General features: G+C 30.9%; 197 protein-coding genes, 4 pseudogenes, 1 CRISPR repeat array, 2 riboswitches and 2 other annotated features. Of the genes and pseudogenes, 38 read left to right on the top strand and 163 right to left on the bottom strand.

Translation table 11 applies throughout. The annotated features are described in order from the left end of the window. Positions 1–367: 367 nt before the first annotated feature. The 24 genes and pseudogenes from KQI88_RS11680 to KQI88_RS11795 form a co-directional block, all read right to left on the bottom strand. Complete coding sequence (locus KQI88_RS11680; RefSeq protein ID WP_216417505.1) at positions 368–775, bottom strand: fosfomycin resistance glutathione transferase; 408 nt, start codon at positions 773–775, stop codon at positions 368–370. 128 nt (positions 776–903) lie between these two features. Then, positions 904–1,428: a 2'-5' RNA ligase family protein gene (locus KQI88_RS11685; protein WP_216417507.1), complete on the bottom strand. Its 525-nt coding sequence runs from the start codon at positions 1,426–1,428 to the stop codon at positions 904–906. A 119-nt stretch (positions 1,429–1,547) separates the two neighbouring features. Next, on the bottom strand, positions 1,548–2,459 hold the full coding sequence (locus tag KQI88_RS11690; protein WP_246579269.1) for an aminoglycoside phosphotransferase family protein: 912 nt from the start codon (positions 2,457–2,459) through the stop codon (positions 1,548–1,550). 249 nt (positions 2,460–2,708) lie between these two features. Beyond that, positions 2,709–3,242, bottom strand: a complete 534-nt coding sequence (locus KQI88_RS11695; protein ID WP_216417511.1) for a GNAT family N-acetyltransferase — start codon at positions 3,240–3,242, stop codon at positions 2,709–2,711. Between the two features lie 118 nt (positions 3,243–3,360). Continuing rightward, positions 3,361–3,933, bottom strand: a complete 573-nt coding sequence (locus KQI88_RS11700; protein WP_216417513.1) for a class I SAM-dependent methyltransferase — start codon at positions 3,931–3,933, stop codon at positions 3,361–3,363. A gap of 525 nt (positions 3,934–4,458) precedes the next feature. Continuing rightward, positions 4,459–4,929, bottom strand: a complete 471-nt coding sequence (locus tag KQI88_RS11705) for a GNAT family N-acetyltransferase (RefSeq protein ID WP_216417515.1) — start codon at positions 4,927–4,929, stop codon at positions 4,459–4,461. 231 nt (positions 4,930–5,160) lie between these two features. After that, the gene (locus KQI88_RS11710) at positions 5,161–5,700 is read right to left on the bottom strand and encodes a flavin reductase family protein (RefSeq protein WP_216417517.1); all 540 of its coding nucleotides are present in this window, start codon (positions 5,698–5,700) and stop codon (positions 5,161–5,163) included. 94 nt (positions 5,701–5,794) lie between these two features. Then, on the bottom strand, positions 5,795–6,025 hold the full coding sequence (locus tag KQI88_RS11715; RefSeq protein ID WP_216417519.1) for a hypothetical protein: 231 nt from the start codon (positions 6,023–6,025) through the stop codon (positions 5,795–5,797). A 35-nt stretch (positions 6,026–6,060) separates the two neighbouring features. Continuing rightward, positions 6,061–6,417 (bottom strand): hypothetical protein, encoded by a 357-nt coding sequence (locus KQI88_RS11720; protein WP_216417521.1) that lies wholly within the window; start codon positions 6,415–6,417, stop codon positions 6,061–6,063. Between the two features lie 321 nt (positions 6,418–6,738). Then, positions 6,739–7,116: a Type 1 glutamine amidotransferase-like domain-containing protein gene (locus tag KQI88_RS11725; RefSeq protein WP_216417901.1), complete on the bottom strand. Its 378-nt coding sequence runs from the start codon at positions 7,114–7,116 to the stop codon at positions 6,739–6,741. A gap of 23 nt (positions 7,117–7,139) precedes the next feature. Beyond that, the gene (locus KQI88_RS11730; RefSeq protein ID WP_216417523.1) at positions 7,140–7,532 is read right to left on the bottom strand and encodes a GNAT family N-acetyltransferase; all 393 of its coding nucleotides are present in this window, start codon (positions 7,530–7,532) and stop codon (positions 7,140–7,142) included. A gap of 20 nt (positions 7,533–7,552) precedes the next feature. Beyond that, entirely contained in the window at positions 7,553–7,768 is a 216-nt protein-coding gene (locus KQI88_RS11735; protein ID WP_216417525.1) for a hypothetical protein, read from the bottom strand. Positions 7,769–8,339: 571 nt separating this feature from the next. Beyond that, on the bottom strand, positions 8,340–8,459 hold the full coding sequence (locus KQI88_RS11740; RefSeq protein WP_216417527.1) for a DUF4177 domain-containing protein: 120 nt from the start codon (positions 8,457–8,459) through the stop codon (positions 8,340–8,342). A gap of 387 nt (positions 8,460–8,846) precedes the next feature. Further along, entirely contained in the window at positions 8,847–10,100 is a 1,254-nt protein-coding gene (locus tag KQI88_RS11745; RefSeq protein ID WP_216417529.1) for a S8 family serine peptidase, read from the bottom strand. Between the two features lie 43 nt (positions 10,101–10,143). Next, positions 10,144–10,480: pseudogene (locus KQI88_RS11750) on the bottom strand (tyrosine-type recombinase/integrase). Between the two features lie 322 nt (positions 10,481–10,802). Beyond that, positions 10,803–11,216, bottom strand: a pseudogene (msrB, locus tag KQI88_RS11755) (peptide-methionine (R)-S-oxide reductase MsrB); the annotation flags it as partial. Positions 11,217–11,350: 134 nt separating this feature from the next. Beyond that, positions 11,351–11,815, bottom strand: coding sequence for a pyridoxamine 5'-phosphate oxidase family protein (locus KQI88_RS11760; protein WP_216417535.1), 465 nt, complete (start codon positions 11,813–11,815; stop codon positions 11,351–11,353). Between the two features lie 66 nt (positions 11,816–11,881). After that, positions 11,882–12,499, bottom strand: coding sequence for a P-loop NTPase fold protein (locus KQI88_RS11765; protein ID WP_216417537.1), 618 nt, complete (start codon positions 12,497–12,499; stop codon positions 11,882–11,884). Positions 12,500–12,563: 64 nt separating this feature from the next. Next, a complete protein-coding gene (locus KQI88_RS11770) occupies positions 12,564–13,382 on the bottom strand; it encodes an aminoglycoside N(3)-acetyltransferase (RefSeq protein ID WP_281417563.1) in 819 nt (272 codons plus the stop codon). A 75-nt stretch (positions 13,383–13,457) separates the two neighbouring features. Then, entirely contained in the window at positions 13,458–14,321 is an 864-nt protein-coding gene (locus tag KQI88_RS11775; protein ID WP_216417541.1) for a nitroreductase family protein, read from the bottom strand. Between the two features lie 331 nt (positions 14,322–14,652). Further along, on the bottom strand, positions 14,653–15,336 hold the full coding sequence (locus KQI88_RS11780) for an anaerobic ribonucleoside-triphosphate reductase activating protein (RefSeq protein WP_216417543.1): 684 nt from the start codon (positions 15,334–15,336) through the stop codon (positions 14,653–14,655). A gap of 7 nt (positions 15,337–15,343) precedes the next feature. Then, positions 15,344–17,476, bottom strand: coding sequence for a ribonucleoside triphosphate reductase (locus KQI88_RS11785; RefSeq protein WP_216417545.1), 2,133 nt, complete (start codon positions 17,474–17,476; stop codon positions 15,344–15,346). A 253-nt stretch (positions 17,477–17,729) separates the two neighbouring features. Next, positions 17,730–19,277: a putative polysaccharide biosynthesis protein gene (locus KQI88_RS11790; RefSeq protein ID WP_216417547.1), complete on the bottom strand. Its 1,548-nt coding sequence runs from the start codon at positions 19,275–19,277 to the stop codon at positions 17,730–17,732. 392 nt (positions 19,278–19,669) lie between these two features. Then, complete coding sequence (locus KQI88_RS11795; protein ID WP_216417549.1) at positions 19,670–21,589, bottom strand: ABC-F family ATP-binding cassette domain-containing protein; 1,920 nt, start codon at positions 21,587–21,589, stop codon at positions 19,670–19,672. Between the two features lie 197 nt (positions 21,590–21,786). On the opposite strand from KQI88_RS11795, the gene KQI88_RS11800 reads away from it, so the two are divergent. Beyond that, positions 21,787–23,124 (top strand): M20 family metallopeptidase, encoded by a 1,338-nt coding sequence (locus tag KQI88_RS11800; RefSeq protein ID WP_216417551.1) that lies wholly within the window; start codon positions 21,787–21,789, stop codon positions 23,122–23,124. 73 nt (positions 23,125–23,197) lie between these two features. Here KQI88_RS11800 and KQI88_RS11805 read toward each other — a convergent pair whose 3' ends face one another. From KQI88_RS11805 to KQI88_RS11860, 12 genes are all read right to left on the bottom strand, one after another. Beyond that, positions 23,198–23,593: a DUF6762 family protein gene (locus KQI88_RS11805; RefSeq protein WP_216417553.1), complete on the bottom strand. Its 396-nt coding sequence runs from the start codon at positions 23,591–23,593 to the stop codon at positions 23,198–23,200. Between the two features lie 14 nt (positions 23,594–23,607). Beyond that, positions 23,608–24,438 carry a glutamate racemase gene (murI, locus tag KQI88_RS11810; RefSeq protein ID WP_216417555.1) on the bottom strand — a complete coding sequence of 277 codons (831 nt, stop codon included), beginning with the start codon at positions 24,436–24,438 and terminating at the stop codon, positions 23,608–23,610. 285 nt (positions 24,439–24,723) lie between these two features. Further along, complete coding sequence (locus KQI88_RS11815; protein ID WP_216417557.1) at positions 24,724–25,473, bottom strand: ATP-binding protein; 750 nt, start codon at positions 25,471–25,473, stop codon at positions 24,724–24,726. Between the two features lie 85 nt (positions 25,474–25,558). Further along, complete coding sequence (locus KQI88_RS11820) at positions 25,559–25,921, bottom strand: zinc ribbon domain-containing protein (protein WP_216417559.1); 363 nt, start codon at positions 25,919–25,921, stop codon at positions 25,559–25,561. A 128-nt stretch (positions 25,922–26,049) separates the two neighbouring features. Beyond that, positions 26,050–27,399: a germination protein YpeB gene (gene ypeB / locus KQI88_RS11825; protein ID WP_216417561.1), complete on the bottom strand. Its 1,350-nt coding sequence runs from the start codon at positions 27,397–27,399 to the stop codon at positions 26,050–26,052. 64 nt (positions 27,400–27,463) lie between these two features. Next, positions 27,464–28,150 (bottom strand): spore cortex-lytic enzyme, encoded by a 687-nt coding sequence (sleB, locus tag KQI88_RS11830; RefSeq protein WP_216417562.1) that lies wholly within the window; start codon positions 28,148–28,150, stop codon positions 27,464–27,466. Between the two features lie 114 nt (positions 28,151–28,264). Continuing rightward, complete coding sequence (mgtE, locus tag KQI88_RS11835) at positions 28,265–29,599, bottom strand: magnesium transporter (protein ID WP_216417564.1); 1,335 nt, start codon at positions 29,597–29,599, stop codon at positions 28,265–28,267. Positions 29,600–29,783: 184 nt separating this feature from the next. Next, positions 29,784–30,890 carry a rod shape-determining protein RodA gene (gene rodA / locus KQI88_RS11840; protein ID WP_216417567.1) on the bottom strand — a complete coding sequence of 369 codons (1,107 nt, stop codon included), beginning with the start codon at positions 30,888–30,890 and terminating at the stop codon, positions 29,784–29,786. A 330-nt stretch (positions 30,891–31,220) separates the two neighbouring features. Further along, positions 31,221–31,436, bottom strand: coding sequence for an alpha/beta-type small acid-soluble spore protein (locus KQI88_RS11845; protein WP_216417569.1), 216 nt, complete (start codon positions 31,434–31,436; stop codon positions 31,221–31,223). 171 nt (positions 31,437–31,607) lie between these two features. Next, a complete protein-coding gene (locus KQI88_RS11850; RefSeq protein ID WP_216417571.1) occupies positions 31,608–32,327 on the bottom strand; it encodes a Crp/Fnr family transcriptional regulator in 720 nt (239 codons plus the stop codon). Positions 32,328–32,377: 50 nt separating this feature from the next. Continuing rightward, entirely contained in the window at positions 32,378–33,541 is a 1,164-nt protein-coding gene (locus KQI88_RS11855; RefSeq protein WP_216417573.1) for an MFS transporter, read from the bottom strand. A gap of 114 nt (positions 33,542–33,655) precedes the next feature. Beyond that, positions 33,656–33,874, bottom strand: a complete 219-nt coding sequence (locus KQI88_RS11860; protein WP_216417575.1) for a hypothetical protein — start codon at positions 33,872–33,874, stop codon at positions 33,656–33,658. Between the two features lie 170 nt (positions 33,875–34,044). On the opposite strand from KQI88_RS11860, the gene KQI88_RS11865 reads away from it, so the two are divergent. After that, positions 34,045–34,695 (top strand): hypothetical protein, encoded by a 651-nt coding sequence (locus KQI88_RS11865; protein WP_216417578.1) that lies wholly within the window; start codon positions 34,045–34,047, stop codon positions 34,693–34,695. Between the two features lie 189 nt (positions 34,696–34,884). Then, on the top strand, positions 34,885–35,169 hold the full coding sequence (locus KQI88_RS11870; protein WP_216417580.1) for a DUF1657 domain-containing protein: 285 nt from the start codon (positions 34,885–34,887) through the stop codon (positions 35,167–35,169). Positions 35,170–35,301: 132 nt separating this feature from the next. Here the strand turns inward: KQI88_RS11870 and KQI88_RS11875 are convergent, their stop codons facing one another. After that, on the bottom strand, positions 35,302–36,066 hold the full coding sequence (locus tag KQI88_RS11875; protein WP_216417582.1) for a DUF1385 domain-containing protein: 765 nt from the start codon (positions 36,064–36,066) through the stop codon (positions 35,302–35,304). 168 nt (positions 36,067–36,234) lie between these two features. Between KQI88_RS11875 and KQI88_RS11880 the strand changes: the two genes are divergently transcribed. Then, positions 36,235–36,795, top strand: coding sequence for a hemerythrin domain-containing protein (locus KQI88_RS11880; protein ID WP_216417584.1), 561 nt, complete (start codon positions 36,235–36,237; stop codon positions 36,793–36,795). Positions 36,796–36,951: 156 nt separating this feature from the next. On the opposite strand, the gene KQI88_RS11885 is transcribed toward KQI88_RS11880, so the two are convergent. The 4 genes from KQI88_RS11885 to KQI88_RS11900 form a co-directional block, all read right to left on the bottom strand. Continuing rightward, entirely contained in the window at positions 36,952–38,304 is a 1,353-nt protein-coding gene (locus KQI88_RS11885; protein ID WP_216417585.1) for a TldD/PmbA family protein, read from the bottom strand. Position 38,305: 1 nt separating this feature from the next. Further along, complete coding sequence (locus KQI88_RS11890) at positions 38,306–39,697, bottom strand: TldD/PmbA family protein (protein ID WP_216417587.1); 1,392 nt, start codon at positions 39,695–39,697, stop codon at positions 38,306–38,308. 66 nt (positions 39,698–39,763) lie between these two features. After that, on the bottom strand, positions 39,764–40,678 hold the full coding sequence (locus KQI88_RS11895) for a hypothetical protein (RefSeq protein WP_216417589.1): 915 nt from the start codon (positions 40,676–40,678) through the stop codon (positions 39,764–39,766). Positions 40,679–40,741: 63 nt separating this feature from the next. Then, complete coding sequence (locus KQI88_RS11900; protein WP_216417591.1) at positions 40,742–41,623, bottom strand: Cof-type HAD-IIB family hydrolase; 882 nt, start codon at positions 41,621–41,623, stop codon at positions 40,742–40,744. A 307-nt stretch (positions 41,624–41,930) separates the two neighbouring features. Here KQI88_RS11900 and KQI88_RS11905 point away from each other — a divergent pair, with 307 nt between their 5' ends. From KQI88_RS11905 to KQI88_RS11920, 4 genes are all read left to right on the top strand, one after another. After that, complete coding sequence (locus KQI88_RS11905; protein ID WP_216417593.1) at positions 41,931–42,437, top strand: ferritin; 507 nt, start codon at positions 41,931–41,933, stop codon at positions 42,435–42,437. A 461-nt stretch (positions 42,438–42,898) separates the two neighbouring features. After that, positions 42,899–44,119 (top strand): cation:proton antiporter, encoded by a 1,221-nt coding sequence (locus KQI88_RS11910; RefSeq protein ID WP_216417595.1) that lies wholly within the window; start codon positions 42,899–42,901, stop codon positions 44,117–44,119. Between the two features lie 183 nt (positions 44,120–44,302). Then, positions 44,303–44,656 (top strand): P-II family nitrogen regulator, encoded by a 354-nt coding sequence (locus tag KQI88_RS11915; RefSeq protein WP_216417597.1) that lies wholly within the window; start codon positions 44,303–44,305, stop codon positions 44,654–44,656. Positions 44,657–44,688: 32 nt separating this feature from the next. After that, positions 44,689–45,870 (top strand): cation:proton antiporter, encoded by a 1,182-nt coding sequence (locus KQI88_RS11920; RefSeq protein ID WP_216417599.1) that lies wholly within the window; start codon positions 44,689–44,691, stop codon positions 45,868–45,870. 18 nt (positions 45,871–45,888) lie between these two features. Here KQI88_RS11920 and KQI88_RS11925 read toward each other — a convergent pair whose 3' ends face one another. Further along, entirely contained in the window at positions 45,889–46,077 is a 189-nt protein-coding gene (locus KQI88_RS11925) for a Spo0E family sporulation regulatory protein-aspartic acid phosphatase (RefSeq protein WP_216417601.1), read from the bottom strand. Positions 46,078–46,381: 304 nt separating this feature from the next. Continuing rightward, positions 46,382–48,079, bottom strand: coding sequence for a PAS domain-containing sensor histidine kinase (locus tag KQI88_RS11930; protein WP_216417603.1), 1,698 nt, complete (start codon positions 48,077–48,079; stop codon positions 46,382–46,384). A 360-nt stretch (positions 48,080–48,439) separates the two neighbouring features. On the opposite strand from KQI88_RS11930, the gene KQI88_RS11935 reads away from it, so the two are divergent. The 3 genes from KQI88_RS11935 to KQI88_RS11945 all read left to right on the top strand — a co-directional run bounded on the left by KQI88_RS11935 (position 48,440) and on the right by KQI88_RS11945 (position 50,628). Then, positions 48,440–48,949, top strand: a complete 510-nt coding sequence (locus KQI88_RS11935) for a dUTP diphosphatase (protein ID WP_216417605.1) — start codon at positions 48,440–48,442, stop codon at positions 48,947–48,949. A gap of 85 nt (positions 48,950–49,034) precedes the next feature. After that, the gene (locus tag KQI88_RS11940; protein ID WP_216417607.1) at positions 49,035–49,814 is read left to right on the top strand and encodes an ABC transporter ATP-binding protein; all 780 of its coding nucleotides are present in this window, start codon (positions 49,035–49,037) and stop codon (positions 49,812–49,814) included. After that, a complete protein-coding gene (locus KQI88_RS11945; RefSeq protein ID WP_216417609.1) occupies positions 49,804–50,628 on the top strand; it encodes an ABC transporter permease in 825 nt (274 codons plus the stop codon). The genes KQI88_RS11940 and KQI88_RS11945 overlap by 11 nt, the downstream gene beginning before the upstream one ends. 81 nt (positions 50,629–50,709) lie before the next feature. Here KQI88_RS11945 and KQI88_RS11950 read toward each other — a convergent pair whose 3' ends face one another. The 17 genes from KQI88_RS11950 to KQI88_RS12030 form a co-directional block, all read right to left on the bottom strand. Beyond that, positions 50,710–52,254 carry an HD domain-containing phosphohydrolase gene (locus KQI88_RS11950; protein WP_216417611.1) on the bottom strand — a complete coding sequence of 515 codons (1,545 nt, stop codon included), beginning with the start codon at positions 52,252–52,254 and terminating at the stop codon, positions 50,710–50,712. Positions 52,255–52,272: 18 nt separating this feature from the next. Then, the gene (locus KQI88_RS11955) at positions 52,273–52,674 is read right to left on the bottom strand and encodes a hypothetical protein (RefSeq protein ID WP_216417613.1); all 402 of its coding nucleotides are present in this window, start codon (positions 52,672–52,674) and stop codon (positions 52,273–52,275) included. Between the two features lie 34 nt (positions 52,675–52,708). Further along, positions 52,709–53,116: a YtxH domain-containing protein gene (locus tag KQI88_RS11960; RefSeq protein WP_216417615.1), complete on the bottom strand. Its 408-nt coding sequence runs from the start codon at positions 53,114–53,116 to the stop codon at positions 52,709–52,711. A gap of 255 nt (positions 53,117–53,371) precedes the next feature. Next, positions 53,372–55,333 (bottom strand): type I glutamate--ammonia ligase, encoded by a 1,962-nt coding sequence (locus tag KQI88_RS11965; RefSeq protein WP_246579271.1) that lies wholly within the window; start codon positions 55,331–55,333, stop codon positions 53,372–53,374. Between the two features lie 168 nt (positions 55,334–55,501). Continuing rightward, the gene (gene ptsP / locus KQI88_RS11970; RefSeq protein WP_216417618.1) at positions 55,502–57,208 is read right to left on the bottom strand and encodes a phosphoenolpyruvate--protein phosphotransferase; all 1,707 of its coding nucleotides are present in this window, start codon (positions 57,206–57,208) and stop codon (positions 55,502–55,504) included. 17 nt (positions 57,209–57,225) lie between these two features. Next, positions 57,226–57,489, bottom strand: a complete 264-nt coding sequence (locus tag KQI88_RS11975; RefSeq protein WP_216417619.1) for an HPr family phosphocarrier protein — start codon at positions 57,487–57,489, stop codon at positions 57,226–57,228. A 12-nt stretch (positions 57,490–57,501) separates the two neighbouring features. Beyond that, a complete protein-coding gene (locus KQI88_RS11980) occupies positions 57,502–57,987 on the bottom strand; it encodes a PTS sugar transporter subunit IIA (protein ID WP_216417620.1) in 486 nt (161 codons plus the stop codon). Between the two features lie 381 nt (positions 57,988–58,368). Beyond that, positions 58,369–58,860: a PRD domain-containing protein gene (locus KQI88_RS11985; protein WP_216417621.1), complete on the bottom strand. Its 492-nt coding sequence runs from the start codon at positions 58,858–58,860 to the stop codon at positions 58,369–58,371. A 76-nt stretch (positions 58,861–58,936) separates the two neighbouring features. Continuing rightward, the gene (locus KQI88_RS11990; protein ID WP_216417622.1) at positions 58,937–60,592 is read right to left on the bottom strand and encodes an HD domain-containing phosphohydrolase; all 1,656 of its coding nucleotides are present in this window, start codon (positions 60,590–60,592) and stop codon (positions 58,937–58,939) included. 61 nt (positions 60,593–60,653) lie between these two features. Beyond that, complete coding sequence (locus KQI88_RS11995; protein ID WP_216417623.1) at positions 60,654–61,868, bottom strand: response regulator; 1,215 nt, start codon at positions 61,866–61,868, stop codon at positions 60,654–60,656. 318 nt (positions 61,869–62,186) lie between these two features. After that, positions 62,187–63,578 (bottom strand): dihydrolipoyl dehydrogenase, encoded by a 1,392-nt coding sequence (gene lpdA, locus KQI88_RS12000; RefSeq protein WP_216417625.1) that lies wholly within the window; start codon positions 63,576–63,578, stop codon positions 62,187–62,189. 192 nt (positions 63,579–63,770) lie between these two features. Further along, entirely contained in the window at positions 63,771–65,087 is a 1,317-nt protein-coding gene (locus tag KQI88_RS12005; protein WP_216417627.1) for a dihydrolipoamide acetyltransferase family protein, read from the bottom strand. A 14-nt stretch (positions 65,088–65,101) separates the two neighbouring features. Further along, positions 65,102–66,085: an alpha-ketoacid dehydrogenase subunit beta gene (locus tag KQI88_RS12010; RefSeq protein WP_216417629.1), complete on the bottom strand. Its 984-nt coding sequence runs from the start codon at positions 66,083–66,085 to the stop codon at positions 65,102–65,104. After that, positions 66,085–67,173: a pyruvate dehydrogenase (acetyl-transferring) E1 component subunit alpha gene (gene pdhA / locus KQI88_RS12015; protein ID WP_216417631.1), complete on the bottom strand. Its 1,089-nt coding sequence runs from the start codon at positions 67,171–67,173 to the stop codon at positions 66,085–66,087. The genes KQI88_RS12010 and pdhA overlap by 1 nt, the downstream gene beginning before the upstream one ends. Positions 67,174–67,355: 182 nt before the next feature. After that, entirely contained in the window at positions 67,356–67,718 is a 363-nt protein-coding gene (locus KQI88_RS12020) for an FMN-binding protein (RefSeq protein ID WP_216417633.1), read from the bottom strand. A gap of 209 nt (positions 67,719–67,927) precedes the next feature. After that, positions 67,928–69,013, bottom strand: a complete 1,086-nt coding sequence (locus tag KQI88_RS12025) for an FMN-binding protein (RefSeq protein ID WP_216417635.1) — start codon at positions 69,011–69,013, stop codon at positions 67,928–67,930. A gap of 134 nt (positions 69,014–69,147) precedes the next feature. Next, entirely contained in the window at positions 69,148–70,680 is a 1,533-nt protein-coding gene (locus KQI88_RS12030; protein ID WP_216417638.1) for a stalk domain-containing protein, read from the bottom strand. 517 nt (positions 70,681–71,197) lie between these two features. Here KQI88_RS12030 and KQI88_RS12035 point away from each other — a divergent pair. After that, complete coding sequence (locus KQI88_RS12035; RefSeq protein WP_216417640.1) at positions 71,198–72,253, top strand: FAD:protein FMN transferase; 1,056 nt, start codon at positions 71,198–71,200, stop codon at positions 72,251–72,253. 32 nt (positions 72,254–72,285) lie between these two features. Here KQI88_RS12035 and KQI88_RS12040 read toward each other — a convergent pair whose 3' ends face one another. The 7 genes from KQI88_RS12040 to KQI88_RS12070 form a co-directional block, all read right to left on the bottom strand. Next, complete coding sequence (locus KQI88_RS12040) at positions 72,286–73,512, bottom strand: FprA family A-type flavoprotein (RefSeq protein WP_216417642.1); 1,227 nt, start codon at positions 73,510–73,512, stop codon at positions 72,286–72,288. 194 nt (positions 73,513–73,706) lie between these two features. Next, complete coding sequence (locus tag KQI88_RS12045) at positions 73,707–74,432, bottom strand: HAD family hydrolase (protein WP_212376253.1); 726 nt, start codon at positions 74,430–74,432, stop codon at positions 73,707–73,709. Between the two features lie 194 nt (positions 74,433–74,626). After that, a complete protein-coding gene (cphA, locus tag KQI88_RS12050) occupies positions 74,627–77,275 on the bottom strand; it encodes a cyanophycin synthetase (protein WP_216417644.1) in 2,649 nt (882 codons plus the stop codon). Positions 77,276–77,450: 175 nt separating this feature from the next. Then, positions 77,451–78,275, bottom strand: a complete 825-nt coding sequence (locus KQI88_RS12055) for a cyanophycinase (protein ID WP_216417645.1) — start codon at positions 78,273–78,275, stop codon at positions 77,451–77,453. A gap of 342 nt (positions 78,276–78,617) precedes the next feature. Next, positions 78,618–79,541, bottom strand: a complete 924-nt coding sequence (locus tag KQI88_RS12060; RefSeq protein ID WP_216417648.1) for a polysaccharide deacetylase family protein — start codon at positions 79,539–79,541, stop codon at positions 78,618–78,620. Between the two features lie 344 nt (positions 79,542–79,885). After that, entirely contained in the window at positions 79,886–81,511 is a 1,626-nt protein-coding gene (locus tag KQI88_RS12065) for a Na/Pi cotransporter family protein (protein WP_216417650.1), read from the bottom strand. A 143-nt stretch (positions 81,512–81,654) separates the two neighbouring features. Further along, positions 81,655–82,581, bottom strand: coding sequence for a cation diffusion facilitator family transporter (locus tag KQI88_RS12070; RefSeq protein ID WP_246579272.1), 927 nt, complete (start codon positions 82,579–82,581; stop codon positions 81,655–81,657). A 243-nt stretch (positions 82,582–82,824) separates the two neighbouring features. Here KQI88_RS12070 and acpP point away from each other — a divergent pair, with 243 nt between their 5' ends. Then, on the top strand, positions 82,825–83,055 hold the full coding sequence (acpP, locus tag KQI88_RS12075) for an acyl carrier protein (RefSeq protein WP_216417652.1): 231 nt from the start codon (positions 82,825–82,827) through the stop codon (positions 83,053–83,055). Between the two features lie 125 nt (positions 83,056–83,180). Beyond that, positions 83,181–83,633 carry a hypothetical protein gene (locus tag KQI88_RS12080; protein WP_216417654.1) on the top strand — a complete coding sequence of 151 codons (453 nt, stop codon included), beginning with the start codon at positions 83,181–83,183 and terminating at the stop codon, positions 83,631–83,633. 65 nt (positions 83,634–83,698) lie between these two features. On the opposite strand, the gene KQI88_RS12085 is transcribed toward KQI88_RS12080, so the two are convergent. Then, positions 83,699–84,043: an Asp23/Gls24 family envelope stress response protein gene (locus KQI88_RS12085; protein WP_216417656.1), complete on the bottom strand. Its 345-nt coding sequence runs from the start codon at positions 84,041–84,043 to the stop codon at positions 83,699–83,701. A 57-nt stretch (positions 84,044–84,100) separates the two neighbouring features. After that, positions 84,101–84,703, bottom strand: coding sequence for a molybdenum cofactor guanylyltransferase (gene mobA, locus KQI88_RS12090; protein WP_216417659.1), 603 nt, complete (start codon positions 84,701–84,703; stop codon positions 84,101–84,103). 339 nt (positions 84,704–85,042) lie between these two features. On the opposite strand from mobA, the gene KQI88_RS12095 reads away from it, so the two are divergent. After that, on the top strand, positions 85,043–86,413 hold the full coding sequence (locus KQI88_RS12095) for an alanine/glycine:cation symporter family protein (protein ID WP_216417661.1): 1,371 nt from the start codon (positions 85,043–85,045) through the stop codon (positions 86,411–86,413). A gap of 26 nt (positions 86,414–86,439) precedes the next feature. Here KQI88_RS12095 and KQI88_RS12100 read toward each other — a convergent pair whose 3' ends face one another. From KQI88_RS12100 to KQI88_RS12120, 5 genes are all read right to left on the bottom strand, one after another. Beyond that, entirely contained in the window at positions 86,440–87,309 is an 870-nt protein-coding gene (locus KQI88_RS12100) for a CvfB family protein (RefSeq protein WP_216417662.1), read from the bottom strand. Between the two features lie 62 nt (positions 87,310–87,371). Beyond that, positions 87,372–87,689 (bottom strand): hypothetical protein, encoded by a 318-nt coding sequence (locus tag KQI88_RS12105; protein WP_216417664.1) that lies wholly within the window; start codon positions 87,687–87,689, stop codon positions 87,372–87,374. A 97-nt stretch (positions 87,690–87,786) separates the two neighbouring features. Beyond that, complete coding sequence (locus KQI88_RS12110; RefSeq protein WP_216417666.1) at positions 87,787–88,203, bottom strand: DUF1893 domain-containing protein; 417 nt, start codon at positions 88,201–88,203, stop codon at positions 87,787–87,789. Further along, positions 88,175–88,723, bottom strand: a complete 549-nt coding sequence (locus KQI88_RS12115) for an ECF transporter S component (protein ID WP_216417668.1) — start codon at positions 88,721–88,723, stop codon at positions 88,175–88,177. Before KQI88_RS12115 ends, KQI88_RS12110 begins: the two co-directional genes overlap by 29 nt. Before the next feature lie 107 nt (positions 88,724–88,830). Then, positions 88,831–89,583 (bottom strand): metal-dependent hydrolase, encoded by a 753-nt coding sequence (locus tag KQI88_RS12120; protein ID WP_216417670.1) that lies wholly within the window; start codon positions 89,581–89,583, stop codon positions 88,831–88,833. A gap of 146 nt (positions 89,584–89,729) precedes the next feature. On the opposite strand from KQI88_RS12120, the gene KQI88_RS12125 reads away from it, so the two are divergent. Both KQI88_RS12125 and KQI88_RS12130 read left to right on the top strand, forming a co-directional pair. Beyond that, positions 89,730–90,557, top strand: a complete 828-nt coding sequence (locus KQI88_RS12125) for a DegV family protein (RefSeq protein ID WP_216417673.1) — start codon at positions 89,730–89,732, stop codon at positions 90,555–90,557. 193 nt (positions 90,558–90,750) lie between these two features. Further along, positions 90,751–91,107 carry a hypothetical protein gene (locus KQI88_RS12130; RefSeq protein WP_216417675.1) on the top strand — a complete coding sequence of 119 codons (357 nt, stop codon included), beginning with the start codon at positions 90,751–90,753 and terminating at the stop codon, positions 91,105–91,107. Here KQI88_RS12130 and KQI88_RS12135 read toward each other — a convergent pair. Together KQI88_RS12135 and trmB are read right to left on the bottom strand one after the other, a co-directional pair. Further along, positions 91,100–91,633: a hypothetical protein gene (locus KQI88_RS12135; RefSeq protein WP_216417677.1), complete on the bottom strand. Its 534-nt coding sequence runs from the start codon at positions 91,631–91,633 to the stop codon at positions 91,100–91,102. The two genes, KQI88_RS12130 and KQI88_RS12135, sit on opposite strands and share 8 nt — an antisense overlap. Positions 91,634–91,800: 167 nt before the next feature. After that, entirely contained in the window at positions 91,801–92,442 is a 642-nt protein-coding gene (trmB, locus tag KQI88_RS12140) for a tRNA (guanosine(46)-N7)-methyltransferase TrmB (RefSeq protein WP_216417679.1), read from the bottom strand. Between the two features lie 211 nt (positions 92,443–92,653). Between trmB and KQI88_RS12145 the strand changes: the two genes are divergently transcribed. Beyond that, on the top strand, positions 92,654–92,812 hold the full coding sequence (locus KQI88_RS12145; RefSeq protein WP_216417681.1) for a hypothetical protein: 159 nt from the start codon (positions 92,654–92,656) through the stop codon (positions 92,810–92,812). A 166-nt stretch (positions 92,813–92,978) separates the two neighbouring features. Here KQI88_RS12145 and KQI88_RS12150 read toward each other — a convergent pair whose 3' ends face one another. Together KQI88_RS12150 and KQI88_RS12155 are read right to left on the bottom strand one after the other, a co-directional pair. Next, on the bottom strand, positions 92,979–93,674 hold the full coding sequence (locus tag KQI88_RS12150; protein ID WP_216417682.1) for a DUF881 domain-containing protein: 696 nt from the start codon (positions 93,672–93,674) through the stop codon (positions 92,979–92,981). Positions 93,675–93,805: 131 nt separating this feature from the next. Beyond that, positions 93,806–93,988, bottom strand: a complete 183-nt coding sequence (locus tag KQI88_RS12155; RefSeq protein ID WP_216417684.1) for an alpha/beta-type small acid-soluble spore protein — start codon at positions 93,986–93,988, stop codon at positions 93,806–93,808. A gap of 191 nt (positions 93,989–94,179) precedes the next feature. On the opposite strand from KQI88_RS12155, the gene KQI88_RS12160 reads away from it, so the two are divergent. Further along, the gene (locus KQI88_RS12160) at positions 94,180–94,785 is read left to right on the top strand and encodes a CBS domain-containing protein (RefSeq protein WP_216417685.1); all 606 of its coding nucleotides are present in this window, start codon (positions 94,180–94,182) and stop codon (positions 94,783–94,785) included. Between the two features lie 59 nt (positions 94,786–94,844). Here the strand turns inward: KQI88_RS12160 and trpS are convergent, their stop codons facing one another. Continuing rightward, positions 94,845–95,846 carry a tryptophan--tRNA ligase gene (gene trpS / locus KQI88_RS12165; protein WP_216417686.1) on the bottom strand — a complete coding sequence of 334 codons (1,002 nt, stop codon included), beginning with the start codon at positions 95,844–95,846 and terminating at the stop codon, positions 94,845–94,847. Between the two features lie 197 nt (positions 95,847–96,043). After that, positions 96,044–96,272 (bottom strand) — a binding site (T-box leader). A 222-nt stretch (positions 96,273–96,494) separates the two neighbouring features. On the opposite strand from trpS, the gene KQI88_RS12170 reads away from it, so the two are divergent. Together KQI88_RS12170 and KQI88_RS12175 are read left to right on the top strand one after the other, a co-directional pair. Beyond that, the gene (locus KQI88_RS12170) at positions 96,495–98,219 is read left to right on the top strand and encodes a 2-oxoacid:acceptor oxidoreductase subunit alpha (RefSeq protein ID WP_216417687.1); all 1,725 of its coding nucleotides are present in this window, start codon (positions 96,495–96,497) and stop codon (positions 98,217–98,219) included. Continuing rightward, positions 98,219–99,082, top strand: a complete 864-nt coding sequence (locus KQI88_RS12175) for a 2-oxoacid:ferredoxin oxidoreductase subunit beta (protein ID WP_216417688.1) — start codon at positions 98,219–98,221, stop codon at positions 99,080–99,082. The genes KQI88_RS12170 and KQI88_RS12175 overlap by 1 nt, the downstream gene beginning before the upstream one ends. Positions 99,083–99,093: 11 nt before the next feature. Here the strand turns inward: KQI88_RS12175 and KQI88_RS12180 are convergent, their stop codons facing one another. Next, the gene (locus tag KQI88_RS12180; protein WP_216417689.1) at positions 99,094–99,279 is read right to left on the bottom strand and encodes a hypothetical protein; all 186 of its coding nucleotides are present in this window, start codon (positions 99,277–99,279) and stop codon (positions 99,094–99,096) included. Positions 99,280–99,387: 108 nt separating this feature from the next. Beyond that, a complete protein-coding gene (locus tag KQI88_RS12185; protein ID WP_216417690.1) occupies positions 99,388–101,058 on the bottom strand; it encodes a formate--tetrahydrofolate ligase in 1,671 nt (556 codons plus the stop codon). 346 nt (positions 101,059–101,404) lie between these two features. On the opposite strand from KQI88_RS12185, the gene KQI88_RS12190 reads away from it, so the two are divergent. Continuing rightward, positions 101,405–103,219, top strand: coding sequence for a heme NO-binding domain-containing protein (locus KQI88_RS12190; RefSeq protein ID WP_216417691.1), 1,815 nt, complete (start codon positions 101,405–101,407; stop codon positions 103,217–103,219). Between the two features lie 87 nt (positions 103,220–103,306). Here KQI88_RS12190 and KQI88_RS12195 read toward each other — a convergent pair whose 3' ends face one another. The 3 genes from KQI88_RS12195 to cooS all read right to left on the bottom strand — a co-directional run bounded on the left by KQI88_RS12195 (position 103,307) and on the right by cooS (position 105,980). After that, positions 103,307–103,540, bottom strand: a complete 234-nt coding sequence (locus tag KQI88_RS12195) for a glutaredoxin family protein (protein WP_216417693.1) — start codon at positions 103,538–103,540, stop codon at positions 103,307–103,309. A 76-nt stretch (positions 103,541–103,616) separates the two neighbouring features. Further along, the gene (locus tag KQI88_RS12200) at positions 103,617–103,817 is read right to left on the bottom strand and encodes a hypothetical protein (RefSeq protein ID WP_216417695.1); all 201 of its coding nucleotides are present in this window, start codon (positions 103,815–103,817) and stop codon (positions 103,617–103,619) included. 30 nt (positions 103,818–103,847) lie between these two features. After that, the gene (gene cooS, locus KQI88_RS12205) at positions 103,848–105,980 is read right to left on the bottom strand and encodes an anaerobic carbon-monoxide dehydrogenase catalytic subunit (RefSeq protein WP_216417696.1); all 2,133 of its coding nucleotides are present in this window, start codon (positions 105,978–105,980) and stop codon (positions 103,848–103,850) included. 399 nt (positions 105,981–106,379) lie between these two features. Between cooS and KQI88_RS12210 the strand changes: the two genes are divergently transcribed. Beyond that, the gene (locus KQI88_RS12210; RefSeq protein ID WP_216417698.1) at positions 106,380–106,565 is read left to right on the top strand and encodes a DUF1858 domain-containing protein; all 186 of its coding nucleotides are present in this window, start codon (positions 106,380–106,382) and stop codon (positions 106,563–106,565) included. A gap of 78 nt (positions 106,566–106,643) precedes the next feature. Here KQI88_RS12210 and KQI88_RS12215 read toward each other — a convergent pair whose 3' ends face one another. After that, positions 106,644–107,330 (bottom strand): Crp/Fnr family transcriptional regulator, encoded by a 687-nt coding sequence (locus tag KQI88_RS12215; RefSeq protein WP_216417700.1) that lies wholly within the window; start codon positions 107,328–107,330, stop codon positions 106,644–106,646. Between the two features lie 268 nt (positions 107,331–107,598). Between KQI88_RS12215 and KQI88_RS12220 the strand changes: the two genes are divergently transcribed. Continuing rightward, entirely contained in the window at positions 107,599–108,000 is a 402-nt protein-coding gene (locus tag KQI88_RS12220) for a DUF1622 domain-containing protein (RefSeq protein ID WP_216417702.1), read from the top strand. A gap of 65 nt (positions 108,001–108,065) precedes the next feature. On the opposite strand, the gene KQI88_RS12225 is transcribed toward KQI88_RS12220, so the two are convergent. From KQI88_RS12225 to KQI88_RS12315, 19 genes are all read right to left on the bottom strand, one after another. Beyond that, positions 108,066–108,878 carry a metal ABC transporter permease gene (locus KQI88_RS12225; protein WP_216417704.1) on the bottom strand — a complete coding sequence of 271 codons (813 nt, stop codon included), beginning with the start codon at positions 108,876–108,878 and terminating at the stop codon, positions 108,066–108,068. A 15-nt stretch (positions 108,879–108,893) separates the two neighbouring features. After that, positions 108,894–109,640, bottom strand: coding sequence for a metal ABC transporter ATP-binding protein (locus KQI88_RS12230; protein WP_216417706.1), 747 nt, complete (start codon positions 109,638–109,640; stop codon positions 108,894–108,896). Then, positions 109,641–110,627: a metal ABC transporter solute-binding protein, Zn/Mn family gene (locus KQI88_RS12235; protein ID WP_216417708.1), complete on the bottom strand. Its 987-nt coding sequence runs from the start codon at positions 110,625–110,627 to the stop codon at positions 109,641–109,643. Between the two features lie 174 nt (positions 110,628–110,801). Beyond that, positions 110,802–111,545 carry a twin-arginine translocase subunit TatC gene (tatC, locus tag KQI88_RS12240; RefSeq protein WP_216417710.1) on the bottom strand — a complete coding sequence of 248 codons (744 nt, stop codon included), beginning with the start codon at positions 111,543–111,545 and terminating at the stop codon, positions 110,802–110,804. 25 nt (positions 111,546–111,570) lie between these two features. Further along, positions 111,571–111,750 (bottom strand): twin-arginine translocase TatA/TatE family subunit, encoded by a 180-nt coding sequence (locus KQI88_RS12245; protein WP_212376144.1) that lies wholly within the window; start codon positions 111,748–111,750, stop codon positions 111,571–111,573. A 12-nt stretch (positions 111,751–111,762) separates the two neighbouring features. After that, a complete protein-coding gene (locus KQI88_RS12250; protein ID WP_216417712.1) occupies positions 111,763–112,785 on the bottom strand; it encodes a molybdopterin-binding protein in 1,023 nt (340 codons plus the stop codon). 81 nt (positions 112,786–112,866) lie between these two features. Then, on the bottom strand, positions 112,867–113,046 hold the full coding sequence (locus KQI88_RS12255) for a twin-arginine translocase TatA/TatE family subunit (RefSeq protein WP_216417714.1): 180 nt from the start codon (positions 113,044–113,046) through the stop codon (positions 112,867–112,869). A 174-nt stretch (positions 113,047–113,220) separates the two neighbouring features. Beyond that, positions 113,221–114,309 (bottom strand): NADH-quinone oxidoreductase subunit I, encoded by a 1,089-nt coding sequence (locus KQI88_RS12260; RefSeq protein ID WP_216417715.1) that lies wholly within the window; start codon positions 114,307–114,309, stop codon positions 113,221–113,223. Positions 114,310–114,519: 210 nt separating this feature from the next. Beyond that, positions 114,520–114,658: riboswitch (molybdenum cofactor riboswitch) on the bottom strand. 95 nt (positions 114,659–114,753) lie between these two features. Next, positions 114,754–115,758, bottom strand: coding sequence for an ABC transporter ATP-binding protein (locus KQI88_RS12265; RefSeq protein ID WP_281417565.1), 1,005 nt, complete (start codon positions 115,756–115,758; stop codon positions 114,754–114,756). Between the two features lie 46 nt (positions 115,759–115,804). Then, on the bottom strand, positions 115,805–116,782 hold the full coding sequence (locus KQI88_RS12270) for an ABC transporter ATP-binding protein (protein ID WP_216417717.1): 978 nt from the start codon (positions 116,780–116,782) through the stop codon (positions 115,805–115,807). Between the two features lie 17 nt (positions 116,783–116,799). Further along, entirely contained in the window at positions 116,800–117,645 is an 846-nt protein-coding gene (locus KQI88_RS12275; protein ID WP_216417719.1) for an ABC transporter permease, read from the bottom strand. A 4-nt stretch (positions 117,646–117,649) separates the two neighbouring features. Beyond that, complete coding sequence (locus tag KQI88_RS12280) at positions 117,650–118,600, bottom strand: ABC transporter permease (protein WP_330656220.1); 951 nt, start codon at positions 118,598–118,600, stop codon at positions 117,650–117,652. Positions 118,601–118,668: 68 nt separating this feature from the next. Beyond that, positions 118,669–120,258 (bottom strand): ABC transporter substrate-binding protein, encoded by a 1,590-nt coding sequence (locus KQI88_RS12285; protein ID WP_216417721.1) that lies wholly within the window; start codon positions 120,256–120,258, stop codon positions 118,669–118,671. Positions 120,259–120,482: 224 nt separating this feature from the next. Beyond that, positions 120,483–121,244, bottom strand: a complete 762-nt coding sequence (locus tag KQI88_RS12290; RefSeq protein WP_216417723.1) for an acyl-CoA dehydratase activase — start codon at positions 121,242–121,244, stop codon at positions 120,483–120,485. Between the two features lie 33 nt (positions 121,245–121,277). Next, positions 121,278–122,438 (bottom strand): double-cubane-cluster-containing anaerobic reductase, encoded by a 1,161-nt coding sequence (locus tag KQI88_RS12295; RefSeq protein ID WP_216417725.1) that lies wholly within the window; start codon positions 122,436–122,438, stop codon positions 121,278–121,280. 216 nt (positions 122,439–122,654) lie between these two features. Next, positions 122,655–124,769, bottom strand: a complete 2,115-nt coding sequence (locus tag KQI88_RS12300; protein ID WP_216417727.1) for an aldehyde ferredoxin oxidoreductase — start codon at positions 124,767–124,769, stop codon at positions 122,655–122,657. A gap of 95 nt (positions 124,770–124,864) precedes the next feature. Beyond that, positions 124,865–125,527 (bottom strand): ferredoxin-like protein, encoded by a 663-nt coding sequence (locus tag KQI88_RS12305; protein WP_216417729.1) that lies wholly within the window; start codon positions 125,525–125,527, stop codon positions 124,865–124,867. 213 nt (positions 125,528–125,740) lie between these two features. Beyond that, a riboswitch (molybdenum cofactor riboswitch) is annotated at positions 125,741–125,859 on the bottom strand. A gap of 172 nt (positions 125,860–126,031) precedes the next feature. Next, on the bottom strand, positions 126,032–126,238 hold the full coding sequence (tatA, locus tag KQI88_RS12310) for a twin-arginine translocase TatA/TatE family subunit (protein WP_216417730.1): 207 nt from the start codon (positions 126,236–126,238) through the stop codon (positions 126,032–126,034). Between the two features lie 72 nt (positions 126,239–126,310). After that, complete coding sequence (locus tag KQI88_RS12315; protein WP_216417732.1) at positions 126,311–126,961, bottom strand: YdhW family putative oxidoreductase system protein; 651 nt, start codon at positions 126,959–126,961, stop codon at positions 126,311–126,313. Positions 126,962–127,340: 379 nt separating this feature from the next. On the opposite strand from KQI88_RS12315, the gene KQI88_RS12320 reads away from it, so the two are divergent. Beyond that, a complete protein-coding gene (locus KQI88_RS12320; RefSeq protein WP_216417733.1) occupies positions 127,341–128,411 on the top strand; it encodes an XdhC family protein in 1,071 nt (356 codons plus the stop codon). Positions 128,412–128,486: 75 nt separating this feature from the next. Here KQI88_RS12320 and KQI88_RS12325 read toward each other — a convergent pair whose 3' ends face one another. The 7 genes from KQI88_RS12325 to KQI88_RS12355 form a co-directional block, all read right to left on the bottom strand. Next, positions 128,487–129,470 (bottom strand): acyl-CoA dehydratase activase, encoded by a 984-nt coding sequence (locus tag KQI88_RS12325; RefSeq protein ID WP_212376103.1) that lies wholly within the window; start codon positions 129,468–129,470, stop codon positions 128,487–128,489. Continuing rightward, the gene (locus tag KQI88_RS12330; protein WP_216417735.1) at positions 129,445–130,554 is read right to left on the bottom strand and encodes a 2-hydroxyacyl-CoA dehydratase; all 1,110 of its coding nucleotides are present in this window, start codon (positions 130,552–130,554) and stop codon (positions 129,445–129,447) included. The genes KQI88_RS12325 and KQI88_RS12330 overlap by 26 nt, the downstream gene beginning before the upstream one ends. Beyond that, positions 130,526–131,521, bottom strand: coding sequence for an acyl-CoA dehydratase activase-related protein (locus KQI88_RS12335; RefSeq protein WP_216417737.1), 996 nt, complete (start codon positions 131,519–131,521; stop codon positions 130,526–130,528). The genes KQI88_RS12330 and KQI88_RS12335 overlap by 29 nt, the downstream gene beginning before the upstream one ends. Positions 131,522–131,582: 61 nt before the next feature. After that, positions 131,583–133,088, bottom strand: a complete 1,506-nt coding sequence (gene cls, locus KQI88_RS12340) for a cardiolipin synthase (RefSeq protein ID WP_216417738.1) — start codon at positions 133,086–133,088, stop codon at positions 131,583–131,585. A gap of 171 nt (positions 133,089–133,259) precedes the next feature. Then, positions 133,260–134,810 carry a sensor domain-containing diguanylate cyclase gene (locus KQI88_RS18510; RefSeq protein ID WP_216417740.1) on the bottom strand — a complete coding sequence of 517 codons (1,551 nt, stop codon included), beginning with the start codon at positions 134,808–134,810 and terminating at the stop codon, positions 133,260–133,262. 106 nt (positions 134,811–134,916) lie between these two features. Beyond that, positions 134,917–137,058: a DNA topoisomerase III gene (locus tag KQI88_RS12350; RefSeq protein WP_216417742.1), complete on the bottom strand. Its 2,142-nt coding sequence runs from the start codon at positions 137,056–137,058 to the stop codon at positions 134,917–134,919. A 202-nt stretch (positions 137,059–137,260) separates the two neighbouring features. Further along, positions 137,261–138,781 carry an ADP-ribosylglycohydrolase family protein gene (locus tag KQI88_RS12355; protein ID WP_216417744.1) on the bottom strand — a complete coding sequence of 507 codons (1,521 nt, stop codon included), beginning with the start codon at positions 138,779–138,781 and terminating at the stop codon, positions 137,261–137,263. A 353-nt stretch (positions 138,782–139,134) separates the two neighbouring features. On the opposite strand from KQI88_RS12355, the gene pyrB reads away from it, so the two are divergent. The 3 genes from pyrB to arcC are packed head-to-tail and all read left to right on the top strand — an operon-like array spanning position 139,135 to position 141,448. Then, positions 139,135–140,070 (top strand): aspartate carbamoyltransferase, encoded by a 936-nt coding sequence (pyrB, locus tag KQI88_RS12360; protein ID WP_216417746.1) that lies wholly within the window; start codon positions 139,135–139,137, stop codon positions 140,068–140,070. Continuing rightward, entirely contained in the window at positions 140,063–140,491 is a 429-nt protein-coding gene (locus KQI88_RS12365) for an aspartate carbamoyltransferase regulatory subunit (RefSeq protein ID WP_216417749.1), read from the top strand. Before pyrB ends, KQI88_RS12365 begins: the two co-directional genes overlap by 8 nt. A gap of 24 nt (positions 140,492–140,515) precedes the next feature. Next, on the top strand, positions 140,516–141,448 hold the full coding sequence (gene arcC, locus KQI88_RS12370) for a carbamate kinase (RefSeq protein ID WP_216417751.1): 933 nt from the start codon (positions 140,516–140,518) through the stop codon (positions 141,446–141,448). A gap of 143 nt (positions 141,449–141,591) precedes the next feature. Here arcC and KQI88_RS12375 read toward each other — a convergent pair whose 3' ends face one another. From KQI88_RS12375 to KQI88_RS12395, 5 genes are all read right to left on the bottom strand, one after another. Then, positions 141,592–143,787: a heavy metal translocating P-type ATPase gene (locus KQI88_RS12375; protein ID WP_216417753.1), complete on the bottom strand. Its 2,196-nt coding sequence runs from the start codon at positions 143,785–143,787 to the stop codon at positions 141,592–141,594. Between the two features lie 14 nt (positions 143,788–143,801). After that, a complete protein-coding gene (locus KQI88_RS12380) occupies positions 143,802–144,170 on the bottom strand; it encodes an ArsR/SmtB family transcription factor (RefSeq protein WP_216417755.1) in 369 nt (122 codons plus the stop codon). Positions 144,171–144,371: 201 nt separating this feature from the next. After that, the gene (locus tag KQI88_RS12385) at positions 144,372–146,219 is read right to left on the bottom strand and encodes a heavy metal translocating P-type ATPase (RefSeq protein ID WP_216417757.1); all 1,848 of its coding nucleotides are present in this window, start codon (positions 146,217–146,219) and stop codon (positions 144,372–144,374) included. A gap of 86 nt (positions 146,220–146,305) precedes the next feature. Next, complete coding sequence (locus KQI88_RS12390) at positions 146,306–146,521, bottom strand: heavy-metal-associated domain-containing protein (RefSeq protein ID WP_216417759.1); 216 nt, start codon at positions 146,519–146,521, stop codon at positions 146,306–146,308. A gap of 169 nt (positions 146,522–146,690) precedes the next feature. Then, on the bottom strand, positions 146,691–147,296 hold the full coding sequence (locus KQI88_RS12395) for a DUF3298 and DUF4163 domain-containing protein (RefSeq protein WP_216417761.1): 606 nt from the start codon (positions 147,294–147,296) through the stop codon (positions 146,691–146,693). A gap of 202 nt (positions 147,297–147,498) precedes the next feature. Between KQI88_RS12395 and rd the strand changes: the two genes are divergently transcribed. Next, entirely contained in the window at positions 147,499–147,660 is a 162-nt protein-coding gene (gene rd / locus KQI88_RS12400) for a rubredoxin (RefSeq protein WP_256442592.1), read from the top strand. Between the two features lie 354 nt (positions 147,661–148,014). Further along, positions 148,015–148,911 carry a DMT family transporter gene (locus KQI88_RS12405; protein ID WP_216417763.1) on the top strand — a complete coding sequence of 299 codons (897 nt, stop codon included), beginning with the start codon at positions 148,015–148,017 and terminating at the stop codon, positions 148,909–148,911. On the opposite strand, the gene yihA is transcribed toward KQI88_RS12405, so the two are convergent. Together yihA and lon are read right to left on the bottom strand one after the other, a co-directional pair. Next, complete coding sequence (gene yihA, locus KQI88_RS12410; RefSeq protein WP_216417765.1) at positions 148,912–149,535, bottom strand: ribosome biogenesis GTP-binding protein YihA/YsxC; 624 nt, start codon at positions 149,533–149,535, stop codon at positions 148,912–148,914. Continuing rightward, a complete protein-coding gene (gene lon, locus KQI88_RS12415) occupies positions 149,522–151,876 on the bottom strand; it encodes an endopeptidase La (protein ID WP_216417766.1) in 2,355 nt (784 codons plus the stop codon). Before lon ends, yihA begins: the two co-directional genes overlap by 14 nt. 296 nt (positions 151,877–152,172) lie before the next feature. Here lon and KQI88_RS12420 point away from each other — a divergent pair, with 296 nt between their 5' ends. Next, on the top strand, positions 152,173–152,400 hold the full coding sequence (locus KQI88_RS12420) for a glutaredoxin family protein (RefSeq protein WP_216417768.1): 228 nt from the start codon (positions 152,173–152,175) through the stop codon (positions 152,398–152,400). A gap of 78 nt (positions 152,401–152,478) precedes the next feature. Here the strand turns inward: KQI88_RS12420 and lonB are convergent, their stop codons facing one another. The 7 genes and pseudogenes from lonB to KQI88_RS12455 all read right to left on the bottom strand — a co-directional run bounded on the left by lonB (position 152,479) and on the right by KQI88_RS12455 (position 159,498). After that, positions 152,479–154,224 (bottom strand): ATP-dependent protease LonB, encoded by a 1,746-nt coding sequence (lonB, locus tag KQI88_RS12425; RefSeq protein WP_330656223.1) that lies wholly within the window; start codon positions 154,222–154,224, stop codon positions 152,479–152,481. 57 nt (positions 154,225–154,281) lie between these two features. Beyond that, positions 154,282–155,562, bottom strand: a complete 1,281-nt coding sequence (gene clpX, locus KQI88_RS12430; protein WP_216417772.1) for an ATP-dependent Clp protease ATP-binding subunit ClpX — start codon at positions 155,560–155,562, stop codon at positions 154,282–154,284. 24 nt (positions 155,563–155,586) lie between these two features. Next, positions 155,587–156,177, bottom strand: a pseudogene (gene clpP, locus KQI88_RS12435) (ATP-dependent Clp endopeptidase proteolytic subunit ClpP); the annotation flags it as partial. Between the two features lie 34 nt (positions 156,178–156,211). Then, positions 156,212–157,498, bottom strand: coding sequence for a trigger factor (tig, locus tag KQI88_RS12440; protein WP_216417777.1), 1,287 nt, complete (start codon positions 157,496–157,498; stop codon positions 156,212–156,214). A gap of 352 nt (positions 157,499–157,850) precedes the next feature. Beyond that, a complete protein-coding gene (locus tag KQI88_RS12445) occupies positions 157,851–158,051 on the bottom strand; it encodes a cold-shock protein (RefSeq protein ID WP_216417779.1) in 201 nt (66 codons plus the stop codon). 420 nt (positions 158,052–158,471) lie between these two features. Further along, positions 158,472–158,633 (bottom strand): DUF1540 domain-containing protein, encoded by a 162-nt coding sequence (locus KQI88_RS12450; RefSeq protein WP_216417780.1) that lies wholly within the window; start codon positions 158,631–158,633, stop codon positions 158,472–158,474. Between the two features lie 136 nt (positions 158,634–158,769). After that, positions 158,770–159,498 (bottom strand): HD domain-containing protein, encoded by a 729-nt coding sequence (locus KQI88_RS12455; RefSeq protein ID WP_216417782.1) that lies wholly within the window; start codon positions 159,496–159,498, stop codon positions 158,770–158,772. A 300-nt stretch (positions 159,499–159,798) separates the two neighbouring features. On the opposite strand from KQI88_RS12455, the gene KQI88_RS12460 reads away from it, so the two are divergent. Continuing rightward, entirely contained in the window at positions 159,799–160,350 is a 552-nt protein-coding gene (locus tag KQI88_RS12460; RefSeq protein WP_216417907.1) for a DsbA family oxidoreductase, read from the top strand. A gap of 246 nt (positions 160,351–160,596) precedes the next feature. Here KQI88_RS12460 and KQI88_RS12465 read toward each other — a convergent pair whose 3' ends face one another. Further along, positions 160,597–160,812 (bottom strand): aspartyl-phosphate phosphatase Spo0E family protein, encoded by a 216-nt coding sequence (locus tag KQI88_RS12465; protein WP_216417784.1) that lies wholly within the window; start codon positions 160,810–160,812, stop codon positions 160,597–160,599. Positions 160,813–160,947: 135 nt separating this feature from the next. Between KQI88_RS12465 and KQI88_RS12470 the strand changes: the two genes are divergently transcribed. Next, the gene (locus KQI88_RS12470) at positions 160,948–161,283 is read left to right on the top strand and encodes a helix-turn-helix domain-containing protein (protein ID WP_330656229.1); all 336 of its coding nucleotides are present in this window, start codon (positions 160,948–160,950) and stop codon (positions 161,281–161,283) included. 430 nt (positions 161,284–161,713) lie between these two features. Then, positions 161,714–164,163: direct repeats of the CRISPR family, unit length 30 nt; unit sequence ATTTAAATACAACTCTTGTTATAGTTCAAT. Between the two features lie 196 nt (positions 164,164–164,359). Here the strand turns inward: KQI88_RS12470 and cas2 are convergent. The 14 genes from cas2 to KQI88_RS12540 all read right to left on the bottom strand — a co-directional run bounded on the left by cas2 (position 164,360) and on the right by KQI88_RS12540 (position 177,296). Next, on the bottom strand, positions 164,360–164,656 hold the full coding sequence (cas2, locus tag KQI88_RS12475) for a CRISPR-associated endonuclease Cas2 (RefSeq protein ID WP_216417786.1): 297 nt from the start codon (positions 164,654–164,656) through the stop codon (positions 164,360–164,362). Continuing rightward, a complete protein-coding gene (gene cas1b, locus KQI88_RS12480) occupies positions 164,657–165,655 on the bottom strand; it encodes a type I-B CRISPR-associated endonuclease Cas1b (protein WP_216417788.1) in 999 nt (332 codons plus the stop codon). A gap of 9 nt (positions 165,656–165,664) precedes the next feature. Continuing rightward, positions 165,665–166,156, bottom strand: a complete 492-nt coding sequence (gene cas4 / locus KQI88_RS12485) for a CRISPR-associated protein Cas4 (RefSeq protein ID WP_216417790.1) — start codon at positions 166,154–166,156, stop codon at positions 165,665–165,667. Positions 166,157–166,165: 9 nt separating this feature from the next. Next, the gene (gene cas3 / locus KQI88_RS12490) at positions 166,166–168,766 is read right to left on the bottom strand and encodes a CRISPR-associated helicase Cas3' (RefSeq protein WP_216417792.1); all 2,601 of its coding nucleotides are present in this window, start codon (positions 168,764–168,766) and stop codon (positions 166,166–166,168) included. A gap of 123 nt (positions 168,767–168,889) precedes the next feature. Continuing rightward, complete coding sequence (gene cas5b, locus KQI88_RS12495) at positions 168,890–169,642, bottom strand: type I-B CRISPR-associated protein Cas5b (RefSeq protein ID WP_216417794.1); 753 nt, start codon at positions 169,640–169,642, stop codon at positions 168,890–168,892. Then, positions 169,642–170,610 carry a type I CRISPR-associated protein Cas7 gene (locus KQI88_RS12500; RefSeq protein WP_216417796.1) on the bottom strand — a complete coding sequence of 323 codons (969 nt, stop codon included), beginning with the start codon at positions 170,608–170,610 and terminating at the stop codon, positions 169,642–169,644. Before KQI88_RS12500 ends, cas5b begins: the two co-directional genes overlap by 1 nt. Further along, positions 170,603–172,429 carry a type I-B CRISPR-associated protein Cas8b/Csh1 gene (cas8b, locus tag KQI88_RS12505; RefSeq protein ID WP_216417798.1) on the bottom strand — a complete coding sequence of 609 codons (1,827 nt, stop codon included), beginning with the start codon at positions 172,427–172,429 and terminating at the stop codon, positions 170,603–170,605. The genes KQI88_RS12500 and cas8b overlap by 8 nt, the downstream gene beginning before the upstream one ends. A 15-nt stretch (positions 172,430–172,444) precedes the next feature. After that, complete coding sequence (gene cas6 / locus KQI88_RS12510; RefSeq protein ID WP_216417800.1) at positions 172,445–173,137, bottom strand: CRISPR-associated endoribonuclease Cas6; 693 nt, start codon at positions 173,135–173,137, stop codon at positions 172,445–172,447. Between the two features lie 226 nt (positions 173,138–173,363). After that, complete coding sequence (locus tag KQI88_RS12515; RefSeq protein WP_216417802.1) at positions 173,364–173,678, bottom strand: nucleoside triphosphate pyrophosphohydrolase; 315 nt, start codon at positions 173,676–173,678, stop codon at positions 173,364–173,366. Positions 173,679–173,745: 67 nt separating this feature from the next. Then, positions 173,746–174,207: a YbaK/EbsC family protein gene (locus tag KQI88_RS12520; protein ID WP_216417804.1), complete on the bottom strand. Its 462-nt coding sequence runs from the start codon at positions 174,205–174,207 to the stop codon at positions 173,746–173,748. A gap of 133 nt (positions 174,208–174,340) precedes the next feature. Then, positions 174,341–174,784 carry a staygreen family protein gene (locus KQI88_RS12525; protein ID WP_216417806.1) on the bottom strand — a complete coding sequence of 148 codons (444 nt, stop codon included), beginning with the start codon at positions 174,782–174,784 and terminating at the stop codon, positions 174,341–174,343. Beyond that, positions 174,756–175,319 (bottom strand): MptD family putative ECF transporter S component, encoded by a 564-nt coding sequence (locus tag KQI88_RS12530; protein ID WP_216417808.1) that lies wholly within the window; start codon positions 175,317–175,319, stop codon positions 174,756–174,758. The genes KQI88_RS12525 and KQI88_RS12530 overlap by 29 nt, the downstream gene beginning before the upstream one ends. Beyond that, entirely contained in the window at positions 175,316–176,320 is a 1,005-nt protein-coding gene (locus KQI88_RS12535; protein ID WP_216417810.1) for a radical SAM/SPASM domain-containing protein, read from the bottom strand. The genes KQI88_RS12530 and KQI88_RS12535 overlap by 4 nt, the downstream gene beginning before the upstream one ends. A gap of 586 nt (positions 176,321–176,906) precedes the next feature. Next, positions 176,907–177,296, bottom strand: a complete 390-nt coding sequence (locus tag KQI88_RS12540; protein ID WP_216417812.1) for a hypothetical protein — start codon at positions 177,294–177,296, stop codon at positions 176,907–176,909. Between the two features lie 295 nt (positions 177,297–177,591). On the opposite strand from KQI88_RS12540, the gene KQI88_RS18355 reads away from it, so the two are divergent. Continuing rightward, entirely contained in the window at positions 177,592–177,723 is a 132-nt protein-coding gene (locus KQI88_RS18355; RefSeq protein ID WP_281417566.1) for a hypothetical protein, read from the top strand. Further along, positions 177,719–178,009, top strand: coding sequence for a type II toxin-antitoxin system PemK/MazF family toxin (locus tag KQI88_RS12545; protein ID WP_330656230.1), 291 nt, complete (start codon positions 177,719–177,721; stop codon positions 178,007–178,009). The genes KQI88_RS18355 and KQI88_RS12545 overlap by 5 nt, the downstream gene beginning before the upstream one ends. A gap of 193 nt (positions 178,010–178,202) precedes the next feature. On the opposite strand, the gene KQI88_RS12550 is transcribed toward KQI88_RS12545, so the two are convergent. From KQI88_RS12550 to KQI88_RS12570, 6 genes are all read right to left on the bottom strand, one after another. Further along, positions 178,203–178,619: a hypothetical protein gene (locus KQI88_RS12550; protein WP_216417814.1), complete on the bottom strand. Its 417-nt coding sequence runs from the start codon at positions 178,617–178,619 to the stop codon at positions 178,203–178,205. Between the two features lie 431 nt (positions 178,620–179,050). Further along, entirely contained in the window at positions 179,051–179,746 is a 696-nt protein-coding gene (locus KQI88_RS12555; RefSeq protein WP_216417815.1) for a hypothetical protein, read from the bottom strand. Positions 179,747–179,958: 212 nt separating this feature from the next. Further along, entirely contained in the window at positions 179,959–181,002 is a 1,044-nt protein-coding gene (locus KQI88_RS12560) for a reverse transcriptase domain-containing protein (protein WP_246579277.1), read from the bottom strand. A gap of 27 nt (positions 181,003–181,029) precedes the next feature. Further along, positions 181,030–181,389: a reverse transcriptase family protein gene (locus KQI88_RS18155; protein ID WP_246579278.1), complete on the bottom strand. Its 360-nt coding sequence runs from the start codon at positions 181,387–181,389 to the stop codon at positions 181,030–181,032. A gap of 1,027 nt (positions 181,390–182,416) precedes the next feature. Continuing rightward, positions 182,417–182,785: a hypothetical protein gene (locus KQI88_RS12565; protein ID WP_216417818.1), complete on the bottom strand. Its 369-nt coding sequence runs from the start codon at positions 182,783–182,785 to the stop codon at positions 182,417–182,419. 95 nt (positions 182,786–182,880) lie between these two features. Further along, complete coding sequence (locus KQI88_RS12570; protein WP_216417812.1) at positions 182,881–183,270, bottom strand: hypothetical protein; 390 nt, start codon at positions 183,268–183,270, stop codon at positions 182,881–182,883. 296 nt (positions 183,271–183,566) lie between these two features. On the opposite strand from KQI88_RS12570, the gene KQI88_RS12575 reads away from it, so the two are divergent. After that, positions 183,567–184,085, top strand: coding sequence for a DUF6147 family protein (locus tag KQI88_RS12575; RefSeq protein WP_216417820.1), 519 nt, complete (start codon positions 183,567–183,569; stop codon positions 184,083–184,085). A 30-nt stretch (positions 184,086–184,115) separates the two neighbouring features. Here the strand turns inward: KQI88_RS12575 and KQI88_RS12580 are convergent, their stop codons facing one another. The 4 genes from KQI88_RS12580 to KQI88_RS12595 all read right to left on the bottom strand — a co-directional run bounded on the left by KQI88_RS12580 (position 184,116) and on the right by KQI88_RS12595 (position 187,024). Further along, positions 184,116–184,868: a DUF4367 domain-containing protein gene (locus KQI88_RS12580; RefSeq protein WP_216417822.1), complete on the bottom strand. Its 753-nt coding sequence runs from the start codon at positions 184,866–184,868 to the stop codon at positions 184,116–184,118. 1 nt (position 184,869) lies between these two features. Next, positions 184,870–185,451 (bottom strand): RNA polymerase sigma factor, encoded by a 582-nt coding sequence (locus KQI88_RS12585; RefSeq protein ID WP_216417824.1) that lies wholly within the window; start codon positions 185,449–185,451, stop codon positions 184,870–184,872. A 162-nt stretch (positions 185,452–185,613) separates the two neighbouring features. Beyond that, positions 185,614–185,985 (bottom strand): hypothetical protein, encoded by a 372-nt coding sequence (locus KQI88_RS12590; RefSeq protein ID WP_216417826.1) that lies wholly within the window; start codon positions 185,983–185,985, stop codon positions 185,614–185,616. A gap of 592 nt (positions 185,986–186,577) precedes the next feature. Next, a complete protein-coding gene (locus KQI88_RS12595; protein ID WP_216417828.1) occupies positions 186,578–187,024 on the bottom strand; it encodes an NlpC/P60 family protein in 447 nt (148 codons plus the stop codon). A gap of 559 nt (positions 187,025–187,583) precedes the next feature. Between KQI88_RS12595 and KQI88_RS12600 the strand changes: the two genes are divergently transcribed. Further along, a complete protein-coding gene (locus KQI88_RS12600) occupies positions 187,584–188,159 on the top strand; it encodes a YdcF family protein (RefSeq protein WP_216417830.1) in 576 nt (191 codons plus the stop codon). 128 nt (positions 188,160–188,287) lie between these two features. On the opposite strand, the gene KQI88_RS12605 is transcribed toward KQI88_RS12600, so the two are convergent. The 8 genes from KQI88_RS12605 to KQI88_RS12640 all read right to left on the bottom strand — a co-directional run bounded on the left by KQI88_RS12605 (position 188,288) and on the right by KQI88_RS12640 (position 201,625). Continuing rightward, on the bottom strand, positions 188,288–188,425 hold the full coding sequence (locus KQI88_RS12605; protein WP_216417832.1) for a hypothetical protein: 138 nt from the start codon (positions 188,423–188,425) through the stop codon (positions 188,288–188,290). A gap of 2 nt (positions 188,426–188,427) precedes the next feature. Next, positions 188,428–189,516 carry a GerAB/ArcD/ProY family transporter gene (locus KQI88_RS12610; RefSeq protein ID WP_216417834.1) on the bottom strand — a complete coding sequence of 363 codons (1,089 nt, stop codon included), beginning with the start codon at positions 189,514–189,516 and terminating at the stop codon, positions 188,428–188,430. 4 nt (positions 189,517–189,520) lie between these two features. Continuing rightward, entirely contained in the window at positions 189,521–189,742 is a 222-nt protein-coding gene (locus KQI88_RS12615; protein WP_216417836.1) for a hypothetical protein, read from the bottom strand. Positions 189,743–189,759: 17 nt separating this feature from the next. Beyond that, positions 189,760–190,938 carry a Ger(x)C family spore germination protein gene (locus KQI88_RS12620; RefSeq protein ID WP_216417838.1) on the bottom strand — a complete coding sequence of 393 codons (1,179 nt, stop codon included), beginning with the start codon at positions 190,936–190,938 and terminating at the stop codon, positions 189,760–189,762. Continuing rightward, positions 190,939–192,531 (bottom strand): spore germination protein, encoded by a 1,593-nt coding sequence (locus tag KQI88_RS12625; RefSeq protein WP_216417840.1) that lies wholly within the window; start codon positions 192,529–192,531, stop codon positions 190,939–190,941. Positions 192,532–192,563: 32 nt separating this feature from the next. Continuing rightward, positions 192,564–193,262: a DUF421 domain-containing protein gene (locus tag KQI88_RS12630; protein WP_216417843.1), complete on the bottom strand. Its 699-nt coding sequence runs from the start codon at positions 193,260–193,262 to the stop codon at positions 192,564–192,566. A 311-nt stretch (positions 193,263–193,573) separates the two neighbouring features. Continuing rightward, entirely contained in the window at positions 193,574–196,672 is a 3,099-nt protein-coding gene (ileS, locus tag KQI88_RS12635; RefSeq protein WP_216417845.1) for an isoleucine--tRNA ligase, read from the bottom strand. A 339-nt stretch (positions 196,673–197,011) separates the two neighbouring features. After that, positions 197,012–197,262 (bottom strand) — a binding site (T-box leader). Between the two features lie 73 nt (positions 197,263–197,335). Then, the gene (locus KQI88_RS12640) at positions 197,336–201,625 is read right to left on the bottom strand and encodes a 2-hydroxyacyl-CoA dehydratase (RefSeq protein ID WP_216417847.1); all 4,290 of its coding nucleotides are present in this window, start codon (positions 201,623–201,625) and stop codon (positions 197,336–197,338) included. A gap of 555 nt (positions 201,626–202,180) precedes the next feature. Here KQI88_RS12640 and KQI88_RS12645 point away from each other — a divergent pair. Then, entirely contained in the window at positions 202,181–203,485 is a 1,305-nt protein-coding gene (locus KQI88_RS12645) for an APC family permease (RefSeq protein ID WP_216417849.1), read from the top strand. A gap of 38 nt (positions 203,486–203,523) precedes the next feature. Here the strand turns inward: KQI88_RS12645 and KQI88_RS12650 are convergent, their stop codons facing one another. The 5 genes and pseudogenes from KQI88_RS12650 to KQI88_RS12670 form a co-directional block, all read right to left on the bottom strand. Next, on the bottom strand, positions 203,524–204,762 hold the full coding sequence (locus tag KQI88_RS12650; RefSeq protein ID WP_216417851.1) for a DUF438 domain-containing protein: 1,239 nt from the start codon (positions 204,760–204,762) through the stop codon (positions 203,524–203,526). 15 nt (positions 204,763–204,777) lie between these two features. After that, complete coding sequence (locus KQI88_RS12655) at positions 204,778–204,999, bottom strand: DUF1858 domain-containing protein (RefSeq protein ID WP_216417853.1); 222 nt, start codon at positions 204,997–204,999, stop codon at positions 204,778–204,780. 166 nt (positions 205,000–205,165) lie between these two features. Next, positions 205,166–205,696 carry a spore maturation protein gene (locus KQI88_RS12660; RefSeq protein WP_212375950.1) on the bottom strand — a complete coding sequence of 177 codons (531 nt, stop codon included), beginning with the start codon at positions 205,694–205,696 and terminating at the stop codon, positions 205,166–205,168. A 13-nt stretch (positions 205,697–205,709) separates the two neighbouring features. Then, complete coding sequence (locus tag KQI88_RS12665) at positions 205,710–206,324, bottom strand: nucleoside recognition domain-containing protein (protein ID WP_216417854.1); 615 nt, start codon at positions 206,322–206,324, stop codon at positions 205,710–205,712. 413 nt (positions 206,325–206,737) lie between these two features. Further along, positions 206,738–207,160, bottom strand: a pseudogene (locus KQI88_RS12670) (hypothetical protein); the annotation flags it as partial.

Here is a 207,160-nt window from a genome sequence, read left to right on the forward strand (position 1 = left end):
TGATATATGTACCCAGTTTTGTCGCCAAAATAATTTGTCAAGATGAATAACAGATAAATTTAATTTTTTTTGCAAGTTGTTTAGCAAGTGTTGATTTTCCACTGCCACTACAACCAATAATCATTATTCTGTTGAAACTCATTTTTATCATCACCATGCTTAAAGCATATACTTTTTGCTCGGTCTGTCATGTAACGCCCTCCCCATTCCCGACACTTACTGACACCAAAATCTTGCCAAATAGGGTGAGTGTAGTCCGACATGATACCTAATAGTTCTCTCAAAGCCTAATCCCATTACGGTTCCCTAACTGACCTATAAGAGTGAATGGACGTATTAAGCAAAAGACTCTACTTCCCTGCTTTCCTTACACGTGTTTAAATGTCGACCAATTATTTTCTCTCGCCCATTTCAGTCGATCTTCCAAAGTATTGTAATGCAGTTCTAATTTGTGACCATCTGGATCAAGAAAATAAAATGATTCTCCCTCTGATGTATTTTCTTTGAATGATTTTACTCCTGCTTTTTCAAGTTTTTCTTTTAGACTCTTAAAATCTGAAGATAGGACATTAAATGCAATATGTGTATAATCCCCCGTAGGTTCTATAATTCTCTCTTCATCAACATTTAAAGCAATCCACTGATTCCCAGCTAATAAATACGCTCCTTTTTCCCATTTTCCAACTAATCTAAGTCCTAACAAATTAACATAAAAATTCAAAGATCGTTCTAAATTTATTATTGCAAATGTTATATGATTAATTCCGTTTATCACTTATTGTTCCTCCTTCAACTAATCTCAGATAATAACATGGAGCTACTACCTATTATGATGGTAGCTTACCTATAGAGCAACTATGTATTTTAATGTGTATGAGAAAGAAAGCTAGGCCTATTAAAAAGTTACTCTAATTCTATCTCCATTTCTATTATTGAATCTTCATTTTCATCAATAATCTCTACACTTATCTTACTCACAATAGTTTCAAAAACATCAATTACTTCCTTTGATTCTTCAATTGCTGATTTATACTTCTCTTCACTTTCTATCTTTCCAACAGTCATATGAGGATTATAGCTACCCATCTTTAGCCATTGAGGAAAATATTGCTCTAATATTCCAGTATAAAGCTTTCTATGGATTTCAACGATTTCATTTTTACCATTCTCGATATTTAAGAAAAGATAATTTCCAAAGGATTTTACTGGTGTTATACCCTTAAGTGTAAGGTGGAATGGGTTTATTGAAGATAAAACTTCTTCTAAGTGCTTCTTGAGTTGACTATATTCTATGTTGCTTTTAAATGGAAATACAAGTGTTATATGTGGTCTAACATGACTTGCCAGTGGATCATACTTTGCTCTTATTTCATCAATAACATCCATATTACTAAACTTTGGAAAAATCATAATACATCTTTGTAACATTCTACATCCTCCCACCTTTTATCCTATTAATATGCTCATCATAGAATCCTTCTCTTTATCTTATATACTTTAATAAAATACATATAATGCTACATAAAAATAATAAAGATCGTGCTTCATTAGTCATGATTTGTGACATACCAGTTTGGAATATATGTTTTAAAATCGTCATACCATTTCAAAACACTTTGCGACTGTTTAAGCATTATATTCACTTCTTCCTCTCCAAAAGGGATAGCCCAAGGTATAGATGAAAGCTGATTAATTCCAATATACAACGCCATTAATCTAAAAAACAAATCAGGTACTTTATTATCAAAATATCCGTTAATATATCCCGATGCAAATGCAGGACTCGTACTCACACAAAATGTAATTCGGTTAAATTCTTCCCATGGATCCCCATAATCCATTCTATTAAAATCAACTATACCTAATTCCCCTTCTGGTGTAATAATCATATTCCCAACATGATAATCTCCATGTTGAAAAGACTGTGGTCGATTTAACAGAAGAGAACGATTGTGTTCAATATATTCAATTATTCTATCAGCACCATGAAAATGAATACTACAAGCTTTATAATTAGCTATTTTTTTATTAATTTTACCATTAAATCTTTCTGCCCAACTGGGTTGGTTTTGAGGGGCAGGAGTTCTATGTATCTGCTTAAGAAACACGCCAGCCTTAGTGCCTAGATTGTATTGTTCTTTATTATCAAGTTTGGGGAGTATAACTTCAGCATCTTCACCATTAATCCAAGTAAGCAAAGAATAAACGAATTGACCGTTATTGCAAATTCCAAAATCAATGGGACGAGACATTAATATATCCATGTTAATAAGTAATTTTAAGCTTTCAAATTCTTTTTTCTTATTTTCATATTGTGTTATGTCTGATACTCTAAGTAATAACTCCTTTCCATCTACGGTTTTTATATAATACTTTTTATCATCTGACCACCCTTTATTAATCGGTTTTGCTATACTCCAGTTATTAGAACCAGGAATATCATTAAAAGATGCTATCAAAATTTCATCCCCCTTCATAAATAAAGTATCACGTTTTTATTTACTATTTAATTGCAAGATTATACTTAAAGACATATAAATAGTCTTATTTCATATAATTCTACTATGTATAACATCTCTCTTTTTATCAACCAAAGCTCCAAAGAACAGCTCTAAGACCATCATTTATTTTAGGATCCATATTTACATCACCTTCAAACTAGACTCCAAATAAATACCTCTTTTGCAGTACTTACACCCATTATATACTTATAATTCAAGCTCTAGATGAATATCCTCAGGTTCCAGCTCAAATAGTTCTTTATCAATTTCAGTTGCAAACTTACAACCTAGACTCAGATAAAAATCTACAGTATTTTGAGAAGGTGTAGCAGAAATATATAATTTAGATGCGCCTTTTTCTCTAGCTTTTTCTATTGCAAGGTTCATAAGATTTTTACCTATCCCTGTTTTTCTATATTTTTTACTGACAAAAAGAATATCCAGTTTAAGTTGGTCTTTATACTTGCCGATAAATTCGCTTTCTAATGCCACCATACCGCTGATCACTGTACCTTCAAAAGCTCCGATTATTGTTCCTCCTCTATCAAATAAATCGTATAGACGTGGTAATAGTATTTTTTCAACTTCTACATTAATCCACCATTCATTTTTAACATCATAAAATTCATTTTTTAATTCTAGCCTACCATTATTTTCTAAATATAATTTCTCAATAATTTCACTTCGATCTATCTCTCTTAATCTTTCTATTTCTTCTCTTCTTAAAAGTCTATATTCCATAAGTAAATTCTCCTTTTTTAAAAAGTCAGCAACGATATTCACACTTGTACAAATACTGTGTTATAACAAGTAATTACGTCTTTCATCCCTATAAACTTTCACACATAAAAATTCAGTTTTAGCTTTTCTTCTTACGAAAAATATAAGTGACAAAATACCCTCTATCGTCTTCATTTTCAATATACTTAATTAGATCAAATGACTTGTCCATGTCATCAAGGTCAGTTGGTTGAATTAAATCCTCTTTTCTAATTTTAGAGTCAACTTTATGCTTATATCCAAAGCCACAGATAAATAAAATACCATCATCAGTTATATGATTTTTCATATCTGCAAGTTGCTCCTTGTTTAATCTATAATGATTAATTACAATATTATCAAATATACCAATATCCTTTAATGAATTTGATGTACTTAAATCAATTTGTTTTGTATTGACTAAATAATTATTTCTTCTAGCAAACATCTCCAAACGTTCAAGTGCTTTACTACTAAAATCAATTCCTGTTACTCTAAAGCCTTTTTCAAGAAAAAATAAGGTATTTCTACCATCTCCACAGGCTATATCAAGAACAGAACCTTCTTTGAAATATTTTATATTTTCAATTATTGATTTTTCAGGACTTAATAGTTTATCACTTCTATTTAAGAACTTTTCATTCCAATATTCTTTACTTCCCATGTATTCCATTTTAGACCCTCCCACTGATGGATTCAAAACACTCTACTTTACGAATTACCTCGTCTTTTATAAAATAAATCCCTGAGAGTATATCCGTAATATAACTATTTCCTATAATAGCGCGTGTTTCAGACGCTTCTTAATATTATAGTACTTTTCATATATTCGATAATTATAATAATAATTTTCCATAACTTGATATTCAACAGTATTTTCCAAATTCCTTCCAACTGACTATATTTTAATTTATCGTATAAAAAAGTCTCTGAGCGATGTAATTCTATCAACTCAAAGACTGTACTGGTTCAGATAGATTTCATTGGAGCTCTTTTCCAAGCTCTATACTGGAACTGGCTTACATTTTCATTTTTAAATTTTTTTACATTCGAGTTTTTAAGAAAATCACTTTGCATACTTTTTAGTGATATCATATTTAGATTAATATATAATAATTATTTTTCTCATTTACTGCTTTATGTAGCCTTATGGGGACATATTGTTGTTCGATGCCATTAATCTATTTGATTTAACGCCCTATAAGTCTTTAGTCATATATACCATACCTGGGGTATATCCAAGTTTTTGATTCAATGCCATCATATTATGATTGCTGTAATGAATTGTTGTGTGTATGGTTTTAATACCTTCAAGGCGACACCATTGTTCTAATAATACTTTTAGATTTGTTGCTATACCACGCCCTCTGTAGCCTTCTGTAATATACAAGGATAGAATCATGACACTGTATTGAGGTTTTTCTTGTTTATATGCCCATATAAATCCCTGTGCTTGGCCTTCATCATCTTCTGCAACGACAAGAAATAAATCTTCATTTTTCGTATTTCGAATTCTTTGCACTGTTTTCTCTATATCTACAGTTGATGCTCTATAATCTGGCATCCATAATTTGGGTGTAATATTATGCCATTTTGCAATTTGGGTTAAAAGTAACTCTAATTCCTTGTCGTTACTGCTATCATTAAGTTCGATTTTTCTGTAGTTCATAGTCAAGCCTCCTATGAGTATTATTCAATATATGTCTTTAACGATTTTACCTACGCGTATCTTATACTTTTTAAGTTTTTATTAAATAAATATCATGACTACACAAACGATCACTTAAGGGTGTCATATAGTATCTTTTGTAGAGACCATATCTTTTACATATTCTTGTATTATTTGGGGAAATGTATTATTTTTCATCCTATTCTCCCTCAACCATTATAATAACCTTTACTACATGTTTTTCAACAATTCTTGATTACTTATACCTTCAATAATTTCTCCAACTGTTCTAAATTGTCCAAGCCAAAACATTAATGCATCATCACGGATATACTTCTCTTCTATATGAACTTCCTTTATCTCTCCAATAAACCATTTATGACTACTCTCATACCCAACTTGATGAACAACCTGACATTCAAGATTAACTGGACATTCCTCGATTATATAGCTATCAACTTTATTCCCTTTTTGAGGTGTAAAGCATGCCTTATTATACTTGTCTTCATCCCTTCCTGAAACTGTACCACAAATATGTACCTTGTCTAATTGTTCTTTGGTTGGAATGTTTATACAAAATTCCTTCTTCGAGGTTATCAATTCATAAGTATACTTTTCAGGTTTAATTCCTACCATTACAGATGGAGGCTTAAACGAGTAAAAGTGAAATGCTCCAGCTACCATGATATTCCTATCTACAGTTACAAAAACAACTGGAAAAGATGGTAGTGCAATTATACCATCGTATAAATTATTATGAATAATCTTCATAAATAACCTCCCCTTCGACTTACCAAAGTTTCAACAATATTGACGAAACTATAAACAAAAATGCTACTGTAGCTTAGTCCTCATAGTTGTATATTTATGTTCTTAATAAAGTCGGTGGTTCTTCTTTTATAATCCGACTTTCTAATTTATATTTAGTTATAAAATCCTCTAATACTAGCTCTTGACGAAGTGCTTCTTCAATCGTTTCAGCAGATTTTTCTATTTCTAATAATAATGGATATTTTAAAATAGAACATTTCATAAGTTTAAAATCTATTTGAAGTTTTTCGTGATGTCCTGTTATATTAGTACCTGAAAGTGACATAAATTGTTCATGCCCCAATGATTCAAGTAATCCATTTATATTTCTCTTGCATTTACCTCTTTTTTTATTCCTTTAATTAAGTTTAAAATGAAACTCTCGTTGATTCCATAGGTTATTTCTTCATCAATTTCATTCCTTATATTAAAAATATTAAAAATGTTACCTATATCTGACTCCTTATATCCTAAATATGATCTTATTGTATTATTATCTTTTACATTTGAAACTCTAAGAATTTTACCTGAATTAAATAACTCAAGATCATACATCTTTGTTTCAAACTCTGTTTTCTTTTTTAAGCATTTATGCAAGAAAGGTAATGTATTAAATACTTCATCCTCACTATTAAAATAAACCCTTGTTTCTATTTCATAGAGCATTCTCTTTTCCATAATCAATAATTCTCCCTAAACTTTATTTCAATTATTCTTGTTATTTAACATTTAGTATATAACTATGATATTTCCGATACTTATGTTAAGAAAGTTAACTTTAATAGCATTTTCAACTTCATTCAAGTCTGCTCTACCTTTTGATTGGGAATTAAACTCTCTTAAACATTTTCTTTTAGATAACGTCTCCTGTTTGCAGTGTCTCTAGACCTCACCCCAAAGGAATATCCCCTGATGTAGCTTTGCTCCCGGTGAAGGGATGTGATACACTGACTTTTCCCTCAAAATGTACTGTCAGCACCCTTGTACAAACACATTATTCTACGATTTATGTCCAAGACCATCCACTTGTTTATAGTCCCACCATCCATCTTTGTTTCTAAATGAATCGCTATCACTATGTCCATACTTGAACCAACATATAGAACCTGTACTAAGGCCTGAAAGTACAATTCCTGCTTCATAAGCTTCTTTCAGACATTCATCAACTTTGTAGCTACGCCATATTTCCATCATTTTTACAGTATCTCCACCACCCACGTAGATAAGATCAGCTGATAGAATTTTACTTCTTATTTCTGCATATAATGGATTTTGTTTAATCAAGTATAGTGTTTTAGTCTTACATCCTAGTTTCTTCCCATATACATCATTAAACAAATCGATGTACCCTTGTGGTTCATTACTCGCAGTAGGTATATATTATCTTAACTTTTTTCATCTTATTCTTTGCGTTTATAAACTAAAGATATTGGACCATCTTCAAAACCTAAACCTCTATAAAATTCCTCATTTCCGATACTTCCCCTTAAGATGTATGTAACTTGTCTGCTACTATCTAATATCTTATTTATTAAAACTTTGCCAATACCTTTTCTTCTGTATTTCGAATCAACCACTACATTATTTATTTGTCCATTAAATACATAATCAGTTGTACACCTGGCGAACCCAACCATTATTTCTTCATCCCATGCAGTAACCACTATTTGAGAATTTTCTACCATGGCTTTTAATCTATTAATATCATCAGTTTTATCATTCCATCCTACTTCATTAAATAAAGTTTTTAACTTATCATAATCAACTTTTTTATCTGTATGATACATAATCATAGTAAATTTACCTCACCCACTTAATTTTTTAAAACATGATGTAGTAAATAACAAAGATTCATCAGCCTTTTCCATAATATTTCCAGACCTTTCCCTAAACACTTACCTACCAGCACACTTTTGCCGAACATATTGTTAATAGATGATTTTTCTTCTAGATATTTAGGAACTATATGTTCATATCCATCATTTATTAAATTCTTCACTACTTCAGCTTCTCTTATTAGTTCTGTCATCCTATATAATCCCGTAGAAATTTTTACAACTCTCTTAGCACCATCATAATTAATTTTATAAACACTATTTACCTACCTCCAATTAATTCTCTAGCATTATCTAATATATTAAATTCTTGTTTTAATAAACAATCTGGTTGCTCTAATAACTCTTCAGTTTTGAGACCTTTGATAATTTCAGGTATCATTTCCTGATATCTAGATTTAATAATAGACACCCCTCTTTCGATAAAAATAACAGCCATAATGTGTTAGAGAATGGATAGTGCCTCGCAGAGCTAAATATCTAAAAAGATATAATCTCACTAAATCACTATTTTACAACATAGTAATTATCTGACATAGCTTTATAATTAATTTGTCAGGGATAATGTTTAATAGCTGTACCAATGATTAAGCTTTGAAATAATTCTTTTGATCTCTCCTTCGTCGAATATAAAGGATGTATATTAATTAAAATTTTATATTGATATAGAGTATACTATTAAGATTTTTTTCGTTTAAAAATTAAAACATAGTTATCAGGTAATAAATTACTTTCTACCAATGGTGAAAATACTTGAATAAACTTCTATCCTTCAGCAGCATATTCATTTATTAGCTGTTCTATTTCATCAACTTCTTGCTCTTTTTGTTTCTTATTGGTAAACGTCTTTTGAATCTTCTTTTTAACAAATTTATATTCATACATTATTTTATCCCCCAAAAAATTTATCAGGTGATTTAGCTAGATCTTACCTGACAGGGACTTTCACCTTGTAAGAGATGCCAAGTTTTGCTTGGGCACTAACGTAATGTGTTGCCGACATTTCAAAATCTTAGATAACTCTTATCTTAGGTCTCAAAATGTGCCTTGGCAGTAATTATAGAATTACTTATGATTGTAAGAATGAACCTTAAATATAATACTTATTCCAATCATTAATCCTCTTCTGCCAAGGCGGATGACAGCATTTTGTTCTCTGATGATGTATGGACACACTCCCCCGAGACACATGACTAGAGAGCAAGACTAGGATTAAACATTATAACTATGTATTTAGAACTTGGCTCAACCCCTTTGAAAGAAAAAAGAATACTACTTTATTTTCTCGATTTTTTCAATCAATCTTACTGGATTAATAATTTTCCCAAATGTCTCTTTGGTACTGCTATCAACAGATATTGTATCGCTTGTATTAAATGCTTCTTCCCAAAAAACATCAGGTGTAATATCAGGGTTAACTTGGCATGTCAATGCATATAATCCTGCAACATAAGGTACTGCCCAGCTTATACCACCGTTCCTATAAAATACATAATCATTAACACCCGTAGGACTGGCAGTACATCTAGAATCCATAGGAATCAGAAGCTGGTAATTATTATATTCTTGATTCTTCCAGAGCTCACCTTTTGTAAATGAGGTAATATCATCTGCATTTTTTAAAGGATTACGACCAAGTCCCATATATGGATTACTTCCTACATCTACAGTATAGATTCCTTCCTGTTCTGCCTTTTTAATAGACTCTAGTGCTTTCTCATATCCATTTGTATTTCTTACTATTCCTAAAGAAATTGATATGACTCTAATTTTTTTATCTTCAGGCAATGTCTTATTAACTTCAACAATGCGGTCTATAGATTTTGCAAGCCAGGAAAGATCCCAATCAAATTGCCCTTTTTCATTGAAAACTCCATGCGTTTCAGCAATATAATAAAGATCTGCTTCAGGTGCTACTCCAACTGTCTTCCCTACAGCAATAGATGCAACTGCAGGTCCATGCATTGATGCATTTTCATCAGAACAATGAATTTCTTCATACATTTTTAACTGTTCTTTATACTCCACGTGATCAACTAACAACCCCTGGTCGATTATTGCTAGACCAATTCCTTTTCCCGTAATTCCTTTTTTATGAAGTCCTCTTAATCCCAAGCCAGGATTTTTTCCTAACTCCATTATCATCTGCGGCTCAAAACCATAAGGTAATTTATTAGGCCATTTGGTCTTGCTATCAAAATCAGCATAAAGCAGGTCATCAAGCTTTTCCGATAAGTCAAGATTCGTTAGGTCACTACTTCTTAAATCCACCTGCCACATTTGACCTGAATTCGGATTATAGCTTGGCAATTCAGTCATTTTTCCTGGATGAATGAAAGAATAATCGACTTCATTAGGTTTTCTGACAATACTCAATTTATTGTCTGGTGAAAGCATAGTCTTATACAGAACTGATGACTCTGATGGTTCTGACGATTCCGATGATTTTGTTTGTATTGTCTTAGATGGAGTACATCCAACCAACAAAATCACCATTACTATAAATAAACACAAAAATCTTTTCATTTTAACTCTCCTCCTATATTATTAATTTGCATTGTCATTATTTTTACTCACCTAGCAATCTATCTAAAGGACTTTGCATTTTACTAAGACTTTTATTGCTTATGTGAGTATATATTTCAGTTGTTTTTGAACTTTTATGTCCAAGTAACTCTTGTATATATCTTAAATCTGTCCACCCTTCCAATAAATGTGTAGCAAAGGAATGTCGGAAAAAGCCAATCACTTTGTTTCTCAATAGCTGCATATTTTCTAAGAGCCTTTAATGCTACTTCCGAAAGTATTGTATATCTATCATTTCTGCCTTTCCCTTGTCTTATATGTATCATCATCCTTTCTGTATCTATATCCTCTACCTTAAGTCTTACTACTTCTCTAACCATAATACAGAAGAGTAAACTAAGTATAGAATAGCCTTATATTTAGTTTTTTCTACAGAAAATTCTGCATCTAAATTGATTTTAATTTCTTAATATTGATAAAATATACACAATTATATCATTCTTCTTTTTACCAGTAATTCCTTCTATTGTTATATGATTTATGGAATAAAATAGATAAAATAATAAGTGATAATATTAGTTCTATTTATGAATTACACATCCAATTATATTAAACTAAAATAAAAAAACAGGATGATTTTTAATATATCATTCCTGTTTTTTATATAATGTATTGTCTACTCATTATCTTAAATCTACTGTATTATTCAAATATTTTCAGATACTCTCCGTAGCCTTCTTTTTCTAAATCTTCTTTTTTAATAAACCTAAGTGAAGCACCGTTTATGCAATACCTAAGTCCACCCATTGCCTTTGGACCATCATCAAATAAATGACCTAAATGGGAATTTCCATGTTTACTTCTAACTTCAGTCCTTATCATACCATGGCTAGTATCTCTCTTTTCAATAATATTGTCATCTTCTATAGTTTTTGAAAAACTAGGCCATCCACAACCTGCATCAAATTTATGTTTTGAGCTAAACAAAGGTTCTCCTGAAACTATATCGACATATATACCTTCCTCATTGTTATTATTATATTCGCTAGTAAATGGTCTTTCTGTAGCATTATTTTGTGTAACCTCGTATTGAATAGGAGTTAATTTCTCTTTTAATGTCTTTTCATCTAGTTTAGAGTATTTTTTATCCATTTCCACCCTCCTATCTAGTTTATTTATCTTTTAAGAGTATTTTTATAGATTACGTACCTTAATATATTGTTCTTAGTTTCGATTAATACTATTCTTTATTATTTTCCAGCTTTTCCTGTTATATGGTTTATATCTATTTTTATTACTTTTGTTTTATCTTTAGCACTTTGGATATATTTTTTTCCTTCTACTAAAAACTGTGGAGAATACTTATTTGCAAGCTCAAATAAAATACCTTCTTTTAAATCATCGTCTGTCTCACTTGCTACACCAAAAACCACCACACTTTTATATTTTGTGGTAAACTTTTTAGCCAATACTTCTGTGTCTGTAACTACACAAAAAGATACTTTATCATTTTGCCTAATATTATCAAGTTTTTGCCCTTCAATAGCACAATGAAAATATATACTATTATTATAATAAACAAAACTTAAAGGAACAGTATATGGGTATCCATTATCATTAATCGTTGAAAGAATTCCATATTCTCCTTTGGTCAAAATTTCTTCTATTTCATCTTTTGTTATTTCCTTATCTTTTCTTCTCATTTCTTTAAACATATTAGTTCCCCCTCATTTAATAATGTGCTTTTATGTTATACTTATCTGTTTTTAAATTATATCATTTTAAATGTAGTTAATAACTAAATCTGCATTATCTTTCGGACAGCATGTAGATATATATTTTTCTTCAGCTGGGAAATACCTTCTTTTATATTTATCTACTATTTGCTGATCGTTTCCTATATATTTATCTCTTTTAATCACTCTTCCTAACCTTATATCTTTTTGTATATCAAGATATATTATATAATTAAAAAAATTCTTTAGTTCTGGTCTTTGAAGAAAAACACCTTCGATAAGCAACAGCGATTTATTCGAATCATATTTAAAATTTTTTACTTCATATTCATCCGTGTCTTTATGGTACAATTCTATTTTTCTATCTATCACTTTTTCTCCCTCATGAATTGGGCATAATATATTATCTATTAAATACTTATACCTCCACTGTAAATAGTAGTAGCAAAACCATTCTTCATATTTTTTATTGTATCTAACTGATTTGGGCTGAATAAAATCATCAATATGTATAATAACTGGATTGTAACCTTTAGTTTTTAAATTTTCTGCTATACTCTTTGTTATTGTTGTTTTGCCCGATCCACCTAGACCATCAATAGCTACTATAGTATTGCTTTGTTTATTTTTAAGATTAACTATTGTTTTAACAATTTCTGCCATGGCATTATCTCCAGTATTAAATTATGTTTATATACTTTATTTATTAAATGTAGTTTCTTTACTATTAAGCCTGATTAAATCTATTCTTTGCCAGCCAATTTTGTGCAAAATCAACACCTGTTCTCATATCAAACATTCTACATTCGCCATTACCTATCTTTCCAACTATAACATTGCCGGTATCTTCAAACGTCTTCCCAATTTGCTCAAAGTCCTCATTGGAATCATAAGCAAAATCTTCAAACCACTTCCAAGTCCTCTTGTTGTCCTCTACTATTGCAGCTCCCATTCTTTTTTTAGGCATATTATCATTTAATGCCTCGGCAAGATGAAAGCTTGTACAAGAATCATATCCGACTCCTAATAAAAGCACCTTAGCATTTAACTCATACATTTTACCTAATGGACTGTTCATCCCAAATTGTGGTGTTAGTTGGTGGTCATTTGTAATCTCTTTTGCATATTTACCACTAGCACAAAATGATACCTGAGGGTGATTAGACCTTATTGATTCTGGTAAAGTTCTAAATACCTCTACAATTTTACCCATTCCTCTAGTCGGTGTAAGATGCACATCAAAGGCTGGAATACTTTCATATATCTGCTCTATCCATTCCTTAGGCACTGGAGGGTTTCCCCATTCAGCTGGATCAGAATTGTCTCCACTATGAGCAGGCATTACTAAAGTTCCATCTTCACCTATCGCTTGTAAAAGTGCCATTACTACAGACTGAGCACCTCCACAAACCCATCCAATATTTGATAAGGAAGAATGTACTAATAAAACATCTCCTTTTCTAACACCAAGCTTTAATAAATCTTTATATATAGAATCTATCGTATTCATAGTTTTCGTTAATTCAATTACTTTTTGTTCATCCAATAGCTTCATCTCCTTTAGTATATTTTGTGAATTGTAGAAAAAGGCCTGTTAATTATGGTTTTAATAATATTTATTTCAATCTATTCCAACCCAAGTAATCACATAATCTGTATTTTGGGGCAGTTCAATGCTTAATTCACTATCCATAATCCAACTTCCCTTTACACCTAGTTCATTCATTGTCATTTCAAAATGACACATGGCTATTCCAATATCTATTCTTTGAATATTATATCCTAGAGCTGAACTATATCCTGGAGATGTCCTTAGAAAAAAATGATATTTATTACTATCTTTTACTATTCTCCATGGCTGCTTATTAGATGCTGAAGGGGCAAGTCTTAGCATTTCCAATGCAGTTGACCAATCTTCTGACTCATGCTTTTCTAATAAATTATCAAAACTTTTATAAAAAAATAGTTCGCTCCACTCTTTTCTATTGTTAGATCCTGCTCCTAATCTCATTACCGAGTCTAAAAGTCTTTTCTTTTTTTCTATATATCCTATTGGGGTAACGGCAGGTAATATTTCATCATCTTTAATATCTATAATACTTTCAAAACTGCTTCTTTTGAATGTACCACCTAGCCAGCATGTTCCTAAGTTTAAAGATGTAGCATAGAGAATTATTTTTTCAAGCGTATATCCAAATTGCTCTAAATCCATTTTCCCCTTCTTTACCTTACCTACAATGTAGTATGATGCCCCTTTTATTACACCATAGGTACCTATTTTCTCTCCTGCTACGTCACTAGTATTAGATTTACCTATCATTTTATAGTATACCTTTTCACCAAATGGTCCTTGTACATTTAAAATATAGTTAACTAATTTATCTTTTAACTCTTTTGAAATCTCCTCAGCTTTATAATTTCTAACAGAAGTGCGATTAGTTATAATTTCAGTTATTGGTTTATTAAACAATTGCTCACTTGCCATAATTTCTCCTCATTTCTTTATATTTTACTTAATATTAAAACCGGTAATCTAATATCTCCTATATTTTTAAAAAATAATATTTCACATAATGAAAATCATTATGTTTATTTTTTAGATCTAGTTTCGATTAATAATAACTTCTTATCAAAACTACCCCTTTCTTCCCTCTTTGCAATCATTATATTTTCTATATAATACTATTCTTCTTTTTCCTATTAATCCCTTGTAATTTGTTTAAATATTTGTATATTTAATATAACTTCTCAAAATAAAAAACATCTGAATAGTTAAAAGTGTATAAATTCACTTTCTAACCATACAGATGTTTATATTATCGAATAATTACCCTATTTAATAAAGTTGATATAGCTTCTTCTATCTCTTTTAGCTCCTCAGCTTTATATGATGTAAATTTATTCTCTCCTGCTAAAACTGTTTCTCCATCCCTAAAGTTTTGAAGCACATATGTTTTACAGCCTTTAAGTTCTTTAGCTATTGTTTTAATATCTTCTATACTAAGTAGTTCTTTGCATATTGTAGTTCTAAACTCATACTCAACTTTATTTTTCAATAAAATATTTATGCTTTCTTGTATGTCCTTTAAATCTACAACAGATTCAACGATAGATGGATATTTAGCTAGGGGTGCCTTTATATCCATGGCAACATAATCTATTAGTTTTTTATCTATTAAATTTCTTAATAGGGTAGGATTTGTGCCATTGGTATCTAATTTTATAATAAAATCTTCTTCTTTAACTCTACAAATAAAATCATATAAGTCTTTTTGAAGTGTTGGCTCTCCTCCAGAAATACATAGGGAATCTATAAACTTCTTTCTCTTTTTTAAAAAAACAATTATTTTGTCTTCGTCTATCCTATCCCCTGTATTATTTACAATAGAACTATTATGACAATAAGGGCACCTAAAGTTACATCCCCCTGTAAATAGTACAGTACAAATATTATTTGGATAGTCTATAAAGGAAGACTTTTCTATTCCTATAATATTCATTTTATATCTATCCTACATTTATATTCTCTTCTACCATAACTTCTAAGGTTTCTAGACTGCTAGCTGCCTCAAACTCAGTACGATCTTTGTATTCCTCCTGCTTACCCTTGTTCCACGCCTGCACAGGTCTATGGAAACCAACTACCCTAGTCCAAACTTCTGCATCTCTTCCACACTCTGGACACTCAAAATGCTCTCCAGATAAATATCCATGGTCAGAACATATTGAAAATGTAGGACTAACAGTAAAGTATGGAATACTGCTTCTTTCCATTACCTTTTTGATTAGCATTTTACAAGTTTCCACATCTTTAATTTCTTCGCCTATAAATCCGTGAAATACTGTTCCGCCGGTATATAGAGATTGTAACTTTTCTTGCAATTCTACAGCTTCAAAAACATCTTTTGTATAATTAACAGGAAGCTGTGTGGAGTTTGTATAATAAGGCTCATTTTCACCTTGAGTATATATCTTCGGATACATTTTTTTATCTATTCTAGCAAATCTATATGCTGCACCTTCAGCTGGAGATGCTTCAAGGTTCCATAGGCTTCCAGTTTCCTCTTGAAATATTTGTATAACACGATTCATAAATTCCATTATCTCTACTGCAAACTCATTACCTTCTTCTGTGGTAATATCAACGCCTAATAAATTTATGCAAGCCTCGTTCATTCCATTTAAACCAATTGTAGAGAAGTGATTTTTAAAATATCCACCTGTTGCATTTTTTACTCCTTCTAAGTAATATCTTGAATAAGGGTATAGTCCTGCATCCATATATTTTTCTAATACATCTCTTTTAGTTTCACAAATTTCTTTAGATATTTCCATTAATTCTCTAACTCTTTTCTTAAATTCTTCCATAGAGTTAGACAGATAGCCTATTCTACCCATATTTAATGTTACAACATTTATTGAGCCTGTAAGTGGATTTGCTCCAAATAATCCTCCGCCTCTTTTTCTAAGCTCACGATTATCCAGTCTTAGTCTACAACACATAGATCTAATATCCTCAGGTGACAAATCAGAATTTAAAAAGTTAGCAAAGTATGGAGTACCAAACTTTCTTGTCATATCCATAATTGAATTAACTACTTCTGAATTCCATGGAAAATCCTTTGTAATATTAACAGTTGGAATAGGGAAGCTAAAGGCTCTGCCCGCTCCATCTCCTTCCATCATTACCTCGCAGAAGGCAAGATTAAACATATCCATTTCTTTTTGAAATTCTCCATATGTTTTATCCATTAACTTTCCACAAATCATTACTGGTTGTTTCCTTAACAACTCATGGGGTGTTATGTCTAATGTAATATTAGTAAAGGGTGTTTGAAAACCAACTCTTGTTGGTACATTTAAATTAAATATAAATCTTTGCATAGATTTTTTTACCTGTTCATAACCTAAGTTGTCGTAATAAATAAATGGTGCTAAATATGTATCAATACTTGAAACCGCCTGAGCCCCTGCTGCTTCCCCTTGTAATGTATATAATAGATTAACTAACTGACCTAGTGCCGATTCAAAGTGCTTTGGAGGTCTTGATTCTACCTTTCCCTTTGCACCTTTAAAACCTCTCTTTAAGAAATCTTCTAAATCCCATCCACAGCAATATGGCGCTAATAATCCAAGATCGTGTATATGTAAATCTCCTTTAATATGGGCATCTCTTAATTCTTTACGATATATTTTATTTAACCAATACTTTTTACTAATGCTTTCAACAATATGATTATTTAAACCTTGTAGAGAAAAACCCATATTGGCATTTTCATTTACTCTCCAGTCTTCTAAGTTTACATACTCTTCTATCATTCTTTCTGCATCCATAAATAGGTTTTTAACTTCCCTTATCTCTTCTTGTTTTTTACGATATAGTATATAAGCCTTTGCTGTTTTAGCATGGCCTTCCTCAATTAATACCTTTTCTACGATATCTTGTATATCCTCTACCGAAGGAACACCTGCACCATAGGTTTCATTAATTATTTCAATTGACATTTTTGATAATTTAGTTGCTTTAACTTCATTAGTTCCCCCTACAGATTTTGCTGCAGCAAATATAGCATCCTTAATTTTGCTACCGTCAAAGTCTACAATCTCTCCATTCCTCTTCTGAACCTTAGAAACAGCCATTGTACCCCTCCTATTGCGTGTTTATTTCCTCTTATACTACATATTGTACATCATATAATATTATGACTGTTTTTTGCAATATTCCATTAGTCTCGTATTAGACCTATTTCGAAAAATTTCTACTTCATTCTGCATCAACCTTCCTAGATTTCAATTATCAAATTTTCTTTTTATAATAAAAAATTAGCATACAACATTTTATAATGGTACGCTAATTTTATATAAATATTTGACACAAAAGTTTTATTAGTATCTATTTTTTTATAACCATATTTTCGCTTAAATCTATAGCCCTAGAAAAATAAATAATTAAAAAATAAACTAACATTGCCATCATAATAGAGATTAAAGTAGCTATATTCTCACTTAAAAACTTTAAATATATATATGGATATATAAAGTAAATAGTAATAACCATAAAAACAGATGCAACTACAGGCTTTAAAATACTATTTTTTATTCCAATTTTAAATTTAATAGATCTTTTTACTTCAATGTAGTTAAGTACCATAACTACTAAATATCCAATAATAGATCCCACAACGGCACCCAGTATATTAATCTCGCTAACTAGTAAATAATAACTAACAATAATTTTAATTATAACTCCTATTAGAAGATTTATTAAAGGTGTGTACACTCTGTTAGTACCTTGCAGGATACTACCTAATATTTGTGCTAATGAAATAAAAATAACATTTAAAGATAAAACCCTTAAAATTTCTCCTCCCGCTTCTCCTTTACCCCATAAAAGATGAATAATTTGTGGAGCTAATATGGAAAGACCAATAGCAGCAGGTAAAGCTATAATTATAGTAATTCTAAGAGCTGATCTTGTCTTCTCCCTAAGCTCATCTAGATTTTTTCTACTATAAGACTCTGCTATTGCAGGAATAATGCTAGCAGCCATAGCTACGCTAAAAGTAAGTGGAACATTCATTAATGTAACAGCCTTCCCTGTTAACTGTCCATAAAGAACAGTAATTCCCTCTACAGTATAACCCCCTCGTAAAAGCCTAGAAGGTACCATAATAGCGTCTATTAATGTCATTATCGAGCTTAATATACCTCCTATAGAAATAGGTATAGCAAACCATGTAATTTGCTTTACAATGCTCCATGCAGAAACCCTAGTATAGTTTTTTTCTTTCTTATCCATTCTATAGCTTTTTTTAAATATAAAGTAGCATATAACAAGCACGATAACTCCTAATATTGATCCCGCTGAAGCGCCAAATGATGCTGCACCTGCTGCATATCCTACTCCCATTGAAATTGTATAATAGGATAATCCAACTCCGATTAAAACTCTTCCTATTTGCTCTACAATTTGCGAAATAGCTGTAGGAATCATTAACTGCATACCTTGGAAATATCCTCTAAAAGCAGACATAATAGAAACAAATAATGGAGCTATAGATAATCCTACAATTGAGTAGTAAGCATCTCTAGGCCAATCTAATAAGTCTATAATATAATGTGCTCCGAAATATAAAAAAGCTGAAGAAAATAACCCGATTGAAATAAGCATAATAAGAGATACTGTAAATATTTTGTTTGCTCCATATACATCTTCACTAGCCAGCTTTTCCGATATTAGCTTAGATACAGCAGCTGGAAACCCAGTAATAGATATAGAAAGCATTACGGTGTAAAGTGGATAAGGCAAACCAAATAGCCCCATTCCTTCATCACCAATTAATTTCTGTAGTGGAATTTTAAAAAAAATCCCTAGAAACTTTGCCGCAAGTCCTGCAAAAGCAAGAATAAATGCACCTTTAAGCAACTTCTTATTTGACATAAGTTTTCTCCTTCATAACCAAATATTCTACTTAAATATATTTGCAAGGTAGAAACAATATGAATTAATTAAAACTAACATTTTAAATTAAGTTACTGTATGCATTTTATATTTTTTATAACTACAACCAAATGTTATTTAAATGAAACAAATTTTTGGATGTAAAAGTAAAAAAGCGTAGGCTAGCCTACCCTTTTTATTATATATAGTATCATGCAATAAACCCAAGTCTGTTTATGCTCCTTAATAAATTGAAGATAAATCTAACAACTCAGATATAATTACAAATCTATAACCTTTAAATCTTTTATATCCTGCCTTGATTAATACTTATATTAAAACCATAGTGATGGATATGCATGTAGTAAAATTGTGGTTCTAGTCATTGTAATCTATTTTTCTTCTTTGTTTTTTTCAATTTGTTCTACTAGTTCTAGTAATTCCATCCATCTCTCCATCTTTAATTCTAACTGCTGTTCTAATGTCTTCTGCTCCTCTAAATATTCCTGAAGCAATACAAAATCATTAGAAGCTTCATCAATTCTGCTAGCAACATTCTCCAGCCTATTCTCAAGATTTGCTATAATTCCTTCTATTTCATCGTATTCTCTCTGATCTTTATAGGACAATTTTACAGGCTTTGTATTTATATTCTTAATTTCTATCTGTTCCCTTTTTTCATGACTTAATTTTTCTTTATTTTCTAATTCTATGCTTAGTTTCCTATTTTTCATATAATCAGAATAGTTACCTGTATACTCTCTTATTTGACCATTTCCTTCAAATACAAATAATTGCTCCACAGTTCTATCTAAAAAGTATCTATCATGAGAAACTATTATTACGGTTCCTGGAAAATGATCTAAATAGTCTTCTAGTATTGTTAATGTTTGTATATCTAAATCATTGGTCGGCTCATCTAGTAATAAGACATTAGGCTCTCCTACTAATTTTCTTAATAAATAAAGACGCCTTCTCTCTCCACCAGATAACTTTCCAATAGGTGCCCACTGGGCATTTGGTGAAAATAAAAATCTCTCTAGCATCTGAGAAGCACTAATTTTACTTCCATCTTCAGTTCGTATAAATTCTCCAACCTCTTTTATATAGTCTATTACCCTCATGCCAGTGTCCATCTCTTCACTTTCCTGATCGTAATAAGCCATTTTTACAGTTTGTCCTACATCTATTTCTCCACTATCTGGCAATATTTTACCCGCTATAATATTTAATAGAGTAGATTTTCCAAATCCATTTTTACCTATTATACCAATTCGATCTCCTGGCTTAAAAACATAGTTAAAATCTTTAACAATACTTGTCCTATCATAGCTCTTGTTTATATGTTTTAGTTCTAAAACCTTCTTGCCTAATCTACTCGCTCCAAGTGTAATATCAACTTTATCTTCAGAGGTCTTAAAACTCTGGTTTTGTAATTCTTCAAATCTATCTATTCTCGCTTTTTGCTTAGTTGTTCTTGCTTTAGCTCCACGCTTTATCCAGGCTAATTCCTTCCTAAATAAAGAAGTATGTTTTCTTTGAAGAGCTAAGTAGTTCTCTTCTCTCTCTGCCTTTTTTTCTAAAAATTGCTCGTAGTTACCTTCATAGCTATAAAGTTTTCCTTCGTCCAGCTCTAAAATATTGTTAACAACACGATTTAAAAAATAACGATCATGAGTTATTAAAAGCAGAGCACCTTTCCACTTAGATAAATATTCCTCTAGCCATTCCACGGTATCGTTATCAATATGGTTTGTTGGCTCATCTAGTATTAGAAGATCTGATGGTTGAATTAACGCTCTAGCTAGTGCTACTCTTTTTCTTTGTCCACCGGATAGATTTTCTACGGCCATAGTAAAGTTATTAATGCCTAGCTTTATTAATATTCCCTTAGCATTTGATTCTAGATCCCATGCTCCTTTACTATCCATCTGTTGACTTAGTCCTGCAAGTTTTTGTTGTAAATTTTTATCTTCTGGATTATCGTTTAATTCCTTTAAAGTTTTTTCATATTGGTATACTAGCTGAAGCAATGGATTTGTACTATTAAAAACCTGCTCTAGCACTGTAGATCCTATTTCAAAATCTGGGTTTTGTGGTAAATATTCAATAGCTGTCTGTCCAGCCACCATTCTTTTACCACTATCTGGCTCTATTATTCCAGCTATTACTTTTAGGAGTGTAGATTTACCTGTTCCATTTACTCCTATAAGGCCTATTCTTTGCCCTTCATGTATTCCAAATGTAATACTTTCAAAAAGTTTTTTATCAACATAGCTTTTACTAATGTTCTCCACGGTTATTAAGTTCATATAGGTCTCCTTACTATATTTATATATTCTATATCTATATTGTATTATTTGTTTGTTTTAACTGCAACTATTGTGTACAATGTTTATAATAACTATGGCAGAAAACCTCTAGGCTTTATACAATAGGTATAAAGATAGCAGATATCTTTATAATATATAGTATAAAAATATATAACACTTTATAAAAGGAGAAATACATGAAAAAATTTGAAAATATTATTTATAGTTTAAAGGATGATTTAATTAAATCTATACAAGCACTCGTAAGTATCAATAGTGTAGAAGATACACCTAAGGATGGAATGCCTTTTGGAAAAGGAGTAGATGATGCACTTAAATTTACATTGTCCTTAGCCAAAGACTTAGGATTTAAAACTTTTTATGGGGACGGGTATTATGGATACATAGAAATGGGAGATGGTAAAGATTTAATAGGTATTTTAGCACATCTTGATATTGTTCCTGTTGGAAATCCTGATAGTTGGACTTATCCACCCTTTCGTGGAGAAATACATAATAACAGGCTCTATGGAAGAGGTGCAGTAGATGATAAGGGGCCTTTATTAGCCGCACTTTACGCTATGAAAGCAGTTATGCAAAGTGGTGTTAAACTAAATAAAAGAATTCGTTTAATCCTTGGAACTAATGAAGAAACTCGTTGGGAGGGAATTAAAAAATATCTAACATTGGAGGAAGTACCTTCCTGCGGTTTTACTCCAGATTCCGATTATCCTTTAATAAATGCAGAAAAAGGGCTTCTGCAGGTTAAACTATCCTCTATGGAGAAAAGTACATTTACACTAAAAGGTGGTGGAACTTTCAATAGTGTGCCAGCTAATTGTACATATGAAGGTCCTGATATTCAACAATTAACAGATAGAGCTAATTTATTAGATTTTAAGTTCGAATCTTCTAATAGCTTTTTTAAAACTATAGGGAAATCTACACATTCAGCTAAGGCTTTCCAAGGTATTAATGCAATAGGAAGAATGGCTATTTTATTACACCAAGAAAATATTACATCTTCTCTAGTAAGTTTTATGGCTAAGGAAATTGGTGAAGATTGTCATGGAGAAAGAATTTTTGGCATTTTTGAAGATGATGTATCTGGTAAAATAACAATTAATATGGGAAATGTTTCTATAGATCATAAAAAACAAGAGCTTTTTATAGACATTCGTTACCCTGTAACTAAAGATGAAAAAGAAGTAATTACTCTGCTTAAAAATAAAGCATCTAATTATGGACTCGATCTTGAAATTATAGATAGTTTGCCATCTATACATGTTCCTATAGATCATCCTTTAGTTAAAACATTAAGTGAAATTTTTAAAGAGGTTACAGGTTTAGATAGTACACCTATATCAACTGGTGGAGCAACATATGCAAGAAGTTTAAATAATTGTGTTGCATTTGGGCCTCTTTTTCCTGGAAAACGTAAGGTTGCCCATGAAGTCAATGAGTATGTAGATTTAGATGATTTAATGAAAAGCGTACTTATGTATGCTATGGCTATTGAAAGATTAGGTAATTAGACTACAAGTTAAATAACAAATAAAAGTATGCACTGCTCTTAAATTATAGGCAGTGCACATTTTTATATTAATCTTACTCTATAGTTCGAATTTTTTCAAATATCTTTATTAATTCACTATTATGTATAGATAAAATTTCTGTAATTTTATTCTCCATTTCACCAGGAGAGTTAATAAAATCAAAAATGAATAACCAAGTTGGATTATAGCTATCTTCTAATTCCTCTATTGATACTTCTATATCATTAAATGCATCGCCATCGTAATTATCATATATAGCCTCATATTCTGAGTCCTCTATATCCCCATCTACAGTTAAATATAGATGTACTTTTAATGTTTCATCTTTAACTGCATAGGCTTTGTCTAGAAGCTCCATATGTTCTTCTATTAAGTAACTCCCCAATAAATTTTCTAATATTCCTGTTTCTTTGTTTTTTTCGTAAAGCGATAATTTTACAGATTCCATCGCCTGATTCCTCCTTAAATGTATTTAATAGTTCCACACCATTCTAGATCTTTTAATCTTTCCTCTATTAGTTTTTTACTAAGAGAAACCATTTTAATATCATTACTTGAATTTATTACTTTAATCTTAGTTTCTTTACAATTTTCTTCACTAATTGGCATTAGAGTCCCATTGTTCTCTAATAAATGCTTAACATGCCTAGCCGTACCAAGATTACCGTCTACTATAGATATATTTTCACCAACTATATCCGCAATTATATCTTTAATAAATACATAGTGGGTACAGCCTAAAACTATTGTCCCTATTTCATCTAAGTTGTAGGGTAGAAAAACTTTTTTAATATACTCCTCTATTTCACTAGCATACTTACCTTTTTTTTCAATTATTTCTACTAAACCTGGACAAGGCATTTTAACAACATTCGTAGTATGTTTAAACTTTTCTATTAAATCATTAAACTTTTTTTCTCTAAGTGTTACGGGAGTCGCCATTACTACTATTTTACCATACCTATTTAATTCAATAGCAGGTTTTAAAGCAGGTTCCATCCCAATAACAGGAATATCTAAATTACTTCTTAATTCTTCGATTGCTACACTAGTAGCTGTGTTGCACGCAACTACTAAAGCTTTTATTTTAAGGTTTAACAAGTAGTCTACCACATTAAAGGATAATTCTTTTATCTCATCTTTACTTCTAACACCATAGGGAGCATTACCAGAATCTCCAAAATAAATGTATTCTTCATCTGGCAGTTGATGTACCAAATCTGCTAAAACACTAATACCACCTACTCCAGAATCGAAAACCCCTATAGGTAGATTCGCTAACCCTTCTTTCATTATACAACCACCAACCTTTTATCATATACTATAATAATATTGTATCATCATTATATTATAGCAAAAAAGATGGCTAACACCATAATTTTTAACCATCTTTTTATTAAAATATTATATACATTAGCTTGATTTTTTAATCTCTGCTAATAATATTTTTCTTTACCTTCAATATATAACTAATCTGTATGTATTTTAAACCACTCTCTGACTTTCTTAGAAACTCTTAATAATAAATAAAACGGATGATAGGTTTAATAAACTTACCATCCATTTTTACACTTTTTTCTATAATATCTTACCTTGCATACCAATTTTCACTTTATTCACCGGAATATTCTTATTAGCATTACTTAATGCAATATCTATAGCTTTTACTATACCTTGACAACAAGGAACTTCCATAAATGCAACTGTAACTGATTTTATTGAATTGCTAGCAATAATCTCTGTTAGTTTCTCAGTATAGTATTGAATATCGTCTAGTTTAGGACAGCCAACAACAACAGCCTTTCCCTTTAATAAATCTAAATGATAGTTTGGGTAAGCAAATGGAACACAGTCTGCGGTAACAAGTAAATCCGCATCTTCAAAATATGGTGCATTAGGAGAAACTAATTTTAATTGAACTGGCCATTGTCTTAGCTGTGGCTTTATACTTATCTCAATATCTCCACTATCAATCTTTCCTCTATTTTTCTCTAATACTGGCTCATCAAATTTCAGCATTCTACTACCAGGGCACCCTCCCCCCATTGAACCTTGGCTTGGCAAACTAATATTTTGTTTATTATGTTCGTCTTGGCTCTGAGATTCAATCTTGTCATGTGCAAATGCCTTTGCTTCTCTTTCTACTAATTTTAAAGCATCCATTGGACAATGTGGTAAACATTTACCTAGTCCATCACAATAGCTATCACTAATTAGCTTCGCTTTACCATCAATTACTTTTATTGCCCCTTCGGCACAATTAGATGTGCATAGGCCACATCCAACACATTTTTCCTCATTAATTTCAATAATCATACGTGATGCCATATTGTTCACTCCTTCTATTTAATCATAAGTTAATTATAATAATAACAATAATAAATGTATGTGATAATTAGCACAAAATACATTACTAATTAAGGTATTTACCACATAAAGGGCAGTAATTTGCATCATCATCAAGTTCTATATTGCAATAGGTACAGTGTTTTATATTTCTAATATTTAGAGCCATCTTCTCTAGTCTGTCTATATCTCCTTCTAATGCATTAATTTCATTAATCCAAGGTTCCAGCTCTTCCCTTGTAATATAACTAACTCTTTTTAATTTACTATATACATATTTACCTATTTGTTCATATTTATCTTGTATTTTATCCTGTTTTTTTTGTGCATTTAGACTTAACTTACTAATTTCAACAAACTCTGAGGATTTTTTGCCTAATGACTTTGCTGTTTCAGATAATGTATTTGAAAGCTTTTCTAAAAGGCTCATAGTTTTTCCTCCCCTATTTATACTATATATTACATTTTTATTCAATACTTTAAAAACTGTACCAATAATAAAACAGAAGGTACCTAATAAGTTTTTAGCGTACCTTCTGTTTTATTATCATATAATTATTAAATTACAAGGGTTCCATCCTTTTGATTTACCATAAGTAGCATTTTCCTTTGATCTCCTGTATTAGCATCAATATAGACTAAGTAATAATCTTCACCAAACTTTACTTTAAACTCATAGGTTAATACTTCTTTTCCTCCAGCTATAGGAATTATCGCTAGTCTTACGCTTTCCTCTGTAACAGCACTAGATAATCTTTCTCTAGCTGTATCTTCCGATAGTTCTGGCTTTTCAATATCTCTTTCATGGTGATTTGTTAAATATCCTTGAGCCTCAAGTCCAATAATATCTCCATTATCTAGGGAAACTTTAACTTTAACTAAATCACTATATACTAATACTCTATCTTGTTCGTAAGCAAAATTAATAATTATTTGACCTTCATATGCCATTGAATATGTTGCTTTCATATTATCATATCCAATTTTATTTAAAAACTGCTCTGCTTTTTGTATAGCTTCCTCACGACCAATATTGCTTTGGCCCTTTAATACTGGATCCATATACCATATTATTTTACCACCAATTTTACTAACGGCTGCAGTAGCCTCATACCCATTAGGTGTATTTTTATTGGCTATACTTACATAATAACCGTCTATTGGCTGATTTTGCACCTTGCCTGTTACTCTAATGTTATCCTGTCTATGTTTTTCAAAAGCATTTGATATTATATTAACGGCTTCTTCTTCGCTTATTTCATTACCTGTTAACCTTGGTTTTACATCCTTCAGGTGCTCAGAAAAAGGACCATCATATATAAGCTCAGGATATTCCTGCATCCGTTCCTCAAAATTAATTAAGTTAAAGTCCTTCATTTGATCTTCAACACGATTTAAATCTCTATTGCCTTCCCTTCTTAAATCTCCAAAGTTTACTCCACCTGCTACAACTTTTTGTTGGAGTTCTACTAGTTGCTGCGATAAATAATTAGCATAATCATGAAGCTGTACCATTGTATTTAATTCTTCATCATTTAGAGTAATACCATCTAGATTTTTATTCGCCATAGCAGTAGCGTAGTCTCCTAATTGACTTAAAAACTTCTCAGTATCACGAATAGCTCCATGGTGAAAAGGTAGCTGTGTTAATTTTTCTTGAGCCATATATGACTGCTGTACAGTATCATTTAAAAACTTTGCTATATCTTTGTGTGATGCTGATACTAATGCTTTAGATAAATTTACTTGAGCATTTTCTACATGACCTATTAACTCATAAAATTGTCTTTGAAAATGTATATCTAAATATGTATGATAATCATTTTTTTCATTATACTGATATACTCCCCAACCTAACACAGCCACTAAAGCTATTACTAACACAATAGGAAGTGCATATCTTCTCATTCTATCCCTCCTAATAATTTAATCAGAACTTTTTATTTTAATAAATAATAACCCGTGAATCTTCTTAATCATGGGCATATACATGTCTACCTATTGTTAGTGTAATCTTTCGGCTCCAAATCCATTTGCTTGTGGCTGTTCCTGGATTCCAGAAATATATAGCTCCTCCTGTAGGATCCCATCCATTTAGTGCATCTCTCGCCGCATTGTATGCTGAATCACTTGGTGTTTCATTTATAGTACCATTTTTTACTGGCTCAAATGCACAGGGCTGATAAATCACCCCTGCCATTGTATTTGGAAAGGATGGATGCCTTACTCGATTTAATATTACAGCACCAACAGCTACTTGGCCCAAATATGGTTCTCCCTTTGACTCTGCATGAATAGCCCTTGCTAACAAATGTATATCGTCACTTCTTGACACACCGCGACTAGTAGGGGTTGTGGTCTTAGTGGTTTTTGAAGACATACCTAATGCATTTCTAGTTTGAGGACCTATAACACCATCAGCAGTTAGTCCATTTGCTTTTTGAAACTTTATAACGGCATTATAAGTAGATTGTCCATAAACACCATCTATACTACCTTTTAAATATCCCCATTGTTTTAGTTTTGACTGTGCTAGTCTAACATCTTCTCCACTCGACCCCCAAGCAAGGGTTTGAGCATTACTTATATCTAAGTATAAAATACTAATAAACGATATACTTAATATAACCATTAAAAATATGGCAATGGATTTTTTCATAAGCTTTCCTCCTATTTCATTAATAGTATTATTATTTTTAACTGAAGCATATAAAATTATCCAAAAAATTGTCTTATGTTAGAGCATAAAAAAAAGCGATCCAAAGATCGCTTTTTAAAGTCCCAACAATAAATGTGCAATATTAAAATATACAATTAATGCTAATGCATCTACAATAGTGGTAATAAGTGGTCCAGCCATAATTGCTGGATCTAACTTAAGTTTTTTAGCTGCAATTGGTAATATTCCACCAATAACCTTTGCCATTACTATAGTAATTAATAAAGTAATTGAAACTGTTAGGGCAATATTTATTTGCACTTTTTCTATAGCTATAACTCTGACAAAATTTACAATTGATAAGGAAGCCCCAACAATTAAACTTACTCGCAGTTCTTTCCAAAATACTTTTAGGTAATCTTCTAGCTTTATTTCGCCTAGCGCTAATCCTCTAATAATTAATGTTGAAGATTGAGACCCTGCATTTCCTGCAGAATCCATTAACATAGGTACATAAACCATTAATAATACCGCAGTTTCAAGTATAGATTCAAACCTTTTAATAACTCCACCAGTTAATGTTGCTGAAAGCATCAATACCAATAGCCAAACAATCCTTTGTCTTGCTAATGTGAATACTCCTGCATGTAGATATTCCTCATCCGTTGGCTCCATAGCGGCCATTCTTTGAAAGTCTTCCGTAGCTTCTTGGTCAATTACATCCATAATATCATCTATTGTAATTATACCAACCAATCTATCTTCTTTATCTACTACTGGTAAGGTAATTAAATCGTATTTTTTAAATAAATTTGCAACTTCTTCTTGATCATCCATAGTATGAGTTACAATGAAATCTTCATTCATAATTTCTTCAATAAGTAGATTTTCATCCAATAGTACTAATTTTCTTAGAGAAACAATACCCTCAAGTTTCCTTTTTTTGTTTAATACATAACAGGTGTATATTGTTTCTTTATCTACACCAGTCTTTTTTATGTCTGCAAGTGCTTCTTTTACAGTCATCTCTTTTTTTAGATCAACATATTCAATAGTCATAATACTTCCTGCAGAATTATCCGGGTAGTTTAAAAATTGATTAATTAACTTTCTTTCTTCTTCTGTAGAAGATGCTAGAATTTTTTTAACTGCATTAGCCGGCATTTCTTCAAGGAAGTCTATTTTATCATCAAAATATAATTCCTCTAATATTTCATTTAACTGTGTTTCATGTATTGCCGATACAATATCTCTTCTTTGTTGAGAAGTTAAATAGGAAAATACATCTGCTGCTTTGTCCTTTTGTAATAGTCTAAAAAGTATAATAGTATTTTTCTTATCTAACTCGTCGAATATTTCTGCTATATCCACAGGCATAATTTCTGTTAATGCCTCTTTTAATAACCCAAATTTCTTCTCGTGAATAAGTTCTAATATTTTTTCATTCATCCTTACACCTCTCTCTAGAAAGATGGGGCTTTATCCTTTATGATAGAAACTTCATCTTTCTTATTCAATTTTAAATATCCTAATAGATTGTACCGACAACCCTCGGGACTAGAATCCATTTCTACCACCACCTTTCTAAGAGTATAACCTATAAAATATTTTCTAATATATAGCTTTATATACATTAGAAGTTTATTTTATCTCTTCTCATATTAACATTTAACACAATACCAAGTGCTATCATATTAGTTAACATAAATGTTCCACCATAGCTAACAAATGGTAATGGTTTTCCAGTAACTGGAGCAAGTCCTATAGTCATAGCAATATTTAGAAAAATATGAAACGCTATCATAAAGGTAACACCCGTAACTAGATAGGATCCAAAATCATCTTTTGCCTCTCGTGCAATCTTTACAAACTTGTATAGCATAATTGCATAAAGAACAATCAGAACAGTCACTCCTAAAAAGCCTAATTCTTCAGCTATAACTGAAAATATAAAGTCTGTATGCTTTTCTGGCAAAAATCCAAATTGATTAGATGTACCATTAAATAATCCCTTACCCCAAAACATCCCTGCACCTACAGCAACCCTTGATTGTAACGTGTGGTATCCTTCACCCATTGGGTCCTGCTCCGGATTTAGAAATATTAAAATACGACTTCGTTGATATGGATGTAACACACCAAACCAAGCTAAAGGAGCTGTCACAATACCAGCTACCATGGCAATAACAATATACTTATATTTTAAACCAGCAATAAAAAGCATTCCAAATACAAAGGCAGCAAAAATTAAAGTTGTGCCTAAATCTGGCTGTGCAAGAATTAATACCATTGGGAACCCAGCAAACAATAGTACCTTTAGAAGAACCATAGGTTTATGAAGCATATCCTTTTTATCATCTAAAACCTTTGCTAAGCATATTATAATTCCCAATTTTGCAAAGTCTGCAGGTTGGAAACCAAAGCTACCAATTCTAATCCAACGATCAGCCCCCCAAGACTCACTTCCTTCTCCAAATATAAATACAGCTAAAAGCATAGCATTACATATAATATATATTGGTATATACATTCGCCCAAATGTATTATAATCTATAAACATAATAGCAACAATGGCTCCTATGCCAAGCAATATTGAAATAATTTGAGTTCTTATATAACGCTCACTTCCTAAGCTATAGGTAGCACTACCAACTGCAATAACTCCTATAATACATATTAATAGTACAACTACTATTAATCCAAAATCTATTTTCTTAAATAATCTAGTATCAATTTTCAAGTAATTCCCTCCTTTTTACAGAGAATATGTAACATAATTCATTTCATCCACCACAAAAAACTCTCTAGTAATTAGAGAGTTTTTTTACTTCTTCTTACATAAATAGTTTACTTGAAATATCATTATCTTTCAACCCTAAAATTACACTGTTGCTCTGCAACGCTTCATATTACAGTTAAAATTTATGATAAATTTTTAAGTACTCCACATATTATCAATTTCTTGTTACATTACAAACCCTCTCTGTTAGAAGAATTATACTTTCTTAAACCATAAAAAAACAAAGCGAAGCATGTTTAGCTTCGCTTTGTTTTTTGTTATTAATAGATATTATTTTCCGCTTAATTGTCTTTGAGCAGTCTCAACTAATCTTTTAGTCATGTAACCGCCAACATATCCGTTTTGTCTAGATGTTAGGTTACCTTTATCAGTATTCTCATAGTTGCTTAATCCTAGTTCGCTAGCAATTTCTGTTTTCATTGAGTTTAAAGCTTGTCTAGCTTCAGGAACTACTATTTTGTTAGAACTTCTGTTGTTAGTTGTCATAATGTTATGTCTCCTCTCTAATTTACCTTTGAAATATTAGTAGCTAAGTGCTACAATCATATTATCTGTAGTCTTTCTACTTTTACACATTGTAAATTTTGCTAACAAAAGTAAAATTTAGGTTATATTTTAACAACAGATCTAATATTATTCAATTTGCCAAATTTGTAATTATATAAATTCTTTTAAGTCTTCTATATTAAAAATAATAATTTTTCTGTTACCTATTAAATCAATTATTCCCTCATTCTGTAGTAAGCTCAGTTTTCGGCTAATAGTTTCTCTAGTTACGCCTATAAAGTTTGCCATATCTTCTCTAGTTAGTGGAATTTCCATTTCAATAGAATTTTTTTTCTGCACTCCAAACTCTTCAGCTAAATCTAATAACATTTGTGCGATTCTAGCTTCAACATCCTTTGTACCTAAGCTCTGAACTAAAGTTTCTAGCTTGGAAAGTCTACCACCAATTACGTTTAATATCTTAACCGAAATTTCAGGATTTAATGCTAAAATTTTATCAAAGTCTTTTTTCTGTATCATACAAATATTAACATCCTCAATTGCCTCCGCATTAAAGCTCACTTCCTCAGCCTTTAATAAACTTAGTTCACCAAAAAAATCACCATCAGAAAGAATGTACAGTATCTGTTCCTTACCTTCTTTAGTATATTTAAAAATTTTTATTTTACCATTATTAATAATATATAGCCCATCTAAAAGACTACCTTGTAAAAAAATAACTTCTCCCTTTCTATACTTTTTTCTAATGATAACACCTGTAATCATTTCTAATTGTTTACTTTCTAAATTAGAAAAAATCGGAACTTTTTTGGCACACATTTTATGCTGACAATTCATACAGTGTACACTACATGATTTAACCTTGTCCATAATATTATCACCCAATCTATTTAAAATATCTATTTTATAATACAACACCTTTAAATTTGATTTTCAAAAGTAGTATCTTTTTTTAATATCAAAATCAATGCAACAGTTATAAGTAAAAATAAGGCAACTAGTCTAAATCCTGCGTTTACTCCAAACATATCATTAATCTGGCCAATTACTGCATTCCCTATCATATTTGTTGCAGAACTAATAGTTATAACTACTCCAATAACTGTACTTGTTCCCTTATCAAACTCCTTTAATAATAAAGCAAATGTAGTAGGATAAATGATTGAGAAAAAAAATCCAGATAATGAAATAAGGATAACTAATTGTTTTGAGGCTGTAGTACCTATAATAAATAGTAGTAAAGCTATTATTAAAAATCCAATTATACTTCTAAAATACCCTAATTTTTCTACTATAAAACCACCTATAAGCCTTCCAAAAGTAAAAACTCCAAAAAACAAAGAAAGATAGGTTGCACTTTTCAATGAACCAATATTTTTGCTACTCTGAAGATAGGTTGTTAGCCAGTTTGCAACACCCAACTCGGCAGCTACGTAAAACCCAAGTACAAATGAAAATAATAAAACTTTTTTATTACGTAATACTTCCATTAAAGGAACCCTTGCTTCAGAACGTACTCCTTCTATCCTTGGAAAAGTACTAGTTAATACAAATATTGTATAGATTACTATTATTATTAAAGTTGCACTGTAAATTTCTTGCCAAGACCATTTATAGTCTAAAGCTACACCTGCATAACGTGGTCCAATTGTAGCCCCTAATCCATAAAAGAAATGTAATAAATTCATCATCATACCCTGATTGTTTTTAAATACAACAGGTGTAAGTGTATTTGCACCTATACTTATACTTCCAAAACCATAATTTAGTATAGCTACAGAAACTATAAAAAAAATATAACTTCTTGAAACAACCATTCCCAATGTCCCCAATGTTATAAGCAAAACTCCTAGCAATAATAGCCTCTTTTGTCCTAATGAATCTGCAGTATTCCCACCAAAAAAATTCGCTATAACATATCCTAAACTAGCTACAAATAAAAAAATACCTATCTCTTTATAATCTATATGGTAAAAGTTTTGTATAGACGGTATTAATACACCTCTAATACTTTCTAAAATTCCTAACAAAATCATAGAAAAAAATGTAATCCCAATTAATATATTAGTTTGGTATTTTTTCATCTTTTATCCCCCTGTAATTTATGTGATCTATACTATATTGTATTTGATTTTTGGTAAAATAAAAAGATATTTAAATAAAAAATGCCAGACATTGTCTGACATCTTTCAACTGGATTAAAATTTAAAAAAGTTTCCTCCGCCAAAGATTAGTATTATTACTAAGAAAATAAGTAGTAGACTATTATCAAATCCGCCAAAGATTCCACCTATACCGCAACTTCCTCCACTAAATAAAATGAAAATTACAATAAGTATTAGAAATATATTATTATTTTTTCCACCAAATCCCCCGAATAATGAACTTAAAAAGTCATTTTTATTAGCTTCAGCCATATTTACATCCCTCCGTCTATTTATATTTATATTTTCATACCTATTTCATACTATGTAGAATTTAATAAAATGTGATAACATTATTTATTTAATTTTGTGATTTCTGTCATATAAAGTTTATAATAAGTAAATTATTATAGTTATAGAGTAAATTTTAAGGAGGATTATACATGAGTGCTTTTTTAGGACCTATACATCATTGGCTATTTAATAAAATTATACTATTTGAAAATCTTGAGGAAAATATTAATAAAGATATTGTTGCTCAATATGCAGATAAAGCATTAGGAATAACAGAAGAAATGAAGATAAAATATGGTGAATTTATTCCAAAGCTGCCTTTAGAAAATTTAATTGATACAGATAATATCCATGGATGGCTTCAGCATAGAATTTCTATAGCTGAAACAAGACATGCAGCAACTCTAAAAGCTTTTATAGATATTTTTGGAGAAGAAGTAATTACGACTTTAGAAAATAATTATGCAGATCAAGGAAGCGAAGTTGGTGCTATAGCTTCTCAAGAAACTGATGTATCAAATGCTCCATCATTATATAAAGCATTAAATAACTATTTACTTGAAGGAATGCCCTGTGATAATGTAAATAGTGTTATGACTTCAGAACCAGAGCTATTAGAATGGAATTCTTTCCGTTGTCTTCATAAACCTTATTGGGACACAGCAGGAGCAGATTCAGATATAATGTATAAGCTACGTTTTTCTTGGATTAAAGGTTTTATTGAAAAAGCTAATAGTGAATTTACTTATAAAAACGAACTAACATCCGAAGGATTTGTTAATAAAATTTTCAAAAAATAGTATTAACCTATTGAATTTTTTATAAAAACCATAAAAACAGACTGTCTAAATCTCAGTCTGTTTTTATGGTTTTTTTTACAATGTAATAAATTTTAAATATATTCCCATACTAATAAAGGATGAAAATCCGCAAATATTTTAATTTTAATTTAAATATTTGATAATATAATATTAGGAGGCGGTTTAGTAATGTCTACAATGAATAAATTAGAACAAGCTTTAGCTTCTGCTAAGAGTCTTCAATCAGATCTTAAAACATTTTCATTAGATACAGAAGATCAACAAGCTCAACAAATGTTTAATCAATTATCAACAAGCTTAGAAAATACAGTTCAATTGTTACAGTCTCGTGTGGATTTTGTAACAAGCGAAGAACCTCAATATTTACAACAATCTATGGGAATGCAAAAGCAACCTCAAAATAATCAAAACAATTCTAGTTTAACTAATAATGATAACAACAGTATGGAATAAAACAATAAAAATCAAAGATAAAAAAATGAAATAAAATAGCCGTCTGATGCTACTGCATCGACTTCTGTCACACTAAATTTTAAGTGCTCAAAGTACAACTATGATTCAGGTGAAGTTTTTACTCCACCTGAATCATACTTTTTTTATATCTTTCCTTGCTTCAGACTGATATATATAGTATCCTCTGTGTAATTGATTAAAAGTACCTATAGCAACCTCAATTTCCTCTTCTTTAGGTTCCAGTACAGTAATCCACTGAAGAATTTGAATATATTTATCCCACCAAAAATTTTTAAGTGCTAAAATTTTTGTTATTTGAAGAGCAATTAAAAAAATAATAACTATGGCTGTTAATGAATCTACATTTAAAACCCATATGGGTATATATAATAATAGAAATATACTAGCTATATTAGAACCACACCTTTTGTTAAATCTAGAAGCTTTCTTTATTAAGTATAGATCTACATAACCATGTTCTACAAAACAATTAATTGCCTTATGCTCTGCACCGTGATATCTAAATATCATCAATATTCTTTTATAATTTAATGCTACTATAATTAAAGCAGTTATAATAAAATAAATACTAAATTTACTACCATAGTAGTCTAAATACTTATCTATAAAAGTTAAATCCATGATTTCGTCCATTAGATAAAATCCTATTAAAAACAAAAATAAGCTTTTTATTTTTTTATCTAATACCTTCCATTGATAATACGCTACTAGAATCCCTCCCAGAATAAATTTATTTTCTAATTTTCTTAACCACTTTGGAGGCACTATCCACTCTATATCATAAATAATATCATTATTCTTCCTACTTCCCTTAATTTTAAATACATCACAAAAAAAAGTGATTCCATTAAAGTGAGAATATCCACCTATTTTCATATTTACACATCCTACTTTTCTAATATTTAAATATATACTCTATAGTATAGCCTAATTTATCATTTTAAAAAAGAGAACATATTATGTATATCTTTGATTAATATCACATCTTTACATGTTGATAGTGGGTATACTATATATAATTAAACTATATAAGGGAGGATTCATATGAAAGCAGTACAAACCTTAAGAGATGAACATCAAAATATTTTAAGAATGTTAAAGGTTGTGAAGGGTCTATGTATACATACTTTTAATACAAAAGAAGTATATTACAAAGGCTACTATGATGCTATCGATTTTATTAGAAACTATGCAGATAAATTCCATCATGGAAAAGAAGAGGAAATTTTATTTGAAAAAATGTCTTCTGAACTTGGACCAGCCATCAAGCAAGGCCCTATCTTTGGTATGCTTGCAGAACATGATTTAGGGAGGTTGTTTGTAAAAAATCTAGAAAATGCTTTAATTGAATCTGAAAAAGGAAATGATAATGCAAAGGTTGATATTATTGCAAATGCTACAGCCTACACAGATTTACTATACCGTCATATAGACAAAGAAGATAATGCAATATTTAACTTTGCCGAAAGTCAATTAAAGGCAGAGATCCACGAACAATTAAATGTGGAGTTTGAGAAAGCTAAAGAACGTTTAAATAGCGACGATACTGAAAGGAAGTATGTAGCTTTACTAGAAGAACTAGAAGCTTATGTAGACTCATTATAAAAAATTTGTCCGATAATATCCTATCGACTCATATTACACTTAGATTTTAAAATCTTCTTAAAAACTTTAAGTGTTCTAAATATCACTAACCTCCACTTTCTTAATTGGTTAATAACAAAAAAGCTAATGTATGTCTCAACATTAGCTTTTGTTTTTTTACTCTCCTGCTACAGATATATTTTTTATTTTTAATGTAGGTGAGCCTATGTAGCCAGCACCTGGCAATGTAAATGCAAGGTCATCACCAACAGCTTCAATATTTTGCAATACTTCATAAAAATTACTAGCAATTGTAATTTGATTAACTGGTCTTTCTATCTTTCCACTTTTAATGTAATATCCTTTAGCTGCTAATGAGAAATCTCCTGAAACAGGATTTGCACCAGAGTGTAGTCCCTCTAATTCTGTAATAATTAAGCCTTCATCAATTGAATTCATTAAATCTTCGTATGTATTGAGTCCTGGTTGTATATAAAAATTCGAAGGTGCTATTGTAATTGTGCCTTTATATGAGGCTTTATAGCCATGTCCAGTAGATTGAACTCCTTCTTTTTCAGCAGTCTTCAAATTGTGAAGTAGACTATGTAATATTCCCTCTTCAATTACTGACACCTTCTCACTTGCAACACCTTCACTATCAAAAGAGCGATTTGCTGCTCCATCAATCATAAATGGATCATCTATAATGGTGAGTGGCAAACTTCCGATTGCTTCCCCAAGCTTATTTTTCAATAAAGAACGGCCCTTTTGAACGTTTTCTGCTGAAAAAATGCCTACGAAAGTTTCTAATAAATCTGCAGCTGCAATATTTTCTAATAATATAGTATAGCTTTTACTCTCAACAGGCTTTGCTCCTAAGTAAGAAATAGCCCTATCTACTGCTTTTTTTGCTAGAGACTCGGCATCAAAATCTCTAAAATTTTGGCCTACCTTAAATGCCAAAGCACTTTGAATTTCTTCTTTTTCCTGAACAACAGCCGAAAAGTATGCAACAGCAATATTTGATTTTTCCTTTTTATTTAGTTTATTAGTATTATACAGCATCTTCTCATCTTCATAATCTTTATATGTACAATAGTTTACATTTACAACTCTTTTATCTAATGCATAGGCTTTCTTTTCTACTTCCTTTATAAAATCAAGCTTACGTTCTGTAGGTATCTTTGCTAGCTCTTCTGAATACAAATCAATTTTATTGTAAAGTTTTGATCCTTTAAATATGACCTCATTATCATCACTTTCAATAATTTCAGCATTTTCCTTAGCTATTTCTATTAAAATTTCCGTAGCACTCTCATCAATTTTTTCCGTGTAGGCATATCCCATATGTCCATTATAAAGTCCTCTAAAGGATATACCTCCTTCTTGTGATGTTGAATAATCATCTACTTCTCCTTTGAAAACTGTACAACTAAATTCACTGTTACTTTGATAATATACTTCCATATCAGTAAAGCCTTCATTTTTTCCATGTTCAAAGATTAGTTCCTTTAGTCTATCTATATCCATACTATTTCTCCCCCTTTCTGCCGCCGACAGTAATCTCACTTACTCTAATTGTAGGTTGCCCAACATCTGTAGGTATTGATCCACTAACAGATCCACACATACCTTGACCATAATCCAGATTGTTACCCACCATATCAATTTTATGAAGTATATTAGGACCATTTCCTATTAAAGTAGCTCCTCTTAATGGTTTGTCTATTTTACCATTTCTAACTAAATACCCCTCCATAACAGCAAAGTTAAAATCTCCAGTAGTAGGATTAACTGATCCTCCACCCATATATTTTGCATAGATACCAAACTCTGTATTGGCAATAATCTCTTCTGGAGTGGATTTACCAGCTGCTATATATGTATTTGTCATTCTAGATGTAGGAGCAAATTTATAGGATTGTCTACGTCCTGATCCCGTTACATCCATTTCCATTCTTCTGGCATTTAATTTATCTATCATATACCCTTTTAAAATACCATTCTCTATTAGCACATTCTTTTTAGTCGGTTCTCCTTCATCATCAATATTAGAAGATCCCCAAGCATTTGGAATTGTTCCGTCATCTATAGCAGTAACAATGCTAGATGCCACCTTTTCTCCAATTTTATCTGCGAATACAGAATTCTTTTTGGCCACAGAAGTTGCTTCTAACCCATGACCACAAGCTTCATGGAAAATAACTCCACCAAATTCATTATCTATTATTACTGGAAATTTACCACTTGGGCAAGGCTCTGCATCTAACATAGTAATTGCAATTCTAGATGCTTCTCTTGCATACTCTTTAACATCTATTTTATCATAGAATTCAAATCCCATGTGTGCACCTGGACCATATGAACCTGTTTGCATCTCATTATTTTTAGAAGCTATAGATTGAATTACAATTCTTGTTCTTACTCTTTGATCTTCTGCAAATTTCCCTTCAGAGTTAGCAACTAATATTCTTTGGTCCTCATCGATGGATCTTATAGTAACCTGAGAAATACGATCACTATAACTATTGGCAGCTTCATTGGCTTCCCTCATTACATTAACCTTTTTACTTTTACTAATTGTATTTGGTAAGTATTTTATTGGGTTAATGTTTTCATAATTATATTTTGTAAAATCTAACACAATATCTTGTTTAAAGCCTTGGATTGCTCCACTAGCTTTAATGGCTGTATCTATTAAAGCTTCTCTAGTATGCTGATTTGTATAAGCATATACACTATTTAATCCTTTAAAAATTCTGATTCCAATACCAAAATCCCTACCAGAAATACTACTATCCACCTTACCACCTATCATAGTGATACCTGTATTGTATTTGTCTTCTATAAATACCTCCGCAAAATCTCCCCCTGTTGATAATGCAGCCATAATTATGTCTTCGATAAGCTTTTTATCTAACATATACTCCCTCCTTTTCAGTACTTATTAAACATTATTTCTAAAAATCCTCTTAAATAGTTTAAAAATTTAAATAATTACAGCCTCCGTATTTTCTAAAGTGGCTACAGTTCTTTTCAAAATATTTATTATTTTTAATGTATCCTCCGCATACTGTCCAGTTTTGTCTTTAGTCTCAATCATACGGTATGTAAAATACTTAATATCCTTGTATAAACTATCCTTTGTTGCCTCGTGTAAAGCTTCCATGTTTTTCTTCATCAAGTGGACTAGCTTAGTTTTTTCATCTTTTCTAACATTTAATATATATTCTAAGGTTTTATATGTTATAACTCCTAATGCAATAGATGTACCTATCCCTATTATTAATGAATATTTACCCGTTCTCCTTTTCATACCTAAATCCCTTAGCCCTGAAATTGTCCCCAAAAGTCCTAGTCCCTTAAATGTCCCGCTATAGTATATAACGGTTAGTGGAATACCTAATGCGGTAGCAGTCGATATGGTCTTTTTAGTTATTTCTTTAAATTTATTATCACTTATAGTATCATCAAAAAAACAACGGTCTAGTTCATATTCTTCTTCAAAGAAAGAAAGTTGTTCCTTAGAAATATCAAAATAATCTTGAATATCTTTTAAAAGTCTTTTTTCCTCCTCTGTTTCAATATAGTTAGCCTTCATAATAATAATTAGATCCTTCATTAAAGAAAAACGGAAAATATTTTTTTCTTGATCATTTAAATGCGTATCTAAATATATTTCTTTGGATATTTCAATAAAATTTATTTCTTTTTCCATGATAAATTTCATTAACTGTATCCGCTCCATGGACGGTAATTGAATTTTATTTATGATTGTATAAAGCTTGGATATTTTTAATTGATCATAATTATCATCCGTCAAAGTCATAAGGCTTAATATTTTGCTATATATTAATTTAATATTTAGTGGCATATTCTCTAAATCTCTTATCTTTTCATTCATTGTTTTTTATCCCCTCTCTAATTACTAAGTAAACTTGTTTCAAATTTTGAAACAAATATACATTTATTCCATAGCAACTTCTTTGAGTTTAATCACCTTTTCATATATTAAATGAGCCACTCCATCTTCTTCATTAGTTTTTGTAACCCAATCTGCATGTTCTTTTATTTCTGCTTCACTATTTCCCATGGCTACACCCAAACCTGCATATTTTATCATAGTAAGATCATTAAAGTTATCTCCAACCGTCACTATTTCATCTGAAGAAATATTTAACTTTGATAATAATTTTGCAAGACCATGGGCCTTTGTAGCTCCTTTATCTAAGATTTCTATGTTGTCTTTACCAGAACTAGACACATCAATACCTTCTATATTAGCTAGTTTTGCCTTTATACTATTAATTTTTTCACTGTTTCTACTTACTACAAATATACTCGTTATTTTTCCACCATTATGAATAAAAGAGTTAAAGTTAACTTTTTTATGTGTATTAGAAAATAAAACTTCATAAATAGGACGCCAAAACGCCTTAATTTTAGATTTTTCTACCCTCGATACATAGTTACGGACCATTTTTATTCGCTCATATATACTTTTAATGTAATAATATTCCTCATCACTGGCATGGAAATATACATCTTCTTTTTCCAATATTCTAATCACCTTTTGTAAAACCGTTTGTTTCATATAAGTAGTTGAAACTATTTCTCTACTTTTATTTCTAATAACGGATCCATTATTACTAATAAGCCAACATGGAAAATCTAGTTGTTCTAAGTACTGCTTAACTGTAGCAAAGGATCTTCCAGTGCATACAACAACTTCAATGCCTTCCTTATGCAAGTCTCTCATAGCCTTTAAATTTACTTCCGATATTTCCTTCCTATAATTTAGCAATGTTCCATCCATATCGGTTGCAAAAATCCTGTATGGTTTATACATTTTCATATCCTCCTGTAATCTTCTATATATACATTATAGCTTTTTTGTGTTAAAATACCAAATAATATCATATTTTAAATAACTACCATATTAATTAAATAGTCCTTTAAGTAATAATACTATGCTTGATTTGAATAAACATAAATTTAGTAAAAATATCTGATTTGTGTTTATTTTTAGTTTTTTTGTGTAAATATTATATAGAAATCATTAAAATACAGGTATATTCATAGGATATTTTGATAACCTATGATATAATAATAACAAAATACATAATAAAATAAACTTATATGGGGAGGATTATATTATGATTTCAGAAAAATTATTAGATACTTTTAATCAACAACTAAAGTATGAATTTGAAGCTGCTAATATTTATTTAGCTATGGCAGCATATTGCAAGGCTGAGGATTTAGAAGGTTTTGCTAACTTCTTCATAGTTCAAGCTGAAGAAGAAAGATTCCATGCTATGAAATTTTTTAACTTCATCGATGAAATAGGAGAAAGAATAGTTATGTCTGGTTACGACAATCCAAACAATTCCTATGATTCATTAGAAGATGTTTTTACTGCAGCATTAAAGCATGAACAAAAAGTTACAGCACAAATCAACAATCTTATGAGTTTAGCATTAGAAGAAAAACACTATGCATCAGTTAACTTCCTAAATTGGTTTATTGATGAGCAAGTAGAAGAAGAGGCTATGTTCTCTGCACTTATTGCTAAGATAAAAAGAGTAACAAATAGTCCCGAAGGAATTTATATGCTAGATAACGAACTAGCTCAAAGAACTTTCGTTCCTCCAGCAGAATAAAAAATTTGTCTGATGCTATTATGTAGACTTTTGAAAAACATCCCTAGGGATGTTTTTTATTGCTTAGGAAAGTATAATTTTTTAGTTATTGAGAGGTTTTTAAACAAGTATAAGGTTAATAATATTTTAAGCACTTGAAATTTTAAAGCTTAAGCTTTAAAATTGAGTGCGCCATGAGTCGATGCGACAGCATCAGACGAATTTTTTTATTTAGAAAGTATTTGTTTGTTTTTGGAATTTTTAACAACCATATACTTTATTATAACTTAGGTAGTTGAAAAAGATTGATATATTGTATACAATGTTAATTAGGATGCTAAATTTAGAAAGCTGGTGGTTAAAATGCATGTGTTACCTTCTAACTTAAGTAAAACTAGAGATTTATTCTTTTTATTTTTAGCTTTATAACTGTATTATACATAATTATACATATTAATTTACTACATAGGGGGAAATATAAATTGGATGTACTCTTTAAAATCAGCATCGTATTATTGGTAGGTATTCTTGGTGGAAGATTAGCTAAACGCTTTAGTCTTCCTAATGTAACTGGATATTTAGTAGCTGGCTTATTTATTGGTCCATCTTTTTTTAAGTTAATTACAGACCAAGATGTTCAGGCTTTTTCAATTATCAATCAAATTGCATTAGCTGCTATTGCTTTTAGTATAGGTAGTGAGTTTGAATTAAAGGATATGCTAAAAGTAGGCAAAAGTATTGTTATTATTACATTAGCTGAAGCTATTGGAGCAATACTTTTAGTATTTATAGTAACATATTATATATTTGATCAATCCTTTGTATTCAGTATTGTAATAGCATCAATGTCAGCTGCTACAGCTCCTGCTGCAACAATTATGGTAATTAGGCAGTATAAAGCTGATGGCCCTTTGACTAGAACTATATTACCAGTGGTCGCAATAGATGATGCTGTTGGTATTATGGCCTTCGGTATTGCAATGTCTATGGCTAAATTATCACTTGGATCAGCAGATAGCTCATTTTTACAGATGATTGGCAATCCACTTATTGAAATTTTTGGTTCTCTTATATTAGGCTTTGTATTAGGAATCTTATTAACATATGTAGCAAACAGAGCAAATAGTCAAGAAGAGTTGTTAGCAATGATGCTAGCATCAATTTTTGCTGGAACAGGCATAGCTAATGCATTAGCTCTATCACCTCTTTTAACTTGTATGATGCTTGGAGCAACACTTGTGAATCTAATGCACAATTCAAACCGTGTATTTACAATTGCAAATGATTTCACTCCTCCAATTTACTTATTATTCTTTACATTGGCAGGAGCAAGCTTACATTTAAGTGTTCTCGCTAAGGTTGGAGCATTAGGTATAGGATACATTATAGCAAGAGCTGCTGGTAAAATGTTAGGGGCTGCCTTAGGCTCAAAGGCAGTAAAGGCAGATGATGTAATTGTTAAATATTTAGGACTTGCCCTATTGCCACAGGGTGGTGTTTCGATAGGTTTGTCTATGATTGTTAGACAGCAACTACCTCAATTTAGTGAAGCCATAACTACTGTTATTCTTTTTAGTGTATTTGTATATGAAGTTTCTGGCCCTATTCTATCGAAGATTGCAATTCAGAAAGCTGGAGAAATTAACGGAGCAGAAAGAGCCACAGATAATATATTAGAAAAAACTATAGAACAAGCCTGTTAGTATAGAAATTTTTTCTTATTATATTACTTAAAAGCACTTATTATATTAGGTGCTTTTTACATTTTTCTGATTTAAAGATATATATTAGATTATGTAGTATTGCATCTAAAGAAGAAGTTGAAAAAAATTAATATTTTGTATACAATAAAAATAGTGATTATGATACTGAAAGAAGGTGAAGAAATGCATATATTATTTTTAGTTCTTAATGAAACAGAATACCTAGATGATATTTTAGCTGCATTTGTAGAAGTTGGAGTAAAAGGCGCGACTATTTTAGATAGTCAAGGAATGGCAAGTGCTATTGCTAGCAATGTAAACAGACAAATTCCTCTGTTTGGATCATTAAAAAGTTTTTTAGATAGCTCACGACCATACAATAAAACGGTTTTTACAGTGGTCGAGAGCCAAGAACTTCTAGACAAAGCTATTAATGCTATTAACAGTGTTATTGGTGATATCTGTAAGCCAGGTATAGGCCTTATGTTTACAGTTCCTGTCGGAAACGTTTATGGCTTACCAAAGAATACTAAGTAGCATTAATCTTAAAATATGGAGGCGCATTAAAATTGAATCTGTTGTTAAAAATTGGTATCATCCTGTTAATTGGAGTATTAGGAGGTAGATTAGCTAAATACCTCCATCTCCCTTATGTTACTGGTTATTTAGTGGGCGGGTTGTTGATAGGTCCATCAATTCTTGGAATAGTTTCTGATCTAGATGTAGAAAGTTTTGGAATTGTTAACGAAGTCGCTTTAGCATCAATTGCATTTAGTATAGGTAGTGAATTTAATCTTAAAGACCTAGCAAAGGTAGGAAAAAGAATCGTTATTATTACATTAGCCGAGGCTCTCACCGCAGTTATATTGGTGTTTTTAACAAGTCATTATATATTAGGAGAGTCTTTTGCATTTAGTATTGTATTAGGAAGTATTGCAGCAGCTACAGCTCCTGCAGCAACAATAATGATAATCAGGCAATATAAGGCTGAAGGTCCTTTAACTAGAACCCTCTTACCTGTTGTAGCCATCGATGACGCTGTATGCGTTATAGCATTTGGTATTGCAATGGCCATTGCTAAATTATCCTTTGGTACAAGTGACTCTTCATTTATTCAAATGATGTTTCAACCAATTATAGAAATCATAGGATCGCTTGGTATAGGCTTTATTCTAGGAATACTGCTTACTTTCTTAGCTAACAAAGCCCAAAATCAAGAAGAACTATTAGCCTTAATTTTAGCTTCTATTGTAGCAGGTAGTGGATTAGCTTCAGTTTTTCATCTCTCTGCTTTACTTACATGTATGATGATGGGAGCAACGCTTGTTAACTTAATGCATAATTCCAAACGCGTATTTTCCCTTATTAACGACTTTACTCCTCCAATATATTTATTTTTCTTCACATTAGCAGGATCTAGCTTACATTTAAATGTTCTTACAAAAGTTGGTGCCTTAGGAATAGGTTATATTGTAGCTAGATCTCTTGGTAAAATTATTGGTGCCGGCTTATCTGCTAAAGCTACAGGATGCGATGATAATGTTGTAAAATATTTAGGTCTTGGACTTTTACCACAGGCTGGTGTAGCTATTGGTTTATCTATGATTGTACGCCAGGAATTACCTCAGATAGGCGTTGCATTAACAACAGTGGTCCTCGGTGGTGTACTATTTTATGAAGTGTTCGGACCAGTATTAGCTAAATATGCTATCCAAAAATCTGGTGAAATTAATGGTGGAAAAACTAATTAAATTTAAACCCAATACCTCTCATTCATGAGTGGTATTATTTTTTTTAGCATAATTATGTCTTTCTGTTTCTTGAATAATTATCTCATCTAAAGCTTGACTAATTTTAACTATCTCATCTGTAATTATTCCATTACTGTCATCCAACATTCTATGTAATTTATCTTTTAATATATCTAACTGGATTTTACTTTTTTCTTTAGTTTTCATTGTGTCCAAACTCCTTTAGTCTTTTATTTTTACCAATTTATCACATATTCTATAACCAAAGACCAGTTCAAATATAAGCCTATAAATGTTAACTCTAAAATGAGATTTAATAAATTTAGGTTAAAAGAGTCTGCAAATTCCTATTAATTCTATATTACCATTTATTACTCAGTTTTTTAAACATATGTTCTTTTTTGCTATTTATATGATTATAGTGTATAATTATAAGTTTTTTACCCCCTAGACTATAGGTTAAACACATAAAAAAGAACCCCCTTTTAAAAGGTTCCTTTCCTATTATGTTCTATGTATAAATATCAGAGAATTCAATATTAATTCGTTCTACGTGTCTCTTTATATTTTTATTATCTTGGCTCATCGTTCCAAAATCTTTTCTGTTATTAGAATCAGAAACTAGTTTTGCTGGCATTTCTATAATAAATTCACTGCCCTTACCATATTCACTCTTAACACTAACACTGCCACCGTGCATCTCTACAAAGGATTTTACTAGAGATAAACCAATACCACTTCCCTCATGATTTCTAGTTAAGGATTTGTCTGCTTGTCTAAAACGATCAAATATAATATCTAATTTTTCTTCTGGAATTCCCGTTCCCGTATCCTTAATAGAAATCATTATTTTCTCATTTTTATCATATACATAAACCTCTATTTTATCCCCTTTATCAGTAAATTTTAAAGCATTAGATAAAAGATTTAGCATAATTCTTTCTAACTTATCTGGATCAAAACCCATTATCTTTTCTTCTACATCAGTATCAAATATTATTTCTACTCCTATATTTCCAGTATAGTAGTTGGCCACCGATAGTACTATGTCCTCTATAACTTTTACTATATCAACATTTTCTAGGCTTAATGTAAAAAATCCCGAATCAATTTTTGTAATATCTATTAAGTTGTTTATTAATCTTAAAAGTCTAAAACAATTTTGTTTCATAGTTCCGACCAGTTTCTTTAATTTATGTGGATTTAAGATAAATTCATCCTCATATTTATCTACTAACTGCAGTGAACCTAAAATTACATTAATCGGAGTTCTGAGTTCGTGAGATATATTAGCAAAGAATTCAGTCCTTAATTTATCATATTCCATCATTTCATTCATCTTTTCTTTGTCTTCTTCAGCCTCTTTTAAAAGTCTTTCCTTTTCTTTTCGCTCTGTAATATCTGTCAAAATTGTCATTATAACCTCTTCGCCATCATATTGTATAAGGCTTAAGTTCATACTAACATCTACTACCTTGCCAGTGGTAGTTACAATTTTAATTTCCCTCTCTAATACTTTCTCCTTTGATTTTTTTATTTTATCAATTTTCTTTATTATAACATCCTTAAAGTCTTCATGAATAAAATCCTTGATAGATACTCCAATTAATTGCTTTCTATTAGATACTTCAAATAAATTAGCCCCAGCCTTATTTACAAAGATAAATCTATCACCTGTATGCACCATAATAGCATAAGGAGATAGTTGTACTAATCTTTTATATCTTTCTTTACTTTCCATTAGTTCTTTTTCGTATTGTATCCTCTTTGTAATGTCAAACACTATATTATGAATTAATTCTTGATCATTTAGTGTAAATGGATTACTGAAAACCTCAATATCCTTAATCTCTCCACTAGCGACTCTATGTTGCGTAGTAAATCTTTTTTCTATATTGCTTCTTGTCTTTTCAATTCTATCGCATATTTCTTCATATGTTGAAGTGTTAATATCATTAATACATTTAGATAAAAGTTCTTCCTTGCTATAGCCATAAAATTTACAGGCAGCATCGTTAACGCTAACAATTTTTCTAGTAGTTGCTTCAAATATTATCATAATTAAATCACCATTACTAAAATGCCAACTATCCCTTTCACATGTTCCATTTTCTTTATCATTAAGGTAACTACTTAATGATCTAGCTGTATTGCAGCTATGCACTGTGATGTCTTCACTATAATCGCTTTGTCCCCCTGTGACTAGCATTTTTAATTCCTCCCTATAAAACGACTAATTTCTTTATAATGCATATACAAGTATAAATTTATTAATATATACTTTTCATAAAACCAATTACAATAAAGGCTTCTTTGATTTGAAAGCCTTGGTAGAGACTTTTATTATATTCTATATAGATGGTATAAGTATTCGACAATAAATTATATATTCCTGTAATTATAGGAATATTTTACATATATTTATACGTGTTTTTAAAGGATGATATTTAAATTATGTGTGTTTTAATACTAAAATAATATTTACAAAATAAAATAATGGTATATAATAATATTATTAAGTATTAGTACCTAGTGCTAATATTTATATATTAATCGATGGAGGGATATTATGGAACTATATCAATTGTTTAAAATACAAGAAATAATAGAACGAAATATAAAAACATTAGCTCAAATAGAAGAGGATGCTCTTGGAAGGGATAACACCTTTGACCTTAGGTTTTTAGCTCTACAAATTAAAACTGCTGAAATCGCAAATCTTACAAAATGTTATAAGTACTCTAAAGCTAAAGAAAATATTCCTAAAGAAAAGATGTTTGTTAGGTATATAGATGCCATGAAGTTTTTATTGTCAATCGGAAATATTCATAATTTTAATATTATAGATAAAGACGCAATTAGTATGGTGGAGGAGGAAGAAAGTTTAGTTAAGCTTTTTTCATCTATTTTTGACCAGATATCACTATTGAAAAATAACATTTTAAATGATAACTATTTTACTTCTCTTACTATTTATGTAAACCTTTTTGCAAGGTATGTTCACCTTGCAAAAAATCTTGGATTTACTTTTGATGAGGTATATGAATATTATAGAAAACACTATGTTATTGAAGAATAATAGAAAGGAACACAATATCTCCCTATTCATATTATATAGCATATAGATTTACTATGCATTGATATTGTCTAGAGGAGGTAACTACATGAACAATGGAAAATTTGTTGAAATAAGAAATGTATCTAAAATCTATCACACTTTGGACGGAGAAACAAAAGCGCTTGATGACCTTACGTTCGATGTTGATAAGGGTGAAATCCTTGTTATCGTAGGTCCCAGTGGTTGCGGTAAGTCAACGATTTTATCTATAATTGCTGGATTAATAAAGCCTAGTTCGGGCGAAGTGTTTATTAATAGTAATAAGATAGATGGAACAAACAAGAGTATTGGATATATGTTTCAAAATGATCATCTATTCCCTTGGAGAACAATTATTGAAAATGTAATGATTGGATTAGAAATTCAAAATAAAGTAAATGATGAGTCAATAGAGCGTGTTATATCACTACTTGATACCTATGGATTAGCTGATTTTAAAGATCATTATCCCAATCAGTTATCTGGTGGAATGAGGCAAAGAGTTGCATTAATTAGAACTCTAGCAATTGAACCAAATTTATTACTATTGGACGAACCCTTTTCCGCATTAGATTATCAGAACAGACTTGCTGTTAGTGACGATATTACTAACATTTTACGTAGAGAAAAAAAGACAGCCATAATGGTAACTCACGATATATCAGAAGCTATTTCTATGGCTGATAAAGTGGTAGTATTATCTAATCGACCTGCTCGCATAAAAAGCATCCATAATATTGAACTTACCTGCAACGGTGAAAAAAGTCCTATTAAATGTCGTGAAGCTCTCGAGTTTAGACATTACTTCAATAAAATATGGAAGGAGCTGGATGTATATGTCAAATAATACAAAGGTTATAAAGCAACAACATTCTAATAATCATCTAGAATACCTTCGTTTTGTTAAAGGCTATAATATGAAGGTTCTTCTATGGCAAATAGGAGTTTTAATCGGTTTTTTAGTGCTGTGGGAAGTTGCCGCTACCCTTAAATGGATCGATCCGTTCTTTACAAGTAAACCTTCTGATATTGCTATGTTGATAGGTAGACTGACTGTAGACGGCTCTCTTTTTAAGCATACATTAGTATCTGTTTTGGAAGCACTAATTGCACTAGGACTTGGAACCATTTTGGGAACTGTTGTTGCCATTGCTTTATGGTGGTCTGACTTTGCGGCTAAGGTTTTAGATCCTTATTTAGTTGTATTAAATGCACTGCCTAAAATAGCATTAGGACCTATTATAATTATATGGGCTGGGGCAGGTATGAGCGGTATTATTGTAACTGCCTTAACCATTTCTCTTATTGTAACTATATTAGCAACTTATAATGGTTTTCGAGAAGTAGATGCAGAAAAGATCAAAATGTTGACTACCTTTGGTGCAACCAAATTTCAAATACTCCAAAAAGTAATCTTTCCTGCAAGTATACCTACTATGATAAATACTTTTAAAATAAATATTGGTATGACTTGGGTTGGTGTAATAGTAGGAGAGTTTCTTGTATCAAAGTCTGGTTTAGGATATTTAATTGTATATGGTGGTCAAGTATTTAGATTAGATATTGTAATGGCGGGTGTTATTATTTTAGCAGTTGCCACAGCTATAATGTACCAGTTAATATCATGGCTAGAAGATAAATTTTTAAAATGGCGACAGTAATAAAATAGGCACTAGAGAAATTTCTCTAGTGCCTATTTTATTACTATTTAACAACACATTCTATTACTTCTAACTTAATTATTAAGATAATATTTTATTACTACTAAAATTGTTATTTCCAAAATCTTTATCATATATTTTTCTTATTTTTGGTAGATTGTCTATAAATACACCAACAAGTTCGGGATCAAAATGAGTTCCACTTCCATCCTTAATAATATCTACAGCACTATCAAATGGTATTGGTTCCTTGTATGGTCTTCTAGATGACAATGCATCAAATACATCTGCAACAGCCACGATCCTAGCTGCCAGTGGTATCTCTTCTCCTTTTAATCCATAAGGATAACCTTTTCCATCCCATTTTTCATGATGGTATCTTGTAACATCGATTGCCATTTGATAGAATTGTTTTCTAAAAATCTTCAAACTGTCCCTTAGGTTTGTTAATATGTTTGCTCCAATATTTGTATGCTCCTTCATAACCATCCATTCTTCTGCTGTTAGTCCTGCTGGCTTACCTAAAATTTTATCGGGTATACCTATCTTTCCTATATCATGAAGAGGCGCATAAAGCTCCATATCATAAACAAAGGAATTATTTACTCTATAATTTTTATTTTTGTAGTTTAACAGACCTTCCGCAATTACTTTAGAGTAGTTTGTCATACGATTAATATGATTTCCCGTTTCTAAATCTTTTTTCTCAACTAAATCTGCAAAAGTTAAAGTAATGTTATTTAGCATTTTTTTAGTTAAATAAGTTTGGTCTATTATTGTAGCTATGGCATTAGCAATATTCTCTCCTATTCTAAGGCTCTTTTTATTATAACTTCCTTTTTCAAAGGAACTAAAAAATAAAAAACCGAAAACCTTATCTCCTATAATAAGAGGAAGTATCATATTAGATTTAATCCCTTCATTCACAATTAAATCTAAAGATCTATTTCCAGATTTCTTTTTATTTAACTCTGCTACAAGATCATTACTAAATACAGATTTTTTACTTATAAGCATTTCAGTTAAAGAGGTTTGATCCATACTTACCTCAAATCCAGGTCCTAGTAATACATTTCCGTAGTTCATCTTTCCAGTTTCAGCTACAATTCGCTTTTTTTCATAGTCTACAAATGCTACTCCTATTCTGTCTACTCTAACAAAGGCGTTTAGTTTTTTTAATATCTTTTCTAACACATCATCTAAAACGTATTCATTAGCAGCAATATTTTTAATTTCTTGTAAAAATATTTGCTCCCTAAATACATCTCCAACAAACCTTTTTAACTCTTTTTCTTCACCAAAGTAAGGGACAAAGCTATCTACAGCGGACATATCATAGCTAAAATTGCTTAAATTTTTGAAACTACGAAGTATGTAAGGAACATCAGTATTTACGATCCTCCTAATAAATATTAATGCAAATACAAGTAATACTAATAACACTATTACTATTATTATGGAAAACACAACATATCTACTAAATATTTCCTTAGTTATATTAGATCTTTCATTCAGGCTTTTAATAACAGTAAAGTTTATTGTAGCAAATAAAACAATTGATATTACAGCTATATAACTTATACACTTTACTATATTTTTAATTTTAAGTTTCTTAAAATTAATCATTTCAACATCTCTTTCTGCTTATTTCTCAAACCAACCTTTTTTCTTATCTTTAATAAAAATACTTTTAACTAACGCTAATATTTCTAATATATCCTTTACTGGCAAAACAATATCTTCAGTAACAACCTGTGCAGCAGAAGCTGTATATTCTACAGTTTCTTCTATGGCTTTAATTGCTCCTGAAACGTGCTGCATTTCTTCATTTACACTTTTAGTAATTTCTTCAGTATTCGCAAGTATATTAGGTAGGCTATTTAAAGCGCTATCAATATTAACTTCATTACGTTGTACAATTTTATTTATATTACTAAAAATTTGGTTAAGATTCGCTAATGTTTTAAATAGAACAACTAGTACTCCGCCGCCAGCTATAGCAAATAGTACGGTAATCAGCTGTCCAATAGTTATTTGAGCATCCATATTATCCCTTCCCTTTTCCTATGTATAGTTTATATTAATATTCATCTGTAGCTAATTCTTCTTCTATTTCTTCCAAGTCTATATCATCAATAATATTCATATTGTCATTTAAGTCTAATTTTTCTTTTAACATATTTTTCTTAGCTTCTATTGTTTCCTTTTTTAACTCATAGACTTTAGATAATTTTTCTCTACCTTCATTAAGGTTTGTTTCTAAAACCTCCTTAGCCTTCTCTAATTCTTCTTTAGCTTTTTTACGATTATTTTTTCCACTATCAGGCGAAAGAAATAAAGCTGTTGCCCCAGCTATAATACTGCCTATAGCTGCACCCTTTACTAAACCCTTTGTCTTTTCTATTCTTTTTTCTCTTTCAATTACTTCAGGATCTAATCTTCTTCGTATATTTTCCACCTTTTTCTGTAGTTCTTTAATATGCATCATTACCACTCCTTCTTATATAATTATTTAATACTCTATATTTCCTGTTATACCCAATATATAAACTAGAAAACAATGATTTTAACCTATTTAATATTCTCTACTTAGGTATAATTTTCCTCCTTTAAAATTATTAAAATTCTCATATGTCTACGCAAAGATTATCCTATACTTTATTCCACAATAAAAAAGCAAAGCTTAATATCTCTTAAATGCCGAGAGAAAGCAAGCTTTGCTTAAATAACTCAAATCTTTAAATTAATGCCAAAAATAACTACCTTCTTCACTACCTTCTTCAAATAAATTTCTACGATATGTTATATATAATTGTTTTAATAAGGTTATTTTTTCATTCATTTCTAATTGTAACTTCGAAGTTAAATCATAATTCTCTAACTCAATTCCTTCTCTCATTCGAGAAAATAAAGCCTTTCTATCTAAGCTATCCTTCATTAAACAATTTCTTAACTCATTAACATTTTTCCAATTTACCTCATCCAGTTCATTTGTTGTATCTTCGCTATGAATCTTTTTACAACTTCTTACTAAATCTATATTATCAGGAATAATTCTACCTATCAACTCTGTAACCCATTGTGTAATAGTAGCTTGACGATAAGAATCAATAATTGCTTGGCTAAAAACCTCTCCCGAACATAATATTTGTATTTTATATGACTCTAAGTCAAAGTTCTTAATATTTTCCCATACTGTTACAGGTGGTATACCAAACATACTACGTCTTTCTTCTTCTGTGTAATATTCGAATACATCTTCTTCACTTCTATACACTCTATCCTTTTCCAGATAAAATTTTTCTTCTCCTTGTCCTTTAGAAAATTCTATCTCTAATTCTTTTGATGTCATACCCGACTTTACCATAGCCTTAATTCCATCAATCATAGTTTGATAAAGTGCAGCTAAGGCTAAATAAGTGTTAGTGCTAGGATTTGATGATCTTACCTCAAATCTTGTAGCCCTTGGATTATTTATATCTCTAATTAGACCAATTAATACTGTACGGTTTCTAGATGGAATATCTGCGCTATGACCTATTGCACTTACTATACACACTGGTGCTTCAAAACCTGGCTTTAATCGATTAAAAGCATCATTAGTGGAAGTTATAAATGGATTTACCACCTCGTAGTTTCTAAGTATTCCTGAAAGTCCTCCCCAGCCCAAGATACTCATATAATCAGTATTTTTATTTTTAGGTGTAAAAATATTAATATATCTACCACTGTTAAGCCTAATCCCTACACCTACATGTATATGCTTTCCACTACCAGCTACACCTTCAATAGGTTTTGCCATAAAGGTTACCTCTAACCCGTGCCGTTTAAAGGTTTCTTCTATAATTTCCCTAATAAACAGCTCATTATCTGCAGCTTGAATAGCTGTACTATATCTCCAAACTATTTCCAGCTGTTCCATTACGTGATTCAACTTACCATTTACTCCTATTTTGGCACTAACTCCCCCAACTTCTTTATGTCCGATTTCTGGCTCTATACCATACTTATTAAGTAAAAGTATAGTTTCTTCCAATGCAGTACGTACACTCCCCTTAGTACGCTTCCAATATTGCTCCTTCAACATTTGTGATGTTGATAATTTTTCTTCATCTGCTGAATCACCAGGGGTTTTTACCCAAAACTCTAATTCTGTAGCAGAGGTTAAAACTATATCATCAATATTTTCTTCCATAGATATATTTAAATCTTCTCTAATATGAGGATATTGGTTAAATAATACTTTAATTTCTGAAGTAAAATAATCTATAGCTCTTTTCAATATAGATCTCGAATCTACTTTTTTTGAATTATGCACTAAAAATGCAGGTATTCTCAATGTTCCTATTGGTAGCCCAGTAGAACTACAAATATGATCATAATTATAATCAACAAACCAATTAACAGAAAGATCTGGAACTAAGTCTACCTTTGCATTATTTAATGTTGCAATACCATGGAGAACAACACTAGATCCATCGGTTTGAACACCTACATTAAAAAATCTTTCCATTTCATCAATAAATAAAGAAATAGGAATTTTTTCATCTGTATCATTTCCTCCTAAATCCACAGCTACTAAAGAAACAAATTGAATTGAAGGATGAGCCTTTAATAGTATAGTAAGATTTTCTCTGCTATGTGTCCATGGGGGCAGGCAATATAGCATAGGCTCCATTAATAATTTTTCTAGTAATTCATTCATAATTATCCCTCCAATTAATATATTCTCTATTAAATAAAATTTTTAATATTTATTATATATTAATTGTATTAAATTGTAAATGCATAATTATGCCTAAATATGTAAAAATACACCTATTTTACAACAGATGTATTTTTAAAAATTATTATATTAAATTACATATAATCCTTATTTAAGCTGATCCTTTATATATTCTTTTATCTCATCTGAAGTAGGAAGCGTTAAAGTTACTTCAGCAATTTTTTTCATATCACTATATGAAATCTCACTTATAATCTTTCTTGCAGGTAAAATAGATACGGCACTCATAGAAAACTCATCTAATCCTAATCCAAGTAGAATAGGAATAAGGTTTTTATCTCCAGCCATTTCACCGCACATACCTACCCACTTGCCACCTTCATGGGCATAATCTATTATCATTTTTATCATTCTTAAAATTGCAGGATTAAAAGGGTCATATAAATAACTTATTTTCTCATTCATTCTATCTACTGCCTTAGTATATTGAATTAAATCGTTAGTTCCTATACTAAAGAAATCTACTTCCTTAATTAAAAGGTCTCCAATTACTGCCGCCGCTGGTATTTCTACCATTATTCCAACTTCAATAGACTTACTATATGAAATATATTCTCTGTCTAGCTCATTTTTAACTTCTTCTAAAATTTTATTAGCATCCCTTACTTCTTCTACAGATGAAATCATCGGGTACATAATTTTTAGGTTACCATAAACACTGGCTCTAAGTAATGCTCTCAATTGGACTTTAAAAATTTCCGTTTGATCTAAGCATATGCGTATTGCCCTGTATCCTAAAAATGGATTCATTTCCTTTGGAAGATTTAAATATGGTAATTCTTTATCCCCACCAATATCTAAAGTTCTAATGATTACCGGTTTTCCTTCCATACCTTCTAAAACTTCCTTATATGCTTGGAATTGTTCTTCTTCCGTTGGCATACTATTACGATTCATATATAAAAACTCTGTACGATAAAGACCAATTCCTTCTCCACTATTTTCTATAACACCTTTTATATCCTTTGGTGTCCCAATATTAGCTGCTAACTCTACAACTCTTCCATCCTTCGAAACCGTTGGCATTCCTTTTAAAGCCTCAAGATCTCTTCTTGTTACTTCATAATCTTTCTTTTTCTGCTGGAATAAAGATAATACATTCTCTGTTGGATTAACATGCACAACTCCATCTTCTCCATCAAATACTATTGTATCTCCATCATTGATAGTAGAGGTTATATTTTTTAATCCAACAACTGCTGGCACTTCTAAAGATCTTGCCATAATAGCTGTATGGCTTGTTCTTCCTCCTATGTCTGTTACAAAGCCTAGTACCTTATCCCTATTCATTGTAGCAGTGTCTGAAGGTGTAAGGTCATGCGCAACTAAAATAATTTCATCTGATAATAATGCTAAGTTAACTATTTCAATACCTAATAGGTTTTTTAATATTCTTATTCCTACATCCTTTATATCAGCTGCCCTTTCCCTCATATATTCATCATCCATACTTTCAAATAAAGAAACAAAGTTATCTATTATATCCTTTGTAGCATATTCTACATTAATTTTTTCATTATTAACTTTATCCTTTATTTGAGAAAGTAGCTCTGGGTCTTCTAATACCATTAAATGGGCCTCAAATATTTGAGCTTGTTCGGTGCCAAGTTTTTTTGTGGCTTCTTTCTTGATAGCCCTTAGTTGTATTTTTGTTTTTTCAATAGCATCATGCAATTTTTTATTTTCATTTTCTACTTCTGAAATATTTAATTTGTCAATGTTTAAATCCACATCTTTATAAACTAATGCTTTTCCTATAGCAATACCTGGTGAAGCTGCGGTTCCTTTAAACATAAATTTTCCTCCCTACTTTATTCATCGAAGCCTCTTTCGATTAAATCTGATATTGCTTCAAAGGCTTCTTTCTCGTCTTCTCCTAATACCTTCAAAGTAACTTCGTCTCCTTGTCTTGCACCCATACCCATTATACTCATAATACTTCTGCAGTTATATTCTTTGTCGCCCTTAATTAGGAAGCAATCTGACTTAAATCTTGTAGCTTCCTTAACCAGTAAACTCGCTGGTCTAGCATGTACTCCTGTAGCATTTTTAATAGTTATTTTCTTTTCTAACATAATACCATCTCCTTATTTTTTAGTTATATTCATAATTACATCACTTTGGCTTACTTCTCCTGATTTCATTTTTTCTAGTTTTTCTAAATCATCCATATTAGTAATAACAATAGGAGATATAGTTGACTTAGCATTACTTTTTATATATTCTAAATCGAAGGTCAATATAAGCTGGCCTTTTTTAACTTCATCTCCAACATTTATATGAGTTTCAAAACCTTTTCCATCTAGTGAAACTGTTTCTAAACCAATATGGATTAATATTTCTATACCGTTAATAGACTTAATACCGATTGCGTGCTTTGTAGGAAACACTTGTATCACTTCACCATCCACTGGTGACACTACTTTACCTTCTACTGGCTCAATAGCCATACCATCCCCAACCATTTTACCTGCAAAAACCTCATCTGGCACTTCCTCAATATTAATCAGCCTTCCTGTTAATGGTGCTCCAACTACTAGTACATTTTTTTTATTCTTAAATAATCCAAACATTTAATTCGCCTCCTGTTAGTTTAATTTAGTAATACACTATTAATGATTGTATCTTTTGCAACACACTTTATACATTTATAGTACAAAACTTTGTATATAACAAAAGTCATATTACGCTATTACGTTGACTCTGTTGCATTTTAAATTACGCTGTGCTCAAAGTATTTCCAGCATGCTACCTTTTTTAGAAATCTTCAATAATAAAAAAGCTTATACTTTTCTAGAGAATAAGAAAGACATGAGCATAAGAAAAAACATAAGATAAATATATCAATTTATAATAGATATATTTATATCATGGGCTTTTCTTAAGCTCATGCCTGATTTAGTCAGTAACACGCTTTTATTGTTTATTTAATTTAAAATAATACTAAATTCTATTTAATCTTGCATATTAGGTCTACTTGCCCGAATATGAAGAGCAATAAACCCTATTTCATCTTCTGGGACATCTATTCCTATCCGTTCACGTATTAGTTCAACAGCCTTAGCAGCAATATTATATTCCTCTTCGTATAAAGCCTTAGTTTGACTTAAAAAAGGATTAGTAATATTTATTCCATCATAGATTCTTTTAATAGCAAAGTGAATATGATCAGTTAGCCCAACATGAATACGATTATTTAAATTTTCACCTAAATCATTTTCTGCTATAGCGATAATCTCCTGAGCTACACCTAAAATCGCCTCATCAATATCTTTATTGTTAAAAATATCTAATGAAACAAATACCTTCTCAATGCTATTTTCATCATTAATTATGTCATTTTCCTTTTTAGCAAATCCTATACCTTTACCCACCAAAATGTATTGAAGGTCATTTTTAGTAGCAATTACTACATTATTATTTAATGTTTTTTTAATAATGTACACCTTCTTATTCCTCCTGTGGATAATTTAATTTAAAAGCTATCTAATGCTATTATAATATCCAAAACATAAAATTTTGTCAAGATTCTAAAATTGCTTCAATAAATTTATCCACTAAATAAGAATCAAATTGAATTTCCTTATATTTTATTAGTTCTTTAATAGCTTCTTCTTTATTTAAAGGTTTTTTATATGCTCTGTTAGTAATCATTGCATCATAGGAATCTGCTATAGTGACAATTTTAACTAACTGTGGTATTTCGTCACCTTTAAGACCATCTGGATAACCCATCCCATCTATACGTTCATGATGATTACGTATAATTGATAGAGAATCCTGTAAAAACTCTAGATTTCCGATAAATGCCTCACCTTTTTCTGGATGTTTTTGTATAAATTGATATTCCTCATCACTTAGTTTGTCTGGTTTTAACAATATATTATCTGGAATTCCTAGTTTTCCTATATCATGCAGAATGCTACCATGCCGTAGTATCTCTAGCTCTTTACCTGTTAAATTTATTTTTTTGCCTAACATCAAGCTATACTCCATTACTCTTTCACTATGCCCCTTAGTATAGCTATCTTTTAGCTCCATGGCTGTTACTAAGGCCCTAATTATATCAAAATAAGACTGTAATAATTTGTCACTAGTTTGATTAATTTCTTCAAAACTTGCTGCTAACTCTTCATTTAATGCCTGTAATTCTTCATCTCTAAAAGAAATTGCTTCTATAGTTTTATTAAACTGTATTGCAATATCTCCAATTTCATCCATTTTATCTACAGGTACTTGCAGAATATATTCTCCATCTTCAACCTTTTTCATTCCATCTATTAAGCTATTAATAGGTTTAAGCATCTTTTTTATAAGTATATTAGTCAAAAATAAAACTAGTATGAGAACAAGCGAAAATATCATAAGATTCTTATTAAAAATCCTTGTAATAGGTGAGTACAAATCGCTTTGATTAATTGATATTACTATAAAAAGCTCTGTTCCTTCTAATTCCTTAAAAAAAGCATACTTTTTAATTTTATTAAAATTTTCATAAGGTATATAGCCATTTTTGGCATGAAAACGATCTATACCACTATATTGAAAAAAATTGTCATATGGGATCTCATCAGATTTGGGATGTAAAATCACATTTCCATGCTTGTTTATTAAAAATCCATAGCCACGTCCTTCTATATTTAAGGAGTGAATGATTTCTTCAATATTGATCATAGGAATTGTACCAATTACTGCTCCTACTACTTCATAATTATTATTTACAGGGATACCAATAACAATTTGATATGTTCCATCAGATCTAGAATATATGGGATCAGAAATAACAATTTCCCCTTCAAATACTTGCTCTAAATATTCTCTATCAGAAAGATCTCCTAAAACATCACTTCCTGTAATATTATAGGTTCTATCACTATAAACTAGACCTATTTTATCAAATGCACTACCTTCTAATTCATTATAAAAATAAGGTGAATTTTTCTGCCAGTTTAAATGAGTAATATCTAATTTATCGATAATACGTTTCAATTTATGTTTCCCATCGTTAATACTATGTTCTATATCTTTGGTTCGTGTTTCAATATTTAAAAGAGACATCTTATGCTGATAATCCATAATAAAATTTAATGCTGTTCTTTGGGTTCCTAACCACAAAGAAACAAAGGCGACTATTAATAATAAAATACTCACTAATGGCAGTTTATGTTTTAACTTCATTATACCTCTCCTATTAATATTACTTTACTATCTATAGTTGTCATAGTTGTTATTTAGAGCACTAAATAAACTTTATCCAACGCATCTCTAATATTGACAAATCATCCTTTAAACTAGATTGTGCTCTTACTAATTTATTTAATTCCATAGTTAAGTGCCCATTAACAAAGTCCGCTTCTTTTTGAATATAATTAACAATACCTTCATATTCAATTGGATTACCAGTTTCATCTTTTACTTCCATCAAACCATCTGTGTAAATAATTAGATTATCTCCCGAGTCAAAGTATACTGTTTTTTCCTCATACCCCTCACTAAATTCAAAACCTACTGGAGTACCATAGGCATCTAATTCTATTATCTTACCTGTATCCTTCACTAGCAAAGGAGTAGGATGTCCAGCTCTTACATACTTCATTACCCCTGTTTTTATGTTTAAAACCATATAAAATATAGTAAAGTAATGATTATACTTTACAAAAGGAAATCTCTTGTTTAAATAATTAACAACTTCCAATGGTGATATAATTTCATAATATGGCGGATAGTTTATCTTTCTTTTCAAAGGTGATCCTCTATCCACATCTAAAATTAAGGTTTCCGACAATGTAACAGCCAACATGGAAGAAGCAACTCCATGACCCATAACATCAATCATATATAAACCAAGATGATCATCGTCGAGCATAAAAACATCAAATATATCTCCACCAACTCTTCCGGATGGTTGGTAAGTCCAAGTGAAGGAGCAATTAGGTATGTTTCCAAGGGACTTAGGTATAAGAGCTTCTTGTATCTTTGAAGCTAAGCTCAGATTTATTTCTAATTCATTTCTTTGCTTTTCAACCATATCTAAATTTTCTTCTAGGGCATGTTGACACATAGTTAATTGTCTTTGTACTTCTATTAATTTAGTCTGGTTTTTTATTCTTAAAATAAAATCCTCTTCTTCTAAAGGATAGGTTATATAGTCATCTATTCCTAATGAAATACACTTTTTCTTTTGCTCTACATTGTGTGAATTAATTGATGCAATAATAGGTATTATTCTTGTACGCTCATCATTTTTCAAGATATTATATACTTCCACTGGTTTTTTATTATCGAAAAAACAATTTATTAAAATGATATGGGGCATTTCTTTTAATACATTCTCTACGTAACTATCTTCTATATATCTTTGTACTACCTCATATCCGTGGTTTCTAAGTAAATTCTTCATATCTGTAGATGAATTTTTCCCAAAATCAAGTATAAGAATTTTATAAGTAATCATTTATCTGCCCCCTTTGTTTTTAATGTAACAATATTATACTCTAAATTTTTCCTAGAAACTATGAGGCTTATATGCAGATATTTAAAAATAATCTTTGTCTATTCGTTAAAATCAACATCCTAGATAAAACTCTTAGTTATATTAAATTTATGTTACAGTATTTAATTCTACATTTTTTGATAAATTCCTACTTTATTTATAAAATCAACAACATTTCCTATTATTTGGGACTTTAGACCCTTATCTGTATAATAGGAAAAATGAGTAAAAAAGAGCCTATTTGGCTCTTTTTAAAATAAGATTTTTAGTTTTAAAATATTACTTACCTTTATTTAGTGAATGTATAGGATATCCCAATATGCCATGGGCGCTCTCCATCATCATCTCTGACAAAGTAGGATGTGGGTGAACTGCCTTAGCAATATCCTCTGCTGTTCCTTCTAACTCCATTACCATAACAGCCTCTGAGATCATATCCGTAGCGGTAGAAGCCATAATATGGACTCCTAATACTTCTCCATATTCTTTGTTTGCTATAATTTTTAGAAAACCAATAGTATCTCCTTCAGCCATAGCTTTACCATTAGCATTAACCGGGAACTTGTTTACAACAATATCGAGTCCCTTCTCTATTGCCTCTTCTTCAGTTAATCCTACTGAAGCTAGTTCTGGAAAAGTATATACACAAGATGGTATTACATTATAATTAAGTATTTCATTACCACCCATAGCATTTTCTACTGCTACTATTCCTTCTGCACTAGCAACATGAGCTAAGCTATATTTTCCATTTATATCTCCAATAGCATATACTCCATCAATATTAGTTTCCATTTTCTCATTTGTTTCTATTCCACTAGGTCCTACTTTAAGATCTAGCTTTTGTAATCCATCTAAATTAGGCGTAGTTCCAAGAGATAAAAGAATTTTTTCTGCCTCAAAAATTTCTTCTTTACCTTTTACTTCTACAATTACCTTTTTGCCATCAATAGCCTTTAAGGATGTATTTGTAACAACCTTTACCTTGCTTTTCTTTAATTGTCTAGTTAAAGTATTAGCCATTTCAGCATCCATACCAGACAGTATTCTACCAGATCGCTGAATCAATGTTACATCTACATTTAGAGCATTCATTAAAGTAGCAAACTCAACAGCTATAACTCCTCCACCAAGTATAACCATAGATTTTGGTAGTTCCTCCATAGAAAGTAGCCCTTTAGCTGTAATCATATAGCCATTATCAATAGAGTCCTTAATTCCTGGAATATTAGGAGCTTTTGGACTTGTACCTGTAGCAATTATCATATTCTTTCCATATAATGTTTCGTCTCCTACTTTAATATGATTTTTGTCAATAAACTCTCCAAAACCTTTATATATGTCTATTTTATTACCTTTAAGTAATACTTCTATACCGCTAACTAGTTTGTCTACTACTTTATCTTTACGATCTACCATTGCTTGCCAATTTACTTTTATTTTGTCCGACTCTATCCCTTCAATACCATAAAATTCTCCATGTAAAATATTTTGATAGGTTTTTGCACTTTTTAAAAGAGTTTTTGTAGGTATGCATCCCCAATTTAAACAAACCCCACCAATAGATTCTTTCTCTATTAATGCTACAGCAGCACCTAATTGTGCAGCTCTAATAGCAGCTACATATCCCCCAGGTCCTGCACCTAATATTATTACATCATAGTTTTTCACTAAACTTCCTCCCTCCAGCTATTCTAATAGCACTATTTTTTGAAATTTGCGAAATATTTATACTTTCTACTTATATATACCAAACTCCTTCTTTTATTCTATTAATTTATTCTATACTTGTTTTTAATAGTATTCTATAATCAAATTAAATCCTTCTTAAATTTTAAGAAGGATTTAATAGATTCGTTAATATTAATACAAAATAAGTCTATCTGGATTTGTTATATATGTTTTCAAGGAATCTATGAACCTTCCTGCATCTCCTCCATCTAGCACCCTATGATCTATAGATAATGCTAATGGCAATATCCACCTAATTACAATCTCACCATCAATTACAACTGGTTTTTGCTCAATTTTTCCAACTCCTAAAATAGCTACCTCTGGATAGTTAATAATCGGCATTCCAGTACTTAGACCTAATGAGCCAAAATTAGTTATTGTAAATGTACTTCCTTTGATCTCATCAAGCTTTAGTTTTTTATCTCTAGCTGCTTGACTAAGACGGATACTTTCCTCCATCAATTCTAACATACCAATTTTATCCGCATTTTTTATTATAGGAACAACTAAACCATCTTCTGTATCAACTGCTATACCCATGTTGTAATATTTTTTAATGATATACTCATCATTTTCTTCATCTAACTGAGCATTAAATTTTGGATTATCCTTTAATGCAAGTATTGCTGCCTTTATAATAAACGGTAAATAGGTAAACTTAACATCCTTATCATCTATAAATAAATTTTTCACCTTTTCTCTATAATTTACAAGCTCTGTTACATTAACTTCATCCATACACAATGCATGTGGAGCTGTATACATTGATTTTACCATATTTTTTGCAATAGTTTTTCTTAAGGAAGTGAGTTTAATTCTTTCTTCATGTCCTGCTATTGTATTCTCCTTAACATTAACACTTATATTTTCTTTATTATCTACAATAACATTTTCATTATCCTTTAATTTGTTGCTTTGTACATTATATTCTTTTTGGATATCAGCCTTCATTACCCTACCTTGTGGACCTGTTCCAAGAATTTCATTAATATTAATATTTAAATCGTGGGCTATCTTTCGAGCCATTGGTGTAGCTAATACCTTTTTCTTTAGTTCTTCCTTAACCTCTGTATTTCTGCCTTCTGTACTACTTTCCATTATTTCATTTGATACTTCCAAAGCACCTACAACACCTGCATTTTCCTCTTCAACTTTTTCAGACTTTACAGTTTGCCCTTCTTCTAATATGTCTATAGCACTTTCATCTTTATTATCAGTTACAATCTCTACCACTACATTTCCAACATATATTACTTCTCCTTCTTCCCCATTCAGTTTATCTATTATACCTGAAGCGGGAGATGGAATCTCTGTAGTTACTTTGTCTGTTTCGACCTCGAATAAAGAGTCTCCTTCCTTTATATTATCTCCTACCTTAACTAACCACTTAGTTAATATTCCTTCTGTTATTCCTTCCCCAATATCTGGGAACTTAAATTTAAACATATATTAACACCTCCTTATGTCAAATAGTTGACAGTTTCCATAATCTTATTAAATATTCTTTCTGGACTAGGCAGGTAATGATGTTCCCCCTGTGGCAATGGGAAAGGAGTATCAAAACCAGTTACTCTAACTGGAGGAGCTTCTAAATATAGAAATGCCTTTTCATTAATAATAGAAATTAACTCAGCACCTACTCCCAAAGTTTTTGTCGCCTCATGTACAATAACTACTCTCCCTGTCTTTTTAACTGATTCAATAATGGTATCCCTATCAATCGGGGATATTGTTCTTAGGTCAATTACTTCAGCATTAATACCTTTATCCTTAGCTAGATCAGCAGCTTTTAAAGTTTCTCGCATCATTGCACCCCAGGAAATTAGGGTTATATCCTTGCCTTCTCTTACTACATTAGCTTTACCAATTGGTATAATATATTCCTCATCGGGTACCTCTTGTTTAAATGCTCTATAAATACGTTTTGGTTCTAAGAAAATTACTGGATCCTCATCTCTAATTGCAGCAGCCAATAATCCTTTTGCATCATAAGGGGTAGATGGTATAACTACCTTTAGACCTGGAATATGTGAATATATAGCTTCTGTGCTTTCGGAGTGGTGTTCCAGAGCTCTAATTCCTCCACCATAGGGCATTCTTATCACCATAGGAACACTAAATCTACCTCTCGATCTGTTTCGCATTCTAGCAACATGGCTAATTATTTGATTAAAAGCTGGGTAAGAGAATCCCATAAATTGCATTTCTACTACTGGTAACATTCCGTTAATTGCCATACCAATTCCTACCCCTACAATTGCAGACTCTGATAATGGTGAATCCATGCAACGATCCTTTCCAAATTCTTTCTGTAAATCTACAGTTGCTCTAAATACACCACCCTCATATCCTACATCTTCACCAAATACAATAATTCTAGAATCCCTTGTCATCTCTTGTTTTAATGTTAGATTAACAGCTTGTAATAAATTAATTGCAGTCATTATAATTCACCTCTTCCACTTAAAAATTCTTTATATTCTTCCATCTGCTCTAATAATTGAGGTGTCATTTCCTTATAGTGATATTTAAATATATCATCTAGTTTTGTCTTTCCGTTAGCTTCTACATATTTAAAAGCTTCCTCTGCTATCTTTCCGCACTTTTCAACTAGCCTATCATTTTCTTCCTCATTCAAATATCCTTTATCTATTAAATATTTTTTCATTCTATCTATAGGATCTTTCTTCTTCCAAACTTCAACTTCATCATCTGTTCTATAACGTGTTGGATCATCGCTAGTTGTGTGGGCTCCAATGCGATAGGTGTAGGCTTCAATTAATGTTGGTCCTTCACCTCTTCTAGCTCTTTCTATAGCTGTTTTAGTTGCAACATACATAGCTAATATATCATTACCATCCACTTGTATTCCGGGCATTCCATATGCAACTGCTTTTTGAGCAATTGTTTCTGAACTAGTTTGACTTGCTCTAGGAACGGAAATCGCAAACTGATTATTCTGGCATAAGAATACTGTTGGTGTATTAAAGGCTCCGGCCCAATTCATAGCCTCGTGAAAATCTCCCTGAGAAGTTGCACCATCACCAAAATAAGCAATAGATACTTCATCCTTGCCTTGTAGAGTAGATGCCCATGATATACCTACGGCATGATTAAGGTGACTTGCAATAGGTACTGATACTGGTAAAATTTTTAAATCCTCTGGCATATAGCTACCAAACTCATTACCGTACCAGTAAAGATATATCATTTTAAGGTCTGCTCCTCTAGTTAACCATGCTCCAAGCTCTCTAAAAGATGGTACCATCCAATCCTTCTTTTCCAGAGCAAAAGCACTACCTACTTGGGCTGCCTCTTGCCCAATATTAGGTGCATAGGTAAGCATTCTTCCCTGTCTTTGATACATAAGAGCTTTTAAATCGGCCTCTCTAGTTTGTATCATATTTTCATACATCGTTAATAGTTCTTCCTTATTTAAATCTGGCATATACTCTTCATTTGTAATATTAGAATTTTCGTCCATAATTTGAAACATCTTTTTATCCAATGGATTATAATTTTTAAAAAGCATAATGTTACCTCCTTTTCAATCGATACTGATATTCGTTATTATTTATATATCCATAAAAATCTTTTTATAACATTATTATTATTATTCTCAATAAAAAAACATGATCCAAATTATGGATCATGTTTTTTCTAAATATATATAAAAAAAGCAGCAGAGCTGCTTTTCTTACTGTTTAAATTAAACTATTTTGCTTTGCTTAATGCATCTTTAGCAGCGTCCATAGTTCCGTTACTTGAACCTGTTGCACCAGATACTGCTTCTACTTCTGTAGATTGAGCTTCAGCAATTTTTTTAGCTACTTCTTCTGCTGCAGCATCACCAAGACCTTCTGTTTCTTCTTGTTCTAATATTGCAACGTTGCTGATTTTACCATCTTTAACTTCTACACTTACTTTGATATCTCCTTTGTAACCTTGCCCTACCCCTTCATAAGTACCATCTTTGTATGCTCCTGCTGCTTTATCTCCTTCTGTCTTAGTAGAACATCCTACAAATACTCCCATTGCTAATGTAGCAACTAATGCTAAAGCTAATCTTTTTTTCATTTTAAAATCCTCCTTAATACAATATAAATTTTAAGTAATTTTTTGTCCATATTAATAACTCTGGATTAATAAGTAACTCGAGATAATTTTACATCTTTTTAGTAAATAATGCAACATCATTATAAAAATATATTCAATCTTTATAAGACTAATATTGACATATATGTCAATAAATAAACCTCGCATATAAATCAAGTTTCAATATATTCTTATTTCGCTTGGCCTAATGCATCCTTTACAGCTTTAATTGCACCTTCACTTGAAATTGTAGCACCGGATACTACATCTACATCACCTGTTTGTTTTGCTACAACTTGCTCAGCAATTTTTTTAACAGCTACGTCTCCTACACCTTCTGTTTCATCCATCTTATTTATAGTAGCTGCTGTAATCTTTCCATCTTTTATAGTAACCTTAATTTCGATATCGCCGTAAAATCCTTCACTTTTTCCTACATATGTTCCATCTTTATAACCACTTGCAGCCGGCTCAGCAGGTTTCTCTGCCGGTTTTTCTGCTGGCTTATCAGCAGGCTTTTCTGCTGATTTTTCTGCCGGCTTATCAACAGGTTTTTCTGCTGGTTTTTCTTCTGATTTTACTTGCTCCTCTGCAGTTTCTTTAACAGGTTCACTATTTAAGGCATTTAATATAGCTTCAATAGTAGCATTACTTGAAACTGTAGCTCCAGATTTTGCATCTACTTCTGTTGACTGGAACTTAATTACATTATCAATAATTTCTTTAGAAGCGTCGTCACCAATTCCTTCTGTCTCGCCAATCTCTAAAGTATCAATCCTTGTAATTTTAGTTCCTTCTACTATAACTTTTACTTTGATGTCAGACTTAAATCCCTTTGCAGATCCTTCATATATTCCATCAACAAATGTCATAGGCTCTGGATCAGCTTTAGCATCTTCTACAGGTTTTTCTGCAACCTTAGCTTCTTTTAAACCTAATGCCACTGCCACTGCTTCCATAGTTCCATTGCTTGAAATTGTAGCACCAGAATGTGTATCCACTTCTGTTGATTGTGCTTCAATAATTTTTTTAATAGTTTCCTTTACACCTTCATCACCAATACCAGGTGTCTCATCAATTTCAAGAATACCTATATTTGTAATTTTGCCATTCTCAACTTTAACACTTACTTTAATATCTCCTTTAAAACCTTCACCAACACCTTCATATTCACCATCAGTAAAATTACCTGAAGTTTCTTCTGCTGGCTTAGTGCAACCTGCAAATACTCCAATTGTTAATGCAACGACTAATGCTAAGGCTAATTTTTTTTTCATAAATTTACCTCCTTAAAATAATTAGAATTTCATAATAGTTTTATAACTATATTAACAATGATAAAGCCGAGGTATTCCCCAGCCTTATCAGTTAAGTTTATTATTTTTTCATATGTTCATTAGATAGTAATATGTTATTTTTCAATCATTTTTACTGCTTTAGGTCCTAATTCTACGATACCTTTTCTCCAGTTAGAAGCCCCTGTAATAGTATCGATTCCTTCAACAGTTTTGTTGTTTAATAGGAAGTTTTGCATTTCCTCTTTGATATCTAATTGATTTCTTCCTTGAAGTACATCAGGTGTTTTATTAGCCCAATTTTGAATATAAGTTGGGTTGTGAGGCTTAGCCAAATCTGATCCTGTTTGATATTCTACATAATCTACATCTACAATTTTATTATCTTTAGCAAGAGCTAATAACTGTATATAATATGCACTCTTAGCTGTAGGTTCACCATGGAATACATAAATAGTAGAACCTTCTGTTACTTCGATGTCAGACATTCTAGCTTGATTTAATGCTCCAACTGTGAAAAGCTTTAAGTCATCTCCCCAGCCTGTAGCACCTGTTGCTACATCTACCATGTTTGGATCTTGAGTTTTAATTAATTGAGCTTCTCTTTCAGCAATAATTGCAACTGGGTCTACACCCTCATATTTATTTTTCCAATTAGTTACATATCCTGCTCCATCTAATCTTTTACTTTCACCTTTATCATTAAGTGCTGTATATTCTACAGAAATAATTTTTCCATCTTTAACTTCCATGTCAACTTGTGGTGTCCATCCCCTAGAATCCGTTAATCCAACAACAACATATTTACCGTCTTTATAATCAAAGTTTACTGCTTTGCTTACACTTGCAGCTTTAGCTTGAGCCATTGCCTTTTTAGTTAAAGCTACAAAGCTTTGATGAGTTCCTGTCGCACCAGTTGTTACATCTACTTTGTTTGGATCTTGCTTAGCAACTAAATCACTTTGTAATGTATCTATCTTTTCTGAAAGGATTACTTCTGGATACTTTGCTTGCCAGCTTGTATTATAAGCTTCGTCAGTTTTTTTACCATTTCCTTCAGCATTATACTCGTTGTAAACTACAGATTCAATTTTTCCACCTTTAACGGTTAAGTTAACTTGTGGAACCCATCCTCTACTTGCTAAGCCAACAGCTACATATTCCCCATCTTTCATCGGAGCTGCATCATCAAACATGTATAAGCTATTACTTAATGTATCTTCATAGTAATATCTTCCTAAAGCTTCTGCAAAATCAACAGCTGAAACAAAGGCTTTGTTTTCTGCGTTAGTATCTACAATCGTTTCAAGCTTTACATCGTTTCTAAAAAGGTTCATAGATTCACCCTTTTCAGCCTTTGCAAGTGTTGCATCTTCTTTGTCCAAAATATATGCAGTATTTGTAGCTGCATCGTATTTAAGATGTAGACCGAATTTTTCAGTTAACTCTCTTAGAGGAACAAATACACGTCCACCTTTAATTGTGGTCTTTTCTTCCAAAGTAAGTTTTTCCCCATTATTGAAAACAACAGCACTTTTAACTCCAGGACCCTCTAATGCTGGTGCTGGATCTGCAGCATTTACATTTGTTGGTACTACTAATGGTAAAGCTAGCAATGCCGCTAACGCTAATACCCAAGCTTTTTTCATTAAAAATCTCCCCTTTAATAATATTATTCTGCTTGCTAAATAATAATCGTTAATTTAACAATTATTATTACTAAATAAAAATGTTAAATTAATAACTTATCACTTTATAATTATTTTACATCTTTTTTATTACCAGCGCAACTATATTTTGGTATTTTTTACTCACTTTCTGTAGAGATCATTTTAAATTTAACCGCTATATTTCAAGAAATATAATAGAGTGGTAGTTTTATTCTACATATTATTTTAAAAATAGTATTAAAATTAAGTCTTTTTATAGTTGTTTACAGATAATAACATATAATTTCCTGTATATGTTATCAATAGATATTTAAATAACGATTTATACATTAACTTTTCTATTAGTAGATTATAATTTGTTTTTTTATTGACAATAAATAACATCTCTCATCCTTTTATATTGATATTTTACTATTCTTTACTTTTTTTAAACCAATTGATATAATTAATCAGTTGATATAATTAATAAGAATCTTTATAGAAGAGGTGTAATAAGATGATAAACAATAAAAAATCAAACATATTGCTATTATTTCTAATAATATCTATAACATTAGCAGGCTGTACTTCTAATAAATCATCTAAAGAATTAACCCTTGTTAAACAGGAGCAGTTAATTTTAGGTACCTTTGGATCAATTAGTGCCTATAGTAATTCTGAAAAGGAAGGGAATGAAGCTATTTCTAAGGCTTATGATCGCATAAAGGAAATTGAAAATCTAATGAGCACTTCTATAGAAGGCAGCGATGTATATAATATGAACAAAAAAGCTGGGGTTGAATCTATAGCTGTTAATCCTTCTACTATGGAAGTACTGTTAGAAGGTCTTGAATATTCTTCTATAACTAAAGAGGCTTTTAATATTGGTCTTGGATCACTAATAGAGCTTTGGGGGATAGGAAAAGATTGGCAAAAGGTTCCTACATCAGAAGAAATAGCAGATGCAAAAAAACATATAGACTTAAATAAACTGGAAGTTTCAAAGGAAAATAATACTGCTTTTATTAAGGATCCTAAAATATTAGTGGATCTAGGTGGTATTGCAAAAGGATATGCGGTTGATGAAAGTATTCGTATTTTAAAAGAAAATGGAATTAAAAGCGGCGTTGTTAATTTAGGTGGAGATGTATATGCCCTAGGTACAAAAACCGATGGTAGCAAGTGGAGAATTGGTATTAATAATCCTGAGATTGGATCGAGTAATTCCATTGCTCGTATTTCTATATCTGATAAATCTGTAGTTACTTCCGGAGATTATGAAAGATACTTTATTGAAAACGGAGTAAGGTACCACCATATTATAGATCCAAAAACCGGCATTCCAGCAAATAATGGTCTAGTAAGTGTAACTATCGTTTCAGATAAGTCTATAGATGGAGATGTCCTTTCAACCGCTTCTTTTATATTAGGTTTAGATGAGGGACTAAAATTAATAGAAAGTCGTCCAGGTGTAGAAGGTTTGCTAATTACTAAAGACAGACAAGTATATGTTTCTTCAGGGTTAAAAGACGCAGTTGAAATATTAGATAATAACTTTAAAATAGTTAATTAAATATGGGAGCCTATAGGCTCCCATATTTAATACTAAGCTAAAAGTAAATCTCCAATAACTCTTCCTACTTCCATTATTCTATTTTGTTCTTTTTCATCTGGAACAAATTTTACTCTTAAAGGTAGTTGAACATGGTCCATTCCTGTAGTTTTTATAATATATGAAGAGTCAATAACCTTCATATTTGATTCTAATAGATAGTCATGAACCACCTGTACAGCTTCACCGCTCCACCCATAGGAACCAAAAGCTATAGCTAGTTTATTACTTAAATTCATATCTTTAATATCCTTTAATACTTCTTCTATATTTCCTACCATATCTGCATATCGTGTAGAACTACCAAAGAATATAGCATCTGCTGCCATAATAGCTTCCTTTATCTCTTCATTGCTTGCATTTTTTGTGTTTATTATACGGTGTTCTATTCCTTTATCTTCTAAACCTTCTCCAATTAGTTTGGCAACTTTAGTTGTATTTCCAGTCATAGTACTAAATAAAATTAGTGCTTTCTTAGATTCATCACTTGGTTGACTCATTATATTATATGCCTTTATAAAACTTTGTGCATTTTCTCTTAAAATATATCCATGAGAAGGTGCAATCATTTCTATATCTAATTCTTTTATTTTTTCTATCATATCTTGTACATAAGGACGATGTGGATGCATTATTAGTTTGTAGTATACTTCAAAATCATCCATATAATTTTCTTTTGCTAGGTCATTAAACAGTTCATATGTTGCAATATGTGTACTAAATTGATCGCAAGGATAAAGTATTTTATCTTCAATACAGTAGGTAATCATAGTTTCTTCTGTATGAAGATAAGGTGTTTCGAAGAATTGTAGAGTTTTTCCACCTATATCTAATTTATCTCCATCTTTTATAATTATAAATTCCCTATTGTGTAATTTAAACATATCCTTTAGTTCTTCCGCTCCTAACGCTGTAGTAACAATTTTAGCATTTGGCGCCTTTGCAGCTAGGGCCGGAAGTGCTCCAGCATGGTCTGGCTCTACGTGATTTATAACTATATATTCTATTTCTTTCGGATCTATTATCTTACTTAATTTTTCAACATATACTCTACCAAACTCTATATCAACAGTATCTATTACAGTTGGTTTTTCTGTCATTAATAAGTAGCTATTATATGTTGTTCCTTTTTCTAATATTAATCTATGGAAAGGAACTTTTCTATCATCTACATAACCTACCCAATAACTATTTTTTGCAATTTCTAATTTATTTGTCATTTAAATCTCCTCCTTAATATTTTAACTGCTTCTTATGACTTAATTATAAAGGAGATTAAATAATAAAACTGTGATTGCAATCAAAAAATTCTCCGATGATATCGAATCAACTCATGGTGCACTTAAATTTTAAAACTTAATTAAAAAATTTCAGGTACTCAAATTATCCTGTTGCATTTGTAATACTTTATATACTATAAAAATTCCACATCGGCAGTTAATTTATAAATTACATCTTTTCTTTCAATAATTATTGTAGCCTTTTTACGCAATTCTCTATCATTTCTAATATTTTGTAGTAGTTCTCTAGCAGGATTAATTGCAATAGGACTACCAACTAGCTTTAGCATAGAAAAATCTCCATTTGTATCGCCGTATGCATAGCTTTTATCTAAATCGATATTATATTTATCAACAAATTCCATAATAGCTGTGTGCTTACTGTCTGAATCCCACATTTGAATAATTTCACCAGTAAAATTATTATTTTCATCTACTATATATTCTGTTCCACGATAATCAGCTACTCCATATTTTTCTGCCATTTTTGATACTAAATAATCTGGACTACCCGAAATAAAAACAACTTTATGACCCTGAGATTTATGCCAGTTAATTCTATCTCTAGTAAAACGATACACTCTATCGCCTTTTAAATTTATTACTTGATTTGATATAAAGTCCATGTAATTTCTATTTAGACCTTTCATAGATTTAAGATATATTTGAGATACTTCATTTAAATAATTATCATAATTTCCTTGCCTCATATCCCAATCATGAAATGCATTTTTAGCAAGTGTATGCCAAATAATAGGATCTATTACTTCATACTTTATTAAACTCTTGAAATGTTCCACCATTAAAGAATCTCTATATAGAGTTCCATCAATATCAAAAAACACACCTATATTTTTCATTTTATCCCTTCTCTCTACGTAAAAAGTATATTATTTATTAATACACATATCTAAGGACTATTAAACCCTTAGTAGGTATATCTATTATTTTATTTAGTATATGTTAACTATTTTATCATGTAAACTCCTAATATCAAAAAGAGACGAATATAAAATTCGTCCCTATAATCCTATAGCATTTAACAGAATACTTTTTACACCTTACCAACTACTGCAGGTATTTCATTTATTATATCAGATGTTAATTTTGCCTTAAAATCTTTAATTGCATCATACAAAGGCTGATAATCTTCATAAAATACAATAATAGTATCTCCGGCTTCAGCATTTTCCATTGCTTTAATTAAGGCTTCTTTTTCATCTAGCTCTATAGTAATTTGTTGATCTGTTAGTTTTCCTAACATGCACCCTTTCCTTAATAGTTCGGCCACTTCTCCCGGTTTTCTGTCCCTCAAATCTTTATCTTCTTTTATATAAACTTGATCAAAGGATTTACCAGATAACTCTCCTACTTTTAAAATACTTATATCTGTCCTATCACCCGGCACACCGATTACACCAATCAATTTATTGATTTTCATTTTCTTTAGTCCACTAAGCACTCTACTGTAGCCACCAATATTATGACCATAATCAATTATAACTTTAAAGTCTGCAACTTCAAATACATTAAATCTGCCAAGATTATTAGTAGCATCTGTATGAAATTCGCTTAGTCCTTTACTAATAATGGTCGTGTCAATTCCAATGCCATAGCTAACAGCTACTGCTGCCAAACTATTTTCTATGTTATGTTCCAAAGCCCCACCAAAGGTAGCAGGTATATTTTCAATATTAATTACTGGTAATTCTTTCTCTCCGTTAAATATATAAATAATATTTTCTTTTAAATATACTGCTTTTTTTCCATTGTATTTATGCTGAGTTATTAACTTATTATCAGGATTTTGAGAAAAATAAATAATATTACCTCTAGCCCTTTTAGCAATTCTTTCAGCATAGATATCGTCTCCATTTATTACAGAGTATCCATCTGGTTTAACAGATTCTACAATAAGAGATTTAACATCGGCCATATCTTCTAATGTATTTATACCATCTATTCCTATATGGTCATCTCCAATATTAGTAATTACTCCAACGTCCGCTAGGTCATATCCTAATCCTTTATTTACTATACCGCCTCTGGCTGTCTCTAAAATAGCTACATCTATATTTTTATCCATTAAAACAACTTCTGCACTTCTAGGTCCTGTAGTATCTCCTTGTACCATTAGATCATCATTAATATATATGCCACCCGTACTAGTCATACCAACAGTCATATTATTACTTCTAAGTATTTTTGCGATCATTCTTGTTGTTGTAGTCTTTCCATTAGTACCAGTGACAGATATTACAGGTATAGAGTGCTTAGCTCCAGGTGGAAATAATAAATCAACAATAGCTTTTGCTACATTTCGTGGCTGACCCTTAGAAGGATAATGATGCATTCTTATGCCTGGGCAAGCGTTCACCTCAATAATAACACCATCATTTTCTACAATAGATTTACTAATATCTTTAGTAGTAATATCAATACCAGCTACATCAAGTCCTATAATTTGAGCTGCCCTTAATGCTAATTTAATATTATTAGGATGTACATCATCTGTAACATCTATGGCGATTCCACCTGTACTTAAATTATCGTTTTCTCTAAGATAAACTATTTCTCCATCCTTGGGTATACTGGTAAGATTCATTTTTACTTTATCTAGAATCAAGAGCATAACATCATCAATTTTAATTTTAGTTAAAGGTTTTTGATGACCTTCTCCTCTTAATGGATTTCTATTTTCTATGTCTATAAGCTCCTTAATAGTATTAATACCATTACCTATGACATGAGCTGCTATTCGTTCTGAAGCTGCAATTACTTCATTTCCTACTACTGCGATTCTATAGTGTTTTCCGTCAACAAATTTTTCTATTAAAATTCTGTCACTATACTGTTTAGCTATTTTAAAAGCTCTACCTATTTCAAGCTTAGAAGAAAGATTTAAAGAAACCCCTTTGCCTTGATTACCATTATAAGGTTTTACAACTACAGGTAGTCCTAATTTCTCCGCTTCAACAATAGCTTCATCTAAAGTAGTAACAACCTTACCTTCTGGCGCTGGCAACCCATGAGCTCTTAAAATATAATTAGTAAGTTCCTTGTCACATGCTATATCTACTGACATACAACTAGTTTGATCTGTCATAGTAGCCTGTATCTTTTTATGGTACTTGCCATATCCTAACTGTACTATGCTATTTTCACCAATACGCATTGTAGGTATTTTCCTTTTTTGTGCTTCTTCAACAATAGCCGATGTACTAGGTCCTAGTTCATTTTCATTGGCCTTTGTTTGAATATAGAATAAACGTTCATTTATATCTATTTCCTTATTATTTAGCAAACTGTCTATTATATCAAAAGCTAGTTTTGCAGATTCTAATCCTACAATCTCATTAATATAAGAAAACACCATGAAATATACTGTATCATCTCGTAAGTATCTTGTTTTTCCAAATTTCAGATCATATCCTAATATATTTTGAATCTCCAAGGCCATATGCTCCATTACATGCGCTAAATAAGTTCCTCTTTCTAGCCTTTCATAAAATCCATTAATATAACCCTTAGAGCATTTGTGTTTTTTTAATCCTGGCAACATAGATAGGAGCCTCTCATTAAAATTTTCTATGTCACAAGTTGGTATATCCACATATTTACCTAAATCTACATCTGCCCTAACTACAGGCCAATGACTATATATATTTCTCCCGGAATATACCCTAATACTTAATAATTTCATTTACGGTCCTCCTCAAACAATTTAGGTCACCATTTATTTTAGTATGAATTACTTTATCACACATAGGAAATTATGTACCCTACGAAATTGTTGATAAGCTATAATTTCCGTAATGTATTTCAAGAATATTAACTTTCAAATCTTTTTAAAGAATACTTTGTTGTATACTATTATATTATTTTTTATCTATGTCAAACTGGGTAATTGCTTGTCTATTCAATAGATTATATCCATATCCTGTTGGCAAAATATCAATTTTAACATTAGTAATAGCTAAAGGTTCATTAGGATATTGTTCCGAAATATTAGTGTAGTCAATTTCTCTGCCATCAACTATAGTTACTACACCAGAACCTATTACACTTATTTCTCTTGTCTCACTAACTATAATTGCCGTATCTTCATCTATTCCAATACCAATAGTTTGCGGATTTTGCGCAACAGCTCCTAACAGTCTTCCTATCCTACCTCTTTGGTTAAAATGCTGATCAATTATTACCTCTTCCAACAAACCCATTCCAGGAGCCATTTTTAAAGTGCATTTTCTCGGGGCATCCTCTTCCTCTCCCTCTACTACCATTACCTCACTCATCATAGAAGCACCTGCACTGGTTCCAGCAATAATTACTCCTTCTTCTAACCTACGTTTAATATGATTATGAAATTCTGTTCCTCCTAGTATACTTGAAATTCTAAGTTGATCTCCACCAACAAAAAAAATACAAGTTGTTCCTTCCAAAGTTCTAGTTATTTGCCTTCTATTCGCTTCCTTTCTGCATACAATATTAATTGTTTCTACTTTATCTGCACCTAATTCATAAAAAATCCTTTTATATTCTTCTCCAACCTCTAAAGGGTAGTTTGTAGCTGTGGTAACTACAGCAATATGGGCATTTTTTTCGCCAGATAAATAAACAATTTCCTTAAGTATTTCCTTATCAGCCCTTTTATCTTCGCCACCACCGATAATTATCAATCTTGTTTTTTCTTTTTTAGCCATAATATACCCCTTTCGATAAAGAAAACTTGATTCAGATGGAGTTTTAACTCCACCTAAATATTAATTGCACCTTGAGCACCTGAAAATTTAGCATAAATTTCAAGTACTACAGGAGTCGATGCGATAGCATCAAACGACTTTTATTTCGAGGATGTAATGTTTGATCTCTCACTTATAAAAAGTAGAACTTCTTAGCAGCACACCGAAGATCAAACTATTTTTATTTTCTCCCATAATGATTCAAATATTCAATTTTTATAATTTAAAGTTATTTTTCATTTAATTTTCTACATTTTTATAAAAAAAAATAAATCCTTAAAAAGGATTTATTTTTTTAAAATTTTATAAATCTAATATCTCAGAAACAGTAACAAATTCATATCCCTGTTCTCTAATCCACTCTATCATTTGGGGTAATGTATCTACAGTGTTTTTTACTGATTTTGGATTACCTCCATTATGCATTAAAACAATCCCACCCGGCTTTAATTGCTGCTGAACATATTTCATCATCTGTTCACCCGATGTTCCAGCCCAATCTCTAGTGTCTACTGACCAGTTAACAACGTTATATCCTAAAGAGTTAACAAATTCTATTCCTTGTTTTTTAAGTGCACCATAGGGCGGTCTTAATACTGCACTATGCTCTCCTAGTATATCTGTTATCAATTCCTCAGTCATTAATATCTCCTTTTCTACTTCTTGCTTCGATAGCTTTGGCAAATATTTATGACTCCAACTATGGTTACCTATTTCATGACCCTTTTCATGAATGCTCTTTAATACTTCAGGATATTTTTCAGCATTTTGTCCTATAACAAAGAATGTAGCTTTAATATCATATTGATCTAATATATCCATAATTTGTGAAGTATATTTGGATTCTGGTCCATCATCAAAGGTAAGAGCAACTAACTTTTTGCTACCGTCCCCTGAGTAATGAATTTTAGAATCTACAATGTCTGTTTTTTTATCTTGGTCTGCTTTATTTTCACTTTCTGATTGATTAGCTGTATCATTAATTTTATCATTATTATTTTTCTCATCTGTTTCAATTTCTACATTTATTTCATCTTGATTTGTTTTTTCTTCATCCTTTATTTTATTATCATCTATATCTTCAATCTTATCCGGAGCAATATTTTCGATTTGCTTTTCATCATCATTTAAATCGACCGGGAGTTTTACTGCACCAACTGTTGTGCAGCCTACAAATAACATACTTAAAATACTTACTACGACAATACCGAATATCCATTTTTTCATTCTAGTCCTTCCCCCTTAACTTACATTAACTTATGTAAGTAATTATAATAATTATTTCAATTACTATTATAAGGGAATAATTGTCGAAAGGAATTACAAAACCGTAACAATAGACATGGTAAAATACGTCAAATGCTGTCGCATAAACTGCTACTTTACTTAATTTATTAATCTATATTTTAAAAAATTCAAGTGTCTAAAATACTGCCAATCTACAGATTACTAATTAATTAGTAATCTTAAAAACCCTTGAAATCTTTTTAAAAGATAAGGTCCATAGGTAAGAAAATCCCCATGGACCTTAATAATTAGTTAAAAGGTTAAAGTATGGTTAACAAACCAAACTACTTTACAGCTTTAATTTTATCCATTACAGCCATAGCAATGTTAGAGGCATGATCTGCAATACGCTCTAAATTACTAATGATATCTAAAAAGATAATACCTGAACTTGGAATACATTGTTGGGCACTTAATCTACCAATATGGTTTGCCCTTAAAGTCTTCTCTAAATAGTCTATACGTCCTTCAGTTTTAACTACCTTCATAGCTAATCCCCCGTCTAAAGACTTTAAGGCTGTTAGAGAGTCTATATATGCCTGTAAAACTAACCCAGACATCTGTCTTAATTCATCTATAGCTGTTTCAGAAAACGCCAAATGATTATCTATAGTAAATTGGGCCAACTCTGCTAAGTTTTCAGCATGATCTCCTACTCTTTCAATATCATTGATTGTATTAAAAAGTCCATCTACAGTTTCTCTGTTTTCCACAGAAATATCAGTATTAGATAATTTTACTAAGTATGCAGCAAGTTCTCGTTCCATTTCATTAACTACTTTTTCTATCCTCATTGTTTCGTCTATTTTCTTTTGATTTTTATTGTAAAATCCTTCTAGTGCACTTTCTAAAGATTCTCTAGCCACATTACCCATATGAAGAGTCTCTTTCATAGCACTAGCTAAAGCGATTGGAGGTGTCTCTAAAATACGTTCATCAATATATTTAATTCCTTCTCCTTTATCTTCTTCTCCAGGAATAATCTTAGTAGCAAGTTTAACTAGTAACCCAATAAAAGGGAACATAATAATTGTATTTACAATATTAAATATTGTATGAGCATTGGCAATTTGTCTTGAAACAGCATATGCAGTAGTTCCTGGGTCTATCATATTAACTGCCCAATATAATGGTCTTTGCAATAAAACAATAAAGATTATAGTTCCAAACAGATTAAACATAACATGAATTGCTGCAGCTCTTTTAGCAGTACGGTTAGCCCCTATACTTGAAAGTACCGCTGTTATAGTTGTACCAATATTAATACCAAATAAAATAGGTAATCCCGATGAAATAGGAATTAGTCCTTGAGAAGATAAAGCCAATAGTATACCTGTAGATGCACTACTACTTTGAACAGCCACTGTAATCGCAAATCCAGCTAAAATACCTAAAAATGGATGTTGGCCAAAGCTTATTAAAAGATTTCTAAAGCCTTCATATTCTCCTAGTGGTTTTAATGCATCTCCCATAAATTTCATACCTAAAAATAAAATACCAAAACCAATACAGGCTTCTGCAAACTGTTTAACCTTTCGATTATTAGTGAATAACCAAACTGCTACAGAAAGTCCTATAATAAGTGGTGCATATCTATCAATTTTAAATGTAATTATTTGAGCTGTGATGGTTGTCCCAATGTTAGATCCCATAATAACTCCTACAGCTTGAGCCAGATTCATCATTCCAGCATTAACAAAACCAACTACCATAACAGTAGTAGCACTACTACTTTGAACGATCATAGTTATAATAGCACCAACAGTAACAGCCATAAATCTATTACTAGTAAGCATGCTAATAATAGATTTTAACTTATTACCTGCAGCCTTCTGAAGTCCCGTACTCATAATAGTCATTCCATAAAGAAATAACCCCAGCCCTCCAACTATACCAAAAAAGATTTCCATTAAAAATCCTCCCATCACAACATTTTGTCTATTAGTATAATATATCCTTCATTATAGTAATGCATTGGATTATTCTTTTGGTTAATGAAATGTTATGGGAATGTTAAATCCATGTTAAATAATTTAACACAGTGTTAATCTATTTAACAATCACAACTATTTCCTTTGCAATTTAGCCCGTCTTCGCTATTAGCACAATATGGGTCCACATGTACAATTACATCCTTTATATTTGCTATTTCTGTCTTAATTATACTTTCCACCCTTTCTGCAATCTCATGTCCTTCGTATACGTTAATGTGAGGATCAACACATATTCTAATATCCACAAAAACCTTTGATCCATGCTTACGAGTTCGTATATCACTTACGTTCTTAATATAAGCTTCATTTATTATAATTTCCTTTACACTATCTATTTCATCAAGATGTATAGATACATCTATTAGTTGTTGAAAGCAATCTATAAATATTTGAATACCAACTTTTATTACGATTGCGGAAACAACTAAACCTGCTAAAGCATCCAAAATATATACTCCGTACTTTGCTCCTAATATTCCAATGAATGAAGCTATTGAAGAAAGCGCATCTGAACGATGATGCCATGCATCAGCTATTAAAGCGGTGCTTTGCTCCCTATTACCTACTCTAAATGAAACCTGATATTGTATTTCCTTAATAATTATGGAGATGAAAGCTGCAAACAGAGCAAAATAACTAAAATATACCTGTTCCTTTTTTATTATAGCTATAAGTGCACTGTATCCAATTTTCCCACCTATATAAATCAGTATTATTGCCAATATAAACGTTACTATTACTTCGATCTTTTCATGACCATAGTGATGCATTTCATCTCTAGGTTTTTGAGCCATTGCTATTCCTATAATAACTCCTATAGATGTTATTACATCAGACCCAGAATGAAGGCCATCAGCTATTAATGCAGTACTATTAGATTGTACTCCTGCTGCTACCTTAATAATTAGCAACAATATATTTAGAATAATAGTTATAATTATTATTCTATTAATTTCCTTAGTTTTAGATTGTTTTTCATTCATCATAAATAAGACCTCCCATTATCAATTGAAATATATATGATCATTATATGCAACTATATTTAATTTGTAAACCCTTAAAAATCAATATTTTGTATTCGGTTTTTATTTTCAATTGATAATAAGATCCATATTTATTAAACTTTTAATAAATAATATATACACAAACAAAATGTTTTATGGTATTCTAAAATTGGACTTTTTGATTATAATAATAAATAAGTAAAGTATATTAAGGAGGAATTACATATGGTATTACAAAAAGTTAAAGAAATTGTTGCTGATCAATTAGGTATTGATGATGTTGAGTCTATAACTTCTACGACTTCTCTAATGAGTGATTTAGAAGCTGACTCTTTAGACGCAGTAGAAATCATTATGGCTATTGAAGACGAGTTTGGTGTAGAAATTCCTGATGAAGAAGCTGAAAGCTTTAAAAATATCGGAGATATAGTTGAATACGTAGAAGCTAATAAATAGTTTAAAAGTAGTATTGCTTACGAGCATACTACTTTTTTATTGTTTAAAAAAGTAACAAAACTCATCCTCGCTACATATCTTGTAATTAAAGGAGTTAATTATATTTTAGTTGAGGAGGCTATTTTATGGAAATATTTGAAAATAACATGTTATGTGGTTGTAACGATGAAGATATGGTAATGCCTTATCCGCCAATGAACGGTATGCCTCATCCATGTCCTATGCCTGAACCGATGCCAATGCCTTGGCCTGAACCAATGCCTATGCCTTGTCCTATGCCTAGACCAATGCCAATGCCTTGTCCACCAATGAACGGTATGCCTCATCCATACCCTATGCCTGACCCAATGCCAATGCCTATGCCTTGTCCACCAATGCCTATGCCTTGTCCGCCAATGCATGGTATGCCTCATCCATTCCCTATGCCTATGCCAGTGGAAGAATGTGATGAAGAAATGCTCCATCACATGGAAAAAATGTACTGTATGCATATGTACATGGCTGCAATGAACAAAACCGAAGCATATAGACACAAAATGATGCATTGCTATTGTAAGCATCGTATGGAAGATTGCTAAGGAATAAATAATAAAGAAACAGGCTCTAAATGAGCCTGTTTCTTTATTATTTATTCCTGTTTTATTTATAATTGAATATCTTGAACAAATACGTTCACTTTTCCCACTCCAATATCCGTCATGGCTTCAATAGACTTCTTTACCTTGTCTTGTACTGCTTTTATCACTTCAGGAATAATAACTCCATATTTCACTACTACTGAAAGATTTATAACTACTTGAGTTTCTTCATTTTTAATCTTTACTCCTTTTTTCGTAGCAGTATTTTTACTGAAAAACTCCATTATGCCTACAGGCAGTCCACCACTAAATGAAACAACTCCTTCTACTTCCTCTACTGATTTCTTAGCAATTAGCATAATAACATCATTAGAAATTCTTATTTTCCCTTGTCCAGAAACAACCTCCATAATTTTACCTCCAATATAATAGTATGTTATTTTATATAGTTGAAATATTCAATCATTTTAATCAAAAACGCCTTTTAGTTGTAAATACTGATCGTAAGTATTAATGTTCTCAAAACATAACATAGAAGAATCTAGTTCTAAAATCTCTTCTCTAGTTATTTTTCTAATCTTTAAATCTTGAAAAGCATCTATAATCTTATACCACCTTCTTTGAAACAATTTTTCAAACTCCGGTATACATCTCTTACCATATATTGCATAGAGTGGTTGATAGTATCCATCTACAAAAGGAATTATAACATCTTCATCCTGTAATAAGTCAACCATATATTCACTTAATTTAGTATTAATAAAAGGCATATCACATGCTATAACAAATATGTGGTCTGTTTTACTTTCTATTAACCCTGAGTATAGTCCAACTAAAGAATTTTTTTCTTCCATATCTACACAATCACTAACAAATTTTACTTTTTTCAGCATAGGATATTCTTTTGGCATATTAGTTACTATAATTATATTTTCAAATATTGTTTGTAGTGGCTCTACCACTCTTTCTATCATGGTCTTATTACCAAGCTTAAGTAGTGCTTTATTCCGACCCATCCTTATACTTCTACCCCCAGCTAATACAACAGCAGTAACCCTGCTATAAATCATAATTATCATCCCCTTATTTAGCTACAATTATAATTTAAAACATATTTATAACCCTTATTAAAAATAGATAATTGATTACTGCTTCTAATCTATTATATCATAGATATTCCAATTTTAATTATTACTAAAATCATATTTTATATAAATCATTATAATATAGGCTGATAATTGTATGTTTTCATAGCTATTTCAGATTAAATAGATTTAGTTAAAGTATTTTACACTTGATATTTTTTTAACGATATTATACTATAAACTTGAAAAGTGCATAGACATAATTTCTTACTTTATTTCAGCAAGCACCTATTAAACAATTTTAAACTAAGGGGAGGCTATTAGATGGACTTATTACAAATCATTAGTAAAATTAATGGCGTTTTATGGGGACCTATTATGTTATTTTTCCTTCTAGGTACTGGAATTTTATTTACTATTAAGCTTCGTGTAATTCAAGTTAGAAAGTTTAAGCTTGCTTGGAACGAAACCTTTGGAGGTATGTTTAAAAAAAGCTCTAAGGCTAACGAAGATGGTATGTCTTCATATCAGGCCTTAACAACTGCAATAGCTGCTCAAGTAGGAACAGGTAACTTAGCTGGAGTTGCTACCGCAATAGCAACCGGAGGTCCTGGTGCAGTCTTTTGGATGTGGATTAGCGCTTTTTTCGGGATGGGTACTATATTTGCAGAAGCTATATTAGCTCAAATCCATACAGAAAGAGTAGACGGTGAAATTACAGGTGGACCAGCCTATTATATTCGTAAAGGCTTAGGTAGTAAATTTTTAGCAGGTTTTTTTGCAATAGCAATAGTCTTAGCTCTAGGATTTATGGGGAATATGGTGCAGTCAAACTCTATAGCAGAAGCTGCATACAGCGCTTTTAATATGAACAAGCTTGTAACTGGTATAATCATTGCCTTTATAGTAGGTCTTATTACGATTGGAGGAATAGGAAGAATAGCATCCTTTACTGAAAAAATAGTACCTATTATGGCAGCCTTATATATTTTAGGAAGCTTAGTTATTGTTTTAACAAACTTTAACCAAATTGGACCATCATTTCAATTAATTTTTAAAAGCGCATTTACCCCGATGGCAGCAGCGGGAGGATTTTTAGGTTCAACAGTAAAAGGAGCCTTTCGTTATGGTATCGCAAGAGGGCTTTTCTCCAATGAAGCAGGAATGGGATCTACTCCTCATGCCCATGCTATAGCTAAGGTGAAACACCCAGCACAACAGGGACTAGTGGCAACTATGGGGGTTGTAATAGATACTGGAGTTGTCTGTACATTAACCGCTCTAGTAATTTTAACAAGTGGTAGCCTTTACTCTGGAAACAACGGAATATTATTAACTCAAGAAGGATTTGTAAAAGGATTTGGTAGCTTTGGTAATTCATTTGTAGCAGTCTGTTTATTCTTCTTTGCTTTATCCACTATAGTAGGATGGTATTTCTTTGGAGAATCTAACATAAAATACTTATTTGGTAAAAAAGCAATCAATATTTACAGAGCATTAGTTTTAGTATGTATTGTTGTAGGTACTACAATGAAGGTTGAGCTAGTATGGGAATTAGCAGATACATTTAATGGTCTAATGGTTATACCTAATATTATTGCTCTACTAGGGTTAACCTCTTTAGTTGTAAATGTTACAAATGACTTTGAAAAAAGCTTAGACGAAGGAAATATATCAGAATTTGGGAATAATTAACAAAGAAAATGACTAAGTTTTAAAACTTAGTCATTTTCTTCTAATTCTTTTATCTTTACATTAACTAACAATTTAATTCCTTCATCTGTCTGGATTACCTTCTTCTCCTTTAATAATCTTCCCAGAGCTCTTTTAAAAGCATTTTTACTAATAGATAAATATTTTTTTATTTCTTCAGGTTCACTTTTATCATTTAATGGTAAAAAGCCTCTTCTAATAGCTAGAATTTGTAAAATATCTTCCGCATCACTACCCATCTGTCTATGGGCTACTTGTCTTGTAGATAGGTCTACCCGTCCATCCTCACGAATTTTAACAACCCTAAAACTTGATTTATCACCTATTCTTAAATCATTAAATATCTCTGATATATGAGCAAATCCATAATACTGATTATCAACAGCAATAAAAGCACCTAGTCTAGGATTATATCCATACACTGTACCTTGTACCATTTCTCCTGGCTTATAGGATGGATGAGTTTTTAAGTCATTATCAATTTTCATAGTTGCGCATAATCTTTCGCTTTTATCTAAATAAATCTTTACTAGATAGTATTTATCCTTCTGAATCTTACAAACCTGTTCACGCATAGGAATAAACAAGTCTTTTTCTAAACCCCAATCTAAAAATCCACCTATCGAAGTTACATCTACAACCTTAAGATAAGCAATTTCGTCAACTTCACCATATGGTTTTTTTAGAGTAGCTGCCAAACGATTATTGGAATCTCTATAAATGAAAGCATCTATAAAGTCTCCTACAATCTTATCATTAGGAAGTTCTTTTAAAGAAAGTAGAATACCCTTACCACCATCTTCTCCTTTTAACAGAGCACCTCTTTGATCGATTTCAAATATTTTTAGCCTATTTACCTTACCCACGTTTAATTTCAATAACTTCACCTCTTTTTCTTCTTAAGTTTCTTCATTATGATTATAGTTTTCTTCAATACACTTTATTTATTATTACAACTTCCACATTTACTATCAGAATTACATTTACAACCATATTGTTTCGTTACTTCATCAAAATTTGCTCCCATATTTATATCCTGCGCTAAAAATATCCTGTTGCCAGATTCATTATAAAAAACAGCATCGCAGCTATTATTAATACATACAAAATAATCTTCCTTTGTTACTTCTGAAATTATATCTTCCTTTACTACCATCTCCACAGCCAAATAGTGAATATTATTTCCAAGGGTATTACAAAGTGGACATGATTTTTTATTTTCTTGTTTATTTCTTTTTATACCTTTACAACATCCCATTTTATCACTTCCCTACCAACTGTAGCTATCATATTTGTTTAAAAAATCAGCAAAGCTGCTTTTGCCTGTTTTTTAAAGTATAAGAAAGTACACTTCCCTATACTTTAAAAAAATTCTTAAATACTGTAAAAGCTTCTGCTGGATCTTCTATATCATCGATAAGTTTTTCCATAAGGCATTTATCTGTTCCATCTTTATTCATAATATATGGTACAATACGATTATATTCAACATCTATTCCGTTTTTCTCCAATATCATTTTAGCACAATCACTTATTACATGGGCATATACTGACTTAATACCACCAAATATTGATAATAAAGCAGCTGCTTTTCCAATAACCTTATCAGCTAACACGGCATTTTCTAAAAATTTTTCATCTTCTATTAGCTTAGTAAGTAACGGTTTAATTCCTTTATCGTAGGAAGTCATTATTATATTTCCATCCTTTACTAAAACACAGGAATATTCTCCTTCCGTCAGTTTATTTTGGGCTAATATTCGATCTGACATGAATTAACTCCCCTTCCAATAACTTTACAAGTACAGGTATAAATACTATTTGAAGAATTATACCTAATATACCATTATTAACAGCTCCTATTACAGCAACTATAGGTCCTGCCATTTTAACATGAAAAAATGTGAGCATAATATAAACAATAAATCCATAAGTAATCCTACCTGCCAACATAGATCCAGCCAAAGATATAAATACATTCATCTTTAGTTTATTATATAATATACCAGCAATAAATCCATATGTAGATAACTCAAATATCATAATCGGAAGCATAGGTATTGGTGCAATAGGTGGCATACCGGTAATTAAATGACTTAAAATTGGAGTCAATATTCCTACATATAAACCTGTAATTGGACTAACTAAAAAACCAGCCAATAAAACAGGTATGTGCATTGGTAGAAATGCAGGCCCAGCACCACCTACTAAATGAAACACCTGGGGTAGCAGTACTCCTAGTGCAATACACATTGCACCATTTACTATGTTCTTAGTTTTTATCATATTCATTAAATCACCCCTTATGTAGGATTATAATAGTTTATACTATATTAGTATAACAATATTTCAACAAAAAAGCTTGTTTTTTCTTTTCATAAATAAAGGCTCTATCCAATCTATAATTGTAACCCTTTTAATATATTAAATATTGCAAATAGAGCCCCTGTAAAGATGAGTTTTTCTACTTTTCCACCAGTTTTTATAGTGTATGGAAACTTAATGCGTTTATCATTAAAAGGTACCCAAAGTCCTATCCCTGATTTTGTAAGCATATCTCCTAATAGATGACTAACCATACTCACTGCAAAAATCATACTATAGTCCACATCTCCATAAAATAAGCTTATTTTTCTAACCGCGAATGTGGATCCGACTAAAAAAACAATAGAGTGGGATAATCCCCTATGCTTACTGAATAATAATAAAATTAGAATAATCCCGACAAAAACTAAAACATAGTGCTGATAGTAGTAAGAGAATAGAATAATCGATATCCCTACTATAGATTGTACAAAGTTTCTAATTGTATAGTACCCTTTTCGTGCAAATTTATCAGCAAATACAAATCCTAAAAAAATTATAAAAGCAATGCCATAAAAAACAGGAGTATCCTTTAAAAAAATAATAGTAACAATTGACGTTAAAGTTAAAATAGCAATCCATATTTTTTTTATATGCTTGGCCTTAATAAAACCAAATTTAGCTCCCAAAGCAGATGTCCCCATATCTAAGTCTGGTAATAAAGCTCCTATTATCGACACTATAATAGCAGGCAAGTTAAATTTACCAATAGTTAAGGAGGTCCCTAAAAGTGGAACTACTAATAATGATAACATCAGACCTAAAGTAACATGAGTTCTCCCTAACATTATATCCTTCCTTTCTTCATAGATGTAATACCATTATACTCCGAACATACGTTTTAATGCAAGATATCATAATTATACTTTACAACAGGTACTAGTACCTGATATTATATTCATATAATTATTATAGTCTATAGGGAGTTGATTAAATGTCCAAAATTAAATTTGTAACTGATAGTACTGCATATATAGATAAATCTTTTATAGAAAAATATAATATTGATATAGTTCCACTATCTGTTAATTTTGAAGGCTCTGTGGAAAATGAAGGTTTACCAGGAGAATTTGATGTGTTTTTTAAAAAACTCTCAAAATCTTCAGATTTTCCAACCACATCTCAGCCATCTATTGGTGCCTTTGCCGAGGTGTTTAATAAAGCAATAAAAGAAAACTATGAAGTAATTGCTATTACCCTATCTTCAAAGTTAAGTGGCACATTTAACAGTGCTAATGCAGCAGCTAGCATTGTAGATTCATCTAAAATATCCATTATAGATTCGTTAACTGCTGCCGCCAATCTAAAAGCTTTAGTTGAAAAAGCAATTCAATTGTCAGAAAAAGGATTATCAAGACAACAAATAGTAAACGAGATTGAAGAACAAAAAAAACATACTGGTATACGTTTAACAGTAGCAACCTTGGATTACTTGAAAAAAGGTGGACGTCTTTCAACAGCCGAAGCAATGATAGGTTCTTTATTGAATATTAAGCCTATTATTGGATTGATAGACGGAAAATTAGAGCCTTTAAGTAAAGTTAGAGGAAAGAAAAAAGCAATGGACAAAATGCTTGAAGATATTCCATCTAATGCTTCTACTATTGGTATATGCCATATAGGTATTTTAGACGAGGCAAAAGAGTATGAAAAAATGATTCAGAAGCGTTTTCCAAATGCTAATACAGAAATATATGAATTAGGTCCAGTTATTGGTTCTCACTTAGGATTAGAAGCTATTGGTATTTGTTATCTCTACTAGTAATTTATTAATATGGTAAGAATTTTAAAAAATAAGGGCTTCTACTAGTAGCATTTTTAACTTAAGAAGCCTTTATTTAATACCCTAAATAGTGTAAAATTATATATGTACTTAATTAACCTAATATGTCTTTAATCGCCATTAATAATTAGAAATTCTATACTTCATTAGATAATAAAACAGGAGTGATCAAATGAAAACTATTATTGAAAGATTTAAAAAAGTCTTTTCCTACTCTATAGGAAGCATTCTGCTAACTTCTCTATTAGCAGCTTTATTTGGTTTTGTAAAAGGTAATAACTTACTCCCAACAATTTTAAATGCTAATTATATTGTTTCTACAATTATTATAGCAGTTGGAATCTTTGGTTTTTTCGTGCCAATACGTCTAAAAAAATCTAACCGACTAGTAGATCATTCTAATGTAATGGATGTTTTAAGAGAAGAAAAAGATATAAAACTGAGCGAAGCATTAGTAAATATTTCATGGGGAATTTGTCATATAATTTTAGTAGGTATTTTGGAAATAGTTGTTAAGAGCCTTATTTAGCTTCTATTTTCTCAGTTTCAATCTCATAATTTATGTTTTTAATTATATATTCTTTAGTTTCTTTAGAAATATTTATCTCATTATATCCTAAATAAATATATTCCTTTTTATTTTCCATTAAGTAGTATAACATAATATTAGACTGTATTACTATTCTTGTAAGACAATACAGAGAGTAAGTATCCTTTAACATAAATGGGATAACTATGGACTTAGCTCCTACTATAAATTTTAAATAAATACAGTTATTTTCTTTTGAAATCTTATACATTAAATCTTCTAGAATCCATTCCAGACTTTTTTGTCCATCACATACTAAATAAAAAGCTAGATTACCTTCAGTATCAATTTCATAAAAATGATTTACGCCCTCATTAGGAGAAGATATATAGCTATTCCTCACAAATTGATTTTTAGAAATTAAAGTTCTAGGGTTTAATTTTTTTAAGCAGTATTGTGTAGTAGACATTTTAAATCCATCTTGTACATCATTAATTAAGTTTTCAAATTTACTTTTTATGTTCATCCATTATCCACCCTTCACTTTAATCCGGTAGCTAACAATTCTAAGTCTCTATCTTCTAAAAGATAGAGTGGAAACTGCTCAGCTCTTAGAAATATACATATCAAGGCTACTTGTTCCCAGTGGTACAACGTAACAATCATTCAGACCAGTTAAAAACCCATATGAACTTAGTCTTTGTTTATCGAAGCAATGCATTTATAAATAGGTTTTCCCTGAGATATAAACTTTTCTTCATATTCAGTTTTAGCTATTTCATTATATTGTTTATTGTATAAATCATATATTATTTCATTTAAATAGAAACTTTCTCTATCAATCTCTCCAAGTGAAAATTCAAATAGATCTAAACTATCAGTTTTTAAGTGTATTTCTCCATCTTCACTTAAAATACTTCTATACATCTTCAAAAAATTACTATGTGTTAATCTCCTTTTCTCATGTCTCGCCTTTGGCCAAGGATCACTAAAGTTTAAGTAAATTCTTTTAACCTCACCTTTCAAAAAAACATCTTGCAAATTCAATGCATTTAAATGTATTAATGCCATATTGCTAATTTCTGTATTTTCTAAATTTCTAACAGATTTTAGTACTAATTCTTCAATTTTTTCGATGCCAATATAATTAATAGAATTATATGTCTTAGCTAAAGTAGTTAAAAATTGTCCTTTTCCCATTCCTATTTCTATATGAATAGGATTATGATTTTTAAAATGAGCCTTCCAATTACCTTTTGATAAACTTGGATTTTCTATATAATAAGCATATTCCTTCAATAATTCTTTTGCATTTGAAATATTCCTTACTCTCATAATTTCACCTCTCCTTTTATTTTAGCATAATTTATAATATTTTTTGGTTTTACGACAAATTATTTCCCAGGAAAAACATACAATATAATCTTTAAGCCAATTCAACTTCCATAAACTACTGTAATATTTTTAGCTACTTTACAAAAAATATATTAAACAAGATTTTTGTTGAAGATTTTAAAAATCTTATTCTTAAAGGAGGTAGATTTTAATGAAAAAAAGCCTAATAATGCTTTTAGTTCTAGCTTCTATAACACTACCAGCTTTTCAAGATATAGATGCTTATAGTGGATATAATTCTAAGTTATTAGTTATTGATGAATCTATTAATACATTCAATACAGAATGCTTTTATAAAATTGGATGTTAAAAGTCATTTAATGCTATCGCGTTGACTCCTGTCACACTTAAATCTTAAGTACTCAAAATAAATAGTCTGATATTATCACAATTACAAAATAAAAAACAATAAGGCTTTATGACTTATTGTTTTTTATTTTGTAAGAAATCGCAAACCACTAAATTGTTGAAAATTACTAATCTTCCACTATATTTGAAAACTGTAATGGCTTTTCCTTTACTAATGCAGGTATTTTAATATCCTCTGAAAACTTTATATTCGAAGTAATCCCATTAGATGCCATAAGTTCAAATAAAATTGTTCCATGTTCTACATAACGTTTGAGTGAGTCTGTACTCCCGATAGCTTGAATAATATATGGGGGAGCAATAGGCTTACCATGTACATTAATATGATTTCCAGCTAATGTTATCTCGCTACGCCCAACAACTCTATAATCATTAATAGATACCATTTCTCCTCCGAAAACTTTCAACTCATTAACCAAGCTGATTAAATACCTTCTTCCCTCAATAATTTCAGCAATATTCTCTTGTAAGTCACTATCTAACACAATAGTAATTCCTGGTCCAGAAGCCGATGAATACCCTGCTAAAAATTTATACTCATCTACAGTTGTTTTTAACTTTTGTAAAGGAACACTTTCAACAGCCCGTTCTTGCTCTAGTGTATCCACTTGTTTTTTCAAATCAATTATTCTTGTTTTCATATCTTCAGTAGTTTTTCTTAGATCTGATACCTCCTGAGCCTCTATTTCATTTTTGTGTGGAGAAGTAAAATCTCCACCTATCATTGAGTTAAATTGAATACCGATTGTTATACCGAATATAGTAAAAAATATAAGAACGATTAGTTTACTAGTTTTTTTCAATCTACCACTTCCCTTAGCTCACTATATATACTTACTTTTTTGCTTTAGATTGCAATAATACCTATTAATAATAAGCATACCTTTTATATTCAATTCAGTCAATATTATGATACTAAAAAAAAGAGAAGGTACTATGACCTTCCTAAATGCACTAAGGATTTTTCTGCATCCTCTACCATTTTTTTAACCATATGTCCACCTACATACCCGGCTCTAGTTTCATTTTCCAATCCAAGTTCATTAGCAATTTCCTCTTTGAATAATTCTAATGCTTGTCTAGCCTCAGGGATAACTACTTTATTCTTATTTATCATAATATCACCTCACTTATATATATTTTTTCTATATACTAATTGTTTATTAGTGGTATTTTCTTCTATTAATATGTTTGTCTATTAATTTAAAGGGTATTTACAAAGTAGAATTTTATTTTTTAAATACTAGTATACATATTTTCTAAATAGCATTATATATTTAAATGAGTATATTTAAAAGGGGGATAACTATGATTTCTATTAATTTTATTGTACCCAAAGAAAAGCTTATATTGATTGATCCTAGCCTAGATTTGAAATCCACACTGAAAGTAATTGAGGAAGGAAATTTTTTATCATTACCTGTTGTAAAAGGCAATAAATTTGTAGGTGTAATTGCAAAGGTAAAGCTTTTAAAAGCTATGATGGAAGAAAAGAATAACAACATAACTGTAAATGACTTAATTCATACAGACATACCGAGCCTTACACTTTACGATAGTGTTGAGGATGCTGCCCTGCTTCTTGCGGAAACTAATATCCCATTTGTTGTTATTAATAATACTGAAGGAGAATTTTTAGGTATTATTACTCATAAAACTATTTTTAGACATTATACACATCTTTATGGAATAGATAAGGGACATAAACTTGTAATTACTTCCTATGATATTAAAGGAAGATTAGCAGCTTTAACTGATGTTATTTCTAAAGCGGGTGCCAATATTATAAGTTTACTAATAGACGATCCTAACGTACCTACTAAAGTAGTAAAAATTATTGTTAGGATTGAAACTGATAATATTGATGAAGTTAAGAAAGTGATTGAAAACGCAGGTTTTTCAATTCGTCAATAATATGGTATAACAAAAGGCTGAAAATTTATTTAATTTTCAGCCTTTTGTTATACTTATAATTATTTTTCTATTAATCCAATTCTGCTACGTACCAAACTCATAGTGTCCTCTGCTAACTCATAAGCTCTTTTTGCCCCATTTTTATACACTTTTTCTACATAATCTAAGTTATTCATATAATCCTCATAACTCTTCTTAAATGGTCTTAAAAATTCTATAATCACTTCAGCTGTATCCTTCTTAAAGGCACCATAGCCCTTACCTTCATATTTAGATACTATTTCTTCTATAGATAAACCTGATAGCCTAGAATATATGGTAATTAAATTTTTAACCCCTGGTTGTTCGTCTCTATAGGCTACAAGATTTTCACTATCCGTAACTGCTCTTTTCATCTTCTTCATAATAACATCATCAGAATCCATTAAAAATATTGTTCCATTAACATTATCGTCAGACTTTGACATCTTTTTAGTTGGTTCTTGTAAACTCATAATTCTAGCCCCTACCTTTGGTGTATGAGCTTCTGGTATTGGGAAAGTTTCTCCATATAAATTATTAAAACGCATAGCAATATCCCTAGTTATCTCTAAATGTTGTTTTTGATCTTCACCAACAGGCACAAGATTAGCTCTATATAATAATATATCCGCTGCCATAAGTACAGGATAAGTAAATAAACCAGAATTAATATTATCCTTATTTTTTTCTGACTTATCTTTAAACTGAGTCATTCTGTTTAATTCCCCTACATATGTGTTACAACCTAAAATCCAACTTAATTCTGCATGCTGTGGAACATGGGATTGAAAGTAAATAATGTTCTTCTCAGGGTCTAGGCCACTTGCTAAATACTGTACTAAAAATGACAATGAAGTTTTTCGAAATTCTTTCGGATCATGACGTATAGTTAAAGAATGTGAATCTACAATACAGTACAAACAATCATGCTCTTCTTCTAAAACCTTCCAATTTTGTACAGCTCCAATATAATTACCTAATGTTAAACTTCCTGTTGGTTGTGCACCACTAAATACTACTTTTTTGTTTTGATTACTCATTTAGTTTACCTCCTTTTATTAATTTAAAAAACTCATTAGATGCTATCACAAAGATTCATACCACACTTAAATTTTTAACCTTATTTAAAAACTTCAAGTGCTCGAAACATTGCAATCATCCTAACTTTTTAGAAACCTTAAACAATTAGAAAAATATACTCCCTTATCTAAAAATAAAAGCTCTTCATCCCTAATTGTTTAGAGACGAAGAGCTTTTCTCCGCGGTACCACTCTAGTTGATGCAAAGCATCCTACTTGTCGTTTATAATTCAACTTTCCTTATAACGGAGGAATGCCGTCTTAGCTTACTATTATTTCAGCCAGCACTCATAAGTCCATTCACTATATGCTTAACACCGAACTTCCACCATCTTCGGCTCGCTATAGAAAAACATTATAGCTACTACTCTTATTCATCGCTTTATATCTTATGTTTTACAATATTTTATAGGTTATGTATCCTCCTGTCAACTAAATATTATTTTGCGCTATAATTTAATTAAAATTCAGAATATTGATATGTTAAATAATAGTCTTGCGTTTACTTTATATATACAACTATACATGATTAATCATGATTAAAATATGGTAGTAATATAAATAATAGTAGATAATTATTGATATATTATATTCTTAGGAGTGAGTTATTTGAAAAAAAATTTAACTTTATTAATTGGAGGCATTCAAGGAGAAGGCGTAGTTAGTCTAGGCACTAATTTAATGAAAACTCTATCTAATTTAGGATACTACACCTATGGAAATAGAAATTTTTCTTCTAGAATTAAAGGCGGCAACACTACAATGACAATATCTATTGGTGTGGAAAAACAGCTTTATTCTGAAGATAGATTAGATATTATATTGGCATTAGATAAAGAAACAATTGACTTGTTTAATCGTAAGCTTAAGCCAAATGGCTTGATATTATTCGACTCTATATTATCTTCTAAGGATTTAAGCTACAAAAAAGACTCATTAATCCCATTACCTATTACAGAAATAGCAAAAGGTTTAAGTGCTCCAATAATAAAAAACACTTGTGCACTTGGCTTTCTAGGTCGGTTAATGGGTCTTAATGAAAATGAATTGTCCCAAGCCTTAAAAGAAAAATACCATACTAAAGGTGATGAAATAGTTGAAAAAAACTTAAAAGCACTTAAAGAAGCCTATAATTATGATGGTGATATATTTAATAAAGAAGATTACTTTTTATCCATACCTGAAAAAAAATCATCCAAAGCAGTTATGATGGGGAATGAAGCTATAGGATTTGGTGCTTTAATGGCAGGTTGTAGATTTATACCTTCATATCCAATTACTCCTGCTTCTGAAGTAATGGAATATATGGGGAAGGTTCTTCCACGTTATGGAGGAGCTATGGTACAAGTTGAAGATGAGATTGCTGCTATTACAATGGCTGTAGGTGCTTCTTACGGTGGTGTACGAAGCATGACTGCTACTTCAGGACCTGGTATATCTTTAATGATGGAAGGTATCGGACTTGCAGGAATTACAGAGACTCCTGTTGTAATAGCTGATATTCAAAGAGGAGGCCCTAGTACAGGACTTCCAACTAAACATGAGCAAAGTGATTTATTTGCCATATATTATGGAGGACATGGAGAATACTCAAACATTATTTTATCTCCTTCCACAGTAGAAGATTGCTTTTACGATACAATTAGAGCATTTAACCTAGCAGATAAATATCAGTGCCCTGTGTTTATTTTGTCAGATTTATCTTTAGGTCTTTCTCCGCAGACAATTGATGACCTAGATTATAATCAGGTTGTGATTGATAGAGGAAAAGTAGTTATAAAAGATGAACTCTCCAATATTGAAAGAGGAACCTTCAAAAGATATAGACTTACGGAGGATGGTATTTCACCTAGAAGCTTCCCAGGTATGCTAAATGGTGGACATCATGTTACTGGAATAGAACACAACGAGCTAGGTCTTCCCCTTGAAAAACCGGAAAATCGAAAAAATATGATGGAAAAACGATTAAGTAAGACTGCTCCATTAGAAAATGAAGAATCTATTGATATTTATAGAACGAATAATAGCAATAATACATTATTTTTAACTTTCGGATCAGTATTCGGTGCTATAAAGGAAGCTGCATATTTAAGCGATAAAAAAATAGATTTTGGAGCAATTAGAATGATTCGTCCTCTACCTAAAAAGCAATTGACTTCTCTATTAGAAAATTACGACAAAATAGTTATTGTAGAAAATAATTATCGTAAACAGTTGGCTTCCATTATTAAGGAAGAGTTAGGATATCATAATAAAATTCATAGCATTACAAAATATGACGGTACTAATTTTACAATAAATGAACTTGTCGAGAAGATAGGAGAGTGGGCGTAATGGCTACTATGCAAGATTATAGCAATAAGGTAACACCAACTTGGTGTCCTGGTTGTGGACACTTTTCAATACTAAGGGCAATCCAAGTAGCTGCATCAAAGCTAGAAATACCTATAGATAAATTCGCCAGTATAACCGGAATAGGATGCTCTGGCAGACTATCTGGCTACTTAAATGGTTACAGCTTTCATGGTATACATGGGCGCTCATTGCCAATAGCACAAGGTATTAAAATGGCTAATAAAGATTTAGTGGTTATAGCTGCTGGTGGAGACGGTGATGGTTTTGCAATTGGAACTAGTCATACACTACATGCAATAAGAAGAAACTTAAATATGACATATATAGTATTAAATAATCAAATATATGGACTTACAAAAGGACATACATCTCCTTTAAGTGATACTGGCTTTGAAACCAAAAGCACTCCATTTGGTTCTATGGATAACCCACTAAAACCTGGTATTACAGCACTTGCTGCTGGCGCAACTTATTTAGCCCAAGGCTTCTCAGGGTTCCAAGACCAACTAATAGATATAATAGTAAAGGGAATAGAGCACGATGGATTTTCTATAATTAATATTTTTAGTCCTTGTGTAACTTTTAATAAAGTAAATACTTATCAATGGTATAGAGAAAATATTAAAAATATTGATGAAGATTCCACCTATGATTCTAGTAACTACCAGGCTGCTATGAACAAATTAATAGAAACCGATGGATTATGCTCAGGTATTATCTATCAAAAAAATGAGCCTTCATTTCTAGATAAGCTTCAAGGTAAGGAAGCAAAGCCTCTTACAGATTTAAATTTAAAAATTAGTAAAGATGAATTTGAAAACTTATTAAATAAGTTTAAATAGTTGAATACCTATTAAAACATTTCATCTTCTAAGGCTTTGATACGACCTTCTAGTTCCCTTATTTTTTCTAATAAATAATCTTCATGGCTACTTGGCGCTTTGCCAAAACGTCTTAACAATAATATTGTAATAACTACTGGTATTCCCAATGCGATTGCAATTAATATTAAACTCATAAAGGAATATAAAAATGACAATTTTAACACCTCCATTTATAATTAATTAATATAATGATTATATAATAACAAGAAAGTCTGGATAACTCCAGACTTTCTTGTTATATGTAATACTATTATATTTTTGTATTAGAATAACCCTACTATCTCTCCGCTTTCAAGAATATCCATATGGTTTGCTGCTGGAACCTTAGGCAGCCCTGGCATTGTCATAATGTCACCTGTTAATGCTACTAAGAATCCTGCACCAGCTGATAATCTAATTTCTTTTACTGTAATTCTAAATCCTGAAGGTTTACCAATTAGCGATGGATCATCAGATAGAGAATATTGAGTTTTCGCCATACAAATAGGCATTTTATCTAATCCTAGATCTTCGTATCTCTTTATTTGGGTTTGAGCACTCTTAGTAAAATCAACTCCATCTGCACCGTAAACTTCTTTTGCAATTGTGTTGATCTTTTCAGAAATGCTGGAATTAACATCATAAATAGGTTTGAAATTTGATGTTTGAGTTTCAGTAATTTCTACTACCTTCTTAGCCATTTCAACTCCACCATCTCCACCGTTTGCCCATACATCCGAAAGAACTACTTCAGCCCCCTTAGCAGCACAATGCTTGCGTAGGAAATCAATTTCTGCTTCTGTATCTGTTGGAAACTTGTTAATAGCAACAACAACTGGCACACCAAACTTATGAACATTTTCAATATGCTTTTCTAAGTTTCCATAGCCTACTTCAAGAGCCTGTAAGTTTTCTTGATTTAATTCAGCCTTTGGAACACCACCGTGATTTTTAAGAGCTCTAACAGTAGCAACAATAACAGCACAATCTGGTTTTAAATCTGCAAATCTACATTTAATATCAAAGAATTTTTCTGCACCTAAGTCGGCTCCAAAACCAGCCTCAGTTACTACATAATCAGCAAGTTTTAATCCTAGTTTAGTAGCCAAAACACTGTTGCAGCCATGAGCAATATTAGCAAATGGACCTCCATGAATAAATGCAGGTGTATTTTCTAAAGTTTGTACTAGATTAGGTTTAATTGCATCCTTAAGTAACAGTGACAATGCACCTGTTGCATTTAAATCCTTTACAGTTACTGGTTGATTATCAAAATTGTATGCTACAACTATCTTACCTATTCTTTCCTTTAAGTCCTCTAAGCTAGTTGCTAAACAAAGAATAGCCATAATTTCTGAAGCAACAGTAATATCAAATCCATCTTGTCTAGGTACTCCATCCGCTCTGCTTCCAAGTCCAACTACAATGTTTCTAAGGGCACGGTCATTCATGTCTAATACCCTTCTCCACACTATTCTTCTTGAATCAATGTTTAATTGATTCCCTTGGTGTAGATGGTTATCTAACAAAGCAGCTAAAAGATTATGAGCTGTTGTCATTGCGTGAATATCTCCTGTAAAGTGAAGATTAATATCTTCCATAGGAACTACTTGTGCATATCCTCCGCCTGCTGCTCCGCCCTTTACACCAAAGTTTGGTCCTAATGAAGGCTCTCTAAGTGCTGTAATAGTTTTCTTTCCTATTTTATTTAGCCCCATGCTTAAGCCAACATTGGTAGTAGTCTTTCCTTCTCCTGCTGGGGTTGGGTTTATAGCAGTTACTAATATTAACTTCCCATCAGGTTTATCCTTTAATCTGTCGAAAATATCCAGCGAAACCTTTGCCTTGTACTTTCCATAAAACTCTAACTCATCCTCATTAATTCCTAATCCATCAGCGATGTCGATAATAGGTAGCATTTTTGCTTCCTGCGCAATTTGTACATCTGTTTTCATTAAACACACCTCCATTAATGATAGGTTATATTTCATAGTCCATTGTATTGTATCATATTTTTGAATATTCTACCATCTTTTTAATGCTTTTTTCCCTCATATATATTATTTCAAAATAAAATCCTCCTAAACATTATCTTGCACTATATTTATAGTACATTAAATTTCTCTATTTATGCAATATATAACAATTCTAAAACTCAATATGACTTAAGCCCTCATTTATAAAATCTAATTCGTAAATATTGGGTTTTATGATATAATAAACTAATTAAATGTATAATATTGTATATAAAATATTATATACTTTGATATAGAGTTAAAAATAATGCAAGGGGGCTTTTTTATGAAGGGAACAATTGTATCCACATGGTTAAGCAGTCTAAGAGATATATTTGATGATAATACTGTGGATACAGCACTACAATTTACTAATTGGGATAAAACCAAAATTATAACGCCGTTAGAAGATATAGCTGATGAAGAAATATTTGAAGTTTTTAATCAAGTTTCTAAACTAACTAATATACCTACTAATGAAATTTGGCGTAAAGTAGGAAGACAAAACATAAGTTCATTCCACAAATGGTTTCCATCCTATTTTGAAAGACGAAGCCTTAAAGGCTTCTTAATGATGATGGACGATGTACATAGCCAGTTAACAAAATTAATAAAGGGAGCTACTCCACCAAGATTAATTGCTAAAGATGTTAGTGAGAACGAACTAGAAATTACTTATATTTCTAAACGTGGTCTTTTTGATTATTTCTTAGGTCTTTTAGAAGGTAGCTCCTCATTTTTTAATGAAAAATTAGAGTTCTCTATTTTAGAAACTGGAACTCACAAAGATGGTCGAAAAAAGATGAGAGTACATATTAAAGTAGAAAAATCTCCAGATACTATAATTAATGTTTTTTCTTCAAAATTATTTAGTTTTGGTATTTTAAAAAATCTTCCTTTAAAAGTTAGTATAGTTCCAAGTATTATTACTTTCTTAGCTTTAATATTTTTAAGTAATAGTACGAATTGGATTTCAAATATATTAATATCCTTAATTACACTCGTATCTACTTACGTTGTGGCTTTTATAGTTACAAAACCCATTAATATTGTAAACCAAGAAATTATAAAACTTAAAGATTATGATTTTGCAAGTAAAACCACACTAAAAACAAAAGATACTATAGAAACCATAGTTAATGAACTGAACGAAACAAAAGAAGTTTTAAAAAAGGATTTTCTTTTTCTTAAAGGCGGTACAGATGATTTGACAAAGTTTGTAGAACAGTTTACAGAAATTGCGCAAACTATGAGAATTTTTTCAGATTCCATATCATCTATTGTTCATGAGGTGGCTCTAGGTGCGACCCATCAGGCGGAGGAGACAGGAGAGTCTGTGTATCAATTAGATGAATACGTTACTAGACTATCTAATATTGTAGCCGAAGAAACTGAAAGTAAAAATCAATTAGAAGAAGCCAGTTTAGGGCTGCAAAAATCCTTCCATGAAATTAAACAGGCTACCGAATTAATCAATGATGTAAAAGATAATTTTTCTGACGTTAATCATCAAGGTAGAGAGATTTCATCACAAGCTAGTAAGATTATGGAAATAAGCTCTACTGTCGAAGCTATTGCAGATCAAACAAATCTTTTAGCTCTCAATGCAGCTATAGAAGCAGCGCGAGCTGGTGAAGCTGGTAGAGGCTTTACCGTAGTTGCAGAGGAAATACGAAAGTTAGCTGAGCATTCTAAAGATGCGGTAGGAGAGATAAATAACAATTTAATTTTCTTTATAAAGCAAATTGAAACCTTAGTATATAAAATACAATCCCAATACGACCAACTAGAAACAAGTAACGAAACATTAGAAAAGGTAACTATTAATAATCAAGTTTCCACTAATAAGATTTTGGATGCATCAAGTGTTATAGTAAGATTGATAGATGAACTATCATCAGAAACCAATAGACTAAATTCTGTAATTGAAAATATTCATTCTCTAGCATCTATCGCTGAAGAGAATTCTGCTGCGTCTGAGGAAATGAGTGCCAACGTAACTCAATATACCGAAAAAGTTAGTGATTTATCCGACAGTATAGGCCTGTTTGAAACATTAATTAATAACTTTAAAAATCAACTTAAAAAATATAAAATATAAAGATCGTCTATTGTTAGCACAAAAGTATATTTTATTATACTATCGAAAGGAGATGTGAATATTCACATCTCCTTTCGATTTCCTCTATTATTCTGCTAATAATTCCTCTATTCTCTCTCTATCAAATCCAACTATTACTTCTTCTCCAATTTGAATTACAGGCACTGCCATAATTCCTCTTTGCATTAATTCTTTTCTAGCTGATGTATCGGTTTGAATGTTTCTTTCTATAAATTGAATACCCTTATCTGAAAAATATTCTTTGGCCGTATGACAATGTGAACATGTGCTACTCGTAAAAATTATAACTTCTTTCGACATTTAAATCCCTCCTATATTTTAATTATAAATTTATATTAGCATATTATTAATATATGACAAAATTTTTCTTAACTAATTAGCATGAAAAATATCTTTTAATTCCTCTTCTAATTTCACTTTTACTATATATAGGATCATTATATTCTTTAATGTTATAATACTGGATAACTTCTGCAATAGATCCAATATTATATTGATTTATTTCATTTACATTATTAAAAAATTTCTTCTCTTTATCTAAGTATCGGATATAATCTTTTATATTTTCATATATCAATTTATCCATCTCCCTTTAGTATAATAACCGCTAGTTTAACCCTAATTCTTTTCGTTTATTTTCAATATGGTCTATATAGATTTGTACTGCCTTCTCTGCATCCATCTCTACCATAACTTTCCCTAAACCTAGAGTTTCAGTAGTCTCTGTTAAAGTTTTTACTACAACATCGCTACCTGTAATAGATGGAACTGGAGCAACATGAACTAACCATCCTAAAGCAACTGCAGTACACGCATCAGCTACAGCTTTTTGTTCTAAATACTCAGGAGCTCCAATAACTAAAGGAAGCTTATTCGTATCTACATTTAAGGCGTCTGCTAATTCTTTTGCTGTGTGAGTCATCTTTCCAATATCCACACAAGCACCATAGCTAAGCACTGGAGGTATACCTAATTGTTTACATACAGCTTTTAATCCTTCTCCACATTCTTCAGCAGCTTTAGGATTTGTAAGTCCAGTATATTGCATAACACTGGAAGTACATCCACCAGATAATATAAGGATGTTATTTTTGATTAACTCTTTTGTCATCTTAAATATATTACTACCACCTTGTCCATATCTAGCTGTAGTACATCCAACAATTGTGGCTATTCCTCTAATATTACCATTAGCTATTTGCTCAATTAGAGGATCAAAGCTACCACCTAAGGCTTTTTTTATTGATTCTGTACTAAAGCCAACCATTGTGTCGGATATGTGAGGAGGAATATATGTTTCTCTATGCTCAGCCTTTCTTTCTTCAAATGCTTTAATTGCCATATTTAATGCTTTTTCTGCTTGTTCTTTCATTTTTTCTGGAATAAAGTCTAATGTTTCAGTTCCTTGCAGCTTTATAACAGGATGTGTACTTAATAATTTAGTTCCAAATCTCTTTGCAAATATTGGCATTGTAGGCACTGTACAGTTATAGTCAAACATAAATAAATCAACTACACCAGTAGCCAATAAATATTCTTGAGATAGCCACTCACCTTCTTGACCCCCATAGGCTTTTTGATTATGGGTACCTTCATAGTTAATAAGTTGTTGACCTTCACATACATGTCCTAAAATTTGAATACCTTCTGCACCAACAGCCTTAGCTTTCTCCTGCCATTCAACACTAGACGCAAGGTCAATAGCTACATGAGCCAATAATGGCATATGACCGTTTGTAACAACATTAATCATATTATCCTTTAAAAGCCCCATATTTTGTTTTTTCATAGTAATTTCTTGACTACCCATTAAAATTTCTTGAATAATACATAGTAAAAATAGGCCTTGATATTCATTAGCAATCCCTAATCTTACACTGTTTAAAAGGAATTCTACAGGATCCGAGTTAAAGTTTGTCATACATCTTGTTTGAGCATAAGCTACTTCACTATAGCCTCCTCCTGGGAATAAACCTAACTTTCTCCAAAGTTCTTTACGCTTAGTAGGTGCAAACACTTCTACAGTTTTAGATTCCACATGATGAGGTGCATGTATATCATCCATAACCCACTTAGCAAATTCTACAGCTATATTTTCTATAGGCTGATTTACATTTAGACCTGCCATATCAGCATATTTTTTTAACTTTTCAGCATCTCTTATTTTTAATCCGCTCTCTGGATTCTCCCCAGCTGCCTTTAATGTACGAGCTGCCTGATGACAATGAAAAATATTTGCTGAAGTACCTATAGTAACATGTCTATACATAAAGTTTCTTGCTACCATAGTATGCGCATCTACCCCACATACACCCCTAGGTACCTTAGGACTAATTCTACATGGACCATTTGCACAAAGCTGACAGGATAATCCTTCGATACAGAATTTACATTGGATTGGCTGTTGCTCACTAAATCTATCAAATACGTTTGTCATACCAGCTTTGTGCACGACTTGATACATTTCTCTCATTGCAGGATCTATCATCACATTTAATGGATATCCTTCTTTTGTCTGATCCCCTTTATCTACATGTTCACGTTGCCACTTATGTAACTCTTCCATAGAAGAAGACTTTTCAATACTGTTATAATCTACCTTAATCTTATTATGCAAATCTATATGTAAGCTTGGATCATTGAAATGTTCTGGTGTTAGCTCAGCACCTATATTTTTTTGAGCTCCTGACATTCTCTTTGCACTATCTTCGTATGTACTTTTAATATTTTCCTTAGACAATTTGTATCCTCCTTTACAAAATATATTAGCTTTATTTTTATATACCTTAGTTTTCCTAAATTTTCATGGAATATACAATAAAAAAGTGGTTTGAATCTATCTCATAAACTAATATCCTACTTAAAATTATTCTACTAATTTCACAACGCTTAATATCACACCTAGATTTTAAGCTTTAAGTTAAAAATCACAAATACCTAGAGCTTATTAAAAAATTTTATACATTCTTAGAAAGCAAAATAAATAATAAGATAAGATCAATATATAACTGTGATAAAAGTCACATTAAAAAGTGATTTTACTCATATTTCAATCCAAAATTTAAATATATAATAAAATAAATTATAAACATATTTACTAGTTTCTAACTAAACAAATATAAAATAATAGGAGGCTTTTATGAAAATTACTAGAGAAATGCTTATAGGTGATATTTTAAGGATTAATCCCAATGCAGCACCGATTTTGATGTCCTTTGGAATGGGTTGTCTTGGTTGTCCATCTTCTCAAATGGAGTCTTTAGAACAAGCAGCAGCAGTACATGGAATTGATGTTAATCTACTTATAGAAAAATTAAATGCATAATAAAAAAATAAGCTTAGAAGATGTAAATCTAAACATCTTCTAAGCTTATTTAATAGATTATTATTTTTTATTCGATAGCTATCGTGTCCAAGCTTTTAATTTTTGCATATCTTTAATAACTATTTTCTTTCTATCAATATCTATAGATCCTTCCTTTTTAAACTGACTTAGAGCTCTACTAACAGTTTCTCTTGCAGTTCCTATTAAGTTAGCTAAATCTTGTCTTGAAAGGTTCAATTGTAGCTCTATACCTTCAGGTGTCTGCTTACCGTTATTTTGAGCTAGCTTAATAATTGTCTGAGCAGTTCTTGCATAGGTATCACCTAAAGCTAACTCTTTTACCTTTTGTTGAGAGCTATACAGTTTTTTACTAAATACCTTTATAATGTGAAGTGCTATATCTGCATTTTTCTTAATAAGGTTTTCAAGATCTTCATTACGTATCATTCCTATACATGAATCTTCTAAAACCTCTGCCCCAGCTGGATACGCAATATCGTTAAACAGTGCAACCTCAGCAAATACATCACCATCTGAAAGAATAGCAAATATCAGTTCTCTTCCGTCTGGGGTTGTTTTATATACCTTTACCTTTCCAGACTTAATAAAGTAAAAGGCTTCTCCCCTATCACCTTCCATAAAAATAATTGTACCTTTACGTAAATTTTTCTCTATAGTCACACTACTAATTTGCTCAAGGTCCTTGTCACTTAAATCTTTAAATACAGGTGCCTTTTTTAATATATCAACGTCTGCCATTTCCATACTAGTTTCCTCCTCCCACAATGTTTACCCCTTATATAAATAACATATATTATTTATATTGATAACCATTATCTATTATATCAAAAATACATTATTATGAAAGCATATAATTGTATATGCCTAATGTAAATATACCTATTAAATATTTAAATCATTGACCTTTGTATAGAATCGACTGAAATAATATTGACAAAATGAGTATAGAGTAGGATAATAGATGTTGGGCAATTATTTTGTTAATTTTACTACAATATAGGAGGAATTTTACATGTTACACCATTTTATTGAACTAGTAGTACCTAATATCATCTATTTATTAGAAATCCTTGGTGTATTTATAATTACCTTTACTGCATTAAAGTGCTTTATTAGATATGCAGCAAGAGGATTTGACCTTAGCGATGACGTTATCAAGATTGAACTTGCAAGAGCCCTATCTCTTGGACTTACATTTTTATTGGGCGGAGAAATTTTATCAACTTTATTCGCTAAAGACTTAAAGCAGATTTTTACAATTGCAGGTATTGTTGTTATAAGGGTTGCTCTTACTTACGTTCTTCATTGGGAAATCACATCAGATATGGATCACTGTAACTCTTTTTCAACATTAAAAGAAAGAGTTGCTTGTAGACAAGATGTTATTCAACAAAAATCTTCTAACAAGCATTAATATATTGTATAAAAATAAAACTCCATAATTATGGAGTTTTATTTTTATACAATATATTATTTTTTCTAAAGTCTTATTCTTTTTTTAGTGTTTTTAGCAATAAGTATAATAAATAATAATACTACCGATGACATTACAATAGTTCCGCCTGGAGCTAAATCACCATAAAATGATACAGAAAGTCCTATTAATACAGATAGTACACCAAACAATATAGAGTACATAAAAGTCTGTCTAAAGCTCTTAGAAATTTGTAAACTAGTAGCTACAGGTATAACCATTAGGGATGATACTAAAAGTACTCCAACAATCCTCATAGATACTGCAATTGTCATTGCAACTAAGACAGTAAAATAAAGGTTAATCCATTTTATCGAAACTCCAGCTAATCTTGCAGCCTCCTCATCAAAGGCCATATAAAATAATGATCTATAGAAAACTATTATAGATAAAAGTATAAAAAATCCTAAAATAAAAATAACCAAAATATCATGATTTGATACTAAACCTATACTTCCGAATAGATAACTAAAAATAGCAGAATTAGAACTCCCCAAACTAATAAATATAGTAGCTAATCCTATACCCGCTGAAAGCATAATTGCAATAGATAGTTCTGCATATTGTTCGTATTCTTTTCTAAGTTTTTCGATAGCTAAAGCAGCTAAAACTGAAAAACCTAGGGCGGAGTACACAGGATAAATACCCCCTAGCATACCTCCAGCAACCCCTGCCAAGGCTACATGAGATAATGTATCACCTATCATTGACATTCTTCTTAAAACAAGAAAAATACCTATTGCCGGGCAAATAACTGCAACCATAATACCAGCTAAAAACGCCCTTTGCATAAAACTGTAAGTCAACATTTCTAACATAACTATTCCCCTTTATTAATGTCTATGATTTAATAGACTTGAGTTTTCTCCATAAACCTCTTTAATGTATTCCTGCTCATTAAAGTCCTGTGAAGAATGTACAAACACCTGTTTATTGCCAACACATGCTACTCGATTGGCCCGGTTAGTAATTACACCTATATCATGAGATACCATAATTAAAGTAATTCCTAATTCTTTGTTTAACTTTTCCATCAGCCCGTAAAACTGTTCCTGGGATTGTACATCTACTCCAATTAAGGGCTCATCCATAAAAATAATTTCAGGATTACTAATAAGAGTACGAGCTATAAAAACTCTCTGTTGTTGACCTCCTGATAAATTACCAATTAGATGTTTTTGATAATTAGACATATTAACTACGTCTAATACCTCTCTTATCTTTTCTTTATGCTTTGCATTAAAAAACTTTAGAAAACCCATTTGAGTATATAAGTTAGCCCCTACAACTTCTTCAACCGTTGCAGGGAATGCAGAGTTAAAATCCCTTACTCTTTGAGATATATAGCCTATTTTACCCCATTGATTAAATTTTTCAATAGGTAAATCCAATAAGCTAACACCACCTTTTTGTGGTTTTAAAATTCCTAGCATAATTTTAAGTAATGTGCTTTTAGCAGAACCATTTGGCCCTACAATTCCTAAAAAATCACCCTTATAAATATTCAAATTTATATTTTCTAATATATATTTTTCATCGTATCCAAAATATATATTTTTCACTTCTAAAACCTTATCCATCTACTTCACCAAAGCTTTCTTTAATGTCTCTAAATTTTTATACATAAGAGAAATATAGTCTTCTCCATTTTTATTTTGTTTATCTGTCAAGCCTTCTACATTGTACAACGTTAAAACTTCTAAGTTAGCTTCTTTAGCTAAAACCTCTGCGGTTTTAACATTTGCCAAAGCTTCAAAAAATATATAGTTAATTTTATTCTCATTTGCAATTTTAGTCAACTGTGCAAGTCGTTTAGGACTTGGCTCCGCATGTGGAGAAATACCAGCCACTGAGATTTCTTCTATATTATATCTTCTAGCTAAATATCCGAAAGCAGAATGGGATACAATTATTTTTCTTTCAGTAGCATCCTTTAGTCCTACTCTAAATGACTCATCTAACTTATCTAATTCACCTTTAAAATTATTAAAGTTTTCTTCATAGATATTTTTATTATTAGGATCTACATCTATAAAAGCTTCTTTAATCATTTTAGAAATATGTATTGCATTAACAGGATCTACCCAAATATGAGGATCATATTCTCCATGGTCGTGGTCATGTTCCTCTTCCTGCTCATCTTCATGATTATGATCATCATTATGCTTTGTATCATAATTAATTAGTTCCACTGCTTTACTAGCATCAACTATATAAATATCTTTGCCCTCTAATAAGTTAAGTACTCTATCTACCCAAGGCTCCATATGAAGACCATTATAAATAAAAACATCTGCCTTCTCCAGCTCTGCAATGGTTTTAGGAGAAGGCTCAAAGCTATGAGGTTCTGTACCTGTAGGTACTATTGTATCGAGCTGAATATTATCTCCCCCTAGATTTTTAGCAAAATCATAGTAGGGATAAAAGCTAGTATATACTTTCAGTAAATCCTCTTTCTCATCTGTTCCTTCTATAATTCCAATTGTATCTGGCTTTCCAGCACAACCTACCAATACTACTACAGTAATAATTAAAAATATAAATATCTTCAGTATTTTAGTTTTCATAATATACCCCCCAAAATTCACTATTCAGTGCTATCTTTTTCCTCTTAATATAGATTATATCCTTTTTCTTAGATATTTAAAATATTTTTATGTCCTTTATATATAAACTTAGATAGTATAGCTAAAAAACACGGGTTTTAAAATATAAAAGTCTGCCTTAGGCAGACTTTTATATTATGACTCGTCATTTATTTTAGATTGCTTTTCTTCCTTCTTTTTTCGATATATTATAGTTGAAACTATAATACTAAACTCATATAAAAATAACATAGGAATTGCCATCATAGTTTGAGAAACAACGTCTGGCGGTGTTAGTATTGCTGCAACTATAAATATTCCTAGAATAACCATTTTTCTATATTTCTTAAAAGTATTTGGAGCAACTAAACCTAATTGGGTCAGCAAAATAATAATTAATGGTAGCTCAAATACTAAGCCAAATGATAAAAGTAAGGAGCTAATAAAGCTGATATAATTAGCGAAAGAAAATAATGGTGCAATTTGATCCACAGACATCTTAATAAAAAACTTAATTGTCATAGGAATAATTATAAAATAAGCAAATGATACACCAATTAAAAGAAAAATAATGCCCATAAACATTGCAAAAAGTACATATTTTCTCTCTTTTACCTTCAGCCCTGGCTTAATAAACATCCATATTTGAAACAATACTATAGGTGAAGCTACAAACAAACCTAAAACTAAAGAAATTTTAACATAAGCAATAAAAAGTTCTGGAGGACTTAGATAAATAAACTCCAATCCTTCAGCAGGTCTTACAATTAACTGAATAATTATATCGATATAATTGTAACATAACAGTGAACCTAAAATAATTACTATGCTGGAAATAATTAATCTTTTTCTTAATTCTCCTAGATGTTCCACTAATGTTAAGCGTGCGTCATCCGTCATTGCTTGGCCTCCTAATATTTACCCTCTACTTAGATTCTTTATCTTCTAAAGATATATCTTGTTTTACTTCTTTAGAAAACTTTTTAAATTCGCTAATAGACTTACCTAAGGACTTACCTAGTTCAGGAAGCTTTCCAGGCCCAACTACCACTAAAGCAATCCCTAATATTAAAATTAATTCACCTGTACCTAATCTACCAAACATATTATCTCCTCCTTAATATTTCCCAAAATGACAATTTGGAAAAGTACAAATTTTACATTTCAGGCATTGTCCACCATAACCCATTCTTGTAATGTCACGTCTTACAATTTTTTCTCCTGCCATTACTCTTGGTAATAAAATATCAAAAGCTGTAGTATCAGAAAACATAACACATCCCGGAAGCCCAAATATCGGAATATCTTCTAAATAAGCATATAAAAGCATTGCCCCAGGCAATACAGGTGTACCATAGGAAACAATACTAGCTCCTGTTGCCTTAATTGCACCGGGAGTTTTATCATCTGGATCTACTGACATACCTCCAGTAACTACAATAAGCTCTGCGCCCATATCTTTACATTGTATAACTGCCTCTTTAATCTGATCCAACTCGTCTGGTACTATTGTTTTATAAAAAATTTCCGTATCAAATTTCTTCAATTTTTTTTCTATTACTGGTCCAAATTTATCTTCGATTCTTCCTTTATAAACCTCACTACCAGTAACAATTAAAGCAGCATTTAGAGGTTTAAAAGGTTTAACATTAAAAATAGGCCCTTTTTCTTGTAAAATACTTTTAACTGACTCTATTTTTTCACTATTTATTATAAGAGGAATGACTCTACATCCTCCAATAAGCCCATCTTCATCTATTAGTCTATTACCATGAATTGTAGCCAAGCATATATCTCCTAAATCATTTACATCATCTAATAAATCCCTATTTATTTTCAACAAACCTTTTTGTTTTGCTATAATATTTATCTTTCCTTCTTTAGGATCAGTAAATAATACTCCCTCACCACAAATTAGCTTACCTAAAGCAATAGCTGCTTCATCTTCGTGAAGCTCATCTTCCTTTAACTCAAATATATATATATGCTCTTTACCAATTCTTAATAGTCTTTCAATGTCTTCTTCTTGAATGACATGACCCTTTTTAAAAGCTACTCCCTTAAACTTTCCTGGAACAATCTCCGTAATATCATGTCCAAGCACCATTCCTACAGCTTCTTCTGTCTTCACAACCTGCATTTTTCCACCTCTATCCAATCGCTAATAGACAAGTATTAACGATTACATGTTATTATGATCTTTTTAGCTTCTATTATATACCTACTTAGTTTTTTTATCTTCTAAAGATATTTCTTCTTTTATTTCATTAGAAAACTTTTTAAATTCACTAATAGATTTCCCTAAGGTTTTTCCCAACTCAGGAAGTTTTCCAGGTCCTACTACTATTAAAGCAATGGCCAATATTAAAATCAACTCACCTGTACCTATTTTACCAAACATACCAATCCCACCTTTTCGTATATTCCGAAATTTAAATAAGAAGGATTCTTTGTTAAAAAATTATTAACTTAATTATATTATACCAGAGCTATAAAACTTTTTAAATAAATTATATATTAAAATATATAATTATTTTTTATACTTCATAAATCAATTTAAAATCCTACCTATATATTATATCCTGCTAATTGTAGCTCTAAGTGCTTCTTTTTTTTCACAAATTGCACAGTATTTTTTCTCTTCACTAGAAGGAACAAATTTTTTCTTACATGCTGAACATACAATTAAGTTTTTCTCACACTTTATACTGTATGATTTCAAGGCATCTACTGAAAAAGTTCCCCTTATTATTGCCTTTTTTGAACATAAGTTGGCGCATATACCACAATTATAGCATTTTCCGCTATTATGAGATACCCTAACTTTTTCTTCTTCCTTTTCTACTTTCCAAGCGCCCCCTAAGCAAATAGACTGACAAAATCCACAGCCATCACAGTTATCATTTACATTCCAAGAAGCAAAGAAAGGTAAGTTATCGTATTCTGTTTTTTCTTGTGAACCTTCTATTTTTTCTATAGATTTTAATAAAATCCTTCGTATTGATACTTGATTATCTTTACTACTAATGATTGTATCTGCAGTTTGTGCAGCAAGATAGCTAGACTCTTTTTTTAATAATGAAAAAAGTTCCCTACGTGAAATATTTTCATTTGATAAACCGCAAAGGTCTTCTTCATTATTAATAATTTCATACTGAGGATTTATTTCAAGTAATTTTACAAAATCAACAGCAACATTTAATGATGATTGGAATACACAAGAATTGTTACTTATTTGACAGTTATTACACTTACTTAAATTAAAATAAAACTTTTTATCCTTAAATAATATAAACAAAGCAGCTAATAGTTCGCTATGGAAACCATTTAAACAACTTAGTTTTAATGTCCCTACTCCATTCTTTTTAGAACAAGAAAATATAATATTATCCTTATCTTTTATTGTGCGTAAAATATTTTCTTCACCTAATCCTTTAACTGTAATTGCCTGAGTAGGACAAACAGCTTTACAAATTCCACATCTGTTACACATGTTCTCATCAAACATAATTTTTCCTAGTTTAAATGTAATGGCTCTTTCAGGACATAAATCCTTACATTTACTACAACTATTTGGCATGCCATGGAAATTAATACATTTTTTTAGCTGTATCTCTGGATAATGCTCTTCCGTCAATTTTTCTATAAAAAAGTTTAGTAACAATACTTTACCCTCCTTTCTATCAATTATCATTACAGAAGAATATATAATTTTAAAACAAAGCTTATATTGAAGCTTTTTAAAATTTCAAGAAACCCTTGTTGAAACGCATTTAAAGTAAAGTGTATATTAGAGAATTTCATGCTTTCCTTTAAATGCGTTATAACAAAAAGTCCTAGATTGCAAATGCAATACTAGGACTTACGTACAAGTATAAGTCTGTTCCTATCTCCTTTGCAACATATGGTGAAGGCATAAGTGTTGCCAAATACCCCCTGTGGACCCTTTGGTCCAGTTTGAAGTTTCGCAGATAACAACATTATAAAACCACAACTCGGAGATTTGTTAAGTTCATATTTATAATAGAACAAAAACTATACTTTGTCAATTTTATATCTAATTAATTTTAGTTAATAAACACTATTATTACCTAATTATTTAACACCCTTAGTCAAACAAATGACAAGCTGCCATATGTCCACCACCAATATCCTTCATTTGTGGTTCTATTTCAGCACATTTAGCAGTTGCATACTTGCATCTTGTTCTAAACTTACAACCAGAGGGAGGATTTAGTGGACTTGGTACATCCCCTTCTAATATAGTCTTTATTTTGCTTTTTGCCAGTCTCGGGTCCGGTACAGGTATAGATGATAGTAATGCCTGTGTATATGGATGGGCTGGTCTATTGTAAAGTTCATTACTATCTGCAAGTTCTACCAGCTTACCTAAATACATTACTCCTATACGATGGGAAATATGTCGTACCATGGAAAGGTCGTGGGCTATAAATAAATAGGTAAGCCCCATTTCATTTTGTAGCTCCTCTAACATATTGACAACCTGGGCCTGAATTGAAACGTCTAAGGCAGAAATAGGCTCATCACAAAGAATAAACTCTGGATTAATGGCAAGAGCCCTTGCTATACCAATCCGTTGTCTTTGTCCACCACTGAACTCATGGGCATATCTATTAAAATAAGAAGGGTTTAATCCCACCTTTTCTAATAATTCATATACCCTTTCTGACCTTTCCTTTTCACTACCTATGTTGTGTATAGATAGAGGTTCTTTAATTAACTGATCTACAGTCATTCTAGGATTTAAAGATGCATAGGGATCCTGAAAAACAACCTGCATTTTTCTTCTATAAGGCTTAATATCTTTTTCTTTCATTCTACTAATATTTTTTCCTTTATAGAATACATCTCCTTCAGTACTATCATAAAGCCTTATGATAGTTCTTCCTAATGTAGACTTACCGCAACCAGATTCTCCTACTAATCCTAAAGTTTCTCCTTCATTTATATGAAAACTAATATCATCTACAGCCTTTATATATTGTACTTTACCTAAAAAAATATCTTTTCTAACTGGAAAATACTTTTTTAGATTTTTTACTTCAATTAGTGTATTTTTTTCTAATACCATATTTTTTCTAATTTTATCCATGATATCTTCATCCTTTCACAACTTTGCAGATATCCTTACTTATTCTTTACTTATCCTTACTCAAAAGCCAACACATAGCCTTATGTCCTGCTTCTACTTCATAGTATGAAGGCTGTTTTTCTCTGCAAATATCCTTTGCATAAGGACAACGCTCGGCAAAGGGACAACCACTAGGAGGCTTTGAAAGGTCTGGTGGACTACCTTCTATAGGTATCAGCTTTTGTTTCTGCCCATCTTCCATTTTAGGCAGAGACTCAAGTAATCCTTTGGTATATGGATGCTGAGGATTATAGAAGATTTCATCTACAGTTCCTTCTTCCATAACCAAACCGCCGTACATTACAATTACCCTAGAACAAACATCGGCTACCACACCTAAGTCATGGGTAATTAAAATAATAGAAGTATTAATTGTATCCTTTAATTCCTTCATAAGCTCAAGAATTTGTGCCTGTATAGTTACATCAAGGGCAGTAGTAGGTTCATCAGCAATCAATAGATATGGCTCACAGCACAATGCCATGGCAATCATAGCTCTTTGTCGCATACCACCACTAAACTCATGAGGATAATTATTATATCTTTCCTCTGGAGATGGAATACCCACTAATCTAAGCATCTCAATAGTCTTTTCACGCGCCACCTTTTTATTTACTCTTTGATGCCTTCTTATAACTTCTGATATTTGATAGCCAATAGTAAACACAGGATTTAATGAGGTCATAGGATCTTGAAAAATCATGGCAATTTCATTACCTCTTATTTTCATCATTTCCTTCTCTGATATATCCATTAAATTCTGTCCTTTATAGTTAATTTCCCCACCTACAATTCTTCCAGTTGACTTTAGCAATCTTAATATAGCCATGGAAGTTACACTTTTACCACTTCCTGATTCTCCAACAACACCTAGCACTTCTCCATTATTCAAATAGAAAGAAGCTCCTCGAACAGCCTGTACTTCACCATTATTAGTAAAAAAAGAAACTTTTAAGTTATTTAATTCCAATAAACGCTCTGTCACTTTTATAGCCTCCTTTCCTAATCATTATTTACCTTAGGCTCAAAGGCAACCCTAAATATATCTCCTAAAACGTTAAAGCTAAGCACTGTTAAAAGAATCAGCATACCAGGGAAAATAGCTAAATGCGGAGCCTCTCCTATATAACCTTGTGCATTTTTAAGCATGCTACCCCAAGATGAGTTGGGCTGTTGTACTCCCAAACCTAAAAAGCTCAAAGAAGATTCAGTTAATATTGCGGTAGCTATGTTAATTGTAGATGCTACAATAACCGTTGAAAAAATATTAGGAATAATATGCTTTAATATAATTTTTTTCGACTTTTCCCCCGAAACCTTAGCATATAAAACATATTCTCTTTCCTTTACAGTCAATGTCTCTGCCCTAACTATTCGTGCTATGCCCATCCAACTAAAAACACCTATAATAATGATAATATTTTGAATACCAGGCTTTAAATATGCATTTAATATTAAAATTAAGAAAAATGTCGGTATACACATTAAAATATCAATAGTTCTCATTATTAAATTATCAACTTTACCACCAAAATATCCACTTATAGTGCCTACAATAGTACCAATAGCAGTAGAAATAATCATAGATAAAAAACCCACAGTTAAAGAAACCCTACCTCCGTACAATGCCCTTGTAAGATAGTCTCTTCCCATATCATCAGTTCCAAATATATTTTGTAGTCTTGGGCTCCCTAACCGATTTGTTACATTAATAGCATTAGGATCATAGGGAGATAAAAAAGCAAAAATCGATGATATAGCTAATATTACAATTATTGTGATTGCGGCTATTCCCAATTTATTTTCTTTTAATTGATATTTTAAGTTTGTTAGCGATCTATTATTCATCTGATCATCTCAACTCCTTAATTCTCGGATCGGCAATTCCATATAAAATATCCGATAGTAAATTACCTATAATTAATAATAAAGATGAAAACATAGTAATTGCCATAATAACTGGATAATCAAAACTAAATATAGAATTAATCCCTAGTTGACCCATTCCTGGCCAGCCAAAAACCGTCTCTGTAATAAATGCACCAGAAACAAGTGAAGGTAATGACATTCCTACAATTGTAATAACAGGTAAAATAGAATTTTTTAATACATATTTATAAAGGACCTCTGCCTTGCTTGCTCCTGAAGCATATTCTACCATAACATAATCTTCCTTTAATTGACTAATAGTACTAGATCTAATATATCTAGTAATAACTGCAACATTTTGTAAACTAAGAACTATAGTAGGCATAATTCCGTGTTTTATAAGATCCCAAGTAGTATATACTCCAACTGTTCGCATACCTATACTTGGAAGAAGATTTAACTTTAGTGAAAAAGTATAAATTAAAATCATTGCAAACCAAAAGCTTGGTATAGAAATTCCAACATAAGAAAAAATGGTGGATATATTATCAATCCATTTATTTTTATTAGCTGCTGAAATAAGTCCTAGCGGAATACCAACTAATATTGATAAAAGTAATGATGATCCCATTAATCCTAAGGTTGCTGGAATTCTTTCTAATATTTGATTTAAAACTGGTCTATGATTAATTAATGAATAACCTAAATTCCCTGTAATCACGTTTTTTAACCACTGTATATATTGAATATGCACTGGTCTATCTAGTCCTAAATTTTGTCTTATACGTAATATATCGTTATCACTCATAGCAGGTGTAATAAAAGATTGCACTGGGTCTCCTGGAGCTAACTTAATAAGCGAAAAAGACACTATGGAAATAACTATAAGCATAGGTATAGCTTGAATTAATCTTTTAATAGTTAATTTTCCCACTGTTTACATCTCCTAACATAGACATGAAAGTAAACCCAGATTCAGGTTTACTTTCATATTGTTTTTATTTATTTCATATACAGCTTGGATAAGTCTCTAAACATAAAAATCGGAACTGGCTTAGCCTCTTCAATACCCCCAAATGCTGCATTAATAGCAACTATTGACTTTGGATATGCAATTGGATACACTACCATATCTTCAATAACTTCTTCTTGTATGTTAGTATAGATTTCTCCTCTTCTAACTTCGTCTTTTTCTATAACTGCCTTATTCCATAATTCATCCATTGCTAGGTTTTCATAGTTCATAAAGTTATTCATACTTCCAACTGTGAATAGACCTTTATATCCATCTGGCTCGCTTCCCATTACATAACCATTATATGCTAAGTCAAAATCCTTATTTTTTGGATCAAGTAATTTTTGATAAAAAGCTCCTCTTTCCATAGCAATTAGCTCCAGCTCTATCCCTACATTTTTAAATTGATGCTGCATAATTAAACCTTGATTTTCTTGTGCTTTATTAGAGTTAATATAAGCTAATTTAAGTTTTAGATTTTCTGCACCTGCATTAGCTAAAAGTTCTTTTGCTTTATTTTCATCAAAGTTATATTCTTCAACTTTATCTGTATAGTAAGTTGTATTTGGTACAAAAACAGAATAAGCTTTTTCTGCATAATCTGTAGATTCATATGCACCAACTATAACCTCTTCTTTGTTTATAGCATAGGCTATAGCTTTCCTTACATCTTTATTTTTCAAAGTATCATTATTTAAGTTAAATACCATATTATTTAACATACCTTCGTTGTATGTTACTACATTTAGATTAGGGTCTGCTTCAAATTTAGCTGCATCTTTTGGATCAATATATCTAGCACTTAGTTCTCCATTTTGCAAAGCGATATTTGCCGCGTTTGGATCAGATATTACTCTATAAACTACAGAATCTAAATGGGCTTTACCATCAAAATATTCATCGAATCTTACTAGCTCAACTTTTTCTCCACTCTTAGAATCTTTAAATTTGAAGGGACCAGACCCAATTGGTGATGCATTTTTATCACTCTTAGCTAAATCAATTTCTCTTTCAAATACATGTTTTGGAATGGGCAATATTTTCGATACATTACTAATAAAAGGCATAGATATTTGTGGAAGTTTAAATTCTACAGTGCTTTCATCTACCTTAACTACCTCAACAGGCTTTCCATCAATAATAAATGAATCTCTTAAATGACTGTTTTGAGCTGGGTCAAGTAATGATTCTATTGTAAATACAATATCATCTGCTGTAATTTTTTCACCATCATGCCACTTTATTCCCTCTTTTAATTTAAGTGTATAAGTTAAATAGTCTTCCGAAGGAGTGATGCTCTCTGCTAAGAAAAAATGTGTTCCCTCTTCGTCAATTACATATAGCGGTGCAAACAAAGCATTATTAATTGTCATTGTTACTCTATCACCAGCATAAAGTGGATTTAGTACATTTGGATCGGAGCCAATAGCAAATATAATTGTTCCACCATCTTTTATTTCATTAACAACAGTTCCATTTGTATTTGGCTGATCAACTTGTGTTTTATTACCACCGCATGCTGTTAAAAATACCATAACTGCTACCATCATAAGTATTAAAAATCTTTTAATTTGCATTAAAAATCCCCCTTAAATAAGTAAATTTTCATCAATTTTAATTCCCTATAATTCATATCGGTTTACTTGGTATTAGACATGGATTTATTATAACATCAACACTAATAGCTGTGCAATCACTATTTATTATAAAAATTATTAACTATAGTTAATAATTTGAAATTAACTATGTAAATCCTATCCTTTATAACAGGATAGGATTTACCTTATTATTTAAGCTTAATCTATTTATATCCGATAATCGCCGCTCCAATAGCTCCAAGAAATTGTGATTCATCGGTGGAAATAATACTTACTCCAAGTTTATTGCTGAGAAGTTCACCTAGTTTTTTATTTCTAGAAACTCCACCTGAGAAAAACACTTTATTTTCTACTCCCATTCTACTTGCTAAAGAGTAGGTTTTATTACATACAGAATGCAAGAGTCCTGAAGCAATTGCTTCTTTAGAAGCGCCTTCCGCCATTAGACTTACAACCTCAGACTCTGCAAAAACTGTACACATGCTATTTATATTGGCCGGTTCTGTACCAGCTGCTAGTTCTGAAAGATCTCCGACATCGACCTCTAGGGCATTTGCCATTACTTGCAGAAATCTACCAGTACCAGCTGCACACTTATCATTCATTAGAAAGTCTATAACAGTACCTTTATCATTTAGCTTAATAATCTTACTATCCTGTCCCCCAATATCTATAACAGTCCTAATATTAGGATCTATATAGTGAGCCCCTCTTCCGTGGCAGGTGATTTCTGTAACCTTTTTATCTATAAAAGAAAGTGACACCCTACCATATCCAGTACCTACTATTGTACTGATATCATCTCTAGTAATATTGAGATCGCCCATTATTTCCTTAAGTAGTTGTCCTCCGGATTCCTTAGGGCTCCATCCTGTAGGTAGAAGTGCTGTTGCAATAATCTTTTCACCATCATAGGCTGCTGCCTTTGCTGCTACTGAACCTACATCAATTCCAATACTAATCACCAAATCACTTCCTTACAGTATATAATTCTAGTTTTAAGCAGTAACTGTAGATCCAATAGTTTCTAAGAACGCTTCTACCCTAACTTTAATTTGTCCTACATCAGAATCAGAGTAGTCAGTTTCTATTTGGATAAATGGAAGACTTAGCTCGTCCTTAACAAAGTTACGAACAGTAAAGGATTCTATGTTATATGTGTGACAGGCCTGCCATGTAAGATCAACTACACCGTCTACTTCATATTCTTCTGCTAATCTTTTAATAAGGTCTAATCTACCATTGTTATTTGTCATACAAGAACATGGTGTAGATAAATATTTTTCTGCAAGAGCAGTAATCGGATCTTTACTTTCATCTACTAATACGTCTAATCCTTTATATCCTGTACAATTTTCCAGAGCGACTACACTTGCACCAGATTCCTCTAGAACCTTTAATACCTTTTCTGATCCACTTCCTATAGGACATCCTGTTAATAAAATACGTGGAGCATTTTCATCGAAGGCATAAATACCCTTTTCCATTCGCTCTTCAACTTCAGAAATTAACCTTTCGATAAGCTCTATACCTGCTTCTTTATCTACATTAAAACCTTTTAACCATTGTGCTAACATCATATCTACACCTGTTAGCGGAGCAGGCTTATGCGCATTAAGTTTATGTAATCTTCTCATTGCACTTCTTTCTCTATTCATTAATTTAATAGCATCTCTTAATTTTCCATCTGTAATTTCTACCCCAAACTTCTCTTCTAAAAAGCTTTTAAATTTCATCATTTCATTTTTCCACATGCTTAAAGATTCTTCTCCTTGAGCTGTTTGTGGAAGATTCATTATATGCATAGGTTTTATTTTACCCATTAGCTCGTACATTTTCTTTTTACCATCACATGTTGTTTCTGCTAATAATACATCTGAAAAATAAAAATAAGGGCATTTATCAGTAATCGCAAAACCATAACTAGACTTAATAAGTGGACATAGGTTTCTTGGTAACTCTTTTTCTGCATCTTCTATAGGTGCTTGAGCTGTTCCACATAATGTAACTGAAATTGCATCTGCAGCTAATGCGATTTCTTGGGGTGAAAATACACAGTACATTCCTACTACTTTTTTACCTGCCTCGTGTGCTTCTTTAATTTTTACAGAATTAACTCCTCTTAGCGCCTCTACTTCTTCCATAATTTCTGGTCTCATTTTACATCCCCCTATATCTTGATTTAAATTTAACAACTTCCAACTAAATTTTATCATTACGAGTAAATAGCTACCAATTATAATTATCTATGTGTCGTGATACTATTATTGTTTTTTTCTATGATTATTTACTTATTTTAATATCAAGGTAAAAATTAATAAAAAAATAGAAGAGTCTACTCTTCTATTTTTTATTAATCTTTGTATAAAGTTTGTTTATTTTGGAAGCAGATTAAGTTTTTCTAGCTCGTCTGCTACATCTTTCATGTTTAATCTCTCTAATGTAGCTCTTGTAGGTGCTCCAGTTTTTTCATCCCATCCATATTCTTTGTAAAGCATTGTAAGTGCTAACTGCATATCTTCTCTGTCAAGTATAACTGTACCTGGTGTAAATGGTTTTGCATCAGGATTTTTTGCATCTATAAATACCCATTCTGGTATAATATCATGCTCATTACGCATATCGATAGTTCCCATTTCCTTAATAGTTGCAGCTCTATGCATAGTAGCGATTCTTTCAGCAGCTAAATCTAATTCTTTTTCAGATGTTTCTATGCCTGTTGCTAAACTAAAGAACTTAGCTTCTAATGCTGTATCTCCTCTGTAGTTTCTTGATTTAGAAGGAGAAACTGTCATTGGCCATACCCAGTTACATAATGTAATAGAGTCATGTAGGAAGTTTCTATCTAGTGACCATTTCGCAAACTTTGCTTTATATTCATTCATTGGAGTATAATCATTTGGAGCATCTAGTGCATCTGGGGAACCCCATACTTCGCCAGCAACTTCTTTTAATATTTCTATAGGAAGTCCTGCGCCTATCATATTCATATGAGTATGAGAGTTAGCATCTCTATTAAACATTATATTAACAAGTACCCCTACTTGAGCGCCAGCCTCATTACTATGATGCTTAGGAAATGCCATTTTTGACCAAACATTGTTTCCATATCCAGTCCAGTATTCTTTTCCTAAGTTCCATTCTTTATCTAACCAATAAGGTCCAAGACCTAATTTACTAAATTCTCCTTCTTTTAAAGCTATTCTTCTATAAAACTCTACTAAAAATCCAGGATCTCCTGATTCTACTAAATCCCATGGTATGCTGTCGTATTCTTCTTTTGGAAGTACTTCTTTTAATTTTCCAGATTGATAGCTATATTTAAAATCTCTACCAAGCTGACCATAGTTACTCCAAATACCATAATCATCAGCAAGTCTTGATCCTAAGCTTTTAGCGATTAGAGCTACTTCTCCTTGTTTTTCACCATCAGAAAATCCATTAACCATAACTGTACCTGGATTAATAAATCCTATACAAGTACTAGTTGCGTATCCTGATAAGCCATATTTTTCAAGTTCTGGAACCTTTAAATTAGATTGACAACGTATTGGACACGAGTGGCATCCGCCCATTTTAATTGTTCTTGCTTCAGCTACAGGACCTAAGTCAAATATTGCCTTTTGTGTACGAAGACCAACCTTATTCTTATCTCCAGCAGGACATTCTCCTGTTTCTACTTTTGGCTCTGCTGCTCCCCAGAATAAAGCAGTTTGTGCAGTCCAGCGGCTTCCTTTATCATGATACTCTGCCCATGGCTGCGGTGTGCTAGGTACAACGTGTTGATTGTTTGCACCTATTATGTCTTTCAACATATATTCATTAAGTTTTAACCATTCTTGGCCTTTACCTTCAGCAATATGAACAGCTTGAGTTCCCCTAACACCTATAGCCTTTAGTTTTTTAGAACCAAATACTCCACCATGTCCACCAGCAGAGTGGTTAACACTGTTTACTATAGAAGATAAGTGAACTAAATTTTCACCCGCTTGTCCAATGGAGGCAATACAGGCTTCTTTACCCATAACATTGTTTAGCTCATGAGTTGTATCTATTACTCCTTTTCCCCATAAATTAGAAGCATCTTCTATAGACACTTTATCATCTTCAATACGTAACCATACTGGAGTTTTTGAAGCTCCCTCAACAATAATAGCATCCCATCCTGCAAACTTTAAGAATGCTCCAAAGTTTCCGCCCATATGACTATCAGTAATAGCATTGTAAGGGTTAGTAGGTGCAAGAGAAGTAATATTTGTTCTTCCACTACAAGGCACCCCTGTACCTGTAAAAGGTCCAACACCAATTACTATTTTGTTTGCTTCATCAAAAGCTTTTGTACCTTGAGGAACTTCATCAAAAACAACCTTATAACCAATACCTGCTCCTCCAATAAAGTCCTTATATTTCATAGTATCTTCAACAGCAATACTACCTGTAGTTAAGTTTACCCTCAACATCTTACCTGTCCATCCAGTGATCTTAGACATTATTATTCCTCCTATCTATAAATCAATATGATAAATATTTAAGTTTCTATTTATTTATATTGTTAAAATAAAGTTTGCTTTCACTAATAATTATATTATGAAAAACGATATCCTTTTCTTGTAAACATTGCGGTCACTTCTTCCCAAGGCATTATTTTTAATGCTCCTGTAATACAGTTTTCTGCACATGCCCCACATAAAATACACTTTGTAGATTTTTTATCCTCTGGGTCTATTGTAGGCATATGCCATGGACAGGCCTCTGCACATGCTCCACATCCAACGCATTTACTTTCATCTACTGTCCAAGCACCTAGTTTTTCATTTAAACTAATAGCTTCTACGGGACAAGCACCCGCACACTTAGGTTCCTTACATTGTTTACATGTTTCAGGTGTCATAAGGAAGTTTCCAAAATAACCATCTTCACTACGATAATTATCTGTCATTTCTTTTCCATAGTTAAAGCTTCTACTTATTTTCACCCTTGAAATAAGAGGATGAATCTTACCGTCATTTGCTACTGTACAAACCATTTCACATCTTTGACATCCAGTACATTTATTCCTCTCAGCAATAAGTATCCCTTTAGCAGTTACAAAAGCGGAAGCACTTCCAACATCTGAATTAGAACATCCTAGTAAATTTAGTACAGAAGCAGTAACAGTTATACCTACTATTCCTTTTCCACTAACTTTTAAAAATTCTCGTCTAGTTCTCAATTTCTCTAAAAAATCTTCAATTTCTCTTTCAAACATAATAACTCTCCCTCCTAAATAAATATTTGTTAATGTACGTCATATTTTCTTCTTTATTGCTTTATAAATAGATTAGTGCTAGCGAATTTATCTTTAATTTGTTAAATAACAAACTTTTTTGAAAGATAAATGCCTACAAAAACAATTTTAGATTAGTAAAAAATCAGCAACACTAAAAAACGCTAACAAAAGCATTAATTCTAGATAACTATGCATCATTTTCACTAATCTACTTTACAAAAGGGGAGGCATACTCGTTTCCAAGTGTACCTATCGGTCTAAAACCTTAGATCTTTATCCTTAGGTAATTAGACTCGTAGATAATGTTTCGTATATTTAATTTTTTTAATACAGCACAATACATAAACTTTACTTATATACATAAAATATATTTATTGCTTACAATTTAACTATACTTTATATATTTACAACTTGTCAATAAATAAAAATCTATAAATATACTTCCTTAAAAATTATATCTATAACACTTTAAAGAAATAAATATTATTCTTCTTCCTTCTTATCTAATGTTTCTGACTTTTCTATAGTCTCCTTTTCCGGATTTTCGGTTATTTTATCTGCATGACTTTTAAATTCTTTAAGAGATTTGCCTAAGGCTTTTCCTAACTCTGGAAGCTTTGACGGTCCAAAGATTACCAATGCGATTATTAAGATTAATATTAACTCCGTAGTCCCTAATCTACCAAACATTTGTATCGCCTCCTTGCATTATATTTTAAAGTAAAATTTATATATATTTATAATAAATTGCTATACACTAAACTATGGATTTTGGTCATGCTCTACCTCTATCCATTCTGCTAAAGAAGCTGCATGAACTTTTACCATAAACTTATCCGAATATAGATAAAGAGCAGCATTTGAAGCTCTAGTTTCTTTTATATCCTCATATTCTTTCTTTGTCTTTAATTGAGCTAGAACATCACTAAACTGTTCTTTAGTAAAGTTAAAAGGATTATATGAAAATAGTCTTACATCAGTGGGTCTTGGATAGGTTTTAGATTCGTGTCTAACTGTCTCTGCAATTAGATTAATTAAATCTTTTTCCTCCACCCTTACCATCATCTGTGCATAATTATAGGTAATATATTTATCCGAAAATAAATATATGGAACTAGCTCCTTTTATAGTATATATATCCCCATACTCTTCTCTCGCCTTTAGCTCCTCAATACTAGGTAATATCTCTTCTACCTCTAAAGCAATGGGATCTTCAAAAAAGTCTTCTCCATTTGTTAGTTTACCTTCAGAAGATTTTAAGCGTACTAAATCACCCATTAAAGAAATTTTATCTTCTTGTTCATGTATGCTATTGTTATTTTCATCTACCATATTTTGTTCTAGCAGTATATCCTCTTTATTTATTTCCTGATTGATATCATTTTCTAAACCCTTAATATCTATTTCTTTCATAGCTAATTCCTCCATGTTTACTAAAAATCATATAGAGTAATTAATATCCTAAAGCTACACATTAAGTTTTATTGATTTAAATACATGTATTCCTCTTTAAGAACAATACTCATCTATCTTTATGTTAAAGATATCACAATATTATTTTTCAGTCAATATTCTTTATTAATAAATATTTAATTTTAAGTTTAAAATTCTTTTGTAAATCTCAGTAATAGAATACCATATCAAACTATATATATTTGTGTGTTTAATTTTTTATTGTTTTGATTTTAAAACCTGTTATAATATATTTAAGTATTATTAGTTATATAACAAACAATGCTTTACTTAATATTACTATATTTAAAATATAAAATGGATTGGGTGATTTTATATTATGTTCAAAGATATATATCAAAATTTATTAAACGAGTTACTCAATGGACATGAAACTACTCTATTAACTTTTATGAATCCTAGTGATGAAAAAAGAGGAACTATTGAACAAAAACTCTTTTTATCTAGACATAACTTAGAAAAAGAACTACCTAGTATTACAAAGGATCTTAAAGATAAAATACTGGATAGTTTTAAAACAGGAAGTCCTATGCTTTACAATAGTCAGAATAAAACTATTTTAATTGAACCTTATTTTCCAAAACCTAGATTAGTAATTTTAGGTGGAGGCCATATAGCTAAACCTTTAGCCGAATTTGGACATAAAGTAGGGTTTTCTGTTGTTGTAGTAGATGATAGACCTTCATTTGCTAATCCTAATCGCTTTCCTGAAGCTAGTGAAGTCATTTGTGAAGATTTCGAAAAAGTCTTTGATTTGTTAAATTTAAGAGAGTCAGATTTTGTAGTTATTGTAACTAGAGGCCATAGGCATGATGGAGTTTGTTTACGTAATGCCTTAAAGTATAATTCATCATATATAGGTATGATAGGCTCAAAACGCCGAGTAAAAACAATGATGGATGAATTAGTAAGCGAAGGTTATTGTAAAGAAAAGCTAAACAATGTTAATTCACCAATTGGATTAGATATAGGTGCAGTTACACCTGAAGAAATAGCAATTTCCATAATATCACAGGTTATTAGTTTTAGGAGATCTAAAGGTTCCATTTTAAATAATAATTTAGAAAAGTTTAATTGGCCAGAATTTGATAGTGATGTAATTAAAGAAATATCTCAACAGTCCGAAATTCCTAGGGCCCTTATTACAATAATTGCTTCTAAAGGTTCCGTGCCTAGAAAGGCTGGGGCTAAAATGATAGCTTGGATGGATGGCAGAGTTATAGGAAGTATTGGTGGAGGCTGTAGTGAAGCTAATATAATAACATTAGCTCGTGATGTTATATTAACAAAAGGCTATTCTATCGAGCATGTGGATATGACAGGGATTGTGGCAGAAGAAGAAGGCATGGTTTGTGGTGGTACAATAGATGTACTTATCGAAGCTTTTTAATTGAATTACCTATACATTCACTAATAAAATAAACCAATTATTCTTATTATCTAAGAATAATTGGTTTACTTTACTTTATGCTAATTTTTCTATATCACTTTTGATTAAATCGTTCCATTTTCCGCATTTGTCCCCCCAACGTGCCATAATTTGTCCATCTCTTAATATTTCAATAACCTCACACATATTGGAACAATCTGCGCACTCTATGCCCTTTACATTATAGCCAGAGTTAATAATATCAAAGCCTTGAAAACTCGTTTTATTTCCTTTTGCAGAATGTTCTTGAGCCAATAAACAACACCCTATAGAACCCATAACATCATAATGAGGTGGTACTAGTACTTCTAGGCCAAGAGCCTCTTCAAAGGATTTTTTAATTCCTACATTGGCAGCTACCCCACCTTGGAATACAACAGGACCTACTATTTCTTTTCCTTTAGCTAAGTTATTTAAAAAGTTCCTTACCATTGCATCGGAAAGTCCCTTAATAATATCTTCCTGATTATGCCCTAATTGCTGTTTATGTATCATATCTGTCTCAGCAAAAACAGCACATCTTCCTGCTATACGAACAGGATTTGTTGACTGTAATGCTAAGCCTCCAAAATCTTTAATATCAATACCCATACGAGCTGCCTGTCTATCTAAAAAGGATCCTGTTCCCGCAGCACATACAGTATTCATAGCAAAATCACTAATTATTCCATCTCTAAGTAAAATAATTTTTGAGTCCTGTCCACCAATTTCCAATATAGTTCTTACGCCGTCAACAAAGTTAAGTGCAGCTATACCATGGGCAGTAATTTCATTTTTAACAACATCTGCTCCGACTATCATAGAAGCTAAATGTCTACCACTTCCTGTTGTTCCAACACCCTTTACATTAATATCTTCTGTTACTTGGGATTTTATTTCCTTTAAAGCCCTTTGCACAGCATCTATTGGTTTTCCACTAGTTCTTGTGTAAACTTTACCCATAATCTCTTTATTTTCATCCATTAATACAATATTAGTACTAACGGAGCCTACATCAATACCCAGATAACAATTTTTCACTTTTACTAATCTCCTTTCTTCTCCGTAAAAGATCCACAAATGCCTCTAATCTAGTCATATATCCAGCTTCCCCTGTCATTTCATCTACAATAAGACATAGGTATGGGATATTATAATCCTTTTCAACTGTGGGAAGAATACTTTGTGCGACTATTTCTGGCATACAAGTTAGAGGATAAACTTGTATAATTCCATCAAAACCTTCCTTAGCAAATCTAACACTATAGCCTATAGTTTCTCTAGCATGTCCACCTATCATAGTTTTCAAATATGGCTCCGCCGCCTTCGTGGTTTCCTTTTCACTAGTTAATCCTAGAGGATTTAAGAAGAGATGTTCATTTAGCCAGCGACTTACTTTTAATGATTTATCTATTTCTACTCCTAAACTTCCTAGTTTTTTCTCAATATCTAAGTTTACAAAGGGTTCTATAATAGTGTAAATTTCCCCTACAACACCAATTTTAATAATTTCTCTATTTGGGTCTTCCTCTACAGATAGTATTTTTTCCTTTGTCTCCTTCATTAGCCGAGAAACTCCTTCATACCCATATACCATCCTTATATCCTTATGAAATTGATCATAATACCGATCTACGCTACCTCTAACCTTTTCCCTAGGTCTTTTATAGTAGGTTGTATCCTCTAAATCATCCACCTGATTCAATACCCGCACTGCTTTTTTTAAAGCTTTGACAATTTTATAAGGATTTTTAGTTCCTGTTAATTTAAAAATTCTATCAAAGAATGCTTTATAATCACCTTGAGGAGGATCAAGTAATATAACATCTATATCATAGCCAATTTCACGCAATAGTTCTCTTTGTAATATTGAATAGTATCCAAAACGACAAGGCCCACAGCTTCCTGTTAATACTATAGTATCTGCTCCCATGTTTATGCTTTCTATATAATTACCTATATTGACCTTTAGTGGAAGGCAAATAGACTCTGGAGAATGTTTTACACCAATATTTAGAGTATCTTTGCTACACTGGGGCGGAATTACTATATCAACTCCTAATTCTTCTAATAATACTTTTGTAGCCACATATTGATTACCCATGTGCGGAAAGGTTACCTTCATTTCGATTCCTCCATTCAATCATATCTAAAAATGCTTCAATTCTTGTATTAATCCCTGCTTCGCCTGTATGTTCATCTATAGTCAATAGTAGAAAAGGAATTTTACCTTCTCTTCTGGATTTTCTTTCAAATAGATCCTGTATTATTGAGTCAATACCACATCCAAATGATGATACATAAATAACACCATCTACATTTTTAGCTTGGGCTAAATACATAGAAGCACCTAAAAGTTTTCTTCCAAAGCTCCAAAACATTTTTTTCTCTAGTTCATCTGCATATTTGTTAATAATATTAAAATCAATCATTTCTGGAGTAAGGATATCAACCTGATTTTCCTTTAGCTTATTCAGTAAGTTCATAGAGGTGTAACTATCATACATATTATAGGTGTGTCCTACTACTGCTATTCTCTTTTTATTTTTTATATTAGATATAGCACTATTATTGGACTCTATAAACTTTCCATCTACAGGTAGATTACCACTTTTTATTGTATCCTTATACCTTTGATAACTTTTCAAAGCTTCAGCATATGCCCTTTTAATTTTTCCTTTATCTTTAGTAATGTAGTATCCAAATTTATATATTGTTTCATCTAAATTTTTTCTAGACTTATTGAAGTTGATTTCTACATCTATTAAAGGTGGTAGATTCTTAATTGAATGTACTACCATTTCGGGCAATCCACAAAACTTTGGACATATATATTCTTTTTCATAAACACTCATCATCTTAGGAACAAAAATATAATCTACCTTATCTTTCAAATCCATAACATGCCCATTAAAAATCTTTACAGGAAGACAAGCCTCATCCACTGTATTTTTTACACCTTGGTCTAATATTTGTTTGTTCGTAGGCCTAGATAAAATAACCTCTGCCCCTAAGTGTTCATAGAAGGTTTTCCATAAGGGATAATAGTCATAAAACCATAATCCTCTTGGAATACCAATTTTTATTGCCATAAAACCCCTCCTTTTTAGCACATTAAGTATTATTGACAACTATTATTGTTTATATACTTGGCTAAATTAAAGGTATCATTAACATACCTATCTTTTCTTTAAACCTCTGTATTAACGGGCGTTTTCTGTAATCTTCTAATATAACTTCATCACTATCTTCTATATTTTTATAAAGTTCTTTAATCATAAGCTCCGATTGACTATGATCAAATAATATGGCATTCATCTCATAATCTAAATATTGACTTCGTGTATTCAAATTAGCAGATCCAACTGATACGACCTTATCGTCTGCTACAAAAACCTTTGAATGTATGAAACCGTCTTCATACAAATATATTTTCACTTTACTATTTAAAAGTTTATTAAAAAATGATGAATTAGCCCATCCAACTAAAAATAAATCTGGATTTTTAGGTATTATTATTTTTACATCTACCCCTTTTAAAGCCGCTGTCTGAAGAGCATTTATCATACTGTCACTTAGTACAAGATACGGGGTTGCAATGTACAATCTCTTTTTTGCCGAAGTTATTATAGAAAAATATGCTTGACTAATTTCATTCCAATAGGTGTCATATCCGCCACTAACTATTTGTACAGGTAAAATGTTTTCTCCCTCCCACTCTGGAAAATACTTATTATCTAACAGTTTATCTCCACTAACATAATACCAGTCCCCTAAAAATACTCTCTGCATACCCTTAACGGCTTCACCTTTTATTTTCACTAAAATATCCTTCCAGTTTCCTATGGTGTTATCTCTACCTAAATATTCATCACCTATATTAATTCCTCCAGTAAATCCTACCTTACCATCTACTATAACTATTTTTCTATGGTTGCGATGGTTTAGCTTTCCTTTAATAACAGACTGAAAAATATTGTCGTATGCCTTTATCTCTACTCCAGCTTCAATTAGTTCCTTACGAAAGTGTCTTTTTAAACTCCAGCTTCCTAATCCATCATAAATAACTCTAACCTCTACACCTTCTTTAGCTTTTTTAATCAATAGATCTTTAAGCTTTCGTCCTATATTATCATTTCTAAGTATAAAAAACTCGATATGTATATGGCTTTTAGCTTTACTTATTTCCTCTACAATTTCATCAAATATAGTAATACCGTCATATATTAATAATGCTTCATTATAAAAGGAAATAGGCATTCCTGTATTTTCTTCTATAAGTTTTCCAATTCCCTGTTGACTTTGTTCTAAAGTTACATCTATCATTCTTTTATTTTTATCAATCTCTGTTAATTGATCCATATAGTTACTTCTCTTTACTTGATAGCCGTTTAACGCTCTTGTGTTTTTCCATATTTGAAAAAAAGTAAACATAAAAAAAATAAAAAAGAGTGTCATTATAACATATATAATTTTTATAATGACAGCATTTTCAAAAAATTGTAACATTAAAAGAAATATTATAAATAAAGCTGTAAATCCTAATAAATATGGATATATCATTACAAAGATAGCATCTTTAACTAGTATAAATAGATTAAAGTACACTAAAGTTGTTAGTAGCAATAATAAAAACTTCATATAAAAATTGATTAACATTTTGTCTCCTCCAAAGATTAAACTATATAATATATAATCATGTCCAATGTTATTATCTTTAACCTTAATACTTATTTTTAGAAACATTTTTTTATATACACAAAAAAAAGCAGTCTAGGCTGCTTTTTTGTGGTTGAATTCTTAATTTTTTAAAATACTATTATTAATTTTTTATTTACAAATTACCTGATTCTTACCTATGCTTTTTGCCTCATATAAGCATTTATCTGCAATATGAATTAAATTTTCCTTGTTATAGCTGTCTATACCAAATGTTGAAAGGCCTATAGATACAGTAACACTTATATTATGTACAGAAAGATTCTCAATTAAGTGACGAATACGATCTGCTATAATCTTAGCTTCTTCCTTACCAATATCCTTTAATATAACTATTACTTCTTCCCCTCCATAGCGAGCAACTATATCTTTTTGTCTTACATTTTCCCTTATACAGTTTGCAACATTTTTTAAAACTATGTCTCCCATTTGATGACCATAATTGTCGTTAGTTGACTTAAAATCATCTATATCAATCATTAAAATAGAGAATTTTTCTTCACTATACCTGTATATTTTGTATACTTCTTCATATATGTTCTCAAATGTTCTGCGATTAAGTAGTCCTGTTAATCCATCATATTTTGACCATGCCTTTAAGTCTCCAATATACTCTATGTTAGAAATAATAAGCCCTATATGGCGAGCTATAATTTCTAAAAATCGAACTTGTCTATCAGAGAAAGTTTCGTACTCTCCGTTATCTAAGTACATTACGCCCAAAGGTTTTCCATGAACATTAAGGATAGGTAATACTACATTGGAACGAACACCTAACTCCTTAGAAAGCTCAGGATCACATCTAGGGTCTGTCAGTGCATCATATACAACAACAGGTTTTTTGGTATCTATAGCAATAATAGCCGTATGATCCTTTGTCTTAGTTTTATCTAGTGGGTATTTTTTTTCTTTAGTCTTGGCACTTTTATCAAAGGTGGAGTAATGGGGTAATAAAAACTCCTCATCCTCATCTAATAGTGCTATAGTACACTTTTTCATACCTGTAGCACTAGGAATTATTGAAACTATTTTTTGCAATGGGTCCCTTGTATTATCCAAACTATCTTCTGGATTATATAGTAATATATTCTCTAGAGCTGTTAATCCAAGCATATTTTCAAAGGCTAAATTTTGTCTCTCAATTCTAGAAAATACGGCTGTAAGTTCTCTAGCAACCAATTGTGCTATATCTTTAAGTTCACAAGAAATTTTTCTTTCTTTTTCTTTGTCATAAATAATTAAAAGACCTACTAATTTACTTTGCGCAAAGACAGGTGTAGATAATAACTTATGTGGTTGAATCATTGTATATAAATATGGAAATGCTTCTTCTATACTATTTAAATCCTCCAAGCATAAGGGCTTTTTATACTCGTTCATAGATAAACTTAAATTAAAAACACCTGAAATTGTCGTATCTGTTATATTGCTTTTTTCATTAATATCTTTACATGATGAATCTTTGATCATAACCTTTTTGTTGTTTTCTACAATATCTAGATACATAGTCCTATAGCCTAGCCTTTTGTAAATAAAATTAACCACAACATTAATAGCAGCCTCTTTACTATATTGCCTATTGAGTGCTCTATATAGCTGCATACTATGTTTTTCATGTCCATTTAACACTTGGGATTCTTTATGATATTCTCTATTCACCACTTAACTCCCCCACTTACTTATCAAAGTCGTCTGATGCTATTGCATCGACTCCATCGCACTTAAACTTTTAAGCTTACACTTTAACATTTCAAGTGCTCAAATACATCTATTCCCCTGTTGCAAACTCCCAACCCCAGTAACCATTGCTTGATTTTTTCAAACGAATTTTGCCATCAAACTTATTATTAGTTTGGGGCGATACCATCCCTTTTACAATGACTACTTTATTTTCAATCAGTTTACTTACTATGGTTTTAGTCATTTTCTTTTTAAATTTTTTCATAAGTACATCTTCTTTAAACAATCCGAATTTACACCCCTGTTTATATTCACTACAGTAAAAATTTTTAGGTCCTTCCATTACATTTCCAACTTTACATGCTGGACATATACCTAAAGTATTGTTGTAAGAACTACTCTTAAAATCTTTTTGATTTTTTCCTTTATTGTATCTTTCAAATATAACTTCTTCTTTATTTCTAATTACATCTTCCACTATAAATGTTGTAAATCTAACAATACCATCCATGAACTTTTTAGAATCCAATTGATCTTTAGCAATTTTGTCTAGGGCCCTTTCCCATTTACCTGTAAGCTCTGGGGATGATAATTCATTAGAAGCGACCTGTATAAGTTTTCTCCCTTTTTCTGTAGATATTAAATTTTTCCCCTGTCTTTCTATATATCCAACATTTATAATCCTTTCAATAATTGAAGCCCTAGTAGCTGGTGTACCAATACCACTTGCTTTTAATTGTTCTCTTAATTCCTCATCATCAATAAATTTTCCCGCATTTTCCATTGCACCTAAAAGTAGTGCTTCATTATATCTGTCTGGAGGTTTTGTTTGTTTTTTTTCTATATCTGCATTTTTTACCAAGCTTGTATATCCTTTTTGTATATTAGCTAGTAAACTTGTATTTATGCCTTTTTCTTTTTCATTATAGAGTATTCTCCAGCCTTGATTTATAGTTTGCTGCTCATTACTTTTGAAGTTTTCCTCTTCTACATTAGTTATTATAGTTATACTAAAATATTCATAATCATTATAAAAAACAGATAAAAATCTTCTTGCAATAATATCGTAAATATTTTTCTCTTCCTCAGAGAATTTGTCCAGTATTGCCCTTTTTTCCGTAGGGATAATAGCATGATGATCCGAAACCTTACTATCATTAACAATCCTAGAAGTAATTGGTAACTTCTCTAATTTTTCTAAATTACCTGTATATTTTTGATACCCTTCCAACCCTACTTTTTTAATTAAGTTTTTTAATTTTGGAATTAAATCCTTGGATAAATAACGGCTATCAGTTCTTGGATATGTAATTACCTTTCTTTTTTCATAAAGAGCTTGAGCTATATCTAAAGTTCTTTGAGCGGTATATCCATATCGTTTGTTTGCATCTCTTTGTAACTCTGTTAAATCATATAATAATGGTGGTTTTTTAACTACTTTTTTCTTTTGGCAATCTGTAACTTCGCCTTCTTTACCTACTACTTTATTCTTTATATATTCTGCCTTTTCAATAGTATCTACTTTACTTTCCTTAGTTTCTAAATCTATCCAAGTACCACTATACTCTTTAAAATCTGCCTTTACCTCCCAATAATCAACAGGAGTAAAATTATCGATTTCCATATCTCTATCAACTATAATCTTTAAAGTAGGTGTTTGTACTCTACCTATGGGAAGTAAGCTATTATATTTTATACTATATACCCTACTCCCATTCATTCCTACCAACCAATCACTTTCACTTCTACACTTTGCTGAGTAATACAATGGATCATATGCTTTACCATCCCGTAACTTAGCGAATCCCTCCTTGATTGCTTCTTCTGTAAGTGATGATATCCATAACCTTTTAAAAGGCTTTCTGCAGCCAACAAGCTCATATATATATCTAAAAATAAGTTCTCCCTCTCTACCAGCATCAGTAGCACATATTATTTCATCAACTTGTGAACCTTTAATCAAAGTTTTTACAATTTGATACTGTTTATATGTCTTAGGGTTAGGTTTAAGCTTTATTTTTTCTGGTATAATAGGTAAATTATTAAATGCCCACTTCTTATAGTTAATATCATATTCCTCAGGGTCACATAATACAACTAAATGACCTATGGCCCAAGTAACTATATAGTTATCTCCTTCTATGTAACCATCTTTTTTATCTTTACAATTTAAAACCTTTGCAATATCTTTAGCTACACTAGGTTTTTCTGCTATTACTAGTTTTTTCATACCTTTATCCTTTCATAATAACTTACGCATTTATTATATATTATTTATCTTTATAATGGTAGGAAAAAATAGGTCTATTTTCCTATTTACATTCGTATTTTTCTGATATATTTTTCTAGTTTTCGACAATATAACCTTATTTTCGACAACATTCTACATTTGTTATTATACTATAAAAATACAACAAGAGCTAAAAATAATTTCAGCTCTTATTCTGCAAACTTTTAATACCCTCTAATACTTCTCTACCTATTTCATATTCTGGCGCAATTTCAACTGCTCTTCGGGCATACTTTTCTGCCTTATCTAAATCATCTATGTTTAAATAAGTAACTGCTATATCACATAAAATTGTCGGATGATTTAAATCATAGATAAGGGCTTTTTTAAAACACCTTAAGGCATCCTCATAAGCTTCATTGTCTAGAAGCTTGCTTCCCAACCCTTCATATGCCTCTATAATATGAAGTTTTACTCTTTCATTTTTCTTAAAGTCAGGGCTTTTTGTTATAAGCTCTTCGAAGTATTTAATAGACATTGCATATTCTTCTTCTTTATTATATTTAATTCCTAACCATAATAACTTATCTAATTCATCTTGAGATCGTTCTATTTCTATTTGATCTCGCATTCTTCTGTAAGGGTTATTGCTTTTATTTTTTAACGAAAGCTCAAATAGTCTATCAGATAAAGTTAAAATCTCTTTATCCATATATAATTTATTTATATATCCCTTTGGTATATTATTAAACCCTAAATATGCTCCTAGCAAGGCTAACACCATGGTCACTATTATATCGGTTTCTCTCATAGTTAAACATTCTTTTAATGTTTTTTCATAGTCGTTAGGATTTTTTAAAAAAATATATAAGGATAAGGGAATTGCCTCTAGAGAATTAGCACTACTCCCCCACTGTTCTTTTATCTCTTCAATCGAAATACTCTTATCAATCCATTCCTTTAATATACGATTAACCATTATATATAAGTTCGCAATTTCTCCATTTTTACCTGTAGGGTATACTTTGGTTTCTATTCCTTTTATACTCTTACAAAGGGTATCTATAAATAGATTAAAATCATTTTTACTCTGCATGGAAAAAGCAGGAGTATTTAATAAGTATGCTACAGCTGAGGAAAATAAAATACTGGCAGCAACAGCAGTTTCATCCATATGGGTAATAATTGTCTGAATTCCTCCAATTAATTTTAATGTAGTAAAATCTCCATAGTTTATTAATGCTAAGGGCACTCCTCTAATAGCTGCTCCAGCTTCTACGGAAGCTATACCACATCTATACCATTCCATTCTGTGGTCTCTATAATTTAAAGTAAATTGCTCCATTACTTTATCTATTCCAATAATAGGTTGACGAATAAACCTATTCGCTAAATCTTCTGGATTAAAGGTTTGATTAATAATTAAGGATTCTGCAAATAAAATAACAGTTGTGGTTTGCCATGTTCCCTTTAAAGAAGCAGTACTTCTTTCTCCCTTTAAAAAATGATTTATATGTTCAATCTCCTTTGACTGTTGACCTTCCCACGAACTTCCAAAGGCATCTCCAATAGCTAAGTTCACCATCGCTCCTCTAATTTTATCTCTATAATCTATATTTGATAAGGGGACTAAGTTCACATTTTCAGTACGTGTATTTAAATCAGGCATACCTATCTTTTCTACTAAAAAGTTATATATTTCCTCCAATAAACTTATATACATAACCCATGCACCCCCTTTATATTATTCTATATCTCAAATATTCTACAATACCATAGTTTTTCCTTCATAATTCCGTCAATACTTATTAAATTTATTATTATTGTTTATTGACTTAATACTATTTTCATGGTATATTTTTAAAAAAGAATATGCCTTTAAATTGGTACTGTGAGACCAAAAAGGATCGGATATAAACTCTAAGTATATTATTTGAAAAATATATTGCTTTGAGTTACTTTCTAACCCCTTTGGTTATTGCGTAAGCCAATGGGGTTATTCTATTTTGCCTTTAACTTAGTCCAGTGAGGCTAGAAAGGGAGTTAACGCTCCCAAATGAAAAGGGAGGAAATGCAATGAAACTAAAAGGCAGACATCTTATAGATGTAAACGACTTTACTGTGGAAGAACTTCAAGCTATTATCAACCTAGGACTTGTAATATACAAAAATCCATCAAAATTCAGTGAGTTATGTAAAGGGAAAATTCTTGGAACCTTGTTTTATGAGCCTAGCACAAGAACACGTTTAAGCTTTGAATCCGCAATGCTTCGAATGGGAGGCACCGTTCTTGGCTTTGCAGATGCAGAAACTAGCTCAGTAAAGAAAGGAGAAAGTGTTGCAGATACCATAAGGGTTTTAGATGGCTATGCAGACATTATAGTAATGCGTCACCCAAGGGAAGGAGCACCCCTTCTAGCATCACAATATTCTACAGTTCCTATTATAAATGGTGGCGATGGTGGTCATCAACACCCTACTCAAACTTTAACAGATTTATTAACTATACAATACTATAAAAATCATATCGAAAATCTTAAGGTTGCTATATGTGGAGATCTACTCTTTGGAAGAACAGTACATTCTTTGCTTAAAACTTTAAGTCGCTTTCCTAATATAGAATTCATATTAATATCTCCACCAGAATTAAAAATTCCCCTTCACTTAAAAAATGATGTTATAGAAAAACATAATGTAAAAATTATTGAAACCACTTCTTTAGAGGAGCATATGAAAGATATTGATGTTTTATATATGACCAGAATTCAAAAAGAAAGGTTTTTTAATGAAGATGACTATATTAAATTAAAAGATAGCTATATTTTAACCCCTGAAAAACTCAAATATGCTAAAGAAGATTTGCTGCTAATGCATCCACTACCACGGGTTAACGAAATAAACTATGATGTGGATAAAGATCCTAGAGCAAAATATTTTCAACAGGCAAGACTTGGAGTATTTGCAAGAATGGCTCTAATGGTGCTACTTTTAGGGAGGGATACTAATGCTTAAAGTAACCGGAATTACACAAGGAATTGTAATAGACCATATTACATCAGGAAATGGACTTAAAATTTTCAACAAATTAAGATTAGATAAAATAGATGCACCTGTAGTTTTGCTAATGAAAGTAAATAGCCATATACTAGGTAAAAAAGATATTATTAAGATACAAGACCATGTCGATATAGATATGACTGTACTAGGGCTTATTGATCAAAATGCTACTGTGAATATTATAAAAAATGGAGAGATTACTTCAAAATCAAAAGTTGAAATACCTAAAAAGATAAAAGGGCTATTCCAGTGCAAAAATCCTCGTTGTATAACAACTGTAGATGATTATACTATATCAGAATTCACATTAGTACCTAACGGAAAAATTCAATATCGTTGTAACTACTGTGAAGAGCTGACAGAATATAAACTCTAGTAGTTATTGGCCGGAGGTGTAGATATGAGTAAACGAATAGTAATCGCCCTAGGGGGTAACGCCTTAGGGAATAATCCTGAAGAACAGCTTTTAGCGGTGAAAAGTACAGCAAAGCCAATAGTAGATTTAATAGAAGAAGGAAACGAAGTAATAATATGCCATGGAAATGGTCCACAAGTAGGTATGATTAACCTAGCAATGGAAGAAGCTTCTAAATCTAATGCAATTATTCCTGAAATACCCTTCCCCGAATGTAACGCTATGAGCCAGGGTTATATTGGATATCATCTACAAAATGCCCTAAGAGAAGAACTTATAAAAAGAGATATTAAGAAACCTGTTGCAACTGTTATTACTCAAGTTATAGTAGATAAAAATGATACGGCCTTCCAAAACCCTACAAAACCAATAGGTGCATTTTATACAAAGGAAGAAGCTGAAATATTAGAAAAAGAAAAAAGTTATGTAGTAGTAGAAGACGCAGGTAGAGGATATAGAAGAGTAGTTCCTTCTCCACTTCCTATTAGAATAGTCGAAGAGGATATTATAAAAACCTTAACTAAGGCAAGCCATATTGTTATAGCTGTAGGTGGCGGTGGAATACCAGTAATAGAAGAAGAAAATAGTCTAATAGGAGTTTCCGCCGTAATCGATAAGGACTTTGCCAGTGAAAAACTAGCTGAAGTTGTTGAAGCAGATTATTTAATAATCCTTACAGCAGTAGAAAAAGTAGCCCTTAACTACGGAAAGGAAAACGAAAAGTTTCTTGATACAATAAGTATTTATGAAGTTAAACAGTATATAAAAGAAGGTCATTTTGCTAGAGGCTCTATGCTTCCTAAGGTTGAAGCGGCCATAAAGTTTGCTGAAAGTAAAGAAGGCAGAAAAGCCCTTATTACCTCTTTAGAGAAAGCCAAAGAAGGTATAGAAGGAAAGACTGGAACTTTGATAGTTTAATTGTGTATATATAGTTTAGTGTATTTTAATAAATTTAAGTATTAAGAATATATTTCCTGCTCCATATTTCTTCTTATTTTCCTTTTATTTTATAAAAATAAGACTCCTAAAAGAGTCTTATTTTTACATATATTAAAAAAAGTTTAAATATCTTTCACATTTAAAACTCTCATAGCATTTAATACTGCAATAAGAGCTACACCTACATCTGCAAATACTGCTTCCCACATAGTTGCAAGACCACCCGCACCTAATACCAATACAATAGCCTTTACTCCAAAGGCAAATATAATGTTTTGCCATACAATACGTCTAGTTCTTTTAGCTATTTTTATTGCACTCACTAGCTTCATTGGTTCGTCGGTCATTAAAACAACATCAGCTGCTTCTATAGCTGCATCAGAACCTAATCCACCCATTGCTACCCCTATATCTGCTCTAGCTAGCACTGGTGCGTCGTTGATTCCATCTCCAACAAAAATTAACTTCCCTTTTTCTGATTTCTGTCTATCTAACATTTCCAGCTTCTCGACTTTTTGATCAGGTAAAAGTTCTGCATGTACTTCGTCTAAGCCTAATTCCTTCGCTACTCTTACTCCTACCTGTTTGTTATCTCCTGTAAGCATAACAGTCCTATTAACACCAATATTTTTTAATTCTTTAATTGCTTTTTGTGAATCTTCCTTTATCTCATCGGAAATAATGATAGAACCCGCAAATTTTCCATTAACAGCTATATATACTATAGTTCCTATAGTTTCTACTGAGTCATATGCAACTTTTTTCTCATCCATTAATTTAGCATTTCCAGCTAAAATCTCTTTATCTTTTACCTTTACTTTAATTCCATGTCCTGATATTTCTTCATAGTTTTCAATTTCATCCTTATTTATATCTTTTCCATAGGCCTTCAAAATAGATATAGCAATAGGATGATTAGAATGACTTTCTGCATAAGCAGCGTACTCTAATAGTTCTTCCTTTGAAATATTTTTATTAGCATTTATTTCAGTTACTTTAAATACACCCTTTGTTAATGTACCTGTTTTATCAAATACTACTGTATCAACATTGTTAAGTGCTTCTAGGTAATTTCCACCCTTTATTAGAATTCCATTTTTAGATGCTCCACCAATTCCTCCGAAGAATCCTAGTGGTATAGATACTACTAATGCACAAGGACAAGATATTACAAGGAATATAAGTGCTCTATAGATCCATTCCGAGAAAGTAGCACCTTCGATTACTAGTGGTGGAATCACCGCTAAACCTAGGGCTGCAAATACAACTACTGGTGTGTAGTATCTTGCAAATTTAGTTATAAAGTTCTCTGTAGGTGCCTTTTTACTACTAGCATTTTCTACTAATTCTAAAATCTTAGACACTGTAGATTCTCCAAATTCTTTACTTACCTTAACTGTCAGCAAACCATTTTTATTAATAAATCCACCTAACACATTGCTTCCTTCTTCAACTTCTCTTGGCACAGATTCCCCTGTTAAAGCAGAAGTATCTACCATAGATTTTCCCTCTATAACCACCCCATCTAAAGGTACTTTTTCTCCAGGCTTAATTATAATATAGTCACCTACTACAACCTCTTCTGGCGAAACTTTTTTCTCTTTATTTCCTACCCTAAGGTTTGCATAATCCGGTCTAATATCCATAAGTGCTGCAATAGATTTTCTAGATCTGTTAACTGCTAAATCTTGGAAAAACTCTCCTATTTGATAGAAAAGCATTACTGCTACCCCTTCTGGAAATTCTCCAATAGCAAAAGCACCTATTGTTGCTATACCCATTAGGAAGTTTTCATCAAAGACTTGACCCCTTAATATATTTCTTCCTGCCCTTAGTAGGACTTCGCCACCTACAAGAAGATAGCTTATAAAGTAGAGTACAAATTCCACAGTGTTTGGCATTTTAAAAACTATGGCTATGAAAAATAGCATAGCTCCTATTCCTAATCCTATAAGCTCCTTTTTATTACCTCCGCTTCCATGGCTATGAGCATGACTATTCCCATGATTATGTCCATCACAATGTCCATCACAGTGTCCATGGTCATGATTATTATGGTTATTATGTTTGATTTTATTTTTTATTTTTTCTGTTACAACTACATGAGGCTCTAGTTTTTTCACTATACCCCTTGTATCATTAACAATAGATTCTAGCTTTGATATATCATCTACCTCAATACCTAAAGTTTTAGTAACAAAATTTACAGTAGCTAATCGCACACCATCTAATTCATTAACTTTTACTTCTATCTTAGACGCACAGTTTGCACAGTCTAATCCCTCTAAAATAAATTCTTTACGAAGTCCTGCACTCATGTTTTTTCCCCCATTTATTTATGATTTATATGAATAAAGCCTTGCTCAAAAATAGTTTTAACGTGTTCATCATCTAATGAATAATAAACTACCTTTCCATCTTTTCTAAATTTTACAAGTCCAGCTTGTTTAAGTACCCTTAACTGATGGGAAATTGCTGATTGATTCATTCCCAGTAATACAGCTATATCACAAACACACATCTCTGCTTCAAATAATGCATGAAGAATTTTAATTCTTGTTGTATCTCCAAAAACCTTAAATAATTCAGCTAAGTCATATAATTTTTCTTCTTGAGGCATTGATTGCTTAACTCTATTAACTACATCTTCGTGTATAACATTGCAGTTACACGACTCTGCATTAACTTGATTTATAGACATAATATCATCCTTTCTTTATATATGAACATCTATTCATATGTTCACTTATAGTATATTATATATACATATTTTTGGCAACAATATTTTTTAAAAAAGTCTTTAATTTTTATTTAAAATAAAAAACTAGAAAGGTATTAAGCCCTTCTAGTTAAGTTGGTGGCTAGATATTCCACCCCTATATACTTCATATTTATAAATCATCTACTTTTCTCCATACTTTAAAAGTCTAACTGCATTAACTATTACTAATAAAACACTCATTTCATGTATTAGCATTCCAGCTGAAAGAAAAACAGTTTTTCCTAATACTCCTATAATTAAACCTATTACTACAACTATTGCAAAATAAATATTTTGCTTCATATTTCTTACTGTAGCACGGCTAAGACCTACTGCATAAGATGCTTTCTTTAGCTCATTAGACATTAAGACTACATCAGCTGTTTCCATAGCTACATCACTTCCAGCACCACCTATAGCAATACCTAAGTCTGCTGAAGCTAGAGCTGGAGCATCGTTAACTCCATCACCAATCATTGCTGTCATACCATACTTTTCTTGTAGATCTTTTAATTTTGTTACTTTTTGTTCTGGTAATAATTCTGCATAGTAATCATCTAAACCTAGTTTGTTTGCAATAGATTTTGCCGCAAGTCTATTGTCTCCGGTTAGCATTACTATCTTTTTAATACCTTGGGACTTTAGTTTCTTTATTAATTCTGCACCATCTGGTCTAAGCTTATCCGCAATAGATATTACACCTAGTAGTTTTTCAGAATCTGCTACCAATACCGCCGTTTGTGCTTCTGACTCTTCATTCTGTATATATTTTTCTACTTCTTCATCTATTACTATTCCATTAAATTGAAGTAATTTTCTATTTCCTATTAAAATATTTTTACCTTCTATTTTAGCTATTAATCCTTGACCAGTTATAATTTCCGTATGTTCTGGTTTTATTAAGTCTACTATATTTCTCTCCTTTGCTCCTTCTAATATGGCCTTGGCTAGGGGATGTTCCGAATACAGTTCTCCACTTGCAGTTAATCTTAAAATTTCCTTTTCATCTAATCCGTATGATTTTACATTGGTTACTTGAGGTCTTCCTATTGTAAGGGTTCCGGTTTTGTCAAAAGCAATTACTCTAACTTTTCCCATCTTTTCTATTATTTCTCCACCTTTAATTAAAACTCCATGCTTTGCTCCATTTCCAATGCCAGCTACTACAGAAACCGGAGCTGATATTACAAGAGCACCTGGACAAGCAATAACTAGAAGTGTAAGGGCAAGTTCAATATCTCTAGTTAATAAATATACTATAACTGTTAATACCATAATTCCTGGTGTATAATATTTTGAAAATACCTCTAAAAATTTTTGTGTTTTAGCTTTTTTGTCTTGAGCCTCTTCTACCATTTCTAATATACGAGCAAATGTTGTATCTTCACCTACTCTATCTGCTGTTATTTTAAGATATCCAGACTCTATAATTGTACCCGAGAATATACCTTCGCCATTTTCACGACTTACAGGAACAGATTCGCCTGTAATTGCAGCCTGGTTTACATATGCTTTTCCCTCTATAACAGTACCGTCGACGGGTATTTTTTCTCCTGGTTTTACTATTACTATATCTCCCTTTACTACTTCTTCGGGTAAAACTTCAACTTCCATATCATCCCGAATTACTCTAGCTCTATCTGGTGCCAAATCTAAAAGGGCTTTTATTGAAGATCGTGTCTTTTCTAATGTTCTGGACTCTAAATAGCTTCCAAACATAAATAAGAAAGTCACGGCTGCCATCTCAAAGTATTCTTGTATAAAAAAGGCACCGATAACAGCTGTAGTAACAAGAGCATCGATACCTAAAATTTTATATCTTAATGCTCTAATAGCATTAAGCGCAATTGGATAACCCGAAATAATAGCAGCTACAACTAAAAGTATATTAGATAATGTCTTATATAAAGCTAAATAATTGAGTAATAAGGAGATGACTATCATAACTCCAGATACAACTATTCTTTGAAATTTACTTATTTTAAACATAGTCATCTCTCCCTTACGGTTTAATAATATTAGGTTAACTCTAATTCAGTTGGAGCTAATAGTTCTTATGAATCAAATCTTCTTTGCTATTTTATACCTAAAACATCAAAACCTACTTTTTCAATAGTATTTTTGATTTCATCACTATTTTGAACTGCTTCATCAAAAGATACTTTTACTCTACTCGAATTAAAAAGCACCTCTACCTTTTCTACCCCAATCATTTTTTTTACGGAAGCTTCAATTTTCATTGTACAACTAGGGCATGTTAATGTCTCCAATTGATATGTTTTTGTTATCATAATAGACAACCTCCTTAATATTTTTTATTTTATATCTTTATTATAACTATAAGTTTGTTATTAAACCTTGACCTAGGTCAAAATTAAAAAATTTATACTTTCCTAAGCAATAAAAATAAAAAGATGCCTATTAGCATCTTTTAGTTTATACATTTTCTTTTAATATATGCTAGTATAGCATTTCTCCTAAAGGCCCATCTTCCTTTATTATATCTTGAATTTCATAAACCGATATAGGAAATTGCGGAAAACCATATGCATATGGTGCTAACTCATAAAGTTGAAAATATATAACTAAGGCTTTATCCGCTATATAAAAATCTTGATCTGGTCTAATTTTATCGAATTCTGTTATTAGTGGAATATCTCTTTCTTCTATTTGCTCTTCAATAATTTCTGACAGTACATCTACATAATTACTGCCATCTTTAAATAAATCCTTTAAGGAATATAGTTTTCCCGTTTCTACATCAAAAGTAAGTGATTTCATAATTGTTAATCCATGGGCTCCTCCAGAGAAGGCATAATTAGTTAATACAATACTTAGTATACCTCTCTCATTTGTCTTAATTTCATAATAACCTGTAATTGTAGTCTGTGGATTTTCATAATATCCTTGATCCTTTATCATTTGATAGACTAAGTTTAATATGTTACTATTTATGTTTTTCTGTACATTTATATTATTTAATCCACTTACTACTGGATAATATATTTCTAATCTTGGCATTGTTAATTTCATCGTACTAATATAAACTGGAAATCTTTTATCCATAACTTTTTCACCTCTCAAATTAAATGGTTGAGTTAATTACATCTTATGAATAATATTGAAAGTAGTTACATCTTTGAAATAGCTATAATAAATAGTTAATTTATATTCTTTTTTTGTTTACTGTTGCATATTATTGGGTATAATGGTAATGTTGAAATACATAATTAAATTAAATATCATTTTAAGAGAGAGGAGACATGTAATTATGAAATATGTATGTATACCGTGTGGCTATGTTTATGATCCAGAGTTAGGAGATCCTGATGGAGGAGTAGCTCCAGGAACAGCTTTTGAAGATATCCCAGAGGATTGGGTATGTCCAGTTTGTGGCGTTAGCAAAGATATGTTCGAGCCAGAAGAATAATTAAAAATACATAAAATATAAATAATAAAGGAAGGACAATTGTCCTTCCTTTATTATTTATAGGTAGTAGGTTATGTAAAACAATTGAATAGTTATTTTTACAATAATCCTGCATAATATGCCATTTTAATATATAAAATTTTAGGAGAAAGCTATATGATAATAGATGGATTTTCTTAGCATAGTCGCTATTTAAAAACAGAATCTATGAAAATAATATAATTAATATTAGGTTTGTCTACTTAAATCTTAGTCGCTAAGTAAAAAGAAAGATTTCTATTATTCAAAAAATATTGTACAATTATAAGAGGGATCTTTTACTAATCTATTTGCTTAAGAGAGGGGTATGTATATATGTCAAAGCAACTAAAGGCAGACCTATCATTACTGGCCGTTACAGTAATTTGGGGATCTTCTTTTGTTCTATCTAAAAATTCTTTAGATCATTTATCGACTTATAATTTTTTAGCTATACGTTTTTTATTAGCAGCACTTATATCTGCAATTATATTTTATAAAAATCTAATTAATTTAGATAAAGATACTATAAAATATGGTATATTAATAGGTGCTATTTTATTTACAAGCTATGCTTTTCAAACAGTAGGTCTTAATTACACTAGTGCATCTAAATCCGGATTTATCACTGGATTTTCTGTAGTTATAGTGCCTATTTTGTCAGCATTTTTGTTAAAGGTCAAACCTCATAAATCTGCAGTTATAGGTGTTGTATTTGCCATAATCGGACTAGGCTTTTTAACACTAGATTCATCTCTAGCACTAAATATTGGAGATTTATATACTTTGATTTCAGCTCTTATGTTTGCATTACACATTATTACAGTAGGTAAATATACCGTTAAGGTCGACTCTATTGCAATGGCTATAATCCAGATTGGAGTAGTAGGTATATTAAGCTTGTTTTTCAGCTTTGCTACAGAAAAACCTATATTACCTAAGGGATTAGAAATATGGGCAACTATTTTTGTTCTTTCTGTACTTTGTACTTCAGGAGCTTTTATTATTCAAAATGTTATGCAAAAGTTTACATCTCCTACACATACTGCCCTTATTTATTCAGGAGAACCTGTTTTCTCAGCAATTTTTGCATATTTTGTAGCTGGTGAACTATTAACAAGACGTGCTATTTTAGGTAGTATTTTAATATTAATTGGTATGATTGTTTCTGAGTTAGATTGGAAAACAGTACTGTCATCAAAGGATAATAAAAAGAAGCTTCAGAGTAGCTAACTACTCTGGAGCTTCTTCCATTGTTATAGGTAAATCATTAGCCATAAATAGATCCTCTAGATTACCCCATAACTTATCTATCCCTTCTCTTTTGAGAGAAGATATTGGTATTATTTTATCTTCCGGAGACATTCCAAGTTTTTCTCGAATAACCTTAAAATGCTTTTGGTAAGCACCTTTAGATATTTTGTCGGATTTTGTAGCAACAACTATTGACCCATATCCGTAGTGCTTTATCCAGTCATACATCATCTTATCATCATTTGTTGGCTCATGACGAATATCTACTAGAAGCACCACCTCATATAGATTTTTTCTGCTGCTTAAATATGTTTCCATCATCTTACCCCAAGTTGCCTTTTCATTTTTAGATACTTTAGCATATCCGTAACCAGGCAGGTCTACTAAATAAAACTCTTCATTAATTAAATAAAAATTAATAGTACGTGTCTTTCCAGGCGAAGAACTTACCCTAGCAAGCTTTCTTCTATTAAGAATAGTATTTATTGTAGATGATTTACCTACATTTGATCTACCAGCTAAAGCAATTTCTGGTCTTCCGTCTTCTGGATATTGTTTCGGAGACACTGCACTCATAACTATTTCCGAACTAATTACTTTCATCTGTTTCGCCCCTTTTTAATGCATGCTCTAGCACCTCATCCATATATTCTGCAAAGACGAAATCGAGCTTACGTTTTACGTTATCTGGTATATCTTCTAAATCTCTTTTATTATCTAATGGTAAAATAATTTTCTTTATACCTGCTCTATTAGCTGCAAGCACCTTTTCTTTAACTCCACCTATAGCTAAAACCCTACCTCTTAGTGTAATTTCCCCAGTCATTGCAATATCTTTATATATAGGAGTATTAGTTAATGCAGATATTACAGCAGTAGCCATAGTTATACCAGCTGAAGGCCCATCCTTTGGAATAGCTCCCTCTGGTATATGAATATGTATGTCTAAATTTTTATGAAAATCTGGATTTATTTTATAATCCTCTACTTTTGAGCGTATATAACTTATACCCGCCCTTGCAGATTCCTTCATAACGTCACCAAGCTGTCCAGTAAGTACAAGCTTGCCATCACCTTTCATAGGAGTAACTTCAATGGATAGAGTATCCCCACCGACTTGAGTCCAAGCAAGACCTCTTACAATACCTACTTCATCTTTTAAGTTTGCCATTTCATATCTATAAATAGGGTTGCCTAAATATTTTTTTAGGTTATTTGGCGCAATACGAATAGCTGTAATTTTTTCTTCAACAATACGTTTTACAGATTTACGGCATAAATTAGCCAGTTGTCTTTCAAGGTTTCTAACACCTGATTCTCTAGTATAATAATTAATAACATCTCTTATAGCTTTTTCAGAAACCTGTAGATTTTCTGGCTTTAATCCATGATCTTTAATTTGTTTTGGAAGCAAATATTTTTGCGCAATCTTAAGCTTTTCTTCCTCTGTATATCCAGCAATTCTAATTACCTCCATACGATCTAATAAAGGTCTTGGTATAGTATCTAAGCTGTTAGCAGTAGTAATAAACATTACCTTAGAAAGATTAAAAGGAAGCTCTAAGTAATGATCTGTAAAATCGTGGTTTTGTTCTGGATCTAAAACTTCTAGTAGCGCAGAGGCAGGATCTCCTCTAAAATCACTGGCTAATTTATCAATCTCATCAAATAGAAATACTGGATTTTTACTTCCTGATTGTCTAATAGATGAAATGATTCTACCAGGTATAGCACCTATGTAAGTTCTTCTATGACCTCTAATTTCAGCCTCATCTCTTACCCCACCTAGAGACATTCTTACAAACTTTCTGTTTAAAGATTTTGCTATTGACTTTGCAATAGATGTTTTACCAACCCCTGGAGGCCCAACAAGACATAAGATTGGACCTTTCATAGTTTTAGAAAGCTGACGAATAGCTAAGTATTCTAATATCCTTTCTTTTACTTTTTCCAATCCATAATGATCCTCATCTAAAATTTCAGCAGATTTTTTCAAATCAAGCCTATCCTTTGTTTCTTTATGCCAAGGTAAATTTAAAGTCCAATCTATGTAATTTCTTATAACTCCAGTTTCAGCAGAAGATGGGGAAAGCCTAGTTAATCTATCTATTTCCCTTTCAACCTTTTCGTTTATTTCTTTAGGTAGTTTTAGTTTTTCAAGTTGTTGTTTATATTCATCTACCTCTTCTACTAAGTCTTCATCTTCTCCTAATTCTTTTTGTATTGCCTTTAACTGTTCCCTTAAATAATATTCTTTTTGCACTTTATTAATTTGCTTTTTAACTCTATTGCTTATATTTTGCTCGATCTCCAAAATTTCTATTTCTTCTAATAAAATACGATATAAAGTTTCTAATCTAATTTTTGGATCAAAGGCTTCTAATACCTCTTGTCTATCAACAGGCTTTAATATAACATTTGAGGCTATAGTATCCGCAAGCCTACCAGGCATATCTATTTCAGATATATTTATTAAAATTTCTGGAGAAACTTTGTTACTAACCTCTATGTAATTCTCAAAGGAATCCATAACCCCACGCATTAAGGCATCAATCTCTTTATCCTTAATTATTTCTCGCTGATGATTTTGTTCTTCTACTTCAACAACGAAATAAGGATCTTCTTGCATCATATTAACTATTTTTGCCCTTGAAATTCCTTCAACTAACACTCTAATAGTATCTCCAGGAAGCTTAAGCATCTGCTTTATTTTTGAAATTGTACCTACATTATAAAAATCATCTGGTGTAGGCTCTTCTATCTCTGCATCCTTTTGAGAAGCCAAAAAGATCAATTGATCATTAACCATTGCCTCCTCTAAAGCATTAATAGAAGCCTCCCTACCTACATCAAAATGCAGTACCATATATGGAAAAACAGTTATACCACGCAAAGGGATTAAAGGCAATTTACGTATTGTCGTACTATTTTCGTTTAGTTCCATATTACCATCTCCTCACTATGTCCTATATTATAATTGTGCAGTGTAGTATATTAATTTAATATATAACTTACATTTTTATTTTATCGCAGTTGATTAATATTATATCCTTTCACTTATCTTTTTTCAATATTTTACCCCAATTCAAGTGAATATATCAAAATAATACAATACAAATAGAATAAACCTTCTATCTAATCTACTATTCTCTTTAATATTTATTGTTTATTATTCCATTAGTGCGGTATATAATAAATGTGAACATTTATTTATAACATAGCCGAGGAGGAATATCATAAATGGATAAAAAAGTTGTTGTTTATACAAGTAATACTTGCCCACATTGCTTTACCACAAAGGACTATTTAACTTCTAAAGGTATTGAGTATACCGAAAAAAACGTATCTAAAAGTCCAGAATACAGAAAAGAACTTATGTCTAAAGGTTTTATGGGAGTACCAGTAGTAATGGTAGATGACGAAGCAATTGTTGGTTTTGATAAACAAAGATTAGATGAATTGCTATAAAAGTCGTCTAATGCTATATCATAGACTAAAATAGAGCATAGCACGTTGCATTTGCATCGTGCTATTTTTCTATTTATACTATTTATTAATTAAATTTTCATTTCCTAAAGCGGCAACAAAAGGAAGTGTCTCCGATATATTTCCATCTCTATTTTTATCCTTAGTTTCTTCTTTGTATATAGCTAATTCTATAACTTCACTTATGCTTTCTACGGGAATTACTTCTATATTTAATGCCTTAAACCTATCCTGATAATTATCCTTTGGAATTAAAACTCTCGTGCATCCGGCCCTCTTTGCAGCTTCTATTTTAGCTGGTATTCCTCCAACAGGCTTTACATTTCCTCTAATAGATATTTCTCCTGTCATAGCAACTTTATTATCAATTACCTTTTCTGCAATAGCAGAATATATTGCAGTAGCTATTGTAATTCCTGCAGAAGGCCCATCTATTGGTACACCGCCAGGAAAATTTAAATGAATATCGTAGTTTCTTGGATTGACATCTAAAAACTTTCTAATTACTGTTAATACATTATCTACAGAATCTGAAGCTGTACTTTTTCTTTTCAACGTTCTTCCAGGTAAATTTGTTTCCTCTCCATCTACAATTCCTGTTACAATAATTCTTCCATTACCATCAATAGGAACCTTTATAGCAGATGCTTCTATTTCTATCATTGTACCCATTTGAGGTCCAAATACAGCCAATCCATTGACATAACCAACAGATGGTGTTTCGCCTACTTTCTTGTCTGGTCTCGGGGAATAATATCCACTTTCAACAACCCACTCAATATCCTCTAATGTAATTTTACGTCTATCCTGTGTAAGCGCTAACCCCCCAGTTATTTGTATCATATTTATCGCTTCTCTACCGTTTGAAGCATATTTTTTTATTTCTTCTATAGCTCTTTCTTCAATCTCTAAATTACTTTTTTTACAAGCATTGTTAGCAATTAGCCCTATTTCCTCTGGTAAGAGAGGCCTAAAATAAACCTCAACACATCTAGATCTTAAGGCTGGGGGTATATCAGATGATGTTTTCGTAGTTGCACCAATCAATCTAAAATCTGCTGGTAACCCCTTTTGAAATATTTCATGTATATATTCTGGGATATTCTTATCTTGGGAATTATAGTATGAGCTTTCTAAAAAAACCTTTCTATCTTCTAAAACCTTAAGTAGCTTGTTCATTTGTACTGGATGTAACTCTCCAATCTCATCTAAAAATAAAACTCCACCATGGGCTTTTGTTACTGCTCCAGGCTTTGGCTGAGGTATACCTGCCTGCCCCATTTGACCAGCACCTTGATAAATAGGATCGTGTACAGATCCCATCAATGGATCTGCTATTCCTCTTTCATCAAAGCGTAATGTAGTAGCATCCATCTCAATAAACCTAGAGTCGCTATTAAAAGGAGATAGTTTGCTTTTTTTAGCTTCTTCCAACACTACTCTGGCCGCCGCTGTCTTGCCTACTCCAGGTGGTCCGTAGATTAAAACATGATGTGGATTTGAACTACAAAGTGCAGCTCTTAATACCTTTAATCCATCCTCTTGTCCCACTATATCTTCTAAGGATTCTGGTCTTGTGTATTCAGATAAAGGGATTGTTAACGAGCGTTCTCGCATTTCCCTTAAATAATTCATTTCTTTTTTTGATTCTTTTTCTATGGCACTCTTATTCCCCTGCTGACTTTTTAATAGACTCAAAAAATAGAGCCCTATAATTATTGCAAAAAAGAATTGTACCAAAAAAAAGACATTGGGCAAAATAAACCCTCCTTTCCTTTTCTCTTCACTAGTAGTATGTGCACCCAATATCTTTTTATAACCTTACAAAATTAAAAATGTCTCAACTTAAGTTGAGACATTTTTCTATGATGCAGATTCTTTAGAATTCTTTTTATCTAAATTGGTTTTATCCAATGTCTTTAAAATAATTGTTGGCTCACTACCATTAACAATAGTATCTTCTGTAATGATAACCTTATCAATATCATCTCTAGATGGAATTTCATACATAATATCCATCATTATACCTTCTATAATACCTCTTAATCCTCTGGCGCCAGTCTTCCTCTCAATAGCTTTTTTAGCTATTAGCTTAAGGGCTGCATCTTCTAGTTCTAATATTACCCCATCAATTTCAAATAGTCTTTTATACTGTTTAGCAAGGGCATTTTTAGGCTCTGTCAAAATTTTGACTAAAGCTTCCTCATCTAATTGGTCCAATGTTACGACTACTGGTAATCTACCAACAAACTCTGGAATAAGTCCAAACTTTAATAGGTCTTCAGGCTGAATTTGTTTTAGTAGAGCTCCTAAATCTATTACTTGCTTACTTTCAATTTCTGCACCAAAGCCCATAGATTTTTTACCAGTACGTTTTTGAATAATTGACTCTACACCATCAAAAGCTCCACCAACAATAAATAAAATATTAGTAGTATCTATTTGAATAAACTCTTGATGCGGATGTTTTCTACCACCCTGTGGTGGTACACTCGCTACTGTTCCTTCTAATATTTTAAGTAATGCTTGTTGCACACCTTCTCCACTTACATCTCTAGTAATAGAAGGATTTTCAGATTTTCGAGCAATCTTATCCACTTCATCTATATAAATAATACCTTTTTCTGCTCTTTCGATATCGTAGTCTGCTGCTTGGATAAGTTTAAGTAAAATGTTTTCAACATCTTCACCTACATATCCAGCTTCTGTTAGAGAAGTAGCATCTGCAATAGCAAATGGAACATTTATTATTCTAGCTAATGTTTGTGCTAGAAGAGTTTTACCAGAACCAGTAGGTCCTAACATTAAAATATTACTTTTTTGAAGTTCAACATCTTCACCCTTAACATCTTCAACATTGATTCGCTTGTAATGATTGTAGACAGCTACAGCTAAAGCTTTTTTAGCCTGTTCCTGTCCAATTACATATTGATCTAATGTATCTTTTATTTCGTTTGGTTTTGGCAAATCCATTAAATCAATTTCTATATTTTCATCAAATTCTTCTTGAATGATTTCTTGGCATAACTCAATACATTCATCGCAAATATAAACATTCGGACCAGCAATAAGTCGTCTTACCTGGTCTTGGGACTTACCGCAAAAGGAGCACTTTAGCTGCTTCTTCTCATCAAATCTAGACATCTTTACACCTCTTTCAATTTCCGATTATTTCTTCGCGGTAATAACTTCATCGATTAAACCATATTCCTTTGCTTCATTTGCCTCCATAAAGAAATCTCTATCTGTATCTCTTTGTATTCTCTCTAATGGTTGACCTGTTCTTTCAGCTAGTATTTTATTTATAGTGTCTCTCATTTTTAGAATTCGCTCTGCATGAATACGAATATCTTCTGCCTGACCTCTTGTTCCTCCTAGAGGCTGATGGATCATAATTTCTGCATTTGGCAGTGCAAAACGCTTACCCTTTTTCCCAGCTGCTAAAAGAAAAGCTCCCATACTTGCAGCCATACCAATACAAATAGTAGATACATCACACTTAATGTAGTTCATAGTATCGTATATAGCCATACCAGCAGTAATTGATCCCCCTGGACTGTTAATATATATTTGAATATCCTTATCTGGATCCTCTCCTTCTAGAAATAGTAATTGAGCTACTACTAAGCTAGCAGTAACATCATTTACTTCATCACTTAAGAAAATAATCCTTTCATTTAATAATCTAGAATAAATATCGTAGGATCTTTCTCCTCTATTAGTTTGCTCTACAACAACAGGAACTAATGCCATTTTGGTCTCCTCCCAATCTGTATTTCTTTAATATCTTTAATTAAGCTATTTTAGCATTTTCTACTAAGAAATCAATAGTCTTTCTGATAACAATACCCTCTTTAATAGAGTTTAAATCTTGATCTCTTAAATTAGATTTTAATTTTTCCAACTCTTGATTATATTGTGCTGCCATTTTTTCTAATTGTTCATTTAACTCTTCATCTGTAGCTACAATATTTTCGTACTTTCCAATTTGTTCTAACACTAATTCATTTTTAACTGTTTGAGTAGCATCGGCTCTCATTTGATCTCTTAGATCCTCTTCTTTAGTACCTGTTAATTGGAAGTAATATTGTAAGTTCAATCCTTGGTATTGTAGACGATAGTCAAAATCTGCTAGCATATTATCGATTTGTCTTTGGATTACTGCCTTTGGTATTTCAATATCAACCTTGCTAGCTATAGCTTCTATAACGCTATTTCTTAGATCTTGCTCAGCTCTATTTTTTGCATTTTCTTCTAGGCTGTTTTTTATATCATTTTTTAATTCCTCTAATGTATCGAATTCAGAAGCATCTTTTGCAAATTCATCATCTAATACAGGAAGTTCTTTCTCTTTAATTTCATGAATTTTTACTTCAAAAATTGCATCTTGTCCTGCTAACTCTTCAGCATGATACTCTTCTGGGAATGTTACCTTTACTTCTACTTCATCTCCAATATTTTTACCAACTAATTGTTCTTCAAAACCAGGTATAAATTGGCCTGATCCAATTGTAAGACTTTGTCTTTCAGCAGTGCCACCTTCAAATGCTACTCCATCAACCATTCCTTTATAGTCGATAATAACCATATCTTGTTCTTTTACTGCTCTATCTTCTACGGCAATCATTCTAGCATTTTTTTCTACTAGGGCATCTAGCTCTTTTTGAATATCCTCTTCTTGTACATTATACTCTTTTTTCTCTACTTCTATACCTTTGTAGTCTTTAACTTCAAACTCAGGCATAACTTCTACAACAGCTGTAAATACAACATCTTCATTTGCTTTAATATCTTCGATATCAATTTCTGGATGGTCTACAGGATCAATATTGTGCTCTTTTAAAGCTGCCTCGTAAGCTGCTGGAAAAGCTATATTAAAAGCTTCTTCATAAAAAACCTCTACACCATAATATCTTTCAACAATCTTTTTTGGTGCTTTTCCTTTTCTAAATCCTTGAATATTAAATCTAGATTTCATCTTGTTATAAGCTTTATTAATAGCCTCTTCAAATTGTGCAGCCTCTACAACTACTTTTAATGTCACTTTAGTATTTTCTTTTTTTATAATTTCTGAACTCATTAATGATCCTCCTCTATTAACTTTTATTATATTTTGTAAAGCTTAAGCATTGTTAATTAAGTAATAATCCTATATAGGTAATAGAAATATTTTTATTTCAACCCCTGTTTTTTATAGTATACCAAAATATACTTTGTTAAACTATAAAAAAAACTATAAAAAAACATCCATATCATCATAGGATGTTTAAAAAATATAGACTTATAGCTTATCATTATAATACTAACTAATTCATTTCTTATTGTCAACATTATCTGATGTTTTTGTAAAAAATTATCAACAAAAAAACCCTGATATAATCAGGGTTTTTTTTGTAGTCTATATATATAAAATATTAATTACTTATATTCTATTATATTCTAGCTACGTTAGCAGCTTGAGGTCCTCTAGCACCTGATACTACTTCGAATTGTACTTCTTGACCTTCTTCTAAGCTTTTGAAACCGTCTCCTGTAATAGCTGAGAAATGTACGAATACATCTTCTTCTCCTTGTACAGAGATAAATCCAAATCCTTTTTCGTTGTTAAACCATTTTACTATACCTGTTTTCATTAATTAAATCCTCCAAAATTCGTATTCTGTAATTACTTACTCTTGTATAATAACACCTAATTTAAAAACTGTCAACAATTAACAGAAAAACTTTTAAAAATTTTTTCCTTTTTTAAATCTTTAATACATTAAACTCTATTTTTGACTTTAATTGATTTTCATCGATTTTTTTCATCGTCATCTTCTATAACTATTACTTTAATTTCAGCAGTGTATTTTCCAGTTGTTAATTTTTCACCTTCCTTAATTGTATTTCTAAGTAAATTATTTTTCATAAAAAACATCCTTCCATCTAAAATTTTAATTCTTACATTTTTAGATGAGAGGATGTTTAGTTTGTTCCCTTATTCAGGTGATTTCTTCTCTTATTTAGATAAAAATCTTATTTAGATAAAAAATATTTTTTTAGTTTATATTTAGTTATTTTCCAGGTATAAAAGTAGTACATTGTGTTTCGTCACTTGTTCTTGACTTATCAGTTCCTTGAGGATTTACCTCTATAGAGTTAGCATAGCAATAGTTGTTTTCATAGAAGTTACATGTATCAACTCCACATTTCACTGTAATACGTTTAGTTTCCATTAATGCTTCACCTCCTGCAGTTTATCAGGTTTTAGCTATCTTATTAGATGTATAGGTTACAGGCTAAATTTTAATTTTAACAACCTGTTAATATATAGGATAAGCAGTTATGTTGTTTTTATGCCTAATAATTTCACTATTCTTTGCTACTTATAAATTTTTTTGTCATATTCTCTATAAATTCAATATTAGTAAAATCATAAGGCTCTCTTTTGCCTTTAATATCTGCTCTTTGAAGCTGAAATAGTTTTTCTATGTTTTCCTCTCCAACTTTATCTATTAATTTTTTTATACCTTTTTCCTTCATAATATTATACCTAGACATATGGGTCTCTATTAGTGCAGCCACAGCTTTTATAAATTCTTCTTGGTACCCTAATCTACCCAAAATTTTTCTTGCTACTTGGGCACCTTTTATATCATGTCCAAAAAATCTTCCTTTTCCATTTTTATCAAGAAAAAACGTTAGAGGTTTTGCTATATCATGGAGTAACGCCGCCCAGCGTAATGTTAAATCTAAAGGTGTATTATCTAAAACCTTCAGTATATGATCAAAAACATCATAATTATGGTAAGGATTTCTTTGATTAAAACCTACACATTTTTGAAGCTCTGGTATAAAAATTCCTAATAGGTTTACTTCCTCTAGTAACCTAATACCAAAGCTTGGTTTTTGTGACATTAAGATTTTTTCGAATAAATACTTAAGCTTATCTTGATCTAAATTTTCAAACTGCTCTTTGTTTATACTAATTGCTTCTATTAAATCATCATCAAAAGGTTGCTCCAAAATAGATATATCTATAATTTTATCTAATATATAATCTATATTAATGGTGTTGTTTAAAAAATCCTTTTTGTTCATATTTAAGATCACCTTATTTGTATTTTAAAATTTTATTTGACTTTATAAACTACAACTTAGCATATATAAAAAAATAATTAATGGAGCATGTCATATTATATTATTAGCTGCTTTTGCTGATTAAATTCATTTCATGTTATCTAATAGATATTCACCTATCTAGCCAAATATTAACTGCACAAAATACTGTTGAAGTGTTAATTTTTATTACTTGGGTATAATTATATTAAATATACCCTAGGAGGTAATTTTATGTTTAATATAAAGGTATTTTCTGACTTTGCTTGACCTTTTTGCTATATTGGACTAGGACTAGTCAACAAGCTAAAAGAAGATGGAGTTAAATTTAACATCGACTACTACCCATATGAACTTAAACCAAATGCTGCATTAGAAGGAGAAAATCTATTTGATAGCTTACCTAAGGATTATGTAGAAAAATCCTTTGAAATGTTAGCAAAATTAGGAGAACCATATGGCATTAAATTTTTAAATAAAGATAAGAAATTTAATACCCACAGAGCGCATCTAGTAGGTGAATATGCAAAGACACAAGGCAAATACGATGAATTTTCTAAAGAAGCTTTTAAAGCCTATTTTGTAGATATAAAAAATTTAGCAGATAAAGAAGTTTTAAACGAAATTGCAGCTAAAATTGGGTTAGATATAAAAGAAATGAATAAACAAATTGATGAAGGAAAATTTGATGACATTTTAATTGATGCTATAGATTTATCTCAATACTACGAAGTCGAAAGTGTTCCTACCTTTATAATAAATGAAAAAGGTAGATTAACAGGTGTAAGGGGTTATGAGCAGTTTAAGAGATCTTTGTTGGAGATGGGAGAGTAGGAAAAATAAATATATATTATTGATTTATTTTTTAATGTTAATTCTATCTTTGAAATTCCTATAATAGTTCTTAAATTTACCATTACGCATCATTATATTTCGATTAATCATAGGTGATTTTGTAATTCCATCCTCTATACTAATATTATCACCTTTATTAATTTGTTTGATAAGAAACCTTATATGTCTGAAAAAATCAACCAAACAGTTCTTTTAGAATACTATCCTATAGTCAATAATATATTTTTATCGTTTTGGATGCTCTTTTATTTTTGCATTTTCCAATTTTAATAATTCCTGCTGTACTAATACAATATATTTGTCTAATTCTTGACTTATTTTAACTACTTCATCTGTATGTCCGTTTGTTTCATATGTTCTAGTTAGTTTTAACCGTAACTTATTTATTATTTTTTCTATATCATCTATATTATGTTGACCTTTTATTTTGCTTTCTTTCATTTAACTTCACCTCTCAAACATAATTTTAAGCCTTTTGTTGCAAAAAAGCAATTAATGGCAATTATATTTTTAGCCTATAATAGATAAAATTCTTTTATAGGCTAAATTAAGAAAGAGGTGTTTGTTTTGAGTGAAGTGACTTTATCTAAAACCATTGGAGATCGAATAATGCTTAGGAGGAAACAACTTGGATATACTCAGGAACAAGCTGCTGAAAAGTCTAATTTAAGTCATCAATTTTTTTCTACTGTTGAAACTGGAAGAAAAAATCTCCGTGCAGAAAGTATTATAAAAGTTGCGAAAGCTTTAGAAGTCAGCACTGACTACTTATTGATGGGAGTTATTAATCAAGTTGATATTAATAATATTTCTAAATCCTTATCAAAATTAAACGGAATTGAGCTTCATTGTTTAGAAGAAATCATAAAAAATTATTTTATAGCTTTAGGATACGATGATACTGAAAAATAAATTTTGTTATCACAGTTTCTTAATTGAATCCATAAATAACAACTCAATAACTCTAGTTTCTAGTCTGCCAAAATTATAAGATTATATATACATAAAGTCTTATAATTTTGGCAATAATTTTTACTATGAAAAGTGTACATTCTATTCAATTGGAAATTATGTGAAAAATTCTAATTTACACACTCATACTAATTTATATAAGATTTTATAGATAAGGTTTTATAACTTTCTTCAAAAAATACTAGTAATGGATTAAGGATATTATCCCAATTTTACTTATAGCACCCCTTACAAGGAATCTTTAAAGATATCTTTTAGATATAATTGTGGATTTTTTATTGTTTTAAATTGCCTACCTATATCATTTCTCATAAAACTTCGTTAATGGTTCAATTATGTTATAAAATTATAATAAACATTATAAAGGTGTATTTAAATACAACTCTTGTTATAGTTCAATAGAAGAAGAGCAATTACTTAAAGAATTAGAAGACATATTTAAATACAACTCTTGTTATAGTTCAATGGAGTATGTAAGTAGACAAGAATTAGAAGAGCTTATATTTAAATACAACTCTTGTTATAGTTCAATCAACTCACCCTTATTATTCCAGACTGTAGCTAACAATTTAAATACAACTCTTGTTATAGTTCAATTTATTCATTTTTATAATTTTGTCCCATGTTGCATTATTTAAATACAACTCTTGTTATAGTTCAATCTATAGGGAAAATGATTGAAATATTACAATCTACATTTAAATACAACTCTTGTTATAGTTCAATTCAAACATCAATCTTAAAGAAAATAGATATTTTGAATTTAAATACAACTCTTGTTATAGTTCAATAAAATTGATTTTAGGATTGTTCCAAATAGGCTTTTATTTAAATACAACTCTTGTTATAGTTCAATTAGTTTCTTTAACTAAATTAATCTTCTTTAGGTGGATTTAAATACAACTCTTGTTATAGTTCAATGTGTTTGCACAGGCATAAGGAAATTCGGGTTTAGGAGATTTAAATACAACTCTTGTTATAGTTCAATAAATAAAGAAACAAGGAAAATACTCCTATTGCTCCATTTAAATACAACTCTTGTTATAGTTCAATTGGAAATGGACAACAAGAAAATATCTAAAATAGTATTTAAATACAACTCTTGTTATAGTTCAATAATTCAAAAAGCAGTAGAATTAATTGAACGATACTTATTTAAATACAACTCTTGTTATAGTTCAATGGATCACTACACTCCTTTTCTTCTCCTGTATACATATTTAAATACAACTCTTGTTATAGTTCAATCTTGTGGCTTTTACAAGGTCTTTAACCTTTCCGCATTTAAATACAACTCTTGTTATAGTTCAATAAGAATCATAACAAACCCAAGAACTAAAAGACCAAATTTAAATACAACTCTTGTTATAGTTCAATTTAATAGACTACACATATAAAAATATAGCTAATACATTTAAATACAACTCTTGTTATAGTTCAATCTAATTGGAATACCATTAAGTGAATTTTTACGAAATTTAAATACAACTCTTGTTATAGTTCAATCAAAGAAGTTTAAACCATATAACTATAATAGAATCATTTAAATACAACTCTTGTTATAGTTCAATGAGATGGCAAAGAAAACGTAAGCAAATAAATGAACGATTTAAATACAACTCTTGTTATAGTTCAATCTGCTGGAGCTGGTGGTGGGTCATGTACCTCTACTTATTTAAATACAACTCTTGTTATAGTTCAATTACCTATTTGGGGTGAAGAAGTAGTAGCGACTTGGGAATTTAAATACAACTCTTGTTATAGTTCAATGAATAACGGAATATTATCTTCTTCAGCTTTTGTAATTTAAATACAACTCTTGTTATAGTTCAATCTTCACCTGTTACTGGATCCTCGTCTGCTTTAGCAAATTTAAATACAACTCTTGTTATAGTTCAATTGAGTATAGTTTTTAATTTCTCCAAATTCTAATAATATTTAAATACAACTCTTGTTATAGTTCAATATTTTATTTGTCCCCCTTTCGGGTAGGGCTATCGGCATTTAAATACAACTCTTGTTATAGTTCAATTATGACGATCGTATTCAAGAAATTTCTTGGAGGTCATTTAAATACAACTCTTGTTATAGTTCAATGGAGTTGACCTTTTGGGTACTGCTCAGAGTATACAATTTAAATACAACTCTTGTTATAGTTCAATAACATCTAAGGGAGTTACTATTGTATTAGTCTTTTCTATTTAAATACAACTCTTGTTATAGTTCAATAATCGGAGCATGGCCAAACAATAAAATATTATATATATTTAAATACAACTCTTGTTATAGTTCAATAATCGGAGCATGGCCAAACAATAAAATATTATATATATTTAAATACAACTCTTGTTATAGTTCAATTGTATGGGACAACCTATAAATCCTCCAATATGCGAATTTAAATACAACTCTTGTTATAGTTCAATTAGTTGATGAAGAAGCTATAAGCTTTATGATTAAAAAATTTAAATACAACTCTTGTTATAGTTCAATCCTAAAGAATTGGATTTATTATTAGAAAAATTTATATTTAAATACAACTCTTGTTATAGTTCAATTATAGTTTCAGCTCAACATTTACATTTAAATTCCGTATTTAAATACAACTCTTGTTATAGTTCAATCGTTAATGTAACTTGTAGAGTCCCACAGAAAAACGGATTTAAATACAACTCTTGTTATAGTTCAATTAGAAATCTTGATTGATGATATTAACATTATTACATTTAAATACAACTCTTGTTATAGTTCAATTGAAACACTAACTCATAAATCTGATGTACTTATTTTATTTAAATACAACTCTTGTTATAGTTCAATTATACCAATTTAGCTATTCTTAATTTAATTAGATATTAAAAAACGTTATAATATCAACATTTTTTAATTTTTTTACCAAGTGCTTTTATAAAATATATTATTCAATAATAATATGGCTGAATATATTGTAAAGTCTGTATTAAAATAAACTGTTTCAAAAAACGCTTGGTAAATTTATGTTTTATTTATAAAATTATTATAATATTAGGTCTTCTCCCGTATCATTTTGTTTATTACCTAATATTTCTTCCCCATAAACATTATCATTCATTAACTTTATAATACAAACAAAATCTTCAGTTTCATCTATTATTTTATTTAAATCATTTTTTAGTAATAACAATTTTGACGGTGTTGTTTCTCCCCTAAATACTGATTTTTGAAAATGAGACAAGTATTTTTTACATACCTTAAATACTTTATTTACTCGTTTTTGATTTACGTCATAAAATACAAATGCATAGTTATAATTATAGTTTTTATTTAACTTCATTTAAGCCTTCTCCTTTAAACTAAAAGGTTTAAATTCTTTATCTTCTAATATAAATTTAATCAGCTTGTAACAATCCAATTTTATAGCTGTCTTATAAGTTACTTTTCGATTAAGTTTGCTATGTAGAAAAACACTTTCCATTCTCTCCTCAAAGGCAGTTATAAATATTTTTCTTCCTTCTTCATTTAATAAACAATAATTAAGTTTTTTGTCAAAATGCTTTTCAACCTGTAGCCTCCTATTATTAACTAAATCAAATATAGTTTTGAAAACAATAATAGGCTTAAAAGCTTCACTTATATCTAAACTTAAAGAAAATCTTCTTTCAGATGGTTTATGTAGAAAACTTATGGTTTGATTTAAATGGGTATTATATATAGCAGTTATTGTTTTTCCATATAACAATGTATTTCCAAATGAAATAAGTGCATTTATTGGATTATCTGGTGGACGCTTAACTCTTCTATTCATAGTAAAATCTTCTGGAAGTATATGCTTAAACTCTCCATAAAATCTTTGCCATAGTTCGCCTTCAATTTGCAATAATTGTTTAATATTATCTACTTCGTCTAACTTTCTTGGCATATCTTTCTTTATCCAATCTAAAGTTATTTTTGTTTCTTTTTTATTATGCTTATAGTAATGATATAACACCTCATAAATATTATCAGCAATCCCCTGGACAAATGCCTTAGCTAAAACCATTCTCTTGTTGTTATATGCTTCTACCTGTTTTATAAGCATTTTTCCACTATTATAATTGTCTTTAGGATAAAAAGTCCCACTATAGCCTTCATAATAATTAAAAAAATGTATAACTATATTGTTCTGCGATATAAAGTCTAAAAGCTTAGTATTAATACTAACTTCAGACATACAATAAATTTCCTTTGTATTTTCAATAGGAATATATACATTCTTATTGTTTTTCCTAAAACATAGAGAATTATCTTTCCTTGTTAATTCTCCCATAGATGTAATATATCTCGTGCTTCCCATATTCTCCTCCTATATATAGCAGTATTCAAAATAAGCACATTTTTTACATTTAGGCTTATTTTCAACATCTGGTATATTTGTACTAAATAATAACTCTTCAATATTTTTAATAACTCCTTCTAATTCAATTGTGTTATCTTCATTTAGTTCAATAATAATTGTATTTTTACTTTTATTTTTTTCTACAAATTCAAGTTTTCCTTTTCTTTCAATTCCTTTATCCTTTAATACCTTTAGATAAAACAATAGTTGCCATTTAGCAGCTTCTATATCAGAATCTGATTTTTTAATTTCCGTTAAATAATCTTTTGTAAGCTTATCTAGTTTAATATTATCAATGCTGATTTCTGACTGCTTATTTTCTTCCTCTTTAATCTTATGAATTGACTTTCCAATCTTTACATCTTCACTATTATCTTCTAAATTAATTCGATTGCCATGAAGCCAACATTGTCTTTTACAATGAAAATAATAATTGATTAATGTACCATTAACTTTCATAGATACCTCCTATACAAAAGCTCCTATACCTTTGTCAAAATTTTCTCTATCAAACTTCCCATCTGTAAAATATACATCTCCATCTGATATATAGTATAAATCTCCAATATTTTTTTCATGGATAAAGTCATTTCTTTTAACTTTATATATAAAATAATTTAATTTTGATTGTACTTCCGATAATTTAACCTTTCTCTCAGAATACTCCATCTTACCATTTTCTAATAACCCAACATACTCGTCCCAAATTTCCCCACCGTCTAATATTGTTCCATCTAGCATTTCAATTTTTCTACTTAAAAAGACACTGTATTCATAATCTTCATCAATAAGCTTCATTCTCTTTTCAACTTCTTTAAAATTAAGCTTATTTATATATTCATCAATAAATTCATCAAAATTTTTATCTGTATTTTTTTTAGATTGTTTATTTAAATAATCTAATACATATTCATAATAAGTACTAAAATCTTTATTTATCAAAATATCTCTTATATTGTCTGCTAAAACAGTTATGTTTTTTTCCTTTCTAATATCTTTTAAATATACAGCTGCTGCATTATCTAAATTGAAAAAATAAACAATTCCTCCATTAGTCATCTTACATGAACGATTAATTCTTCCTAGAAACTGTTCTTCGGAATCAAGCATGGATATATCTTTGTAACCTATATCCATATCAATATCTACTCCTGCCTCTATAACTTGCGTAGCTACTAAAATAATATTTTTATTATGTCTAATCTCTTCGATAATCTTATTTCTTTCAATACTATTATCATCGCCCGTTATAAGTCTTATTTGCTTATTAAATTTTCCATCACCTTTTAATCTATATTCATTTAAACGCTTAAAAAAATCCATAGCAGTTGTTTTCTTTATAAATTCAACTAAAATATTTATATCTTTCTTTTTAGAATTCTCTACAACATGATCTAAAAGAATATCCAATACATCTTCTGTTACATCTAACAGTGAAAAATCTAACTCAACTCTGTCTTTAAATATTCTATTATTAAAATACTTTTGCCTATTTTCTATTAAATTTATGGTTTTAACTTCTGTATCTACAAGTGTATCTAAATTAGGCAATGTAGCTGACATTATAATAATCTTAATATTAAGTATTTCTGAATAATTTTTTAAAAATGTTATTATTTCTTTCCATATATCATTTCTGTAGCTTTGTATTTCATCTAATATAATTACGCTATTGGCTATTTGTGGTAATGGAAATAAATTTTCTTTAGAAGTACCAAAAAAATAATTGAATATACTGACATGAGTAGTTAAAATTATTGGGTAGTGTAGGAATTGTCTATCAAGCAGTGATGTAACATAATCTTTGTTTTCTTTATTAATAACATCACTATCTTCATTATCATCTAAATTAATTTGTGTCTTTATAGGTACAATAGAATTAATTACTGCAATTTCATTTTCTACTTCACTATTTTTAAAGATTTTATTTAAAGTGTTAATATTTTGTTCAATAAGAGTATTAAAAGGATAGATATAAAATATTTTGTTTATATTCTGAAATTCTTCTACCATCTTAAAAGCTAAATTAAAGCTCACATTACTTTTTCCACTACCAGTAGGTGCTTCTAGATAAAAGATATTCTTATCCATATTTTTTAGCAATGTATTTTCTGCATCAAGAAATAGTTCATTTCTCATAATATTAATATCTTTAATATTATCAAAATTACTTATCTTACCATATTCTTTTTCTTGATATTTTCGGATTCCTTTATAAATATCAGTATCTTTATATATTTTATAAAATTTTTCAATATTATTTATTTCTCCAAAATTAGTAACTTCTTTTTGATTCTTAAAGTGGGATGTAGCATAGTAATCACAAGATAATAAAAGAGAGATTAAGAACCTTTCGTATATATAAATGTAAAATGAAATTTCTTTTTCTCTTTTTTCCATATTAATTAAGATATTTTTAGTATTTTTAAAAAGTGTTTCTAATATATTGTTATCTTTAGTAAATAGTATAGGTGTATTATAAACTTCCTCAAATATACATAATTGATCTGTATATAAGTAGAGTCCTTCTCCACCATCGCCCAACATCTTTTCTTCAAATTCAGAGAATTTATCAAGGGCTCCATGATGCTTAGATATAACATAAGCATTTAATAACATAAACATACAAAGTATAGCTCTATCTTCTTTATTACTATGGTTTCTAATTATATTAAAATAATAGTTTATATAAATTAAAGATGATAGCATAGAATGTTTAGTATTATTACATTCTAAGCCTTTTTTATTTTTAAATTCTTCATTTCTCATTTTATGATATTGATAATTACAATTAATTTTCCCTAAGTCGTGCATACAAATTGTATTGTAAAACATATCCCAATAAATAGACTTGCCTTCATCTGTTATCTCTTTTAGAAAAATATTTTGAAAGTTATGTAATACATTATCTAACTGCTTTACTTTAATAATTTTCTGCAAATAATATGTGGACAAATCACTATGTTCTTGTAAAGTTTCTTTCCTATCTTCCCAAATATGTGCGTATATTTTTTTATGATTTAATATAAATTTTTCAAAATCAAATTTTTCTACTTTTTCAAAATACATATAATCTCCCCTTTACTTCTAAACTAAACAGCATTACACTCCTATAATACAATCGTTAAATCAAACCTAATGAAAGCATTTTTAAACTTAATTTTATTAAAGGAGGGTTGTCCCCTCCCGACTTTAAAAGAAAAAGACTAATTTTTCGTTACATCTATATACAGTAGGACTATTTATAATCTTTAGATTTGAATTAGTATATATGAATGACTGAAACTCATATTTATTTGTTGTTTCCTCTAAGATTATTGGCAGCATTTCTTCATATTTATATACAGGTTCATATTTTTCTTCTGGGTCAGCCTCAAATATATCTTGCTCAATTTGATATAACTCAAAATAATCTTTTACAAATAGACTATCTAATCTATTTACATCATTTATTTTTTCTACATCATAGATAATTTGTGTTTCTATAATATTAGCAATATGATCATTTTTCCCTAGGTAAGGAATATATTGAAATTTAAAATCTAGCATTCTTTTAGCTAATTGACTTTCTAGATCCCCTTGAATCAATACGTATATATCCCACTCTGGGTTTTCTAGCCACTGCTCTTTAACAATAAGATTTCCATCTTTATTGGCATACCCCACTGTATTATTAAAAATTTGCACCTTTTTAGTTATATAGCCTTTATGATTTTTAGGGACAATACCTACTTTAATATTTTTAAGCTTTTCATAAAACTCTGGATATACTGCTGTATCATCTTGAATTTGCTGATTATAGCCTCCATACCCCATAATAGCTCCTAAAATTCCCAATAAAGCTACTTTGTGAATATGTCCATATGTAAAATACAAGTAAGTATTAACATCTGGCTTTTTAAAAAAAGCTGTATTACCACTAAGAGTAAACTTTAAAACATTCATTATTGCACCTCTTCTTTAGTAAAAATATTAAAGTATTTAACTCCTTCTATTTTTGTTTTTATTACAGTAGTGTATGGATTATAATATATTTCTATATTTTTAATTTTACTATTTAGACCATTAATAAGCTCGTCACATTCTATATTAATAATATTTTTATCTTCAGTCTTATTAAATTTTATGTATTGAGATAAGTCTGGCAGGTATAAATCTTTTTCTGTCTCTACAAATAAAGCAAATTCATTTTCACAGCCAATTTTTGCGTTTGTACTAAATGAAGTTGCAGCTACTAGGGCAGTTTCCTTAAATCTTATATAATCATTTTCTGTATATCCTTCTGTAACTTCTAATTTCCTATATTCATCATATGCAGTAGGATTAATAGTAAAAGGATAAAAATAATGTGCTTCGTCACTTATAATTTTAGTTCCTAAAGTTGTTGCTTTAGCATCTTCTTTTTCTTCATCTTTGTCTTTCTTCTTTTCTAACTTTTCAGAAGCATCTCTAAAGGGAGATAGTATCTGCTGTTCTTCAGCATTTGTATCTTCATACTTGTTAAATCCTTGCCCTATTTGTACTGCACCTGTAATAGATATGTTATTTCCTTCCTCTGCAAAGGTAGCACCAAAATTTTTAACATCTATAGCACTAAATAGATTTGTCAAAACTATTTTACGATTCTTTACTTTCTTCAAGTCTTCAACTTCAAATATATATTCGTATCTTTCCTTAAGTGATCTTGGTATAATTTCTACTTCACCCTTTTTATTTTCTTGCAGTTTAAGGGATTTAATATATAATACCTTTTCTCCTTGCTCATTCCACATAACTTTTAATGGGTACTTAAAAGCCTTATCGCTTCCAAAAACACTACCATCAGAGGTTGTTTTAGGATAACCAGAAAAATCTGCATTCCAGTTGCTCATTCTAGATACTATTCCCAATACCCCAAATATCCTTTTATTCATAATCTTTATCCCCCTTATTCTCATTGTTAGTATTTTCTTCTTTTTTATCTTTAGCAGTTTTGTCCGTATTGTCAGATGTTTCGTATACCAAATTACTATGCAAATACCCTGCTATAATCAAGTCATCCATAACCCTACCTTCAGGTTCATAAGATGCAACCATAGCATATAGATTATTAAATTTCTTATTGCTATAAATAGTATAGTTATATTTTTTAAATAATTTTTTTAGCTCTTCTTTAATTCTAGCGTCAGTTTTCGCATTAAAAATTGGATTAGCTAAAGAGTGTGGTTTTGTTTTAGATTTGCTTAAGGATATAAAATAGCTACTAAGTTGTCCTACAGCAAAATAATATTCCTTGTCACTTTCTATCGAGCCAGTATCTTCTTTATTGTCTCTATTGCCCTTATTCTCTTTGTTGTCTTTATTTTCTTTAGTATCTTTGCCTATTTTTTCTCTTAAAGTATTTTTAATATCAACTAAAACATCTGGCATATCTTCACCTTCCTCAAAATAGTTTTTTAATGAAAAACTTAAGTTAAACTGTTCACTTGCCTTTGTTAAATATCCTTTGTTTATAGAGCCTTTTATTAAATCTAAACTAATTTGTTTTAGGATTTTCCATACGTTATTGTCTACACCCTTATAAAACCAAGCAAATAGTGTAGTTCTAGCCAGTAATAAATTTCTTTTTAATGCAGGGTCATAAATTTTTATGTCTTTTGGCTCTGTAAAATAATTTGAGGTTAAGAATCTACTAAAAAATACTTCATTGATAATATTTTTTAAATCATCTAATTTATATGTTTTTTTATATTCTAGTTTAGACTTTTCAAGTCTTATAACATTCATTAAATCAAAAGGTCTTATATTGCAGCTATATAGGCCTATAGTGTCAAAGTCGAGTATTTCTACTTCCATCCCTTTTTTGACTCTTAAAAAATATCCTTTAAAATCTGATTCTATCAATTCATCATTAGTTTTGGGTATTATTTTTTCATCATTGGTATAGATATTGGTTTTTCCAGCAGTAGCTTGGTTCATTAGATAATCAAAGAATTTTTTTTGCATTAATACTTCGTCTTGTGATAAGAAATAAGGAATTTTGCTTTTTCTGCTTTTATTTTCTAGATAAGGTTTTTTAGAATTTAGTCCCATATTATCATTAGGTAGTCCGAAAATTTCATCGTTTATAATAGTATTATAATCAGCACTATTATAGATATTTGTCAATATGTATTTTTCACTTTCTTTTCTGTATTTGTTAATGTCATATTTAAAAAATATCTTTAAATAGCTTTTATCGTTCCCTGTAGAAATAGTATATATATTACTTTTAATCCATTCTTCTATTCTTCCGATTTCATCTATATCAGATTTACCATTCTTAGCTTCAATATTTTCATAAGCTTCTTTTTGCTGTGGTTTATTATATTTTTTAAATGGGTTTTTAAATACTTCATAGTAATCTGATATAACTTTATAGTTTATCTTTCCATTATGAAGATTTTCTTTTTTTACAAAAAAGGTTAAATAATTATTACTATGTATGTTTTTATCACTTATAGCTTTATTAGACTCTAAATATCTGCTCATATAATCCGCCTGCTGTACAAAATCAAAATGCGGACTAGTTCTTTCTATCTCTCTAGTTTTTTTATCCTGTTTAATATGTATAGTGTCTAATATTTCAAATCCACCATCTTTAGGTAAAACTATAATGTATTCTCCATCGGTAGGAATATGAGCATCAGTAATATATTCTTCTCCACGCTTTTTATATTCCTTCTCAAAGGTTTTAATAACATCCTTTAGCAAGTTATCACCTCCTATTTAAATCGTCCTATAGTTTATAAAACCAAAACCTCTTGAGTTCATTTCTCCAACTCCTGCTCCAAGAACAAAATATGCTAATTTTTGTGCTGTTTCATTATCTGCAATATAAAATGTTAGTTTATCTCCAAGCAAAGAAACATTCTTATATGGCGTTGCTATAGGCTTTCTATTATTAAATTCAATCATGTTAAATATTTCAAAATTTTCGTCTAACTTAGTGTTGAAATAGGCGTTGTATTTTTTTATTATATTTGCTGTTATTCTTTGTTCATAAGCTTCTAAAGATAGTTCTTGTCTCCAGTACCCATTGTCTGTTTTTACAACTAAAGGTGTAATACTATATATTTTCTCTATGTGCTTTTTAGGTATTATTTTATTTTCAAATGTTAATGCCTTTATGTATTGAGTGTATTCATTTACAAGATTTTTTTTAAAAGATTGCGATAGTTTTTCATCTGTTGTTCTAATTATTACAGAGTATATACTACCCTCTTTATAAACTCCATCCTGCTCTAAATTATATAAAGAATTAAAGCAATAATTTTTAAACTGATTTTTTTTGTGAAATTCATAGAGTTCTGGATTTTTGCTTAATGATTTATCGATTAATTCACTTATTTTTTCTAGTGCATTTTTACTGTCAATATTTTTTAAAAGGAAGACTTTTAATTTTAATTCATATACCTTCATTTCTTCACCTCCCTTAAATATAAATTTCTTGTAAATAGCTATTGCTTAATGATTATTTATAAACCTATAAACTTAAATTCAATTTAGTACAATAGGTCTCTTATACTAATTTCTAGGGAATACGACAATTTCCTTCAAAAATCATCCGCAAATTCCGACATAGTTAAAATAATTCATTTATAAAAAAAACAGAGCAGTCCCCCACTCCGTTAAAATTACGCACTAATCAATAAACTTTTAAAAGCCTAATCCCTTTATAAAATCCCCCTCGTTCTTCTTTCTTCTTGACTCTTACAACTTCCAATTCATCAATCCCTATATCTCTAGCATTTAAAATACCATGCACTACTTCTAATATATCTGCAAGCTCTTCTATATCATTACTTTCAAGGTATTCATTAACCTCTTCCTGTAGTTTTTCATTCAATAGTTTTTCTAGTTCTTCTCCCTCTACAATTTCAATTTCACAGTTTTTATTAGTAGCTTCTATTATATTAGGAATATTATCTCTAACAAGCTTGTTATAAACTTTCTCACTCATACATATTCCCCCATAGTACTTTACAATTTTAGTATATTGATCTTCATCAGCTACATTAGCTTACTCTCTAACAAACATCCACCCACTCAGCCCCAGTTATCTCATACATTTCTTCCACATTCATTTTTATGGCTGAATTTGTACTTCCTGCTGCTGGATAAACAACTTCAAATTTCTTAAGTGATTCGTCCATATATATTTCTATGTCCTCTGGCAATCCAAAAGGACACACTCCACCTACAGGATGTCCTGTTAACTCTAATGTTTCATCAAAATTCATCATTTTGGCTTTACATCCAAAGGTTTGTTTATATTTCTTATTATCAATTCTAGCCGTACCACAGGTTACCACAACAATATCTCTATCTTTTAGCCTAAAGGCTAATGTTTTTGCAATCATTGCTGGTTCTATTCCAATAGCTTTGGCAGCTAAATCTACTGTAGCACTGCTTTCATCTAAATACATTATTTTGTGTGGAAGGTTCCTATCGTCTAAATAATTTTGAACTGCTAAACTACTCAATTTCATCAACTCCAAATCTTTATGTAATCACTTTTTTGTATATTTATACTATATTCTACTCTTTTTTTAGGTTAATGTCAAAATTCTAGCGCAATTCTGTATAGTACAAGTAATCTTACATACAACAAGAAGCAGAAAACTATTTTCTGCTTCTTGTTGGCACTATATAATCACTTACTTTACCGTAGTACTCTTTACTAGGCATCATATCAGATAGAAAATGTACATACACATTATAATCTAAAAGATTATTTTCTATTATATATTCCTTATCTCCATTTATAATCGCTGTAATTGCTCTTGGCATATGCTGTTTAAATTTTTCATATCTATCTTCTATTGTAAGAGAACTATGTTCAGAATATAAAGTGCACATTATATGTAGCTCAAATTCCGTATATGCTTTAACCCATTCTCCTAATACTTCATCCTTTAATTTATTATATTTATCTTCAGCAAATTCTTTCCCAATAAATAGATATCGTTGTCCAGTCTCATCCGAATGAGTTAAAGTATATTTCCTATCTGTAAAATTTCTATTATGTATATTTGAGTTAAATTCCACTTCCAATTTTTTTATCATTAATAAATAACCTCTTTTGGAATATTTTCATAGCAAAAAATGATCCAAATAATCCAGCTATATAAACTGTAATTGCGCTTATTAATAGTGCTAATGGTCCTTCGAAACTATATAAAGGACTTTTTACTAAAAATGTGACGGTAAAAAATGTACCTATAATCCCACCTACTGAATATAGGGGAGCACATAAAGCTATTTTTACATTAGAATCATATTTTTTTACAAATATAAGAGTTATAATATCAGCTAAGACTCCACCTATTATTATTGATATAGTACTAAATATTGATATTCTAGCCATTATAATACCATATCCCAATGCAAATAATGTCATTGCGCCAGGTTTTCTAACTCTATATAGAATTAATGCTATAAGAAAACTATAAAAGGGAGCATTAATAACTCCTCTTGAAAAAGGCATTATTCTATGAAGTACCGCTAATAATTTACCTAATACAACTGCTATAGCAACACATATTCCTATTGTTGTTATATCTTTTACATTCATATTCCATTTCATATTGTTTCTCATCATATTGCTCTCCCTTCTTTTAAAAGACAAAAAGGATCTTCATCGAGCCAATCACCTGAATAATTAAAGGCTCTTGCTCTACATCCGCCACAAATATTAATATACCTACAACTTCCACAGTTACCTTTATAGCTTTTAAAATCTCTAAGTTTTTTAAATATCTCGTTATTCTCCCATATACTATCAAATGCTTCTTCTTTGACATTAGCCACTTTGATAGGTGCATATGGACATATATGAACATCTCCGTTTGGGAGTATAGAACAATAACTAGTTCCAGCTATACAACCTCTTCCTCCTGGTGAATCAATTCCTTTAAGTAAGGCTTCTACTTTATATTGAGGTGCACAAGTAGGTTTAACACGGATATCTAAATCTAGATTTTTATCTATTATAGTATTAATAGCATTTTTGTACTCCTCTTTATTTAAGGATGTATATCCTATATTTTTACCTCTCCCCACTTCTACAAGAAAAAGCATATGACTTGAAACCGCACCAAAATCAGAAGCAAAATTCATTATGCTATCTATTTCTTTTAAATTATCTTTTGTAACAGTACAGTTAAGTTGAACTTTTATTCCTGCATCTATACAATTTTTAGCGCCCTGTAAAGCTCTTTTAAAAGCAGTATCTGCACCTCTAAACTCATTGTGCTTTTTTTCATCTAAGCTATCTATACTTATAGCAATAGAATTTAAACCGCTGTTTTTTAGTTTTTCTGCATAGCTTTTTGTTATAAGAGTGCCATTGCTACCCATAAGTGTAATCATATTAAGAGTTTTTGCATATTTTACCAATTCAAATATATCATCTCTCAGTAGTGGCTCTCCGCCACTAAATACTATTATGCGAAAACCTGCCTTATACATTTCTCTTAAAAGTTTCTTTCCTTCTTCGGTAGAAAGTTCATTATTTACTAATTCATCAGGACCAGATTCCCTATAACAATGTTTGCAGTACAAATTGCATCTTTTAGTTGTGTTCCAAGATATATGATTCATAGTGCCCTCCCTTAAACTCTCTAAAATTATCTATATTTGTATTATTGTATCTATATAGACCTTTTTGGATTATTTCCATAATAATCCTATATTAACCATCAAATTTATTATTTTTAAATTAAGCTGAATACCTATTCAATGTTGTCGTAAAAAATAGTCGTACAGAACTTTTTACTTAAAACATGGTTAATTTCTACTTATGCTTTAAATTACTTTTTAATAAAGTTGGTAAGACTTTTAAATTTCACATTGTTAGATATAATTAATTAGTAAGATAAAATTGGAAAGATATTTCTTTAAAACTATTTATTTTTATTTCATGCAAAAAACAAAGAGCTGACTCCTTCATAGGAATCAACTCTGATTGATGTATTTTCATTTTGTACGCACATAAAAATTTTACGTTGCTATACCATCTTTTATTATTTTTATTGCAATTTCAATGAGAATCAGGCTTTAACAAATCATCACTTCTATTATATTTGGTAACGACTATTATTTCGGCACCATAACTTTTATCAATGGTTCTTAAATTGTTTTCTAGTGTTTCAGTATCAATAGATTTGTCAAATGGAAAAAAATAATTTTACCAGCCATCCTTGGCCAATCCACAAATTTGACACTGTACCATTAATTTGGTACCACTTTCAACTACTTTCCATTTGTGGTCAGCTCTACTTACTCTTTCTCTTGATGTATCATTTTTCCCACATTTCATACAAACTTTCTTATAGTCTTGGTACAAGTCATAACAGTGTTGTTTTTCTCTTTTAGTATATTCTCTATATGTATCACCATCTTTTACACTATACCAATCATGAAACAGGCATAACGCATTAGGATATATACCATTTTCTTTAACTTCAAAATCCAAATTAATATTATTTGGTTCTTCAATTTCTGGAGTTGCATGAACACTAAGAGTGAAGCTTAGAAGCATCATTATTGATAGTAATAATGTTATTTTTCTTTTCATTTAATCTCCTCCTAATATAATATGTTTAATAACACTTTTGAATTTATAATTTTTTGCTGCGTACAAAACTAGATTCTTATGGTTTAGATATATCATTAGCTAGTTTTACTTGGTGATCTTATTTTCATTTGTTTCACTCCCTCTTTTTTAGGTCTTCACTATATAGATAGTTTAATATTGGTTTTTGTTCCAATATTTGAGAAAAAAAGAAATAATATTTTTTATAAATTTTGGGAACAAAATTCATCTTTGAACCCTCTATACTTATGAGATTAATTTATGGGGGGATAAATCAATGAAAAAGACAGTGTCAATTTTAACTATGATTTTTATTTTTTTTATTGCTGTAGCACCAACTAATACATATGCTCATGCAACTTACGAATCGATAGAAGGGGTAAAAGCTACTATTTCTGAGTGCAATTAATGAAGAATACAACAAAATACAAAGGCCGGTGATTGTTTTAGACATTGAAAAAATGGAAGTGTTATCGGTAAGAGTCACAACAACCCCTCCAAGAGAAAATGATCCATATGATACTCCAATATTGTATTGGGAACATGCTAAACTTAGAATGAAATCAACAGCAAGAGTATCAAAGACTATGTTAGTAAATAAATCGCAATTTATACATATAATAGGGGATCTGCACCAAGATGATTTCGAGAATGTTCAACAGCAGTTTATGCGATATATAAATGATAATATATAAAAGGCTTCTGATAAATAGATTCAGGAGCCCTTTATATTGGAATATTTATATAGAATAGTCGATTTAAGGTCGATAATGATACAATCAATAGCATAATCGTATATTAGCGATAATATTAAATGAGGAACATGAATTAATTGACTAATAGGTAAAATTTCGCTGATTTTGTATACCATCATTTGATATATTTAATTTATTCTAAGTGAATTACATGGTTCACATATTCTGTTTTTATTATTAGCTGGATATTATCAATATTTTCATTAAAAAACTCATCTGAATTTATTTTAGCTGAATACTTACCAAATAAGTTCTTATTTTTATTTGGAATATACTCTAATTTAGTGCTGTATAAAACATTATCATTATAAATAATAATAATGTCTATTTCAGAAGGTATATCGAAATCTTCTCGTATAGGTCGAACTATTAATTCACTATCATAACCTACATTTATATTTAATGATGCTCTCCAGAAATCATTTCTACCAACTAAATCTATAATATTTGGCATATTTGAAGTTGCCGAATTTTTATTGACTAAATAGAATGATACAATTAAACTTATGCATATAATAAAAAACAATATTTGTAGATGTTTTTTATTCATATTTATACACCCCCGTATAACAAGTAACTTAGATATTATTTAAAGAAGTCAATAATAGTGTCAAAAGCAATATTCTTGAGTACAGTGATTTGCATAGTAATAAGTACAGTAGAGTGAATAATTACTTTCTTGAAAGAGAAGTAGACTCATATATCAAAAATAGTAAATCTGATTTTTGGATTTATTACTAAAATTCAAATCTACTCAAGAGATAAAGTTGGAGAGATAAAAAAATATTTCTTTTCTAAAGCTATTTTTTTCTAAAAATCAAAGGTGTTAATAAGGTTTCCTTATATAAAAATTTTGTTTATTTTCTTGCTATACTAGTAGATTGTTTTTTTCATTTTAATTTATATATTAATTATAAAAAGTCCTAGCATATCTAGGACTTTTTAAATATGTAGATTATTATAACAAATGTATTATTAAATTTAATATACTGAATAAGAGCCGTCCATTGACATTGTTCTTGATAGCCATATTGCGTCTTGTCCAACAGAAGCTTCAAAAGTAAAACCTGGTACTTCTATAGACCCACCTACACTCCCTGAAACGACTACTTCAAAATAGCCATTTGCACCAAGATGTACTGTTCCAACTGGGAATTTACTGCTTCCTTGTAACGGATCTGAATAACTGTATGTTTCAATAAAATCGAAATCATATAACCCAGATCTTCTTCTAGTGCCTACTCCTAATACCTCGTTAATCTGTCTAAAGGAGCCACCTGTATAAATTGATAAAGTTGCCTCTAAATCTGCTTTAAATGAAGAGTTTCTTGAATATGTAAAAGTTTTACTATAATTATAACGGAAAGTATTTCCAGATGATCTTAAACTGCTTAAATTTTTTAATTCCATTTCATAAGCTTCTTTCAAGGAAATATTTTTATCTTTTGCTAATCTAGTCATATACTCTTCCTCAGAAATAGGAGTTAATACTGCACCATCTGGTAAAACCACTTCCTGACCTAATGGTATATTGCTGATATCAACAGTTGCCTCTAATGTAGTAAAAGATTCTATATTATCAATAGAACTAGGATGTGCAAATGTTGGGCTTATGAACATGCCAACCATTAAAGCACAAATACTTAATTTTGTTACAAATCTTTTAAACAATTTCATGGTAAATTCCCCTTTTTATTTAATATTATTCAATATTTGTCAATATCTAGTATAATTTATTTTGGATACTTTGTCAATTTTATTCATTAGTGGTTTTTCAACGGCAAACGACATTACAATATAAAGTAGGGTAACTATTTGCATAGCTACCCCCTTATCAAACCGTACGTGCCCTACTAAGGCATACGGCTTACCAACATGTTTTAAATGAATTAAGCATAGCTTTTGGCAGCATTTATCTTGGAAACTCGGTCATGAGTGTAATACTCTTGGCCTTTTTCTTTTAATTTCTTGATTTGTTTCTCTAATTTTGCTCTATTTTTGGTCGTTATTTTCTCTAGGTACATTTCTAGGGTATACGCCCACATTTTGTTGTAATATAACCAGTGGGATGGTATAAGTCCTATTTTTACAAAGTATTCATTGTTCCATTTCGAGGTCATAAGCCAGCCTTTTCTTTGACAGGGATTTTTGTGTATTATTGCTACCCTTAATCTTTGTCTAACATAGGAATCTACTGCATGTAATTCCTTGCTGAAAGCTTGTAGAATACATCTACTTTTCTGCCCATATTCTTCATTGGCCTTTACCGCTTTAGATATGTTCAGATAGTAGTTTATCTTACCCTTTATTATTGGATTTAAGGCATCCAGCCATGCTTTAGTGCTGAGTGTTAGACTTTTCCGTGTTTTCTCTTTTATCTTGGCTTTAAAGTCTTTGATTGAATTTTCAGTGGGTCTTACGATAAAGTATGCCCCTTCGTTATTCTTCCTTTTCCTCCAATGCTCAAAAGTAAATCCAAGAAAATCAAAGTTTTCATCGTTAAAATTAACGAATTTTGTTTTCTCCATTGATACTTCTAGCCCTAAGTCATTTATTACCCTATTTGCTACCGAACCTGCTCTTTTGATTTCTTCTTCTGTTTTAGCAAACAGAAGAAAATCATCAGCATACCTTACAAAGCGAATATTTTCCCTATCTAATTCCCAATCCAATTCATTTAAGTATATATTCGCAAGTATTGGCGAAATCACCCCTCCTTGCGGAGTGCCAGCGTCAGTATTATGGAATTTACCTTCTTCCATATGCCCAGACTTTAGCCATTTCCATATCATATCTAGGACAGTTCCATCAGCTATATATTTTGTTATTATCTTCATTAGTTTCTTGTGTGGTATATTGTCAAAGAATCCTTTAATATCACAGTCATATATGTTGTTGTATCCTGTTTCTAGATTCCAAAGAATTATCTGCATTATTCTTTCAGCACCTAATCCCTTTCGCTATCCACATGACCATTTATGAAATATTTCTTTTTCAAATTTTGGACTTATGGCATTTACCACACTTTGCTGTATAATCCTATCCTCTATGGTTAGTATACCTAAAGGTCTTTTCTTACCATTTTTCTTTGGTATGTATACTCTCTTAACTGGCTTTGGCGTATAGCTTTTCTCTTTTAGAGTGATTAGGAGTTTATTAATCTTCTCTTCTTCTTTTTGGGCAAAGGTTTCAAGGGTTTCACCATCAATCCCTCCACAGCCTTTATTCTCTTTAACCTGTTTCCATGCTTCCATTAGCTTTCTTTCAACTAACAGTTGTCCATAAATACTATGCATTTTAAGCTTCAACTCTTGATTCATTTATTATCCTTCACCTTTCCTGTGTTCCTCCGGCTCGTTTTTACTTTCGTAGCGTTACCGTTATCATTACACATGATTAAAGCTGGGGCCACTGAGGTCAGTTCCCTTCCGTTCAGTACCAGTTTGGTCTGATACCTACTTCCGTACTATGAAACTGTCTGACTTCTCTATCCGTAGTAGAAACTTCGGCATAACCTTATATTCCATTATCCCTTACGGGCTTGAATAGAGACCTCACAGGGTCACCGCACTTTCCTTCCTAACATACCGAGCACTTTCACATGATAAACTATTTTAATTCGGCTGATTCATTGAATTTAAAATTATTGACTTCCCATTTCCTACGCATAGCCGTCAGTTTACCCCGCCACCCGTGCTTCACACCTCTGCATTTCGGTCTGCTAGTCCGCCTATGGGTCTTTCGACTTTCCACGTCTCCTTCAGACAACACCTCACGGTATTGCCCTAGACTAGGCTTCCTAGGTTGTATCAGCACTCCTAGGGAAGGACTTTCACCTTCGAGAACTCTTGAGTTTCCAAACTCCCGATTCGTTTTTACTACTTTGTAGTAACGTTATCGCTGTTCTTAACGCTCAAAATTCCATAGGCTATCGCCTATGAATGTGCGACTGCCTGTCGCACATAGAAGGCCCCTGAGTTATTTATCAGGAGCCTTTTATATTTTAACACCTATATATTAGTCATTTAAGATTTACTTAAAAAATACTTCTGTATGCGAATTTGCAGAGTAAAGGAGCTGCTCCATAACACCAGCATACTTATAAATAATATTAGTGTTATTCCATCCCAACTGATCCGCCACATCAACTACACTGGCGCCGAGTTTTAATGCATAAAGAGCATGTGTATGGCGAGACCCCTATATTCAATATTTATTGAAATAAAAAGAGGCAGTCTAAAGATTTCTCCCTAGACTGCTTTTACATTGTAATAAAATTATCACATAAGTTTATTTAGTATACCTCTAAAATTATAAACTCATAATTATTATTTTTAGAAATTACTCCTAATTTGCTATGAGATGCCACTCAGATGGTGTCCCAGTATAAGTAACACTAGGTACATAGTAAGCAGAGCTACCTGGTAAATGTGGATATCCAGGCGTATATTTTATCTCACAATCAGATGGATAAAAATAAAGTTGTCTGTAGTTAGCATCACTTCTTATAACAGTAGCCCCACATTCACATGTATACAATGTGCCATAGTATTTCTGATTATTCGTTTCTGTGTTAATAAACCGTTGAGTTACTGGAACATGTTTTGTCCCATTTACTCGACATGCTTGTGGACCTGCATATGCTTCTCTTACAGGCATTATGGTACATAATAAGATTAAAACAGCAGTTCCCATCATAGTTAAAAATTTTTTCATTCTTACTCCTCCTTTTTTAAAAATTAGGTGTTTAAATTTTAATTGTAGCTTGTACCTTCAGTGCCAATAGATTTGTTAAACTTAAAAAAGTAATTTTACCAGCCATCCTTGGCCAATCCACAAATTTGACACTGTACCATTAATTTGGTACCACTTTCAACTACTTTCCATTTGTGGTCAGCTCTACTTACTCTTTCTCTTGATGTATCATTTTTCCCACATTTCATACAAACTTTCTTATAGTCTTGGTACAAGTCATAACAGTGTTGTTTTTCTCTTTTAGTATATTCTCTATATGTATCACCATCTTTTACACTATACCAATCATGAAACAGGCATAACGCATTAGGATATATACCATTTTCTTTAACTTCAAAATCCAAATTAATATTATTTGGTTCTTCAATTTCTGGAGTTGCATGAACACTAAGAGTGAAGCTTAGAAGCATCATTATTGATAGTAATAATGTTATTTTTCTTTTCATTTAATCTCCTCCTAATATAATATGTTTAGTAACACTTTTGAATTTATAAATTTTTTGCTGCGTACAAAACTAGATTCTTAAGGTTTAGATATATCATTATCTAGTTTTACTTGGTGATCTTATTTTCATTTGTTTCACCCCCTATTTTTTAGGTCTTCACTATATAGATAGTTTAATATTGGTTTTTGTTCCAATATTTGAGAAAAAAGAAATAATATTTTTTATAAATTTTCGGGAACAAAATTCATCTTTGGACCCTCTATACTTATGAGATTAATTTATGGGGGGAGAAATCAATGAAAAGGACAGTGTCAATTTTAACTATGATTTTTATTTTTTTTATTGCTGTAGCACCAACTAATACATATGCTCATACAACTTACGAATCGATAGAAGGGATAAAGGCTACTATTGCTGGATGTGGCACTAGTGAAGATACTGAGAAAGTGCACAGCAAGTTAGTAATAAAGAATAATATTATATATTCTATAAAATCAAATAAATATATAATGCTAAAACAGTCATCTATTCATGATATAGGTGATGGCTTTGTTAGTATTCAAGCTTCTACTAAAGCTGATGGAAATGTTGATAAATTAGGTTTAAGGATTCATCTAGAGATATGGACGGACAATTCATGGTCAACAGTAAAATCATGGAGCACTGATAAATATGATACAAAGAATATTGATTTTAAAGCAGTATATAGTGTAAAAAAGGGTAAGATTTATCGAATTAGAGCTATTCACACAGCTTATAAGGGTACTATAACAGAATCAGATCAAACTATTACTTCATATATTACAATAAAATAAAAGGATATAGCACATATGTGCTATATCCTTTTATTTTATTGATAATGCTACTTTCATTAATTCTTTTTTATCTAGGCCAACGATAGTATATTTTATTTCAAACATATCCCATATAATCATTACCTCTCCACTTTTAAACTCAATTATATTATAATCAATATTGTTTGTTTTTTTCTGAGTTATTGTACTCTCATTAGAATCCACTTGAAGTGTATGAGAATAATCACCGATTACTGGTTCTTGTATCATTTTAATAATATCACTATCATTTTTAGAATATATTAGTTCTGCCATTAAAGTTTTATCCAGAAATTGAGTCAATTCAACTTTTTCTATAATATATCCTTCAGGAGTATAGGCAGGAGTTATTATCTTAAAACTTGACTTATATATTGCTTCTTCAATTGGAAGTGTCTTTAAATTTACTTGAGCTTCTTCATCTATACCTGGAGTTGTCCTGGTATTTTTATTATAGTTTAACTTAATGTCTTTATTTGCACCAACTGTTTGTGAAAAGAAATTAAGTATTTTTCTATAGTATGCATATCCATCATCCATATTAACTAGTATTGTAGTAAGTATCAATATAGCTGCTACGGTACTTGCTGTTCTTTTGTTAAAGTGAAAGTACTTTTCCTTATTTTCCTTATTTTCCTTATCTATATTTTTAATATCTGTATTTATATTGTCCCAAACATCTTCCATATCAGGAACAACGATTGATTCTATTTCCTCCGAAATAGCTTCTTGTATGATTAAATCTAAATCATCTAAATCTCGCATCTTATTTCCCCGACTTTCCATATGTAATATAGTAATCACTTATATTATTTTTAATGATTTTATCCTTAATTAAATTTTTAGCTCTAGAAACTCGTGATTTAACAGTACCTTCTTTAATATTTAATGTTTGAGCAATTTCTGCATAAGATAAGTTCATATAGTAATATAGCAATATAACCTCTCTATAATGACTATCTAGACTATGAATTTGTTCCATAATTTCTTTATTTAATTCTTTTTTCTCTATTTTATCTTCTACTGTATCTAAGTTAAATCGATTATTTGAGAGTGAAATTACATTATCATAGTCATCGATTAACAATTCTCGCTTGCTTTTCATATATTTTTCCTTAGCTAAATTAGAAGCGATAGTACATATCCAGCTTCCAAATTTACTAGGATCTTTTAGAGAACTCATTTTCCTATATGCTGTAATAAACGCCTCTTGCACTATGTCTTTTGCATCATGTTCATTTTTAACAATGTAATAAGCAACTCGATAAACTTTATCCTTATAAGTTTCAAATAAAATCTTATAAGGAATTACTTCCTTGTTATCTTGTTTCTCTAAAAATATTTTCATCTATTCGTCCCCCTAAGTAGTACTCCCCCTAAGTATTATGATAATAGCAATACAGTAAACATAGAAATATTATTTAATTTAACTCTAATTATCTAGAGATGCATAGAAAATCTCTATACTAAAGTTAAGTATATGAAATAATATAATTAGAATTAGTTTGTACTATTCATCTAAAAGCTTATCAAAAAATACTTCAGTATATGAATTTGCAGAATATAAAAGTTTATCGATAACACCATGATACTTATAAATAAGATTAGTATTATTCCATCCCAGTTGATTGGCCACATCATCCACGCTTGCACTAAGTCTTACTGCATAAAGAGCATGTGCAGGACTAAGTATAAACTTATCTATATCCCTAGTTCCCATAAAAATATAATAAGGTTTTTCCATATACTCCTTTGAGACTGAAAGTAAAAGTATGTATTCCATAATTACCCTTTTTACTTGTTCTAACACTCTTACATATCTAATATTTTCTCCTTGGCCCACACGTAGTCCCATAGGATCGGTACTAAAAGTAAAATCCACCTTACTAATTCTAATAGAAAACGGAAGCGTAACCGTCGAAAATAATGGTTGGGCTTCCGTTTTTTATATGTTTGTCAAAGCACTTCCGTCTATATTAACTGAAACGCCCAACTTAAATTCTAAATTAAGCGTCCGCGAATCTTCAACATTACTTTCGAAGTCGAAGAGATATTTTGCAGACGAGTAATCGCTGAGTATATAATCCCTAATAATCACACCAAAGTGTTATGTAATCTTTCTGTGCTTTAATAACTCATGTAACAACACTTTTGATGTATTCATAAACTCCTAAAATTTATCTTGGGTAACATTTTCATTACTTTAAATTCTTCAATCAATTCCAAAAGTTATTTTTATATTGTTTATCAACATCATTATAAATTGTTTTGAAGTTATCATTGGTTAACGATTTAATAAATCTGGATATTATCCCTATGCAAGATTTGATCATATCTTCGTAACGCTTCGTGTTTGTGACGTCCCTGAGCCGGACCCTAGAACATTACTCCTTGGTGGATCTTTGCTCCCGGTGAAGGGATGTGCATAGCGGACAGAAACATTTTGTTAGGCTATGACTGGAAGATTTACTTAATTATTCATAAATCTTAGTTCGATGTCCTATTAAGATACGTTCGAGTGACACCCATCCGATATATTGAGGTTTCTCCCACCCCGGTGCTGTTAAAAGATGCTCAATTTCTTTATAATCATCTATTCTCACTTTATCCCACGCATGTATAATCTTACCATCTTCAATAGCCAAACCTACATGCCCCCAGTTTTTCGTCATTCCATCAATTACTCCAAAGCAATCATAAAACACAAACGTTCCTTTAGGTGGTATACCTTTAAATCTGTGTGCTTCATATAAATCCGCTGATTCTTTTGCAGTATCTCCTCCAAATATCTCAATACTATTGCTACGTTCTAAAGCATCTTCCACAAATCCCAAACACCTAAGTGTATAATCTGTACGATTAAGATGGTTTAATGCCCACTTTATAGAATTATTCATTAGGTTTTGTAAATTATTGTCCATATTTGACCTCCATAAAGATTATTTTAGCTTTATTCGATAACTAAAAACGCCCAATTCACTAAGATTTCACCTAACGTCATATTGCTGGCATTAAGTTCAATTTATATATAATATTTAGTGATATTCACGAACTTAGGTTCAGTAATATTTACTTATCTTCAAATCATAATTAATAAACAGATTCGCTTTTGCATAATTCAAAAAACATTTTCTAAAGTTAATCCTCTGCTTCACTTCTATTTTCTAACTTCAAATTATAGACATTAGTAGCTACTCACTTAAATAAATTTGTTTCGTGAATTATCACCATAACAACTTACATCAGAGTTATATATCCTAAATTATCTTAAATACTAAATTTCTATTAATAATTAAAATATCCTCTAATATTCATTTGGTTATTTTCGACAACTCTAAAATATAATGATATTATTATTGCAATTACAAACTCATATAAAAAATTCAAGCTAATTACATTAAATTTTTTATACCTTATCATCTCGTCCAACTTCCTGCTATAATATAACTACAAAGATAACAATCCAAGGGAGGTTTAAATATGAAATTTAAAAAACCTATTTTAATCGCTATTTCATTAGGTATTATAGTCTTCGCTATTATTCAACTTTCAATAATAATAACTCCCTTTAGGGCAACCCCTAAAAAATCTGATGCAATTATTGTACTTGGAGCTAAATTATGGGGAGATAGACCTGCCCCGATGTTACAGTATAGATTGGAAAAAGCATTGGAACTTTATAATGAAGGATATGGGGATAAGATTATAGTTAGTGGGGCCCAAGGACATGATGAGCTAATTACAGAGGCCCTTGCAATGAAAAACTATCTTGTAGAAAATGGTGTACCAGAAAATGTAATATTGGAAGAAGATAATTCTTATAGTACATACCAAAATCTATATTATAGTAATAAAATTATGAAGGAAAATGAACTAGAGAGTGCCGTTATTGTATCCAATAACTTCCATGTTCATAGATCATTAATGATTGCTAACCGTTTAAATATGGATGTAAGCGCAGGTCCTACAAAAAACTATCCTAACTTAGCACTAACGGTTAAATACTATATGCGAGAAGTTCTAGCCTATATAAAGGATTTTGTATTAGTTAGGTAATAATATCCTTTCGTTTAAATGCTATAGATTAAAATATAAGTACTTAATAAAATAAGCAGAAGATTAAACCATCTTCTGCTTACTTTATTTTAACTTGAAATCTTATTTTCAGTATCTAGTTTCCCTTATTAATCTTCAATAATCTCTTGTATTCTTACAATAATATCATCCAATTCATTTCTCTTGTCGGTATCTATCATGTTATTTTCTTGTGCTTCTTCTATAGATTTAATACAATCCATTAAATTTGCCTTCCAAGCTTCCATAGTTAACTGACCTCCTCTCTACTTGGTGTTTTATTTTTAATTAAAGATATTATTAGCAATATACAAGGTATTATTACCTGAAAAGGTAAAGAATAGTATACCATATTTCTTTCTACCCATCTGTATAAATCAGGATAGTTGGGATGTAGCCACATAGATAGAGATATAACTAAAGTTACTACAGGTAGCAGCATAAGTTTATAATGTTCTAAGTTAAAGATTTGTGTAATTCCTAATAGAGTACAATAAATGAAAACAACAGTTTTAATTCCAACTCCTATTAGTAGATTAATCCCTACTATCGGTTCTATAACAGCTCCTGGAATTAAAGATAGAGTTACATGGGGTGGAAACATTTGAAGCGACATCATATATGGACCAAGGACCAGTAAATCTCTTAATAAAGTTCCTAGCAAGACAAACCCAACTATTGTTACGCCTAAATAAGTTGTTTTAACTATATATTTTTTTTGTTGTACAATAGGATATATCATTAAAAATACTATCATATTACCAAAGGATACAGATAATATTCTAATTCCTATTTTTAAAACATGCAGAAATCCGCCCTCTAAGAACGGTAGAAAATTATCGTAATCAAAGGATTTTGCACTTAATAATATAGTTAATGCTATAATAAAAATCATAATTGGTATAATTATCTGGTTAACCCTAGCAGCTATTTCTATTCCATTTTTTAAAGCATAGGTAATTGGCAAAAAAACAAAACAAATAACAAAAACTGTACGAGTATTAATAAAATTTACAGTAACCATATATTCACCAAAAATTCTCATGGTTAAAGATGCAAAATGAATAAAAAATATTATGTAAAGTATTCCAATTATACTTCCTAAATATTTTCCAAAATGCTCTTTTAGCATTTGTATAAGTGTTTTTTTAGGATTAAGTTTTGCTAGAGCTAAATATATAGTAACTAATATAAAGCCTCCTATCCAACTTAATATCTGAGCTAACCAAGCATTCTGGTATGCAGCCTTTGCTGGAGAAGTTACTGCTAAACCGCCAAATACAAAACCTATAATAAGCAAATTTAATTCGCTTAATGAAATCTTTTCTTCTTTTATCATACAATCACCTCGATAAAAAGCTATCAATAGCCTTTTCTATATATATAGCAGGACTAAGAGGCGCCTTATCAATAGCTTGTAATAAACTAATCGTAAAGCTAACTATTAATATTGTAAAATATATGAACATAGTTCTCTTAACATTTTTGACTTTCGATAACCTATTTAAATCAATGCTAATAATTATACAAAAAACGGCAATTATACTTATTACATCCCTTACCATTAACTATCTCCTCCATTTTAGCGTGCCTTAGATGGCGGTCCCGTTAATCCTGATCTTGTTATTCTAAATTCTACATCAATTTCAACAGGCACTTCTGGAAATATTTCATCCCAATTATCTTCTATTTCTCTCCAATAGTTTAAATGCTTTTTACGTATTTCCTCTCCAAACCCTAAAATATCACTTTGAAATTGATTTTGAGCTATATCTACCGTTTTTTTTATATCTTCTTTAATTGTATTTGCCACTTCTCTTTCTAGATCTTTCAGTATTTTTTCCATCAGCAAATCATTTTCCCCTTGTTGTTCTCCAATTGTTCCCTCTGCTTTAATATTAATATGAATTTTAAGTTTTTCATTTTCAATTTTAGCTCTAACCTTCCCATTAGAGCGCAGTTGCTCTATTACTACTCTTTTATTTTCATTCAAGGGGTCTTTAATACCAATTACCCTATCCCGTATTTCATTTTTTATATATAATAGTCCTGCTGTCTCATACTTTTCCAACCAGCCAACTAGTTTATCCTCTTTAAAAATAGCAGTTCCTTCCAGCTCCATACTTTTTATTAGCTCCTGTTCTTCTCCTTCTTTAAATTTAACTACCCCTATTGTAGTATTTAATATATTTTCATTTAGCTCCTTTACCATTTCAAAAGTGTTTATATTTCGAATAACACCACTATATAAATTATCTTCTAAAACTTCTTTCAAATGTATTGCGGGAATATCCTCCAGCGTACTTTTCGCACTGATCACCTTTTTAGCCGTAGTTCCCCTTGCAATTATTACACTCGAATTTAACCTTACTTCATAATCTCTAGAAAAATAATCTAATATATCCATTATCCCTTCTTTAGCTAATTCTTCACTAATTACCAATACTTGTATATGACTATAAAAAGGTCTCCGATTAACTGCCTTTAGCTGTTCTCTAGCAGCTTCATATACGGTTTTCCCTTTAGTCGAATTAACCCATATAGGCTGTATATTACGACCACCACCTTGCTGAAGTCCAAGACCAGAGGGGTTAACTATTTGTAATGTTAGTTCAATTTCTTCATCTTCTGCTTTATCTATACCTACACCTACTATAATGGCTCTATGGGTTAGATCTTGTTCATGCATGCATCCAATTAAACTCATGCATAATAATAAAATTGCTAAAAACATAAATATCTTTTTAGAATATGACCTCAATTACTGCTCCTCCTCAGTTACATGGTTATCGCCACTTGCTCTATACTTATTTATATCCCAATTTTGCAATGTAAAAGCTTTAGGTCTTATCTTCATGATCCACAATGGAAACCGTACAAAACTGTCTTTCAAACCATCTTTATTTACTGGAGATAATGGATACATATAGGGTACTCCAAAGGATTCTAGGGAACATAGGTGAATTAAAATTATAATATATCCAACAAGTATTCCTAAAAATCCAAATACTTGAGCAGCAAACAATAATATAAATCGAATGATTGGTAAAGTATCAGATAGGGAGGGAAGAATAAAATTTGTAATTCCCGTTAAAGCAATAATAATCACCATAATAGGACTCACAATTTTTGCAGATGCCGCCGCCTGACCTATTACTAATCCTCCAACAATACTAATAGTTTGTCCAATAGTACCTGGCATTCTAATTCCTGCCTCCCGTAAAAGTTCAAAAACTATCATCATAAAGAAAGCTTCTATAAAGGGAGAAAAGGGTAGCCCTTCCCTAGTAGCAGAAATCGCTAATAATAGTTGCATAGGTATAACGTCAAAATGGAAAACAATTACTGCCACATAAAATGCAGGCAATACAGTAGCAATAAATAAAGCTAATAATCTTAGGATTCGATTAAATGATACAAAATATAATCGTGAATAGTAGTCTTCTGCATTTTGAAGGTTTTCTATAAACAGATTTGGTACTGTAAGCACTACAGGGGTTCCATCAACAATAATAGCAATTCTTCCTTCTAATATTTTAGCCGCTACCTTATCGGGTTTTTCGCTATTACCTATAGTTGGAAAAATTGAAAATGGTTTCCCTTCTATATATTGTTCTATATATCCCGTATCTAAAATTGAATCTACATTAATTTTTTTTAATCTACTTTTTACTATATTCAAAGTATTTTCATTAACAATTCCCTTAATATAACAAATACCTACCGTAGTATTTGTCTGTTTCCCTAACTGCATAGTCTCAAATTTAAACTTAGGACTTTTAATCTTATGCCTTAGTAGTGCTACATTGGTAGATAAAGATTCAATAAACCCTTCCCGTGGTCCCTTCAAAGACATTTCAGTTTCTGGTTCGATAACACTTCTTTTTTCAACCCCATGAGCAGATACTTTAATTGCTTTATTCTGTCCATCAATGAAAATAATTGCCATACCTGATAAAACGGCCATAATAGTATCCTTAAAATCATTAATAATATTTAAGCTAGATGCAACTATTAGCTTCTTGGTAAAAATATCAATAACATTTTTACTCATTATCTCTTTATCAGTTAGGTTGTTTTTAGTTCCAAATATTAAAGGATTTATTATACTTTCATCTAATACATTCTTAGTAATTAGTCCATCCATATATGCAACAATAACCTTACGATGAACTCCCTTACCTATCTCTATTTCTCTTAAAACAAAATCTTCACTTTCTTCAAAGGTTGCTTCTAATTTTTTCTTAACATCTCCTATGGATTTAGGAATATTTTCTTGCTGATTTTCACTTTCTATATTATTAATTTTATTAAGGCCTATGCCTATAAGCATTCTAAATAGTTTTCTAAACAAATATTCATCACCATCCTTTCGGAAATAATATGCTAATTCTCTTTTACATTATCTTTATATTTATCTACATATAATTTATTATTTCCATCTAGATTAGCATAAAAAACCTCTCTAATATCCGATATGCCATACATTTTTAACTGATCAATTAGCCACTGAGCTGTTAGATTTCTATTTATTAAATTTTCATATATTATGTTTCCTGTTACTATCACTTCTGCTTTAATATCATCCTGCTGTCCTAACATGTTTAAATCTTCTAGAGTAACATTATTTTTATGAGAAGCTTTAATTACACTGATTTCTCCTGTAGTTTCTAATATTCCGTACTTTACATCTGTAATATTAAATACATCTTTTTTTCTTAACAAATGATGTAGCTCATCAATGGTGTAATGGAACCTTTTAAGTTTTTTTTCTAGTATATGTCCATCTTTAATAACTAACTCAGCCTCTCCTTGGAGTATCCTCGCAAGTTTTATATTCTTTCCTGTTATATAGGATACTAAAAAGGTTAGGATTCCAAATAGAAATAGTCCTATCATATGCTGCCAGGTTCTTTGATTAACATCGGTAGCTAGTGTTCCAGCAATGGAACCAAATGTTATTCCGTTTATATATTCCTGCATAGTTAACTGAGATAATTGTTGCCTACCCAGTATTCGTGTAATAAACAGTATTGCAAAAAAAGATAAAAAAGTTTGTAGTATTACTTCAATGGCTACTTTCATAAATAGTCCTCCAATGTATAGATATTTATTTTAGATTTATACTAATGACAAAATATATATTGTCCTATTGCTCTTTTATATATTATGTCTATAATTTTGTAATTAAATAAGTAATAATGTGTATTATATTAAAAATTGGAGGAATATATATGAAACTTTGGCAACAAGCATTATTAACATTTGCTTTTATTATTATAGGAGGCATAATTATCTACATCCTTGACAAGAAGAAATTAATTTAACTTCTTACTATAAAAATAAAACCACACTCCCGGAAATATATTCTAGAAGTGTGGTTTATTTTTTATTAATTAAATTTTTTCTACTTTAATACCTGTATCATGATCATTAAGATTTTGCTTTTCTAAACTATCATCCTTAACTCTTTCAACAGTTACAGCTAAGGTTTCTTGCATAATATAGTCCTTATGGATTTCTACTGCTTTAGCAACTTCGTCATTACCATCAAAGTAAATATTAATATTGTCTGCAACTTCAAAACCGCTACTTTTTCTCATCTGCTGTACTTTAGAAATAAATTCTCTCGCTAAACCTTCATTAATTAATTCTTCCGTTAATGTAGTATCTAAAATAACGAATAAATTATTTGCCATTTCTACAGTAAAGCCTTCTTTAGCCGCAATTGTAATCATTACATAGTCTTTAGTAATTGTAGTAATATCACCATCTAAGTCAAGTTCTATATTTTCTCCAGCTTCTAACTTTGGTACAACTTCAGATGCTTCTAACTGTGCTAAAGCTTTACCTAATGATTTAATTTTACTTCCAAGTACAGGTCCAGCTGTTTTAAAATCTGGTTTTAAACTAAAGTTCATAAAATCTCTTAAATTTTTCTCAAATATAACTTCTTTTATATTTAGCTCCTCTTCTATTAATGGAACTAAATCTGAAATAAGATCTTCATATTTACCATCTACGAGTATCTTTTGTAGCGGTTGACGAACCTTAATTTTAGCTTGAGCTCTTGCAGCTCTACCAAGTCCTACTAAGTCTCTAACCAAGTCCATTCTTTCTTCTACATCTTTGCTTATTAATTCCTCGTTTACTACTGGGTAGTCTGCTAGATGTACTGATATTTCACCTGTTAGATTTTGGTATATCTCATCAGATATAAATGGTGCAAATGGTGCTACCATCTTTGCTATACCTACTAAAACTTCATAGGTTGTATTATATACTGCTTTCTTATCCTCTGTTAACTCTGTTGCCCAGAAACGACGTCTTGCTCTTCTAATATACCAGTTAGATAAATCTTCATTTAAGAAATCTTGAATCTTTCTAACTGCTTTTGTTAAGTCATAGGCTTCTAGTTCCTTTGTTACTTCTGCAATTAGGCTGTTATATTTAGATAGTATCCATCTATCTAACTCTGGACGATCTTTATATTCAATAAAGAAGTCCTTTGGATTAATTTCATCTGTATTCGCATATAAAGTAAAGAATGCATATACGTTTTGAATTGTTGTAAAGAACTTACTTTGTACTTCTTTTAGTCCTTCAATATCAAATTTTGTTGGTGTCCAAGCTGGAGATACAAACAGTAAATACCATCTTAGAGCATCTGCTCCGTATTTGTCAAATAGTTCAAATGGATCTACTGTGTTTCCTCTAGACTTAGACATTTTTCTACCTTCTTTGTCTAGTATAAGGTCGTTTACAAGTACGTTTTTGTATGGAGAAACTCCCTTTACAAATGTAGAAATAGCTAATAGAGAGTAGAACCAACCACGTGTTTGGTCGATACCTTCGCAAATAAAGTCTGCTGGGAATAATTCGTCAAAGTTCTCTTTGTTTTCAAATGGATAATGATGTTGTGCAAACGGCATAGCCCCACTATCAAACCAGCAGTCAATTACTTCTGTTACTCTAGTCATCGTACCTTCACATTTGTCACATTTTAAATGTATATCATCAACATAAGGTCTGTGTAGTTCTACGGATTCATCCACATTTTCAATAGATCTTTCTGCAAGCTCAGCTCTAGAACCTACTGATGTAGTGTGGCCACATTCACATCTCCAAATATTTAGCGGTGTTCCCCAATAACGGTTTCTTGATATCGCCCAGTCATTTAGGTTATCTAGCCAGTTTCCAAATCGCTTTTCTCCTACATAATCTGGGTACCAGTTAACTGAATTGTTATTAGCAATCAGTTGATCTTTTAGCTTAGTCATTTCAATATACCAGCTTGGTTTTCCATAATATAAAAGCGGTGTTGTACATCTCCAGCAGTGTGGATAGTTGTGAGCAAACTTTTCCTTATGGAATAACTTTTCTTCAGCGTGTAGCCATTTAATAATATCTACATCACAGTCGATAACAAATCTGCCTTCCCATGGAGTTGTTGTATATTTTCCTTCTTCATCAACTGGTTGAAGAACAGGTAAATCGTATCTTCTTCCTGTTTGGTAGTCATCCTCTCCAAAAGCTGGAGCACTGTGAACAATTCCTGTACCATCTTCTGTTGTAACATAATCTGCTAATGTAACAAAGAATGCCTTTTTATCTGGCTTCATAAATGGCATTAATTGTTCGTATTCAATATACTCTAAGTCCTTACCCTTATATTCAGCAATGACTTCAAACTCTTCCCCAAGTAACTTTTTAGCTAATTTTTCTGCCACATAATAAACCTTGTCTTGAGCCTTTACTTTTACATATGTTACTTCTGGATGAACTGTTAATGCAACGTTTGCAGCTAATGTCCACGGAGTCGTTGTCCACACTAAGAAATATTCATCTTTATCCTTTACTTTGAAAGGAACGATAACTGTATTAGACTTTATCTCCTTATATCCTTGTGAAACTTCATGGGAAGCTAAACCTGTTCCACAACGTGGGCAATAAGGTAGTATCTTATGCCCTTCATAGATATAACCTTCTTTAAAGAACTTATCTAAAATCCACCATACAGATTCTATATAATTGTTATCTAATGTAATGTATGGGTTATCTAAATCGATGGAGTAACCCATTCTTCTAGTCATTTCTCTCCATTGCTTTTCATAGGTAAATACAGACTCTCTACATCTAGTGTTAAATTTATCTATACCATAATTCTCAATATCGTGCTTACTTCCTAGTTTTAACTGTTTTTCTACTTCAATTTCTACTGGAAGGCCATGGGTATCCCATCCTGCCTTTCTCTTTACTTGGTGACCTGTCATAGTTTTATATCTACATACAGAGTCCTTTAGTGTTCTAGCAATAACGTGGTGAATTCCTGGTTTACCGTTAGCTGTTGGAGGTCCTTCGTAAAATACAAAGGATTTTTGGCCTTCACGGTTTTCAATACTTTTGTCGAGTATCTTATTATCTTCCCAATATTGAGATGTCTTATTTTCTCTTTGGGCAATAGGGTCATTTGATAGTGATTTAAATCCCTTCATTTATCTCATCCTTTCTGTGGTTATATTATCTAGGTGTAGCAAAGAATTTTATAATTTACGCAGTTTCGCAACTCAAATTTATTTACTTCCTTCGGTCGTATAAATTTGGTGCTCATTGCGTTTGACCTACCATCGATTTGCCTTTAAGCACTTGAAATTTTTAATTACCATTAAAAATTGAGTGCGCCATGGAGCAACTTTAGTTGCGTAATTTTGCAAATCGGGTTAGGTCATAAAATAAAATTTGTTCGTTAACACTCACAAACTTTATGTCGCACTCAATTCTAAGCTTTGCTTAGAATTTCAAGTGCTCAAATAAAAAATCCCTAAGTCTAAAGACTTAGGGACGAATTTATCGCGGTACCACCCTGATTATAGAATAATACTTAAACCATAGCATATTAAAAGTACTATAATTTACTATTCTATCACTCAATGCATGTAACGTATGCTTACGAAAGATCTTACTATTATTTCAGACCTTTAGCTCCGAGGTGATATTCATAAAAAGTACTGTCATAATCTTTCACCAACCGATTATGTCTCTGAAAGCAGATCCCTTTTACTACTGTCCTCTTCTGCGCCTATAATATATTAATCTATTTTTATGCTCTATTATACACTTGAAGTATTACAAAAGTCAAGCAAAATTATACATGAATTTTAAGAACCTTGTACAATATTCTCAATATTCTTGCCTTGTACAGAAACATTGTCATGGTTTTCTTCCTGACTTAGGTTTTTAAAAGCAACAGCTAACATTAGTTTTATCCTATTTAGCTGATTAACCTCGCTGGCACCAGGATCATAATCTACAGCAACAATATTAGATTTAGGATATCTATTTTTCAACTCCTTAATCATCCCTTTACCCGTTACATGGTTTGGTAAACATGCAAATGGCTGCATACATAGTATATTAGGAGCTCCCCCTTCTATTAATTCTATCATTTCAGCCGTTAAAAACCATCCTTCTCCTGTTTGGTTTCCTAAAGAGAGAACCTTAGATGCACTCTTAGCCAACTCTTTAATTGACTTTGGAGCTTCAAATCTATTACTTTCATCTAGGACTATTTTCATTTCCCTACGATAATATTCTATAATCTTCACAATTGTAAGTCCTATGATTCTAGCCTTTTTACTTCCAGAAAGGTGACTATACTTAAAATCATGGTCATATGCAGAATATAATAAAAAGTCAGTTAGGTCTGGCATTACAGCCTCTGCACCTTCAGCTTCTAAAATATCCACAATATTATTATTAGCTGTTGGATGGAACTTTACTAAAATTTCTCCTACTAAGCCAACCCGTGGTTTTTGTATATCCTTAATTTCTAAATTATCAAAGTCCTTAACAATATTTCTTACATTACGCTTAAACTCCTTAAAACTTCCCTTAGTTACTGCATCTTTACATACGGCTACCCAACTTTCATATAAGATATTAGTAGAGCCTGGTATTTTTTCATAGGGCCTAATTTTATAAACCAGCCTCATAAATAAGTCTCCATACAATAATGCCATCATACTTCTATGCAGTAGAGATGGTGTTAATTTAAAACCAGGATTTTTTTCTAAGCCTACAGCATTTATAGAAATTACAGGTATGTTCTCCAGACCCACATCTTTTAGTGCTTTTCTTAAAAATCCAATATAATTTGTAGCACGACAGCCACCACCTGTTTGAGATATCATTACAGAAATATTATTTGTATCGTATTTTCCAGACTTTAAAGCTTCTATTATTTGACCAACCACTATAATAGATGGATAGCAGGCATCGTTATTTACATATTTTAGTCCTTCTTCTACCGCTGCTTTATCTACAGAAGGTAGTACTTCTAAATTATATCCTGAAGCCTTAAAAGCATACTCTAAAAACTGAAAATGCATAGGTGACATTTGAGGTACTAAAATTGTATGATTCTTCTTCATTTCTTTTGTAAATATAACTCTTTCTGATGCCACATCTAACTCTTTAGGAACAAATCCATTTCTTTCCCTTTCATCAAGAGCCGCCTTTAATGATCTTATTCTAATTCTAGCTGCACCTAGGTTATTTCCTTCATCAATCTTTAATGTAGTATATATTTTACCCCATCCAGCTAAAATTGCTTTTACTTCATCTGTGGTAACAGCATCCAATCCACAACCGAAGGAGTTAAGCTGAATAAGTTCTAGATTAGGCTCTTTTGCTACAAAACTAGCAGCAGCATATAGTCTTGAATGGTATACCCATTGATCTACTACACCTAAAGGTCTTTTTACATTCCCTAAATGTGCAATAGAATCCTCTGTTAAAACAGCCATGTCGAAGGAGGTAATTAACTCTGAAATACCATGATGAATTTCAGGATCTATTTGATAAGGCCTTCCTGCCAGCACTATTGCCTTTTTGCCCGTATCTTCAATATATTTCAGTACTTCTTCTCCCTTGTTTCGAATATCTAACTTAAATCTCTCATCTTCTTCATAAGCCTTATCTACAGCTTTATTTATTTCTTCTTTAGAAATATTCATAAATGCAAATTCTTCTAGAAGCCGTTGTTTAAGCCTTATACTATCATCTATAGGAAGGAAAGGATTCATAAATAAAATATCTCTTTCCCTTAATATTTCCATATTATTTTTAATAACTTCTGGATATGATGTTACAATTGGACAATTATAGTGATTATCTGCTCCTGGTTGCTCTTTCTTCTCGTAGGGAATACATGGATAAAAAATAAAGTTTAATCCCTTTTCTACAAGTCCCATAATATGTCCATGTACCAGCTTTGCAGGATAACATACAGATTCAGATGGAATTGTTTCTATTCCCTTTTCAAATACATCCTTAGATGACCTAGAAGATAATTCTACTCTAAAGCCTAACTCTGTAAAGAATGTAAACCAAAATGGATAGTTTTCAAATAAGTTTAATGCTCTTGGAATACCTACCGAGCCTCTCTTAGCCTCATCTATCTTTAGTGGTTTATATGCAAATACCCTTTTATATTTATAGTCATATAGGTCTGGTATAGCTTCTTTTTTCTTTTCAATACCAGCTCCACGCTCACAACGATTTCCAGTAATAAATTTGGTGCCATCGGAGAAATTATTAATGGTTAAAAGGCAGTTATTACCACATAACCCGCATCTTCTAGTACTGGTTTCCATATTAAAAACTCTTAAGTCTTCTTCATTAAGAAGGCTGGTTTTAACTCCCTCAACATACCTCTCCCTAGCAATTAAAGCCGCTCCAAAGGCTCCCATAATCCCTGCAATATCAGGTCTTACAACCTCTCTACCAGATACTAACTCAAAAGCTCTTAGGACACCATCATTATGGAAGGTTCCTCCTTGTACAATAATCTTTTTTCCAAGCTCTTTAGGATCTCTAATCTTAATTACTTTAAATAGGGCATTTTTTATTACAGAATAGGAAAGTCCTGCTGCAATATCTGATATGGTAGCCCCTTCCTTTTGGGCCTGTTTAACACTTGAGTTCATAAATACGGTACACCTTGTGCCTAAGTCAACTGGCGCCTTTGATTTTAATGAAATCTCTGCAAACTCACTAATTTTTAAATTCATTGAATGAGCAAAGGTTTCTAAAAATGATCCACATCCAGATGAACATGCCTCATTTAGCATTATATTATCTATAATTCCATCCTTAACCCTCATAGACTTCATATCTTGGCCACCGATATCTAAAATAAACTCTACCCCAGGCAAGAAAAACTCCGATGCCTTGTAGTGGGCCACCGTTTCAATCTCTCCAATGTCGATTGATAAAGCCGCTTTTAACAAAGCTTCACCATATCCTGTTACTGCAGAGTAAACTATTTGAGCTTGCTCAGGCAATCTATTATAAAGATGTTTTAGTACATCTACAGTAGATCTAAATGGACTTCCTCCATTACTTCCATAGTGAGAATATAATAAAGATCCGTCCTCACCAATTAATGCTAGTTTTGTAGTAGTTGAGCCTGCATCTATTCCTAAATAACACTTTCCTTCATAGTCTTCTAAATTACTTCTTTTTACCACATTGCCACTATGCCTATTTTTGAACTCTATAAGCTCATCTTCATTCTGAAATAATGGTCTTAATGTACCAACTTCATTACTTATTTCATGTTCTAATAAGCTGACTCTTTCAATTAAGCTATGAAATGAAATTCTCTTTTCTTCCTTTGAAGCCAGTGCTGCGCCTATAGCTACAAAAAGCTGAGAATCCTTTGGAAATACTATTTCCTTTTCATTTAACTGTAAGGTCTCTATAAATCTCTTCCTAAGTTCTGATAAAAAGTATAAAGGTCCCCCTAAAAAGGCTACATTTCCTTTAATAGGCTTTCCACATGCAAGTCCCCCTATGGTTTGATTCACAACTGCTTGAAGAACTGATGCCGCAATATCTTCCTTTGCGGCACCCTCATTCAATAGAGGTTGTACATCAGTTTTAGCAAAAACTCCACATCTAGAAGCAATAGGATATATCGTATTGTGTTTTTTTGCTAATTCATTTAGACCCATAGCATCGGTATGAAGCAGGGCCGCCATCTGATCTATAAAGGCTCCTGTTCCACCTGCACATGTTCCATTCATTCTTTGTTCAACTTGTCCTGCTAAATAGGTGATTTTTGCATCTTCTCCACCTAATTCTATTACAACATCTGTCTGTGGACAAAACCGCTCTATTGCTTTTGTGCTGGAAATTACCTCTTGAATAAAGGAAATATCAAGCCATTTCGAAACAGCTAATCCACCAGATCCAGTTGTCATTATAACTACATCTCGGTCTTTTAAATTAGTGTAAGCATCGTTTATAAGTTGCTGTATTGTCTTCTTAATATCAGCAAAGTGTCTTTCATACCGACTATATATAATTTTATAGTTCTTATCTAAAATAACTAATTTAACAGTCGTTGATCCCACATCTAAGCCCATATATACTAGACTTTTCATTTAATTCATCCTACCTCTCAAAGGACATTTAATATTTCAGGTTTTTCAATTGTTTAACCAGAATAGCTCGCCCTAATTATATATATTATATTCCTGACCAATATAGTTGTAAATCTTTTAATTTACAATAATAAGCTGTAATTCTGACTCTAATCTCATTGTACTGATATAATCTGACTTTTTCTCTATTAACTTTGCTAAAGCTACACTTATTGCATGCTTTTAACTAAAACTTGCAAAATAATATTAATAATTTTTGTTTATATTTTGTAAACTATATATAATCTATCACCTACAAAATAGTCATTATTATATATTGCTTAATAAAGTAGCACATGTTATAATTTTAACTTGTGTTACAGAGACTAATAGCAATATTCTTACTTATTTGCCTGTTGACCTGTAATTCAAAACTTCCACTTATTATAAGTAAAAATTTAGAATTACATAATCCCTGGATAACCTGACTTGCGTTCAGAGTGAGTTCAAACTCCCTTTAAACTGAGTCTTAGTTTATCACTAAATGAAGAATTTCCAAACAAGGAGGAGAAGTATTTGTCTCAGCAAAACTTGAAAAAATCAATCACATTTTCACAAGCTATATCTATTGTTGTAGGGGTCATAATAGGTTCTGGTATTTTCCTAAAAACAGGGACTGTATTTCAAAATGCAGGATCACCTTATCTTGGTGTTATTGCTTGGTTTGTAGGAGGTATTATTACACTAACATCAGCTTTAACAATAGCTGAAATTTCTTCAGCCATTCCTGAAACCGGAGGAATATATACCTATTTAAAAGTATTATATGGAGATGTTTGGGCATTTCTCTTAGGCTGGGTACAAACTATAATAGCTTACCCAGCCTCAGCCGCGGCACTCGCCATAGCCTTCTCAACATTTGCAACATTTTTTGTTCCTTTAACTGATATACAGCAAAAACTACTAGCAATATTTATTTTAATGTTCGTTGTAATTATGAATATTATTGCCACTAAATTTGGTGGGATGATACAGCTTATTTCAACTATAGGCAAACTTATTCCTCTTGTTGTTATTATTGTATTTGGACTAATAAAAGGAACAGCCAATGACTTTAGCTTTATAGGTACTACTACAGCTCCTAGTTTAGGTTTTGGTGCAGCCCTACTTGGTACATTATGGGCATACGACGGGTGGGCTGGTGTAACAACTATAGCTGGTGAGCTGAAAAATCCAAGCAAGGAACTTCCTAAAGCAATTATTTTAGGAGTATCTTCTGTAATAGGAGTTTATGTAATATTTAATTTAGCCCTTTTAAAAGTTTTGCCTATGGATGAAATTATCAAGTCTTCAAAACCAGCCTCCGATGCTGCCACTATACTTTTTGGACAAGGTGGTGCTACATTCGTAACTATAGGAATATTAGTTTCTGTATTTGGAGCATTAAATGGATATATATTAACTGGTGCAAGGGTCCCTTTAGCTATGGGAGAAAAAGGACAATTACCTTTTTCTAACTTTTTAAAGCAAATTCATCCTAAGTTAAATACACCAGCTAATTCATTAATTACTATATCATTTTTAGCTATATTATATATATTATCTGGTTCATTTAACACACTAACAGATTTAACTATTTTTATATTATGGATATTCTTTGTGATGACTGTATGCGGTATATTTATATTAAGAAGAAGAAAAAATATTCCAAATGCAGGCTATAAAGTTCCTCTTTTTCCTATAGTTCCTTTAATAGGTATTTTGGGAGGATCTTATATATTATATAGCACATTAATAAGTTCTCCAGTAAACTCTCTTATAGGAATTGGTATTGCGCTATTAGGCTTACCTTTCTATTTCTATTTAAAGACCAAAAAATAAAAATTCAGGACTTGCAGTTAAATTGCAAGTCCTTTTCTCTATTCTATATCTGAAAGCAATCTCTTTTCTCCAGTAATACCTTGTATAGGCTTAATGTTTTGTGTAACTTCCACAGTTCCCATATATTTACCATTTTCATCTCTTACTGCAAAGTAACGAATATAGACAAAAGTTGGTCCCATTTGAATCCAAAATTCCTCACTGTCTTTTTTACCAGATTTAAAATCATTTAGTATTTTTTCTACTATATGAACGCTTGCTGGTGGATGGCAATTATGAACATCTCTGCCGATTGCAGACTTTGTCCTAGCAAAAATTCTTTCTTTACCTAAAGAAAAATATTTAAATGTATCATTTTCATCTATAAAAGTAATATCTATAGGTAAATGATTAAGCATTAATTCTATTTGTTTAAATGTAAGCATTCCACTTTCAAATTGTAGCATATCTTTATTAACATCTATATTTTCTATATCTTTTTTATCTTCCTTATAAGACTCAGTTTTTTCAGGCTTCCACTTTGCAATAGGCTCAGTTAAACAATACCCTATTTCAGCGCTTTCTTCTGCAATATTAAACCATTCATCTTCTGTTAATGTCTCTACTGACATAGGAAATAAAATATTTTCTTCTTTAAAAATCATTTCATTAATTCCATTAATAGCTTCTTCTAGTTTTAAAAATAATACATCCCACTGTCCATTAAATTGGTTAATTATGTTTCTAGCTTCTTTAATATTAGCCCTAATTTCATCATCTACTCCCCACATTACCTGTGGTGGCGCTGTTATTTCATATTTCTCTAGGTAGGGGAATAGTAGATTCTCTTTTCTACTATAGTGTTTGTCAATTTCAAGTAGCCTTTTAAGGCTCTCATTTAAATCTGCTAATTTTTTTTCATCTTTGCTTTGCTTAATGCTTTCAATTTGTGGATTGATTGTTTCTGTAATTAATTTCTCAATCTCTCTATTCTCTATCTTAAATGTATGTACTGGATGTCCTAGTGTTTTATCTGGACTTTTTATACTATGAACTTCCGCAATAGATCCTTTAAAAATCTCTGCATGTACATCACATAATTTTTGTATTTCGCCGATTTCCATTCCTTCAAGCATTAGACTTTGTTCCATTTCAGAAATTTCTGTTGGAGAAACTTCTTTAATTAGTTGGGCAAAACGCTCCTTTACATCTCTTGGCTCCTTACCAGCATGGAGATCCTTAATTATACCCTTTAGTATCTCTTTTCTGTGCTCTCTGTTATTAATTAATTCGCTCATATATAATCCTCCCTATTAATTTATTAAAAATCCTTTATCTTCAAATTCTTTTTTTATTTGTTCCATTTTTATACCTTTCATCATAGCTCCCTTTGGAATAGTCATTATTCTACCAGCAGTATTTAACATACCTTTTTTAGTAATATCTTTAAATCCGATATTCTCCATGATTTCTATAATTTCTGGGTATTGTTGACTTAACTCATAAATACTTTTATTAAAATCAATTTTCTTCATATGCCAACTCCGCCTTTTATATCTTTTATCTAAGCTTATTATACCCATAGGGAAAAAAATTAACTGTGATTTTACTCACAGTTGATAAGCATTATCATCGATATTAAGACTAATCTTCCTTTAATATATTAAAAAAGGGATTTAAAACCCCTTTTTCATAATAATTTTAAAATATTAATGTAGTTATAATTACGGCTGTCAATAACCCTACAACGTCTGCTATTAATCCTGCTGGTAATGCATGTCTTGTTTTCTTAATAGATACAGCTCCGAAATAAACTGCTATTACATAAAATGTTGTTTCTGTAGATCCCATCATAACAGAAGCTATACGACCTATTAAAGAATCTGGTCCATGTGTTGTAATTAAATCAGTCATTATACCAGTAGCCCCACCTCCTGATAGTGGTCTCATAAATGCCATAGGTAGTGTTTCCGATGGCATACCAATTAATTCTGTAACTGGCTTTAATATTGATGTAAGTATATCCATAGCCCCTGATGCTCTAAAAACCCCAATAGCTACAAGCATTGCAACTAAATATGGAATTATTCTAACAGCAGTTTGAAAGCCTTCTTTAGCTCCATCGGTAAATACTTCATATACCTTTATCTTCTTAAAAAATCCATAGGCAGGTATAGCTAATAAAATAAATGGAATTGCAAAATCAGAAATTATTTGAATAAACTTTAGCATTTTTCTCCCCCTATTAATTATTTAGTTTTTGATTTTGAAGTTTCATTTGAAAAACTGGTAACTTTTGTAATAGCTTTACTGCTATAAGTGCCGCCACGGTAGAAGCAGTTGTGGCTACAATAGTAGGCCCAATAATTTCTGTCGCATTAGCAGATCCTGCTGCTGCACGAATAGCTATAACAGATGCAGGTATAAGTGTAACAGAGGAAGTATTAATAGCTAAAAAAGTAACCATTGCATCGGTAGCTGTATCATCGGTAGGATTAAGTTCTTGAAGCTCCTGCATCGCTTTTAATCCGAGTGGTGTAGCTGCATTTCCTAGTCCTAATATATTAGCAGCTATATTCATAATCATTGCTCCCATTGCAGGATGATCCTCTGGTACATCTGGGAAAAGCGGAACCATTATAAATCTTAATGCTTTAGCTAGTGATTTAACCAAACCTGACTCCTCCGCAATTTTCATTATTCCAAGCCACAATGCCATTACACCTATTAGTCCAATAGAGATTTCTACTGCAGTTTTTGCACTATTGATGGCTGAATCTGTTACAGCAAGAATATTACCATTAACAGCGCCCACAATTACCCCTACAGCAATCATCAAAAACCAAATGACGTTGATCATATTTCCAACTCCTTTATTATTTGATATTAAAATATATTGATATATGAATATCCACGGGTGCAATTTCTGAGTGATCTTTTCTTATTAATTTATTTATTAATTTTTATAAATATGCCTTTAATGTCCTAAAATCAGGCTTAAGTAAATTTATCCTTGAAAATATATAGCATATAGACATACTTAACACGATTGAATACGCTCAATTCTGTAGCTTGTTTCAAATAAAAATATGCATAAAAAACAGGATAAAGCCTAAGCTCTATCCTGTTTTGTTTTTAATATATTTTCAACAAATCATTCACATATTTTTATACGCAACATAGTATGGAAGTACAATATATTTTTCTCCAGTGTTCTTTTCTATATAAGATTAAAATAGGGTATGCAGTTTTACATACCCTATTGGTAAAATATTATTCTTGATATGTTGAGTAAGGTTTATTACATTCTTGTTCTGTTGGGCACTCTCTACGAGTTGGACCAATTGCAACCTGTCTATTTTGTAAAAGTTTAAGTGTAATAGCTATAACCATTTTTTCTTCAATTTTTGTAAATAGTTTTTCTCCTACAGGTAAATCTGTATGCTTTGGATGTACACGATGTAAAAACTCATCGAATTCAACAATTTTAGCACTTATTAATTCACAAAATGTTAGTTCATTAAAAAATTCTGTGCTGATTTGATTAAATTCTGATAGATCTCCTGACAATAGTCTATCTTTTTCAGCAAAATCATTTGATAATTCTTTTGATGTAAAAAATTCGAATTCATTTGATGTATTAGTAACAAGAGGTGCTGGACGTGTACCATTAAATTTAACAACAGTTGTACATTC

This window comes from Alkaliphilus flagellatus (genome assembly GCF_018919215.1).
Lineage (GTDB): Bacteria > Bacillota > Clostridia > Peptostreptococcales > Natronincolaceae > Alkaliphilus_B > Alkaliphilus_B flagellatus.

Bases quoted from the DNA above. Each gene is read 5' to 3' on its own strand.
- KQI88_RS11685 (WP_216417507.1), bottom strand. From the start codon at position 1,428: ATGTTACAAAGATGTATTATGATTTTTCCAAAGTTTAGTAATATGGAT.
- KQI88_RS11695 (WP_216417511.1), bottom strand. From the start codon at position 3,242: ATGGAATATAGACTTTTAAGAAGAGAAGAAATAGAAAGATTAAGAGAG.
- KQI88_RS11700 (WP_216417513.1), bottom strand. From the start codon at position 3,933: ATGGAATACATGGGAAGTAAAGAATATTGGAATGAAAAGTTCTTAAAT.
- KQI88_RS11705 (WP_216417515.1), bottom strand. From the start codon at position 4,929: ATGAACTACAGAAAAATCGAACTTAATGATAGCAGTAACGACAAGGAA.
- KQI88_RS11710 (WP_216417517.1), bottom strand. From the start codon at position 5,700: ATGAAGATTATTCATAATAATTTATACGATGGTATAATTGCACTACCA.
- KQI88_RS11715 (WP_216417519.1), bottom strand. From the start codon at position 6,025: ATGTCACTTTCAGGTACTAATATAACAGGACATCACGAAAAACTTCAA.
- KQI88_RS11720 (WP_216417521.1), bottom strand. From the start codon at position 6,417: ATGGAAAAGAGAATGCTCTATGAAATAGAAACAAGGGTTTATTTTAAT.
- KQI88_RS11730 (WP_216417523.1), bottom strand. From the start codon at position 7,532: ATGATTATGTATCATACAGATAAAAAAGTTGATTATGATAAGTTAAAA.
- KQI88_RS11735 (WP_216417525.1), bottom strand. From the start codon at position 7,768: ATGACAGAACTAATAAGAGAAGCTGAAGTAGTGAAGAATTTAATAAAT.
- KQI88_RS11740 (WP_216417527.1), bottom strand. From the start codon at position 8,459: ATGTATGAATATAAATTTGTTAAAAAGAAGATTCAAAAGACGTTTACC.
- KQI88_RS11745 (WP_216417529.1), bottom strand. From the start codon at position 10,100: ATGAAAAGATTTTTGTGTTTATTTATAGTAATGGTGATTTTGTTGGTT.
- KQI88_RS11760 (WP_216417535.1), bottom strand. From the start codon at position 11,815: ATGTTTAAAGAAATGAGAAGAAAAGATAAGGAAATAACAAAAGATGAA.
- KQI88_RS11765 (WP_216417537.1), bottom strand. From the start codon at position 12,499: ATGGCAGAAATTGTTAAAACAATAGTTAATCTTAAAAATAAACAAAGC.
- KQI88_RS11775 (WP_216417541.1), bottom strand. From the start codon at position 14,321: ATGGCAAGTGAGCAATTGTTTAATAAACCAATAACTGAAATTATAACT.
- KQI88_RS11780 (WP_216417543.1), bottom strand. From the start codon at position 15,336: ATGAATATTATAGGAATAGAAAAGTCTTCCTTTATAGACTATCCAAAT.
- KQI88_RS11785 (WP_216417545.1), bottom strand. From the start codon at position 17,476: ATGGCTGTTTCTAAGGTTCAGAAGAGGAATGGAGAGATTGTAGACTTT.
- KQI88_RS11790 (WP_216417547.1), bottom strand. From the start codon at position 19,277: ATGTCAAATAAGAAGTTGCTTAAAGGTGCATTTATTCTTGCTTTTGCA.
- KQI88_RS11795 (WP_216417549.1), bottom strand. From the start codon at position 21,589: ATGAACTTAATAACCGTGGAGAACATTAGTAAAAGCTATGTTGATAAA.
- KQI88_RS11800 (WP_216417551.1), top strand. From the start codon at position 21,787: ATGAAAAAATTTGAAAATATTATTTATAGTTTAAAGGATGATTTAATT.
- KQI88_RS11805 (WP_216417553.1), bottom strand. From the start codon at position 23,593: ATGGAATCTGTAAAATTATCGCTTTACGAAAAAAACAAAGAAACAGGA.
- murI (WP_216417555.1), bottom strand. From the start codon at position 24,438: ATGAAAGAAGGGTTAGCGAATCTACCTATAGGGGTTTTCGATTCTGGA.
- KQI88_RS11815 (WP_216417557.1), bottom strand. From the start codon at position 25,473: ATGGCATCACGTATGATTATTGAAATTAATGAGGAAAAATGTGTTGGA.
- KQI88_RS11820 (WP_216417559.1), bottom strand. From the start codon at position 25,921: ATGAGCCTTTTAGAAAAGCTTTCAAATACATTATCTGAAACAGCAAAG.
- ypeB (WP_216417561.1), bottom strand. From the start codon at position 27,399: ATGAGAAGATATGCACTTCCTATTGTGTTAGTAATAGCTTTAGTGGCT.
- sleB (WP_216417562.1), bottom strand. From the start codon at position 28,150: ATGAAAAAATCCATTGCCATATTTTTAATGGTTATATTAAGTATATCG.
- mgtE (WP_216417564.1), bottom strand. From the start codon at position 29,599: ATGAATGAAAAAATATTAGAACTTATTCACGAGAAGAAATTTGGGTTA.
- KQI88_RS11845 (WP_216417569.1), bottom strand. From the start codon at position 31,436: ATGACAACTAACAACAGAAGTTCTAACAAAATAGTAGTTCCTGAAGCT.
- KQI88_RS11850 (WP_216417571.1), bottom strand. From the start codon at position 32,327: ATGGACAAGGTTAAATCATGTAGTGTACACTGTATGAATTGTCAGCAT.
- KQI88_RS11855 (WP_216417573.1), bottom strand. From the start codon at position 33,541: ATGAAAAAATACCAAACTAATATATTAATTGGGATTACATTTTTTTCT.
- KQI88_RS11860 (WP_216417575.1), bottom strand. From the start codon at position 33,874: ATGGCTGAAGCTAATAAAAATGACTTTTTAAGTTCATTATTCGGGGGA.
- KQI88_RS11865 (WP_216417578.1), top strand. From the start codon at position 34,045: ATGAGTGCTTTTTTAGGACCTATACATCATTGGCTATTTAATAAAATT.
- KQI88_RS11870 (WP_216417580.1), top strand. From the start codon at position 34,885: ATGTCTACAATGAATAAATTAGAACAAGCTTTAGCTTCTGCTAAGAGT.
- KQI88_RS11875 (WP_216417582.1), bottom strand. From the start codon at position 36,066: ATGAAAATAGGTGGATATTCTCACTTTAATGGAATCACTTTTTTTTGT.
- KQI88_RS11880 (WP_216417584.1), top strand. From the start codon at position 36,235: ATGAAAGCAGTACAAACCTTAAGAGATGAACATCAAAATATTTTAAGA.
- KQI88_RS11885 (WP_216417585.1), bottom strand. From the start codon at position 38,304: ATGGATATAGATAGACTAAAGGAACTAATCTTTGAACATGGAAAAAAT.
- KQI88_RS11890 (WP_216417587.1), bottom strand. From the start codon at position 39,697: ATGTTAGATAAAAAGCTTATCGAAGACATAATTATGGCTGCATTATCA.
- KQI88_RS11895 (WP_216417589.1), bottom strand. From the start codon at position 40,678: ATGAATGAAAAGATAAGAGATTTAGAGAATATGCCACTAAATATTAAA.
- KQI88_RS11900 (WP_216417591.1), bottom strand. From the start codon at position 41,623: ATGTATAAACCATACAGGATTTTTGCAACCGATATGGATGGAACATTG.
- KQI88_RS11905 (WP_216417593.1), top strand. From the start codon at position 41,931: ATGATTTCAGAAAAATTATTAGATACTTTTAATCAACAACTAAAGTAT.
- KQI88_RS11915 (WP_216417597.1), top strand. From the start codon at position 44,303: ATGCATATATTATTTTTAGTTCTTAATGAAACAGAATACCTAGATGAT.
- KQI88_RS11925 (WP_216417601.1), bottom strand. From the start codon at position 46,077: ATGAAAACTAAAGAAAAAAGTAAAATCCAGTTAGATATATTAAAAGAT.
- KQI88_RS11930 (WP_216417603.1), bottom strand. From the start codon at position 48,079: ATGCTAGTCACAGGGGGACAAAGCGATTATAGTGAAGACATCACAGTG.
- KQI88_RS11935 (WP_216417605.1), top strand. From the start codon at position 48,440: ATGGAACTATATCAATTGTTTAAAATACAAGAAATAATAGAACGAAAT.
- KQI88_RS11940 (WP_216417607.1), top strand. From the start codon at position 49,035: ATGAACAATGGAAAATTTGTTGAAATAAGAAATGTATCTAAAATCTAT.
- KQI88_RS11945 (WP_216417609.1), top strand. From the start codon at position 49,804: ATGTCAAATAATACAAAGGTTATAAAGCAACAACATTCTAATAATCAT.
- KQI88_RS11950 (WP_216417611.1), bottom strand. From the start codon at position 52,254: ATGATTAATTTTAAGAAACTTAAAATTAAAAATATAGTAAAGTGTATA.
- KQI88_RS11955 (WP_216417613.1), bottom strand. From the start codon at position 52,674: ATGGATGCTCAAATAACTATTGGACAGCTGATTACCGTACTATTTGCT.
- KQI88_RS11960 (WP_216417615.1), bottom strand. From the start codon at position 53,116: ATGATGCATATTAAAGAACTACAGAAAAAGGTGGAAAATATACGAAGA.
- KQI88_RS11965 (WP_246579271.1), bottom strand. From the start codon at position 55,333: ATGAATGAATTACTAGAAAAATTATTAATGGAGCCTATGCTATATTGC.
- ptsP (WP_216417618.1), bottom strand. From the start codon at position 57,208: ATGTTTAAAGGAACCGCAGCTTCACCAGGTATTGCTATAGGAAAAGCA.
- KQI88_RS11975 (WP_216417619.1), bottom strand. From the start codon at position 57,489: ATGTTAGAAAAGAAAATAACTATTAAAAATGCTACAGGAGTACATGCT.
- KQI88_RS11980 (WP_216417620.1), bottom strand. From the start codon at position 57,987: ATGTTTGGATTATTTAAGAATAAAAAAAATGTACTAGTAGTTGGAGCA.
- KQI88_RS11990 (WP_216417622.1), bottom strand. From the start codon at position 60,592: ATGAAGTTAAAACATAAACTGCCATTAGTGAGTATTTTATTATTAATA.
- KQI88_RS11995 (WP_216417623.1), bottom strand. From the start codon at position 61,868: ATGATTACTTATAAAATTCTTATACTTGATTTTGGGAAAAATTCATCT.
- KQI88_RS12005 (WP_216417627.1), bottom strand. From the start codon at position 65,087: ATGTTTAAATTTAAGTTCCCAGATATTGGGGAAGGAATAACAGAAGGA.
- KQI88_RS12010 (WP_216417629.1), bottom strand. From the start codon at position 66,085: ATGACTGCAATTAATTTATTACAAGCTGTTAATCTAACATTAAAACAA.
- pdhA (WP_216417631.1), bottom strand. From the start codon at position 67,173: ATGCTTTTTAAAAATTATAATCCATTGGATAAAAAGATGTTTCAAATT.
- KQI88_RS12020 (WP_216417633.1), bottom strand. From the start codon at position 67,718: ATGAAAAAAAGATTAGCTTTAGCATTAGTTGCTACATTAGCAATGGGA.
- KQI88_RS12025 (WP_216417635.1), bottom strand. From the start codon at position 69,013: ATGAAAAAAAAATTAGCCTTAGCATTAGTCGTTGCATTAACAATTGGA.
- KQI88_RS12030 (WP_216417638.1), bottom strand. From the start codon at position 70,680: ATGAAAAAAGCTTGGGTATTAGCGTTAGCGGCATTGCTAGCTTTACCA.
- KQI88_RS12035 (WP_216417640.1), top strand. From the start codon at position 71,198: ATGATAAACAATAAAAAATCAAACATATTGCTATTATTTCTAATAATA.
- KQI88_RS12040 (WP_216417642.1), bottom strand. From the start codon at position 73,512: ATGACAAATAAATTAGAAATTGCAAAAAATAGTTATTGGGTAGGTTAT.
- KQI88_RS12045 (WP_212376253.1), bottom strand. From the start codon at position 74,432: ATGAAAAATATAGGTGTGTTTTTTGATATTGATGGAACTCTATATAGA.
- cphA (WP_216417644.1), bottom strand. From the start codon at position 77,275: ATGAAATTATTAAGTATTAGGGTATATTCCGGGAGAAATATATATAGT.
- KQI88_RS12055 (WP_216417645.1), bottom strand. From the start codon at position 78,275: ATGGCTAAAAAAGAAAAAACAAGATTGATAATTATCGGTGGTGGCGAA.
- KQI88_RS12060 (WP_216417648.1), bottom strand. From the start codon at position 79,541: ATGAAAAAATGGATATTCGGTATTGTCGTAGTAAGTATTTTAAGTATG.
- KQI88_RS12065 (WP_216417650.1), bottom strand. From the start codon at position 81,511: ATGGAAATCTTTTTTGGTATAGTTGGAGGGCTGGGGTTATTTCTTTAT.
- KQI88_RS12070 (WP_246579272.1), bottom strand. From the start codon at position 82,581: ATGATGAATGAAAAACAATCTAAAACTAAGGAAATTAATAGAATAATA.
- acpP (WP_216417652.1), top strand. From the start codon at position 82,825: ATGGTATTACAAAAAGTTAAAGAAATTGTTGCTGATCAATTAGGTATT.
- KQI88_RS12080 (WP_216417654.1), top strand. From the start codon at position 83,181: ATGGAAATATTTGAAAATAACATGTTATGTGGTTGTAACGATGAAGAT.
- KQI88_RS12085 (WP_216417656.1), bottom strand. From the start codon at position 84,043: ATGGAGGTTGTTTCTGGACAAGGGAAAATAAGAATTTCTAATGATGTT.
- mobA (WP_216417659.1), bottom strand. From the start codon at position 84,703: ATGATTTATAGCAGGGTTACTGCTGTTGTATTAGCTGGGGGTAGAAGT.
- KQI88_RS12095 (WP_216417661.1), top strand. From the start codon at position 85,043: ATGGACTTATTACAAATCATTAGTAAAATTAATGGCGTTTTATGGGGA.
- KQI88_RS12105 (WP_216417664.1), bottom strand. From the start codon at position 87,689: ATGGGATGTTGTAAAGGTATAAAAAGAAATAAACAAGAAAATAAAAAA.
- KQI88_RS12110 (WP_216417666.1), bottom strand. From the start codon at position 88,203: ATGTCAGATCGAATATTAGCCCAAAATAAACTGACGGAAGGAGAATAT.
- KQI88_RS12115 (WP_216417668.1), bottom strand. From the start codon at position 88,723: ATGAATATGATAAAAACTAAGAACATAGTAAATGGTGCAATGTGTATT.
- KQI88_RS12120 (WP_216417670.1), bottom strand. From the start codon at position 89,583: ATGTTAGGGAGAACTCATGTTACTTTAGGTCTGATGTTATCATTATTA.
- KQI88_RS12125 (WP_216417673.1), top strand. From the start codon at position 89,730: ATGTCCAAAATTAAATTTGTAACTGATAGTACTGCATATATAGATAAA.
- KQI88_RS12130 (WP_216417675.1), top strand. From the start codon at position 90,751: ATGAAAACTATTATTGAAAGATTTAAAAAAGTCTTTTCCTACTCTATA.
- KQI88_RS12135 (WP_216417677.1), bottom strand. From the start codon at position 91,633: ATGAACATAAAAAGTAAATTTGAAAACTTAATTAATGATGTACAAGAT.
- trmB (WP_216417679.1), bottom strand. From the start codon at position 92,442: ATGAGAGTAAGGAATATTTCAAATGCAAAAGAATTATTGAAGGAATAT.
- KQI88_RS12145 (WP_216417681.1), top strand. From the start codon at position 92,654: ATGAAAAAAAGCCTAATAATGCTTTTAGTTCTAGCTTCTATAACACTA.
- KQI88_RS12155 (WP_216417684.1), bottom strand. From the start codon at position 93,988: ATGATAAATAAGAATAAAGTAGTTATCCCTGAGGCTAGACAAGCATTA.
- KQI88_RS12160 (WP_216417685.1), top strand. From the start codon at position 94,180: ATGATTTCTATTAATTTTATTGTACCCAAAGAAAAGCTTATATTGATT.
- trpS (WP_216417686.1), bottom strand. From the start codon at position 95,846: ATGAGTAATCAAAACAAAAAAGTAGTATTTAGTGGTGCACAACCAACA.
- KQI88_RS12175 (WP_216417688.1), top strand. From the start codon at position 98,219: ATGGCTACTATGCAAGATTATAGCAATAAGGTAACACCAACTTGGTGT.
- KQI88_RS12185 (WP_216417690.1), bottom strand. From the start codon at position 101,058: ATGAAAACAGATGTACAAATTGCGCAGGAAGCAAAAATGCTACCTATT.
- KQI88_RS12190 (WP_216417691.1), top strand. From the start codon at position 101,405: ATGAAGGGAACAATTGTATCCACATGGTTAAGCAGTCTAAGAGATATA.
- KQI88_RS12195 (WP_216417693.1), bottom strand. From the start codon at position 103,540: ATGTCGAAAGAAGTTATAATTTTTACGAGTAGCACATGTTCACATTGT.
- KQI88_RS12210 (WP_216417698.1), top strand. From the start codon at position 106,380: ATGAAAATTACTAGAGAAATGCTTATAGGTGATATTTTAAGGATTAAT.
- KQI88_RS12215 (WP_216417700.1), bottom strand. From the start codon at position 107,330: ATGGAAATGGCAGACGTTGATATATTAAAAAAGGCACCTGTATTTAAA.
- KQI88_RS12220 (WP_216417702.1), top strand. From the start codon at position 107,599: ATGTTACACCATTTTATTGAACTAGTAGTACCTAATATCATCTATTTA.
- KQI88_RS12225 (WP_216417704.1), bottom strand. From the start codon at position 108,878: ATGTTAGAAATGTTGACTTACAGTTTTATGCAAAGGGCGTTTTTAGCT.
- KQI88_RS12230 (WP_216417706.1), bottom strand. From the start codon at position 109,640: ATGGATAAGGTTTTAGAAGTGAAAAATATATATTTTGGATACGATGAA.
- KQI88_RS12235 (WP_216417708.1), bottom strand. From the start codon at position 110,627: ATGAAAACTAAAATACTGAAGATATTTATATTTTTAATTATTACTGTA.
- tatC (WP_216417710.1), bottom strand. From the start codon at position 111,545: ATGACGGATGACGCACGCTTAACATTAGTGGAACATCTAGGAGAATTA.
- KQI88_RS12245 (WP_212376144.1), bottom strand. From the start codon at position 111,750: ATGTTTGGTAGATTAGGTACAGGTGAATTAATTTTAATATTAGGGATT.
- KQI88_RS12250 (WP_216417712.1), bottom strand. From the start codon at position 112,785: ATGCAGGTTGTGAAGACAGAAGAAGCTGTAGGAATGGTGCTTGGACAT.
- KQI88_RS12255 (WP_216417714.1), bottom strand. From the start codon at position 113,046: ATGTTTGGTAAAATAGGTACAGGTGAGTTGATTTTAATATTGGCCATT.
- KQI88_RS12265 (WP_281417565.1), bottom strand. From the start codon at position 115,758: ATGGATAAAATTAGAAAAAATATGGTATTAGAAAAAAATACACTAATT.
- KQI88_RS12275 (WP_216417719.1), bottom strand. From the start codon at position 117,645: ATGAATAATAGATCGCTAACAAACTTAAAATATCAATTAAAAGAAAAT.
- KQI88_RS12285 (WP_216417721.1), bottom strand. From the start codon at position 120,258: ATGCAAATTAAAAGATTTTTAATACTTATGATGGTAGCAGTTATGGTA.
- KQI88_RS12295 (WP_216417725.1), bottom strand. From the start codon at position 122,438: ATGAGACCAGAAATTATGGAAGAAGTAGAGGCGCTAAGAGGAGTTAAT.
- KQI88_RS12300 (WP_216417727.1), bottom strand. From the start codon at position 124,769: ATGTCTAAGATCACTGGATGGACAGGTAAGATGTTGAGGGTAAACTTA.
- KQI88_RS12305 (WP_216417729.1), bottom strand. From the start codon at position 125,527: ATGTTTGAAAGAGAAATTGAAGATTTTTTAGAGAAATTGAGAACTAGA.
- tatA (WP_216417730.1), bottom strand. From the start codon at position 126,238: ATGTTTGGTAGATTAGGGACTACGGAGTTAATATTAATCTTAATAATC.
- KQI88_RS12315 (WP_216417732.1), bottom strand. From the start codon at position 126,961: ATGAAAGAAATAGATATTAAGGGTTTAGAAAATGATATCAATCAGGAA.
- KQI88_RS12320 (WP_216417733.1), top strand. From the start codon at position 127,341: ATGTTCAAAGATATATATCAAAATTTATTAAACGAGTTACTCAATGGA.
- KQI88_RS12330 (WP_216417735.1), bottom strand. From the start codon at position 130,554: ATGAAGGTAACCTTTCCGCACATGGGTAATCAATATGTGGCTACAAAA.
- KQI88_RS12335 (WP_216417737.1), bottom strand. From the start codon at position 131,521: ATGGCAATAAAAATTGGTATTCCAAGAGGATTATGGTTTTATGACTAT.
- cls (WP_216417738.1), bottom strand. From the start codon at position 133,088: ATGTTAATCAATTTTTATATGAAGTTTTTATTATTGCTACTAACAACT.
- KQI88_RS12350 (WP_216417742.1), bottom strand. From the start codon at position 137,058: ATGAAAAAACTAGTAATAGCAGAAAAACCTAGTGTAGCTAAAGATATT.
- KQI88_RS12355 (WP_216417744.1), bottom strand. From the start codon at position 138,781: ATGTATATAAGTTTATTGGAGGAAATATATAACTTTTTAGTAGAAAAG.
- pyrB (WP_216417746.1), top strand. From the start codon at position 139,135: ATGAAACTAAAAGGCAGACATCTTATAGATGTAAACGACTTTACTGTG.
- KQI88_RS12365 (WP_216417749.1), top strand. From the start codon at position 140,063: ATGCTTAAAGTAACCGGAATTACACAAGGAATTGTAATAGACCATATT.
- arcC (WP_216417751.1), top strand. From the start codon at position 140,516: ATGAGTAAACGAATAGTAATCGCCCTAGGGGGTAACGCCTTAGGGAAT.
- KQI88_RS12375 (WP_216417753.1), bottom strand. From the start codon at position 143,787: ATGAGTGCAGGACTTCGTAAAGAATTTATTTTAGAGGGATTAGACTGT.
- KQI88_RS12380 (WP_216417755.1), bottom strand. From the start codon at position 144,170: ATGTCTATAAATCAAGTTAATGCAGAGTCGTGTAACTGCAATGTTATA.
- KQI88_RS12385 (WP_216417757.1), bottom strand. From the start codon at position 146,219: ATGTTTAAAATAAGTAAATTTCAAAGAATAGTTGTATCTGGAGTTATG.
- KQI88_RS12390 (WP_216417759.1), bottom strand. From the start codon at position 146,521: ATGATAACAAAAACATATCAATTGGAGACATTAACATGCCCTAGTTGT.
- KQI88_RS12395 (WP_216417761.1), bottom strand. From the start codon at position 147,296: ATGGATAAAAGATTTCCAGTTTATATTAGTACGATGAAATTAACAATG.
- KQI88_RS12405 (WP_216417763.1), top strand. From the start codon at position 148,015: ATGTCAAAGCAACTAAAGGCAGACCTATCATTACTGGCCGTTACAGTA.
- yihA (WP_216417765.1), bottom strand. From the start codon at position 149,535: ATGAAAGTAATTAGTTCGGAAATAGTTATGAGTGCAGTGTCTCCGAAA.
- lon (WP_216417766.1), bottom strand. From the start codon at position 151,876: ATGGAACTAAACGAAAATAGTACGACAATACGTAAATTGCCTTTAATC.
- KQI88_RS12420 (WP_216417768.1), top strand. From the start codon at position 152,173: ATGGATAAAAAAGTTGTTGTTTATACAAGTAATACTTGCCCACATTGC.
- clpX (WP_216417772.1), bottom strand. From the start codon at position 155,562: ATGTCTAGATTTGATGAGAAGAAGCAGCTAAAGTGCTCCTTTTGCGGT.
- tig (WP_216417777.1), bottom strand. From the start codon at position 157,498: ATGAGTTCAGAAATTATAAAAAAAGAAAATACTAAAGTGACATTAAAA.
- KQI88_RS12445 (WP_216417779.1), bottom strand. From the start codon at position 158,051: ATGAAAACAGGTATAGTAAAATGGTTTAACAACGAAAAAGGATTTGGA.
- KQI88_RS12450 (WP_216417780.1), bottom strand. From the start codon at position 158,633: ATGGAAACTAAACGTATTACAGTGAAATGTGGAGTTGATACATGTAAC.
- KQI88_RS12455 (WP_216417782.1), bottom strand. From the start codon at position 159,498: ATGAACAAAAAGGATTTTTTAAACAACACCATTAATATAGATTATATA.
- KQI88_RS12465 (WP_216417784.1), bottom strand. From the start codon at position 160,812: ATGAAAGAAAGCAAAATAAAAGGTCAACATAATATAGATGATATAGAA.
- cas2 (WP_216417786.1), bottom strand. From the start codon at position 164,656: ATGAAGTTAAATAAAAACTATAATTATAACTATGCATTTGTATTTTAT.
- cas1b (WP_216417788.1), bottom strand. From the start codon at position 165,655: ATGGGAAGCACGAGATATATTACATCTATGGGAGAATTAACAAGGAAA.
- cas4 (WP_216417790.1), bottom strand. From the start codon at position 166,156: ATGAAAGTTAATGGTACATTAATCAATTATTATTTTCATTGTAAAAGA.
- cas3 (WP_216417792.1), bottom strand. From the start codon at position 168,766: ATGTATTTTGAAAAAGTAGAAAAATTTGATTTTGAAAAATTTATATTA.
- cas5b (WP_216417794.1), bottom strand. From the start codon at position 169,642: ATGAATGTTTTAAAGTTTACTCTTAGTGGTAATACAGCTTTTTTTAAA.
- KQI88_RS12500 (WP_216417796.1), bottom strand. From the start codon at position 170,610: ATGAATAAAAGGATATTTGGGGTATTGGGAATAGTATCTAGAATGAGC.
- cas6 (WP_216417800.1), bottom strand. From the start codon at position 173,137: ATGAAGGTATATGAATTAAAATTAAAAGTCTTCCTTTTAAAAAATATT.
- KQI88_RS12515 (WP_216417802.1), bottom strand. From the start codon at position 173,678: ATGAGTGAGAAAGTTTATAACAAGCTTGTTAGAGATAATATTCCTAAT.
- KQI88_RS12520 (WP_216417804.1), bottom strand. From the start codon at position 174,207: ATGAAATTGAGTAGTTTAGCAGTTCAAAATTATTTAGACGATAGGAAC.
- KQI88_RS12525 (WP_216417806.1), bottom strand. From the start codon at position 174,784: ATGATAAAAAAATTGGAAGTGGAATTTAACTCAAATATACATAATAGA.
- KQI88_RS12530 (WP_216417808.1), bottom strand. From the start codon at position 175,319: ATGATGAGAAACAATATGAAATGGAATATGAATGTAAAAGATATAACA.
- KQI88_RS12535 (WP_216417810.1), bottom strand. From the start codon at position 176,320: ATGAATCATATATCTTGGAACACAACTAAAAGATGCAATTTGTACTGC.
- KQI88_RS12540 (WP_216417812.1), bottom strand. From the start codon at position 177,296: ATGAAAAGAAAAATAACATTATTACTATCAATAATGATGCTTCTAAGC.
- KQI88_RS18355 (WP_281417566.1), top strand. From the start codon at position 177,592: ATGAAAAAGACAGTGTCAATTTTAACTATGATTTTTATTTTTTTTATT.
- KQI88_RS12550 (WP_216417814.1), bottom strand. From the start codon at position 178,619: ATGAATAAAAAACATCTACAAATATTGTTTTTTATTATATGCATAAGT.
- KQI88_RS12555 (WP_216417815.1), bottom strand. From the start codon at position 179,746: ATGAAATTGTTTAAAAGATTTGTAACAAAATTAAGTATTTGTGCTTTA.
- KQI88_RS12560 (WP_246579277.1), bottom strand. From the start codon at position 181,002: ATGCAGATAATTCTTTGGAATCTAGAAACAGGATACAACAACATATAT.
- KQI88_RS18155 (WP_246579278.1), bottom strand. From the start codon at position 181,389: ATGAATCAAGAGTTGAAGCTTAAAATGCATAGTATTTATGGACAACTG.
- KQI88_RS12565 (WP_216417818.1), bottom strand. From the start codon at position 182,785: ATGAAAAAATTTTTAACTATGATGGGAACTGCTGTTTTAATCTTATTA.
- KQI88_RS12570 (WP_216417812.1), bottom strand. From the start codon at position 183,270: ATGAAAAGAAAAATAACATTATTACTATCAATAATGATGCTTCTAAGC.
- KQI88_RS12575 (WP_216417820.1), top strand. From the start codon at position 183,567: ATGAAAAGGACAGTGTCAATTTTAACTATGATTTTTATTTTTTTTATT.
- KQI88_RS12580 (WP_216417822.1), bottom strand. From the start codon at position 184,868: ATGCGAGATTTAGATGATTTAGATTTAATCATACAAGAAGCTATTTCG.
- KQI88_RS12585 (WP_216417824.1), bottom strand. From the start codon at position 185,451: ATGAAAATATTTTTAGAGAAACAAGATAACAAGGAAGTAATTCCTTAT.
- KQI88_RS12595 (WP_216417828.1), bottom strand. From the start codon at position 187,024: ATGGACAATAATTTACAAAACCTAATGAATAATTCTATAAAGTGGGCA.
- KQI88_RS12600 (WP_216417830.1), top strand. From the start codon at position 187,584: ATGAAATTTAAAAAACCTATTTTAATCGCTATTTCATTAGGTATTATA.
- KQI88_RS12605 (WP_216417832.1), bottom strand. From the start codon at position 188,425: ATGGAAGCTTGGAAGGCAAATTTAATGGATTGTATTAAATCTATAGAA.
- KQI88_RS12610 (WP_216417834.1), bottom strand. From the start codon at position 189,516: ATGATAAAAGAAGAAAAGATTTCATTAAGCGAATTAAATTTGCTTATT.
- KQI88_RS12615 (WP_216417836.1), bottom strand. From the start codon at position 189,742: ATGGTAAGGGATGTAATAAGTATAATTGCCGTTTTTTGTATAATTATT.
- KQI88_RS12630 (WP_216417843.1), bottom strand. From the start codon at position 193,262: ATGAAAGTAGCCATTGAAGTAATACTACAAACTTTTTTATCTTTTTTT.
- ileS (WP_216417845.1), bottom strand. From the start codon at position 196,672: ATGAAGGGATTTAAATCACTATCAAATGACCCTATTGCCCAAAGAGAA.
- KQI88_RS12640 (WP_216417847.1), bottom strand. From the start codon at position 201,625: ATGAAAAGTCTAGTATATATGGGCTTAGATGTGGGATCAACGACTGTT.
- KQI88_RS12650 (WP_216417851.1), bottom strand. From the start codon at position 204,762: ATGAGCGAATTAATTAATAACAGAGAGCACAGAAAAGAGATACTAAAG.
- KQI88_RS12655 (WP_216417853.1), bottom strand. From the start codon at position 204,999: ATGAAGAAAATTGATTTTAATAAAAGTATTTATGAGTTAAGTCAACAA.
- KQI88_RS12660 (WP_212375950.1), bottom strand. From the start codon at position 205,696: ATGCTAAAGTTTATTCAAATAATTTCTGATTTTGCAATTCCATTTATT.
- KQI88_RS12665 (WP_216417854.1), bottom strand. From the start codon at position 206,324: ATGATCAACGTCATTTGGTTTTTGATGATTGCTGTAGGGGTAATTGTG.